General features: G+C 48.0%; 238 protein-coding genes, 3 tRNA genes and 3 pseudogenes (2 of these 244 running past the window's edge). 142 read left to right on the top strand and 102 right to left on the bottom strand.

The window, feature by feature from the left end; translation table 11 throughout:
* The 4 genes in view from ACX4JR_RS02625 to ACX4JR_RS02640 are tightly spaced (at most 11 nt apart) and all read right to left on the bottom strand, a layout consistent with a single transcriptional unit that may run on beyond the window.
* Positions 1-2,210 carry the 5' portion of a hypothetical protein gene (locus ACX4JR_RS02625; protein WP_476059505.1) on the bottom strand. 784 nt of this gene lie to the left of the window's left edge, so only the first 2,210 of its 2,994 coding nucleotides appear in the window; it begins with the start codon at positions 2,208-2,210; its stop codon lies off the left edge, out of view.
* On the bottom strand, positions 2,211-3,872 hold the full coding sequence (locus ACX4JR_RS02630; RefSeq protein WP_476059506.1) for a hypothetical protein: 1,662 nt from the start codon (positions 3,870-3,872) through the stop codon (positions 2,211-2,213).
* Complete coding sequence (locus ACX4JR_RS02635) at positions 3,860-4,543, bottom strand: hypothetical protein (protein WP_476059507.1); 684 nt, start codon at positions 4,541-4,543, stop codon at positions 3,860-3,862. The genes ACX4JR_RS02630 and ACX4JR_RS02635 overlap by 13 nt, the downstream gene beginning before the upstream one ends.
* Before the next feature lie 11 nt (positions 4,544-4,554).
* Positions 4,555-6,087: a hypothetical protein gene (locus ACX4JR_RS02640; protein WP_476059508.1), complete on the bottom strand. Its 1,533-nt coding sequence runs from the start codon at positions 6,085-6,087 to the stop codon at positions 4,555-4,557.
* 108 nt (positions 6,088-6,195) lie between these two features.
* On the opposite strand from ACX4JR_RS02640, the gene ACX4JR_RS02645 reads away from it, so the two are divergent.
* Entirely contained in the window at positions 6,196-7,134 is a 939-nt protein-coding gene (locus ACX4JR_RS02645) for a stalk domain-containing protein (RefSeq protein WP_476059509.1), read from the top strand.
* A 105-nt stretch (positions 7,135-7,239) separates the two neighbouring features.
* Here the strand turns inward: ACX4JR_RS02645 and ACX4JR_RS02650 are convergent, their stop codons facing one another.
* The 21 genes from ACX4JR_RS02650 to ACX4JR_RS02750 all read right to left on the bottom strand — a co-directional run bounded on the left by ACX4JR_RS02650 (position 7,240) and on the right by ACX4JR_RS02750 (position 26,961).
* Positions 7,240-7,530, bottom strand: a complete 291-nt coding sequence (locus ACX4JR_RS02650; protein ID WP_476059510.1) for a hypothetical protein — start codon at positions 7,528-7,530, stop codon at positions 7,240-7,242.
* The gene (locus ACX4JR_RS02655; protein ID WP_476059511.1) at positions 7,517-11,212 is read right to left on the bottom strand and encodes a LamG-like jellyroll fold domain-containing protein; all 3,696 of its coding nucleotides are present in this window, start codon (positions 11,210-11,212) and stop codon (positions 7,517-7,519) included. The genes ACX4JR_RS02650 and ACX4JR_RS02655 overlap by 14 nt, the downstream gene beginning before the upstream one ends.
* Positions 11,213-11,227: 15 nt before the next feature.
* Positions 11,228-12,763: a hypothetical protein gene (locus ACX4JR_RS02660; RefSeq protein ID WP_476059512.1), complete on the bottom strand. Its 1,536-nt coding sequence runs from the start codon at positions 12,761-12,763 to the stop codon at positions 11,228-11,230.
* Positions 12,764-12,778: 15 nt separating this feature from the next.
* Positions 12,779-13,426 (bottom strand): phage adaptor protein, encoded by a 648-nt coding sequence (locus ACX4JR_RS02665; RefSeq protein WP_476059513.1) that lies wholly within the window; start codon positions 13,424-13,426, stop codon positions 12,779-12,781.
* A gap of 12 nt (positions 13,427-13,438) precedes the next feature.
* Positions 13,439-14,035: a phage adaptor protein gene (locus ACX4JR_RS02670; RefSeq protein WP_476059514.1), complete on the bottom strand. Its 597-nt coding sequence runs from the start codon at positions 14,033-14,035 to the stop codon at positions 13,439-13,441.
* Positions 14,035-14,394: a hypothetical protein gene (locus ACX4JR_RS02675; protein WP_476059515.1), complete on the bottom strand. Its 360-nt coding sequence runs from the start codon at positions 14,392-14,394 to the stop codon at positions 14,035-14,037. The genes ACX4JR_RS02670 and ACX4JR_RS02675 overlap by 1 nt, the downstream gene beginning before the upstream one ends.
* Positions 14,395-14,480: 86 nt before the next feature.
* A complete protein-coding gene (locus tag ACX4JR_RS02680) occupies positions 14,481-15,659 on the bottom strand; it encodes a phage major capsid protein (RefSeq protein WP_476059516.1) in 1,179 nt (392 codons plus the stop codon).
* A gap of 15 nt (positions 15,660-15,674) precedes the next feature.
* Positions 15,675-16,505, bottom strand: a complete 831-nt coding sequence (locus ACX4JR_RS02685; RefSeq protein WP_476059517.1) for a hypothetical protein — start codon at positions 16,503-16,505, stop codon at positions 15,675-15,677.
* 53 nt (positions 16,506-16,558) lie between these two features.
* A complete protein-coding gene (locus ACX4JR_RS02690; RefSeq protein ID WP_476059518.1) occupies positions 16,559-16,759 on the bottom strand; it encodes a hypothetical protein in 201 nt (66 codons plus the stop codon).
* Between the two features lie 63 nt (positions 16,760-16,822).
* Entirely contained in the window at positions 16,823-17,086 is a 264-nt protein-coding gene (locus tag ACX4JR_RS02695) for a DUF6582 domain-containing protein (RefSeq protein ID WP_476059519.1), read from the bottom strand.
* A complete protein-coding gene (locus ACX4JR_RS02700; protein WP_476059520.1) occupies positions 17,079-19,043 on the bottom strand; it encodes a portal protein in 1,965 nt (654 codons plus the stop codon). The genes ACX4JR_RS02695 and ACX4JR_RS02700 overlap by 8 nt, the downstream gene beginning before the upstream one ends.
* A gap of 35 nt (positions 19,044-19,078) precedes the next feature.
* Positions 19,079-19,255 (bottom strand): hypothetical protein, encoded by a 177-nt coding sequence (locus tag ACX4JR_RS02705; protein WP_476059521.1) that lies wholly within the window; start codon positions 19,253-19,255, stop codon positions 19,079-19,081.
* A 12-nt stretch (positions 19,256-19,267) separates the two neighbouring features.
* Positions 19,268-19,540, bottom strand: a complete 273-nt coding sequence (locus tag ACX4JR_RS02710; RefSeq protein WP_476059522.1) for a hypothetical protein — start codon at positions 19,538-19,540, stop codon at positions 19,268-19,270.
* A gap of 249 nt (positions 19,541-19,789) precedes the next feature.
* Positions 19,790-21,745, bottom strand: coding sequence for a DNA adenine methylase (locus tag ACX4JR_RS02715; protein ID WP_476059523.1), 1,956 nt, complete (start codon positions 21,743-21,745; stop codon positions 19,790-19,792).
* Between the two features lie 96 nt (positions 21,746-21,841).
* Positions 21,842-22,639, bottom strand: a complete 798-nt coding sequence (locus ACX4JR_RS02720; RefSeq protein ID WP_476059524.1) for a hypothetical protein — start codon at positions 22,637-22,639, stop codon at positions 21,842-21,844.
* Between the two features lie 13 nt (positions 22,640-22,652).
* Positions 22,653-23,393 carry a hypothetical protein gene (locus tag ACX4JR_RS02725; protein WP_476059525.1) on the bottom strand — a complete coding sequence of 247 codons (741 nt, stop codon included), beginning with the start codon at positions 23,391-23,393 and terminating at the stop codon, positions 22,653-22,655.
* 27 nt (positions 23,394-23,420) lie between these two features.
* Entirely contained in the window at positions 23,421-23,759 is a 339-nt protein-coding gene (locus ACX4JR_RS02730; RefSeq protein WP_476059526.1) for a hypothetical protein, read from the bottom strand.
* 13 nt (positions 23,760-23,772) lie between these two features.
* Positions 23,773-25,494 carry a terminase large subunit gene (locus ACX4JR_RS02735; RefSeq protein WP_476059527.1) on the bottom strand — a complete coding sequence of 574 codons (1,722 nt, stop codon included), beginning with the start codon at positions 25,492-25,494 and terminating at the stop codon, positions 23,773-23,775.
* 5 nt (positions 25,495-25,499) lie between these two features.
* Complete coding sequence (locus tag ACX4JR_RS02740) at positions 25,500-25,913, bottom strand: hypothetical protein (protein WP_476059528.1); 414 nt, start codon at positions 25,911-25,913, stop codon at positions 25,500-25,502.
* Positions 25,879-26,568: a hypothetical protein gene (locus tag ACX4JR_RS02745; protein ID WP_476059529.1), complete on the bottom strand. Its 690-nt coding sequence runs from the start codon at positions 26,566-26,568 to the stop codon at positions 25,879-25,881. The genes ACX4JR_RS02740 and ACX4JR_RS02745 overlap by 35 nt, the downstream gene beginning before the upstream one ends.
* 93 nt (positions 26,569-26,661) lie before the next feature.
* A complete protein-coding gene (locus tag ACX4JR_RS02750; protein ID WP_476059530.1) occupies positions 26,662-26,961 on the bottom strand; it encodes a hypothetical protein in 300 nt (99 codons plus the stop codon).
* 138 nt (positions 26,962-27,099) lie between these two features.
* Between ACX4JR_RS02750 and ACX4JR_RS02755 the strand changes: the two genes are divergently transcribed.
* The 13 genes from ACX4JR_RS02755 (at position 27,100) to ACX4JR_RS02815 (ending at position 35,539) form a co-directional block, all read left to right on the top strand.
* Positions 27,100-27,276, top strand: coding sequence for a helix-turn-helix domain-containing protein (locus ACX4JR_RS02755; protein ID WP_476059531.1), 177 nt, complete (start codon positions 27,100-27,102; stop codon positions 27,274-27,276).
* 11 nt (positions 27,277-27,287) lie between these two features.
* The gene (locus ACX4JR_RS02760) at positions 27,288-29,606 is read left to right on the top strand and encodes a phage/plasmid primase, P4 family (protein WP_476059532.1); all 2,319 of its coding nucleotides are present in this window, start codon (positions 27,288-27,290) and stop codon (positions 29,604-29,606) included.
* Complete coding sequence (locus ACX4JR_RS02765) at positions 29,587-29,805, top strand: hypothetical protein (protein WP_476059533.1); 219 nt, start codon at positions 29,587-29,589, stop codon at positions 29,803-29,805. The genes ACX4JR_RS02760 and ACX4JR_RS02765 overlap by 20 nt, the downstream gene beginning before the upstream one ends.
* Positions 29,763-30,050: a nucleotide modification associated domain-containing protein gene (locus tag ACX4JR_RS02770; RefSeq protein ID WP_476059534.1), complete on the top strand. Its 288-nt coding sequence runs from the start codon at positions 29,763-29,765 to the stop codon at positions 30,048-30,050. Before ACX4JR_RS02765 ends, ACX4JR_RS02770 begins: the two co-directional genes overlap by 43 nt.
* Positions 30,051-30,222: 172 nt before the next feature.
* Positions 30,223-30,744, top strand: coding sequence for a nucleoside triphosphate pyrophosphohydrolase family protein (locus tag ACX4JR_RS02775; RefSeq protein ID WP_476059535.1), 522 nt, complete (start codon positions 30,223-30,225; stop codon positions 30,742-30,744).
* 3 nt (positions 30,745-30,747) lie between these two features.
* Positions 30,748-31,482: an FAD-dependent thymidylate synthase gene (thyX, locus tag ACX4JR_RS02780; RefSeq protein WP_476059536.1), complete on the top strand. Its 735-nt coding sequence runs from the start codon at positions 30,748-30,750 to the stop codon at positions 31,480-31,482.
* Between the two features lie 9 nt (positions 31,483-31,491).
* Positions 31,492-31,968 carry a deoxycytidylate deaminase gene (locus ACX4JR_RS02785; protein ID WP_476060456.1) on the top strand — a complete coding sequence of 159 codons (477 nt, stop codon included), beginning with the start codon at positions 31,492-31,494 and terminating at the stop codon, positions 31,966-31,968.
* 193 nt (positions 31,969-32,161) lie between these two features.
* The gene (locus tag ACX4JR_RS02790) at positions 32,162-32,419 is read left to right on the top strand and encodes a hypothetical protein (protein WP_476059537.1); all 258 of its coding nucleotides are present in this window, start codon (positions 32,162-32,164) and stop codon (positions 32,417-32,419) included.
* A 124-nt stretch (positions 32,420-32,543) separates the two neighbouring features.
* Positions 32,544-32,915 carry a hypothetical protein gene (locus ACX4JR_RS02795; RefSeq protein ID WP_476059538.1) on the top strand — a complete coding sequence of 124 codons (372 nt, stop codon included), beginning with the start codon at positions 32,544-32,546 and terminating at the stop codon, positions 32,913-32,915.
* A 20-nt stretch (positions 32,916-32,935) separates the two neighbouring features.
* Entirely contained in the window at positions 32,936-33,211 is a 276-nt protein-coding gene (locus ACX4JR_RS02800) for a hypothetical protein (RefSeq protein WP_476059539.1), read from the top strand.
* A 3-nt stretch (positions 33,212-33,214) separates the two neighbouring features.
* The gene (locus ACX4JR_RS02805; RefSeq protein WP_476059540.1) at positions 33,215-33,403 is read left to right on the top strand and encodes a DUF5662 family protein; all 189 of its coding nucleotides are present in this window, start codon (positions 33,215-33,217) and stop codon (positions 33,401-33,403) included.
* Positions 33,404-33,971: 568 nt separating this feature from the next.
* Positions 33,972-34,724 (top strand): ABC transporter permease, encoded by a 753-nt coding sequence (locus tag ACX4JR_RS02810; RefSeq protein ID WP_476059541.1) that lies wholly within the window; start codon positions 33,972-33,974, stop codon positions 34,722-34,724.
* Positions 34,721-35,539 carry an ABC transporter ATP-binding protein gene (locus ACX4JR_RS02815; protein WP_476059542.1) on the top strand — a complete coding sequence of 273 codons (819 nt, stop codon included), beginning with the start codon at positions 34,721-34,723 and terminating at the stop codon, positions 35,537-35,539. The genes ACX4JR_RS02810 and ACX4JR_RS02815 overlap by 4 nt, the downstream gene beginning before the upstream one ends.
* An 83-nt stretch (positions 35,540-35,622) precedes the next feature.
* Here ACX4JR_RS02815 and ACX4JR_RS02820 read toward each other — a convergent pair whose 3' ends face one another.
* Positions 35,623-37,284 (bottom strand): stalk domain-containing protein, encoded by a 1,662-nt coding sequence (locus tag ACX4JR_RS02820; protein WP_476059543.1) that lies wholly within the window; start codon positions 37,282-37,284, stop codon positions 35,623-35,625.
* A 506-nt stretch (positions 37,285-37,790) separates the two neighbouring features.
* On the opposite strand from ACX4JR_RS02820, the gene kamA reads away from it, so the two are divergent.
* Positions 37,791-39,041, top strand: coding sequence for a lysine 2,3-aminomutase (gene kamA / locus ACX4JR_RS02825; RefSeq protein ID WP_476059544.1), 1,251 nt, complete (start codon positions 37,791-37,793; stop codon positions 39,039-39,041).
* A gap of 19 nt (positions 39,042-39,060) precedes the next feature.
* Complete coding sequence (ablB, locus tag ACX4JR_RS02830; RefSeq protein ID WP_476059545.1) at positions 39,061-39,930, top strand: putative beta-lysine N-acetyltransferase; 870 nt, start codon at positions 39,061-39,063, stop codon at positions 39,928-39,930.
* 167 nt (positions 39,931-40,097) lie between these two features.
* Here the strand turns inward: ablB and chrA are convergent, their stop codons facing one another.
* Positions 40,098-41,339 carry a chromate efflux transporter gene (chrA, locus tag ACX4JR_RS02835; RefSeq protein WP_476059546.1) on the bottom strand — a complete coding sequence of 414 codons (1,242 nt, stop codon included), beginning with the start codon at positions 41,337-41,339 and terminating at the stop codon, positions 40,098-40,100.
* 385 nt (positions 41,340-41,724) lie between these two features.
* Between chrA and ACX4JR_RS02840 the strand changes: the two genes are divergently transcribed.
* The 7 genes from ACX4JR_RS02840 to ACX4JR_RS02870 all read left to right on the top strand — a co-directional run bounded on the left by ACX4JR_RS02840 (position 41,725) and on the right by ACX4JR_RS02870 (position 50,070).
* The gene (locus ACX4JR_RS02840; RefSeq protein WP_476059547.1) at positions 41,725-43,539 is read left to right on the top strand and encodes a sensor domain-containing diguanylate cyclase; all 1,815 of its coding nucleotides are present in this window, start codon (positions 41,725-41,727) and stop codon (positions 43,537-43,539) included.
* A gap of 285 nt (positions 43,540-43,824) precedes the next feature.
* Positions 43,825-44,781, top strand: a complete 957-nt coding sequence (locus ACX4JR_RS02845) for an ABC transporter substrate-binding protein (protein ID WP_476059548.1) — start codon at positions 43,825-43,827, stop codon at positions 44,779-44,781.
* A gap of 17 nt (positions 44,782-44,798) precedes the next feature.
* Positions 44,799-45,851, top strand: coding sequence for a FecCD family ABC transporter permease (locus tag ACX4JR_RS02850; RefSeq protein WP_476059549.1), 1,053 nt, complete (start codon positions 44,799-44,801; stop codon positions 45,849-45,851).
* A 15-nt stretch (positions 45,852-45,866) separates the two neighbouring features.
* Positions 45,867-46,526, top strand: coding sequence for a Dph6-related ATP pyrophosphatase (locus tag ACX4JR_RS02855; RefSeq protein WP_476059550.1), 660 nt, complete (start codon positions 45,867-45,869; stop codon positions 46,524-46,526).
* A gap of 22 nt (positions 46,527-46,548) precedes the next feature.
* Complete coding sequence (locus ACX4JR_RS02860) at positions 46,549-47,805, top strand: heme ABC transporter ATP-binding protein (RefSeq protein WP_476059551.1); 1,257 nt, start codon at positions 46,549-46,551, stop codon at positions 47,803-47,805.
* A gap of 27 nt (positions 47,806-47,832) precedes the next feature.
* Positions 47,833-48,036, top strand: a complete 204-nt coding sequence (locus ACX4JR_RS02865; protein ID WP_476059552.1) for a hypothetical protein — start codon at positions 47,833-47,835, stop codon at positions 48,034-48,036.
* Positions 48,037-48,561: 525 nt separating this feature from the next.
* Complete coding sequence (locus tag ACX4JR_RS02870; protein ID WP_476059553.1) at positions 48,562-50,070, top strand: long-chain-fatty-acid--CoA ligase; 1,509 nt, start codon at positions 48,562-48,564, stop codon at positions 50,068-50,070.
* Positions 50,071-50,107: 37 nt separating this feature from the next.
* Here the strand turns inward: ACX4JR_RS02870 and ACX4JR_RS02875 are convergent, their stop codons facing one another.
* Complete coding sequence (locus tag ACX4JR_RS02875; protein ID WP_476059554.1) at positions 50,108-50,296, bottom strand: hypothetical protein; 189 nt, start codon at positions 50,294-50,296, stop codon at positions 50,108-50,110.
* 400 nt (positions 50,297-50,696) lie between these two features.
* Between ACX4JR_RS02875 and ACX4JR_RS02880 the strand changes: the two genes are divergently transcribed.
* From ACX4JR_RS02880 to ACX4JR_RS02895, 4 genes are all read left to right on the top strand, one after another.
* Positions 50,697-51,926: a (Fe-S)-binding protein gene (locus ACX4JR_RS02880; protein WP_476059555.1), complete on the top strand. Its 1,230-nt coding sequence runs from the start codon at positions 50,697-50,699 to the stop codon at positions 51,924-51,926.
* 128 nt (positions 51,927-52,054) lie between these two features.
* Positions 52,055-52,140 (top strand) — tRNA-Leu (locus ACX4JR_RS02885).
* Positions 52,141-52,616: 476 nt separating this feature from the next.
* Positions 52,617-52,835: a hypothetical protein gene (locus tag ACX4JR_RS02890; RefSeq protein WP_476059556.1), complete on the top strand. Its 219-nt coding sequence runs from the start codon at positions 52,617-52,619 to the stop codon at positions 52,833-52,835.
* A 64-nt stretch (positions 52,836-52,899) separates the two neighbouring features.
* The gene (locus ACX4JR_RS02895; protein ID WP_476059557.1) at positions 52,900-54,306 is read left to right on the top strand and encodes a radical SAM protein; all 1,407 of its coding nucleotides are present in this window, start codon (positions 52,900-52,902) and stop codon (positions 54,304-54,306) included.
* 213 nt (positions 54,307-54,519) lie between these two features.
* On the opposite strand, the gene ACX4JR_RS02900 is transcribed toward ACX4JR_RS02895, so the two are convergent.
* The gene (locus ACX4JR_RS02900; RefSeq protein WP_476059558.1) at positions 54,520-54,750 is read right to left on the bottom strand and encodes a hypothetical protein; all 231 of its coding nucleotides are present in this window, start codon (positions 54,748-54,750) and stop codon (positions 54,520-54,522) included.
* Between the two features lie 397 nt (positions 54,751-55,147).
* Between ACX4JR_RS02900 and ACX4JR_RS02905 the strand changes: the two are divergent.
* A pseudogene (locus tag ACX4JR_RS02905) lies at positions 55,148-55,387 on the top strand (transposase); the annotation flags it as partial.
* Between the two features lie 49 nt (positions 55,388-55,436).
* Entirely contained in the window at positions 55,437-55,502 is a 66-nt protein-coding gene (locus ACX4JR_RS02910; RefSeq protein ID WP_476060457.1) for a hypothetical protein, read from the top strand.
* Between the two features lie 349 nt (positions 55,503-55,851).
* Here ACX4JR_RS02910 and ACX4JR_RS02915 read toward each other — a convergent pair whose 3' ends face one another.
* From ACX4JR_RS02915 to ACX4JR_RS02935, 5 genes are all read right to left on the bottom strand, one after another.
* On the bottom strand, positions 55,852-56,382 hold the full coding sequence (locus ACX4JR_RS02915; protein WP_476059559.1) for a hypothetical protein: 531 nt from the start codon (positions 56,380-56,382) through the stop codon (positions 55,852-55,854).
* A gap of 400 nt (positions 56,383-56,782) precedes the next feature.
* On the bottom strand, positions 56,783-57,073 hold the full coding sequence (locus ACX4JR_RS02920) for a PDGLE domain-containing protein (protein WP_476059560.1): 291 nt from the start codon (positions 57,071-57,073) through the stop codon (positions 56,783-56,785).
* Between the two features lie 10 nt (positions 57,074-57,083).
* Positions 57,084-57,722 (bottom strand): energy-coupling factor ABC transporter permease, encoded by a 639-nt coding sequence (locus ACX4JR_RS02925; protein ID WP_476059561.1) that lies wholly within the window; start codon positions 57,720-57,722, stop codon positions 57,084-57,086.
* A gap of 79 nt (positions 57,723-57,801) precedes the next feature.
* Positions 57,802-59,598: a sensor domain-containing diguanylate cyclase gene (locus ACX4JR_RS02930; protein ID WP_476059562.1), complete on the bottom strand. Its 1,797-nt coding sequence runs from the start codon at positions 59,596-59,598 to the stop codon at positions 57,802-57,804.
* Positions 59,583-60,209: an HD-GYP domain-containing protein gene (locus ACX4JR_RS02935; protein ID WP_476059563.1), complete on the bottom strand. Its 627-nt coding sequence runs from the start codon at positions 60,207-60,209 to the stop codon at positions 59,583-59,585. Before ACX4JR_RS02935 ends, ACX4JR_RS02930 begins: the two co-directional genes overlap by 16 nt.
* A gap of 589 nt (positions 60,210-60,798) precedes the next feature.
* Between ACX4JR_RS02935 and ACX4JR_RS02940 the strand changes: the two genes are divergently transcribed.
* Positions 60,799-61,254 carry a hypothetical protein gene (locus ACX4JR_RS02940; protein WP_476059564.1) on the top strand — a complete coding sequence of 152 codons (456 nt, stop codon included), beginning with the start codon at positions 60,799-60,801 and terminating at the stop codon, positions 61,252-61,254.
* 143 nt (positions 61,255-61,397) lie between these two features.
* Positions 61,398-62,096, top strand: a complete 699-nt coding sequence (locus tag ACX4JR_RS02945) for a thermonuclease family protein (RefSeq protein WP_476059565.1) — start codon at positions 61,398-61,400, stop codon at positions 62,094-62,096.
* A gap of 169 nt (positions 62,097-62,265) precedes the next feature.
* Here the strand turns inward: ACX4JR_RS02945 and spoVT are convergent, their stop codons facing one another.
* The 5 genes from spoVT to ACX4JR_RS02970 all read right to left on the bottom strand — a co-directional run bounded on the left by spoVT (position 62,266) and on the right by ACX4JR_RS02970 (position 70,333).
* Positions 62,266-62,802 (bottom strand): stage V sporulation protein T, encoded by a 537-nt coding sequence (gene spoVT, locus ACX4JR_RS02950; RefSeq protein ID WP_476059566.1) that lies wholly within the window; start codon positions 62,800-62,802, stop codon positions 62,266-62,268.
* Between the two features lie 139 nt (positions 62,803-62,941).
* Positions 62,942-65,266, bottom strand: coding sequence for a single-stranded-DNA-specific exonuclease RecJ (gene recJ, locus ACX4JR_RS02955; protein ID WP_476059567.1), 2,325 nt, complete (start codon positions 65,264-65,266; stop codon positions 62,942-62,944).
* Positions 65,267-65,289: 23 nt separating this feature from the next.
* Positions 65,290-66,078 (bottom strand): PD-(D/E)XK nuclease family protein, encoded by a 789-nt coding sequence (locus ACX4JR_RS02960; protein ID WP_476059568.1) that lies wholly within the window; start codon positions 66,076-66,078, stop codon positions 65,290-65,292.
* The gene (locus tag ACX4JR_RS02965; protein ID WP_476059569.1) at positions 66,062-68,266 is read right to left on the bottom strand and encodes an ATP-dependent helicase; all 2,205 of its coding nucleotides are present in this window, start codon (positions 68,264-68,266) and stop codon (positions 66,062-66,064) included. The genes ACX4JR_RS02960 and ACX4JR_RS02965 overlap by 17 nt, the downstream gene beginning before the upstream one ends.
* Before the next feature lie 63 nt (positions 68,267-68,329).
* On the bottom strand, positions 68,330-70,333 hold the full coding sequence (locus tag ACX4JR_RS02970) for a DEAD/DEAH box helicase family protein (RefSeq protein ID WP_476059570.1): 2,004 nt from the start codon (positions 70,331-70,333) through the stop codon (positions 68,330-68,332).
* A gap of 164 nt (positions 70,334-70,497) precedes the next feature.
* Between ACX4JR_RS02970 and ACX4JR_RS02975 the strand changes: the two genes are divergently transcribed.
* On the top strand, positions 70,498-70,950 hold the full coding sequence (locus ACX4JR_RS02975; RefSeq protein WP_476059571.1) for a hypothetical protein: 453 nt from the start codon (positions 70,498-70,500) through the stop codon (positions 70,948-70,950).
* A gap of 65 nt (positions 70,951-71,015) precedes the next feature.
* Here ACX4JR_RS02975 and ACX4JR_RS02980 read toward each other — a convergent pair whose 3' ends face one another.
* A complete protein-coding gene (locus ACX4JR_RS02980; protein ID WP_476059572.1) occupies positions 71,016-71,210 on the bottom strand; it encodes a hypothetical protein in 195 nt (64 codons plus the stop codon).
* A gap of 7 nt (positions 71,211-71,217) precedes the next feature.
* Complete coding sequence (locus ACX4JR_RS02985) at positions 71,218-71,478, bottom strand: hypothetical protein (RefSeq protein ID WP_476059573.1); 261 nt, start codon at positions 71,476-71,478, stop codon at positions 71,218-71,220.
* Between the two features lie 312 nt (positions 71,479-71,790).
* On the opposite strand from ACX4JR_RS02985, the gene ACX4JR_RS02990 reads away from it, so the two are divergent.
* From ACX4JR_RS02990 to ACX4JR_RS03000, 3 genes are all read left to right on the top strand, one after another.
* A complete protein-coding gene (locus ACX4JR_RS02990) occupies positions 71,791-73,014 on the top strand; it encodes an IS110 family RNA-guided transposase (protein WP_476059472.1) in 1,224 nt (407 codons plus the stop codon).
* Positions 73,015-73,295: 281 nt separating this feature from the next.
* The gene (locus ACX4JR_RS02995; protein ID WP_476059574.1) at positions 73,296-74,075 is read left to right on the top strand and encodes a LysM peptidoglycan-binding domain-containing protein; all 780 of its coding nucleotides are present in this window, start codon (positions 73,296-73,298) and stop codon (positions 74,073-74,075) included.
* 274 nt (positions 74,076-74,349) lie between these two features.
* Positions 74,350-76,386: a heavy metal translocating P-type ATPase gene (locus tag ACX4JR_RS03000; RefSeq protein ID WP_476059575.1), complete on the top strand. Its 2,037-nt coding sequence runs from the start codon at positions 74,350-74,352 to the stop codon at positions 76,384-76,386.
* Between the two features lie 44 nt (positions 76,387-76,430).
* On the opposite strand, the gene ACX4JR_RS03005 is transcribed toward ACX4JR_RS03000, so the two are convergent.
* Positions 76,431-76,799, bottom strand: coding sequence for an ArsR/SmtB family transcription factor (locus ACX4JR_RS03005; RefSeq protein WP_476059576.1), 369 nt, complete (start codon positions 76,797-76,799; stop codon positions 76,431-76,433).
* Between the two features lie 208 nt (positions 76,800-77,007).
* Here ACX4JR_RS03005 and feoB point away from each other — a divergent pair, with 208 nt between their 5' ends.
* Positions 77,008-78,975, top strand: a complete 1,968-nt coding sequence (gene feoB / locus ACX4JR_RS03010) for a ferrous iron transport protein B (protein WP_476059577.1) — start codon at positions 77,008-77,010, stop codon at positions 78,973-78,975.
* Positions 78,976-79,060: 85 nt separating this feature from the next.
* Here feoB and ACX4JR_RS03015 read toward each other — a convergent pair whose 3' ends face one another.
* Positions 79,061-81,529, bottom strand: coding sequence for a heavy metal translocating P-type ATPase (locus ACX4JR_RS03015; protein ID WP_476059578.1), 2,469 nt, complete (start codon positions 81,527-81,529; stop codon positions 79,061-79,063).
* A 69-nt stretch (positions 81,530-81,598) separates the two neighbouring features.
* Positions 81,599-81,862 (bottom strand): metal-sensitive transcriptional regulator, encoded by a 264-nt coding sequence (locus ACX4JR_RS03020; protein ID WP_476059579.1) that lies wholly within the window; start codon positions 81,860-81,862, stop codon positions 81,599-81,601.
* A gap of 283 nt (positions 81,863-82,145) precedes the next feature.
* Here ACX4JR_RS03020 and ACX4JR_RS03025 point away from each other — a divergent pair, with 283 nt between their 5' ends.
* Together ACX4JR_RS03025 and ACX4JR_RS03030 are read left to right on the top strand one after the other, a co-directional pair.
* Positions 82,146-83,522 (top strand): sensor histidine kinase, encoded by a 1,377-nt coding sequence (locus ACX4JR_RS03025; RefSeq protein WP_476059580.1) that lies wholly within the window; start codon positions 82,146-82,148, stop codon positions 83,520-83,522.
* Positions 83,523-83,737: 215 nt separating this feature from the next.
* Positions 83,738-83,971 (top strand): heavy-metal-associated domain-containing protein, encoded by a 234-nt coding sequence (locus ACX4JR_RS03030; protein WP_476059581.1) that lies wholly within the window; start codon positions 83,738-83,740, stop codon positions 83,969-83,971.
* Positions 83,972-84,086: 115 nt separating this feature from the next.
* Here ACX4JR_RS03030 and ACX4JR_RS03035 read toward each other — a convergent pair whose 3' ends face one another.
* On the bottom strand, positions 84,087-84,788 hold the full coding sequence (locus ACX4JR_RS03035) for a response regulator transcription factor (RefSeq protein ID WP_476059582.1): 702 nt from the start codon (positions 84,786-84,788) through the stop codon (positions 84,087-84,089).
* Between the two features lie 275 nt (positions 84,789-85,063).
* Here ACX4JR_RS03035 and ACX4JR_RS03040 point away from each other — a divergent pair, with 275 nt between their 5' ends.
* The 4 genes from ACX4JR_RS03040 (at position 85,064) to ACX4JR_RS03055 (ending at position 87,789) form a co-directional block, all read left to right on the top strand.
* Positions 85,064-85,768: a PspA/IM30 family protein gene (locus ACX4JR_RS03040; protein ID WP_476059583.1), complete on the top strand. Its 705-nt coding sequence runs from the start codon at positions 85,064-85,066 to the stop codon at positions 85,766-85,768.
* 100 nt (positions 85,769-85,868) lie between these two features.
* Positions 85,869-86,117 (top strand): SHOCT domain-containing protein, encoded by a 249-nt coding sequence (locus ACX4JR_RS03045; RefSeq protein WP_476059584.1) that lies wholly within the window; start codon positions 85,869-85,871, stop codon positions 86,115-86,117.
* A gap of 176 nt (positions 86,118-86,293) precedes the next feature.
* Positions 86,294-86,617: a hypothetical protein gene (locus ACX4JR_RS03050; RefSeq protein ID WP_476059585.1), complete on the top strand. Its 324-nt coding sequence runs from the start codon at positions 86,294-86,296 to the stop codon at positions 86,615-86,617.
* A gap of 233 nt (positions 86,618-86,850) precedes the next feature.
* Positions 86,851-87,789 carry a VanW family protein gene (locus ACX4JR_RS03055; RefSeq protein WP_476059586.1) on the top strand — a complete coding sequence of 313 codons (939 nt, stop codon included), beginning with the start codon at positions 86,851-86,853 and terminating at the stop codon, positions 87,787-87,789.
* On the opposite strand, the gene ACX4JR_RS03060 is transcribed toward ACX4JR_RS03055, so the two are convergent.
* The gene (locus tag ACX4JR_RS03060) at positions 87,758-89,254 is read right to left on the bottom strand and encodes an aminotransferase class I/II-fold pyridoxal phosphate-dependent enzyme (protein ID WP_476059587.1); all 1,497 of its coding nucleotides are present in this window, start codon (positions 89,252-89,254) and stop codon (positions 87,758-87,760) included. The two genes, ACX4JR_RS03055 and ACX4JR_RS03060, sit on opposite strands and share 32 nt — an antisense overlap.
* Before the next feature lie 77 nt (positions 89,255-89,331).
* Positions 89,332-89,757, bottom strand: coding sequence for an EamA family transporter (locus ACX4JR_RS03065; protein WP_476059588.1), 426 nt, complete (start codon positions 89,755-89,757; stop codon positions 89,332-89,334).
* A 181-nt stretch (positions 89,758-89,938) separates the two neighbouring features.
* Here ACX4JR_RS03065 and ACX4JR_RS03070 point away from each other — a divergent pair, with 181 nt between their 5' ends.
* From ACX4JR_RS03070 to ACX4JR_RS03100, 7 genes are all read left to right on the top strand, one after another.
* Positions 89,939-91,342, top strand: coding sequence for an FMN-binding glutamate synthase family protein (locus ACX4JR_RS03070; RefSeq protein WP_476059589.1), 1,404 nt, complete (start codon positions 89,939-89,941; stop codon positions 91,340-91,342).
* Between the two features lie 194 nt (positions 91,343-91,536).
* Positions 91,537-92,811 carry a double-cubane-cluster-containing anaerobic reductase gene (locus ACX4JR_RS03075; protein ID WP_476059590.1) on the top strand — a complete coding sequence of 425 codons (1,275 nt, stop codon included), beginning with the start codon at positions 91,537-91,539 and terminating at the stop codon, positions 92,809-92,811.
* 6 nt (positions 92,812-92,817) lie between these two features.
* Positions 92,818-93,564, top strand: coding sequence for an acyl-CoA dehydratase activase (locus ACX4JR_RS03080; protein ID WP_476059591.1), 747 nt, complete (start codon positions 92,818-92,820; stop codon positions 93,562-93,564).
* A gap of 260 nt (positions 93,565-93,824) precedes the next feature.
* Entirely contained in the window at positions 93,825-95,117 is a 1,293-nt protein-coding gene (locus tag ACX4JR_RS03085) for a metallophosphoesterase family protein (RefSeq protein WP_476059592.1), read from the top strand.
* The gene (locus tag ACX4JR_RS03090) at positions 95,114-98,329 is read left to right on the top strand and encodes an AAA family ATPase (RefSeq protein WP_476059593.1); all 3,216 of its coding nucleotides are present in this window, start codon (positions 95,114-95,116) and stop codon (positions 98,327-98,329) included. Before ACX4JR_RS03085 ends, ACX4JR_RS03090 begins: the two co-directional genes overlap by 4 nt.
* A 72-nt stretch (positions 98,330-98,401) precedes the next feature.
* The gene (locus ACX4JR_RS03095) at positions 98,402-98,770 is read left to right on the top strand and encodes a DnaJ family domain-containing protein (protein ID WP_476059594.1); all 369 of its coding nucleotides are present in this window, start codon (positions 98,402-98,404) and stop codon (positions 98,768-98,770) included.
* A gap of 78 nt (positions 98,771-98,848) precedes the next feature.
* Positions 98,849-99,106, top strand: coding sequence for a small, acid-soluble spore protein, alpha/beta type (locus ACX4JR_RS03100; RefSeq protein ID WP_476059595.1), 258 nt, complete (start codon positions 98,849-98,851; stop codon positions 99,104-99,106).
* Positions 99,107-99,120: 14 nt separating this feature from the next.
* On the opposite strand, the gene ACX4JR_RS03105 is transcribed toward ACX4JR_RS03100, so the two are convergent.
* Both ACX4JR_RS03105 and gap (ACX4JR_RS03110) read right to left on the bottom strand, forming a co-directional pair.
* Positions 99,121-100,536 (bottom strand): MFS transporter, encoded by a 1,416-nt coding sequence (locus ACX4JR_RS03105; RefSeq protein ID WP_476059596.1) that lies wholly within the window; start codon positions 100,534-100,536, stop codon positions 99,121-99,123.
* A 204-nt stretch (positions 100,537-100,740) separates the two neighbouring features.
* Positions 100,741-101,751 (bottom strand): type I glyceraldehyde-3-phosphate dehydrogenase, encoded by a 1,011-nt coding sequence (gene gap, locus ACX4JR_RS03110; RefSeq protein ID WP_476059597.1) that lies wholly within the window; start codon positions 101,749-101,751, stop codon positions 100,741-100,743.
* A gap of 303 nt (positions 101,752-102,054) precedes the next feature.
* Between gap (ACX4JR_RS03110) and ACX4JR_RS03115 the strand changes: the two genes are divergently transcribed.
* The 11 genes from ACX4JR_RS03115 (at position 102,055) to ACX4JR_RS03165 (ending at position 114,075) form a co-directional block, all read left to right on the top strand.
* Complete coding sequence (locus ACX4JR_RS03115) at positions 102,055-103,083, top strand: LacI family DNA-binding transcriptional regulator (protein WP_476059598.1); 1,029 nt, start codon at positions 102,055-102,057, stop codon at positions 103,081-103,083.
* A 181-nt stretch (positions 103,084-103,264) separates the two neighbouring features.
* Positions 103,265-104,251 (top strand): sugar ABC transporter substrate-binding protein, encoded by a 987-nt coding sequence (locus ACX4JR_RS03120; protein WP_476059599.1) that lies wholly within the window; start codon positions 103,265-103,267, stop codon positions 104,249-104,251.
* Between the two features lie 100 nt (positions 104,252-104,351).
* On the top strand, positions 104,352-105,359 hold the full coding sequence (gene iolG / locus ACX4JR_RS03125) for an inositol 2-dehydrogenase (protein ID WP_476059600.1): 1,008 nt from the start codon (positions 104,352-104,354) through the stop codon (positions 105,357-105,359).
* A gap of 14 nt (positions 105,360-105,373) precedes the next feature.
* Positions 105,374-106,885: a sugar ABC transporter ATP-binding protein gene (locus tag ACX4JR_RS03130; RefSeq protein WP_476059601.1), complete on the top strand. Its 1,512-nt coding sequence runs from the start codon at positions 105,374-105,376 to the stop codon at positions 106,883-106,885.
* Positions 106,875-107,873 carry an ABC transporter permease gene (locus ACX4JR_RS03135; RefSeq protein WP_476059602.1) on the top strand — a complete coding sequence of 333 codons (999 nt, stop codon included), beginning with the start codon at positions 106,875-106,877 and terminating at the stop codon, positions 107,871-107,873. Before ACX4JR_RS03130 ends, ACX4JR_RS03135 begins: the two co-directional genes overlap by 11 nt.
* Positions 107,874-108,026: 153 nt before the next feature.
* Positions 108,027-109,040 carry a LacI family DNA-binding transcriptional regulator gene (locus ACX4JR_RS03140; protein ID WP_476059603.1) on the top strand — a complete coding sequence of 338 codons (1,014 nt, stop codon included), beginning with the start codon at positions 108,027-108,029 and terminating at the stop codon, positions 109,038-109,040.
* Positions 109,041-109,160: 120 nt separating this feature from the next.
* Positions 109,161-110,363 (top strand): scyllo-inosose 3-dehydrogenase, encoded by a 1,203-nt coding sequence (gene iolM, locus ACX4JR_RS03145; protein ID WP_476059604.1) that lies wholly within the window; start codon positions 109,161-109,163, stop codon positions 110,361-110,363.
* A 59-nt stretch (positions 110,364-110,422) separates the two neighbouring features.
* Positions 110,423-111,445, top strand: a complete 1,023-nt coding sequence (locus tag ACX4JR_RS03150) for a zinc-dependent alcohol dehydrogenase family protein (protein ID WP_476059605.1) — start codon at positions 110,423-110,425, stop codon at positions 111,443-111,445.
* 45 nt (positions 111,446-111,490) lie between these two features.
* A complete protein-coding gene (iolN, locus tag ACX4JR_RS03155; RefSeq protein WP_476059606.1) occupies positions 111,491-112,462 on the top strand; it encodes a 3-dehydro-scyllo-inosose hydrolase in 972 nt (323 codons plus the stop codon).
* Between the two features lie 79 nt (positions 112,463-112,541).
* Positions 112,542-113,348: a 5-keto-L-gluconate epimerase gene (gene iolO, locus ACX4JR_RS03160; RefSeq protein WP_476059607.1), complete on the top strand. Its 807-nt coding sequence runs from the start codon at positions 112,542-112,544 to the stop codon at positions 113,346-113,348.
* Between the two features lie 25 nt (positions 113,349-113,373).
* Positions 113,374-114,075, top strand: a complete 702-nt coding sequence (locus ACX4JR_RS03165) for a bifunctional 2-keto-4-hydroxyglutarate aldolase/2-keto-3-deoxy-6-phosphogluconate aldolase (protein ID WP_476059608.1) — start codon at positions 113,374-113,376, stop codon at positions 114,073-114,075.
* A 93-nt stretch (positions 114,076-114,168) separates the two neighbouring features.
* On the opposite strand, the gene ACX4JR_RS03170 is transcribed toward ACX4JR_RS03165, so the two are convergent.
* Positions 114,169-115,398 (bottom strand): IS110 family RNA-guided transposase, encoded by a 1,230-nt coding sequence (locus tag ACX4JR_RS03170; RefSeq protein WP_476059609.1) that lies wholly within the window; start codon positions 115,396-115,398, stop codon positions 114,169-114,171.
* Between the two features lie 354 nt (positions 115,399-115,752).
* Here ACX4JR_RS03170 and ACX4JR_RS03175 point away from each other — a divergent pair, with 354 nt between their 5' ends.
* From ACX4JR_RS03175 to ACX4JR_RS03185, 3 genes are all read left to right on the top strand, one after another.
* Positions 115,753-116,781 (top strand): PfkB family carbohydrate kinase, encoded by a 1,029-nt coding sequence (locus ACX4JR_RS03175; RefSeq protein ID WP_476059610.1) that lies wholly within the window; start codon positions 115,753-115,755, stop codon positions 116,779-116,781.
* A 165-nt stretch (positions 116,782-116,946) separates the two neighbouring features.
* Entirely contained in the window at positions 116,947-118,413 is a 1,467-nt protein-coding gene (locus tag ACX4JR_RS03180; protein ID WP_476060458.1) for a tagaturonate reductase, read from the top strand.
* Positions 118,410-119,906: a UxaA family hydrolase gene (locus ACX4JR_RS03185; protein WP_476059611.1), complete on the top strand. Its 1,497-nt coding sequence runs from the start codon at positions 118,410-118,412 to the stop codon at positions 119,904-119,906. Before ACX4JR_RS03180 ends, ACX4JR_RS03185 begins: the two co-directional genes overlap by 4 nt.
* A 645-nt stretch (positions 119,907-120,551) precedes the next feature.
* Here ACX4JR_RS03185 and ACX4JR_RS03190 read toward each other — a convergent pair.
* A complete protein-coding gene (locus ACX4JR_RS03190) occupies positions 120,552-120,833 on the bottom strand; it encodes a type II toxin-antitoxin system RelE/ParE family toxin (protein ID WP_476059612.1) in 282 nt (93 codons plus the stop codon).
* Positions 120,830-121,081: a hypothetical protein gene (locus tag ACX4JR_RS03195; protein WP_476059613.1), complete on the bottom strand. Its 252-nt coding sequence runs from the start codon at positions 121,079-121,081 to the stop codon at positions 120,830-120,832. The genes ACX4JR_RS03190 and ACX4JR_RS03195 overlap by 4 nt, the downstream gene beginning before the upstream one ends.
* A 175-nt stretch (positions 121,082-121,256) precedes the next feature.
* On the opposite strand from ACX4JR_RS03195, the gene ACX4JR_RS03200 reads away from it, so the two are divergent.
* The 4 genes from ACX4JR_RS03200 to ACX4JR_RS03215 all read left to right on the top strand — a co-directional run bounded on the left by ACX4JR_RS03200 (position 121,257) and on the right by ACX4JR_RS03215 (position 123,027).
* Entirely contained in the window at positions 121,257-121,532 is a 276-nt protein-coding gene (locus ACX4JR_RS03200) for a helix-turn-helix domain-containing protein (RefSeq protein ID WP_476059614.1), read from the top strand.
* 83 nt (positions 121,533-121,615) lie between these two features.
* Positions 121,616-121,834: a helix-turn-helix domain-containing protein gene (locus ACX4JR_RS03205; protein WP_476060459.1), complete on the top strand. Its 219-nt coding sequence runs from the start codon at positions 121,616-121,618 to the stop codon at positions 121,832-121,834.
* A 37-nt stretch (positions 121,835-121,871) separates the two neighbouring features.
* Entirely contained in the window at positions 121,872-122,771 is a 900-nt protein-coding gene (locus ACX4JR_RS03210) for a tyrosine-type recombinase/integrase (RefSeq protein ID WP_476059615.1), read from the top strand.
* Positions 122,695-123,027 carry a tyrosine-type recombinase/integrase gene (locus tag ACX4JR_RS03215; protein ID WP_476059616.1) on the top strand — a complete coding sequence of 111 codons (333 nt, stop codon included), beginning with the start codon at positions 122,695-122,697 and terminating at the stop codon, positions 123,025-123,027. Before ACX4JR_RS03210 ends, ACX4JR_RS03215 begins: the two co-directional genes overlap by 77 nt.
* A 59-nt stretch (positions 123,028-123,086) precedes the next feature.
* Here the strand turns inward: ACX4JR_RS03215 and ACX4JR_RS03220 are convergent.
* Positions 123,087-123,172 (bottom strand) — tRNA-Leu (locus ACX4JR_RS03220).
* A 406-nt stretch (positions 123,173-123,578) separates the two neighbouring features.
* Between ACX4JR_RS03220 and ACX4JR_RS03225 the strand changes: the two genes are divergently transcribed.
* The 3 genes from ACX4JR_RS03225 to ychF all read left to right on the top strand — a co-directional run bounded on the left by ACX4JR_RS03225 (position 123,579) and on the right by ychF (position 125,900).
* A complete protein-coding gene (locus tag ACX4JR_RS03225; RefSeq protein WP_476059617.1) occupies positions 123,579-123,800 on the top strand; it encodes a NifU family protein in 222 nt (73 codons plus the stop codon).
* Between the two features lie 51 nt (positions 123,801-123,851).
* Positions 123,852-124,682, top strand: coding sequence for a carbon-nitrogen hydrolase family protein (locus ACX4JR_RS03230; RefSeq protein WP_476059618.1), 831 nt, complete (start codon positions 123,852-123,854; stop codon positions 124,680-124,682).
* A gap of 129 nt (positions 124,683-124,811) precedes the next feature.
* A complete protein-coding gene (gene ychF / locus ACX4JR_RS03235) occupies positions 124,812-125,900 on the top strand; it encodes a redox-regulated ATPase YchF (protein WP_476059619.1) in 1,089 nt (362 codons plus the stop codon).
* Between the two features lie 58 nt (positions 125,901-125,958).
* Here ychF and ACX4JR_RS03240 read toward each other — a convergent pair whose 3' ends face one another.
* From ACX4JR_RS03240 to ACX4JR_RS03305, 14 genes are all read right to left on the bottom strand, one after another.
* Positions 125,959-126,948, bottom strand: a complete 990-nt coding sequence (locus ACX4JR_RS03240) for a HAMP domain-containing protein (RefSeq protein ID WP_476059620.1) — start codon at positions 126,946-126,948, stop codon at positions 125,959-125,961.
* 5 nt (positions 126,949-126,953) lie between these two features.
* On the bottom strand, positions 126,954-127,304 hold the full coding sequence (locus ACX4JR_RS03245; protein WP_476059621.1) for a DUF192 domain-containing protein: 351 nt from the start codon (positions 127,302-127,304) through the stop codon (positions 126,954-126,956).
* 30 nt (positions 127,305-127,334) lie between these two features.
* Positions 127,335-128,261 carry a type II secretion system F family protein gene (locus tag ACX4JR_RS03250; protein WP_476059622.1) on the bottom strand — a complete coding sequence of 309 codons (927 nt, stop codon included), beginning with the start codon at positions 128,259-128,261 and terminating at the stop codon, positions 127,335-127,337.
* Between the two features lie 11 nt (positions 128,262-128,272).
* On the bottom strand, positions 128,273-129,244 hold the full coding sequence (locus ACX4JR_RS03255; RefSeq protein WP_476059623.1) for a type II secretion system F family protein: 972 nt from the start codon (positions 129,242-129,244) through the stop codon (positions 128,273-128,275).
* A 12-nt stretch (positions 129,245-129,256) separates the two neighbouring features.
* The gene (locus ACX4JR_RS03260) at positions 129,257-130,612 is read right to left on the bottom strand and encodes a CpaF family protein (protein WP_476059624.1); all 1,356 of its coding nucleotides are present in this window, start codon (positions 130,610-130,612) and stop codon (positions 129,257-129,259) included.
* Positions 130,613-130,631: 19 nt separating this feature from the next.
* Positions 130,632-131,870, bottom strand: a complete 1,239-nt coding sequence (locus ACX4JR_RS03265) for a CpaE/TadZ family protein (RefSeq protein ID WP_476059625.1) — start codon at positions 131,868-131,870, stop codon at positions 130,632-130,634.
* A gap of 20 nt (positions 131,871-131,890) precedes the next feature.
* Positions 131,891-132,586 carry a Flp pilus assembly protein CpaB gene (gene cpaB, locus ACX4JR_RS03270; protein ID WP_476059626.1) on the bottom strand — a complete coding sequence of 232 codons (696 nt, stop codon included), beginning with the start codon at positions 132,584-132,586 and terminating at the stop codon, positions 131,891-131,893.
* A 13-nt stretch (positions 132,587-132,599) separates the two neighbouring features.
* Positions 132,600-133,547, bottom strand: a complete 948-nt coding sequence (locus tag ACX4JR_RS03275) for a pilus assembly protein TadG-related protein (protein WP_476059627.1) — start codon at positions 133,545-133,547, stop codon at positions 132,600-132,602.
* 11 nt (positions 133,548-133,558) lie between these two features.
* The gene (locus tag ACX4JR_RS03280) at positions 133,559-133,960 is read right to left on the bottom strand and encodes a TadE/TadG family type IV pilus assembly protein (RefSeq protein WP_476059628.1); all 402 of its coding nucleotides are present in this window, start codon (positions 133,958-133,960) and stop codon (positions 133,559-133,561) included.
* A gap of 56 nt (positions 133,961-134,016) precedes the next feature.
* Complete coding sequence (locus ACX4JR_RS03285) at positions 134,017-134,547, bottom strand: A24 family peptidase (RefSeq protein WP_476059629.1); 531 nt, start codon at positions 134,545-134,547, stop codon at positions 134,017-134,019.
* Positions 134,548-134,632: 85 nt separating this feature from the next.
* On the bottom strand, positions 134,633-134,818 hold the full coding sequence (locus ACX4JR_RS03290; RefSeq protein WP_476059630.1) for a Flp family type IVb pilin: 186 nt from the start codon (positions 134,816-134,818) through the stop codon (positions 134,633-134,635).
* Positions 134,819-134,848: 30 nt separating this feature from the next.
* Positions 134,849-135,010, bottom strand: coding sequence for a Flp family type IVb pilin (locus tag ACX4JR_RS03295; protein WP_476059631.1), 162 nt, complete (start codon positions 135,008-135,010; stop codon positions 134,849-134,851).
* A 182-nt stretch (positions 135,011-135,192) separates the two neighbouring features.
* Positions 135,193-135,846 carry a response regulator gene (locus tag ACX4JR_RS03300; RefSeq protein WP_476059632.1) on the bottom strand — a complete coding sequence of 218 codons (654 nt, stop codon included), beginning with the start codon at positions 135,844-135,846 and terminating at the stop codon, positions 135,193-135,195.
* 23 nt (positions 135,847-135,869) lie between these two features.
* Entirely contained in the window at positions 135,870-137,033 is a 1,164-nt protein-coding gene (locus ACX4JR_RS03305) for a sensor histidine kinase (RefSeq protein ID WP_476059633.1), read from the bottom strand.
* A gap of 182 nt (positions 137,034-137,215) precedes the next feature.
* On the opposite strand from ACX4JR_RS03305, the gene ACX4JR_RS03310 reads away from it, so the two are divergent.
* Positions 137,216-138,100 carry a radical SAM protein gene (locus tag ACX4JR_RS03310; protein ID WP_476059634.1) on the top strand — a complete coding sequence of 295 codons (885 nt, stop codon included), beginning with the start codon at positions 137,216-137,218 and terminating at the stop codon, positions 138,098-138,100.
* A 30-nt stretch (positions 138,101-138,130) separates the two neighbouring features.
* Here ACX4JR_RS03310 and ACX4JR_RS03315 read toward each other — a convergent pair whose 3' ends face one another.
* Positions 138,131-138,979, bottom strand: a complete 849-nt coding sequence (locus ACX4JR_RS03315) for a L,D-transpeptidase family protein (RefSeq protein ID WP_476059635.1) — start codon at positions 138,977-138,979, stop codon at positions 138,131-138,133.
* A gap of 100 nt (positions 138,980-139,079) precedes the next feature.
* Here ACX4JR_RS03315 and hflX point away from each other — a divergent pair, with 100 nt between their 5' ends.
* The 3 genes from hflX (at position 139,080) to ACX4JR_RS03330 (ending at position 140,988) form a co-directional block, all read left to right on the top strand.
* Positions 139,080-140,363: a GTPase HflX gene (hflX, locus tag ACX4JR_RS03320; RefSeq protein ID WP_476059636.1), complete on the top strand. Its 1,284-nt coding sequence runs from the start codon at positions 139,080-139,082 to the stop codon at positions 140,361-140,363.
* Between the two features lie 84 nt (positions 140,364-140,447).
* Positions 140,448-140,675, top strand: a complete 228-nt coding sequence (locus ACX4JR_RS03325) for a hypothetical protein (protein WP_476059637.1) — start codon at positions 140,448-140,450, stop codon at positions 140,673-140,675.
* A 22-nt stretch (positions 140,676-140,697) separates the two neighbouring features.
* A complete protein-coding gene (locus ACX4JR_RS03330) occupies positions 140,698-140,988 on the top strand; it encodes a spore coat protein (RefSeq protein ID WP_476059638.1) in 291 nt (96 codons plus the stop codon).
* 52 nt (positions 140,989-141,040) lie between these two features.
* On the opposite strand, the gene ACX4JR_RS03335 is transcribed toward ACX4JR_RS03330, so the two are convergent.
* On the bottom strand, positions 141,041-142,195 hold the full coding sequence (locus ACX4JR_RS03335) for an NAD(P)/FAD-dependent oxidoreductase (RefSeq protein WP_476059639.1): 1,155 nt from the start codon (positions 142,193-142,195) through the stop codon (positions 141,041-141,043).
* A gap of 127 nt (positions 142,196-142,322) precedes the next feature.
* Between ACX4JR_RS03335 and ACX4JR_RS03340 the strand changes: the two genes are divergently transcribed.
* Entirely contained in the window at positions 142,323-142,478 is a 156-nt protein-coding gene (locus ACX4JR_RS03340; protein WP_476059640.1) for a hypothetical protein, read from the top strand.
* Between the two features lie 123 nt (positions 142,479-142,601).
* A complete protein-coding gene (hslO, locus tag ACX4JR_RS03345; protein WP_476059641.1) occupies positions 142,602-143,489 on the top strand; it encodes an Hsp33 family molecular chaperone HslO in 888 nt (295 codons plus the stop codon).
* Between the two features lie 10 nt (positions 143,490-143,499).
* Here the strand turns inward: hslO and ACX4JR_RS03350 are convergent, their stop codons facing one another.
* Entirely contained in the window at positions 143,500-144,201 is a 702-nt protein-coding gene (locus tag ACX4JR_RS03350) for a DUF554 domain-containing protein (protein ID WP_476059642.1), read from the bottom strand.
* 195 nt (positions 144,202-144,396) lie between these two features.
* Between ACX4JR_RS03350 and nadD the strand changes: the two genes are divergently transcribed.
* From nadD to leuS, 7 genes are all read left to right on the top strand, one after another.
* Entirely contained in the window at positions 144,397-145,029 is a 633-nt protein-coding gene (gene nadD / locus ACX4JR_RS03355; RefSeq protein WP_476059643.1) for a nicotinate-nucleotide adenylyltransferase, read from the top strand.
* A 60-nt stretch (positions 145,030-145,089) separates the two neighbouring features.
* Positions 145,090-145,653 (top strand): bis(5'-nucleosyl)-tetraphosphatase (symmetrical) YqeK, encoded by a 564-nt coding sequence (gene yqeK, locus ACX4JR_RS03360; RefSeq protein WP_476059644.1) that lies wholly within the window; start codon positions 145,090-145,092, stop codon positions 145,651-145,653.
* A 73-nt stretch (positions 145,654-145,726) separates the two neighbouring features.
* Complete coding sequence (gene rsfS / locus ACX4JR_RS03365; protein WP_476059645.1) at positions 145,727-146,083, top strand: ribosome silencing factor; 357 nt, start codon at positions 145,727-145,729, stop codon at positions 146,081-146,083.
* 87 nt (positions 146,084-146,170) lie between these two features.
* Positions 146,171-146,335, top strand: a complete 165-nt coding sequence (locus tag ACX4JR_RS03370) for a hypothetical protein (RefSeq protein ID WP_476059646.1) — start codon at positions 146,171-146,173, stop codon at positions 146,333-146,335.
* Positions 146,326-146,401 (top strand) — tRNA-Ala (locus ACX4JR_RS03375). The genes ACX4JR_RS03370 and ACX4JR_RS03375 overlap by 10 nt, the downstream gene beginning before the upstream one ends.
* Positions 146,402-146,553: 152 nt before the next feature.
* A complete protein-coding gene (locus ACX4JR_RS03380; protein ID WP_476059647.1) occupies positions 146,554-148,242 on the top strand; it encodes an AMP-binding protein in 1,689 nt (562 codons plus the stop codon).
* Positions 148,243-148,536: 294 nt separating this feature from the next.
* Entirely contained in the window at positions 148,537-151,014 is a 2,478-nt protein-coding gene (gene leuS / locus ACX4JR_RS03385; RefSeq protein ID WP_476059648.1) for a leucine--tRNA ligase, read from the top strand.
* Between the two features lie 56 nt (positions 151,015-151,070).
* Here leuS and ACX4JR_RS03390 read toward each other — a convergent pair whose 3' ends face one another.
* Positions 151,071-151,562, bottom strand: coding sequence for a ferritin family protein (locus tag ACX4JR_RS03390; RefSeq protein WP_476059649.1), 492 nt, complete (start codon positions 151,560-151,562; stop codon positions 151,071-151,073).
* Positions 151,563-151,756: 194 nt separating this feature from the next.
* Between ACX4JR_RS03390 and ACX4JR_RS03395 the strand changes: the two genes are divergently transcribed.
* Together ACX4JR_RS03395 and ACX4JR_RS03400 are read left to right on the top strand one after the other, a co-directional pair.
* Positions 151,757-151,942, top strand: coding sequence for a hypothetical protein (locus ACX4JR_RS03395; protein ID WP_476059650.1), 186 nt, complete (start codon positions 151,757-151,759; stop codon positions 151,940-151,942).
* Positions 151,943-152,036: 94 nt separating this feature from the next.
* Complete coding sequence (locus ACX4JR_RS03400; protein WP_476059651.1) at positions 152,037-152,540, top strand: BON domain-containing protein; 504 nt, start codon at positions 152,037-152,039, stop codon at positions 152,538-152,540.
* A gap of 35 nt (positions 152,541-152,575) precedes the next feature.
* Here ACX4JR_RS03400 and ACX4JR_RS03405 read toward each other — a convergent pair whose 3' ends face one another.
* Entirely contained in the window at positions 152,576-153,301 is a 726-nt protein-coding gene (locus ACX4JR_RS03405; RefSeq protein ID WP_476059652.1) for an LCP family protein, read from the bottom strand.
* 101 nt (positions 153,302-153,402) lie between these two features.
* On the opposite strand from ACX4JR_RS03405, the gene ACX4JR_RS03410 reads away from it, so the two are divergent.
* The 8 genes from ACX4JR_RS03410 (at position 153,403) to ACX4JR_RS03445 (ending at position 160,783) form a co-directional block, all read left to right on the top strand.
* The gene (locus tag ACX4JR_RS03410) at positions 153,403-153,693 is read left to right on the top strand and encodes a hypothetical protein (protein ID WP_476059653.1); all 291 of its coding nucleotides are present in this window, start codon (positions 153,403-153,405) and stop codon (positions 153,691-153,693) included.
* Positions 153,694-153,815: 122 nt separating this feature from the next.
* Entirely contained in the window at positions 153,816-154,688 is an 873-nt protein-coding gene (hisG, locus tag ACX4JR_RS03415; RefSeq protein ID WP_476059654.1) for an ATP phosphoribosyltransferase, read from the top strand.
* Positions 154,689-154,758: 70 nt separating this feature from the next.
* On the top strand, positions 154,759-155,676 hold the full coding sequence (gene glsA / locus ACX4JR_RS03420; RefSeq protein WP_476059655.1) for a glutaminase A: 918 nt from the start codon (positions 154,759-154,761) through the stop codon (positions 155,674-155,676).
* 17 nt (positions 155,677-155,693) lie between these two features.
* Positions 155,694-156,383 (top strand): rhomboid family intramembrane serine protease, encoded by a 690-nt coding sequence (locus ACX4JR_RS03425; protein ID WP_476059656.1) that lies wholly within the window; start codon positions 155,694-155,696, stop codon positions 156,381-156,383.
* A gap of 26 nt (positions 156,384-156,409) precedes the next feature.
* The gene (locus ACX4JR_RS03430; protein ID WP_476059657.1) at positions 156,410-156,610 is read left to right on the top strand and encodes a PspC domain-containing protein; all 201 of its coding nucleotides are present in this window, start codon (positions 156,410-156,412) and stop codon (positions 156,608-156,610) included.
* A gap of 144 nt (positions 156,611-156,754) precedes the next feature.
* Positions 156,755-157,390 (top strand): GNAT family N-acetyltransferase, encoded by a 636-nt coding sequence (locus ACX4JR_RS03435; protein WP_476059658.1) that lies wholly within the window; start codon positions 156,755-156,757, stop codon positions 157,388-157,390.
* A 211-nt stretch (positions 157,391-157,601) separates the two neighbouring features.
* A complete protein-coding gene (gene acs / locus ACX4JR_RS03440) occupies positions 157,602-159,704 on the top strand; it encodes an acetate--CoA ligase alpha subunit (protein ID WP_476059659.1) in 2,103 nt (700 codons plus the stop codon).
* A gap of 23 nt (positions 159,705-159,727) precedes the next feature.
* Positions 159,728-160,783 carry a phosphotransacetylase family protein gene (locus ACX4JR_RS03445; RefSeq protein ID WP_476059660.1) on the top strand — a complete coding sequence of 352 codons (1,056 nt, stop codon included), beginning with the start codon at positions 159,728-159,730 and terminating at the stop codon, positions 160,781-160,783.
* Positions 160,784-161,062: 279 nt separating this feature from the next.
* Here ACX4JR_RS03445 and ACX4JR_RS03450 read toward each other — a convergent pair whose 3' ends face one another.
* Positions 161,063-161,188, bottom strand: a complete 126-nt coding sequence (locus ACX4JR_RS03450) for a hypothetical protein (RefSeq protein ID WP_476059661.1) — start codon at positions 161,186-161,188, stop codon at positions 161,063-161,065.
* A gap of 88 nt (positions 161,189-161,276) precedes the next feature.
* Between ACX4JR_RS03450 and ACX4JR_RS03455 the strand changes: the two genes are divergently transcribed.
* The 8 genes and pseudogenes from ACX4JR_RS03455 (at position 161,277) to ACX4JR_RS03490 (ending at position 169,484) form a co-directional block, all read left to right on the top strand.
* On the top strand, positions 161,277-162,029 hold the full coding sequence (locus tag ACX4JR_RS03455; protein WP_476059662.1) for an HAD family hydrolase: 753 nt from the start codon (positions 161,277-161,279) through the stop codon (positions 162,027-162,029).
* A gap of 158 nt (positions 162,030-162,187) precedes the next feature.
* Complete coding sequence (locus tag ACX4JR_RS03460; protein WP_476059663.1) at positions 162,188-162,523, top strand: ion transporter; 336 nt, start codon at positions 162,188-162,190, stop codon at positions 162,521-162,523.
* Positions 162,524-162,872: 349 nt separating this feature from the next.
* Positions 162,873-164,321, top strand: a complete 1,449-nt coding sequence (locus tag ACX4JR_RS03465; RefSeq protein WP_476059664.1) for a 4-hydroxyphenylacetate 3-hydroxylase family protein — start codon at positions 162,873-162,875, stop codon at positions 164,319-164,321.
* A gap of 68 nt (positions 164,322-164,389) precedes the next feature.
* A complete protein-coding gene (locus tag ACX4JR_RS03470; RefSeq protein WP_476059665.1) occupies positions 164,390-166,018 on the top strand; it encodes a class I adenylate-forming enzyme family protein in 1,629 nt (542 codons plus the stop codon).
* 20 nt (positions 166,019-166,038) lie between these two features.
* Positions 166,039-166,218, top strand: a complete 180-nt coding sequence (locus tag ACX4JR_RS03475) for a hypothetical protein (protein WP_476059666.1) — start codon at positions 166,039-166,041, stop codon at positions 166,216-166,218.
* A 20-nt stretch (positions 166,219-166,238) separates the two neighbouring features.
* Complete coding sequence (locus ACX4JR_RS03480; protein WP_476059667.1) at positions 166,239-167,816, top strand: sodium:solute symporter family protein; 1,578 nt, start codon at positions 166,239-166,241, stop codon at positions 167,814-167,816.
* 53 nt (positions 167,817-167,869) lie between these two features.
* Positions 167,870-168,674: pseudogene (locus tag ACX4JR_RS03485) on the top strand (3-hydroxyacyl-CoA dehydrogenase NAD-binding domain-containing protein).
* A 48-nt stretch (positions 168,675-168,722) separates the two neighbouring features.
* The gene (locus tag ACX4JR_RS03490; RefSeq protein ID WP_476059668.1) at positions 168,723-169,484 is read left to right on the top strand and encodes an SDR family NAD(P)-dependent oxidoreductase; all 762 of its coding nucleotides are present in this window, start codon (positions 168,723-168,725) and stop codon (positions 169,482-169,484) included.
* Positions 169,485-169,571: 87 nt separating this feature from the next.
* Here the strand turns inward: ACX4JR_RS03490 and ACX4JR_RS03495 are convergent, their stop codons facing one another.
* Positions 169,572-170,999: a sigma-54 interaction domain-containing protein gene (locus ACX4JR_RS03495; protein WP_476059669.1), complete on the bottom strand. Its 1,428-nt coding sequence runs from the start codon at positions 170,997-170,999 to the stop codon at positions 169,572-169,574.
* A gap of 243 nt (positions 171,000-171,242) precedes the next feature.
* On the opposite strand from ACX4JR_RS03495, the gene ACX4JR_RS03500 reads away from it, so the two are divergent.
* From ACX4JR_RS03500 to ACX4JR_RS03510, 3 genes are read left to right on the top strand one after another with little or no spacing between them, the layout of a single operon-like run.
* Positions 171,243-172,541 carry a PucR family transcriptional regulator gene (locus ACX4JR_RS03500; RefSeq protein ID WP_476059670.1) on the top strand — a complete coding sequence of 433 codons (1,299 nt, stop codon included), beginning with the start codon at positions 171,243-171,245 and terminating at the stop codon, positions 172,539-172,541.
* A 12-nt stretch (positions 172,542-172,553) separates the two neighbouring features.
* Positions 172,554-172,853 (top strand): hypothetical protein, encoded by a 300-nt coding sequence (locus ACX4JR_RS03505; RefSeq protein ID WP_476059671.1) that lies wholly within the window; start codon positions 172,554-172,556, stop codon positions 172,851-172,853.
* The gene (locus ACX4JR_RS03510) at positions 172,853-174,034 is read left to right on the top strand and encodes a thiolase family protein (RefSeq protein WP_476060460.1); all 1,182 of its coding nucleotides are present in this window, start codon (positions 172,853-172,855) and stop codon (positions 174,032-174,034) included. Before ACX4JR_RS03505 ends, ACX4JR_RS03510 begins: the two co-directional genes overlap by 1 nt.
* Positions 174,035-174,158: 124 nt before the next feature.
* On the opposite strand, the gene rarD is transcribed toward ACX4JR_RS03510, so the two are convergent.
* Positions 174,159-175,112, bottom strand: coding sequence for an EamA family transporter RarD (gene rarD, locus ACX4JR_RS03515; protein WP_476059672.1), 954 nt, complete (start codon positions 175,110-175,112; stop codon positions 174,159-174,161).
* 195 nt (positions 175,113-175,307) lie between these two features.
* Between rarD and ACX4JR_RS03520 the strand changes: the two genes are divergently transcribed.
* Entirely contained in the window at positions 175,308-176,210 is a 903-nt protein-coding gene (locus tag ACX4JR_RS03520; protein WP_476059673.1) for an RluA family pseudouridine synthase, read from the top strand.
* Here the strand turns inward: ACX4JR_RS03520 and ACX4JR_RS03525 are convergent.
* The 4 genes from ACX4JR_RS03525 to ACX4JR_RS03540 are packed head-to-tail and all read right to left on the bottom strand — an operon-like array spanning position 176,207 to position 179,910.
* Complete coding sequence (locus tag ACX4JR_RS03525) at positions 176,207-176,494, bottom strand: hypothetical protein (RefSeq protein ID WP_476059674.1); 288 nt, start codon at positions 176,492-176,494, stop codon at positions 176,207-176,209. The two genes, ACX4JR_RS03520 and ACX4JR_RS03525, sit on opposite strands and share 4 nt — an antisense overlap.
* Positions 176,481-176,765, bottom strand: coding sequence for a hypothetical protein (locus ACX4JR_RS03530; RefSeq protein ID WP_476059675.1), 285 nt, complete (start codon positions 176,763-176,765; stop codon positions 176,481-176,483). The genes ACX4JR_RS03525 and ACX4JR_RS03530 overlap by 14 nt, the downstream gene beginning before the upstream one ends.
* Positions 176,766-176,782: 17 nt before the next feature.
* Entirely contained in the window at positions 176,783-176,965 is a 183-nt protein-coding gene (locus ACX4JR_RS03535) for a hypothetical protein (RefSeq protein ID WP_476059676.1), read from the bottom strand.
* Positions 176,966-176,967: 2 nt separating this feature from the next.
* Positions 176,968-179,910: a dynamin family protein gene (locus tag ACX4JR_RS03540; protein WP_476059677.1), complete on the bottom strand. Its 2,943-nt coding sequence runs from the start codon at positions 179,908-179,910 to the stop codon at positions 176,968-176,970.
* A gap of 219 nt (positions 179,911-180,129) precedes the next feature.
* Between ACX4JR_RS03540 and ACX4JR_RS03545 the strand changes: the two genes are divergently transcribed.
* Positions 180,130-180,795, top strand: a complete 666-nt coding sequence (locus ACX4JR_RS03545; RefSeq protein WP_476059678.1) for a deoxynucleoside kinase — start codon at positions 180,130-180,132, stop codon at positions 180,793-180,795.
* 35 nt (positions 180,796-180,830) lie between these two features.
* Here the strand turns inward: ACX4JR_RS03545 and ACX4JR_RS03550 are convergent, their stop codons facing one another.
* Complete coding sequence (locus tag ACX4JR_RS03550) at positions 180,831-181,859, bottom strand: putative PEP-binding protein (protein ID WP_476059679.1); 1,029 nt, start codon at positions 181,857-181,859, stop codon at positions 180,831-180,833.
* 49 nt (positions 181,860-181,908) lie between these two features.
* A complete protein-coding gene (locus tag ACX4JR_RS03555) occupies positions 181,909-182,751 on the bottom strand; it encodes a hypothetical protein (protein ID WP_476059680.1) in 843 nt (280 codons plus the stop codon).
* Here ACX4JR_RS03555 and murJ point away from each other — a divergent pair.
* Entirely contained in the window at positions 182,720-184,234 is a 1,515-nt protein-coding gene (gene murJ, locus ACX4JR_RS03560) for a murein biosynthesis integral membrane protein MurJ (RefSeq protein WP_476059681.1), read from the top strand. The two genes, ACX4JR_RS03555 and murJ, sit on opposite strands and share 32 nt — an antisense overlap.
* 7 nt (positions 184,235-184,241) lie before the next feature.
* Here the strand turns inward: murJ and mnmL are convergent, their stop codons facing one another.
* From mnmL to gap (ACX4JR_RS03580), 4 genes are all read right to left on the bottom strand, one after another.
* Positions 184,242-185,231 carry a tRNA modification radical SAM protein MnmL/YtqA gene (gene mnmL / locus ACX4JR_RS03565; RefSeq protein ID WP_476060461.1) on the bottom strand — a complete coding sequence of 330 codons (990 nt, stop codon included), beginning with the start codon at positions 185,229-185,231 and terminating at the stop codon, positions 184,242-184,244.
* Positions 185,183-186,469 (bottom strand): serine hydrolase, encoded by a 1,287-nt coding sequence (locus ACX4JR_RS03570; protein WP_476059682.1) that lies wholly within the window; start codon positions 186,467-186,469, stop codon positions 185,183-185,185. Before ACX4JR_RS03570 ends, mnmL begins: the two co-directional genes overlap by 49 nt.
* 104 nt (positions 186,470-186,573) lie before the next feature.
* Positions 186,574-187,491, bottom strand: coding sequence for a delta-lactam-biosynthetic de-N-acetylase (pdaA, locus tag ACX4JR_RS03575; RefSeq protein WP_476059683.1), 918 nt, complete (start codon positions 187,489-187,491; stop codon positions 186,574-186,576).
* A gap of 92 nt (positions 187,492-187,583) precedes the next feature.
* Complete coding sequence (gene gap / locus ACX4JR_RS03580; protein ID WP_476059684.1) at positions 187,584-188,672, bottom strand: type I glyceraldehyde-3-phosphate dehydrogenase; 1,089 nt, start codon at positions 188,670-188,672, stop codon at positions 187,584-187,586.
* A gap of 270 nt (positions 188,673-188,942) precedes the next feature.
* Here gap (ACX4JR_RS03580) and ACX4JR_RS03585 point away from each other — a divergent pair, with 270 nt between their 5' ends.
* From ACX4JR_RS03585 to ACX4JR_RS03600, 4 genes are all read left to right on the top strand, one after another.
* Positions 188,943-189,125 carry a hypothetical protein gene (locus ACX4JR_RS03585; RefSeq protein WP_476059685.1) on the top strand — a complete coding sequence of 61 codons (183 nt, stop codon included), beginning with the start codon at positions 188,943-188,945 and terminating at the stop codon, positions 189,123-189,125.
* Between the two features lie 6 nt (positions 189,126-189,131).
* Positions 189,132-190,610 (top strand): sodium:solute symporter family protein, encoded by a 1,479-nt coding sequence (locus ACX4JR_RS03590; RefSeq protein WP_476059686.1) that lies wholly within the window; start codon positions 189,132-189,134, stop codon positions 190,608-190,610.
* A 238-nt stretch (positions 190,611-190,848) separates the two neighbouring features.
* Complete coding sequence (locus tag ACX4JR_RS03595; protein ID WP_476059687.1) at positions 190,849-191,133, top strand: AMP-binding enzyme; 285 nt, start codon at positions 190,849-190,851, stop codon at positions 191,131-191,133.
* A gap of 168 nt (positions 191,134-191,301) precedes the next feature.
* Positions 191,302-191,661: a DUF6941 family protein gene (locus tag ACX4JR_RS03600; protein ID WP_476060462.1), complete on the top strand. Its 360-nt coding sequence runs from the start codon at positions 191,302-191,304 to the stop codon at positions 191,659-191,661.
* Between the two features lie 12 nt (positions 191,662-191,673).
* On the opposite strand, the gene ACX4JR_RS03605 is transcribed toward ACX4JR_RS03600, so the two are convergent.
* The 6 genes from ACX4JR_RS03605 to ACX4JR_RS03630 all read right to left on the bottom strand — a co-directional run bounded on the left by ACX4JR_RS03605 (position 191,674) and on the right by ACX4JR_RS03630 (position 196,354).
* The gene (locus ACX4JR_RS03605; RefSeq protein ID WP_476059688.1) at positions 191,674-193,584 is read right to left on the bottom strand and encodes an aldehyde ferredoxin oxidoreductase family protein; all 1,911 of its coding nucleotides are present in this window, start codon (positions 193,582-193,584) and stop codon (positions 191,674-191,676) included.
* Positions 193,581-193,841, bottom strand: coding sequence for a 4Fe-4S binding protein (locus ACX4JR_RS03610; RefSeq protein WP_476059689.1), 261 nt, complete (start codon positions 193,839-193,841; stop codon positions 193,581-193,583). Before ACX4JR_RS03610 ends, ACX4JR_RS03605 begins: the two co-directional genes overlap by 4 nt.
* Positions 193,842-193,945: 104 nt before the next feature.
* Positions 193,946-194,272, bottom strand: a complete 327-nt coding sequence (locus tag ACX4JR_RS03615) for an AzlD domain-containing protein (protein WP_476059690.1) — start codon at positions 194,270-194,272, stop codon at positions 193,946-193,948.
* The gene (locus tag ACX4JR_RS03620) at positions 194,248-194,919 is read right to left on the bottom strand and encodes an AzlC family ABC transporter permease (protein WP_476059691.1); all 672 of its coding nucleotides are present in this window, start codon (positions 194,917-194,919) and stop codon (positions 194,248-194,250) included. The genes ACX4JR_RS03615 and ACX4JR_RS03620 overlap by 25 nt, the downstream gene beginning before the upstream one ends.
* A 249-nt stretch (positions 194,920-195,168) precedes the next feature.
* Positions 195,169-195,990 (bottom strand): extracellular solute-binding protein, encoded by an 822-nt coding sequence (locus ACX4JR_RS03625; protein ID WP_476059692.1) that lies wholly within the window; start codon positions 195,988-195,990, stop codon positions 195,169-195,171.
* Positions 195,980-196,354: a PadR family transcriptional regulator gene (locus tag ACX4JR_RS03630; protein WP_476059693.1), complete on the bottom strand. Its 375-nt coding sequence runs from the start codon at positions 196,352-196,354 to the stop codon at positions 195,980-195,982. The genes ACX4JR_RS03625 and ACX4JR_RS03630 overlap by 11 nt, the downstream gene beginning before the upstream one ends.
* Before the next feature lie 176 nt (positions 196,355-196,530).
* Here ACX4JR_RS03630 and ACX4JR_RS03635 point away from each other — a divergent pair, with 176 nt between their 5' ends.
* From ACX4JR_RS03635 to ACX4JR_RS03675, 9 genes are all read left to right on the top strand, one after another.
* Positions 196,531-196,980 carry a Spy/CpxP family protein refolding chaperone gene (locus ACX4JR_RS03635; protein ID WP_476059694.1) on the top strand — a complete coding sequence of 150 codons (450 nt, stop codon included), beginning with the start codon at positions 196,531-196,533 and terminating at the stop codon, positions 196,978-196,980.
* A 117-nt stretch (positions 196,981-197,097) separates the two neighbouring features.
* Positions 197,098-197,787 carry a response regulator transcription factor gene (locus ACX4JR_RS03640; RefSeq protein WP_476059695.1) on the top strand — a complete coding sequence of 230 codons (690 nt, stop codon included), beginning with the start codon at positions 197,098-197,100 and terminating at the stop codon, positions 197,785-197,787.
* Positions 197,787-199,550, top strand: a complete 1,764-nt coding sequence (locus ACX4JR_RS03645) for an ATP-binding protein (protein ID WP_476059696.1) — start codon at positions 197,787-197,789, stop codon at positions 199,548-199,550. Before ACX4JR_RS03640 ends, ACX4JR_RS03645 begins: the two co-directional genes overlap by 1 nt.
* A gap of 68 nt (positions 199,551-199,618) precedes the next feature.
* On the top strand, positions 199,619-200,137 hold the full coding sequence (locus ACX4JR_RS03650) for a nitroreductase family protein (RefSeq protein ID WP_476059697.1): 519 nt from the start codon (positions 199,619-199,621) through the stop codon (positions 200,135-200,137).
* Between the two features lie 244 nt (positions 200,138-200,381).
* Complete coding sequence (locus tag ACX4JR_RS03655) at positions 200,382-200,894, top strand: DUF6125 family protein (RefSeq protein WP_476059698.1); 513 nt, start codon at positions 200,382-200,384, stop codon at positions 200,892-200,894.
* 361 nt (positions 200,895-201,255) lie between these two features.
* Positions 201,256-201,921, top strand: coding sequence for a Crp/Fnr family transcriptional regulator (locus ACX4JR_RS03660; RefSeq protein ID WP_476060463.1), 666 nt, complete (start codon positions 201,256-201,258; stop codon positions 201,919-201,921).
* 419 nt (positions 201,922-202,340) lie between these two features.
* A complete protein-coding gene (locus ACX4JR_RS03665; RefSeq protein WP_476059699.1) occupies positions 202,341-203,147 on the top strand; it encodes a DUF169 domain-containing protein in 807 nt (268 codons plus the stop codon).
* A 135-nt stretch (positions 203,148-203,282) separates the two neighbouring features.
* Positions 203,283-204,278, top strand: coding sequence for a sulfite exporter TauE/SafE family protein (locus ACX4JR_RS03670; RefSeq protein WP_476059700.1), 996 nt, complete (start codon positions 203,283-203,285; stop codon positions 204,276-204,278).
* A gap of 76 nt (positions 204,279-204,354) precedes the next feature.
* Entirely contained in the window at positions 204,355-204,798 is a 444-nt protein-coding gene (locus ACX4JR_RS03675) for a hypothetical protein (RefSeq protein ID WP_476059701.1), read from the top strand.
* Between the two features lie 31 nt (positions 204,799-204,829).
* Here ACX4JR_RS03675 and ACX4JR_RS03680 read toward each other — a convergent pair whose 3' ends face one another.
* Both ACX4JR_RS03680 and ACX4JR_RS03685 read right to left on the bottom strand, forming a co-directional pair.
* Positions 204,830-204,982 carry a hypothetical protein gene (locus tag ACX4JR_RS03680; protein ID WP_476059702.1) on the bottom strand — a complete coding sequence of 51 codons (153 nt, stop codon included), beginning with the start codon at positions 204,980-204,982 and terminating at the stop codon, positions 204,830-204,832.
* 84 nt (positions 204,983-205,066) lie between these two features.
* Positions 205,067-205,939 carry an HpcH/HpaI aldolase/citrate lyase family protein gene (locus ACX4JR_RS03685; protein WP_476059703.1) on the bottom strand — a complete coding sequence of 291 codons (873 nt, stop codon included), beginning with the start codon at positions 205,937-205,939 and terminating at the stop codon, positions 205,067-205,069.
* Between the two features lie 90 nt (positions 205,940-206,029).
* Between ACX4JR_RS03685 and ACX4JR_RS03690 the strand changes: the two genes are divergently transcribed.
* The 3 genes from ACX4JR_RS03690 (at position 206,030) to ACX4JR_RS03700 (ending at position 208,772) form a co-directional block, all read left to right on the top strand.
* Positions 206,030-206,524, top strand: coding sequence for a hypothetical protein (locus ACX4JR_RS03690; protein WP_476059704.1), 495 nt, complete (start codon positions 206,030-206,032; stop codon positions 206,522-206,524).
* Between the two features lie 96 nt (positions 206,525-206,620).
* Positions 206,621-207,997 carry an NCS2 family permease gene (locus tag ACX4JR_RS03695; protein ID WP_476059705.1) on the top strand — a complete coding sequence of 459 codons (1,377 nt, stop codon included), beginning with the start codon at positions 206,621-206,623 and terminating at the stop codon, positions 207,995-207,997.
* A gap of 124 nt (positions 207,998-208,121) precedes the next feature.
* Positions 208,122-208,772, top strand: coding sequence for a ComEA family DNA-binding protein (locus tag ACX4JR_RS03700; RefSeq protein WP_476059706.1), 651 nt, complete (start codon positions 208,122-208,124; stop codon positions 208,770-208,772).
* 51 nt (positions 208,773-208,823) lie between these two features.
* On the opposite strand, the gene ACX4JR_RS03705 is transcribed toward ACX4JR_RS03700, so the two are convergent.
* Complete coding sequence (locus ACX4JR_RS03705; protein ID WP_476059707.1) at positions 208,824-209,276, bottom strand: helix-turn-helix domain-containing protein; 453 nt, start codon at positions 209,274-209,276, stop codon at positions 208,824-208,826.
* 226 nt (positions 209,277-209,502) lie between these two features.
* On the opposite strand from ACX4JR_RS03705, the gene ACX4JR_RS03710 reads away from it, so the two are divergent.
* The 6 genes from ACX4JR_RS03710 to ACX4JR_RS03735 all read left to right on the top strand — a co-directional run bounded on the left by ACX4JR_RS03710 (position 209,503) and on the right by ACX4JR_RS03735 (position 215,466).
* Complete coding sequence (locus ACX4JR_RS03710; protein ID WP_476059708.1) at positions 209,503-209,733, top strand: helix-turn-helix domain-containing protein; 231 nt, start codon at positions 209,503-209,505, stop codon at positions 209,731-209,733.
* A gap of 106 nt (positions 209,734-209,839) precedes the next feature.
* Positions 209,840-210,004 (top strand): aspartyl-phosphate phosphatase Spo0E family protein, encoded by a 165-nt coding sequence (locus ACX4JR_RS03715; protein WP_476059709.1) that lies wholly within the window; start codon positions 209,840-209,842, stop codon positions 210,002-210,004.
* A 234-nt stretch (positions 210,005-210,238) separates the two neighbouring features.
* Positions 210,239-210,952, top strand: a complete 714-nt coding sequence (locus tag ACX4JR_RS03720; RefSeq protein WP_476059710.1) for an ABC transporter ATP-binding protein — start codon at positions 210,239-210,241, stop codon at positions 210,950-210,952.
* A gap of 4 nt (positions 210,953-210,956) precedes the next feature.
* Positions 210,957-213,317, top strand: a complete 2,361-nt coding sequence (locus tag ACX4JR_RS03725; protein ID WP_476059711.1) for an ABC transporter permease — start codon at positions 210,957-210,959, stop codon at positions 213,315-213,317.
* 33 nt (positions 213,318-213,350) lie between these two features.
* Complete coding sequence (locus ACX4JR_RS03730) at positions 213,351-214,538, top strand: efflux RND transporter periplasmic adaptor subunit (RefSeq protein ID WP_476059712.1); 1,188 nt, start codon at positions 213,351-213,353, stop codon at positions 214,536-214,538.
* A 118-nt stretch (positions 214,539-214,656) separates the two neighbouring features.
* Entirely contained in the window at positions 214,657-215,466 is an 810-nt protein-coding gene (locus ACX4JR_RS03735; protein WP_476059713.1) for a ComEC/Rec2 family competence protein, read from the top strand.
* 502 nt (positions 215,467-215,968) lie between these two features.
* Here ACX4JR_RS03735 and ACX4JR_RS03740 read toward each other — a convergent pair.
* The 6 genes and pseudogenes from ACX4JR_RS03740 to ACX4JR_RS03765 all read right to left on the bottom strand — a co-directional run.
* Positions 215,969-217,012 (bottom strand): annotated as a pseudogene (locus tag ACX4JR_RS03740) (recombinase family protein); the annotation flags it as partial.
* Positions 217,013-217,072: 60 nt separating this feature from the next.
* Complete coding sequence (locus ACX4JR_RS03745) at positions 217,073-217,624, bottom strand: hypothetical protein (RefSeq protein ID WP_476059714.1); 552 nt, start codon at positions 217,622-217,624, stop codon at positions 217,073-217,075.
* Positions 217,625-217,676: 52 nt separating this feature from the next.
* Entirely contained in the window at positions 217,677-218,162 is a 486-nt protein-coding gene (locus tag ACX4JR_RS03750) for an ImmA/IrrE family metallo-endopeptidase (RefSeq protein WP_476059715.1), read from the bottom strand.
* Positions 218,163-218,187: 25 nt separating this feature from the next.
* Positions 218,188-218,421 carry a type II toxin-antitoxin system HicA family toxin gene (locus ACX4JR_RS03755; protein WP_476059716.1) on the bottom strand — a complete coding sequence of 78 codons (234 nt, stop codon included), beginning with the start codon at positions 218,419-218,421 and terminating at the stop codon, positions 218,188-218,190.
* Positions 218,418-218,666: a type II toxin-antitoxin system HicB family antitoxin gene (locus ACX4JR_RS03760; protein ID WP_476059717.1), complete on the bottom strand. Its 249-nt coding sequence runs from the start codon at positions 218,664-218,666 to the stop codon at positions 218,418-218,420. The genes ACX4JR_RS03755 and ACX4JR_RS03760 overlap by 4 nt, the downstream gene beginning before the upstream one ends.
* 155 nt (positions 218,667-218,821) lie before the next feature.
* Positions 218,822-219,460: a helix-turn-helix domain-containing protein gene (locus ACX4JR_RS03765; RefSeq protein ID WP_476059718.1), complete on the bottom strand. Its 639-nt coding sequence runs from the start codon at positions 219,458-219,460 to the stop codon at positions 218,822-218,824.
* A gap of 197 nt (positions 219,461-219,657) precedes the next feature.
* On the opposite strand from ACX4JR_RS03765, the gene ACX4JR_RS03770 reads away from it, so the two are divergent.
* The 9 genes from ACX4JR_RS03770 to ACX4JR_RS03810 all read left to right on the top strand — a co-directional run bounded on the left by ACX4JR_RS03770 (position 219,658) and on the right by ACX4JR_RS03810 (position 225,512).
* Complete coding sequence (locus ACX4JR_RS03770) at positions 219,658-219,885, top strand: helix-turn-helix domain-containing protein (protein WP_476059719.1); 228 nt, start codon at positions 219,658-219,660, stop codon at positions 219,883-219,885.
* Between the two features lie 192 nt (positions 219,886-220,077).
* The gene (locus ACX4JR_RS03775; RefSeq protein ID WP_476059720.1) at positions 220,078-220,275 is read left to right on the top strand and encodes a hypothetical protein; all 198 of its coding nucleotides are present in this window, start codon (positions 220,078-220,080) and stop codon (positions 220,273-220,275) included.
* A complete protein-coding gene (locus tag ACX4JR_RS03780) occupies positions 220,266-221,420 on the top strand; it encodes a ParB/RepB/Spo0J family partition protein (protein ID WP_476059721.1) in 1,155 nt (384 codons plus the stop codon). Before ACX4JR_RS03775 ends, ACX4JR_RS03780 begins: the two co-directional genes overlap by 10 nt.
* Positions 221,410-221,829, top strand: a complete 420-nt coding sequence (locus tag ACX4JR_RS03785) for a hypothetical protein (protein ID WP_476059722.1) — start codon at positions 221,410-221,412, stop codon at positions 221,827-221,829. The genes ACX4JR_RS03780 and ACX4JR_RS03785 overlap by 11 nt, the downstream gene beginning before the upstream one ends.
* Positions 221,830-222,478: 649 nt before the next feature.
* On the top strand, positions 222,479-223,417 hold the full coding sequence (locus ACX4JR_RS03790) for a DNA-methyltransferase (RefSeq protein ID WP_476059723.1): 939 nt from the start codon (positions 222,479-222,481) through the stop codon (positions 223,415-223,417).
* Between the two features lie 23 nt (positions 223,418-223,440).
* On the top strand, positions 223,441-223,815 hold the full coding sequence (locus tag ACX4JR_RS03795) for a hypothetical protein (RefSeq protein ID WP_476059724.1): 375 nt from the start codon (positions 223,441-223,443) through the stop codon (positions 223,813-223,815).
* Positions 223,816-224,047: 232 nt separating this feature from the next.
* On the top strand, positions 224,048-224,134 hold the full coding sequence (locus tag ACX4JR_RS03800) for an S-layer homology domain-containing protein (protein WP_476060464.1): 87 nt from the start codon (positions 224,048-224,050) through the stop codon (positions 224,132-224,134).
* Positions 224,135-224,272: 138 nt separating this feature from the next.
* A complete protein-coding gene (locus ACX4JR_RS03805; protein ID WP_476059725.1) occupies positions 224,273-224,848 on the top strand; it encodes a hypothetical protein in 576 nt (191 codons plus the stop codon).
* Entirely contained in the window at positions 224,811-225,512 is a 702-nt protein-coding gene (locus ACX4JR_RS03810; RefSeq protein WP_476059726.1) for a hypothetical protein, read from the top strand. Before ACX4JR_RS03805 ends, ACX4JR_RS03810 begins: the two co-directional genes overlap by 38 nt.
* On the opposite strand, the gene ACX4JR_RS03815 is transcribed toward ACX4JR_RS03810, so the two are convergent.
* Positions 225,466-226,200, bottom strand: a complete 735-nt coding sequence (locus tag ACX4JR_RS03815) for a hypothetical protein (RefSeq protein WP_476059727.1) — start codon at positions 226,198-226,200, stop codon at positions 225,466-225,468. The two genes, ACX4JR_RS03810 and ACX4JR_RS03815, sit on opposite strands and share 47 nt — an antisense overlap.
* 211 nt (positions 226,201-226,411) lie before the next feature.
* Here ACX4JR_RS03815 and ACX4JR_RS03820 point away from each other — a divergent pair, with 211 nt between their 5' ends.
* The 4 genes from ACX4JR_RS03820 to ACX4JR_RS03835 all read left to right on the top strand — a co-directional run bounded on the left by ACX4JR_RS03820 (position 226,412) and on the right by ACX4JR_RS03835 (position 230,083).
* On the top strand, positions 226,412-227,074 hold the full coding sequence (locus ACX4JR_RS03820; RefSeq protein ID WP_476059728.1) for a hypothetical protein: 663 nt from the start codon (positions 226,412-226,414) through the stop codon (positions 227,072-227,074).
* Positions 227,075-227,159: 85 nt separating this feature from the next.
* The gene (gene istA, locus ACX4JR_RS03825; RefSeq protein ID WP_476058090.1) at positions 227,160-228,680 is read left to right on the top strand and encodes an IS21 family transposase; all 1,521 of its coding nucleotides are present in this window, start codon (positions 227,160-227,162) and stop codon (positions 228,678-228,680) included.
* Complete coding sequence (istB, locus tag ACX4JR_RS03830) at positions 228,662-229,420, top strand: IS21-like element helper ATPase IstB (protein WP_476058089.1); 759 nt, start codon at positions 228,662-228,664, stop codon at positions 229,418-229,420. The genes istA and istB overlap by 19 nt, the downstream gene beginning before the upstream one ends.
* Positions 229,421-229,726: 306 nt before the next feature.
* Positions 229,727-230,083, top strand: a complete 357-nt coding sequence (locus ACX4JR_RS03835; protein WP_476059729.1) for a hypothetical protein — start codon at positions 229,727-229,729, stop codon at positions 230,081-230,083.
* Between the two features lie 502 nt (positions 230,084-230,585).
* Here the strand turns inward: ACX4JR_RS03835 and ACX4JR_RS03840 are convergent.
* Positions 230,586-230,686, bottom strand: the final stretch of a protein-coding gene (locus ACX4JR_RS03840; protein WP_476059730.1) for an ATP-dependent DNA ligase. It continues 826 nt past the right edge of the window; 101 of the gene's 927 nt are visible here — the last part of the coding sequence; its start codon lies off the right edge, out of view; the stop codon is at positions 230,586-230,588.

Below are 230,686 nucleotides of genomic sequence, written 5' to 3' on the forward strand. Positions count from 1 at the left end.
CGTAGTGTCTTTTCCAGCGGAGTAATGTCTCCGTAGTCAAATAGATACTTCCGAACGCTGGCCGTTGCTTCCAAAGGACTTAGCCCTTTTGCACGCTTGGCAATGTAGTGTGCCAGCTTTGCCCAGGTTTCCAGGAAGTCACCAACAGCACGACCATACTTGAACGGGTGCTTGAGCGGCTGTGCGGTGGCCACTGCTTTTGCTAGTCCGGTTGGCTTTTGCCACCCGCGCATGACGTCTTCCATGATGTCCAGCATACCAGATTTGGACTCACCACGGAAGAAACCGAATCCTACCAGGCCCTGGTCTATGAATTCCCTGTAAATCTGCTGGCCTGTCATCACTTTGTCGCCGAGACGGAAAGGCGCGTCAGACCCCTCCAGGATACGCATTGCAGCGGCGTAGTGCGCCGGGTTGGTGACACCTGCCAGGTAGTTGTTGAAGAAGTTACCGAACATATTGCGGATGTGGAAAGTCGGTACGATTGACGTGACCGTAGCTTTCCAGATGTTTTGTACTTTGTTCCATGTATCCAAAAGCTCTTTTGTTCCTCCAGTGGTTACAAAAACGTCCATTGCTCTTTCTAGTGCCTGAGCTACTTCCGGGTGTACCAGTTTGTCCTGCGGGAAGTGTGCAGACGGTACCTGTTTCCATTCCATTAGACGCTGGACAGCTTCGCGGTCTCCAGCTTCTGCGGCTTCACGCAATGCTTTTTTGTGTTCTTCTGCCGTCATAACGAAAGGCTTACCCAATTCGCTGAGTTTGTTAAACAGTTGTTTGGTAGCGCGTGCCTTGATACCTTCCATTTCGCGTACAGCCGTCAGCACAGCAACGTCCTCAATTGGGTGCAGCCCCAGTTTTTTGGCTTCTTCTATGGTGGGAATAGTACGCTCGTACTGGAAGCTGCCTTTCCTGGACATTCTGGCACGTTTAACCGCTTGTGCACTGCGCCACTCAGTCAGTGCTTGCTTGATTTTCTTAGGGTCATCTTTGTACAAGTGGTAAACGTAGTTCGGTATAGGTGAAAATTCCAGCCCGGCGGCTATGTCTTCGCGTGCACTGCGTGCAAAGGTCTCTTTTGCTAATTGGGCAGCTTTCTCCACGTCTTCCAGGTTTACGCCAGCTTCAGCGGCTCTTTTAGCAATGTTCTCAGCACCTATAACGTCCAGCGCACCGCTGGCACGTGCCAGTTGCTTCATTGCTTTTTCACGTGCTTCGCTGGTAATTCTGTTGTATTGCTTCTCTCCGAGTTGTACGAGTATTTCTTCGATGTCACCCTTAAACGCTTTTTTGCCGGGGCCTCCTTTGACTTTGGATGCCATTTCCCTGGCGTAACGCTCTTCCAGCGGGGCAAGTGTTTCGTCCAGCGTATCGCCGTAGATACCGCGCAGGTGTTCTTCTAATGCCTGCGGGCCTTCCTTAATTATGCGCTCTGCTGACCTTATAGGCTCTTCAACCGCGTGTGACGCCAGCTTGCGTGCTTCTTCCGGAATGTCTTTAAACTTCTTCCAAATTTCCTCTGCCGCACTTACCTGGTGGCCATATATTTCGCGTGTACTTCTGTGTATATCTTCAATTAATTCTCGTATCTCTTTACGTTCTTCCGGACCGCTGGTAGTGCTGTAGCGGACGTAGCGGTTGCTGAATTTCGGGCCGATGGCATCTGCAATCTTTTGCGCCACTGGAGTTATACGCAGGTACTGACCCAGAGAAGAAAGTCCTTCCTTTACAGCGGTATTGCCTACTGCCATCCCAACCCGCCTGGCAATTTCCTTTGCCGGCTTGATGCCGGTGTAGGTAAGCGGGTCCATTGCTACGTCCAGTGCGAAGCCCAGTACAGCCCTCGCAACTGGATTTTTAATACCGGCACGCTCAATGTAATCTCCGCCATATACTTTCTCCTTACCAGAAAGACCTTCCAGAAAACCCTGTAAAAAACTGTTCTCATTGTCTATAACGTCCTGGATGGCATTTGCTACCGCGTTCCTGGGGCGGTCGAGAATATCCAGCGCGGTAAGAAGCACATTCTTTTCCTCTTTCGGTGGCGGTACTTCTTCGCCGGACATTCGCAGCCTGGTTTCGTAGTTGGCAATTTCCTTATTCAACTGCTCAAGGTAATCCGGTTCCTCACTGCTTTTACTCGTAGAAAAAGGATACAAATTACCCAGGCGTTTAAGTTTCCTTTCCAACCGGTCCATTGCGGTAGCCAACTACCTCACCTTCTTTCTTCTCCTCGTCCCTTTAGGCACCTCGATAGTTGTCCGGCGTTTCCTGGCTGCACGCTCAGCTGCCGGGACCAACACCCTTCTCGGTGGACCTCCTATATCCGGCCTTCCCAGCTCGATACCCCTACCGAGGTAAGGTCTCTTGACACCAAACTCAAGGATGCGCCTGATCAGCTCTTCCAGCTTCATAGAGCGTGGTTTAAATCCAGTGGCAACTTCAATTGCAGGTTCCTCAACAGGCGGTGTTGCAGTTCTGTATCCCCTGTCAACAACGCTGGAAAGTATTTTCGTAATGTCGGTCTCCGGTGCAATTCCTGCAGACGAGCCCAGTCTGATTATTTCTTCAAGTTCTTTGGCGTGTTCTTCCAGCGGTTTGCTTATTTCGGCTAATATCCTGTCGTAGTCGTAACCTTTTTTCTCAGCAGCACGGCGCACGAATTCTTCCAGCTGGCCGGGAGGCTTACCTGCGGCCTCCCACATTGCCTGGGCTTCCGAGCGAATGTCGTTAATCATGGCTTCGTGCAGGCGCAGTGCTGCGTCACGTTTCAGCTCTGCTAGCTCATTGAGTTCTCGTTTCGGTATGCCGGTGGATTCCGGCAACGCTATCGGCTCTCTGACCGGCGGTAATAGTCCGGAAACGTCTTTGCCACTGGCTGTACTGCGTGGCATGGTCTCACGTATTCCGGACAAGCGTTTCGCCGGTATTGCCACCCCTTCAGGAGTTACATCTATGGGTGGCTCTGGCACCTTGGGGGATACGTACCTGTACTGTCCAGTGGTATAATCAATGTCATTGATACGTTTTTCCAGTACCTTGTTAAGTACGTCTACAAGTCGCTGTCGTTGTGCCGCGAGTTGCTGTTGTTGCTCCCTGACAGCGGTGTTTTCAAGCGCTTGGCCAACTGTCCTACCAATATTAAAGCCCTCTATAAGTTGCCCGCTACCTTTAACGTCGCTCGGCCGTCTTCCGGTAGGTGTTGTATCAACTGCTGGAGGTGTTTCCATGCGTGCCTTTGACAGCATACCGATTTTCTTCAGTAGAGCTTCCAACGGGCCTGTAGCCGCTTCCCCGGCTCCGAATAGAAGTGCTTCCCTGAGTGCACTTTTCCCTATGTCTTCGCCTTCTATTGCTCCTTTAACCGCTCCAGCAACGCCACCGGTAGCTCCCATCCTTACAACCCTGGAAAATAAGCTGCCGGTACCTGCCAGTGCTCTAAGGGGTGCTGCTGTGCCAAGTGCACCGGCCACGGTACCGGCAACGCTGGTGGTTGTAGACTTTTCTGGAACAAGTTCGGGTTGTTCAAAGAGTTTGTCGAAGATACCGAACGTGGCAGATTTTACTGCCTTACGACCAAAATCTTCCCACATGCCACCGAGTAGGCTTGGTGATGTATTTACCAGCTTCAAGTAAGGCTTCAAGTTTTCCGGTATGCTTTCCACCGATTTGCCACGTTTCTTGACACCGTAGTACAACACCAACCCTATATCACGTGGCGTAAGTTCTTCGTTATTTAAAAGTTTTTTATACGCTTTTTCCGCCTCTTTGTCACGTTGAAATATACGTACTATATCCCCGATTATGGGAATGTCCTGTACGCTGAGTAGGGGACGGGACACGTCAATCACCACCCGTGCTAATGTAGCCATTGAAGGAGCTCCTGATGATAATCGTCAGTTGTACGTGTTTTACGTTCCTGTTTACCTGGTGCAAAGAAATTGATTATTCGGGAGAGTATGCTGCCTCCTGATGTAGAAGCGCTTCTCTGCTGTTGATTTGTACTACCAACCCACGCTCTGTAGCCAGCGTCTAGCGCGTTAGTTAACAACTTCTTTTCTTCTGGAGTAAACCCCGACAAACTGTTTATCCACGCTTTTCGTCCAGCGATCCTATTAGCAACATATTGACGGTCTTTTTCTTGAGATGGGTCTCTATTTGCTACTATAGAGTCGAATGCTTTTTGCTCTTCTGCCAGTGCATTATTCAGGATTAAATCCCTTTCGGAAAAACCTCCTAAAGAACCACCACTACCGCTTTGTGGCGCAAAATACGGCCTGTTCAATTCGTACCGCCATAATTTTTCTTGCCAGGGTTTTTTCCACTCATACTGCTCGCGCACGAAGGTAGGTTTGTTTGTCTCAGGGTCGTAGCCGGTAATACTTGCCACAGTCTGCCTGACCTCTGCTTCACGAAGCGGGCGTTCAAGCTCAAGTCTTTGTTTTTCTAGCGTGGGAGTACCGCGCGGGAAGGGTACATAAAGTGACTCTCTCTGTTTCTTGCGGATGTACTGAACGAGGTCATTTAGTGTCCCAGCCATCACATGCGCACCCCCTAGCTATACCAACTGCGTAGCAGTTCTTCTATTCTTCGCTTTAGTGATTGTGTCCACTCAGGATTCGTGTACATTACGCCTCCAACTACCTGATAGGAGCCTGGGGCAAACGTGCCGAGAACGTTCCCGTGGACATCCGTTACAGTTGTGCCGGATGGTGTCCATTCAACCCGAGTTAAGCCAGGAATTTCAAATGCCTGCCGTACCGGTACCCAACCAGAGGGGACACCAGACGGCAGGTTAAATGACTGTTTCCATGGCAGTGTCAATGACGTTGCTGTGTTGCCAGGTGTAGTCGCCAAAGCGCCAGTACCTGTTTCGGGTATGCCAGGCGACTGCCCCATTGTCCTGGTCCAGTCGAGAATCAGTCTTTGCACGTCAGACAGCGGCATGGACGTGTATGGCAGAACACCTAAATGAGCCTGCATTTCCATAGTCGCTAGCTGGCTGGCAAGGTTCTGTCTCTGTAGCGCTCTGGACAGGTACTCCCGGCGCAGCTCGTCAGCAAACTGCTGTTGTAGTTCACCGCGTCTTTCCGCCAGCTCTTGTTGTTGAGCCTTCAGGTTAGCGAGTTCCGTATTGTAAGCGTTCTCAACGGCTGCCAGATCAGCGGCCCGTTCCGCTTCGTTCTCGGCCAGGAGTTCCTGTAGCTTATCGGTTATTCTGGCGTTCTGCCAGTCTACCACACCGGAGCGACCAGCCCCGCGTGCAATGGCGCTTTCCAGTGCCTCCTGGCGAGCACGTTCTGCGGCTTCCCTCAACCTTGGCTCGTAACCGGCATAAGCCGCTTCAATTGCCCTCAGCCGGTTTTGTCTTTCGGTGTCCAGCTCCGCCATGCGCCGCTCAATAGCTCGAAGTTGCGGATCAATCTGTAGCGCGGCGTAACGCCCTGCCATTTCGTTTATCTCTGCGTCCGACGGCGCAGTTATTTCCGGCAGAGAGTTAAGGTAACGCTCGTAAATGTCCTCGTAAGAAATCTGCGGTTGCTTTGTTAGCTGGTCTAACCTGTCCATAATTGACTGCGCCCATTGAGGTGTCTGCTGCGGCTGTATTTGCGGTTGCTGTACGTACTGCTGCTGAGGTGCTTGCGGTTGCCAGGATACTTGTGGTGCTGCCGGTTGTTGTTGTACTTGAGGTGTTTGCGGCGTTTGCGGTTTTATAGTGGGCAGGCTGTAACCCACCCTGGCAGCGTCGGCTTTCAGCCTGTTAATCAAATCGGTGTCTCCCTTTTCCACTGCTTTCCTGTACCTTTCCTGCTGGCTGGCGATGTAAGCCGACTTGCCGCCGTATCTATCCCAATAGGACGAGCTGCTTCGCGAACTTGAACTGCTTCTCGAACTCGAGCTACTTCGCGAAGATGTGCTTGTTGACCTGGACGAACTCCCACTGCTCAAGCTGTACCCTACCCTCTTGGCGTCTGCTTCCAGCCTGCGCTGCAAATCTTTATCTCCGGATTTTATGGCCTGCTCGTACCGTTTTCTCTGGCTGGCGATGTAGGCTGATTTGCCGCCATACTTGTCCCAAAAACCCATTTACAACACTCCCTTCGCCAGCTTTATTTCTACGTCCTTGCTCTCTCCTTTACACCTTCACCTCTTGCTTAGTAAAATATAACTAAATTGGTCAAAGGAGGTTTTTGTATGAAGAAAAAACTTGCATTGCTGTTAGTTATTATATTTTTGCTTGTCGGGCCAAGCCCAGCACTAGCTTTATTCCCCTCTGATGTCCTTAATGAACTTGAAACCAGCGGCAAAGAAAGCAACGCACTCATAGATCACAGTATTATTGACCTGGTTTATGTTTCTTCCGGATCGGTTACGAGCTATACGTACATTGGAGAAAATGAGAAATTAACAATTAACCACTTTTCCGTTCAACCTCAAGAAAACGCTTCTGCAACGAATAAAATCACTAGCTTTATTTTTGAGTTAACCAATCAATACCGTCCTGAAACGGAACTGGCATTATCGGTTTCGCGAGATGGGAACACAGTACACGCATACACTTACGGCAAATATAAACATGAAGCAATGTATGCTATCATTTCGGGTCTTCCTGATTGTCTGGGTCATATAGCTGTTCATTGGGACGATGACTCGGGTTCCTGGACGGGCAAATATTCCCCGGAAAAAATGACCAAGAAGCCCATGACGTCATTTATAGTAACTGTATTCACCCCGAATACTCCAGCATATACCATAAGCAATGAAACAAACACCGAGGTAAAAACAATGGACGTAGAGCCTATCATTCAAAATGAAAGAACCTTTGTCCCGATACGTTATCTTGCTTACGCCCTTGGAGCTACAGAAAAAGACGTTCTATGGAATAGTGAAACAAAAGGCGTAACTATCATCATCGGTGAAACTACCGCTGAAATGCATATTGGATCTGAAATACTGTTGGTTAACAACGAGCCTACAAAAATGGATGTTGCCCCATTTATAAAGAATGGTAGAACATTTCTCCCGGCCCGGTGGGTGGCGAAACCCTTTGGAGCTGAGGTTAAATATAATACGGAAACCAAAGAAACAGTCATAAAGATTCCCTCGAAGTCGGTTCAGGAGCAGGGCCAGTAGGCCCTGCTTTTACTTCTAATTTAGCTAGAATAGATAGACTTTATTTCTTCAACTGAAATAAAATTACCACCTTACTTGGGCGGCAAAGATAATCTTACCATAAAACTATTTTACCTGTATTTCACCCATCGGCCTAACCTTACCTGTTTCGTAACTACCTGATCGCCTTCTCATTTCCATCAACATTTGAAGTTTTTGAGTTAGATTTTCTTTTCTTTTTTGCAATCCTTTTATATTGTGATCAATATTTTTGATAGCTGCTTCAGTGTTTTTGATTTCTTTATCGAGATCTACAGGGTGAATTTCATCTCTTTTATCCACTATTACAACGTTTTGTCCGGCTAAATTTTGTCCCATTCTCGCCCTCTTAAATATTCCTAGTCTACTGGCTCTCATCGTACATAATCACCTCTGGCAATCTAATATTAGCGTATCCTTTCCTTATTGCTGATAATCGCCAAGTAAACTGACCATTTAGTTGATTACTGGAAGTCTTGGCTTTCACTACAAAATAATCCATACCAATCTCTGATACATAGAGGTCTATATCACTATATGGCGTTAATTGAATAAGCCAAGGTGTGTCTACTGTATGAGGTTCTATACATTCAACAAATATGGGGTCAATATTTACCATACAAATTCCATCAACTAATTTCGCTAGTCCTTCATCAACATATCTATTTTCTGGTGATTCTCTAGCTGATAACCTCCTAAGTCCAAAATTTTCGGTTTCGGTTATAGCATTTTTAGAACCTGTTACGTCGAAGTCACCCTCGATTACGCAAGGCCCATCTCTAGGTTCAATGTAAATTCCGTCTTGGTTTATACTGCTACATGGTCCCATTTCTATATTTTCGCCATTCTCGGAATCTAAGTTAATACCGGGTCTGTTGGTACTATCATAACCTCCTGATGAAATCCAAAAATCACGGGTACTAGCTCCATTAATTGTTATCATTCCTTTATGTTCGCCGTCCATTTTAAAAAGAATCTTACCTTGACTAGCGGCGGCGTTCATATAAAGAACTGTTTCTCCATCAAGACCAACTAATTTAATACTCCCATAACCGTCAGCATTGGATAAAATAATATATTTTTCTGTATCTGCTTCTTCGCCTACCTTGATTGTGGAACCATATATTTCTCCATTAATGATTTTAATTCCATACTTCCCAGTTACATATTGTCCCATGTGACAACGGAGATTATTATTACTGTCAAATACCTTTAACCCGTCCGACTGCATTTTGCAGTATGATGGTAAGTTGTGTGGGCTTTCTTGAGTATTATGATTGCTCACCTGGGTGTCGGCGTAACTCTTAGCATTACTTTCCGCAGTATCAGCTTTGGCCTGGGCACCGGTCTTAGTTTCCAAATTCCCGGCATCGTTGCCAGCTATAAATACTTGTGCTGAAATTTCACCTTCTTTAAGGTATAAACCAAACTTACGAACAGTCGGTTGTAGGTGACCATCGAAGTTGAGTTTGTAAGTTGTATATTCATCCACTGGCAAAGGCTGGCCAGAACTATACGCATCCGCTATCTCCGCATCCGTCCTAGCACGGCTGGAGATGCGGAGGTCGTCGTATAAAGTGTTGAGGTATTGGTTCGGAACACTTGTGCTACCTACATAAGCATTTGCCGCAAATCCGGATGGTAGATTAGGATTAGTTATAACTCCTGTATATTGACCATCTATAGTCAGTTTTGCTTCGGTGCTTTCCCATTTAACTGCAAAAAAATGCCACCCTGCCGTAAGTGTATTAGGGTCGGATATAGACACACTTGTCGCAGTCCCTGCATCATCAAAGGTTTGGAACCGCCAATCTGGTACAAATGGTCTATAGAAAAGGATTATTCCGTTTCCCCCATCGGATTTTGGGATATGAAGTATCCTCAAATAAGCCGTGTCTGTTCTATTCAGAAGCTCCTGGGGCACATACACCCAACACTCCACCGTCCCCCCCTGCGGGTTCAGCACCCCCGCCGTGGGGATGGTCAGGGTTTCGGAAGAGCGGGTGCCATCGATGAAGGAGGTGGCGTAGGGTCTCTCTTCAATTTGGCAAGCATCAATCCAGTACGCTCCTACGCCATTTTCTGTTACCGTACCTATAATAAGTGTTACAGAATAAGCCCCCGACGGTGCTGTAGCAGTTGCAGTAAGGCGAGTCCAACCATTTGTGCCATACAACGTTTGTGACGTTGCTATATTAGCCCAAATCCATGCTCCAGAAGAGTCTCTCCAGTAAATCGCCAATCTTACGCCACCGCTCACATTATCTGTCTTGACATACGCAGAGACAGTAAAGGTTCTTCCAGTTACATCTTCCCCAAAATTATAACTAATATATGCGTGTTGGTCTCCGCTAGTGGCAACATTTATCTTCAGCGATTTACTTCCGTGATAACCTATAGAATCTACCGTGTGGGAACCGCCAGTAGCATCACGTATAAGCCATCCTGTTGTTGTACCATCTTCAAAGGACGGATTACTACAAAGATTCGTGGTCCCCTCCTCCACCATCACCGCCTGACCAAAGACAAGACTTGGATTATCTTTATTCAAATCATCACTATAGGGTCCTACAAACCAAGTCCAATTACCATCAGGTGCATCACATGAAAATTTCCAATACTTTGCCGCAACTGGTGGATCCCATACCAATGTCCACCTACCTACACCAGTATCAGTATCATAAGTTTTGGTTACATTTTGTACTTCAACCCACGTGCCGGCTTCTCCAGTCAGCGAATAATGCACTCTTATGTCATTAGCACTTATTCTTGAATCAGTATTATTATCTGTAGTAACAAACTTATTTAACTTAATGGGAAAAGGAAATCTTACTGCAATAGAACGGCCAACGTAATTAGGATTATCATAATTAGTATCCCAAGCAAATCCACCACTGTATCCCCAACCACCCGGAACACCTTGATAACCTGCTGGTTCCCAACAATGTCCCCATTCAGGCTGAATAGTATTTTCAAACCTAGGCTGGTTTTCAGCAACCTGCGTACCGTCTTGTTTATAAGCAATGCTATTCCGAGAAAACGTGGCTGTTTGTTCTCCCAGTTTCTCGTACCAACCTAAGTGACCTTTTAAGTCTAAGTTTTCATCATAAATATGTAAACCATCATCAACTAATTTCACTAATCCATTCAATCCAACTACTTCCACAAGTTTTGTTAAAAGTTGTCCGCCTTTGAGAACGTCAGCTACAATTCCATCCGCACTTATATGCTCTGTGGCAATTGAACCGGCGGCTATCTTCTCAGCCACAACCGCATCGGCAGCTATCTCATCAGCGCCAATTGATCCGGCAGATATGTGATAACCAGTAATAGCATTGGCTGCAATGGCATCGGCAAGAATGCTCCCAGGGACAATTAAACCTCCGTCTATAATAGTGGCTTTAGGGACAGTTATATGAGTGCCGTTTTTGTTGAAGAAAACAAGTACATCATCGTCAGTCAAGTCAGGGAAGTTATTCGAGGTCTGCAAAACGTTTGGATAGTCATAATCCCACCAAATATATTTCATGTTGGTGTTGCCGTCGGCAACAGTATAAGTGGTTCCCTGGTAAACAATACTTACGTTACTCCACGAAATATAACCAGCGTTTGGCGTGTTGTCAGACACAGTGCCGCCAGCAAGTAAATGCGTTTGCCAGTTCATTTTGGCTTCCGTTATCTCACCGGCAGCTATCTTTATACCTGTAACAGCACCATCGCCCAAGTGAGGCGTCTTAATTGCACCTACTGCAACTTTAGCCTCAGTAACTGCTTCATTTGCCAGCTGCAACTCATGCTCTAAACCTACCAGCTTATCAGTTAACTTGCTGGTATCAATGGAACCGTCACTATTAATATTACTGGCCCTATTCCAAATATCAGCTCTGGCCGGCAGGTCTCTTACAGCCCCGCCAGTGGCCTGCTTGACGTAACCTTGTAAAAGAGAAAGGTATCTCTCAACCTCAGAAAAATTCCTCTGAATAGCAATAGCCATGGCTTCGAGGTCAGTATAATCGAAAACTCTGTATGGTAAGCGAATAATGTCCTGCTCCCTAGCCATACAAGTCACCAACCTTTAGATGTTTATCTTGGGACGTTTTCTAATCTTACACGGAATTAAAAGGCCCCTGACTTCGCACGGCCCCAGTGAATCGTGTACCAGTTTGGGAGAAAGGTATCTCCACCACTTTCCTAGCGGAAACTCAAACTGCCTCACCCTGTTATCCAAGGCCCTGAGAGGAAGCATTTCGTACTCACCATAGTCAAAAGCAACGAACAAATTCGTAAAATCTCTCGGAACACCGAATAAATAGTCAATCAACCTGTACCCGTTATAGGATTCATTCCATGAAGTTGCGTCATCCATGGGATATGTTTCGTCCTGAGCGGTTGCTACGTCGTCCCATACAAGCTCGACGTCGGTAGTTTCTGGTGAATCTTCGACAAATGCACGGCGTGCTTTCTTTTCTTTTTCCGGCACACCTACGTCATAAGACTTACCTATCCAGTATGCCACTATTGGTGTCCCAAAGTCGTCAGTGCCAGAATACTGCTCATTAACATACCCTTCCGTTGATCCACCGGAGTAGAATTTCAAGCTCGTACCGTCATCAAACAGTTGAAAACAGGAAGCGTTTATACCTCTCCAGGGCCAGAATTTCCCGTTCGTAGCACCGCCCACTGGCGGGTCATAAATCAAAACAAGGTTGTTATAACTGGACGTACCCTCCGGAAGCGCAAACCACACCAGCCCATCCCAAACACTGACGGCTGCTTTATGCAGGTTTTCTTTGTTAATATTCTTCCAGAGTTTGGGTATACGTTCTTCCGTTAAGTTAGTCGCCCTCAGCCCGTTAAAGACCATTATTCCCTCATCGGAAACGAAGTACAAATACGTACCGTACACCGTAGCAGCGAGAGGGCCTACGCAACCAACTCGAGAATCTATTTCTTCGAGCTTAAAGTCGTCCAGGCTGGTACCACTTAAAACGTGTATTGATCTCCTTTTGAAAATCACTAGCCCACCAAGAAACCTTTTTAAGTTGGTAATCTTATCGCCGTCGCCTTTCTTGATGTCCCAATAATTAACTTCGGGCCACGATTCCGGATCAAAGCTATCAGACCATCTAAGCGTTGACGGCGTACTGGCAGGTACTACGAACAGTTTTTCTTTGTGTAGTATTGGGAACTGCCCATCCGTTGGCGCGTTTTGAAGGCTTGATACTGTTGCCCCATCCCACTTCCATGGGGAATCAACACCATTAAACGCTACCATGTAATTAACACAAGTCTCAAACAAAACGGGCCTTGACGTATCAAGGCCCGTTTTTAAGTCAACAGTTGTTTGATTGACAAAGTCCCAATAACTAACTGTTCCGCCGTGTGCAATTACCAGCTTTCTGTCTCCGTCGTTGTAATACGCATACAACCCGTGAACGGTGCCATTCAACGGGCTAAGGTTCAGCCTAGACTGCCCAGGGCGTTTCTTGAGCCTGCCGACGGTCCGGCTAATGAAATTTTGGCAATCCTTAGCTGCGTTGTCAGGCAAGAGATTGTCATCCACGGCGTCAACCATGCCTTCCGAAAAATCACGAATATGCAGTTCAGGCAACGCATATCAGCCCTCCTACTCCTGAGAGCCTATCAAAGACGCAATCCTCGCTCTCTTGATGTACTTTCTCATGTGAGGCTCCATCATCCAAATGCGGTCAACAGCCATTTGACTCTTACCAAGGAGGTACTCATTATAAGCGTCATTCTTATCATTCAACTCTTCTTCCTGTTGCTGAGACTTGGCAACAGCATAGAGAACAACCAAATTGTGGTATTGGGACGGTAACCCGCTGTGGCTCTCTAAATCGTCGGCCAGATTGGATACGTGTTGGAGTTTCTGATAATAATCCACCCTTACCGATGCGCCAGTGTCATTAGGGTCCGTAGTTTGTAAATCAATCACGTTTACGGTCAATTTCCACCCTTCAGAAACATTATCCGAGAGGGGGAGCCTACGCAGTTCCCTCATCGTCCCGCCGGTGGGAGTAAAGTACACCTTCAGAAACTCATGTGCCTTAGACAAGTCAGCGTCTCCCGATATATCTATACTGGCCTTACCGTCTGCGTCAGTACTAACAGCAATACCTTCTTTTTTCTTCAAAATCTTAGCAACAGGCGTTAAGTCGTCCAGGGCTGCATTTATATACTTGATCCACGTTGGGTCATCATAAACCTCCTGTGCTTGTGTCTGCGCCATCGCAATTACGTCCGCAACATTCATTTAACACACCCCCTACCACCAGTCATCTTCCTTAATAAACCGCCTTCTAGGATTGCGCATTATATCAAATGTCATCCACTGATCACGCAAGCTGTAATATATGTCCATCCATTTCTTAGCAGACGAATCATTTACGTCCTGCAAATACCGCCAAGTGGCATAAGCCACCAAAATATTGTCTACATCGGGAAGGGAAGGAGTATCATCATCATCAGCCATTTCCTGTGGGCGCTTTATGTACCCAAATACCAAGTACCCTGATTCATTCGGGGTGGGAATCAGCGTGTACGTATTACCGTCCTTCTGCATATACCTAACTGGAGTACCTTCGGTTTCGGTAGGAGGAACAATGTCATCCATTACTGCAAGAATATTCCTTCCACCTGAAAGCGTTTCCCAAGCTATTTCCTTGACTATCAAGCAGTCAGAGGGCAGTGAGAAGTCGGCCACCCTTCCCGGGTGCGCTACTTTGCTGTTAGAAATCTGCGCAGAGAGCATTGCAAGCTCAACCTGCGCTTCGTTGAGGTATCGCTTCGCCGATATATAATCGAAGTCGTCGTTAAAGTCACAATTATACCTTACAGCTGTAATCATTTCGGCTAACGTCATTATCCAGACCCTCCGTAACCAGAAACCACATTACCGGCAAAGCGCAGGTCGTCGGCCATGCCCATAGCAATACCAGCTATCCTCGCACGCCACCGGCGCTCGCGCCTGCGTTCTTCTTCTTCCAGGTCGCGCAGAATATCGGAAGCAGTACGGTTTTCCAGGCTGGCTGCACGCAAGCGTCTCAGCAACCTGGCGTCTAACCTATCAGCAGCCATGACGAATGTGCTACCCTTGGCTCGCAGGTCGTGGACCTCAAACCTCTTATACTTGCGGTTATAATAAACACGCAGTGCCGGGTCATACTCCCTAACCCTGCGCGATATATCGTAGACATCGTTTTCAACCGGAATTAGACGCATCACTTAGTCACCAACCTCCTAGAACATTTTTAATTTGCTGTTGATAATAAGAAAGAGGGGCCAACCTAGTGTCGGCCCCTCTGCAATTAGGCTTCCGTAATGTCTTTGAGTACAGCATGTGCACGGCGCTTGTCGGTACCGAACTCAACGTACCAGTAGTAGAACGCCTCATAAGCGTCCTTACCACTGACGCGGTGCAGTACGGCACCGTCTTCCTCAGCCCAGGACGGGTCGTTCATCTGGTAGAACTTCAGATGACGCTCGTCCAGGTAGTAGATCAGGTTGCCAGGGCAATCCGGGTCCACTACCAGAGGCTTGCCGTTGAAGTCTAGCGCCTTCCAGCCGCCCTCCAGCTCCAAGGTGTTGGAGAACCGCTTCAGTGAGGTGAGCAGATTGAGGTAAGCCCTGCGGATACCGTAATCGCAAATCATTAGAGTAACCCTACCGTCGTTGTCTTCCACGGCGTCGAAGGCAGTCTGCATTAACACCTCACTGAGAGCGCGGTTGGTACCGCCGTTATCCAGCACAGTGGCCCTCCAGAAGCGATTGGCCGCCAGACTGGAATCAATGCCCTGGAGTATACCGGTGTTGTTGACAATGGCCTCCAGGCCATGAAGTTCTCTATCGTAGGCACCGGAACGTACAACAATATCAGTGTCCGCAGTTTGCACATCAGCACCGTCAATAGTAATGGTCATTGGGTTGGAATCGGGGTCTATTGCGGTAACCTTACGCCCGGTAGCCAGTGCAGTACCGTCAGCCTGGTAGATGTCAATTATCATGTCAACATCCAGGTAGTCCAGCGAATCCACAGGGATAGTCGTACCGGCAGCTGCCATGCTTCCGCACTTCGCCAGCCTGCCCAAACCGTTCCCGTAGAGAGCACGGTTAATGTCCTTGCGGAAGTCATTGGCCATCCCCTGAATTTCAGCGTCCAGTGCACGCACGAAGGAGCCCTTGTTGCTCCGGGACGCCGCCAGCAGGGGACCGGAAACCTCGATACGGCCATAGTGGAACCGCACTGGGAATTTTGCTACGGCGTACCCCTGCGCACCGGCAGCAGGCAGGGTTTCGTTTTCGCCACGTGCGCCTATTCCGACATTTCTTTTGGTGTGCAAAGGCACATAAATTTCCTTACCTTCCACGCTTTCTTCGTCGCGCTCTATACGCTGAAGCAGAATGTTTGCCTGTCTCAACTGCTCCACAATCGCGGGAGCGTAGTCTTCTTTGAGGACTGCGTCATACGCAGAAAGATTAGCAGCCATTATAAATTCCCTCCTTTACTCTCCCTCACGCCTCCCCAAAAGACGCTGCAACGCGGAGCGTTTGGCTTCCAGGAATGTCCTGGGTGGATGTCCACCGGTACCTGGAATACCACCGCCACCGCCTGTTGCAGGCATCCTGGGAGTTTGGGTAGTTTTCTTCTGATTCAGGTATTCTTGAATTGCTTGCTGTTTCAACTTCTCGATGTCAATAGCGTCATGGCGAAGCTGCTTATATACCCTCTCCAGATCCATTATGCCGCTGTTGTATGCTTCCAGCAGGACTTGTTCCTCGTCAAACGGCAGTATCTTATCATTGCCGTACTTCTCCTTGAGACGCTTGATTTCAGCGGCAAGTGCTTCGTCGGCTTCCCTCTGTAGCCGACGTGCTTCATCTTCCTGGAACTTGCTCTGTATGCCCTGAAGCTGTCTCTCAATCCTTTCCAGCCGTGCCAGGTATTCGTCGGTGGTCTCGCCCTGCATTTGCGTAGGCAATTCTCCACCCTGATTGACGAACTCCAGCAACCGCTGGGCGACTTCAGGGTGCTGGTTCAAGTAGTCATACAAAGCGGCAGCGTTTTGTAATTCCTTCTCGCGCTGAGCCAGCTCGTTTAGCTTGGTGTAGTAATACTTCTCCAAGTTGGGCCTGGTGTCACGCCAGCGTTTTATTTCGGTTAAGGTGTACTTCTTCCCATCAATCTCGTATACAGGCTCCCCTGTTTCAGGGGGTACCTGCTGTTGCTGGCCTTCATCATTCCCAGTGTCTTGCTGGGACAAGGATACCTGCTGGTCGCCCTCGGCGGTCTGTTGTTCTTCGCCGGTAGGCATTTGCTTCAGCTCATCACCCATAAATCAAACCTCCCTTAAAAATTGAAAACGCCCCTCCAGCATGGGTAGGGCGTTTACTTGACTTTCTCTATGCTGTTAACCTTTATCCCTATGGATAATCTACCGTCTGTAGACTTTGACATTCGCTCGACTTCGCCGGTGACCTTCAACGTAACCGTGTTACCAACAGTAACTCCCGGCAAATCAAAACCCCTCAGCGATAATTCACCTTCTGGCTGTTCTTCGTCGTCTTCGTACAACACCTTCTTGATCAAGTCTGGAACTTCTTCAAACGTATCTATTTTCTTCTGAATCTTTTTGATGGAAACTATCCCAACCTAACCACCTCCCTCTTTCAGCTTGATACCAAACCTTTTGGCCGCCTCGCGTATGGTAGCTTCTATTTTCTCCAGCTCTTCTTTGGTGTAAAACTTTCGATTCCGGCGCATGTGAATATACGACCATGCCGCGCGGACGTGCTCCGGCGTATCAATCGGGTATTTTTTGTTCGTACTATCAGCAAACTTCACGTTGCCATACTTCTTCACAGCACGCTTTTCATCAGCTTCAGATACATCTTTCCTGTCATGTATCTCAGCCACCCATCTCACCTCCCTCAGCCGGTGGCGTGGTACCTGTCATATCAGGCGTGGCTTCCGGTACCGCTCCAGGGGCAGGTTGCGGTGTGGGAATGCCCGGCACCGGCGGCGCGGTAGGAGGTGCCATAAACTGCTTGTGCATTTCCACGTGCTGAGCAAATATAGCCTTGATTTGCGACGGCAACTTTTCGTACTTTTCGGTCTTGCGGAACTTGTTGTGTTCCCTGATATGAAGCTCGTGCACGTGGAAGTCCTCAACCGGAGGCAGTTCGCCGGCAGTCATCAAGTCGTTTTCCCGGTTTGCCTGGTCAATGTCCAGGTCGGCATCGTGGTACAGGTCTTCCAGGTTGCCGAACTCCATGAGTTTGAGCAGAACGGCAGGGTCGGTAATCACACGCGCGTTCCACAAGTCAAGCAACATCTGCTGCTTGGCTATAACCGACTTGGGTAGGGAGGAACCGCTTTCAACATGAACGTCGGCATCCTCCGGTATATCCCTGCCATAGAACTGTACTACCTTGGTACTGCGGTCGGGGCCAACAATCCGCATCGTCCTCGGCTCGACGTAATATTTTCTTGCCAGGCGGAGAATGTACGTCGCCGTCATAGCAATTGCGTCCTCGTAGGAGTGCGCCGTTACATTTAAACGAGTTTCGTCCTGTTCTTGAATGTAGGCGATAGCCACGCCAGACCGCACGTTCGACGGGATTGCCCCCCTGGTAGCTTCATGTATCCCGCTTATCTCAATCATTTCTTCCTTGGCCCTGTCAAGCTCCCTGATCACATAAGCCGGTATTGGCGACGGCGTCCAGAATTCTGGCTTGCCGTAAGACGGGTTATACTCCACCACTTCGCCAGGTCTGGAAGTAGGCGTAATAAATAAAGACCCCTTCGGGGTCAATACCTTCGGAAATGCTGTAAGGTTTTTCGCTTCAATCAACTGACTTCTTAATTTGTTGTATTCCACGTTCACGGGAACCAGCTGCGTAACAACGCTGTCCGCGTAAATCCTACCGGGCACCGGAATGTGCTGAATAATTGCTATCGGTAAAGGAATATTGGCGTCAGCGTATGGATTGTCTCCAGCGTAAAGGATGGTATCCGAGGCATAGACAACATACCTGCCGTTTCTATAGCGCTTGTTGGGGCGCTCCCAATACTCACGAACTACACAGACATTCTTACCCTCAACCTTCTTGCTTCCAAGTATCCGGTTATCCAGGTAGGTAAGTACACTCACCGGCTCTGGGGAAACACGCACACCATGAGTATCTTCAACATCCGATATTTCCATCACACGCTCGCGGAAAAACCAGCGCAGGCTGTTCACGTTCTTTGCCAGCGGGTCCAGGTAAATCTCAAAAGGCCCCGCAGAATCCACCGCTACTTCACCGATATTGAAGTCTGTTTCGATTACATAACTACCATCGTCGGTAACTACGGGAATGGGATTTCCTTCATCGTCGGTTATCGGGTTACCGAATTCATCCCTTTGAACAGCGTACTCGACTACCCTGTCACCGGCGTCTGCGTCCCAGTAAGGAAGCAGATAACCGTTTCCGGTGAGAAGCGCCCACAAGAGCGCCTCTTTTGTAGTGTTGTCCAGCTTAATCTTTCTCCAGATGTGGTCAAGAATAGCGTTCTTGACACGTGCCTCGTCACGGTCATCAAAGTCACTGGAATTAGACACGACCTGGCACACCGGCCGTTGCTTGGTGAGCTTCGCCAGCTCGGTACGTACCGCCGGCTGAACCTGGTTAACTACGATAGCTACTTTATGTGGAGGCATGGTAGACTTGGCATTGACTATCTGCCCGGTAGTTTTATTGACGAAAATCCACTGCTCGCCGAGATAAAAAGCAATATTTACAAGCCACTGCTTTTCGTAAGGGCGACGCGCTTCTTTAGCCCATTCATACTTCTTTTTAAGCTCGGTCAGCAGTGAGATTCTTTCCAGCATTGGACCTAGCGAAACCAGCTGCGGCATAGAACCACCTACTTCCGCTTCAATCTCCTCTCGATAGCCTTTCTTTTCCTACTTACCCTCTCCGGCAGTTTATCAACGTCTTTTTTAGTCTTATTTAGCCACCTGCGGGCAGTCCCTTTTGGAATTTTTCCTTGTTCTTCAGCCCAAAATAACCAGCGGAGCTGGGCTTTACTTCTTACGGGCAACGATACCGCCCCCTAACTGCCAACCAGCCTCTCCGCAAATTCTTCAATACCCATAACATCTTTCTCTGCCTTCTGCTGTTCAGCGTAAGCCTTGGACTGTACCAGCTCTGGCAGATCGCGTGCCATCAGCCTGTCGAGCAGCGAATCCACTACTTTCTGGTAGGTTTCGTGCATTGTGAGAAAGTGTTTGTTCCACTCCCTCTCACGCCAAAGCAGCAATGCAATGACTGCCACAACTATGAAAATATTTGCTCCTACACAAACGTACTCGAACAACAGTGTCACTCCCCCTTGTTTCTATGTACCTTCATGTGGTTGAAAAGCGCTCCCTCGTTCGCGCAGACCTTTCCGCACTCGGGGCAGACACATTTGGGAGCCTTTGGCGGAAACTTCTTGTTATAGCACTTCGCTATCATCTCTGCGCATCTACGACAGATTATGTCCAGCAGGTTAACGCCGGGTATGTTGACATCTATGTAACCGTCTGCTGGCGGCCTGCCGCAAATAACGCAGGAGTTAAGAGAACTGCCATTCTTAAATTCCATCATTCTTACCACCTTTCGGTAACTCGAAATTTGCCCAAATCACTTCCGTCCTGCCGGTCCGCTTCTCTCCACCCTCTTTTCTCCTTGCCCATGCAACCGTATTAAATTCAACCCTATCCCAGTCGGCATACAACCGGTTGTATAGAGGACAATCATAACCGCTTACCAATGCCTTTCCTTTAATGTTGTGGAGAAGCGATGCCAGTTCCTCATGCCCATCATCGGTCATTTCCAGCATGTAAACATTCCTGTTTCCATTTCTGCTTTCCATAGCATAAGGAGGGTCAATGTAGAACAGTGTATCCGGCCCGTCATACCGCTTTATTACGTCAGTAGCCGGTAAGCACTCAATCTGCACGCGGCGGAACCTTTCCACTATAGCGTGCAGGTTATCTATTCCCGTATAAAACTCGTTGACTGCCTTAGCCTTCCCGCCGGAAGTAACCGTTTTAGAGCATCTCCAATTGCCGGGCGTAAGTGTCTGTATCGCGGAGTAACCCATCCGCTGTTTGACGTAAGTCCTCCTGGCCTGCTCCAATGGATCATCGCTTGGTTCCAGACACCGCACAAACTCCGCCCTGGCATATGGCGTCAAACGAAGAAGCGCCAGGAGTTCATCCCGGCGCTCTCGTAACACTCTAAAGAAATTTACTATTTCACTGTTACCGGACCAAAAAGCCCTACCGTGCCTCCTAACAAGCATTGTATGGAAAGGATGAACTTCTAAACAATATACCTTTCCTTTATATGGAACTAACTTAATATCCTTAAACTTACAAAATGACGTTCTCCGATTACCACGATAAACTACATAAACATCCCTTCGCGTAGTACATGACCTTCCATTCACCACCGTCGTCCTTCCAACACCGCTAGAATACCTGTGTACTGTAGCAGGAAAACCTGCCTTCAACAACAACTCTTGTATATCATCCGCCAGCTGCGGCGACGTAGTAGTATAAACATCTGCAACGCTAACGGTATTCTTACCTACAAAACGTCTTGTACACCCATCTCCCTCCAAATAACTACCCAAAAACACCATAATAAGCTCCGGACTTAGCACTTTGACAAAATCAGGGACTTTTTTATTATAACTGGAATAATCACCAGACAAATAACATATATCAGCTAAATGCAGTGCTATCTGATTATCAAAAATAACAAACCCAGATACACATTCCCGATAATTAAGTTGCATCTCCTCAAGTAGTTCACGAATATGTTTTCGACCATTATCTTTCAATTGTGAAATTACTACTGTATTGATGTGTCCATGTGGACCTTTACGCAAACTACCCTCACTCAAAAACCACCCAACAAACGCCAACCACTGTCTAATATCAAAAATTCTTCGTGGTTTCGTGCGAATACTTCCTTGTACATACCTAACTTCAGGAACAGTATACTCATCCAAATCTATACCACGCCAAACAAAATCACGTCTTAATCTAAACCCGCTAGTACATTTTTTCCCTCCGCCCTTGTATGTCTTATTCCCAACGTGGTTACACAAATCAGATATTTTCTCCAACTGCCACTTATCACGTTTCCAATGTGGCCGCTGAACCAACAATTTGTGCTCAGGCGTAATAGCAAAGCTAACTGCCTTATCGTAAAAATACAAATAACCATCATAATCGTAAGAAAACACATTCGTAATAGGAAAATAATCAGCGACTCCTGTATCCGGATCAATACTTAAAACTCGCTCACTACCACTCAAATCACTAAAGAATAACCATCCACGGTCAGTAAGGACTTCCGTTTCAGCATCAAAACAGTTCAGGTCGTTGTACACTTCAATCGGAGACGGTGGTTTATTAAGTAACACGTTAGCCGCTCCACCGAACGGCTCCACATAGCAGCGGTGTTCGGGCATTAAAGAAACGATTTTCTTTGCCAGGTAATACTTCCCACCGTAATAAGGAAAGGGTGCACGCACAAACACCACCCCACACCAAAAGAAAAACCGCACTGACTCCAGTGCGGTTTTCAACTAGCGCGGCCCGTTAGTTTAAGATTGAATGATATGGTTCTACTATAATAATATTGCTCCGTATTTATCGGCCAGCATCGAATCCAATATAGTGCGTTTTTCATCTGTCATAAGACAACGCAAATATACATCAATAATTGGTGACCTTGCTACCCCATCTTCTGACCACTTGACTGATGTAACTACTGTAATTTCATCAAAGGCACAATTAAGAGTAGCAAGGATATTCATATGAATATCCTTAGAATCTACTGAAGGATTTTCTATTGCATAGGAACGTTTTTCTGACGAACCAACAGCATAAAAAACACTTACATAAGCCTCTTGATCAACAGAATCAGTATTTACAAGTTTAACCTTAGCAGATGTTCCAAATGCGCCCAATTTATGCAGGTGCCATATTAAAACATATTTGTTATTAGTATCATCGTACCGTGCTAATTCTACAGGGCCAATCGTACCAACGCTTTCGAAAGCCGTATAAACACTAAATGCGTTTCCATAATATGACGTAACAACATTACCATCTAATGCAATTTCAAATCTAGGATATGCTGAATGCAATGTTTGGAGTCTTGCAAAATGTAATACTCCATATCCTGTTATATCGAGAATAGTTTCACTTGTTCCTGCAGCTATAGCACTACCACTAACATCCCAATTTCCGTTTATACCATAGCTGACATGTGTGAATGCTTGGGCTACATTCGCCCCAAGTCCTGCCTTTGATAACGCTGTACTGCCTTTTAGTTCAACAGGTGCAGGGTTAGTTAACCCGTCAATCCAATCTGCTACTTTTTTCCAGTAATCACGTAGCGTCCCAAGAGTTATAGTAGCCAAAAACTACACCCCCTTAGAGATTCTCAGTTGCATTAGCAATCACGTTGGCAGTTATATGTGACGATTCCTTATACGTACCGTCACTAAATACACGGAAATGTTTCTCACTATTAATAGTTAACTTTACCTCCGATATGGTCGGTGTCTCACCAGATGAATTAGCCTGCAACAAAACACGGTACTTGACACTATACTTATCTAAATCAGTACCAGAGGCGGGCATACTCTCAATCGCTGTACCGCTTACTTCATCCAGCCAATCACTCCAGGAATTACTATTAAAGACCGATGTTTGTACAGTAACAACGGTGTCAACCGGTTGACTTGCTATTATCCACTCAATCAAACTGGAATTAAACCTACCAACACTGGAAAGAGCAACTGCATCTGCTTCAAAGATTGCAATTCCTTCATAAGATGTCATTGCAAACATTGCACCGAAAAGGTAGTCAATTAAGACCTCGCCGTTGTCAGTTACATCATCCCATGCTGTTGTATTATCCAGTGCGTATGTTTCATCCTGAGCAGTTGTCGTGTCGTCCCACCCGGGCCACTGCTCGATTTGCAGCACACCACCACTAACTTCGGTATAATGGTGAGCTCCCGCAAAGACCGTGTCGTCCTTAATGTACGGAATCCCATCACTCGGATGTTCTATGTCAATGCTATCTTCCTTTTCGTTATACCTGGCCCTCCAGTTGCCTAGTGCTATCTCACCACCTATTGAGTGAGGCAGTAGCTTCCTCCAACCCATCTAAACCACCTCCATCAACACCCCCTTCTAACGACGCAACAAGTATCTGAATGAGCAACTATCGCTGGCAATCGAATAGTGTAGTTCCTTACCACTCAAAAACTCCTCAAAAACTTCGCTAGTCTTCACATAAATAATGTTTTCTCCTGCCGTCGAATCGGCATCAATCGCCAATCGAAGCTCGGCAGGGCCGTCGTTTATAATACTGACGTGGTTGAATCCATCCGTAGAAATCACCCTGTCCGTGGTATCAGCATCGGTTTTTCTACCAGCGGTTACAATGGCAGTACCTCGAAGCACGGAATCCACAACGCCACTATCATTAAATTTCTTAAAGAAATTGTATATAAAGTCGTTCAAACCCACTTTCACATACCCCCTACATGAGCTCGCCTAAAAAATCATGGCGCGGCCGCTTTTTCTCAAGCAAACCGCGCCATATACGTTCTTCACGGGATAAATGTCTCTTTTCCTGTTCAGACTCTTTGCGCTTGACCTTCGGGATTTCCTCCCATACCTTAACTGCTATTGCCAGTGCTATTACACGGTCATCGTAGTTATCGCCTTCGGCTCCTATAATGCGCCCGGAAGCGTCCTTGACAAATGTCAAGCACTCCTGAATTGTCTCCCTACCGTTTATTTGAATCGTCTTTTCACGAATTTTTTCATTTAAAGCGTCTATCATCAAGGGCCTGGTTTTAGAGTTTGTCTGCCAGCCCAGCTTCTCCGTGTACTCACCAGTGACCGTATCATATTCCCTACGCCGGTAGACGTAAGGATAACCCTCACGTACTACAGAATTAATTGTCGTCAGGCCGTGGTTGTTGGATTCTATTGCCAGTAGAGCGTCGTTGTAGAGCTTACCGAGCTTACATAGCTCCTTCCCGAACAGGTCCGCGTCCAAGTGACCGTGCCACTCCGCTACCTGGTGTAGCGTATGAACATCTATAACCTGCCCGCAAGAGTAATCGCCTTTTTCAAGGCCCTCTGCCACGTCAGCACCGATACAATACAAATGTCCTTTCTTAGGCATTTCCCAAATTCGCAGGTAGCCGTCATCAAATGGTACCAGCTTGCCTTTTGAATCGAAATCAAACCGCGACGGCTCCTTAACATATTGAAGCATCTCATGCAGGGTAACTTTGTTAAATATAGTCCTGCTTGTGCTGACGAACGCTTCTTCAGGCTCAGCCGGGTACTCCTGGGCAAACTCCATTTCGTCCCCGGCAAAGTCATCGGCTATCTTGCACCGCCGCCAGAATAATTGCTCCGGAGTTACACCGTGCTTTTCCATTAACTTCAACTCATAGTCAGTAAGTGTCTTAAAGAAGTCTTCTGGCGTCGGGTACATATCTTTATCCAACGGCTTGCTGTAACGCTTCTCCCAAAACCAAGGGATGAATATGGCACGGTAACCACTCTTACCGTTCCAGGCGTCCCAAAAACGTGTATAAAACTCTCCTGTAATGCCCTGCGCAGTGGATTCTATAAACACCATCGTTCCTGGAATCTCCGGCACAGCCTGGAGAAGGCCGCGTAACAACGGCCCTGCTGTTCTCGGTGGCCAGAACGCCAGTTCGGAAATATGAAGGCCGTGCAGCGTCCAGGAACGACCAATGCTTCTGGACAGCGCGCTCTCAATCACCATTTGCGACCGGAGAGGGTTGCCGTCCAAGTAGTTAAGATAAATCTCCTTGCGGTTTGAATACCGAGTAGTAGGCTTCATCCACTTGGGCAGGAAGTCATAGTAGGTCTTGGATATGTCAAACAGGTGCTGGGTACTGTCGTCATCGTGAGAAACCACCATGGAAACGGCAAAGGGAGTCTGGTGCACAAGGTGGAAAAGACGGCCCTCAACATACGTACTTACCCCTTCCTGCCGTGCCTTTAAAATAATTACACGTACCGGTTTGTTGGCACGTACGTCTTCTTCAATAAGGCTGTCTATGTACTGCTGGGCTTTGTTGAGCTTGAACGGAATCAGCCTGAAATCAACCGACTTGATTTTCAGGTGGTTCTCAGCGAAATACCGGAATTTCTTTGCACGTTTTCGGGATATGGCTACCAGTTCTTCAGCTGAAATGTTCGCAGTGCCCACCATAAAAATCAATCCACCTGCACGTCTACGGTTTCCGTTGCCTCGGTCTGGTTGCCCAACACTTCGCGCTTGAGATCATTTAGTTCTTCCACCGAAAGGTTAATCTGGTTGGCTATGTTCACTTGCTGTTTAGCTCCTTTGCCCAGCGAGCCGGTAATCTCCAGAAGTACCTTAGCGGCATCAACATTACCCTGCTTGGCCTTAACCGCAAGCGCTTCTATGGTCTCTGGCACGTGCTTGACGGCGGCTTCTACTGCGACTCTATCCCGAAAGTAGCGCAAAAATTCTTCTGCGTCTGCAACCACGGAAAGGACATTCTTCAACGAGACATTCGCTTTTTTGCTTGTCCTGTATAAGTTGTCTACGTAGTTAACAACCTTTTCTACTTCAGGTTGTAGCGCTGGTACCTGCTTCTTTTCCACGCTGCTCACCCCGCCAGGCCAAGAGATGGTCGAAGCCTTCTCTTACAATCTTCTCATCGTTTGTAGCCAGAAAAACACCGACGCCGACCAGCATTGCTAGGTCGGCGTCGTCAAGCATTTCTATTATCTTATGTAACCCCCCGTAAATCCCTCTACCTTCCGGGCGGTTGGCTATCCCACCCATGCGAACTGTCCTGAACACGGAACTTATCGGGAAGTCGAGTATTTCACACACTGTCATCAAATAGCCAAGAGAAATTCCGGCGTACCTGTACCTGGCCTTTGTATCCCTTCCTATCTTGACGTATCCCTCCAAAAAGTTCTTCCATGTAATCGCATTTACTTTCATTCCAAAAGTGTTGTCCGCAGCTGTCAACACATCGGACATCCTCAAGCCCTTTTTATAGCACGCAAACAACAACCGGTACGCCGCTACACCGCCGCTTCGTTGAAAATAAAGTTCCTCATCAATCATCAATTCAGGAGGGATACCACGTTTTACTGCTTCCTTATATATCTCAGAACTAGGCGCGTACCAGTAACCGTATCTCTTATGGAGTTTCGCGTCTGGAAACCACCCGTTCGCGTGGTCCAGTTTGTACGTTATATCGTCCACCTTTTTGGCGGCAGAGTGAGGCGGTATTTTCCTGGCCACTAACAACCACCTGCCGCTTCAAGTGTCACCACTAGGAGTACCACATTATGTGACGTCTCTATACTTATAACATAGTATATCTGAGGACAGTTGTCAACATCTATAACGCCAATCCAGCGGAGGAGGTACCTTCCTTCGTCCAAACCTCTTTGAGCGCCTGCTACTACGCCCCTTCCTGACATAACGCCTCTTTACGTCCTCCAAATACACTTCGAGAATATGGGCCTCCGAAATAAAACTGTCCTCACTCTCGCTATTATCATCTCCAGGCCAGACTTCAGTATCGCAGACAGGACACTTCCAGAAATGCCAGTCGCTCCCCTGGTACAGCATGACCTCTCCGCAGAAATGACAGGTGATTATAACATCTCTAGCAGCACTTGCCGTAGCCACAGCATCTCTCCTCCCGTTTTGAGGTCATTGTACCACACAATTATAATCATCACAAGTCGTAACATATTGACACGTGACATCACAAATGTTAAGATTGAATTACACAACACATGAAAGCACACGGAGGTACATGACGACATGGAACTTCTCAACGTCAAAGAAGCAGCAAAAATATTAAAAATCAGCGAGTGGACCCTCCGAAAACATCTCCGCAAAGGTAAGCTGCCAGGCTACAAAATGACTTTCGGCTGGCGAGTGGATAAAGAAGAACTCCAAAAATACCTGCAAAACAAGACAAACGCCACTGGGAAGTAAGGTGATGTGAATTGCGCCCGCTCGACGCAGCCATAGAGTACGTAAAGAAAAGTATCCCTATCATCCTCATCTGCCCGCCAGACCATGCAAATATGCCAGCGCACCACCTAAAAAACTGCAATAACCCCGGAAAACGCCCCATTCAAAAAGGATGGCCAAACAGAGAAATCCCCACCGTAGAACAGATCAATGAGTGGAAAAGTGCATACCCCAACGCCAATATAGGTATGCCCTTCGGGAGCATATCAGGGTTTATAGGCGTTGACGCTGACGGTGAAAAAGGAAGACAACTACTTCTCGAAAAATCAAAAGGCGATTTGCCAAAAACATGGGAGTTTACCACGCCGGGTGGAGGCTACCGGTGGATATACCGCATACCACCTGGGCTTACACTGAAGAAATTCTCCATAGCCGACCGGACGAACAACCACCAGGAATTAGCACTGCTCGGTGAGGGCCAGCAGACTGTACTGCCCCCATCGGTACACGTAAACGGCGGCACATACCAATGGGTAGAGGGCAGAAGCCCCTGGGACATAGACTGCGCAATGGCCCCAAGCTGGATAATAAAACTTATGACCAGAGCAAATGAATCCAACCCGCTGAACAAGCTATATGAAAAATGCCCTAAATTCGCAGAGGATTGGACCGTACAGCAAGAGAGTGGAATAGATGAAGAAACGTGGTTCCTGTGGATAAGCCTACTGGTATCTGCCGGGTATGAGGAACTAGCGCGGAAATTCTCACAAAGTTCTCACAAGCACGACAACCGCAGCGACAGCAGGCTGGAGGGGCTAATTGACAGGCAGAAAGACGACCCGGTACCGCCAGTGCGGTGCGTCACGCTCGGGTGCAACGAGGAACAAATACAAGAGTGCTTCGGCACCGTAAATGTCAATGAGGACGGAGAAATAACCAACAGCCCCGCTACACACATCAGAAAGAAAAGCATACGGAAGGAGTATCACCGGACAGACGCAGGCAACGCTCAACTTCTAGTTGACCTGCACGGAGACAAATTGCGTTATGACCACAGAAGACAGGCGTGGTTCGTATGGAGCACGCACCGCTGGGCACCGGACAACGACGGAAAAGTATTCCGCCTTGCACTCGACATCTCCAAGTATTGGTGGAAAAAATCCCTGGACGAAAACCTTGAACAGAAAGAACAGCAGAAAATAGCAACGTGGGCAGCAAACTCAGAAAACAAGGCCAGGATAGTTTCCGCAATCAGCATGGCACAGAACATACACCCTGTATCCACACCCGGAGACCAGTGGGACCAGAACAAAATGCTGCTGGGAGTAAAGAACGGTGTCGTAGACCTGCGCACCGGAGAGCTGAGGCCCGGGCGCATAGAGGATAACATTACAAAGTGCTGCGGAACGTACTACGACCCGTCCGCCAAAGCTCCCAGGTGGGAACAGTTTCTACAAGAAATATTTGACGGCGACGATGAGCTAATTGACTTCATCCACAGAGCAGTAGGCTACAGCCTTACGGGGCTAATATCAGAAGAAGTGTTTTTCCTTCTCCACGGTAGCGGTCGCAACGGTAAATCGAAGTTCCTTTCCGCAATAAGCCACGCGCTCGGCGACTATGCAATGAATACTCCTTTCTCTACATTTGAAATGGATAACAAAAGTGCCAACACAAACGACCTGGCAATGCTCGCCGGCGCAAGGTTCGTTACTGCGTCGGAAACCAACGAAAGCAAGGCACTTAATGAGGCCAGAATCAAAATGATAACCGGCGGCGACCCGGTGACAGCACGCTTCCTGCACAGAGAATTTTTCACATACATACCGCAGTACAAGATATGGCTGGCAATGAACCACCTGCCAGTAATCAAGGGAACAGACGAAGGCATTTGGAGCAGGGTAATATGTATACCTTTCAACGTCAGTTTCTTAGGGCGCGAGGACAAAACACTGGAAAAGAAGCTCTTGGCAGAGCTTCCAGGGATTTTGGCGTGGGCTGTACGAGGATGTTTGAAGTGGCAGGCCGAAGGATTGAAGCCCTCGCAAGCGATCATACAAGACAAGAAAGCATACCGAGCATACAGCGACCCGGTACACCACTTCCTTGAAGAATGTACCGACGGTAAGGGAGGTGAGGTCAAGGCTTCGGAGCTGTACAGGTACTTCTGCGCGTGGTACGCCGAAAACTACGGAGATACGCCACCAACACAAACTGCTTTCGGTAAAAGACTCGCGCAAAAGGGAATAAAGAAGAAACGCAAGAGAGACGGTTTGTACTACGTCAGACCATCACACCTGCAACTTGTGGATACCGGAGGTGTACAAGCAAATGAACACAATCAGACCTGATAAATTACTCGAACGCCTTGGTATCAACACATTCACCATCAACTACGAAAGTGGTGTTGTGTTTCTCCCCGAACCTGAATTTACCCGTGTTGCCACTTACTTTGAGAAAAATAAACTGCTTGACCGCGTAACCGAAATTCACGAAGGAGGGTGGATATGGAGAAAAGACGCGACTTTAAACAAATCCTCAACCCAATAGCCGAGCTACTGGAGAAAAAGAACCGCGACTACGACAACAGCTACGACAAACTACGCAAAGAATACGGTCCTGTAGCCTTTTACGTGCGGATAACCGACAAGCTAAACCGCATCCGCCGGGTTGACTCCAACGGCAGTATGGTTAGCGAAACCGCTATTGATACCATCAAGGACATAATAGGCTACTGCGTACTGGAACTGCGCTACAGGCAACAAATGGAATCAGAAGGCAATATAAGGGGGTAAGACAGGTTGTCCAAAATCAGAATGTTAACCAACGCCCTTGAAATTATCTGTGTTATATCGGGCATGATTTGCATAATTTGGGGAATTACCATCGCCCCAACTTGGGGTAAGTTCGCTATTGCAGGACTATTTTGGGCTATCTCAGCAAGCAAGAAGTAAGGAGTGTAAATCAATGCTGGTCTTCCAACCATTAAAACACGAACTTTATACATCCCCACTCGCACAAGCACTACAAGTAATGGAAGAAGCCGGTGAACTGGCCGAGAAGGTTGGACTACTCACCGGTGCCACCGGAAAAAGGAAGGAAGTACCAAAAGACATTGTAAATCAGGTCTGCATGGAGGCCATGGACGTAGCCCAGGCCGCGTGCGGCGTAGTGTACGCACTCAACGTAGACATTAAAGAAATAATGAAACGCCACACCAATAAGATGAAAGAGCGTGGGTATCTCCCCAATGAAACCCCAAAGAATAAGGTTATCAAGATAATGGGCCTATACCGCAACAGTAGGAACGGTAAGCTGTACCGGGTCCTTAATTTGGACCCAATTAATGAGGAAGTGCTTTACATCAGCGAGGACGGACAGCTCTGGACAAGACCCGTCAGCGAGTGGTTTGGTAAAAACCACGACGGCCAAGTTAGGTTCGTTGAGGTTGAGGATAATAAAACCATTATGTGGCCAAAGGAGGCGTAATGTATGGCAACCGCAACCAAAATGAAAGTCCACATACTCAGCTGTACACCAAACGCCGAGAAAGTTTGCGCCGCAACAGCAAAGCAATGCTACAGCCCTGAAGACGCAGAAACCATAATAAACAAATTAACTGACGAGGACACTGAGAAAATATTAAAACACTGCATCAAATCCAAACACCTCTCAGTCCTCGCCAGTGCGCACGCAACAGTCGCAGTAAACGTAACCCGCGAGTGCCTAACACAGCTAAACACCCATGCGTTTGTTAAAACGGTAACTCAATCGCAACAATACGTTGACCACCGCGACTTCAAATACTTTATACCGACAGTCATGCTGTACGACGAAGAGCAGGCCAAGCGGTTTAAATGGCTTATGGAACTCTTACAATTAGAGTACAACTGGCACCGCGACCGTACATACAAGAACCTGCTGAACCAGGGAATGCCAGAAAAAGAAGCACTATCTTTGGCAAAGGCGACCGCACGGCAGGTTTTACCAAACGCCGCAGAAGCAAACACCATACTATCAGGAAACTTTTGGGCGTGGTTTAACTGGCTACAGCGCCGGGTATGCAAGCGCAACACCCCTGTTACCCTACAGCTTGCACAGACCATTTTAAATGAGTTCCGCGAAAGGTGGCCGCTAATATTCAACCTCTGCGGGGCGCCATGCGAGTTCGGCCAGTGCCAGGAACAGAAGCCGTGCGGACAACCATACGTAAGGAGGGCCGTATAAGTGTTCTGGATGAGAATTGCAGAGGAAGAGGCCCAAAAGTCAAAGTGCCACCGGAAAAAAACCGGCGCCGTTATAGTAAGTGTCAGCGCTAGAGACGTTGCAGCCCACAACCACCTTCCCAGCGGAGTTGATGAGAGCATTTGCGACAACTGCCCACGCGAAGGCAAGAAACCAGGCGACTGGTCCGGTAGGGAGTGCCCGGTAATCCACGCTGAAGTGGCAGCCATAATAAAAGCAGCACGCACAGGTATGCAGACCGATCAGGGCACCATGTACTGCACCTACAAACCGTGCATGAACTGCGCTGCGGCAATCGTCGAAGCCGGTATTACACACATTTTCTACCGCGACGACTATCCTGGCGGCGAGGATGTTGAGAAATACCTGCGTGACCAGGGCGTGACACCTCACAAGATAAACGAAATACTCAAGGAACCAAATCACCAAATAGACCCCTACGGAGAAGACGACGGTTACCACGACTAGAAGGTGAGCGCCCATGCCAGCGAGACTCCCCGGTAACCTGGTAACAAACCACAAACCAAGGCGTTGCGAGTTCTGCGGTAGGGTATTTATCCCGCTGTCGGGCAGACAAAAATATTGCGAGCTCCACAAATCAAATTACTTCAAGTACAGAATGAAGAAAGCTGACAAAAGCCAGTAAAGGCGGTGCTATGTAGTGGAGAAATTACTCATTGCGCAAATTGCCAAGGAACTGCGAAGAGTGTTGAACCTAAACAACTACAGCGACACCACAAAGCTAGTTCTGATTGACAATATAGTCAGCCAGTTAGAAATAGCTCTACAAAATCCAGAAGCATACAAGCAACTCATGGAGTGCTTGAAAGCAAATCAACCCTGTGCAAGTTGCTGCGGAACCGAGTCGGAAGAAATACAAGACGGTTTTGAAATCAACATAACAATACGTCCTGTATAGCTACCCGGTGTACCCCGGCGGGTCAGGTGTCCCGGGTAAAAACTAAAGGAAAGGAAGATACGCCTCCTCGACCGCCGGGGTCCTTTAGGTTTTATAACAATCAAGAGTAATAAGGAGTGATTACATGGATTCTACGATAGTAGCAAAAGTCCTTGACGAGCTGGCAGAGAAACTAAGCGGTCCTGCGGAGAAAGTTTGGGAGATTTTTGTTAAGCAGGCCATTGCCAACGGTGTAGGAAATTTAGCTATCTCAGTTATCGGTGTCTTAGTAATTTTCTCAGTAATTAAATTATTCCCGAAAGTAAATGAGAAACTTAATGAATGTTCCTATGATGAAAAAGACCAATGGGTTATACTGCAAATATTGCTAATCGCAATAGGACTCGTATCAATAGCCGCAGTTCCAGCTGAGCTAATAAGCGGTGTCAAACACCTAATTAACCCGGAATACTACGCACTCATGGACATCATTAGTAATATCCCAGGTATTAAATAAGAACAAAGGAGGTCTTTATATTGAAATACCTCGTTTTAAAAACAGATGACATTGAACAAGCCCTCACTGAGCATGACCTTGCGCTACTGAACAAGATTTGTCGCGACATTGCTAAATACCGCCACTCAAAAGGCAAAGGCGTCAATTATTACCTTGTAGTTAACATTGACGAACCATACGCCGGAAAGGTCGCCGACATGATTGAAGAGGAAGAAAGGCGCAAGGGTACGTGGGACCACGGTAACAAGTCAATGCGCGAAGTAATGGGCATAGAGTCCGAACTGGCGGAGGGCTGATTCATGAAGCACCTAAAGCATTTGCTATATGTTTTAAGGCTTTACCGCAAGGAAATGTTAGCCGACTGGCGAGGGGCCGGGAAAGCACAAGGCAAGCCAAACACAAAAGCATGGTATGAGGCAAACAAAGACAAAATGGTTTTACACAAAGAAACCAGACAGTGGATTGAAGAACAACTAGGACTACGTTAACAAAAACAAAACCACTGCCCTGGGCACCGCAAACCCACACCACAAGCGGTTTCCAGGGTATTTTTGTTTGAGAAAAATTTGAGAAAATACTCGCCGGTAAACCCCGTAAATCAAATAAAACTACGAACAAGTGCATCTTCCAAAATCAACCAAACCCAGCAAAATCAAGGCGTTTTGGAATCCATTCTGTACGTCCAGAAACACCGTTTTGGGGTTAGTCAACTCGTAATGCGCAGGCCGTCGGTTCAAATCCGTCCACCGGCTCCAGGAAAAGCCCCGTCCCGCAAGGGTTTGCGGGGCTTTTGGTTTTTTAGCGCAGGAGTATCGTTGACACTTCAGGCTTAGGTGGGTATAATCGGAATAAATTCTGAGTTTTAAATTAAAATTAAAATATTACTAGTTAGTAAGCTTAGAAGAGAACGCCCTTTGCCGGGGGAGATAGTTTTGCTGAGGTGAGGTGAGACATTTAGGTTAACGGCCGGCGCTCATTTGGGCGGCGGCTTTTAGTTTTAAAGAAGGGAGGAGATGAGCCGAGTTATAGACGAGAGGCAAGCCGGCGGAAAAGGACGTGAACTGTAAATTTATCCGTTTACAGGAGGTACTGGTGATAACCACCAGCGCCCTTTATACCATTATGCTCCGGCTGATGGGGCGACCTAACACCCCCCTTTTGTCCTATGATAACGTTTACGGGCAAGTATTGGGGTGGATCGGTACTTCCCAGAGCCAGTTGACGGCAGTGCAAAACCACATTGTTATTATCCTGATTTTGTCAGTTATGGTTTTGGTTGCAAGGCTCATAATGGGCTGGTTCCTCGCTACTGACCTGGGTTTGGCAATCAGGGCCACAGGAAATAACGAACGTATGATTCGCAGTCTGGGCGTTAATACAGATAATACCAAGCTAATAGCTCTCGCCATATCCAATTGTTTAGTAGCACTTTCAGGGGCTCTGGCCTGCCAGGTGCAGGGTTTTGCCGACGTAGGAATGGGCATCGGGGTTCTGGTAGCCTCCATAGCCTCGGTAATTATCGGTGAAAGCCTTTTGGGTAAGCGCAGCGTCGGGTGGCTTTTAACCGGGGTCATTTTTGGTTCCATTTTTTATCGCGGCGTTCTGGCCCTGGCCCTGCGTTTAGGTTTCCCGGCACACGATTTTAAGCTTATTACTGCTGTGCTGGTGCTCGCCGCCTTAAGTATTCCTCTGCTAAAACGCAAAAAGCGTAAAAACGGGGTGCTTAACGGCGGTACAGTCCTTCGCTGGTACCAGACCGTACTTAATCTTTTGGGAAACAAAGCCGGTGGGCGGGATGTGACAAGATGATTCGGCTGGAGGGAGTAAGTAAATATTTTTTTGCTGGAACACCTAATCAGGTCAAAGCTTTGGATAACATAAACTTACATGTCCGGCCGGGTGATTTTGTTACTGTTATCGGCAGTAACGGTGCAGGCAAATCTACCCTGCTAAACGTCATTGCCGGCGTCGTAGAAGTTGACGAAGGGCGGATAGAACTGGACGGTAAGGACGTAACCGATCAGCCGGAATATCGCCGGGCGGGTTTTATAGGGTACATTGATCAGAATCCCCTTGCCAGCACGGCGGCCGATATGACCGTAGAAGAAAACCTTGCTATGGCCTTTATGCGCGGTAAGCGCCGCGGGTTATTACGGGCTGTTACCGGGTCCCGTGTAACAGCCTTCAAGAATACCTTATCACAAATCGGCATGGGCTTGGAGAACCGCCTGAAGGTTCCGGTGGGCACCCTTTCCGGCGGCCAGCGGCAGGCCCTGGCTCTCGCTATGGCAACCGTTGTACAGCCCAAGTTGTTGCTCCTGGACGAACATACTGCTGCGCTCGACCCGAAGGCGGCCCGCCTGATAATGGATATTACAGACCGGTTAATAAGAACCAGTAAACTAACAACCCTGATGGTTACGCACAATATGGAGCAAGCCCTGCGTTACGGCAACCGGCTGATAATGATGCACCGCGGGAAAATTATATTAGATGTTGGGCCGCATGAAAAGCAGCATCTCTCCGTACCTGACCTGGTCAAAAAGTTCATGCAAAGCAGTGGGGATGTATTTGATAACGACCGGGTACTTCTGGCTCAGGCCGAAAATCATATGTGCAAGTGAACTATCCTTATGTTACCTGGATAAAAACTCTCGGTGTTATGATCCCCGTAAGCTGGGGCTGGCCACTTTAAGCGCCGACCCTGCTATAGTTCAATAGAAACTTTTTTACTGTTTCTATCCCAATTTACTTGCGCTCCGAAGGCTTCGGCAATGAAACGGAGAGGAACCATGGTCCGGTTGTTTTTAATAACGGCAATGGTATCCATATTGTAGTATTGGTTATTTAATTTGTAACTTTTTTGACCGATCCATAAATCTAGCTTATTTTTCCCTTTAATTATTGTTACCTGCTTGTGGGCACCATTCCATTTCACTTGAGCACTTAGTGCCCCGGCAATAAAACGCAGGGGTACCATCGTCCGGTTGTTTTCATCAATGTACGGGGCTACATCAGGGATTATGAGTTTATTATTAACTATAATTTTTATTACACTGGAATTGTTTTTAAATTTACCTGATATTATACGCCAGCTGCCGGGGTCTTCCATCCCCAGGCGCCAGATAGCTATACCTCTCAAGTTGTATTTATTGACCAGGTCCAGCTTTGAGGCCATGCTGCTTGCATTTTCAAAATAAACGCTGTGCCGCGAGCCGTTTTCATCAATATAGTGGAAGTAAGGAACTTGGCTATCGCTGTCCCATTGAATGTCTTTTTTATAATGCCTGGCAGTTTCCATGGCCAGCTCGTAAGATAGGTAACGGGATGTTTTTTGATCAAGATTCCAGTCAAAGCCGTACCCGGGGACGCCCAGCAGTACTTTTTCCGGTGGTAATTTGGTTAATGCATATTGAACAATCCTTTCAACCCAACCTATAGATGCTATGGGCCCGCCGTTATTGCTGAAGGCGTTGTTCTCATCATAGGCCATGATAACAGCAAGGTCTACGTATTTGCCTATTTTGTTATAATCGAAGTTGTCTCCCCACCCACCATTGGGGACGTCAGAAGTTTTAGGGGGAACAATTGCAATTATGGTGTAACCCGCAGGTTTAAGCTGGGCGGAAAGTTCAGCTAAAAATTGTATGTACAGATTCCGGTCGTCGGGATATATATTTTCTATGTCTATACACACGCCGTCAAAACCTTTACTCTTTAACAAGTTAAAGATGTTCATCACCAGTGCCCAGCGTTTTTCAGGAACGGACAGTAATGTATGAGCTACCTCTTTACCAATGGATGTTTTACCATAAAGGAGGTTATGTACCAGCGCATAAATTTTTATGTTGTTTTCCTTGCTGAAATTAATTACTTCATCTATTTCTTGCTCTGTGACGTTACCGTAAATTTTAAGCTTGCCCGGGTCATTCCTGTCCAACCTGTACCAGAAAGGAGAAATGGACGTTATTTTATCCTTTTGCGTTTTTAAGGTGGCAAAGGAAGAAGGTATACCGGGCTCATCGCCAACGTAAAAACCAAGAATTTCTTTATTTTTCTGGGCGCTTAGTGTATTTAATAACTTATTAATCATGTAATTAGTTTTTGAACCAACAATACCGTCTGGTGTTAAATTATAATCTTTTTGCAGTTTTATAACTGCATTCCTGGTTATTTCGCCGTAATACCCGGTGGGGGTGGTATTAAAGTAACCCAGTTTCTGCAATTTTTGCTGTAAAATCAGCACATCCACGCCTCTATCACCCTGCTTTAATAACGTTACCGCGTCTGGCGCGGACGCATTTAACATAAAAGCGCAAAAAAAGATGGCAATGGCTAGAAATGTTAGTTTTTTCTCCTTTAATGCCATAAACAACCTCCTTATAAAATTTTTATATACAAGAATTATAAAATAAGTAAAATTTAAAAGCATTAGTTAAATTATGCCAGAAGCAATAAAATGATAGCGTTCAATGAAAATTTAAAGGCCCTGAACCTGCTGACAGGCAGTATTCAGGGCCTTATTTAATAACGCGAAATATTTATATATTGAATAACTTCTTGTCGAGATCAATAGTGCAAGTACTACTTTTTTAAATTTTCCTGGCTGCCACCTTTTGCTTTTACCGTCAATTTTAAAATTGACTTTTAAAGTTAACAGAATTATAACGGCGACAGCAGGCACTGGGGCTCCGAACTGAAAATGATAGGTTATGGGCAATGATAAAAGTACAAATATTAGCTTATCTAAGTTATTAATAGCAATGGCTGGATAAAAGAGTAGTATAACCAATTTAAGTTAGTTATCAAATTTGCCTACTGACAACTTTCTAATATATAATGAGTTGTCAATTTCCCAAGTATAAGGAGGTTTACATGAAAAATTTGAGTTTTCACAAACATTCTTTATGGGCTGATGTTTCGGTAGCAGAATGGAACGATTGGCGCTGGCAGTTGAAAAACCGTATTTGCGACGTGGAAAAGCTAAAACTGATAATCAACTTGACTGGTGAAGAAATCAGCGGTATTAAGCGTTGTTTGGAAAAGTTTCGCATGGCCATCACACCTTATTACGCTTCCTTAATGAATCCGGAGGACCGCCTTTGCCCGGTAAGGCAGCAGGCTGTGCCGAACCCGCTGGAATTAAATACTTCCGCGGCTGATCTGGATGACCCGCTGCATGAGGATGTTGATTCGCCGGTACCCGGTATTACCCATCGTTATCCGGACAGGGTATTATTATTGGTTACGGATCAATGTTTCATGTACTGCCGGCACTGTACGCGGCGGCGCATGGCCGGCACCCGGGACCGGGCCCTGCCAAAGGGACAGGTGGACAAGGCCATAGCTTACGTGCAAAATAACAGAAAGGTAAGAGATGTTTTAATTTCTGGCGGAGACCCCTTAACTCTCCCGGATGATAAACTGGAATATATTTTAAAACGCTTGAGGGCCATTCCCCATGTGGAAATCATTCGCATCGGTTCCCGCATGCCGGTGGTCTTACCCCAGCGGATTACCCCTCAACTCTGCAATATGCTGAAAAAATACCATCCCCTGTGGCTAAATACCCATTTTAATCATCCCAAGGAAATTACACCCCAGGCTGCAGAAGCTTGCAGCCGTCTGGCCGATGCCGGTATCCCGCTGGGAAACCAGTCGGTTCTTTTAAAGGGCATCAATGATTGCCCGTACATTATGCGCAAGTTGGTACAGGGACTGGTAAAAATCCGGGTCCGCCCTTATTACCTCTATCAATGTGATTTGTCCCGGGGTATTGAGCATTTTCGCACGGCGGTAAATAAAGGTATAGAAATTATAGAAAGCTTGCGGGGGCATACTTCTGGGCTGGCGGTGCCCACCTTTGTGATCGATGCCCCCGGTGGCGGGGGGAAAATTCCGGTATCTCCCCAGTATGTAATTTCCCAGTCGGAGCGACAGGTGATCCTGCGCAACTTTGAAGGGAACATTTATACCTATACAGAACCGGAAGAGAAAGCCAGCAGCTGCGGCAGCTGCAAGCTTTGTCAAAAAGAAAAAATGGAACCGCAGTGCGGGCCGGCCGGGTTGATTAAAGGCGATCAGGTATCCCTTAAAGTAGAGCCAAGAAGACAGACGGCCGGGTAGTTTGAAAGGGTGAATTGAATTGATTTTATCTGAACCAACAGGTAAAAAGAAGAACGATAAAAGTTTTGTTTTAACTGAAAAAAACAACTTATTTCAGGTAAATGTTACTGTTGATTTTTTTAACGGGAGACTCTGGGTTAATGAGTATAGCTTTGAAGAGCCGGGTAATTTTGTTAATTATTTATGGAATATAGCTGCTGAATACAACCTGGAAAAGATTATTTTGCCGGCCCGGGGTAGAAACCGGGAGATTCTAGAGCAAAAGGGTTTTAATACCGAAGGCCGGGTGGAAGGGTTTTTCCACGGCGAAGCCGCCTGCTTTCTCACCGCTTACTTACAAAAAGCCAGGCGACTTAGCCGCCACCTGCCTGCTCAAATGGCTGTACTTAAAGAAATTACCGCCCGCCCGCGGGTTGAGCCGGCACCCCTTCCTCCGGGCGTAGAACTAAGGTCACCGGGTAAGAACGATATCCAGCCATTGTCTCGCTTTTTCAGTAAAGTTTTTTCTACCTATCCCACCCCGCTGGATAATCCGGAATACCTGGCTGCTTCCATGGAAAAAAATATATTTAAAATCCTGGCTCAAGGAGAACAAATTATCAGTGCCGCCGCGGCTGAAATTAATTCTAATTATAATAATGCAGAACTGACAAATTGTGCTACCCTTCCTGGTTACCGGGGACGGGGCCTAATGGCCAATTTAATTGCTTCACTGGAGCAGGATTGTGCGAAGCAAGGCATCGGCTGCCTTTATAGTTTGGCCCGTGCTTCATCGTACGGAATGAATTTGATTTTTCGCCGGTTGGGTTACCGGTACCGGGGTACTTTAATTAATAACTGCCATATTTGTGGCAGTTATGAGAATATGAATATATGGGTTAAAGCTTGACCGAAGGTACCGGAAGATTCCGGCCGGCAGGCGCAGCAACTGGTACCGGAACAGGGGGAAGAAGAGCCCCCTGAAACGATTGTCAATGTTAATAATTCCACCTTGAGCATCTCATTATTGATAATAGTTTTTACAGTTATTTTATTGGGATGGGGTAATAAGGTGGGTCATAATATAGAAAATAGCACCATGGATACAGCGGCTCCTCCGAGAACAACCCAAAGGGTGTCGATTTTGGTGTATCGCTGGGCCGCCACCGCTCCCAGGGCCATTGTCCAGGTGGGTATATCCACCAGAATGTCGGTGGTCAGCCTGATTACAACCGCCCACAGCGTGCCTATAAAGGCGGCCACAACCCCGCGCACCACGAGGCGGATATTGGGTACCTGCCCTGCCCGGCGATACAAGTCGGCAGTGAGGTTAATAATGCAGAAAGTGGGAAGGTAAATGTTTATGGTGGCCACCAGGGCCCCCATAAGGCCCGTTGCCTTGTAGCCGATGAAGGTGGCGATTTTAGTCAAGGGGCCCGGGGTGACCAGGCTCAGGGCAAGGGCCGCGGTAAACTGGTGGGTGGTAATCCAATTATAATGGTTGATGGCTTTCTCCTGGATAAAGGGCAGCATGGCGTAACCGCTGCCGAAAACCAGCCCGCCCAGTTCCATAAAAGTGATGCCCAGGTTAGTAAAGACTTTTGTGGTGCTTATTAGGATTATATTGGTCGCGACAACGGCAGCCACCAGTCCCGCGGTGATGCCCAACTTTTTCCAACTAACTGGCTGGGGTTTGTTTCCCTCTTGGGAATGCTGCACTGTAAGCCCGGCCATTTTTTCGGCCCACCAGGGGAAGCGCCGGCTGATTATTACGAAGGCGATACTCAACAGGGTAGCCAGGAGGAGAATCCAGTAAATGCTTAAATGCAGCCAGTAAATCAGCGAAAAGCCTCCAATTGCCAGGATCCAGTTTTGTTTACTGGTTACCCCGGACTTCCACAGGTTCAGCACGGTATTTATTACCAGACCCACTACCAGTGCTCCCAGGCCTTTGAACAGGCTGGATACAATGGCCAGGTCCCGGTATTCAGTATAAAGGTAGGTAAAAAACAGCATGAATACAAAGGCCGGTAACAGGTAGGCGCCGGATGCAAAGACTGAGCCCCAAAAACCACGGAGTCGGTGACCCAGGTAAATCATCAGGCTTACTGCCGGGGCCCCGGGTAAAATTTGGGAAAAGCCTACTCCCTGTAAGTATTCTTCATCGGTAAACCACTTTTTTTCTTTTACCAGCCAGTTTTTTGCCTCGCCCAGGGCTGCCAGGCTGAAAGAAAGGGCGCCAATCCGCAGAAAGGTGAGGCTGATTTCACCCAGGGAAATTTTTTTATCTTCAGTCCGGGGTTTTACTTTTTCAGGCATTTGTGGATTTCTCCTTTTACTAAGTGCAAAATGCACATAGATATCTTTTAATTATATTATCACTGTATTATTATGGATGCAATACATTTTCCTTGCCTTCTTCTAATTTATAAGCCACTTCCGCCCAAGAAAAACGCCGGTTTCCCGGTGTTTTAATGAATGTTTTTTGGTACCCTCCGGCCTGAACATTTTTTCGTAGTTAATATCTTTGTCCTAAAGACCCTCAAGTTTTCCATTATGTTAAAGATACGGAGGAATGCCGGTCCAGTGTGTCGAACTTACAAAAGCTTTAAAAAATTATCCCTGCAAGTCCTTTGTTTTCCAATAAGGCTGATAAAGTAATAACTTTTGGGCCGGCAGGTAAAGAGAGGATGAAGGAAAAGCTGTGAAGAGGAAGATAAAGATATTTTTTCTGAAGAAATATAATACTTTATTTTTGCTGGCCATGGCGGGGACGGGTGTGAGCTGGTTTTCTGCTTTTGAGCTCAAGCCCGCCGGCGAATTTGATCTGCAGGACATAGTTATTGAAGGGCTGGTGCTTTTCCTAATTTTTGCAGCTTATATATGCATCCTCAAGCTAAAAATTACCAAGCTGCAGCTGGGCTGGAGCATGTTGGCCACCGGAAGGTTAATTGATTTTTTTGACGAGTTGACTTCCGAGCCGGAGTTTTTTGATATCATATTGGAAGGAATATTGGTTATCGGCGGCCTGGCGCTGACAGTATGGGGATTTTATCAGGCTTATTTAAGCTTAAGGGATGAAAACAAGGCGCGAAAAAAGACCGAAAGGCGCCTTATGCGCAAGCGGGAGATACAAAAGTGCGTAACGGAAGTCATAGAAGCCATAATTGCTGAAAAAGACCGGGACGGGTTGTTCCGGCAAACCTGTCAAATCCTGGTTCAGGCTCGTGACTATAGGCTGGTGTGGATTGGCCTGATTAAAGAGGGCACCGAAAGGGTCATTCCAGCAGCTCACGCCGGCTATGAAGAAAGTTACCTGGATAATATAACCGTTACCTGGGACCGGACAGAAACCGGTAGGGGCCCCACCGGTACAGCAATCAGGACCGGAAAGCCTTCTGTAATTAAAAATACCGGCTCGGATCCTTCTTTTGAGCCGTGGCGGCAGGAGGCACAAAAGAGGGGTTACGCTTCTGTGGCCGCTGTCCCTTTGACATGCAGGAAAAGGATATTCGGTGCTTTAACTGTTTACTCTACATACCCGGATGCCTTTGACGGCGAAGAGGTAGAGCTCCTCCAAATTCTGGCCAGGAGCCTGGCCCACGCCTGTTACGCCTTGGAAACAGAAGAAAAGCACAAAAAGGTGGAAAAAGCACTGAAAAAATCGGAGGAACATTATAGAACTTTAGTTGAGGCACTGGGGGAGGGAATAGTTGTTACCGACCTTGATGAAAATATCGAATATGTAAATCCGGCGTTATGTTTTCTCCTCGGACACCGGAAATCTGAGCTAATCGGAAGGAATTTAAAGGACTTCATACCCCCGTCCCAGTGGCCCATTGTAAAAGAGCACAGCAGGCTGCGATTGGAGGGTAAAAGCTCATGCTACGAACTTCAAATTATAACCCGGTTCGGGGATGATAAAATTGTCAGGGTAACAGGTGTACCTGTAAGGGACGAGGTGGGAAAAACCATAAAAACGCTGGGTGTCTTAAGCGATATAACCCAATTAAAGGAATTGGAGAAGAAACTCCTCAGACAGGCCAGGGAAGACGGGCTGACGGGTCTTTATAACCGCCATTATTTTGAGGAAAGAATTAAGGAAGAAGTTAAGCGGGCCGGCCGGTACGGGTATTCTCTAACTTTCGTTATGATTGATGTAGATAACTTTAAAGAAATAAACGACCGTTTTTCCCACCTGGTGGGAGACGAAGTGCTCAAGGAGATAGGCAGGGTTTTAAGGGCGTTTGTGCGGGAAAGTGACCTGGCTTTCCGTTACGGCGGTGACGAGTTCTTGCTCGTTCTTCCGGAGACGAACAGTGAGGGAGCGCAAAAATTAGTTACCAGGATACAAAAGCAGGTAAAGGCTGCCCGGGAAAATGGCAGATTGGGAGAGATTGAGCCAATATTAAGCTTCGGTATTGCCACCTGGGAGCCGGGGAGTGGCAGGAAATGGGAAGAAGTGCTCAAAGAAAGCGACCTTAGAATGTATGACCAAAAAATAAGTAAGAAATGCTGAGTTGTTATGCAGGTACTGGTCCAGCTTGCCGGTTTTCTGCCATTTAGGTTGCGGGAATAACCGGCAATTTTCATTGGTACAGGCCGCACCTGGCTGCCCGGCTGCGACGTGGGTGGTTTGCTTTCCTTCTTTTAGCCGACCTTAAGCTCTGCCTTAGCGATACACAGGCAGTTTTTTTTTGGGGGATCCAATTCCCGGGTAAAACTAAGTTATTTGCCTTGATAGGGAAAATGGTCTATGTGTCGAAATAAAAACATATAGCATTTTTCTTGGGGGGATATCAACATGCTCAGAAATTCTTGTAGGAGCCTGGCAGGGGTTATATTAGTGTTAATGTTATGTATACTTCTACAGGGCTGCGGCGGCGAAAAAGGGCAGCAACTCCCTTCGGAGCCCGGAGGGGGACCCGGTTTTCCGGTTACCATTACCGATGACCTGGGCAGGGAGGTAACAGTGGAAAAGGCTCCCCGGCGTATAGTTTCCCTGGCTCCCGTGAATACGGAGATTCTTTTTGCCCTGGGGCTGGGCGACAGGGTTGTGGGCGTTACCAGGTTTTGCGATTATCCTGCCGAGGCGCGGGAAAAGCCTAAAATTGGCGGCTTTTCCAATCCGAGCGTAGAACTTATTACAGCCCAAAGGCCGGATCTGGTTTTAGGGACTAAAATGCATAAAAATTTGGTCAATCAGCTGGAAAAGGCCGGCCTGGTTGTGGTGGTTTTGGAGGCCGAAAGGCTGGAAGATGTTCTAAAGAATATAACGATAGTGGGTAAGATCACGGGATCAGTGCAAGAAGCTGAACAAATTGTTTCCAATATGCAGGAAAGGATAGACGTGTTAACTGCTAAACTAAAAGAAATTTCCAGCGAACAAAAACCCACTGTTTACTTTGAAATATGGCCGGATCCCCCTACCACGGGCGGAGCGGGGAGCTTTTTGGACAGTTTGATAAATGCGGCCGGCGGGAAAAATGTAGCTGGAGATATCCAAAAGGATTGGGTGACTTTGAATCCTGAAGTACTGATTGAAAAGAGTCCTGATGTTATAATTTTTTCCCACCACGGTTCGTCCGGCCAGACGGTGAAAGAGTTTAAGGAGCGCAAGGGCTGGGAGCAGGTAGCGGCGATTAAAGCCGGGCGCGTTTATTTAATTGAAAATCCTGATTTGGTGGAAATTCCCGGGCCCCGCGTGATAAAGGGGCTGGAGATTATGGCCAGGTATATTCACCCGGAGCTTTTTGACTGATATTGGAGGAGTCCTTGTTGAAATTACCTAACAGGACCCGGTATTGGAAACTAATTTTTTTGCTGTTGCCGATGCTTCTTGGCCTGTCGGTGATCCTTTGTTCAGCCATTGGACCTGCGCCTATTGGATTTTTTGATGTATTAGCAATACTTGCCGGCAAAATTCCTGGCCTGTCCAAGCTTTTTGCCAGCGAAGGGTGGCCTGCATCCCATGAAGTGATAGTGTTTCAATTTCGCCTGGCACGGGTAATTCTGGCCGTATTGGTTGGTGCTGCCCTGGCAAGTTCCGGGGTTATCCTTCAGGGTCTCTTGCAAAATCCCATGGCCGACCCTTATATTTTGGGCATTTCTTCCGGAGCGTCCCTGGGAGCCATTATGGCAATTCTTTTTGGCCTGGGGGAGGACGCATTGGGAGCCTATACCGTCCCCGTGATGGCCTTTGCGGGTGGGACGGGAACGGTTTTTCTGGTTTATAATTTGGCCAGGGTGGGCAACTTCATTTCCATGTCAACAATGCTGCTGGCTGGCATTGCCGTGGGGTCCTTTTTTTCCGCCCTTACCTCTCTGGCCATGGTAATCAGCGGGCAAAATTTGCACCAGGTGGTTTTCTGGTTGATGGGCGGTCTTGCAGGGCGTGGCTGGGAACATGTAAAGGTGCTGCTTCCCTATGTCGCAATAGGGATTGTTCCCATGCTTTTGTACTCCCGGGAATTAAACTTAATGCTTCTGGGGGAGGAACAGGCCCGGCACCTGGGGGTGGAAGTGGAGAGGCTCAAGCAAGTAATGCTGGGAGCGGCCACCCTGGTAGCGGCAGCTGCCGTGGCTGTCAGCGGGATAATTGGTTTTGTGGGACTCATTATCCCCCATGCCGTCAGGCTGTTGGTGGGGCCTGATCACCGCGTGCTGCTTCCCGCTTCTGCCATTGTGGGAGCTGTTTTTCTGGCCGTTATGGATACCGTCGCCAGGACTGTTGCAGCTCCCTTGGAGATACCAGTGGGGGTAATTACGGCGTTGTGCGGCGGGCCTTTTTTCATTTATCTTTTGAGAAAGAAAAAGGATCCGGGGTTTTAAAGGGGGAGGTGTATTATGGACGATAAATTATCCTTTTGTTCCTGGAGCGGTGGAAAAGATTCTTGTCTTTCCCTCTACCGAGCTCTCAAGCAAGGGTACCAAGTAAGTACCCTTTTTTGCATGTTAACTGAAAAAGGCCCTCATTCCAGAACCCATGGCCTGCCCCGGGATTTACTCGAGGCTCAGGCAGGTGCCCTGGGCATTCCCATTAGGTTCGAGAAAGCAGCATGGGAACATTACGAGGCCAATTTCCTTTTAGTTTTAAAAGATTTTTATACCAGTAATATAAGGCGAGGTATTTTCGGGGACATCGACATTGAAGGGCACAGGGCTTGGGTGGAGCAGGTGTGCCAAAAGGCGGGAATGAAAGCAGTATTGCCCTTATGGAAGGAAGACAGGTCGAAGCTGCTGGCCGAATTTTTAGGCCTGGGCTTTTCCACGATTATTGTTGCTGTAAGGGAAGATGTTTTGGATGAAAGCTGGTTGGGCCGTAAGTTGACCGGGGAGGTTATTAATGAGTTAAGGGAGCTGGGGGTGGATGCCGCGGGAGAAAACGGTGAGTATCATACTTTTGTATGCGGCGGGCCAATTTTTAAACATAATGTACCTTTCAAAGTAAAAGGCAGCGTGAAGTATCAAGGATACGCTTTTTTGGATATAGGCGGAAAGTTATGAAGCTGCTCGGGGGGTCGGCCTTATGACGGCGGTTTTAAAAATCCTTGACGTGGAATGCTCGTACGGGTCGGAAAAAATATTAAACGGTGTGAATTTCTCCATTGAGCGGGGCAGCTTTACGGGAATTATCGGCCCCAATGGTTCCGGCAAATCTACTCTTTTGCGGTGTATAAGCCGAGTATTAAAGCCTTTAAGGGGAGTCGTTCTTTTAGGTGAGCATAATCTTTACGGCCTGGGGGCACGCGACGTGGCCAGGAAAATGGCGGTTGTTCCCCAGGAAACGGGAATAAACTTTTCTTTTACCGTGGAAGAAGTGGTAATGATGGGGCGCTCCCCTCACCTGCGGCGCCTGCGGCCGGAAGGCAAAAGGGACTATGAGGTTGTTGCCCGAGCAATGGAGCTCACCAATACTCGTAACCTGGCTGAGCGGCCGGTTACTGCCATAAGCGGCGGGGAGCGCCAGAGGGTCATTATAGCCAGGGCTTTGGCCCAGGAGCCGGAAATTATTCTCCTGGACGAGCCAACCTCGCACCTGGACATCAATCACCAGCTGGAAATTTTAAATCTGCTTCAGAGTTTAAACCGAGAGAAAAAGCTTACCGTAATTTCTGTTTTTCACGATTTGAATCTGGCTGCCCAGTACTGCGACAATCTGATTTTTATGCAAAAGGGCAAAATATTCGCCCTGGGTGCGCCCGAAGAGGTGCTGACGGCAGGCAACATTAAGGACGTTTACGGTACCGATGTACTAATAAGGACCAACCCCGTAACCGGGCGTCCAGCTGTAATGCTGCTTGCCCAGGGACGTCAAAAAGATTTTCCCAGGGGGAGGGTTCACGTGCTTTGCGGCGGTGGAGCCGGGTCCGCTATCCTGGGGCTCCTGGCCAACCATGGTTATGAAGTAACGGCAGGGGTACTAAACACCGGTGACATCGACTGGGAGGTGGCGGGGTTTCTGGGAATCAGGGTGGTGGAGGAAGCACCGTTCAGTCCCATTTCCGAGGAAAGCTACCGGGTTAATTTGAAACTAATAAAAAATTCCGGGGCCTCAGTGCTGGCCAGCATTCCTTTTGGGCGCGGCAATTTAAAAAACCTGGAGGCCCTTCACAGGGCCCGGGAATGGGGTAAGCCCGTGCTTTTGGTGGAAGAGCAGGGTATAGATGAGCGTGACTTTACAGGTGGGGAGGCTGTGCGCCTTTATCAGGGGCTTATAGAAAAGGGCGCGGTTGTTGTTAAAAAGGGTGTGGAAATTTTAGATCTGTTGCCAGTTCTACAATAATAGAAAAACGGTGGGGGGGAGATTTCTTTGTTCGGTAAAAAGAAGTATACATACCTTGAGGTAAATGGAGATAAATACCTATGCGCTTACTGGTACTCCAAGGATGACAAGCTGTGGTACGGCGAATCAATAGATACAAGTCTTTACCCTACAATGTGTCAGGCTGAAAATTACGAGTCACTGGTGGAAAAATTAAAAAAGCAAATAGAGATAGACTTAAAGAAGACTTAAAGACAATAAATTAATACTGAGCCCGGACGGGCTCTCTCTTTTAAGTTGTAAAAGGGGGTTTTTATATGCCGGGAATCTTAATTGCTCCCGGCGGGCCCGGTTTCCTTTTCTTTAAACACAGGGTATGCAGATGGTGTTAACAAAGGCGTATTTCGAAATTTGCTTGTTTTCGAAATGGCGGCAACAGCATGCATCATGGTGCAAACCAACGTGTTTCATTGAAAATACCATTACTTCCTGGTAATACTACCCTTTCTTGTTATACTAGCTGATCTATCCATTAAAGGAAGTTAGCTAAATCGCTGCTGCTTAATTATGAGATTATCAACGAATTTTTGAAATATGTGAATAAGTTTTGAGAAATTAGAGGAAAAATAGTTGGATAGTTGTTTATTACAAGTATAATATAAATTAATTCAGCTGCGGGAAATTTCTGCAGGCCCGCTTTATAAACATTGGTTGCCGAAGCCTGGGAGATGAAAAAATTTATTAGCGGGGGGTATATAATTGTTAGTTTGTGATTTTATGTTAAGAAGTGTTGAAAACTTTGCCGGGCGTACGGCTGTAATTTTTCAAGATAAGGAAATAAGTTACGCGGAATTGGCAAAAAGAGTGGGATGCCTGGCGGCAGGATTTAAATCCCTGGGGATTGTCGCCGGGGAATATGTGGCCATTTTAATGTCCAATCACCTGGAGTTTATAACTGCTTACTGGGCCCTCAATTTTGTGGGCGCGCCGGTGGTACCTATCAACCCGCTGCTTAAAGAACCCGAAATTAATCATATTTTACAAGACAGCAAAGCCGTAGCAATAATTACCGCATCACCCTTTGCCCGGCTTATTCATACCTTAAAAGAACAATTACCCAATTTACGTAATATAATCGTGGTAGGTGAAAAGTCAGCACAAGACCAAGTAGACTACAGGAAATTATTAAGCTTTAAGCCGGATTTAAGTCGCCCGCCTCTGGAAGAAAATGACGTGTCCGCCTGTTTGTTTACATCGGGCACCACCGGAAAGCCGAAAGGGGTTATGCTTACTCATAAAAACTTGGTGTTTGATACGGAAGCGGTTACCAAAGCTATTGGCGTGGATTGTCGCGAGCGCTACCTGGGGGTATTACCTTTTTACCATGCCTTTGCCGGGACCGTTTGCATACTGGTGCCTGCCTGCACCGGTGCCTCGGTGGTGGTGATGGAGCGGTTTTTGCCAAGGGTAGCGGTAGAAAACATAAAAAAACATCAAGTAACCATTTTTCCTGCCGTTCCCGCCATGTACGCAGCTATTTTGCAGGCCGCAAAAAATGTGGATCCCAAGGATTTAGCTTCATTGCGCATGTTTGTTTCAGGCGGCTCCGCCATGCCCGTGGAGATGATGCGCACCCTGGAGGAACTTTACGGGATAATCGTGCTGGAAGGAAACGGTCCCACGGAAACTTCTCCCATTTCCTATGTTAATAGATTGGAACTGCGGAAGCCTGGTTCAGTAGGTCCGCCTTTGCCCGGGGTTCAGGTAAGTATTGTAGATGAGAACGGGCGGGAAGTGCCTAAAAATACAGTAGGTGAAATAATTGTAAAGGGCGATAACGTTATGAAGGGGTACTTGAACCAGCCTGAAGCCACCGCTCAAGCCATACGCGACGGGTGGTTTTATACCGGGGACCTGGGAATGATGGATGAGGATAATTATGTTTATATAGTAGACAGAAAAAAAGATCTGATTATAGTAGGCGGGTTTAATGTCTATCCCCGGGAGGTGGAAGAAGTATTGTATAATCACCCGGCGGTGGCGGAGGCTGCCGTGGTGGGAATATCTGATAAAATGCGCGGGGAAGTTCCCAAAGCTTTTATAGCTTTAAAGCCCGGGTATAAAGTTACCGCCCGGGAAATAATTAATTATTGTCGAAATAACCTTGCTGATTACAAGTGCCCCCGCCAGGTTGAGTTCAGGGATGAGTTACCCAAGGGGCCCAATGGAAAAATATTAAAGCGAGTACTAAAAGAGGGGCCGGGTGAGAGCAGTACCTCATATTAAAGCCCTGGACTGCCTTTATCCAGAGTTTTTCTATTTCTTATTCCTTATAATATCCCTTATACTTTTCGTTTATTTTTGTAGCCAGGTTGTTCGGCGGGTCTTTATACGGGTTTTCTCTCAGGTACTTACCTTTAACATCCTTGTCCCAAAGCTCCCCGGGGGATTCTTCCTTCACTAGTTCGTGCTGGAAGGTTTTTTGCTCTTCGCGGAATTTATTTTCGCTCATAGTTACACCTCCGTAACAGGTGAAATATAACTGCAAATATAATTTGCCGTGAATATTGGTAATATTCTTTGGGAGCAAAGGATATTTTTCTATTTTTTATAGGTATTATTTTCCATTATAAAGTACAGCAGGAAAAGCGGTCCGGCCTGTCGAACTTACAAAATTTAAGGAAATACTTAACCTTTTATGAATGATAAGGGAGTGACATAAATTAAAAATTTTTACAAGAAATAATTTGTAACAATTGACAGATAAATTTTTAAATTAGTATACTAGTAGTATAACTTGATAATAAGGCCCCAGGTGTTTTTTAGAGGTACAACCTTTCTGCCGTTTGGCCGGGCGAGCTTAAAACCCCTGACCAGGGCGTGAAAAAGAAGAATGGGGGGAATATAAACAAGTGAGTATTGAAGCTAAAAAGTTGGATCCCACTTTCAGAGAAGAAGTAGTGGCCAAGTTTTGTACGGACAAGAACCCTACGGATCTTTACAATTGCCTGACATGTGGCATGTGTTCCGCAGGATGCCCTTTCAACGGGGTGCATGACGACCTGGACCCGCGGAAATTAATCCGTAAGGTTATGCTGGGTATGAGGGAAGAAGTCCTCAATGACCTGGCAATCTGGGTGTGCAACCAGTGTGCCCGCTGTACCATGGATTGCCCGATGAATGTGGATATTGCCGGCATGGTCCGTACCATCCGCGGAAACTTCGGGCTGAAGGCTCCGGGATTCCTCCAGGATGTTGTGGATGCACAAGTAAATACCGGCAACCAGATGGAAGTAACCAAGGAAGATTACCTGGAAACCCTGGAGTGGATGGAGGAAGAGCTGCAGGCCGAGCTGGATGACCCCAATGCCAGGATTCCCGTAGACGTAGAGGGTGCCGATTACATGTTCCTTTGGGACCCGCGGGAGATCAAGTACTATCCCATGGACATACAGAGCATCGGCAAGATCATGTACGCTGCGGGCATAAGCTGGACCAGTCCCAGTACCTGGTGGGATGCTACCCACTATGGACTGTTTAACGGTAACGACGAAGAATCCAGGATTCTTATTAAAAGAATAGCCGAAGAGGTAAAGAGGCTCAAGCCCAAAAAAGGTGTTCTTGTTACCGAGTGCGGCCACGCCATGCGAGCCCAAAGCTGGGGACGCAAGGTATGGCTCACCCCGGAAGAAGGTAATTACGAGGTAACTTGGTTGCCGCAACTGGAGGCCGAAATAATCAAGAAGGGCCTTATCAAAGTAGATCCCAGCAAGAACCCCGAGCCGGTAACTCTGCACGATCCCTGCAACGCCGTGCGCAAAGAGGGTATCGTGGAGCCGCAGAGGTATGTTCTCAGGCAGGTCTGCATGGACTTCAGAGAAATGTGGCCCAACCGCAAATATAACTACTGCTGCGGCGGCGGTGGCGGCCTCCTGGCCATGGGAGACAAGATTTACCCCTACCGCATGGCCAAGGGTAAGTTGAAGGCCGAGCAGATTGAAAGGACCGGGGCCAAGATTGTAGTCAGCCCCTGCCATAACTGCTTCGACCAGTTAACAGACATTATCAAGTATTACAAGCTGGATGTACAGGTTAAGCACATACACCACTTGATCAGTAATGCTCTGGTGTTGGAAAAGTAATGGAAAAGCCCCTGTTAAATACAGGGGCTTTTTTGAGGAAAAATGCAGGGCGGCGGAATTGTGTATGTTCTTGACGCTACAAGCTTTCTATGCTACTATTATGTGTGCAGTACGTGAGGCTTTTGTATGCGGGCGTGGCGGAACGGCAGACGCGCTGGACTTAGGATCCAGTGGGCGTGCGCCCGTGGGGGTTCAAATCCCTTCGCCCGCACCAAACCCGCTAAATTCAAGGCTTTCAGGGTTTTTCTCCTGGAAGTCTTTTCTTTTTCCCTTTGCAATACTCCGGAAAAAGTCTTGCACGGAGTCTGGCGCGTTTTGAAAAGGAGCGAAAACCATGCCCTGCAGGAGAAGGGTGTCCACCCTCCCCCCGGACATCAAAAACCGCTTGCAAAACCTTCCCCCGCAAAAAGTTCTTCTGTGAGGATGTTAGCGATGTACCAGGATATAAATTTTAGTGGGGTTTTTTACCGTTTGAAGCTTAGATAGTAGTTGTTAATTCATAGTTAAATAGAGCCAGGGAATTAAATTCAACTTGCCATTTTTATACTTTTTCTGCAGGATTTACCGCATAAGTGAAGAATTATTTTCCACTAAAGCCATGCGAGTTGCCAGTATTATGTTTAATTTGCCAGTGTTATGTTTAAAAGGATCAGTGAGGCACAGGGTAGTATCTGTTTAGGAGGGATGTTCATGGCTGATATACTTAAGGAAGTACAAGACCTTGAATATAAGATTTCCGAAATGCAATATGAGTTGCATCGAAAGGCGCGTGAATTAAAGCTGGCTATAGCGGAAGGAAAGTTAGATTTAGGGGATATCCGTTTTCCAATATGTGATGGAGGATGCATTGCGGTAAGTCCGCTACCACCTTGTTCTGGATGTTGCATTCGAAAGAGTCCTGTAACGTAAGTATTTAGGATCTTGTTCCCTGTGCCCACTAGTTCTTTTTAAGTTTTGTTGGGGGGGGGAAGCAATGAAAATCAAAGAGTTGTTGTATAAGTTTCCAGTTTTATCTGATTGCGTACATCTAGTGCGTATGCAAGATTGTTGTGCTTTGATAGATAGGTTCACTGGTGAATATATTCTGTTTCATCCGTTTTCTGGGGTCGTATTAGCAATGTGTAATGGCTCAATGTCTTTAGAAAGAATAACAAAAATATGTGCAGAAATCTTTCCAACGTCTGATGATATCGGACACGATCTTGTTCGGCGCACACTAGAACGGTGCGAGAAATTCATAGTATGGAACTCTCAACAAAAGAAAAATGAATGGAAGTACTACCCGCCTGACTTCTTATATAAACCTAGGCCGAGAACAGATTACCCCGTCCTTCCGTTAGAGAAACCCCTTCAAATGACTCTGGTTCTGACAAATGAATGCAATTTGAAATGCATCTATTGTTTTAGAGCAGCTGGTTCCAAATGGAAAGGTGAATTATCAAAAGAAGATCTTTTTGCTTTAATAGATCAGTCGGCACAGATGGAATTAAAACACTGTGCCCTTACTGGAGGAGAGCCCTCCTTACACCCTAACTTCGAGGATGTTGTTATAAGAATGCTGGAAAATGACATTTACCCCTATATCAGTACAAATGGAACCTGTATTTCCGGGGCAACTCTGTATCGTCTTAGGCAAGCGGGTCTTAAAACTATACAATTCAGTCTTGATGCAGGTACATCAGATCTATACGACAAAATGGTAGGAACATCTGGTTATTTTGAAAAGGTCCTGGGCACAATCTGTCTAGCAAAGCGTCTTGGATACAGAGTTATTGTTAAGGGAGTCGTTACCAGGTTGAATGCTCAGGACATTGGAAGTCTATTTGATGTATGTGCTGATAGTGGAGTGGACTTTGTTTTAGTCGAAGCTTTCAGTCCGGGACTTCACGGACGAGGTAATAGTGAGTTATTGCTTCCACATAAGCTTGCGTTGCAGGTACAGTATTTGGTTGAGAAGGCCAGAGAGGCTTTTTCGGCTAGCATGATGATTGCACCGTTTACAGTACCTGGAAAGTGGGCAGGCCCAGAAGATATAATATATTGCGGTGGAATGTACACTTCTTTTGTTGTTCAACCGGACGGAACAGTATGCGCTTGCGAACAAGTTAGTGATGCTTCACTTAGTTTTGGGAACATACGTGAGCAGTCTCTTTCAGAGATATGGAACTCTGCACAAGTGTTGGATTTTCTAAACCCGAACCGGTCGCAGTTGAGGGAACCGTGTAGGAGTTGTGAATACTTCAGCAGGTGCAGGTCTGGGTGCTTCAATTATTCTTTACAGTACTCTAGTGATTTGTTTGCTCCGGATCCGCGTTGTTGGAAGGTAAGATTGGGGCAGCATAACCCTCTGATGATAGATGTTCAACAGAATACAAGATAGCCCGGCCTTGCGCCGGGCTTTTTCATTTTTCAAGAAAGCCTCTACCAGTTTTCTTTATTCAGTCTGTGCCCGGTTTCACGTACCGGGCCTTTGCGAGAAGGCATTAAGTGGGAATATGGAAATTGAAATTCTAAAAAACTATACTGCAGCTTCTGAAGTGCCTAGCACTTCAGTCCAGATATCAAAGGCATGACCTTTGATAGCATGCTCCACTCAGGCATCCAGGTGCTGATTTAAAGCAACAAAATGAGCGCGCCAGTACCAGGTCTTAAGGCTCCTTACCCGGCAGCGTTCCAGTTCATAATCCTTCTTTTTTCGGCTGAAAGACCGCTCCGAACTGGACCACATATTATATACCCTCTTCCAGGCCTCGAAATTGCGCGGCGTAGGGGTAAAGAAGCGCAGGTCATCATGGGGTTTGGTATACAAGGTAAGGATAAACATGCCTGAACTCAGCCAAAGATACCACACCCATCACCGCATCATGCCGCTGAGCCTGGGCAAAGCGGAGATAAACCGCAAGTCCTGTAATTGGGCAGTGTTTGGTGTTAAGATAACATACTTAAGAAATACTTTGGATTTCTAATGTAATGCCGGCGATAATTTTAAAAAGGGTCGACTTCCCGCTCCCGTTCAGGTCGATGATGACCCTGATTTCTTGGTCGATCGTCAGGGAGACATCCCGAAGCACTTCGTGCTGCCCATTGAAAAGCCGGTAGATGAAGTGGCTGAAGTTTTAAGCCGGGCCACTCATAACCGGGTCGGGTTCAAGCATGCTGAGCTCCTAAAGGGAAAAGCCAGGATGTCGGTGGGTATAAGAGATGGCCTTAAAGGTGCCAGGATGGAGCTCCAGTACCAGCTACGCCGGGTCAAGGAAATCCTTAAGGAATGCGAGTTGGTTGAGGCCCGCCTGGCAGAACTGTTGAAGGAAATCCCTTATGCCGGGTATCTGCTCACCATCCTGGGAATGAGCATACTGCGAGTGGCTACCATAGTTTCCGAAGTGGGCGACCTGAACAACTACCGTAATGCCAGGCAGTTAATAAAGCTGGCCGGCCTGAACCTGGTGGAAAACAGTTCAGGTACCCGCAAAGGGCAAACTGCGCATCAGCAAGCGGGGCAGAGCAAAGCTGCGCTGCGCGCTCTTCCGGGTAGCCCTGGTTTTGGTGGCCAGAACGCTGCAAGGTAGAGCGTAAGAAGGAAAAACCAGCAAGATGAAAAGACAACCGAGGACAAAGAAAAAGAGAACGCCGCTTGATGAAAAGAGCGCTCTCTCAATTTTTCTTGAATTACAACCAATTATACGATTGCGGAACTTACTTCGTCAACATATTTATACTCTGGAGGGCAAAAGCAACTTTATGTCAATTACAGCCTATTTGTATTTTCTTATCTTTTTCCATAAATCTTGAAAGAATTCTACGAATTTTATACCATAATTATCTATTATATTCATAATTATTTTTATAATTATTATATTTACTAATATAATAATTATAATTTTTAAAGTAATATCCATGATTTATCCTTCATTTTAAACAATCTTTACGGAATATAAGAAGTGTCAAACCTAGAAAAGCCATCTATATCGATTGACGAAAGTCTAATGCCATAGCCTTGAACGCCAAAATAAAATCCAACAGTATAATCATAGTCCATTTGTAAATATGAGTTGCTTGTCCAAGCATTATATACCTTATTTGTTAATTTGCGTATTTCATCTATTTGATAGTAATAAGCAGTACCGCTGCTGTCTGACGCTATTTCGATACTCGCTCCTAATGCATCTGTCCAATACTTTGTTGTTCCACTCTTATAATATCTTCCAGTTGCAGAATATCTCATAACTAATGAGGAGGTGACGGTTGCATTGCGGGATACAGTTGCAGTACCAGTCTCCTGAGTAGTGATATCATTAGTTGGTGATGAAGTGGAGGAATAAATGTACCAGATTAAAACACCGTATTCATGGTGACATCCTCTCCCCAATAAATTGGGGAGCATTTCGGTGCGGAACGGCCCAGCACTCAATTTATTGAGTGCTGGATTGGAGAGGTAGTGGTTGATGCAGCGCATCCACCTTTCTTCGCGGCCGGCTTCTTTCTTGACGCGGGAGAGCCTGCCCGCCTGCTGGAGTGCTTTCCGCTGTTCTGCCCATTGTTCCTTACGCCACCTTACCCGACGGCCGTCAAAAACACGTTATTGTTGTAGGGTGGTTTAATGCGAAGCATTCTCAGATACTTTTTGCCACCGCGTTTGTTGCTGGCCTTTTAGGCCCCCTAACAACTGTGTAATAAAGAATTTTTATTTTATGCCAAATCTTTCATTGTAAAAGAAAAAATCCTCGTGGTCCCAGCAGTAACGAGGATCATACCCATTCCAATGAGACACTCCAAGACGGGAGTCTGGGAACAGCCTACCGGGCCGGTGGGAGCTGATGTTTTGGACCGGGGCAGTTGTTCAGGCCCTAGCCAACTTATCTTTTCACTAGCCGCATACACACTTTCCCAATCCCATAGGCCAGCCCAAAAGTTATCAGCGTTCCGATGAGGCCGGCCATGGAAGTTGCCAAGGTCTCATTTCCTATTCCAGGTACGACATAATCGGGAATCAGAGACTTAATGACCTCTTTCCCCTCAGCCATTTCGATAAAGCCGAGGTCTTCTGCTACTCTTTCCAGGCCGTCCGGGTGCGGACAGGCAAACGGTGACAGCACGACAGCTACAAACAATGCAACAATTAACCCTATCATGAATTCTTTTTTCATTCGTCTCACCTCACACTTTGATGGCTTCCGAACCCAAATCGCTCCGCACCTGACTAACGAGTCCTACCACCGCAGTGGTAATTAGCCCCTCTCCGATGCCAATCAGCGCATGCCAGCCCAGCATGGCATGAAAAATCATTCCTGCCGGCGCAGTGCCGGAAACCGTAAGCTCCAAAGCACAAGCCAGAGCAGCAAGTACCACAGAACACCACGAGGCCACAAACGTGGCAGCAAGCATTGTTCCTCGGCTCTGGGAAAATCCAGTAATCGCTCTGTATATCCAGTAGCCCGCAAAAGGAGCAATAATGCCCATATTCAATATATTGGCTCCCAGTACAGTTACCCCACCGTCCAAAAATATAAAGCACTGAATAACCAGAATTGTGGTCATGATAAGGCAGGCGGTTCTGGGGCCCAGCAGAATTGCAGCCAGAGTACCACCAATCAGGTGTCCGGAAGTGCTGCCGGCAATAGGAAAGTTAATCATTTGCGCAGCAAAAATGAAGGCTGCCATCATACTCATCATAGGAATGGTCTGTTCTTGCAGTTTTGTCCTTATTTTGTGAACCACGTGAGCTAGCACTCCGGCGGAAATCGCCGCCGAGATTGCCCACGTTTTTGGGTCTAAAAGACCATCTGGAATATGCACTACAACCACCTCCTCGTTTTTGCCCGCACCCTGCACAATGACCCGCGGCTCGCGGCAGAAAATTGTCGGGCTGGCTGCATTACCCTACCGCAGTGTGAGTCTGTCCTATCTCTACAAACTCTGTCCCTTCACCGTTCATGCGGTAAATCACTGCCCGGTTACGTCCCAATCGCTTGGCTTCCAACAACGCTAGGTCCGCCTGGTGGAGCAAGATGCGCATTTCTTCTTCTGGATTATGCGCGTTACCGTTTGTCCGCTGCATGGCGCCCCCCAGGCTAACCGAAACATTTAATTTGTTGGCTTGATGGGTGAATACATGATGTCTGATCACCTCCATTATCCTCTCGATAAATGCACTGGCCCCGGCGAAGGCATCGACATGTAAGAGAATGACAAACTCATCGCCGCCGTATCGACCCACTATGTCAGAATTACGCACTACGTTTTTCAACAAGCCGGCAATTTCCCTGAGGACGAAGTCGCCGCAGGCATGACCATAGGTATCATTGATGGTCTTAAAGTTATCCACATCAACCATTATTACCGCCAGCGAGTCTCTGCTCTCCTGTGTCCGTTTCAACTCTGCAACAATTCGCTCCATCAGGAAGCGCCGGTTATAAACCTGAGTAAGATGATCGACAAAGGCCATTTCCTTCAGCAGTTGATTCATTTTAACCAGCTCAGCCTGTTTTTGCCTGCGTTCTGCCTGGAGCAGTTCCAGTTCCTCGTTACGCTGCCGAATCTCTTCTTTTTGCTTCTTCAATGTCTCAATATGCTCGGTGAGTTCACCATACATCTCCTGTAAACGCACCGACATTTTGTTGAAGGCCCGGGTTAATACCTCTACCTCACCCCGCGAAGTTACTTCTATTTGCTGGCCGAATTTTCCCAGTGCAATTTCGTCGGCTTCTTTAGCCAACTGCCGGAGCGGCTTGGTTATGTGCTGTGTAATCAAAGAACTGAGAGGAATGGTCAACAGTGCCAGCAGCAGTAGTGTAAGCAAGATCATGGTAAAGCTTTGAGCGTAAAAACCGTACAAGATAAGACGCTTTTCTCCCTGCACAACGAGTACTGCGTCGGTCCCAGCCAAACGACAAAAGGCTGTGTAGTAACTGTTACCAGCACGATCCCGGTAGGTGCCCACCCCGGCGTTTCTTTCAGTAAACCATCGCAAGACTGTATCCTCCACTTTGCCCGGCTTTGTAGGGCTGGTTGAGCCCGCCAGAAGTGTGCCGTCCGGTTTAACTAAGCACACGGCAATTTTATTCCACTTCACTTTCTTAGGGTGATAGCCGAACCTATACAGCCACTGTACCTTCGAAGTGCAATTAATCTCTTCAATTTTTTGCAAGAAGTCGGTCGTTAAAATCCACTGTACCTGTTTACGCGGCAGTTCCGCCCACACTACCCCGTCCTGAAAAGGAAAGGCAATAAGAAGCCCTCCTTTTTCATCATTAAGAAGAATCGGCTGCCGCTGTTTACCGGCTACCGCTGTTCGAAACCACTTCTCTATGGCAACATTTTTACCCTCTTCACCGGCAGTATCCAGCAAAACTATTCCCTTGGCATTGGTATAGGCAATTCGTTGATAATTGTTGGACCGGGCGCGGGCCATTTGAAGAATCTCGTTATTCCATACTGATTGAGGAGCAGTTTCAATGACGGAAGACAGTCTTTGCAAATCCAAAGTTCGCTCTTGAAACCACAGATCAATATGGCGTGCTTGCTCCCGGCATATGGTATTGAGAATCTGATACGTAGAATGTTCAGCTGTGACCACCATGTAATTGCAAAAAGCGTAGAAGAAGATACCCGATGGCAGGAGGGTAAAAAATAAAAACCACTTCATCAAAGATTGGGTTAACGACTGCCGCACAATTCACCATCCTTTATTTTACGCACCAATTTTTCAAATTGGTGCTGAAAAACATCCACCACCACCGGATCAAATTGGGTCCCGCAGCATCTTACAATTTCATCGCGCGCTTCGTGTGGCAAAATCATACTCCGGTAGGGGCGGGGAGAAGTCATCGCATCAAAGGCATCGGCAACTGCGATTATCCTGGCCCCCAGCGGTATCTCTATGCCGGTAAGTTGGCTAGGATAGCCGGTGCCGTCGTAGCGCTCGTGATGGTACAATACCAGGGGGAACAGCGGTTCTAAAGGACAAACCCTTTGTAACAGCACTGCTCCCCACCGGGAATGTTTTGTTACCACACTTTTTTCGACTTGTGTCAGCGGGGTCGGTTTGTAGAGAATATTCTGGGGAACCCTGGCCTTACCGAGATCGTGAAATAAACCGGCTAGGTATATTGTTTGGCGCTGCTCAAATTCCAGGGCGAGCTCTTCCGCCAAGAGCAACGCATAGTTGGCCACACGTAAGCAGTGCGTATACAATAACCGGTCGCTCAAAAAGATGCCAAGTTCTTTTGGTATCGAGTGAAACTGTGTGCTGCTGAAGCACATGGAAGAATTGATGGTTTGCACTAAAAATACCCCCTAAAAAACAGCACAAAAAAGCACGAATAGTCCAAGTTTGATAGTCAAACCTCATTTGGGATCGTTTCAAAAAATAAAAATCCAGTAAAACACCTGCTTCGTAGGTAAAAACATCTTCGTGGTTGGGTGAGAAATTGAGCAAATAAAAAAGGTCACTCAGCTGAGGGGGGATACTCCCCTGCATAAGCCTTCGTGACCCACTTTGTCCTTGTCTTTATTTAAATTAAAAACATTGGTGAATTTAACTTAACAACTTTAACAAATTAAACCAAATCCTTACTTAAAGATTTTACTCAATCATCTAGAAATGTCAATAGTTTTTTAATATTGCTTTACACTTCCTTTGACTTACAATATATATGTAAGTCAAGAAAAGTTCAAGACATCTTCCAAGTTTTTCTTGTTAGGATAAATAAGGTAAGCTTCGGAAAAAATAAAATTAATTCAATCAAGCATAAGGAAATTAATGGTTGCTGTTCCGTTACTGGTCTTAGGGGGTAACATTAAAAAGAAGCTATAATTAACATAACCAGTAGGGTTAAAAGTTAATTTTTGATATTAAACCGAGGTGGTCTTGTTGGAAATAAAGGATAGATTCACCAGGGGATTTATCGCGGGATTAGTTGGTGGCATTGTAATGAATATTTTGAGCTTTACATCTTATTATGCCAACATTGCCGAATTACGCTTTCTGGATTGGGTAGCGGTTGTAATATATGGTTTAAAACCCCAAAATTTTTGGGAGGCTGCGTTTGCCCAGCTGGCACAACTGTTCTTTGTAGGTATATTAGGAATAATCTTTGCTTACCTGATTCCTAAGATAACAAGCAGGAACTATCTTTTAAAGGGATGGCTTTTTGGAATTACCGTATGGTTTTTTCTATACGGTCTTAAACTATTGTTTAAGGTCAAGTTGGCCGTACCGTTACATCTCGACACAGCGGTATCAGACTTTGTTGGTGCTTTCATTTACGGCTTGGTTTTAGCCGAAACGTTGCGTTGGCTGGAGAATAAAGTAAAATCAGGTCTTTAATTACAACTATCGATCTGACTCTAAAATATATTTTTTAGATAAAGAGTATTTTTTTGGGTGTTAATCAGTTTATAGATTGAAATCTATTTTCCAATTGACATGAAAACATTCTCTTTTTAAAAATGTTACAAGGGGGGAAAATCATGCCTGGAAAAACCCGGGAGGGAACGCGGTTGCAGAGATTGAGCAGGTTTACATTCGCAGTTGTTTTAACCATAGTGTTCATTCTTTTTGCCGCGGGATGTACCGGTCCGGAAGTCCCGCAGGAAGTGCCGAAGAATTCCGGCAAACAAGTGCAACAACAACTCGTACCGGAGCAAGGCGAAGGCCGACCCGAAAGCGCGGTCCGAACCCCGGGCGGGCAGGAAGGGCAGCAGCCTTCCGGAAAGCAGCAACAGGAAGCAATGTTGAAACTGCTGTCCGCCACCGTAACCTACGTGGTGGACGGTGACACGGTGTACGTGGTCCTGGCCGGCGGTAAGAAGGAAAAGGTGCGCTTTATCGGTATAAACACGCCGGAGTCAACTCGGAAAGTAGAGCCCTACGGCAAACAGGCCTCGACCTATACCAAAAAGCGGCTGGACGGCCGAAAGGTGTGGCTGGAACTGGATGTCCGAGAGAGGGACCGGTACGGGCGGCTGCTGGCCTATGTCTGGCTGGAGAAACCAGCCGGTGACAGCGAGAAAGAAGTACGGGCCAAAATGTTCAACGCCGAGCTGCTCCTGGAGGGCTATGCCCAGGTAATGACTGTCCCGCCCAATGTCAAGTACGTGGATTATTTTAAGAAATACCAGCGGGAGGCCAGGGAGGCTAATAAAGGCCTCTGGGGTCTTTCCCGGTGATTTTGTATTAAGAATGGGCACCAGCATCAAGCTGGTGCCCAGTTTGGTGGCATAGATGGTTGAATCCCTATATCATATTACTTTTCCAGAATAAAAATATTACTTCAAAATGAATAATGGGCTAGTGTATTGCCAATAATAAGAGAATGAGAAAAAGAAGTAAGAACTTTTATTCCTCCATTTGCTTGGCCAGAAACGATGCAGCCGTCTCTGCCAGCTTTTTTTCCACGTCTCCCATTAGGGCTTCTTCGCTGGAGGTAATGATAACGGAGCCAATGGCGTCACCGTTAGCAATAATGGGTGAAATTACACTCTTCTTGAACATAACTCGTTCATCCGCTGTAAGGCTGTGCTCTTCCTCTATAATTTTAGTCTGCCGCTCATTGTTCATGATATTTTCAAGCAAACTTCCTACAGGTTTCTTCACCAAATCCTTTTTAAAACCCCCGGAAACGGCAATGATTTCATCGCGGTCGCTAATACAAACCACGTGACCCAGGGCTTCATAAAGCGATTCGGCATATTCCTTGGCAAATTCTCCCAGATCATTAATGGGAGAATATTTCTTTAAGATTACTTCTCCTTCCCTGTCAATATATATCTCCAGGGGCTCGCCTTCACGAATTCTCATGGTGCGCCTGATTTCCTTGGGAATAACGACCCGGCCCAGATCGTCTATCCTCCTGACAATTCCGGTAGCTTTCATGATTTATCCTCCTCTTAATAATTTTAGGGTTTTTGTATTATATTTTTCTCTCAATTAAAGTAAATCATTACTGGAAAAATATTAAACACCCCCTGGCTCCCGGAAGAGGCGGGGGCTGGGGGGCTGAGGATTTAATGTATTATATTGGAATCCCGAAAGTTGAACTGAGTTCCTCCAAATTACAAGTATATAGATACCGCTTAAAAGAAACCGAATTGTTTATAAGAAACTTTAATTTGTTTTTCAGCTTTTCCACTTCATATTTACGCTTGGGCAGGGATCTGTTAGTTTGAAATAGATATATTACATCCTCCGTAAAGTGAATTGGTGTTGCTGTTGCTGATGAAATTAATTGCAAACCTGTATGGACCGTTTCTTCCAGTTCTCCCGTAGCTACAGCCAGCGCTCTGACGGTGGTGCGCCCCCCCAGCTGGTTCATGGCATATTTCAATAAACCTTGAATTAACTTAATAAATGATTGAACTGAACTTTGGTATGGTGTAAATCCCAGCACTATAGTTTCCGGAACTGCCAGGGCCAGGATCTCTTCCATTAAAAGGGCTGATGGGGGAGCGGTGGCAAATATCAGCAGCGGCGTTCTGGAAACAGTGTAGCGGTTTATGACCTGGTTCCGGAGGTTTTCCGGCAGCGATTCTACAAGTCGCTTAAATTCCAGGCCTTCGCCAAAAATTTTTGCTTCAGGGAATTCTTCAGCCAGCCGGGCAATGTGTCCGGCTTTCATTTCTTTTTTTCTCCGGTCAATCCAATTAATTGTCTTAACATCAGTAACTGGAGGAACCCCTGCGGGAATTATGTCTATAACATTTAAATAAAGTGATTCTTCATCATTAAATTTATCAACGCCCAGGCTGTAAATAACATTTATGCAGCCCGCATTTACCTTTTCGCAATTGAACCACCAGGTGGCCGGAACGGTGATGTTATCCTTTTCCAGCACCAGGCGCGTGTGCTGTTCGCCTGCGAAGGTTCTTTGTGATAAAACGAACAAGTTCCTGGTCAGGCATACAGGGGGAGGGTTTCCTTCACCGAAGGGGGCGAGCCGGCGAATGTCCCGGTAAACTGAAAGGTTCAGTTCTCCAGGCTCCAACAGCAGGTCAACCTTTACTTCCTGCAATGGCCCATGTTTTACAAGCATTTTGCCAACTGTGTCATTCAGTGCTTTCGCCAGTTCCGGAACGTTTGCTTCTTTCAGCTGAAAGCCGGCTGCCTCCGCGTGCCCGCCGAAGCCGGCCAGCAAATTCTGGCACTGCTCCAGTACCTCGTATACATTGATACCGGCAGCGGACCGGCTGCTGCCGGTCACCCTGCCGTCTTCTTTTTTGGTCATGAGAAAGGCGGGCTTGTGGAACTGCTCGGCCAGCTTTCCGGCTGCTATCCCGATAACTCCTTCTTGCCAGAGAGGGTCGTATAATACGATGGCTTGAGAATTTTCTTCCACCCTGGACATTGCCTCTTTAATTATGTCAGCAGTTAGGTTTTTTCTTAATTGATTTTGCCCGTCCAATTCCACGGCAAGCTTGTTGGCTTCAGCTTCTTCCCTGCAGAGAAGCAGGTCCAGGGCCAGCCTTGCATGGGATATCCTCCCCGCGGCATTGAGCCTGGGCGCAATTTGGAATGCCAGATCTTCCTCGGTGGCGCTTAAAGGATTAACTCCTGAAATTTTAAATAAGGCCTGCAGCCCCGGCCGGCGGGTAGACCAAAGAAAAGGGAGGCCCTTTGTCAGCCAGTAGCGGTTGTCGTCCAGCAGGGGCACCGCATCGGCCACAATGGAGAGAGAAATAAGGTCGAGAAATGCACCCTCGGGCAGCGGGGTGCCGCAGGCCCCGGCCAATTCCACGGCCAGGAGGTAGGCCACTGCCGCCCCGGGAAGCATCCGGGCAGGATGTCCTTCCGGGAGAAGCTTGGGATTGACGATAGCATCTGCAGGGGGAAGTGTCTCTCCTGGGGTATGGTGGTCAGTGACTACCACGGTAAGACCGAGTTCCTTAGCCCGCTCTATCGCTTTTCCGGCAGTAATGCCGTTGTCGCAGGTTATGATGAGCTTTATACCTTCCCCGGCCAACTTTTCCACCGCCCGGGTATTTATGCCGTATCCTTCGGAAAACCTGTCCGGCAGGTAGTATGAGGGGCAGCTGCCGAGATGTTTTAGGGTTTCTATAAGAACAGCCGTGGCTGTAACGCCGTCCACGTCATAATCGCCGAAAATACAGGCAGGGAGTCCCTTTTGCAGGGCCTCCCTTATTATTTGCACGGCCTTGGACATGTGCGGTATGTCTTTTGCCTCCGAAGGCTTCAGTTCCAGGGGATAGAGGAGGGCGCGGGCTTTTTCGGGGCTGCGTATGCCGCGCCGCCAGAGGATTTCTGCAACGCGCCGGGTACAGCCGCACTCTTGCATAAAATCTTCGGGAATTTCAACGGGCCCGGGCAGGAAGCAGGAACTCATAAGGTCACCCCTTAGCCAAATATTCAATAAGCTATTTCCGGAGCATCATCCCAGTCCACAATTTCCAACTCATCTGCCTCGTCTTCTTCTCTCCCTTCGGGCTCACGGCCCTTGCATGTCATCCTGTACTCGCACTTAAGACATGTTTTCGGGTCTGCAGCTGGTTTGAAATCACGATACTCGTTATTTATTATTTCGGATACCAGTTCCTTCAGGATACTTTCATCCTGGTGATAATCTTTTTCGCTGTATTTTAAAATAACCCTTGACGTTGGAAAGCGGGGATTCCAATAAATTATCGTTACATCTTCCGGTGAAATAGGGTGTCCCACTACGGTTTCCCCGGCTTCCACCATTAAGTAACGGTAAACGACGGTTTGCAGGGCGTGGCGCAGAGTGTTCCAGCTGGGAGGCTTCTGGCCGGTTTTCCAGTCATAGATTAATATCGTACCGTCACCCGGTATGTGTATCACGTCGTAAGTGGCAGTAAGGCGAAGGGGGTGCCTGTTCAACTTCAGGGATATCTCCGGTATCCAGGTTCCTTTAAGGGGAAACTGGGACGCCAGATTTTTGTACCATTCCCGCATCATTATTCCCAGCTCATCCCCGGAAAAGATAGGTGAGATGCCGAGAAAATATCTCTGCGCCATCAGGTGAAAAGTTTTGCCGATTTCCGAAGAAAGTTTCAGCGCGCTCTCACATTCCACCGGCCAGTACAGCCCGTCAATATAGCGCAGCCTGAATTTCAGGGGGCAGGTTTTATAGGTTTGGAGTGAAGATTGGCTGAAATAGAAGTTATTGCTTAGGCTCATAATATTTTAAAACCCCCTTGTTAACCAGGGAATTGAGGGCCTTGCAAAGGTATTCTCTCTTGCCCCCGAAGGTCAGCCTGAGGTATTTTTTCGCCCTGGTTATGGTGACGTAAAGAAGTCTCAGGTGTTCCCCGGCAGATTCGGCCCTGGCCAGATGCTTGGCCTTGTCGGGGTCGAAGGGCCCCTGGCTTTCCAGGGCCGCCAGCTCGGCCTTGACCACCGCCGCCGGGTTTGCAACGTCGTCCTCCAAATACCGCAGTTCGCCTCTCATGGGGTCTTCCATGGTTGTGGGGAAATTAAAAGAGTTCATTCCGGTGGCAAAAACGGCATCCCACTCAAGTCCCTTGGCGCTGTGGCAGGTTGACAGTGTAACTTCACCGGGGCTGGGTTCAAAACCGGCCCGCTCACTTAACATTTTAATAAAATAATTAAATGATTTATCATTTTCCATTACTTCTCCCACCAGGTCAACCAGCCGCGCGTGGGGATCCCTGCTGGATCTTACCTGGAATTCCTGGGCCAGCCGCTGGGCCATGGCCATATGGTCACCTTCAAGCCCCAGTTCTTCCGCCAGGTACATGACCAGTGACTCGGGCGGCAGGCGCGAGGCCCCAAGCCAGCTGGTAACCCGTTCTACGGCCTTTACAATCCTGGGCCACAACTCATGGGCCCGGATCTCCTCTGGCACAACTTTTTTCAGCGGCTCGCCGGGCTGCGGGTAAATAATTTGCTCAACCCTGGCGCTGCGGAGAAATTCCGCCAGTTCCGGCTCGTCCTTTAGTTCCGGGATCATGGTCATTTCCAGGGCTTTTTCCAGCCGGCCTCCATCGTGGGGGTTTACCAGGAAGTCTATCCAGCTGCACAGTGCCTTGAGGGTGTTCCGTATTTCTCCCATGCTGCCGTTGACAATCCGGTAGGGGACGCCCAGCTTTTCAAGCTCTTTTGCTATTTTATCAATGTCCCAATTGGTCCGGCAGAGAATAGCCGCCTTTCCGTCCTTTTCTTTCTCCAGGTATTCCTTTACCCGGAGTGCCACATCCTCCCTTTCTTTTTCGCGATGGCCGTATCTTATAACCAGTGCCCCGGGGATGGAAGGATTTGGGGGATTCTTGGGTCCCGGTACGTCGTGCGGTATGGGATTTATCGGCTGGTCCGCCAGGGCACTTTTGCATTCATCATCGGGGTGGTCGTTTCTTACCCAGTTGACCAGGGCGTTGGCGGCGCCTATAATTTCCCGGGTGCTGCGGCTGGCGTAAAGCAGGGGCTGTACCTTATCCTGCAATTCCATTTCGGCGCAGAATTTCTTGAACAGCTCCGGGTCTGCCGCCGTAAAGGTGCTGGAGATTGCCTGGTTAGTATCCCCTACGCGTACCAGGTTTCCCTTTTCCCCGGCTAAAAGCCGCAGCATTTCTTCCTGCAGCGGTGTGGAGTCCTGGGCCTCGTCTTCAAAAATATATGTCCACCTGCTCTGCATGCGCCCCAGGAGTTCCTTGTCGGCCTGCAGGAGGTCAAGGGCGTAAAGAATCAGGTCGTCGAAATCGCAAAGTCCCTGCCTCCTGAGCTCTGCTTCATAACTGCCGTAAATTTCAATAGCCCAGCGCAGGAAAGAATTGAACGGGAGGGATTTAACATGTGTTTCCAGGTAATCATGCCTTAGCTTGTGTGCCTTGAAGTAATTTATTGCTTTTTCAATGTAATCAGTGCAGTCCTTGAGCCATCTTTTTACTCCTTCATTATTTCTGTTTCTTTTCCGCACCACAGAGATCCAGGCTTTATGGTTTTCAGGGTTTTGGAGCCACTGCCGCAGCAGCCGGTTTATGAGGCGGTACCGCCTGTCACCGTCAATTACCGGCATTTCGTCGGAAACCTGGAGAACGTCAGGCCTCTCGCGGACGATTTTAGCGGCCAGTGAATGCAGGGTCTTAACTTCGAACTTGTGGCTGAGATTGCCCTTGCCCCTGGCCGTAAGTTCTTCGATTAATTTCTTTCTGAAGTTAGCCACGGAAGAGTTAAGGTAAGTTACCACCAGGAGTTTGCCATTGCCCACGGCCCCGGACGCAACCAGTTCTGCCCCCAGGTAGGCAAGTATGGAGGTTTTTCCTGCTCCCGGAACAGCCGGGACCGCGAGGTACCCGCCCCGGTAGGCCGCTACTTCTTGCTGCCCGGGCCTGAGAACGCTGATTGGCAACCCTGTCACCTCCTGTTTGGGGGAAAACTTTCCGAGTTAATTATGGCTTAAAAAGAAACATTTTCATGGAAAATTTCCCCCAAAGACGCGGGCCACGTGTTCCGGCAGGGGGCCTTCTTGCTCGAATCCCCTGGTATTATAAGTGCTTATTGCCAGTACAATTCCCTTTTTAATTTTCCTGGCCAGGGCGCGTACCGTGCGGGCACAGTTTTGCTTTCTAAGCAGTACATCCCGGTCGTCCGACCAGGTTCCGCCAGTCCAGTGTTTTGAAAATACATGGGGGTTGGAGAGTTCTTTGGCATCACCGGGGAACCACACCGGGCTTGAGGCATCCAGCCAGAATTGATAATCCACGTCTGTTTGGGTCAATAAGAAAGCATATGGTGTCGACAATATAACCGCGTTTTCGGAAATTTTTTCTTCTTCCAGCTTTTCCGAGGCAATGGTTCCTTTTAATACCATGTCTATAAACATTTTTCCCGGCTGCAGACTGGTTCCGGTATATTTAGTTAAGTGGCTGTTAATGGTCCTGGCAACTTCGCAAAACCTTGCTGCCGATTTCAGTATCTGGCGGCAGGGATGGAGTTGTTCAGGTTTAGGCAGAAGCGGCGCCACCAGGTCGGCAAATGCCTTTTGGAGAAAGGCGTCTACGGGAAGGGGGGTTTGCGCCCTGTAATTTTCCAGCCAGCCGAGAAGTTTATCGTATTTTTCACCTGCAAGGTATCCGCAGCGGCGCCTGGTAACAGCGTCCATGGGCTTCAGCCACGGCGGCTCCGGGAAAGCACAATTGTTTATCAGAAGCGAGCTGCGGACGGGGTCCAGCTGCAGCAGGTGACATATGGTTTCGTGCAGGTCGCCCTTCCGCAGGCGCAATTCCCATTCGGGATGGGCGAGAATGGCCAGAGTAGTGAGCACCACCGCGTAGGGTTCGTCTATGAGCCTCTTACTCCTGGTAAGGTTATTGACATTAATATTATCCTTGCGCAGTTCCATTTCCAGCGCGTATTCCAGCACCTTGTCGACGTGGGGCGCGATAACGGCTATTCTGTGCGGGGGTGTCCCTTCATATACCAGTTTTACTATTTCCCTGGCGGTATCAGCTATCATATCACTGCGGAGTTCGGTGTTTATGGTTGCCAGTGTATGGTCGGGCAAAATGTTATCGTGGGGTTTCCACGTTATATCCTTCGCCAGGGAATCGGACCATTTCAGCATTGTATCGGAGCAGGTGTAAGATTTTTCCAAATGGTGCACGCGGCACAGGGACAGCAAGTCTCGGGCCCCTTCCGGGTCGGCCCCGAAGAACCTGGCGTGCCCGCCGTCGTCAGTATAAGCCAATACGGCTTCCTTTGTCCTTTGCATGAGCCACCGGATAAATTCTTGTGCCGCGGGCCTGGTCTCCTCGAGATTGTCGACTATGAGGTAGTCAATTTCGGAAGAAATTTGATCCTGATAATGCGGGTCAGTAAGGAGATAATTGGAGTACAATTCAACGGCAATGCCGTAATTGAATACCCTTGTCTCCAGGCACATGGAATAGAACTTGTTAATTAACTCCTGTACTACAGGAAAGTTCTCCCTGCGTGTATCATCTCCGGGAAAAGCGTCTTGCAGGCGCTTTGCTGCCTCGTGAATCGGAATGCCGTTGACGGCGGCCTTGTCTATGTTATCCATTACTTGAGCTGCCAGCCTGTGCGGCGGTGATACTATTTCCTTAAGGCTGGGAAGTACTTTCTCCAAAAGTAATTCGAGCAGGTAATGGGAAGTTTCGACTGTCATAAAAAGAGGCGCGGCGGCCTGCCTGCCGGGGGGAATCTTTGTACAAACAAGCGGCCAGAAGCGGGTCAATTCCCTTTGCACCCACCCAAAAAAGCTTACCACGAGAAGAGGGCCGCATTTTTCAGGCTGTATTTCTCTTTTCCACCTGTTGATTTGAGTCCGGTTCATAACCAGAACCAGGATGCGGTTACTTGGTATTCTACTGGCTGTGAGTTTTTTGTAATATTCCATAAGCCTGGTCGTTTTTCCAGATCCTGTTGGGCCGGAGTAGCACAGCGGTTTGGGCACGTTATCCCCTCCCGAAGTTTAATTTCTTTTAAATAATATAATGCTTCTTCCATGGCAGGGAAAGGAAATTTCTTTCGGCGGGCGGGATAAATAAAGCGGACCCGGGTAAAAATAAAACAGTAACCGGAACCTTAAAAGTCTTGTTTTGATAGGTGGGATTACCAGTGCGCGATAGCATGGTTGCCGGGGTACTTGCCGGTATTGCCGGGGGCCTGTTTTACCAAATCTTTATCTGGATTTCTTACCTGATGGGTGTTGCCAAAATAACACCATTCCAGCTTAGCGCCTATGTTTTAATTAAGCCCGGTTTGGATATAAGCTCGTTACCCGCGCAGGGCCTGGGCATGGCCCTGCACTTTGCCCTGAGTTCACTCCTTGGCTTGATTGCCGTTTACTTGCTGCGATCTATGGGTACCGATTATCTGGGGGTAAAGGGATTGGTCTATGGCGGAGTGATTTATTCCCTAATTTACGGCTTTATAGCCAGGGCAGTCATACCCGTAAGAATACTGCAGCCTGACCTGGCAACAAGCATAGTGTATCTCTTCGGCAATCTGTTTTTCGGCCTGGCCATTACCTTTATAGCGGGATACTTTACGCGGGAAGAAAGAACATAAATATTTTTTAGGAAAAAAATTAACCCGGCACGTGTACAACGGGCCGGGATTTTTTACACCGTCTCCTATGGCCGGTCGCCTTTTCTCATTATCAAATCCGCAAATTTTTGTTGTGATTTTGCTGCAGAGGCTGCTGCAGTCTTGATAATTTTACGCAAGTCAGGGTCTATAATCTCAGTTTCAATTAGGGCGTAAGCTAATGCCGCCATTCTGGCATCCTTTTCATAATCTTGAAGCATATCCATATCAGTAAAATTCATTGGCAGTTCACTCCATTGTCATGGATTCATAGTATTGTTGTAAAGTGCGGGCTCCTTGCCTTAATAGTTTGGCCTCGTCTTTAAAGGCATTTTTGATTTCTCTGTCGATTGCGTTGCCTGCGAAAAAATCGCACTTGCGGGCGGCAACTTGAGTTTCTGAAATCATTTTTACCAAATAGGCCCCTTCTTTTATTCTTTGAATTGTAGTGGGATCAAATTCCCGTAACAGAGGTTTTTTATCGTTCTTTGCTTTAAACAGCTTTAGCACCAATCCCCCTCCTTGTACTATAGAGTTTAGATTAGTCAGCTCAAAGCCAATAGACTTGACCCCTGACAACCACATAGGAATCCCGGGGCAACTCGGATAAATATTCTCGTAGAGGCAGGGGGCTTCGATCGCCCTCCTTAGGAAGCTTTAGCTGTCCTGATTGAAAGAGTGAAGCCCCGCCCATACGAGAGGACTCGAATGAGCACGTTGTGGATACAGCTTGCTGTATGCCGCGAGTTACGAGCAAGGTTGAGTGGCTCGTAAGGGTTGCGGGAACCCTGCCTGAATTCAGTGAAAGTGGGGATGCAAAAAATGATTTACGGTGGTGTTGATGTGGCCAAGTATCGCCATGAGGTGTGCTTCGTCAATGACGCTGGCGATGTTGTCCTGCAGATGCATATGGATAACAGCCAGAGGGGATTGAATAAGCTTCTGCAGGCATTGGAAAGGCTGGGTATCAAGCCTGACGGCGTTAAGTTCTGCCTGGAGGCCACCGGACACTACTGGCTCCCTATCTACTGCCACCTCAGTGAGCTGGGATTTCAGCTTCATGTTATCAACCCTATCCAGTCAGATGCTTTGCGTAATCTCTATGTGCGTAAAACCAAGACCGACCAGAAGGATGCTCTGCTTCTTGCTGACTTGCTGCGATTAGGACGTGCTCCTAAACTAAAGCTTGCTTCCGAAACGGTTCTCAAATTGCAGACACTCTCTCGACTCCGTTTTGAGTTCGTTCGCCAGGTCGGTGGGCTTAAAAACAGGGTGCTGGGCATCCTCGACCGGATCTTTCCAGAATACCCCGGCTGTTTCTCAGATGTCTTTATCCGGACTTCCAGAGAACTGCTTAAATCTTGCCCCGAACCGGAAGCTCTGACCGAAATGGATCTTTCAGAGTTATCCGCTTTCTTGAAAGAACATTCCCGCGGCCGCCTCGGTAAAGAAAGAGCTAGAAAGATTCAGTCTCTGGCTAAAGGCACCTTCGGCATTACCCTGGCTCTGGACGCTTTCACGCTCCAGCTGCGCCTGCTGGTTGAGCAAATTGAGTTCATTGAGGAGCAGATAAAGGTTATCGAGGATGCAATCAATGAGGTTATGGAGGAGCTTCGCCCCAGCGAAGATACTCCATACCGCCACGTTATTGAAACTATCCCTGGTATCGGTCCTGTACTAGCTGCTGCAATCATCGGAGAAGTAGACGATATTACACGCTTCCCCAACGCCCGGACTCTCGTGGCCTATGCCGGTTTAGATGCTTCAGTAAGGGCATCAGGGCTGTTTGAAGGCACTCGCAACCGCATGTCTAAACGCGGTTCACCTGTGTTGAGAAACAGTCTGTGGTTGGCCGCTGTTTCAGCCCGCCGCTTTAACCCGGAATTGAGGGCCTATTATGAGTTAAAACGCAGCCAGGGAAAGCATTCAAGCGTTGCTACCGGAGCAGTTGCCAGACGACTTGTGCATTTAATTTACTCTCTCTGGAAAGATAACCGACCGTATGACCCGAATTATCAATGGTCCCCACCCGGCAGTAAAGAGTGACCAGGACCCTATGTGATTGTCAAAGATCTTTTTGCTTTAGCCTATTGACTTTTCATAGCACGTCTTTCTATAATATTATTTTTCTGCTGCATTTTGATTATGTATTGCCTCTTATATGAAATGCGCGTGCAAGACAAACTTCCATTATTTACCGAGTTGCAGCGTGCAGGATTATTGGATTAGTTAGCGAAATAAAGGTACCATGTTTTAAACCTTTTAGAAAAAGGAGGGAAAAAAGGATATCCCGTATAGACAAGCCACGGGGTTCCAAAAACGACATCATGGGTAAGAGACAGCTTGGTGTTTTACTCGCGCTCCTGTTGTTTACAACTTCTTTTGTTTCCTTTGGCCCGGCAGGTGAATCCTCGGCGGCCACCCATGTAGTTTCAAAGGGTGAGAGCCTGTATAAAGTAGCCCTGTTGTACAATACAACGGTGGAAGCCCTGCGAAAGGCCAACGGCCTGACAAGTACCGTTATTTACCCGGGACAGGTACTCTGGGTTCCCATATATCATTTTGTGGCTCCGGGAGAAACTCTGTATCTTATCGGGAAAAAATACGGGGTGCCTTATACTGAGATAATGCGGTACAATGGCTTGAAGACCTCCACCATCTATCCCGGGCAAAAGCTTTATATCCCGGATCTCAGTGGAAACAAGTCCCTTACATCCCGGGGTACAGGCTTCAGTAATATTTCACGTTCCGACTTTGACCTTCTGGCCAGGCTGATAACGGCTGAGGCCGACTCCGAGTCATTTATCACCAAAGTGGCTGTAGGGGCGGTGGTACTTAACAGGGTTGAAAGCAGTGACTTTCCCAATACCATACCCGGAGTTATTTACCAGGTGGATGAAGCCGGATATTATCAATTCGAGCCTGTATTGAACGGGTGGATAAACCGTCCTGCTTCCGAGGAAGCCATCCTTGCCGCCAGGGAGGCTTTAAAAGGATGGGACCCGACCAACGGGGCCCTGTACTTCTGGGAGTCGTGGGTAAAAAATTCCTTCTTGAACTCGCGCTCCGTCAGCACTGTCCTGGGAGCCTTCACTTTTACCTATTAAAAATAAGCCTGTCCGTCAAACCCAGGGTTTTAAAAACGCCCTGGGTTTGTTAATAATCCGTAATCCAGCAGATTGGAATTGACAACAGTAGGGATTTTGCATAAAATTATAGTCAAACGTTTATTTTATTATTTGAATGATTTTTTATATTACCTGCAGCGGAAGGTGATGAGAAATGGCCCGGGCTGAAAGCCTGGTTAATTGCAGTAAGACAACAGTCTTCCGGGTTGAAGGGATTACCTGACTGGATTGCGCTGTCAGGTTCGAAAGGAACGTGGCGGCGCTTCCTGGTGTAACCAGGGCCAGTTTGAATGCTATAGCCGGCAAATTAATCGTTGAAGGTGTGGCCGACCTGGAAGCCATCCGGCGGGAAGGTAAAAAAGAAGACTATATTATCACCCCGGTTGATGAAGAACAGGTGAAGCCGGCAAAGCCCGGGGTTAACTGGGAGCTGTTGCGGGTAGTAGTTTCCGCCGCCGCGCTGGCGGCCGCCTATATAGTGGAGCGAGCCGGCGGGCCGGCTATCCTTTTTATTCCGCTGTACGTGGGAGCTATAACAGCCGGCGGGTGGGGTAATGCCCGCAAGGCCCTTTATTCACTGCCGCGCCTGGACTTCAACATGAGCGTGCTGATGACCATTGCCGTCACCGGGGCCATGGCCATTGGTGAGTGGGGAGAGGGTGCCGTGGTGGCCTTTCTGTACTCCGTCTCCGAGCTGCTGGAGTCCTGGACCATGGGGCAGGTGCGCCGGTCCATCCGCGACCTCATGGACATTGCCCCCAAGGTGGCCAGGGTCCGCCGCCCGGGAGGTGAAGAAGTTGAAGTACCGGTAGAGGAGATCCAGGTGGGCGACGTAATGATCGTCCGCCCTGGTGAAAAGATCGCCATGGACGGGCGCGTCATCAAAGGCGAGTCTGCCACCAACGAGGCCGCCATCACCGGTGAGTCCGTACCGGTGGAGAAGGGACCGGGGGCCGAGGTGTATGCCGGCACCCTCAACACCCACGGTTCCCTGGAGGTGAAGGTGACCAAGCTGGTCCAGGACACCACCATCGCCAAAATTATCCACCTGGTGGAGGAGGCGCAGGCCAAGCGGGCTCCCTCCCAGGCCTTTGTGGACCGTTTCGCTGCGGTCTACACTCCCATTGTCTTGGTTCTGGCCGCAGGCATTGTTCTGGTGCCGCCCTTATTCTTCGGCTATTCCTGGGGCCCGTGGATCTACCGGGGACTTGCTCTCCTGGTGGTGGCCTGCCCCTGTGCCCTGGTGGTTTCTACCCCGGTGGCCATTGCCAGCGCCATCGGCAACGCCGCCCGGAAGGGGGTCCTGATCAAGGGCGGGGTGTACCTGGAACAGGCCGGCGCCCTGGACGCCGTTGCCTTTGACAAAACCGGGACCCTTACCAAGGGCGAGCCCGCCGTCACTGATATTATTCCCCTCGGCGGGCGGTCCGAGGTTGAGCTGCTCCAAATTGCCGCCAACCTGGAGGCGCGCTCCGAGCACCCTCTGGCAGTAGCCATTGTTAAGGCGGCAAAAGCCCGCGGCCTTCAAGAGAAGCCTGCGGAGAATTTCCGCGTTCTCACAGGCCGCGGGGCGCAGGGAGTCATTAACGGGCAAACGGTATATATCGGCAGCCTCAGGCTATTTACCGCGCTGGGAATGGATACCGGTCCTGTGGCCGAAAGGATCCGCCATCTGCAAAAGGAAGGTAAGACGGTGATGATCGTGGGTACGGCGGAGGAATTCCTGGGGATTATTGCCGTTGCCGACGAGGTTAGGGAGGCCAGTGCGACTGCTGTTGCCGCGTTGAAGCGGGCCGGCGTCCGCCGCACCGTCATGCTCACGGGGGATAACGAGGACACTGCCCGGGTCATAGCATCCCGGGTGGGGGTGGATGAGTTCCGCGCCGAACTGCTCCCCCAGGACAAGCTTGAGGCCATCAAGGCTCTTTTGCAGCAATACGGAAAGGTTGCCATGGTAGGTGACGGCATCAATGACGCCCCGGCCCTGGCCGCGGCTACGGTGGGCATTGCCATGGGCGGGGCAGGCACGGACACAGCGCTGGAGACGGCGGATATTGCCCTGATGGCCGATGATCTGACCAAGCTGTCCTTTACCATCCGCCTCAGCCGGGCGGCGCTAAGGGTTATCCGGCAGAACATCGGCTTCTCCCTGGCCATCAAGGCCGCTGCCGTGCTCGCCGTATTCCCGGGGTGGCTCACCCTCTGGCTTGCCATTTTGGCCGATATGGGGGCATCTCTGCTGGTTACGCTTAACGGCATGCGGCTCCTGCGAATGCGTCCGGGCAAATGATAAGCGGAAACTGGGGAAGGCTATGCGCCTTCCCCAGTAAAACTTTATTCTGTTTCGCAATCTCTTTTATAATGCTGCAAGGCCGATTCGATAATGGCTCTGACGCATTCATCCCGCAGGGAATAAAAAACCATCTTTCCTTGTTTCCTGCTCTTGGCCAGGCCCAAATTTTTTAAAAGGCGCAGGTGGTGGGAAGCCGAGGCCACGCTGGAGCCAATGATCTGGGCCACGTCGCACACGCACAGTTCCTCTTGGGAAAGGGCATAGACAATTTTGATCCTGTTTTCGTCTCCCAGGGCTTTAAATATTTGTTCTAAACCATCTGTGACGGTTACCTGTTCTTTGAGGCGGTTTACCTTTTTTTCGTCGAAGGAAAAACAATCGCAGGTATCTTGTTTGTCATCAGCTGCCATAACCCCACCCCGCAATACTGAAGTGTTCTTTTGAATGTTAACATATCATGTAAATATAATTTGTCAAGGTTATGAGACTTGATAACCGGTAAAAAAGACAATATAATGAAGTCGAAAATCATTATCAGAGGGTTATTTTGAGTTAAAATGATAAAGATTTTCATTTTCAATATTGTTATAAACATAGTTATAGAGGGATGTGGTTTAGTTGGCTCACTGTCACGGCCCCAATTTAGATAAAATGTTACAGGGAAATAGAAAAATAGTCCTGGCCGGAAATCCCAATACCGGAAAGTCAGTATTTTTCAATTATCTTACCGGCCTTTACGTTGATGTTTCCAATTACCCCGGAACCACACTGGAGATAGCCCATGGCCGCATGGGGGACGATGTGGTTATCGATACGCCGGGGGTTTACGGCATTTCCTCCTTTAATGACGAAGAAAGGGTCGCCCGGGACATTATTCTTAACGCCGATATAGTTATAAACGTGGTAGATGCTTGCCACCTGGAGAGGGACTTGTTCCTCACCCAGCAAATTATTGATACCGGCGTTCCCGTGCTGGTGGCCGTGAACATGATGGACGAAGCCGAGCGCCACGGCTTGAAAATTGATATAGATTTATTGTCGGAGCTGCTGGGAGTTCCGGTGGTACCTGCGGTAGCGGTCAAGAAAAAAGGCTTATCCGAAGTGAGAGATAGGCTGCACGAAGCCAGGCCGGGGAATCCTACACCGGAAGTACAAAACCTTTTATCCGGCATGATTGATCGGGTAGCCAACAAAGGGGAGGCCTTGCTCATCCTGGAGGGCGATGAAATTGTTGCCGAAAGGCACGGCCTCGAGCCTGCGGAACACCGGGAGGAAATATATCTGCGCCGCCGGGAGAGGGTTAATTTAATCGTTGACCGGGTTGTAGAAATGGCTTCTGAGCGAAAATCATTTTCCCAAGTACTGAGCAGCCTCATGATCAGGCCCCTTACCGGCATTCCCATTTTAGCTCTGATTTTGTACGGCATGTACCAGGCCATCGGGGTGTTTATTGCCCAAACGGTGGTTGGGATAACCGAGGAAACCATCATGACAGGAATGTACGAGCCGGCTGTACGGGAACTGGTGGGCCGGTTTGTTGCACTGGATTCAGCCCTTGGGAATATTCTCGCAGGTGAATTTGGTTTACTTACAATGACCGTTACCTATGTATTAGGCCTGTTGATGCCGCTTGTGGTGGGGTTTTACTTTTTCCTCTCTCTTTTTGAGGATTCCGGTTACCTGCCCCGCATCGCTACTTTGGTCGACAGGTTTCTTACCGGAATTGGCCTTAACGGGCGCGGTGTAATTCCTTTAATCCTGGGCTTCGGCTGCGTAACCATGGCCGCCATAACCACGCGCCTGTTGGCTTCCGACCGCGAGCGGAGAATTGCCATAATTTTGCTGGGTTTGACCATTCCATGTTCGGCCCAGCTGGGAGTAATTGCCGGCATTCTCGCCGGGCTCGGCGGGCAGTACGTGGCGGTATATGCCCTGGTTATCTTCAGTGTTCTGGTAATGGCTGGAACCGCTTTAAACGCGCTGCTGCCGGGGGATTCCTCCGATTTGCTTATTGACCTGCCGCCCTTAAGGGTACCGAGATTGGATAACGTGGTAAGAAAAACCGGCACTAAGGCTTACCATTTTTTAAAGGAAGCCACTCCCCTGTTTGCGCTGGGGGCGCTGATAATCAGCATCTTCCAGCAGGCCGGTATCTTGAAATTCTTGCAAAATTTGCTGGCACCCGTTACCGTGGGCCTGCTTAATCTTCCCCGGGAAACGGTTACTGTCTTTATCATGGGTATAGTAAGAAGGGATTTCGGGGCGGCGGGACTGAGCAATATGGCTTTATCTCCCGTTGAGGCAACCATTGCCCTGATAACCGTCACTTTGTTTGTGCCCTGTATAGCTTCCATGCTTGTTATCTTTAAAGAGCGCGGCAAAGGAGAAGCGGTAGTTATTTGGGGGGGAAGCTGGGTTGTTGCTTTTATAATTGGCGGGTTAGTTGCCCAGTTGTTTAAATTGTTCGGGGATGAAACCAGCATCGCCGCTCCTTTGGTTATAATTGTTTTTATCCTGATGGCCTCCGTAGTTGCCGGGATCAGTACACTGGTAAAAAGGCGTAAAAGTGAAAGCCTGGCGGGTTAAATAGACAGACCTCTCCTCAAGAAGGGGTGGAAAATAGCCCCTTCTGTAAAAATAAAAGGTGCTCTTCGTAGGGAACACCTTGGGTTTATTCAGGATGCCGGGCGGGTGCGGGCGCCAGGCGGTAAGCTTCCTTCTTATCCCGCCGAAAGTTCCGGTAAGGATCAAAGCGCTTTAACCTTAAAGCATTGGTTACCACGGAAACGGAACTGAAGGCCATGGCCGCCCCTGCCAGTACCGGGGAAAGGAATCCCATGGCGGCCACCGGAATACCCAGGGAATTGTATATCAAAGCCCAAAAAAGGTTTTGCTTGATATTGCGCATGGTTGCCCGGCTCAACTTGATACTGGCCGCAACTCCCCGCAGGTCGCCCCGCATGAGGGTAATGTCCGCCGTTTCCATGGCCACGTCGGTGCCCGTGCCGATAGCAAAGCCCACGTCTGCGGAGGCCAGCGCCGGGGCATCATTGATGCCGTCCCCCACCATGCCCACCACCCGGCCTTGCTTTTTGAGTTTATTTACTTCCCCGGCTTTGTCCTGGGGCAGTACTTCCGCCAGGACGTCTTCCTCCGGAATGCCCACCTGCCGGGCGATGGCCTCGGCGGTGCGCCGGTTGTCACCGGTTATCATAATGGTCCGGATGCCCATTTCTTGCAGGGCCCTTATGGCCTCGGCGGAAGTTTCCTTTACGGTATCGGCCACGGCCACCACGCCGGCGGGACTGCCGTTTACGGCCACCATCATGGCGGTTTTACCTTGTTTCTCCAGTTCTTTCACCTTTTCTACAAAGGCACCGGTTTCAATATTATTGGCGGCCATCAACCTGCGGTTTCCAATTAAAATGTAGTTATCCTCAATTTGGGCTTTTATACCTTGCCCAGGCACGGCTTCAAATTTCTGCGGCTCTGCCAGCTCAATGCCCCGTTCCCTGGCTCCATTGACAACGGCCTCGCCCAGGGGGTGTTCCGAAGCCCTTTCCGCCGATGCCACCAGGCGCAGCAACTCATTTTCTTTCATGCTTCCCCCGGTAAGAACCACATCTGTAAGGGAGGGCTCCCCCTTGGTGATGGTCCCCGTTTTATCCAGCACAATGGTATCCAGGGAGTGGGCTTTTTCCAGGTGCTCGCCCCCCTTGATTAAAATGCCGTTTTCAGCACCCCGGCCGGTGCCCACCATGACCGAGGTGGGGGTTGCCAGTCCCAGGGCACAGGGGCAGGCGATGACCAGCACCGCCGTGAAGTTAATCAGGGCCCGGGCCAGGTTCCCGGGATCAGCCAGGAAATACCAGACCAGGAAAGTTACCACGGCAATGCCCACTACCGCCGGCACAAAGTAGGCCGAAATAACGTCTGCCATCCGCTGAATGGGGGCCTTGGAGCCCTGGGCCTCCTCCACAATCCTGATAATCTGGGCCAGGGCCGTGTCCGATCCCACCCTGGTAGCCTCAAATTTAAAGATGCCGTGCTTGTTGATGGTGCCGCCGATAACCTCGTCGCCTTTCTTTTTATCCACCGGTATGCTTTCCCCGGTAAGCATGGATTCATCCACGGTGGAAATACCTTCCTTAATTACCCCGTCCACGGGAATCTTTTCCCCGGGGCGAACCAGTACCAGGTCACCTACCTGCACCTCTTCCACCGGTATGTCCATTTCCTGCCCGTCCCTGATCACCCGGGCCGTTTTGGCCTGTAATCCCATCAGCTTCTTAATGGCCTCGGAGGTACGCCCTTTGGCTATGGATTCCAGCAGGCGGCCCAGGAGGATCAGGGTAATAATAATGGCGCCGGTTTCGTAGTAGACATGGCCGGGGAAAAAGAAGGTTGTTGCCACGCTGTAGAAGTACGCGGCAGATGTGCCCATGACAATAAGCACGTCCATATTGGCAGTGCCGTGCCTCAAGTTTTTAAAGGCTCCGCGGTAAAATTGCCAGCCGGCGATAAACTGCACCGGGGTCGCCAGCGCAAACTGGAATACTTTATTGCCAAGCAAGGGCGGCACTTTTACGTTAAACAGCTCGGCGAACATGCAGGCCAGGAGGGGGAGGGAGAGGGCTGCCGACATGATGAAAAGCCTGAATTGCCGCCGGGTTTCCCGCTCCCGCTCAAGTTTCTCTTTATCCTCGTCGAAGCGCTTTTCCCCGCTTTCGGCCCGGTAGCCCGCGCCGGCCACCGCCTTTTTCAGGTCCGCCACGCTGATCAACCCCGGATTATATTCCACGGCGGCCCGTTCCATGGCAAAGTTAACATTGGCCCGCAAAACGCCTTCTAGCCTGCTTAAAGCCTTTTCCACCCGGGCCGCGCAGGCTGCGCAGGTCATGCCGCTGATTTTTAAATCCGCTCGTTCCGTGGGCACCCGGTAACCCAGGTCAATTATTGCCTTCACCATTTTGTCCACGCCCACCCGGCCGGGATCGTAATTAACGGTGATTTTCTCCGTAGCAAAATTTACCGCTACGCCGGTGACCCCGTCGATTTTTTTCAGTTGTCGTTCCACTCTGGCCGCACAAGCAGCACATTCCATGCCCTGTATGTTCAGCGTTATCTTCTTGCTGCTCACAGGCGGATGTCCTCCTTATATGATGTGGGCTTACTAAATTTAAATTATTTCCCCGGGGCGAATAAGATATCATTCCGTAAACTTGTCCAACAGCTGCAGCAGCTCGGCAATTGCTTCTTCACCACGTTCCTGCCGTATGGCACTGGCTACACATGCCCGCATGTGGTTTCTAATCATCTGCATGCCGAGTTTTTTAAGAGCCGCCCGGGTAGCGGTAACCTGGTACAAAACATCAATACAATATCGATCCTCCTCAATCATTTTCTGGATTCCTCGAATTTGCCCCTCTATTCTCTTAAGTCTATTTATCAGTTCCTTTTTGTCTCCTTGCAAAACATATCCCCCATATTCGAAATACTATACCAGGGTATTGTATTGTATATTGATAATGATTTTATTATCGTACTCACATCACTGTCAATACATTTATAATTGTGGAAATTTGTACCCTTGAGTTATCAAGAAATCCGGGTACAATGGTATTATGGTTACAATTCCTCGGTTTCAGGGGAATTTTATTTTTATTTAACATTGAAAGGTGATTATAGTGAGAATTTTCAAAAAAAGTATAGTATTACAGTTGTGGCTGGTTATGATTTTACTGGTTTTAACAATTATGTGGTTAACCGGTTTTGTACAAATTAAAGTTCTTGAGCAGACATACTATAAACAGCACATTGATCAGTTAACTTTGGAAGGACACAAGGTAGTTAGCAACATAGAATCTGAAAATCCCAAAGACATAAGAACCCTTTCCCATATCCTGGGATTAAATATAATGGTAGTTAATGAAGATGGTTATTTGAAAGAATGCCGGGGAATGGGTATGGATATGTCCCCGGGAACTGGTGTGGATATTTTCGGGCATCACGGTATCCCCTGGGGCAAAGAAGAATTGCAAAAAATTATACAGGGGGAAACTTTACATTATATAGGGAAAAACCGTTTCATAAATCAAGATGTGCTTTCTGTGGCCCTCCCTTACAAAACAGCGGAGGAAAGGGGTATGGTCATGGTAAGCGCCCCTCTGGCCCCCATTGCCGACAGGATAGCGGTTTTACAAAAGGTTACTTTATTTAGCGGGATAGGAGGAATTATTATAGCAACATTATTGAGTTTTATACTCTCCCGCAGCGTGTCATACCCCCTGATACAAATGGATAGGGTTGCCCGGGCCATCTCCCGCGGCGACTACAGCAAAAGGCTTACCCTTAAAAGGGAAGATGAAATCGGGGTTTTGGCCAATACCTTAAACTCCCTGTCCCGTGAACTGCAGGAAAAAATTGCAACCATTGAAAGGCTGGATAACACCAGGCGGGATTTTATTGCCAACGTATCCCATGAACTGCGCACCCCCCTGTCCGTAATGCAGGCCTGTACCGAAGCGCTGATGGACGGTGTAGCGGAAACCGAAGCCGAAAGAAAAGAATACCTGGAAAATATTTACCAGGAGATTTTAAGGTTGCGCAGGCTTACCTCAGAGGTGCTGGATTTGCGCAAGCTGGAGTCGGGTAATATGGATTTTGATTTCCACCCGGTGAATATTGCGGGGCTAATTAGAGAAGTCGCCAATTCGTTCAGTACAATTGCACGAAACAAAGGTATAAACCTGCAGTACCGATTGGAAGAAGGTTTACCGGAAGCGGTAAGGGCAGATAAGGATAAAATTAAGCAGGTATTTATTAATCTTTTGGACAATGCAATCAAGGTAACCCCGGAGGGTGGAAATGTATTTATCCAGGCTGAAAAAGCAAATAGCCACGTTAAATTTACCGTAAAGGATTCCGGGCCGGGAATTGCTAAAGAAGAGCAGCAGTTAATTTGGGAAAGATTTTATAAAGTAGACAAGTCCAGAAGCCGTACCGGTGCAGGAACCGGCCTTGGCTTACCTCTTGTTAAAAGAATAATAGAGGCCCACGGCGGTGAAATATGGGTTGAAAGTGAGCCCGGAAAGGGTGCTGCATTTATCTTTACCATACTGTCAGTTGCTTAGTTTTTATTCAAGCCCCCGGCGCACTTGTGGATGGTAATGTAAATTGGCTTTGCGGTTCCCGTATGTCTGGATCATAAAGGATTACCAGTTTTAAAAGTCTGACTTAACACTTTTGTTTATAAAACATTATAATAAATTAATTTACATCAGCCCTGAAATGAAGTATCATACTCACATGTCCTGTTAAGGGTAAAATTATTTCAGGAGGTGTTTTTATGGGTTGTTGTTGCGGTCATACTTCCGGTAAAACCGTTACCTTTAAGGTGGGAGGTATGTCTTGTAACCATTGCAAAATAGCCGTAGAAAAAGCTCTCAATGAATTGGGAATGGATAAGGTCGATGTGGACCTGGAAGGCAAAAAAGTAACCGTTACTTTTGATCCCGGCAAAACAAGTGAAGATGCCATTAAAAAAGCAATCAGCGACGCAGGTTACGAAGTGGTGGAGTAACCGGATACAGACAAAAAGAGGAAGGGCGGTTCTACCCTTCCTCTTTTCTGGGAATAGCCTTTTTGTTAAATATTCAACACCGAAAATTTCTTCCAGTTCCCTTTCTTCCTGCTTGTTATTTTTCAGAAGGAGGTTCAAATTTATACCCGACGCCCCATACAGTATTAACGTATGAGACCTTGTCATTTGCTTTGGACAACTTGTCCCGCAGGCGGTTGATATGTGTGTCCACCGTCCTGGCATCGCCCAAATAATTGTAGCCCCATACGGATTCCAAAATTTTTTCCCTGCTAAAAATTCTTCCTGGCGAGCTGGCCAGAAGGTAAAGTATATCAAATTCTTTGGGGGTAAGGGTTGCTTTATGGCCGTTAATGATAACCTGCCTTGTATCCGGGTTAATGGTTATACCTTCAAAACTCAGGACATTTTTTTCATCCGGAGAGGTTTTATTATCAGTCACGCGCCGTAACACGGCTTTCACCCTGGCCACGAGTTCCCTGGGGGAAAAGGGCTTTACAACATAATCATCGGCCCCCATTTCCAGGCCGAGAATCCGGTCCACTTCATCATCCCGGGCCGTTAACATTATTATGGGAACGGATGATGTTTTCCTCAATTCGCGGCAAACTTCCCACCCGTCGGCTTCCGGCATCATTATGTCTAAAACGACCAGGTCGGGATTATCTTTTTTAAAGGCTTCAACGACTTCCAGCCCGTTTGAGCATTCAATTACTCTAAAACCTTCTCTTTCCAGGTACTTCTTAACAACCTGACGAATTTTTTCTTCGTCATCGGCAATCAAAATGGTATTTTTCATGCCTATCATCCTTCTCAGGGTAAAATTTTATAAAAAATTTTAGCATATCTTCTGAGACGGTGCCAAATTATTTCTACTATACTATTTTGTCGGGGTTCAAGCTATATGTTTCTATTATTTGTCCAATCAAAGAATTTAACATTCCCTGTTCGATGCCGCCGGATACGTGTTAAAAATTTGCAACACAGGCGTAACTAAATTGAGAAAAAAAGATGATATAGTTTACTTGAGCAGTAGTACTTTGGGTTCAAAAATTTGTAAGGAGGTAATAAATTGTGGGCAGCATCAGCAGGTTGTCAGCCCTTGTGAAAGCGCGGTTTTCCAAATTGATCGACAGGTTCGAGGATCCCAGGGATACTTTGGATTATTCCTTTGAAAAACAGAGGGAGCTGTTGATACAGACCAAAAGGAGCATTGCCAGTATCCTTACTTCCAAGAAAAGGCTGGAAATGCAGCTGAACCGCTTAAACGCGTCGGTTAAGGATTACGAGGAAAGGGCGGAAAAATTGGTGGGAGAAGGCCGGGATAACTTGGCAGAGACATTACTTGAAAGGAAATACGAGTGCCTGGCCCAAATTGAGGAAATCAAGCGGAAGATCGAGGAGCTGGAAAACGACAAGGAACATTTGATAGCTGCGGAGGCAAAGTTAACCAATAACCTGGAATTCTTGAGGGTTCAAAAGGAAGTTTTAAAGGCCCAATACACGGCAGCCGAGGTCCATGCCAGGATTGGCGAAGTGGCCACCGGGCTCTCAAAAGACAGCGTGGACATTGGTAACGTAATAGAAAGGGCCCGGGAGAGAACTGACGAGCTGAAGGCAAAATCAGCAGCTATAGAGGAACTTGTGGAAAGGAATATATTAACTGACCGGTTGGATGCACAGGTAAGCAGCGCGCTTTTACAAAGTGAGATATCGGCTAAAGCAAAGGAAGAGCTGAAAAGAATTAAAGAAAGCCGGCTGGAGCAAAAACAGGAATGATATTGCCGCCATATGATACGGGGTCCGGATGAAATAACCCGGGTAGTGGACTGTAATAATATAACAAAAGTGTATTTAGACAAAGATTGGGGGTGTAATTATGCACATGTTTTATGGCGGCTTCGGTTTTTGGGGCATGATTTTACCCATGCTAATATGGCTCCTCATTGTCATCGGAATAATTTATTTAGTGTCCCGCTGGTTTGGCGGGTCAAATAAATGGCACAAAGAGGGATATTATAATTCCGGTGGCGGAGAATCAGCCCTTGAAATATTAAAAAGGCGCTATGCGGCCGGGGAATTAACAACTGAGGAATATATAGCCATGAAGGAAGAAATTAAAGGTTAAGGCTGTTGCTCCCTGCTGTGCCCGGGTGCTTCGCGCCGGCAGAAAATTAAGGGTTCGGGTTTAAAATCCCGACCTTTTATTTTTTCTTTTATAATTTGTTGTTTCTTTGACAAAGTTTTGTAACATTTGCCATTTATAATTGAAACCAACAATAATCAAAAACGGGAGGCGAAAGTATGAAAAAGAAATTTTTGATGCTGGCAGTGGCAGTGTTGATGGTGGGGGCAATATTTGTTCCGGCCGCATTTGCGGCAAGACCCGATTACGGCGACTGGTTTAACCAAATGTTTGACTGGCATATCAAATGGATAGACGATGCCGTTAAAAGCGGCCAGATAAGCAAGGAACAGGCCAAAGCCTGGAAGGACCACTTTAACTACATGAGGGAATTTCATAAAAGGTATCCCATGGGAATGATGATGGGCGGCTACGGCATGATAGGCCCGGGCTGCGGCTACGGAATGATGGGCGGATACGGCTATAGCCCCGGTGATGCTTAAACCAGATATGGCCCCCAAAATACCGGCCGGGAGGTACCAGGCCGGTATTTTTCTTCTTTCAGTATAAATCTTTTTCCCCAAACAAATCATAACAACGTATTAACATGATTAAGGAGGCGCTTAAAAGTTGAAAGAGAATTCCCTCGAGTTGTTGAGAACTTTAACCGAAGCGCCCGGAGTTTCCGGCTTTGATTTAAAGTATAACCCGGATACTTATAAGGGAGGCCGTCAACTTGAAGCTACTAATAATTTTACTTGGTATTTCTATAGTACTCGGCGGTTATTCGGTCCAAATGCCAAAAGCCATTGCAGCCCAGGGGGTTACTGAACCGGGACATATAGAAGAAAAAGCTCAAACGGAATTTGAGGATAATGATATTTATGAAAAATTCAAGGGCATGGAAAAACCGTATACCGGCCCGTTGCCCTGGGAAAAGGACATAAAATTTCTGAAAGCCATGATTATAAATAACACCCCCGTACTGATGGCTGCGTATAAAGCTACTCTGCCGGACCCGATAATGGCTGAGGGCTATAATATAGGTTTGGCCGCGGAACATTTAGCCGGACAAGTTGTACAGCCCGGTGAAATTTTTTCTCAGAACGAGGCTATCGGGCCGTATACTGAAGAGCGCGGGTATAAGGCCGGCCCCACCTATGCCGGCAACAGGTTTATTACCACCGTCGGCGGTGGGGTGTGCAAAATTGCCAGCTTGCTATATAACGTGGTGACTTTCAGTGACCTGGAAGTTATCATGCGAAGTTCCCATTCCATGACCGTTCCCTATGTTCCTGCGGGGCAGGACGCCACTGTATATTACGGAGTGCGAGATTTCCGCTTCAGGAACAATACGAGCGGGCCGATCGTCATATGGGCCCAAAAGGTTGATAATACACTTTATATGGCTATATACGGGTGCCAGAGGCCGCCTAAAGTAACCTGGCATCATGAGGTAAAAAAAAGAATAAAATACTGGACGGAATACCGCTATAACCCATCTTTGCCGCCGGGCACGGAGAAAGTGATATCGCCGGGGCAGGACGGCTGTGTGGTAAGGTCGTGGGTAACCGTGGAAGCACCGGGTGGCAAGGTTACCGTCAAAGAAAAGGGAACCAGCTGGTATAGCCCAAGCCCGCGCATCATTGAGCGCGGGCCAAAACCACGCGGATAGTGGTTAAAGATGAATCACTGCATCCTTGGAAATGTGCGCCAATATCCCGCATGGCCGTGATATACTTTACAATTTCCCCGGTTACCTTCTCACCGGGACAAATTACCGGTATGCCCGGAGGGTAGCAGGTAATAACCTCGGCGCTTATCCTGCCCACAGCCTGCCTTAAGGGCAGGGTAGCAGCCGGGGCCATAAATGCTTCCCTGGGAGGAATAACAAGTTCAGGTAGGCCGGATGAAGGATTTATATTTTTTCTGAGCCCGTTCTGATGTTTCCTTATATGAGCCCGTTTTATGTGCTCCCTCATATCCTTTAGCGCCTTGACAAGGCAATCGACATCTTTATGCCGGTTCCCGACGGTAACAATCAAAAGTAAATTAAATATGTCTGACATCTCCACCTGGATGTTATAATTTTTTCTCAGCCACTGCTCCGCCCAAAGCCCCGTAACGCCCAGTTCCCTAACTGAAATTGTAATTTTTATAGGGTCAAGCCCGAAAACAGCCCCCTTACCTATTATTTCGCTTCCAAGAACCGAAAGGCCCGGGATTTCAGTAATCCGGTGCTTAAGGTAATCAGCCAGTTCCAGGGCACTTTGCATTAACTGCCTTCCGCAGCCGGCCATTTGTGCCCTGGCCGCATCAAGGGATGCAAGCAAAAGGTATGAAGTGCTCGTGCTTTGCAGGAGCCTTAGGGTTGCTTCCAGCCTCTCTTTATTAATTAGATTTCCCCTGATATGAAGCATTGAAGCCTGAGTAAACGCAGATAGTATCTTATGGGTTCCCTGAACTGAGGCATCCGCCCCCACTTCAAGGGCAGTTGGGGGCAAATCCTCATGAAAACAAAGATGAGGACCGTGGGCTTCATCAACCAGCAGTGGAATATTGTAGGCATGAACGATTTCCGCGATACGGGCAACATCTGATATTATACCGTGGTATGTAGGGTTAATCAGAATGACGGCCTTTATGCCGGGGTGACAATTTAAGCTGTCGGCTATAGTATCCGGAGAGGTGCCAAGGGGAATACCATAACCGGCATCGTATTCCGGTTTAAAGAATACGGGAACGGCACCGCTTAAAATAATTCCGCTTAAAATGGAGCGGTGCATATTTCGCGGCACCAAAACCTTGTCGCCGGGGTTACATACCGTCATCACCAGGGCTTGTAGCCCGCACGAGCTGCCGTTGATTAAAAAATAGGTATAATCGGCGCCAAAAGTTTTTGCGGCTATTTCCTGGGCCTCTTTAATTATTCCGTGTGTTTGGTGCAGGTCATCCATTCCGGGGACATTGGTAACATCGGCCTCAAAAACTTTGCTCCCTAAAAAGTCAAGTAATAAATTCTGTGCAACTTGTCCTCCTTTGTGTCCGGGCATATGGTACCTGATTATCCCGTCTTTGATATATTTTTTAAGGGCATTAATAATAGGAGTATTTTGTGGCTCAAGCAACTGGTAATTCACCTCGCGTTTAAGCTATATACCTTTTTTTATATATTCCGGGTTTAAATAACGTGCTACTTGAAACGCGAGGTAATAAATTACATCAAGTCGAAACTTATGAAGACCAGGCCAACGGTAATGAAGGCGGCCCCAATGAGTTGATAATTTGTGATCATTTCATTAAGAAAAAGATAACTTAATAGCATTGTGATGAGGGGTGCGCAAGATAAAATCAGCGTTACATCATTTATATTGCCCTTTTTTAGGGCGGCAAAATAGGCTAAGTCCCCCAGCAGCGTGGCAAGGACGGCCTCAATACCTATGAGCACCCAAAATATAGGGGGTATTTGAAAAAATTGATAAATCCCCCGGGAAACTATTAACCATCCCATTACCAGCGTACCTGCAATAATTGTTCGTAGTGAGAGGGCTGTAATGGGATTTACGCTGTACAGGCCCAATTTGCCGAATAAAGGAGCCAGCCCCCAGCATAACATGCCTAAAAATGCATAAAGAAGAGCCATTGGGCCCCCTCCTTTTCGGGTTCAAACAATCCCCGCCAATTATTTTTTATGCCTAAAACCCTATTAAAAGAACACCTTGCCCCATATTTTTCCATAAGTTATTTACCGGATTTTTTGTTTAATACCCGGGGTGAGAAGAAATAATAATTTAGGTCGCTCCTTTTTTGAGAGGAGAATCAACATGGCGCGCAAAAAAAGGGAAAGGAAACTTCCGCTGGGGCTGCTGGGTGTGGGGGTAATTACCGCCGGTACCGCCCTGGCCGGGCGGTGGCTGGCCGGGCGTGTGATTAAAAATATTTCTACCCGCTTCATGACTGAACCTTACAAGGAAAACCTGTGGGAGGTATTTTCAGCCGGCTCCCGTATCACCCCCCAGGTAATCGTGGAAACCAACCTCAGGGCGGAGCTGGGCAGAAAAATTAAGCGCCCCATCGGAGGGACTAAAAGATTTCCTGACTTCAGCGGTATAATGTTTAATGTTGCCCAGCTGGATACTTTCCCCACGTCCGAAGAGAGAGAGATTGACACTTCTGTGGTACTGGGCAGGTATGCCCGAAAGCCCCTGCGCCTGGATATACCTATTCTTGTTTCAGGTATGGCTTACGGCTTTGCCTTGAGCGAAAAAGCCAGAATTGCCCTGGCCAAGGGCACGGCCATGGCCGGAACGGCCCTGAATACCGGTTACGGGCCCTATCTTGCAGAGGAAAGGAAAGCGGCCAAATACCTGATTATGCAATATAACAGGGGGAACTGGTCCAGGGAGCCGGAAATCTTAAAGAGGGCGGATATGATAGAAATTCAGCTGGGGCAGGGAGCTATGGGGGGCATTGGTGAGGTGTTCAAGCAGGAAACAATGGACCGCAAGATGATCCGCCTGCTGGGGCTCAAGCCCGGTGAAAACGCTGTATTGCATGCTAGGCTGCCGGAGATTTCCGCGCCCGGGCAGCTGGGCAACCTTGTTGAAGAGTTAAGGGCAGTTACGGGGGGCGTGCCCGTGGGGGTCAAAATAGCAGCAGGAAACGACCTGGAAAGGGATATGGCCTACATTCTGGAGGCCGGGGCGGACTTTATAACCATAGATGGGGCCGAGGGGGGTACTGCCGGCTCCCTCCCAATACTGGAGGACGATTTCGGCCTGCCTACCCTGTATGCCCTTTGCCGGGCCGTTGAATTTCTCGAGCAGCAACAGGTGCGGGGTGAAATCAGTCTCATAATCAGCGGTGGGCTCAAGACCCCGGGGGATTACCTGAAGGCCCTTGCCCTGGGAGCCGATGCCGTGGCCGTCGGTACCATGGCTTTGTTTGCCATGGGCCATACCCAGGTCTTCCGGGCCCTGCCCTTTGAGCCACCTATCGAAGTCGTTTTTCAGGAGGGTAAATATAAGGATAAACTGGACGTAGAAAAGGGGGCTGGAAATCTGGCCGGCTATCTTTTGTCGTCCGTGGAAGAAATGAAAGAGGCCGTCAGGGCTTTGGGAAAGGATTCCTTAAGCTCCGTTGATAAAAGCGACCTTTTTGCCCTGGACAGGCAAACGGCGGAAATAACGGGTATTCCCCTGGGTTACAGGCCTCAAGGTATCTTTTAAGGATCCTTTTAAAAAAGAACAGCGGCTCGAAGGGAAGGCTGTTGCGCCTTCCCTTTTGTATGAGATTTCTATAAATAAATTATTTCAAATAAACAATTTTTATAAAATAATTTTATTTGTTTAATATAAAGTATTTATATAAAATTACTTATGGATAAATTTTTACTACCTAACTAACTAAAGGAGAGATTTTAATGGGCGATTACAGGAAAATGTGGCAGGAATTAGGCCTTAATATGGAAGATCATGACCGGCTTCTTAATGCCCTGCCGTCAACCTATCATGACGTATATCTTGTGCAGGAAAACAGGCCCCGGGGAATGGAATATTTCGACTTTGTCATAAATGAAATTCACGGCTTGAGAATTAAGGAGCTGCAAGAACACAGATCAAAGGGCGGTAAAGTTATCGGTACCTTTTGCGTATTTGTCCCGGAGGAGATCATACGTGCTGCCGGGGGTATTTGCATCGGCCTTTGCTCGGGCATTGAGGTAGGCGGGGCCGAGGCGGAAAAGGTTTTACCGCGCAATATTTGCCCGTTGATTAAATCATTTATGGGCTTTAAGCTGGCCAAAGTTTGCCCGTATTTTGAGTCCAGCGATATGATAGTTGGCGAGACAACCTGTGACGGCAAAAAGAAAGCCTTTGAGATTCTTAATGATTATGTGCCGGTACATGTAATGGAAACGCCGCACATGAAAAAAGAGCGGGACCGTGAATTGTGGAGGGAAGAGGTAAAGGATTTCGCGCGCCTTATGGAGGAATTTACCGGCAACAATATATCCGCCTCATCCCTCACCCGGTCAATTAAAGAAGTTAACGAAAAACGCCGCGCCCTGCAGCGGCTGGCTGAGTTGCGCAAAAACGATCCTGCACCTATAAGCGGGAAAGACAGCCTGCTTATTGAGCAAATTGCCATGTATGATGATGTGGCAAGGTTCACTGCCAGGGTGAACGAACTTTGTGATGAGCTGGAAAAAAGGGTACAGAACGGTGAAGGGGTTTTTCCCGCCAAGACCCCCAGGGTGATAGTTACCGGTACCCCCATGGCCATCCCCAATTGGAAGGTGCCCCATATTATAGAAACCAGCGGTGCGGTAATAGTGGCGGAAGAGCTTTGCACGGGATTGCGCTACTTTGAAAATGAGGTACAAGAAGGTGCCGGGGAAATAGACGATATTTTGAGAAATATCGCGGACAGGTACCTGGGGATAAACTGTGCCGTTTTTACTCCCAACACCGGGCGCCTGGAACGGTTAATACAGCTGGTAAAAGATTACCGCGCCGACGGGGTTATCCATTGCGCCCTGTCCTTCTGTGACCCTTATGCCGTGGAGGCCAACCGGGTGGAGAAAGCATTAAAAGAGAAAAATATACCGCTTTTAAAGATTGAAACCGGCTATGACCAGGAAGATGCCGGGCAATTAAAAACCAGGATAGAAGCATTTATCGAAATGATTAAGGGGTAGATTCAATTGTATGCCGGGATAGACATCGGCTCCAGGACCATTGGTTTTGTGGTATTGGACGGGGGTCAAATCCAATTAAAAGAAATTAAGGATACCGGCTTCGAGCCTACAAAAACAGCGAAGGGCTTGTTAACGGGAAATTATGAGCGGGTAGTTGCCACCGGATACGGGAGACACGTGGCAGCTTCCGATTTTGCCCACCGGGCAATTACAGAAATAAAGGCCCACGCGCTGGGGGCAAGCCACCTTTTTCCCGGGACCCGGACTGTGCTGGATATGGGCGGGCAGGATACTAAAGTTATTCTCTTAAATGAAAGAGGGTCCGTAGTTGATTTTCAGATGAATGATAAATGTTCCGCTGGTACCGGTAAGTTTCTGGAGGTTATGTCCGGGGCCCTGGGCTATTCCCATGTAGCGGAATTCGGTGAAGAAGCCGTTCAAGGTAACGGTGACATAAAGATTAGCAGTATGTGCACTGTTTTTGCCGAGTCCGAGGCGGTGTCGCTATTACACAGGGGAGTTGAAAGGAAAGACATAGCCCGGGCTTTACATGCCTCGGTGGTGGAAAAAACCGTTGGTATGCTGCAAAGGGTTGGCTTCAGGACACCTTTGGTTTTTACCGGCGGGGTGGCCAACAACCGCTGTATTGTTGAGATGCTGGCCGAAAGGCTGGGGGTGGAGGTCTTTGTACCGGAAGAGCCCCAGCTGGTGGGAGCGCTGGGGGCCGCTCTTGTTGCCCAAGATGAAAGTTAAGTCTTGTAAAGAGCCCTGCGGGATTCCGCAGGGCTTAATGTTTTGGGGATATGGCAAATGTGAGAACGGCCATAAATTTGGAACTACGGGAAATTCATCTTGTTTTTTACGTTGGATTTTGATTTTTGGGCCGGTGAAGGGAAGGATTTTTATAAATTTTGGTCTAACCTGTTTGAGGAAATTTTCGTAGATAACGGTTTCTTTTTAAGAAAACATTTGCAAATTGGCAGAATTATTGGGGAACAGCGGGGAGTGGAAATTTGGCTGGAAATTTCTCTTTTATTCATGCTGCCGATTTACATTTGGACAGTCCCTTTCGGGGTTTTGAGCAGATAGAGGACGTTGTTGACCGGCCCGTAAGGGAAAACGTATTGAGGCAACTCAGGAACTGCACTTTTGCTGCCTTGGAGAACCTGGTGAATGCCTGCATCCGGCACCGGGTAGATTTTCTCGTCCTTTCCGGGGATATCTATGACCTGGCCGACCGCAGCCTGCGGGCGGAATTGCGCTTCCGGGAGGCCGTGGAAAGGCTGGCCGAGAAAAATATCCCGGTTTTCGTGGTCTACGGCAATCATGACCACGGTGAGGGCGTTAAATCCAGGCTGACCTGGCCGGAAAATGTCCACTTTTTCAGCCCCGGGGAAGTGGAATGCCGGGAGATTGTGCGGCAGGGGAAGGAAATAGCCAGGGTTTACGGCATCAGTTACCCGCAGCGGGACGTTTCGGAAAATTATGCCCGGCTATTCAAGCGCCACGGGGAGGCGCCCTTTGCCGTGGGAGTTTTACATTGCAATGTGGGGGGCATTCCCGAACACGAGAATTACGCCCCCTGCCGGCTGGAGGATCTGGTGGAGGCCGATATGGATTATTGGGCCCTGGGCCACGTGCACACGCGGAGGGTTTTGCGGGAAAGCGGGCCTTCCATAGTTTATTCCGGCACCCTCCAGGGGCGCAACCCGCGGGAAAAGGGAGAAAAGGGCTGTTATCTGGTGAATGTTTCCGGCAGCGGCCTGGTAAGCCTCCGGTTCCTTTCTGTGGACAGTGTCCGGTGGGCCGGGGTGAAGGTTTCCATTGAGGGGATGAAGACCGAGGACGAGCTGGTTAATTGCCTTAATGAAAAGTTAACCGGTATCCAGAGGACCCACGGCAACAGGTCGGTGGTGGCCCGCATTGTACTGACCGGGCGCGGGCCGCTGCACAGGAGACTCAAAAGCGGGGCCGTAGTTGACGATATCCTGGGTGAACTTCGCCTGCACTTTGCCGGGGAAGAAGGAAATTTTCTCTGGCCCGAGTCCATACAGTGCCGCACGGGAATTCCCGTGGACAAGGAATCCATACGGCAGAGCGAAACGCTGCTCGGCGACCTGTTGTTGCTGGCCGGGGAGGCGCGGCGTGATGGGGAACTGCGCTCAAAGCTGCGGCAAAGCCTGGCCCCCCTGGAAGAAAGGATTGCCAGGTACATTTCACCGCCGGGGGAAGGAGAATTAAATGAACTCTTGGAGGCCGCTGAAGATTTGGCCGTTGACCTCCTGTGGGAGGAGGATATACCTTGAGGCTCGTTGGATTGTACATTGACGGGTACGGTATCTTCCGGGATTTTACTGCCCGGCGGGGTGACCTCGACGGTGCTCCCACTGTAATTTACGGGCTTAATGAAGCGGGTAAGTCCACTTTCATGTCCTTTGTCCGGGGCATTCTTTTCGGCTTCAAGGCGGAGGGAAATAAGCCCCGGCCGGTGCGGGGAGGCCGGGCCGGGGGATGGCTGCTTCTGGAAGATGATGGCGGGAATGTTTTCCGCGTGCAGAGAACGGGCAGGGGAGACGGCAAGGTGGTTGTGGAATTGCCGGACGGGACAAAGGAAGGGGAGGCCTATCTCAAGAGTCATATCCTGCAGGGAATCAGTCCGGTTTTGTTCAAAAACGTTTTTGCAGTTGGCATGGATGAACTAAGGAAACTGGATGACTTAAAGCGAGAAGAAGTAAGCGCCCACATTTACGGCGCCGGTACGGGGGTAAGCCCCGACAAGCTGGTCCGGGCTGCCGGTTACCTTCACTCCTCTATGCGGGCCCTTTTCAATCCCAGGGGACGCGTTCAGGAGATAAATAAGTTATTGAAGGAACTGGGTGAGGTGGACAGGCGGGTTAAACAGCTGGAGCAGCAGCCTGCCCTTTATTTGGAGTTCAAAAACGAACAGGCGGAGCTGGAAAAAAGGCAAGAAAGCCTGGGCCAAAGGTACCGGGAGCTGGAACGCAGGAAGAGCCGCCTGGAAAACCTGGTAAAGGCCCGGGATTCCTGGGTGAAAATGCAGAGTCTGACTGCCCGGTTAGAAGAGCTGCAGCTCGTGGAAAGGTTTCCGGAAGACGGTATTTCCAGGCTAGAGAAGTTGCTGGAGCGCAGAAATCACGAGCTGGATGCAGTTAAGAGGTGTAATACTGCTATCAAGGGCTTAAGGGAGAAACTTGACGACATTAAGATTAATTTTAACATTCTGGAGTACGGGCCGGTCATTAAAAGCTTGAGCAGTGAAATATCCCTTTACATGGAAAAGAGGCAAAAGCTTACGGAAAAGGAAACCGAAATCAGGCAGCTGGAGGAACAGGTTAGTGAGCGGCTAGCCGATCTGGGGCCCCGGTGGGATGAGGATAGGGTGCTGGGGCTGGATCTTTCCCTGGCCGTGCACCGGCAGGTGGAAGATTTTGGGCGCCGCTTTCGCGCGCAGGAAAAAGAGTTGAATGATGCGGTACAGGCCGTAAAATTCTGGCGGAAGGAAGTGGAAAGAAAGGGAAAAAGCCTCCGGGAAATTGAAAACAGGTTATCCGCCTTTCCGGACGGAACTGCCGGCGCGGCATCCCTGGAGGAACGATTTACTATCCTGGAGCGGCTGAGTTTAAACCTGCATAATGTACAGGCCCTGGAGGATAAAATCAAGGGAGAGCGCCGGCGGTATAACGACCTGGAGTCCAGGTGGGGTTTTGTGCAAAAAAGCCTGAATGATACTTTTGCCTACAAAAGGTCCGGCTGGATTTCCTGGGCTGCGGCCTTTTTGGGGGCCGCCGGCCTCTTTGTGGTGGGTTTGAATGCCGGCGGCCTGTTGCTCCTTGCCGGGGGCGCAGGCCTGGCGGTGTTGATAAAAAGAATTTTAGACAAGATAAGCGCTGAAGTTTTATCCCGCCGGGAGCGGCTTCGGCAGGAGGCGGAGAGACTGGAACAGAAGCTGCGGCAAGTAAAAAGGGACATTGGGGAGTTCGAGGACTGGCTGGTTTTCACCAGGCGGCAAATTGAGGAGGACGCCCGGAAGTTGGGCGTGGACAGGGATCTTTCCCTGGCTGACCTGCCGGAAATTCGCCGCCGGCTGGAGCGGGAGAGGGAAGACCTGCGCTTTGTGGAACAGCTGGAAAATCAGAGGGGAAAGGCTGCTGAGGCTTTAGAGGATGCGCGAAAGGAACTGGAAAATGCCGGGGTAAAAGAAGCTGCCGGGCAAGAAAAATTTGCCGACCTGCAGGAGGAATGGCAGCAGTGGTGCTCGCGAAGGGGCTTCCCCCGGCTGGGGCCCGCTGATATGATTTCCTTTCTCAATTTGGCGGAAAAGGCCAGGGACAGTATCAACAAGTTGAGAATCAGCAGGGAGGAATACCGGCAAGTTGTTAAATTTGTTGACGGTTATGTTGCCAGGGTTAATGAAATATTAAAAGTTATCCAAATGGAGCCGGCCACCAGGCAAACGGCTGACGCTCTGGTGGCCAATTTAGCGGCCCTGCTGGAAGAGCATGAGGCCGGCGCCGAACTGCAGAAGCGCCTGCAAGAGCGGCTGGAGGAAGCTGTGGCCGAGAAAGAAATGGCAGACTCCCGGCTGGCAGAAACGGAAAATTCCATCCGGGGATTGCTTGCTTTAGGACAGGCCCGCGATGAGGAAGAATTCAGGGTCCGGGCCGCCGTCTTTGCCAGGCGGGAAAATTTGAAACAAGAAATTGCCAGCTTAAGGGAACATCTTCTTTCCATTGCCGGCTCCCCGGAGGAACTGGACGAATTTTGTGCCGAGCTGGCCGGCTCCACAAGGGAAGATAACCTGGATGAGCTGGAGCAGGTAAAAAAAGAGCTGGAGCAAGTGGAAAAACAGGTAAAACAAATTACTGGCGAAATTGCCGAGAAAAGAATGCGCATTAAGGAAATGGAAAGCGGGGAAGACCTGTCCAGGGCCCGGCAGGAGAGGGATATGTTGAAGGAGCGGCTGGCACAGAAGGCCAGGGAATGGCGGGTGTATGCCCTGTGCTCCGCTCTTCTTTCCCTGGCCAAGAAAAAGCATGAGCGCCACCGCCAGCCCGGTGTGCTGTTACAGGCATCAAAATACATCGGGCCCATGACCTGCGGCCGCTACAGCCGGGTGGTGGCCCCGGTGGGCTCTCCGGAGCAGCTGGAGGTGGAGCGGCCAAGCGGCCAGAGAGTAGAGGTTGCCAATTTAAGCAGGGGCGCGGCAAACCAGTTATACCTGGCACTGCGCCTGGCCCTGGCCAGGCATTACGGCTCTGTTGTTTCTTTCTTACCCATTATGCTGGACGACGTTATGGTGGATTTCGACCCGGAGCGCCTGGAAGGGGCCGTAAAGGTGCTGGGGGAAATTGCCGCTGAGCACCAGGTATTCATCTTTACCTGTCACCGGCACATCCTGGAGGTAATTTCCGGGTTGCTGCCGGGGTATAAGTGCCTTATCCTGGCGGACGGGACAAAGGCAGCCGGTATTACATTAAATTCATATCAAGAAAAATAGGGAAATTATACATTCAAGGCGAATAAAATTGGAAAAGACTTTATTATTCCCGGGGATTGGGGAGGGTAAAATATGGATATCGTGGCGGTTATTGCTGAGAATAAAATTCGCGAAGCCATTAAAAGAGGCGAATTAAAAAACCTTGCCGGTAAGGGTAAGCCCTTAAAAATAGACGATCTTTCCAGTGTTCCCGAGGACCTGCGGGCAGCTTATATAATACTGAAAAACGCCGGGATGCTGCCCCAGGAGCTTGAAATCAGAAAAGAAATTGTTTCCCTACAAAAGTTGATAAATTGCTGTTATGAGGATGAAGAAAGAAATATATTAAAGAAAAAACTAAATGAAAAGATTTTAAGATTTAACCTGCTCATGGAAAAAAGGGGCATGAACGCGGCCGTGCGCTCTTACCAGGATAGAATTTTAAAAAAATTGGGCGGGTAATTATTGCTGCGGGATTTATCCGGCTTTATACATATTCGACCCCGCCACCGGGCATTCTAGGAATGAGGTGGTGTTGAAATGGGGCACAAAAAAGATAATGACCGGTTGCGCACGGAAAGGCAGCTCGACCGGTTGAAGTGGGAAACCGCCAAGGAACTGGGCCTGGAAGACGATTTAGCCAATGCCGGTGAAGAATTGACCGTTCGGGAAGCCGGGAAAATTGGCGGCAATATGGTACGAAAACTGGTTAAAGCTGGTGAAGAGGCTTTGGCGGAGGAAGGTGACCGTAAAGCCCGCTTAAATTTGCAAGATGAATCTCCCCCGGGAGAAGCCTGAAGGCTTCTCCCGGCTTATTTTGTTGGCTGTGTATTCACATTTCCCCTGGCCAGGGACGCGAATATGCCTCCGAAGCAAATAACGGTGAGTATAATAAAGGAAGTTTTGGCCCCTTTTACGAGCATGTCCGCATCAGCGCTGTTTAACTCCACGTTGCCCACGTGAAGGGCCAGTATTAAGGTTACAATAGCCATGCTAATGGCCTGGCCGGTAAGCCTCATGGTCCCCAGGGTTGAGGAGGCAACCCCGTAAAACCTTTTTTCGACCGACCCCATCACCGCGTTGCTGTTTGGCGATGAGAACAGTGCAAAGCCCGTCCCCAGCAGCGCGAGGTTTGCAATTATCAACCACAGGGGCGTGTTCGGGGTTAAGAAACTGAAAATGAAAAGTCCCAGGGTGGTTAAAGCCATGCCCAGGGAAGAAATTATCCGGGGCTCCACGCGGTCGGAAAGTGCGCCCGCAAAGGGAGACAATAAAGCCATGATAACGGGCTGGGAAAGAAGTATGAAACCTGCTTTTTGCGAATCATAACCTATTACCACTTGCAGGTGCAGGGAAAGTAGAAATCCTACCGCAAAGGTGGCGCTGTAATTGATCAGTGCCGCCAGGTTGGAAAAAACAAAAGTGACATTGCCCCTAAAAAGTTTTAAATTTAAAACAGGTTGCTGCACATTCATTTCATGCCTGATAAATAGCGCCATTACCGCCAGGCCGAGAACCAGTAAATATTTGGCCCATGCCGATGCGGAAACAGAGGAAACCCCGTACATCAAAGCAATCAGGCCGGCTGAATAAAGAACAGCGCCGGTCAGGTCAAATTTTTCCTCCCTGGCGCCGGTCCATTCACCCCTCAATTTGAAAAATGTCAGCAATACCACCAACAGGGCTATCAGTGAGCTCAAATAAAATATGGACTGCCAGCCCAGGTTGTGGTTCATGGCTCCCCCGAGTACGGGCCCCAGGGAAAGGCCGACATATACTGTGGCCACATTTATCCCCAGTACCTTACCCCTTTCCCGGGGCGGGAAAACCGAAGTCAATATAGCCATGGCAGTGCCAAAAATCATGGCGCTCCCTATTCCCTGCAGAACCCTGAAAATAATTAACGCCTCAATGGACCAGGCCAGCCCGCATAATATGGAGGACAGGAAAAAAGAAGTAACGCCTGAAATAAAAATTTTTTTCCTTCCCACTATATCGGCCAGCCTGCCGAAGGGCACCAGAAAGGCTGCCGAGGCTAAAATATAGCTTGTGGCCACCCAGCTGAGAAGAAATGCACTGGCGTTAAATTCTTTTCCAATTGAGGGTATGGCCAAATTTACGGCACTGCCCATAAATGGAGTCAAAAAAGAGGCCATGGTAACAACAAGTAACGTATACCTTTTTATTGAGGTATTTTCTTTTATTTCAATTGAAGCATCCTTTTTCATTTTTTAAGCCTCCTGAATTAATATACATAAATTTTATCATAATAATATTGAAGTATAAGGGGTGATTTTTCATACTTGTAAACACCTGATGGCAACAATATGCTGGTGATTCGTTCATAGTCTTTTATCAAAGTAATTAAAAAACGCCTACCGCTGAATGCGGTAGGCATATAACCTTGTTAGATATGTTTATTAACTATAAGCTTAATTGAAAAACTTAGAGATATATACGGCCAAGTCAATTACCCGGCAGGAATAACCCCATTCGTTATCGTACCAGGCTATTATTTTAATCAATTTTTCGCCCATTACCATTGTGGAAAGGGCGTCTACAATGCTGGACCGGCTGTCCCCGTAAAAGTCCCTGGATACCAGGGGTTCCTCGCAATAGCCCAAAATTCCCTTAAGATCTCCTTCTGCTGCATTACGCAAAGCATTATTTATTTCAGCTGCGTTCGTTGCTTTTTTCACCTGGGCTACAAAATCTACCATCGATACATTGGGAGTCGGCACCCGCACGGCAAACCCGTTCAATTTTCCTTGCAATTCAGGGAGTACCAGTCCCACGGCTTTGGCGGCTCCGGTTGTTGTAGGTATTATGGACATTGCTGCGGCTCTGGCCCTTCTCAAGTCTTTGTGAGGCAAGTCCAAAATCCGCTGGTCATTGGTGTAGGAGTGTACAGTGGTCATTACCCCGCATTCTATGCCGAAAGTATCATGCAGTACTTTGACAATGGGGGCCAGGCAGTTGGTTGTACATGAAGCGTTGGAAATAACATGGTGCCGTTCAGGGTTATAAGTATTATGATTGACCCCCATAACTATGGTAGTATCTGCATTTTTGCTAGGGGCGGAAATGATAACCTTTTTGGCTCCCGCCTGCAGGTGTTTGAGGGCACTTTCCCGGTCTGTAAACCGCCCGGTGGATTCAATTACAATATCTACATCCAGATCCTTCCAGGGAATTTCGGCGGGTTCTTTATAGCTGGTTACACTTATACTTCTTCCATCAATTATTATGCTTGAATCCGTTGCCTCAATAGATGCATTCATTGTTCCGTGTACCGAGTCGTACTTGAGAAGATGAGCCAGATTTGCCGGTGAAGTGAGATCGTTAACAGCCACTACCTCTATTTCGGTTGCTCTGTTTCTTGACGCCCGGAATACATTCCTGCCGATTCTGCCGAACCCGTTAATACCAATCCTTATTTTCATTATTTCCCTCCTATTATTTTATTGTAAAGCGCTTACATTCTTTTACTTGCATTATTATCCGTTTTTTCAAAAATGTACATCTAAGATTTTATATAAAAATATGGTGATTTGTAAATAGTTGATCAAGAAAAAAAATGAAGAATTTTAAGGGCAAAAAACTGATTTGGGGATATATTTACTTTATTAAAATTATTTTAAAAAATTAATTTTGCTAGAAGGATTTTTGATAAATAAGTCGAATTTTACTTAATAAATTAGAAAGCGCTTACACTATAAAATTTTTTAATGTGGTTGGGAGCAAAAATGACTACTATCTATGATATTGCAAAAGCTGCAGGGGTATCTATAGCTACGGTATCCAGAGTTCTCAATAATCGCAGCGGGGTTTCACCCAAGACCCGGGAAAAGGTTCTTGCTGTTGTGGAAGAACTGAAATATTCCCCCAATATGCTTGCTACTGCTTTAACAAAAAAGAATACATATACCTTGGGTCTTCTAATTCCCGATATTGCCAACCCCTTTTTTGCGGAAATTGCAAGGGGGGTTGAAGATACAGCCAATAAATTGGGCTTTAATATCATAATTTGTAATACCGATAACAAGGTCAATAAAGAGGAGAGTTATATTCACCTGCTTCTTAAAAAAAGTGTCGACGGTATTATATTTGCTACCGCCGAAGCGGATAGCAGTAATGTTATTGCACTATGTGAACGTAATTTCCCCGTAATTTTGATTGCCCGGGAAGTGGAAGGGGCTAAAGCAGATTCCGTAATGGTTGATAACTTTAAAGGCGCTTATACAGCTACTAAACATTTAATTGACTTGCAACATGAATATATTGCATTAATTAATGAGTCTCTAAAGATTAAATCCAGTATTGATAGGAAAAAGGGGTATGAGGCGGCCCTTCGGGAAGCATCAATACCCCTCAGAAAAGAACTGACAGTCACCTGTTCCAGTAATATTGACAGCAGTTACCAGGCCATGATGAAGCTTCTAAGTTTGAAATACCCGCCCACTGCTGTATTTTGTTTTAATGATGTTATCGCTATTGGTGCCATGAAGGCCATTAAAAATTCAGGGCTTAAGATCCCCGATGATATATCGGTGATTGGCTTTGATGATACAATCATCGCCAGTATCGTTGATCCCCCGCTTACTACAGTAGCCCAGCCCATGTACGAAATGGGCTCAATAGCAGCCAAATTATTGGTGGACCGCATTTACAAGGGTTCCAAAGAAGTGGAAAAAGTTGTGCTGGATACTCGCTTAATTGTGAGAAAATCAACATCCTTGGGTTATTGCAAAAGGAAATCTTTGACTACTTTTTAGTTTTAAAACCAGTATCAAATAAAAAATGTAATTATTTTTAGTCGGTTTTTGTAAGCGCTTACATAATTCCGACGAAAAAAAAAGGGGGTGGCAGAGGAAGTTTTCGAGAGTGAAAACTAAATTTTTAGCAGATGATTTTAAAAAAGCTCTAAGAAAAAAGCTCTAAGGGGGTAAGTCTCTGGTGCTTAAAAAAAGGTCTTTTATCTTAAATTTAATTACTGTTTTGGCATTAAGCTTGCTGCTTTTGGCAGTAGGGTGTGGTGCAAAGAAAGATAATCAAGCAGGCTCTGCAGGTGATGATGGGGAAAACGGTAAAAAGCGTATTGCTTTAGTGGTTAAGACGCTGAACAACCCGTTTTTTATTAACATGGAAGAGGGTGCAAAACAGGCGGCTGAAAAAGCCGGTGTGAAGCTTATAGTTCAGGCTCCTGAGCGGGAGATTGACGTTGAAAAACAAATGCAAATTGTAGAGAACCTAATTACTCAAAAAGTAGATGCTATTTTAATTTCTCCCAGCGGTTCTAAGGAAATTGTTCCCGCCATTAAGAAGGCCAATGATGCCGGTATCCCGGTAATTGCCGTTGATACCAAGGTGGACGAAAAGGCGATGAAGGAGCAAGGAGCGCATGTGGAGGCGTTCATTGGGTCTGATAACGAAGAAGGCGGCCGTATTGCGGGTGAATATGTTGTCAAAACATTGAATGGCAAGGGTAAGGTTGCTATTTTGGAAGGCATTCCGGGCCACGAAACTGGTGATGCCCGTTTGAGAGGCTTTAGGAAAGCTATTGATAAAACTGATATTGAGGTGGTAGCTTCTCTGACTGCCAACTGGGAGCGGGCTGAGGGCTATAACGTAATGCAGAATATTCTCCAGGCCCACCCGGATATTGACGCGGTATTTGCCTGTAACGACATGATGGCCCTGGGGGCACTTGAGGCCATAGAGGCTGCCGGTAAGGGCGGCGAGATTATGGTAATCGGTTTTGATGCTACTGATGAAGCGAAGAAGGCCATCAAGGAAGGCAGAATGACCGGTTCTGTAGCCCAGTATCCCAGCGAAATGGGAAGGTTGGGAGTTGAAAAGGTTGTGGAATTGCTCAATGGTGGTAAGATTAAAAATTACATTCCTACTAAGGTTGAACTGATTACCAGGGATAAGCTGAGTTAAATTATTTGCATGTAGACCAGGAAAAAGGGCCTATTGGGCCGGAAGGCCCAATAGACCCGAAACCTCGAATCTGAGGAACAGGGGTATTGGAGTGATATGAGTGAAGGGGCAAAGCAAAGTGAATTGTGCCGTAATAGGTGTTGGACGGTTGGGGCGAAAACATGCAGAAAACCTGGCATATAGGGTTCCCGGCGCCAACCTTGCAGCCGTTGTAGCACAGCCGCTGGAAGAGGCACAGCGCGTGGCCGAAGAATGTAATGCCAGTATCGCGTCGGATAATTATAAAAAAGTTATTGCCCACGCCGATATCGATGCTGTCATAATAGCTACGCCCTCCGCCCTGCATTATAAAATGGTCTTATTTGCCATATCCCATGGTAAACATGTTTTTTGTGAAAAGCCCCTGGCCTTAACGCTGGCGGAGAACGAGGAGATATGTGAAAGGGTTAAGGGGTATGATAAGGTTTTTCAAGTAGGCTTTATGAGAAGATTCGACAGGGGATATTCTTTGGCCAAGGAAAAAATAGAGAAAGGGATTATTGGAGAGCCCATCAGTTTTAGGGGAGTAAGCAGGGATCCGGAGTGCCCACCTATGGAGTTTATTGCTAAAAGTGGAGGAATTTTCTTGGACCTGAGCCTTCATGACTATGACCTGGCCCGCTGGCTTATGGGGCAAGAAGTAAAAAAGGTTCGTGCAGTTGGTGGCATATATGTTTATCCGGAGCTGGCTAATTACAATGACGTTGATAATGCGGTCACCACGCTGGTGTTCGAAAACGGGACATATGGTCAGGTTGAGGCCAGCCGTAATGCCAGGTACGGGGCGGATATCCGAACTGAAATTTTTGGTTCAGAAGGAAGTATTGCTGTGGGGTACTTGCAGCACACGCCGGCGGTTATGTTGACGCGAGAAGGGGTTATACATGACGTGGTGCCATATTTTTCAAATCGCTTTGATGAGGCGTTTTTACTGGAAATGATTGATTTTATTGACTGCATTCAGAAAGGTAAAAAACCTTTGGTAGGAGCGGAAGACGGCCGTGCCGCCGTCGAGATTGCCGTGGCAGCAACTAAGTCTTGCCGTGAAGGCGTTGAGGTTGTTTTATAAGGCAGCGGAGGTGGATGAAGTTGACTGGTGATGTAATCCTCCGTATGGAAGGTATTACAAAAGAATTTCCCGGCGTAAAGGCTTTGGATAATGTTAATTTGGAGGTAAAAAGAGGAGAGGTTCACGTTTTACTTGGAGAAAATGGTGCCGGTAAGTCAACTTTGATGAAGATATTAACAGGTGTTTACGAAGAGGATTCCGGGCAGGTAATGTTCAAAGGAAAACCTTTTAAGGTTAAAAACTTCCGTGAAGCCCAGGATGCGGGCATAAGTATTATCTATCAAGAATTTAACCTGATCCCCTATCTTAGTATTGCCGAGAACATATTTATAGGCCGTGAGCCCACTAACAAGGCCGGCCTGATTGATTGGGCCAAAATGAAAAGTGAAGCTAAAAAAATTTTAGATAGCTTAGGTGTTCACCTGGACCCCGGAGAAATAGTTGGAAATCTTGGTGTTGCTCAACAGCAGATGGTAGAAATAGCCAAAGCATTGTCAGTGGATGCAGACATTATTATAATGGACGAGCCTACAGCAGCTCTTACCGAGAAAGAAATTAAAGAACTGTTTAAAGCCATTAAAGAACTCAAGTCCCAGGGCAGATCCATTATTTATATCTCACACCGTTTGGAAGAATTACACCAGATTGGGGATCGCGCTACCGTCCTGAGGGACGGGCAATACATTGGTACAGTTGACTTGGCTGAAACCTCCACAGATGAACTTATCAGCATGATGGTTGGCCGTACTTTAACGGAAAAGTTCCCTAAAGAGATAACTACTATTGGTGAAGATGCCCTGGTTGTTAAAAACTTGAGCAGAAAAGGTAAGCTGTATGATATTTCGTTCCATGTCCGAAAGGGAGAAGTATTGGGCGTTGCAGGTCTGATGGGCGCCGGGCGGACTGAGCTTATGAGAGCAATCTTTGGTGCAGACCCCAGGGATTCCGGTGAGATATATATTGATAACAAGAGGGTGGACATAAATTCTCCGCACGATGCTATTAAACATGGTATTGGCTTTCTAACGGAAGACCGCAAGGGACAAGGTTTGGTTTTGAATTTGAGCGTGCGGGAAAACATTACTCTGGCCAATATAAGTGGGGTAATGGATAAAATATTTATCAATAAAGCAAAGGAAGAAGATGTATGTGAAAAATATATAGCCGACCTTTTAATAAAAACTCCGTCATCGGAACAAAAGGCCAAGTTTTTAAGTGGTGGGAATCAACAGAAAGTGGTTTTGGCCAAATGGCTATTTACAAAATCAAAGGTTTTGATTTTTGATGAGCCTACAAGAGGTATAGACGTAGGGGCAAAGCTCGAAATTTATAAGTTAATGAATCAGTTGGCGAAACAAGGTGTTGCCATAATTATGATTTCATCAGAGCTTCCAGAGATTCTGGGGATGAGTGACCGTATCATAATAATGCACGAGGGTAGGATTGCCGGTGAGTTGACAAGAGAAGAAGCAACCCAGGAGAAAATAATGTATTACGCAGCCGGGGGGGATAAAATTGCCAGCTGAAAGGGAGACAATGAAGTTAGCGAGCCGTAAAAGTAAAATTAGTGGCATGGATTTTGTTCGTAAGTTAGGAAAAAGTGGTATCTTTGTTACTTTCCTGGTTCTTGTTGGAATGTGTATCTTAATGAGTTTTCTGTCGCCGGTATTTCTTACTTCCCAGAACCTTTTGAATGTCGGTTTGCAAACGGCAGTTAACGCTATTCTGGCGGTTGGCTTGACCTTTGTTATCCTGACTGCCGGCATTGACTTGTCAGTGGGTTCAATTTTGGCCTTTGCCGGCGTGGTTATGGCCAGTGCTTTGAAAAGCGGTGCACCGGTTTGGGGCGGCGTGCTTGTGGCCTTGGCGGTTGGCGGTGCCTGTGGATTAGTTAACGGGCTGCTGATTACCAAAGGAAATTTACCTCCGTTTATATCCACCCTGGGTATGATGAGTGTTGCCCGGGGACTGGCCCTGGTGTATACCGGGGGAAGGCCGATTTCTGGTTTTGAAGAGTCATTTCTATTTCTCGGGGGCGGGAGTATTATCGGGATACCGACTCCGATAATTATAGTGTTTATTGTATACGCAATAGCATATGTTGTTTTAAATCACATGAAGCTTGGCAGGTATACCTTCGCAATTGGCGGGAATATTGAGGCAGCTAAACTATCAGGTATTAATGTTAAGAAATATTTGACTTATGTTTATGTTATCAGCGGGGCTATGGCGGGCCTTGGTTCTATAATTCTTACAGCCAGGTTGAATTCCGCACAGCCAATTGCCGGGATAATGTATGAGCTGGATGCCATTGCGGCAGTTGTTATTGGCGGCACCTCCCTTATGGGCGGACAGGGTAATATAATTGGATCGCTTATAGGTGCTTTGATAATGGGTGTGTTGCGCAACGGCCTTAATTTGCTTAACGTTTCAGCTTACATGCAGCAGGTTGCAATTGGCAGCATAATTATAATAGCGGTATTAATTGATAAGTATCGCACAAGAGATAAGTAAATCATATACATGGGTACAGGCTATCTACCGTATTATTCAGTAAAGGATTTTTTAGAAAAAAGAGTGTGGGTATTGACATCTTATGCAAACGTTTGTATAATTAAGCATAAAAGCGATAACGTTTGCAAGGTTTTGCAAGGGGAGGAACGGTGCGTGACGGTAACCATTAAGGACATTGCGAAAAGAGCTGGAGTATCCTATTCCACCGTCTCTCGGGCATTAAACAACCGGCCGGAAGTTAGTGAGAAGACCCGGAGGGAGATTCAGAAGCTGGCCGAGGAAATGGGATATCAACCTAACGCTATCGCCAGAGGCCTCGTAACTCAAAAGACCGGCACCCTTGGCCTGGTGATACCCGATATTACCAACCCGTTTTTTCCCGAGGTGGCCCGGGGGGCCGAAGAAGAAGCCGATAAGCATGGTTTCAATGTATTTCTTTGCAATACCGACTGGGATACAGATAAAGAAAAACGTTATTTGGAAGCTTTGGTAAGTAAGCGCGTGGACGGTATCATCTTGGCATCTGCCAGTGAAGAGAGCGAATATGTGGCTGCACTTGCGAAAAATGGTCCTCCCTTGATTCTTATCAACCGGGTTCTAAAGCAAGTAAATACCAATTACGTACTAATTGATAACGTAAGAGGAGCTTACATGGTGATGGAGCACCTGCTTGGCTTGGGGCACAGGCAGATTGCCTATGTAGGCGGGCCCGAACATTTGGAGTCCAGCCGGGAGCGTTTGGAAGGATACCGTATGGCCTTGGCGGCAAAAGGTGTAGAGATAGATCATGGCTATATCCGGCATGGCAGATTTAAGCAGGAAGACGGTTACCGTAATGCACGTATCCTCCTTGAAGACCTTACACCGCGGCCTACGGCTATCTTTGCTGCTAACGATATCCTGGCCATTGGAGTTCTCCAGGCAGCTAGGGAACTAGGCCTGCGGGTACCTGATCAACTTTCCGTAGTAGGTTTTGACGATATTCCCTTTGCTTCTTTGGGGGAGGTCCGGCTAACAACGGTGGCTCAGCCCAAGTATACTATGGGTGAGATGGCAGCAAAGATTCTTTTGGATGAGATACAGAATGGCAAAAAATCGCAAAAGAAACATATTGTTTTACAGCCGGAACTGGTGCTTCGCAATAGTAGCGGACCGCCACCTAAGTAAAATTTTTTTGCTAAACCTTGCAAACGATTGCAAAATGCAAATCCAATACAAATAAAAGGTATATTCTAAGAATGGTCAGTCTATTCTTCAATCTATTCTTCTTAAGGAGGTTGTAACAATATGGCTAACAAAATGCGCGCTGTAGTTTTGCACGCGGACTGGGATCCGAAACCGGAATTTAAACTGGGTCCCAAAGATATTGAAGGAAAACAAACCTATTTGGGCAGTAAAGTTTGGCGCAACCCCCGGGTAGTTATTGAGGATCGGGACATCCCGAAACCCGGTCCTGGCGAAGTACTTATTGAGGTAAAAGCATGCGGTATCTGCGGTAGTGACGTGCACATGGCTCAGCCCGATGATGACGGCTATATCTGGTATCCGGGCCTTACCGGCTTTCCTTCCATTCTTGGCCACGAGTTTTCCGGTATCGTTGTGGAGGCCGGTCCCGGTGCCAGGAATAAGGCCACTAATCAACCTTTCAAGGGCGGCGAAGTGGTTTGCGCCGAGGAGATGCTGTGGTGCGGCAGCTGCCAGCCCTGTGCCGACGGCTGGCCCAACCACTGCGAGCGCCTGGACGAAATTGGCTTCAATGTTGACGGGGCTTTTGCCAGGTATATCGTTGTTCCTGACCGCGTGGTATGGCCCCTAGACCCCTTGAAAGGTGTTTATAACGATGAAGAATTATTCCTGGCCGGCAGTTTGGTAGAGCCCACCTGTGTTGCTTATAACGCTGTCGTGGAGCGCGGCGGCGGAATCCGTCCCGGTGATAATGTTGTAATCTGTGGCGGCGGCCCGGTAGGTATTGCTGCCTGTGCCATTATGAAGCGTATGGGGGCTGCCCGGGTAATACTGTCCGAACCGGAGCCGGCCCGCGCGGAGCTGGGCAAGAAGATGGGAGCGGACTATGTAATTAACCCGCTGGCCGAAGACTTTGTACACCGGGTAATGGAGATTACCGACGGCTACGGTGCTGCCCTTTATCTTGAGGCTACCGGTTTACCTACTGTGGTGTACCCGCAAATTGAACAGTGCGTGTGGGAAGGTCGTTCTTTGAACGCCAAGATTGTGGTAGTGGCCCGAGCGGACGCCAAGATGCCCGTTACCGGTGAAGTTCTGCAGGTGCGCCGCGCCCAGATCATTGGCGCACAGGGACACTCTGGTCACGGTACCTTCCCCAGAGTAATTCAGTCCATGGCTACCGGCATGAACATGCTGCCTATGATTACCAAGCAGATAACCCTGGATGAGGTGCCCGAGAACCTGGTCATGCTGCGTACCGACCGGAAGGAGTGTAAAATTACCGTTCGGTTGGATAAGGAGTAAGGAGAATACAGGCGGTGGGAACTGCAGGTCCCGCCGCCGTTACCACGGAGGTGTAATTGATGAAGGATAAAATGTTGGCAGCGGTCTTTGCCGCCCCCGGCAAGCTTGAACTGCAGAAAGTTCCCGTGCCCCGCATAAAAAATCCTGATGATGTTTTGTTAAAGGTGAAGGCGGCCAGCGTTTGCGGTACCGACCTGCATATTTTACATGTCCCCCCAGGACATCCCGGTACTGTGGGGGCGATTTTGGGGCACGAGTACGTGGGCGAAGTGCTGGAGGTGGGGCCGGCTGTCAGTGAGTTCAGCCCCGGAGACCAGGTAGTAGTGGACCCCAATCTTACCTGTGGGGCCTGCCGCTATTGCAAAATGGGGCGTCCCAATATGTGTGAAAACTTAACCACGCTGGGAATTTTTGTCGACGGCGGATTTGCCGAGTACAACGTGGCCCCGGCCAGGGCCCTGCACAAGATCAGTAAAGATGTGCCCCCCGAGATCGCGGTATTTGCTGAGCCCCTTTCTTGTGTGGTTAACGCGATGAAAAAAATAGCCCTGGAGCCGGGTGAATCCGCCCTGGTACTAGGTGCCGGTCCCATTGGCTTGTATTTCACCCAGCTGTTCAAGGCAGCCGGTGCTGGTAAGATTATAGTTTCGGAAGTCTCGGAGTTTAGGAAGAAGTATGCTTTGAAGAGCGGGGCCACCACGGTGGTCGACCCGTCAAAAGAAAACCTAGCGGAAGTTGTGCACCAGGAAACCAGAGCCGGAGTAGATGTGGCAGTGGATGCTGTGGGGTGCTTGGTCAAGGACGCCATGGCGGCGGTCCGCCGCGGCGGTCGGGTGCTGTTATTCGGCCAGAACCAGAATGCCCGGGCAGAGATCGCCCAGAACGACATAACCAGGAATGAACTAACGGTGATGGGAAGCTACATTGCCCGGTATACCTACCCGCCCACCATTAAAATCCTGGAAAGCGGTATTCTGCCCTTGGAAAATTTGATTACTCACCGCCTGCCCCTGGCGGAGATTAAAAAGGGATTTGAGGCAATGCGCAAGGGGGAAGCATTGGAAGTAGTAATCATTCCCTAATTATAATGAAACAGTTAATTTACTAAAACAAAGGAGGTCATTAATTTGAGTAAATGGGGACTCCCGCTTAAAAATGCGGGCTCAATGGACAAAGCCGACGGCATTTATCTCCAAAATATGACCTGGAAGCAAATTGAAGAAAGACTGGAGAAAAATGACATTATAATCATTCCGGTCGGGGCAACGGAAGCTCACGGGCCCCATGCCTGCATTGGCGAAGATACTTTCCTGGTAACCCGCATGGCAGAGCTGGTGGCTAAGAAGACCGGCTGTACCGTTTCCCAGCCCCTGTGGTGGGGATCTCACCCTTACCATCACGTGGGTATGCCCGGTACAGTGGTGGTGCCTGAAGAAATTTTTATCGGTATGTTAAAGTCCATTATGGCCGGTTACTGGAACATGGGCTTTCGCAAGATGATCCTGCTCAACGGGCACGGTCAAGAGTATGTAATTCCCACTGCAATTCACCAGTTTGCCAAAACATACCAGGTGCCTATGATAGCCGTTAACGTTAACTGGTATCATGCCATCCAGGATCAATTCAAACTGAAGAGTGAAGGCGGCCCTTATGAGACCAATTTTATCCATGCTGACGAAGTGGAGACTTCCTGGTCGCTGGCCTTGTTCCCTGAAATGATTAAAATGGAAGATGCCGTTAATACCGAGGTTAAGGGCTACATGCCGGAAGGCCATGTTGATAAGGCCGGTAACCTGTTGCACCGTCCCATTGCCTGGTATGGCCATGTGGGCTTAGGCCCCATTGAAATTTCTGCTTACCCGGAAGGTGTTGTAGGTAAGGCTACCCTGGCGGATGCCAAGAAAGCTATCCCTGGTATAGAGGCATTCCTTAACTATATGGTTAAATTGCACAATGACATACTTGAAAAATTCCCGCCAGGTAAACTGCCTCCGGTAGAAGAAGTTACCCAGCGCTCCAAAGAAGAAATTGAAGCAGTGCTCAAAGGTCCCCTTAAGGGAGGCAAGAGCATTTACGCTTTGCATTACCCTCCAGCTTAATTTTACCTCAAAAATGCGCAGGGGCCGCTTTTAAAAAGCGGCCCCCGGCTCTTATCATCCGGCAAAGAGGGATGAAAGCATGAAAAAGGCAATGGTAGTTTCAGGACCCACCAAATTTGAGGCCTTGGCCTTCAAGGAAGATATGATGAACAGTATCAGAAAAGTGGCCGGTCTGGGCTTTGATGCTGTGGAGCTGGCCGTTCGTGATCCCGAATTGGTTGAAGTGCCTGCTTTAAAGGAATTACTGGGCGAACTGGATCTGCCCGCAGTGGCTATAGGTACGGGCCAGGCTTACGGGGACGAGGGCCTTAGCTTTACTTGCCCGGAGGAAGAAATACGCCGCAGGGCTGTGGAAAGGATTATGGCTCAGGTGAGATTTGCTTCCGAGCTGGGCGCCCTGGTGATCATCGGCCTTATCAGAGGCAGGGTGGCACCGCAGGTAACCAGGGAACAGGCAATGGAGTGGATGATTGATTCCCTGCGGCAATGCTGCAATTATGCTGCGGATTTTGGTGTCCGGCTGGCCCTAGAACCTATTAACCGGTACGAAACCGACCTTATCAATACAATCGGTGAGGCCAAGGAGTTCATTAAACTGGTGGGATGTTCCAATTTGGGTATTTTAGCTGATACCTTCCATATGAATATTGAGGAACCTGACATCTGTGAAAGCATTAAAAATGCAGGACATCTGTTATATCATTTCCATGTTGCTGACAGTAACAGGTGGGCGCCGGGATGCGGGCACCTGGACTTTCCCGCCATTTTCGGGACCTTAAGGGAAATGGGATATACAGGTTTCGTTTCTGCGGAGATTTTACCCAAGCCCGACCCGGATACCTGTGCCAGGCTAACTGCGGAATATTTAAAAAAAATCGGGCTTTAGCAATTAAAACCTGGAGGGTCAGTTGATGATTAAAAAATATCGGTATTTAAACACCATCCTGGAGTGCGGAATTGTGGCTGTGGTTCGGGCTGATTCTCCCGGAAAAGCTCTGCAAGTGGCTGAGGCAATTCGCCTGGGCGGTATCAAGGCCATTGAAATTACCATGACCGTACCGGGAGCGGTGGACGTCATTAAAAAATTAGTTGAAAACTATAAACCAGAAGAAATGCTGGTAGGAGCGGGAACCGTATTGGATCCGGAAACCGCCAGGATCTGCATTTTAGCTGGGGCCGAATTTGTTGTGGGGCCTAATCTAAATCCTGAAGTGGTAAAATTGTGCAACCGCTATCAAAAAATCTGTATGCCCGGTGCCATGTCCATAACTGAAGTGGTACAGGCCATGGAATGTGGGGCGGATTTGGTGAAGTTTTTCCCCGGGAGCCTTTTCGGACCTTCAGCCATTAAAGCCATCAGGGGACCGCTGCCCCAGGCTCCGATTATTCCCACTGGCGGGGTTAACCTGGATAATGTGGACCGGTGGATTACGGCCGGGGCGGTGGCCGTTGGCGTGGGCACGGAAATTACAAAGAAGGGCCTGGAATCCGGGAATTTCCGGCTTATTACCGATACCGCCCGGGCATTTGTGGAAAAAATCAAAGAAACCCGCGAGAACTTACAAGATAGACCCGCGGTAAAATGTCAAGACGTTAAACTGGAAATTTTTTGACTCTGGATTTGTAAAAAGGCAATAAAATACCTTACCGGCGATACATTACATTAATCCCCAGCTCTAAAAGAAAAAGGAAATTATAAGCAGTTATTAACCTAACCTCCTTTGCTGGTAGATTTGGCCTTTACTCAGCAGCGTAAAGACCATGCGCACAAGTTTGCGGGCCGTAAGGACCAGGGCACGTTTATGATGGTGGTGCCTGGCCTCGGTAAACTTCCTGCGATAAAATTCGGCATACTCCGGCTCCCGCACCCGGACGGAGTTAGCCGCCTCCACGAGGTAATAGCGCAAATAGAAGTTACCGGACCTGGTCAAATGGATGTCCTGGGCGTTAAAATTACTGGATTGGTTCTGACGCCAGGTTAAGCCCGCGAATTTAGCAAGGGCGTTATGGTTTTTGAACCTTGAAATGTCACCGATTTCCGCAACTATGCCGGCTGAGTAAACCGGTCCTATGCCTGGAACAGTATCCAGAGTATGTGGGATGGCTTTAACTTCCCGTGCAATAACCTTATCAATTTTTTTCAGCTGGCTTTCAAAGAAGCGAATAGTTTCAAGCGACAAAGCTAGTGTAACATCGACAGAATCCCGCATTCTGGCATTTAAGCGGTAGGCCTTGTTTGCTGCCTGTTTAATCACTTTGGCCATTTCAGGAACATCTTTTAACCGGTTATTCCCGTGTTGCAGCATCAAGTCCACCAGTTCTTCAAGCGGCATACCGGCTATTTCATTAGTAGTTAGATTTCCTATGATTGCCCGGGAAGCTTGCCCAAACAAATTGGAAAACGGACACTCTTTTTGATAGGTGGAGAATTTAAGGAATATCAGGTTTAAAGCCCTATTCTTTTCCCTGGTAAGGTTGTTCACCATATGGTAGCGGAACCTGGTCAGCCGTTGCAAAGGTGCATACCTCATATCATGAGGTGGTGTTGGACGGACTCGTCCAAACCGCAAGCAATCAGCAATAACCCTGGCATCCAGAGCATCCGTTTTAGCCATATCAGGATAAATAGCCTTAAATCCATCAATAACTTTAGGGTTAATAACTGATATTTCAGCACCTAATGCTGATAACTGGGGATCGTCATAAAGAGCTTGCAATAGGTGCCACCAGTACAGGTTGGTAGCCTCCATACCAATTTTAATCTTCTCGACATCTTTTGCGGTAGCTATATCAACTACTTTTTCAACAAGCTTTTCGGTACCCGGGAGGTCGTTGGAAACAGAGAATCCACAAACATCTTCTCCGGTATCATCAAGGATTCTAACCATGTTGGTATCAGAACCTATATCAATGCCCACAAAAAGGGTTCGGCCCACGTGAACAACACCTCCCTTCTAAAAAAGATTAATTAAGAACCAGGATTTTGGGGTATCCCAGGGGAACCTGGCGTAACTACAACCTTGCTGATGAGCATTTTCCCAAGGAGATTGGTGCGATGCTCCTTGCTGAAGGGAGAACCTCTTTGGGCACGCAACCCGCGCGTAAGCGGTTGGCGCCAGGCCCGGGGAGCAGTCTAAACAAGCACTTAAATTATGCAGGGGGCTAAAAACTTCCCCGTCATCGGTTCTACCGTGATTGTCCCAGAGAATACCCCAAAAATCAAATACTTTTAAAAAAATGACCAACTGGAAATTTACCTGTTGGTCAAATCATACAAGGGGGGCTTGAGGTTGACTAAAAAGGTTGTTTGTTTTGGAGAAATAATGCTGCGTCTTTCCACACCGGGTTTTCAGAGGTTTGTTCAGGCCAACTCCTTTGATGTTACGTACGGCGGCGGGGAGGCTAATGTTTCCGTATCGCTGGCCAATTACGGCCTGGATGCCTATTTTGTAACTAAAGTGCCCGATAACCCCATCGGCCAGAGCGCCGTTAATCACTTGCGCCGCTTTGGGGTAAACACAAAATATATTGTCCGGGGAGGGGAAAGGCTGGGCATATATTTCCTGGAGACCGGAGCTGTGCAGCGTCCCTCCAAGGTAGTTTATGACCGGGCCAATTCGGCTATGTCCCATGCTGACAAAAGTGACTTTAACTGGTACGAAATTTTCGAAGGTGCCGATTGGTTCCATTTCACTGGCATTACACCGGCTTTAAGCGGTAAAGCTGCGTCGGTAACTCTGGAGGCCGTTCAGATAGCCAAAGAAAAGGGCCTTACAGTGAGTTGTGACTTGAATTACCGCAAAAAATTATGGACACCTGAAAAAGCCAATGAGGTTATGTCTCAAATCGTAAAGTTTGTGGATGTCTGTATAGCCAATGAAGAGGATGCCGAAAAGGTTTTTGGTATCAAAGCCCGGGAAACCGACATAACCAAGGGAGAACTGAACACCGAAGGTTATAAGGACGTGGCCAGGCAGCTTGTGGACCGCTTTGGTTTCAGCCATGTGGCTATCACGTTAAGAGAAAGCTTTTCCGCCTCAGACAACGGCTGGTCCGCCCTCCTGTACGATGGAAAAGAGTTCTATCAGTCCCGCAAATACCGCATTACCCATATCGTGGACCGGGTAGGGGGCGGCGATTCCTTTGGCGGCGGTCTTATCTACGCACTGCTGGCAGGCAAGGGGCTCCAGGAGGCCATTGATTTTGCCGTGGCGGCATCCTGCCTGAAGCATACTATTCCCGGCGATTTTAATATGGTATCTGTGGACGAGGTTGAAAACCTGGCCAAGGGAGATGCCTCCGGCAGGGTACAGCGTTAGATAGTGTTTGGGAACGGAGCAGGCTTTGGCCTGCTCTGGTTGTATTATCTTCAATATTCTCCGCAGTGCCGCGTGGCAGTACGGGGGATATGAATTTGAAAGGGAGGCGTAAGCGTGCGATTAAATAAAGAGCTGTTGAACGGCGATTTCCAATTTCCGGCGGACCTGAAGGTATCTCCGGTAAGGGATTTGCCGGAAAAAGTGATCCAGTTCGGTGAGGGCAATTTCCTGCGCGCCTTTGTGGACTGGATGTTCCACAGGTTGAATGTAAACGGGTTATTTAACGGTAAAGTAGTGGTGGTTCAGCCCATACTCAGTGGCCTTGTGTCCGTGCTTAACGAACAGGACGGCCTCTACACCCTTTTCTTAAGGGGAATTAGGAATGGTGAAGTGGTGCAGGAAAAGGAGATTATATCTTCCATCAGCCGGGGCATTAACCCCTATGAAGAGTGGGAAGAGTATTTGAAATGCGCGGAAAACCCGGATATAAGGTATGTCATCTCCAATACTACAGAAGCGGGGATAGCATACATGCCGGGAGAAAGCATGGACACCTGTCCGGCGTCATTTCCCGGCAAACTCACCGCTTATCTTTATCGCCGGTATTTATTTTTTAACGGTGCCGCTGATAAGGGTATGGTAATCATACCCTGCGAACTGATTGACCGCAATGGTGATAACTTGAAGCGAATTGTACTCAAAATCGCCGATGAGTGGAAACTGCCCGTAGAATTTAAGAAATGGATAGAGGAGCATAATTATTTCCTCAACACCCTTGTGGACAGAATCGTTACGGGTTACCCCCGGGATGAAGCGGTGGAGATCGAAAAGGAACTGGGCTATGAGGATCAGCTTATAGATACCGGTGAGATTTTCCATCTCTGGGTAATTGAAGGGGACAAAAAGTTCAGCCGGGAGTTGCCCTTCCACGAAATTGGGCTGAACGTGCTGTGGGTTGACGATATGACACCTTATCGTACCCGTAAAGTAAGGGTGCTTAACGGTTCACACACCATGACCGTACCCGTTTCCTTCCTGTACGGGAAAGATACCGTGAAGGAATCGGTGGAAGATGAAGTCATCGGCAAATTCATGTACCGGGGCATTTTTGAGGAAATTTTGCCCACCCTGGATTTCCCAGGGGAAGAAATTAGGGATTTTGCCAATTCTGTTCTGGAACGCTTTAAAAACCCGTTTATCAAGCACTTTCTAATTGATATTGCTCTGAATTCTACATCCAAGTTCAAGACCAGGGTTTTGCCTTCTCTTCTCAATTACATTGAGCGGAAAAGTAACATCCCGCCGTGCCTTACCTTTTCCCTGGCTGCCCTGATCGTTATGTATCGCGGGGAAATTGACGGCAGTGCTTTGGTGGGTAAAAGGGAGGCCGGCAGTTACAGGCTGGTTGATGATATGGAGGTGCTTTCTTTCTTCCGCGACAGCTGGGCAAATTATGCTGGTAACCCGGCGGGCCTGGTACGGGATGTACTGGCCCGCGAAAAGATTTGGGGTCAAAATCTCAACCAGGTGCCGGGGCTGGCTGATGCTGTGGCGAGTTACCTGACGGATATAATGGAATTAGGTATGGAAGGTGCTGTAAAGAAATTACTGGGTGGTAAGGTGGTAAAATGATTGAACAAATATTATTAAAGGTTAACCCACGGGATGACGTGGCTGTGGCCCTGCGTGATATTCCCGCCGGCACAGCGGTTGAGGCAGGTCCGGCTGTTGTTGTCCCCGGCTCGGATATTCCCGCAGGTCATAAAATTGCCCTGCGGGATATATCCAAAGGAGAAAGGGTAATCAAATACGGCTTCAGTATAGGCGTAGCTACCGAAGATATCAAAAAGGGGGACTGGGTTCATACCCATAACCTGAAAACGATGCTGGGGGATTTGCTGGAGTATACCTATAACCCGGAAGAGATTGCTCATACCGCAATCCAGGATTCTGTAACTTTTCAAGGATTTGTCAGGGAGAACGGGGAAATTGGCATCCGCAATGAAATCTGGGTAATTAATACAGTGGGTTGCGTGAACAAGCTGGCTGAAAACCTGGCCCGGCGGGCCGGGGAAAGGTTTAAGAATGATAATATTGACGGCTTCTTTCATTTTACCCATCCTTTCGGCTGCTCTCAGATGGGTAAGGATCAGCTGATTACCCAGAAAATTCTTGCCGGCCTGGTACAGCACCCTAATGCCGGGGGAGTTTTGGTATTGGGATTGGGGTGTGAAAATAACAATGTTGAAGAGTTTAAGAAAGTTTTAGGTCCTTATGACGAAAAGCGGGTTAAGTTTTTGGTGGCCCAGGATGTAGAAGATGAAATTGAAGAAGGTCTTGCCCTCCTGAAAGAGCTGGCGCAGCACGCTGCGCAGGCTAAGAGAACTGAGGTTCCCATTTCCCGGCTGAGGGTAGGGCTCAAATGCGGCGGCTCCGATGCCTTTTCCGGCATTACGGCCAATCCGCTGACCGGGGTTTTTTCCGACATGCTGGTAGCCAGGGGGGGTACATCGCTGCTTACCGAGGTGCCCGAAATGTTTGGGGCAGAGACCATATTGATGAACAGGGCCACGGATAAAGGTGTTTTCAATAAAATAGTGTCCCTGATTAATGATTTCAAAGAATACTATATTCGCCACGGTCAGGTGATTTATGAAAATCCTTCACCGGGTAATAAAAGGGGCGGTATTACTACTTTGGAGGAGAAATCTCTGGGCTGTATCCAAAAGGGTGGACACAGTCCGGTGGTGGACGTGCTCTCTTACGGGGAACGCCCGGTCGTTAGCGGGCTGAACCTGCTGGAGGGACCGGGCAACGATCTGGTGGCGGTCACTGCTTTGGCGGCATCGGGTGCCCATATGGTCATATTTACCACCGGCAGGGGCACTCCCCTGGGCGGGCCGGTGCCCACCGTTAAAGTGGCCACCAATTCCGCCCTCGCCGCTCGCAAGAAAAGCTGGATAGATTTCAACGCCGGCAGGCTCCTGGAAGGGGAGAGCATGGAAGAGCTGGCAAAGGAATTTTTCAATTATATCCTCGAAGTGGCCTCAGGCAGGGTCAGAACGCATAATGAGGTAAATAATTACAGGGAGATTGCCATTTTCAAAGATGGTGTAATGTTGTAGCCGAAAAAAACCTGCAGGTTTGCAGTTTTTTTATGGCTCTCCTTGAGAGCTTAGTGTAGGTACTCCGGTCTCCGCTATTTGTGGCGTACTAAAAGCGGCAGCCCTTCCATGAAAACTTTTTACGCCTCTGTCCCGTTATCGATGTACCGGAGGCCCAGCGGGAGACTGCCGCGGAGTCTGGAGCCCGTCCAACTCATGAGGGAACCGGTAACGTTCTTAAAGGTGCCGTGCGAAATATTTGACGAAGGTGCAGAATGAAATTTGGAGACTTTATGGTATAATCTTACAAAGAGTTATTGCGGCCGGGGTGTCGCCAAGGGTTTCCTAACGCTTCCATAAGGGCATACCGATAAAAGCTTAAAACACATACAGCTACGTGCTTTCCCCGATGCAAGAGCAGCTTGCCGACTGTATTGGTGAGTTGTTTAGTAACGCATGTGTTAGCAACTGAATCGACAAAGCTGGTGCCGAAGGTGGGAGTCGAACCCACACGGGACGAGCCCACGCGAAATACCAAGGGTTAAACTGGTCCGAGGTATACCTTTCCATATCGATTGAAAATCACATATTTTAGGGTATGTGTTTGCAAAAACGTTTGCCAAAAATAAAAGCCCACGGGACCTAAGCCCTGGGCTTTGTTTTTAACTAGTATGGGGGACGGAATACCTGCTCATGCGTTCCAACATTCCTTAGTTGAATAATGTTTTTATCTAAAAACTTAAAGGTCATGCGGATGGACATACCGGCGCTGGCTTCCCAAATATCTACAGTACCTTCTACAGTACCTTCCACCCGTTTTACTCGTAGAGAAGGGTGGCTTGGATTGACGGCGAGCATTCGTAATGCTTTATCAACCCTTCTCCGGCCGGCCTTGTCTAATTTTCCATAAGCCCGAACAAAACGCTTGGTGAATTCCAGGGAAATCATTTTTCCTTCTCGGCAGCCTGGTGTAAATATTGGATGGCTTTTTCCGGGTTACTAAAACGTATTGTTCGGCCTGCGGCTATATCTTCATCTGCTTCCTTTTCGCCGGCCTGCCACTCGGGGGTCCAGAACCATGACTGGTCGTCATCAAAAAGCCCCGTCTCATCCAGGCGTCGAGCCAGTTCAAATTTTTCCGCTGTGGACAACTTTTTAATCTCTTCAATCAAACGGTCAATATTGGAGGCCATCATTTATCACCTCAATAAAATACTACCTTAAAAGCTGCCAGGAAATCAATGCATCCTGGGCTTTTTTATTTTCGGGGTAAGGTGGTGAATTATTCAAAAACTTGTTTCGATTGAGATACGACGAGAATTTAATGTTACAAATAAGAAATGGCAAGAACAGGTATTCGTAAAACTTTACGTGGCCGCCAGAACATCGGGATTCCTGGCCGATATATCAGATAAAGACTGGAAAACACTTTGCGTTTTAGCTACGTTTATGGATACCGAAGGAAATTGTTATCCTTCTCAGGAGGAAATAGCCAAGGCCCTGGGTATCAGCCGGCAAGCGGCCACGGAGAGGATAAAAAGCCTACTCCGTTACCGGTGGCAGGGAAAACCAATTGTGACCGTTAAAAAAGCAAGGAAAAAGTCAGACACTGGTTTGATAACAACAGATATACCATATTTCCCTTAAGCAACCTAGCATTCGGTCAGGATGACCTAAATACTCAGGACAGTAAAAAACCTATGCAAGTAGTGCATGACACAGGAAAACCTATGCAAGCAGTGGAGGACTTTCCGCCTATACTAACTGTACCTGAAGCCGCGGAAATATTGCGGGTTGGCCGCAACCGGGCCTATAGGTTGGTTAGAGAAAGAAAAATACCTGCTTTTTGGGTTGGTAAGTCCCCCAGGATCCCACGCGACGCTTTGGAAGAATATATCTCGATGCAATTATTGCCGGAAGGAGGAAGATATATGCGACGCGTCAAATAAGGCCTGATGTGCCCCGGACCGAAAGGAGGCAAAATATATGAGGGGCCATATCAGGCAGCGCGGCAAAAACAGCTGGGCAATCGTTGTGCGGGTTCCTGATCCAAAAACGGGAAAAAGTAAACAGCACTGGCATACCGTGAGGGGGACACGTAAAGACGCGGAAAAAGAGTTAACTCGCATACTTCATGAAATTGACACGAATACTTATGTAGCACCTACTAAAATAACAGTTGCCGACTACCTTCGGAAGTGGCTGAAACGGCAACAAAAGAGGATATCCCCAAATACCTTGCGGGGTTACCGTGTGAACGTTGAAAATCATATTATACCGTATATTGGTGAGATTCAATTAACTAAACTTAAGCCAGCGCACATTGATGACCTTTTTTCTGAATATCTGGCTGAAAAAGACCTTTCAGGGACAACTCTATTGTATATTTTCCGGACTTTAAATAAAGCACTGAATGATGCTGTAAAGCGTGAAGAAATACATCGTAATCCGGCGGCAAATGTAGAAAGACCCCGGAAAGAGAACGTAGATATTCGAGTTCTTCAAAATATCCAGGAAATAAACCTTCTTAGGAAGGCCCTACACGGTACCATCCTATACGGTCCAAGCATGTTAATACTTACCACAGGACTTCGTCGCGGTGAAGCTCTTGGGCTCAGATGGTGTGACTTAGATCTTGAAAACAGGATCTTACGCGTAAGGAAACAGTTAGTTCACAACCCGATAACCCATAAATTGGAACTGACAAAACTAAAAACGGAAAAAAGTAATAAACCTTTAAAGATTTCCAGGTGGACGGCAAAAATGCTTCAAGATCGTAAAGCTGAGCAGGAAGAGGAACGCAAATTCGTTGGTTCTGGTTGGCAAAATAAGGACGACCTGGTTTTCACGTGGGGACGACCTGGTTTTCACGTGGCCGGACGGTAGGAGGATAGACCCCAGCTGGTTCTCAAAAGCATTCAAACGAGTGGTGGACCGTATAGGCTTAAGCGAGCTTACTCCGAAGGGTTTGAGACACTCACACGCTACTCTGCTCCTGGGACGAAACCAGAACCCGAAACTCATTCAAGAAGAACTCCGTCACAGTCAAATTCACGTTACGATGAACACATACAGTCACGTATTTCCCCCGATGCAAGAGCAGCTTGCTGACTGTATTGACGAGTTGTTTAGCGAGATATAAAAAAAACAGTTGCATTAACGCATGTGTTAGCAAATGCGTTAGCAACTGATCGTCAAGGCTGGTGCCGAAGGTGGGAGTCGAACCCACACGGGACAAGCCCACGCGATTTTGAGTCGCGCGCGTCTGCCAGTTCCGCCACTTCGGCATAATGTACTTATATTTTACCTGATATTATAAACTATTGCAACGGGTTGTTAAAAAAGTTTCCGTAAATTAAATGCTTTAACAATATAACATTTTAGTTGTGTAGATGTCAACTTGTAATTTTTGAAAAGAAAGAGCTGGTGCGGGATACTGTACGGGATTGGTGAATTATACAGCAGAGTCGTTGCCGGGGAAAAACCCGGTAAGAGGTGGAGGCCGTGCAGCTAATAAAGACATTGGAAGTAATTTTAGCGCCTTAGTGACGTGGATGCCGGCCGGTCAAAATTTTTGTCTTGTCATATTAAGAAAATAAAGGTAAAATGGTTATAAGTTTGTTCTGTGCATTGCACATAGGGAATGATTCTATCTGACATACTACTTTTAGGCAGGGAAAGGAGGTCAGAGCAGTGTTCGAAAAGGTTAAAGAAGTATTACAGAAAATTCGCCCGGCTCTGCAGAGAGATGGCGGCGATGTGGAGCTGGTTGAAGTGACCGATGATGGAGTTGTAAAAGTCAGGTTAAAGGGCGCCTGCGGCGGGTGAGGCATGGCAACAATAACCCTGAAACAGGGGATTGAGCGGGTGCTCAAGCAACACATACCGGAAGTAAAGGAAGTCGTGCAGGTTTAGTAAAAAAACCTCTGCTGAAGGCAGAGGTTTTTTTAACAAAGGGGGATACAAGTGGCAGCTTTTAAACTGGCTGTATGCCAGCTCAGAGTTTCCAGGGAAAAGGGAGAAAATATTAAACGGGCGGCGGAAATGATAGGGCAGGCTGCAGACGAGGGCGCCCGGGTGGCGGTTCTGCCTGAGATGTTTAATTGCCCTTATCAAACAAAACTTTTCCCTCAGTATGCCGAGAGCTTTGAAAGCGGGGAAACCATAGCCATGCTTAAGGAAGTTGCCCGGGAGAAAAGGATTTACCTCGTGGGGGGGTCCATACCTGAAAGGGAGGGCGACCAAGTATATAACACCAGCTTTACTTTCGGGCCGGAAGGAAACTTGCTGGGACGCTACCGCAAAGTTCATCTTTTTGACGTGGACCTGCCGGGGGGACCGAGGATAAAGGAATCCAGCACAGTGGGATACGGGGAGGATCTAACCGTTATAGATACGGAATTTTGCCGCCTGGGTGTAGTTATTTGTTTCGACGTGCGTTTTCCGGAATTAATACGCCTTTTATCCCTGGAGGGAGTACAGCTGGTGGTTATTCCGGCGGCCTTTAATACCACCACCGGGCCCGCCCATTGGGAAATAACCATGCGCACCCGGGCCGTGGATAACCAGGTTTACGTGGTCGCAGCATCACCGGCCAGGAATCCGGAAACCGAGTACGCCATATACGGTCATTCCATGATTGTAGATCCCTGGGGGGACATACTTGCCGGGGCCGGTGAAGGTGAAGAACTTATTTCAGCGGAAATAGACCTGGAACGGTTGGAAAAGATTCGCAGGCAGTTACCCTTGTTAAGTTTGCGGCGCGGTGACCTCTATGAGCTCAGGTGGAAGAAGTAAAGGCAAAACCCGGCCGGCGCGGCGTACTTGAGCGGAGCGGAAAAACACCGGCCTTCCCCGGCAGTTTACAGTGTACTCAGGATGTGTTAAAATTCCAGAGATTACAGAGTAAGTGCGGGAGTGACGGACATGGAAATTGGCATAGTGGGGCTGCCCATGGTTGGTAAGACCACCATATTCAACTTGGTAACCAATGCCGGGGCGGAAACTTCCGGCTACCTGACGGGGAAAACGGAAACCAATGTGGGCATGGCCAAAGTTCCGGATAAACGCATAGATTGCCTGTCTGATATGTATAAGCCGAAAAAGACCACCTATGCCCAAATTCAATTCAGTGACGTACCGGGTCTGGTGCGGGGTTCCAGTCAAGGAAAGGGCGTCGGCAACCGGTTCCTGGATTCCATCCGCAAATCCGATCTGCTGGTGCACGTGGTGCGGGCCTTTGAGAATCCCGGCGTTCCGCATTCAGACGGTAGCATTGACCCCCTGCGGGATGTGGAAACTATAGACATGGAACTTCTGCTGGCTGACCTGGACCTGGTGGAAAAAAGAATAGAGCGCATTAAGGGCGGTAAAAAGGTCAAAAAGGAAGCGGCGGCCGAACTGGAAGTACTGCAAAAACTGCTGGAGGCTTTGGAGAACGAGGTGCCGCTGCACCGGGTGGAATTGAGTGAAAAGGAGCGGGAAATGCTTCAAAACTACAGTTTTTTCAGCGAAAAGCCGGTAATTCTTGTTGTAAATACCGATGAGAGGCAGTTTAAGGCCGGTGAATACCCCCGCAAACAGGAACTGGAGGCCTTGGCGGCGGAAAAAGGTATCAAGCTGATTGAGGTTTGCGGGCAGCTGGAAATGGAAATAGCCCAATTGCCTGAGGAAGACCGTGATATTTTCATGGAAGACCTGGGGATTACAGAGTCCGGTATTGACCGGCTGGCCCGGGCCGCCTATGACCAGCTGGGCTTAATTTCCTTTTTTACCGTGGGCGAGGATGAGGTTAAGGCCTGGACCATTAAAAAGGGAACCGATGCCCGGAAGGCGGCGGGGAAAATACATACGGATATGGAACGGGGCTTTATAAGGGCCGAGGTAATTCACTTTGACGATTTAAAAGAGTGCGGGAGCATGGCGGCGGCCAGGGAAAAAGGGCTGGTCCGCCTGGAGGGCAAGGATTATGTAGTTAAAGACGGGGACATTTTGAACATCAGGTTCAACGTATAAGGGCCAGGTCTCAACATTTGACATTGTTTTTGAATGTTGAGACCTGGCCCTTTATTTTTTAAGCGGAAGTATTGGTACTTTCGGTTTTAAACTGCAGGGCCAGGGAATTCAGTTTATCCGACATGCGGGTGAGGCGCCGGGCAGCGGAGTTTATTTCTTTCATTATCTCTTCTCCGTTTTCTTGTTCTTTATCGCGGGATTGTTCCGACCGTTGAACAATTAAATTGGAAGTATATTTCATATCGGATGCCGTGCTGCGTATGGATTGGAAAAGAACTCCCAGCTGGTCAGTCATGGTATTAAAGGCCTGGGCCAGGCGCCCCAATTCATCCCGGGTGGTTATCGGTATTTTTGCGGAAAAATCGCCGGTGGATACTTTTTCGGTGGCTTCAACCAGGGATTGTACGGGACGGTGTACCGACCGCAAGATTATCAAGCGGGTTAAGAGCATTCCCGCGATGGTGGCCAGCACAAGGTTAAATAATATATTTTTGACAATTTCCTCCAGGTGGGCCCGAATCCAGGACAGGTCCAGGGCCAGGTGGACGTATCCCAGTATTTGTTGGGATTCATCTTTTATGGGAGCGGTAAAAGTGAGGGCGGTGGCCATACCTTCGTTGTTGGTTAAATAGCCGGTATGTATGTCCTTGTCCAACAAAGCTTCTTTGATTTTTTCTCCTTGCTCAGGTTCACTTAGTTTTTCCGTATTGTTATGGGCTATGAATTTACCCGAGCTGTCCAAAATTGCCGCCTCGTTTATCAGGGGGTCCTGGGCCAGCTTGTTAACCAGTTCATTAAGCAACCTGTAATTTTGGTGCTTGAGCGGGACAGTGGCCAGGGTTTGTACGGTTCCCATGGTGGACCGGCCCCGGGAGTATATTTCTTCCATCAGGGCGTTGCGGTCACGCATAAAGGTGGCAAATCCCACCGCTGCCATGAGGAAGATGATGAGCAGGGTAATTCCCAGGCTCAGGCGGAAGGTTAGGGAGAAGCCCCGCAAAGGGCCCCTTTGAGCCGGTATACTTTTTTTATGTATTTTGAGCTTCATTGAGATCACCTCACAGATTTTAACTCGATTTGATGGCCGGGCAGGGTGCCGGTTTTGCTAATTGTGCCGGCGGGGAGTTCCACTGTCAGGCGGGCTCCTTTAACTATCCTGGAAAACCGGAAAGGGGGGATATTTTCCATTATCTCTACTACTTTTAAATTACTATCCAGGAAGACTGCGTCTATGGGAAATTTCATAAAAAAAGTGTGAATGGATGAACAGGGACAAAGTACCAGGGCTGCATTTTGGGGCAAGGAGGACCTGCCCAAAAGTCCTTTCAGCCGGGCCTGGAAAGTGGTGGCAAATTCCACCCGGGAAGCCAGTATACAGCCGGTGTGGGTGTTTATTAACTTCATTTCCATACCTTCCCAAAAAATAATTTAGGCCTACATGGAAAGGGCTTTAATAATATTAATCACCGCCGGCCCCAGCAAAACAATGAAAATGGCCGGAAAAATGAACAGCACCATGGGAATCAGCATTTTTACCGGGGCCTTCATGGCCTTTTCTTCTGCCCGCTGGCGGCGCTTTTGGCGCATCTGCACGCTTTGCAGGCGCAGGACGTTGCCGATGCTGATACCAAGCCTGTCGGCCAGGATAACCGAGCCCACAAAATTGGAAAGGTCGTCCACCGCCAGCCTGCCGGCCATATCCCTCAATGCTTCCCGGCGCGCTTTTCCCATCTTGGTTTCTTGAAGCACCTGCAGGAATTCATCGGCCAGCACGCCCTTGGACTTTTCCACCACTTTCATCAGGGCACCGTCAAAGCCCAGCCCTGCCTCTACGCTTACCGTGAGCAGATCCAGTACGTCAGGCAGGTTTTTTTCCACGTCTGCTTTCCGTTTCCGGGCCCGGGATTTCAGGTATGAATCGGGCAGCAGCCAGCCCAGGGGTACGCCGGCCGCGGCCAGCAACATACACTGGGCCGTGGTTAGGGGCAGGGAGCCGGCCAGCAGCCACAAAAAGGCGCCTCCCCCTGCAGCCAGCAAATATTTTATTAACAGCATTTCCCGGGGTGTCAGTTTCCCCGGGTTTCCGGCCTCAATCATTTTTTGGGCCAGGGAAGCCTCTCGGGTAGCGGGAATAAAGCGGGCTAACATTCCGGCCAGGTAGGAGAGCAGGGGCTTTACGGCCCTCTGGAAAAGGGGGGCGGACAATTCTTGTTCCCGGGCTGATACTGGCCGGCTCTGGCTGCCCACCACCTCATCTACTCTTTGGGCCAGCCTGATGCGCTCTCCGAAAATAAGCCGGTAGGATGCCAGGGTTCCGGTAAGTACGGCACCGAAAACTCCCGCCACTATTAAATAAATCATGGGGATCCCCCTTAAACTTCAATATTAACTATTTTCTTAATTAAAAGGATGCCCAGCAGCTCGCCGAAAATGGCGGCTAAAAGCAAGAGCTTACCTATTTCCGAGGTAAAAAGGGTCATTATATATTCGGGATTTAATATAAACATCATTGCTGCCAGGATTATCGGCAAAAGGCCGATAATAAGGCCGGATATGCGGCCCTGGGCAGTAATGGTTTTAATTTCCCCCTTGATGCGGATGCGCTCGCGGATTGTATTTCCGATATTATCCAGTATTTCGGCCAGGTTACCGCCTACCTGGCGCTGGATAAGTACAGCCGTTACCACCAGCTCCATGTCCTCGCTGTTTACCCGGGATACCAGGTTTTGCAAGGCCTCTTCCACAGGAGTGCCCAGGTTTATCTCCCGAAAAGCGCGGGAAAATTCCTTCCGAATGGGGTCGGGGAGCTCCCGGCGTACCATATCCATGGATTGCAAAAAGCTGAAGCCCGAGCGCAAAGAGTTGGCCATGATGGCCAGCGCATCACCTATTTGGGCGTTAAAGGCGGTCAGCCTGCGGGCACGGGCCGTGCGCACCAGCAAAAAGGGAAGCATTGACGCGGCAGTGGAGGCAACCAGGCCTGTTTTCAGGTCCATGGTAAGCGCTGTGAAAAATGCGCCGGCTGTTATGCCGGATACAGCTATAATAACTACAAATTCCTCTCCCTTGAGGGGTACGTCTGCCTCAGAAAGCTGTTTTTCCACCAGCTGGCCCAGGCGGCGGGCCAAAAACACCTGGCTGGCCGAGGTAAGCAGGCGGCGCCAGAGCTCCTCCTTATCTTTATTTAGATGTAACTTACTTAATTTTTCCTTGAATTGCCTGGCACTAAAGCGCTGCATGCGCAGGGTCACCAGCTGTTCTTCGGCGGCCTTTAACTGTTGAATGCCCGGTACCAGTAATACTGCAGAAATAAATACCAGGACGGCAATGGTTTTCGGTTCCACCGGGGCCACCTCCTAAAAAACGGACGGCTCAAATACTTCCGGCGGCAGCTTGAACCCCGCAGCTTCTATGCGGTCGATAAATTTGGGTCTGATACCCGTGGCCTGGAATTCTCCCACCACCGTACCGTCGGAATTTACTCCCCGCTGGCGGAAGTAGAATAAGTCCTGCAGGATAATTACGTCACCTTCCATGCCTTGAACTTCGGTGATATGGGTAATCTTGCGGGAACCATCTCGCAGCCTGCTCTGGTGGATTATAAGGTCTATGGCCGACGATATTTGCTCCCGGATGGCCCGGATGGGAAGATCCATTCCCGCCATCAGTACCATGGTTTCCAGGCGGGAAAGCAAGTCCCGGGGAGAATTGGCGTGCCCGGTGGTTAGGGAGCCGTCATGCCCCGTGTTCATGGCCTGGAGCATGTCCAGGGCCTCTCCGCTGCGCACCTCGCCCACCACGATACGGTCCGGGCGCATGCGCAGGGCGTTTCGCACCAAGTCGCGAATGGTAATTTCACCTTTCCCTTCAATATTAGGGGGGCGGCTTTCCAGGGTGAGTACATGTTCCTGGCGCAGCTGGAGTTCTGCCGCATCTTCAATGGTTATAATTCGCTCGTGGGCGGGAATGAAAGAAGAAAGGACGTTCAGCGTGGTGGTTTTACCGCTGCCTGTTCCCCCGGAAACTATTATATTCAGGCGGGATTTTACACAGGCTTCCAGAAATCGGGCCATCTGTTCAGTCAAAGTGCCGAACCGTATAAGGTCTTCCACCTGGAAAGGATCCCGGGAAAATTTTCTGATTGTTATTGTGGGCCCGTGCAGGGCCAGGGGCGGTATGATAGCGTTTACCCTGGATCCGTCAGGCAGCCGGGCGTCCACCATGGGCATGCTTTCATCTATGCGCCGGCCTAAAGGCGCCACGATTCGCTCTATAATATGCATTACATGGTCATCATCTTTGAAGCGCACGTTGGTTTTGACCAGGCGTCCCTTCTTTTCCACATAAACCTGGTAGGGGCCGTTAACCATTATTTCGGTTATTTCTGGGTCGTTCAAAAGAGGGGTGATGGGCCCGAAGCCGGTAATTTCATCTACCAGTTCCTTCGCCAGGCGCAGGCGTTCCAGGCGGGGGATATGCGTGCCTTCCTGTTCCGAAAGGATTTCTTCCGCCAGCTGTTCTATGCGCCGGGCCAGGGTTTCGTTGTCTTCCTTATCCTCGGCAGGCATATCCTTGAGTTTGGCCACCACTTCTTTGTGCAGCCGGGATTTAATTTGTTCATAAGGGTCCTGCCGGGGAGGGGGCACTTCCTTTTCGGTTTCCCGGGCTCCGTTTGCCGCCTTTTTGGCTTCCAGCCGCTCAAGTAAAGACATTTTTAATTCTCACCCCCAACTAGAAGCTGAAAATTCTGCTTATCAATGATTTTTTTGGTGCTTCTTCTTCCGGTTCCGGCATATCCTCAGGGGCGGCCAAATTTAACGCGGTTACCATTTCCCGCACCGAGAGGGCCACCCGGCTGCCGGTCCGGGCCATAACAAAGGGGAGCCCTTTATTGATGGCGTCTCTAACGGTTTTGCGGTCTTCGGGAATTATTGCGGACAGGCCGGTGCTCAGGCTTTTTTCCAGGTCCGGAGTTTTGATTCCTGACTCGCTGCTGTACTGGTTCAGTACCACCCGCACCCGGGGGGCGTAGTTTAAGGTATTTAATATTTCCAGGGCGGTTGTGGTTTGTTTTAGGCTGGTCAGTTCCTGGGTCAGCACCAGTATTACCTGGTCGCTGGCCTCCAGTACTCCCAGATTGATATCGCTGTAAAAGGGTGCGGTATCCACTACTACGTAATCGAAATTATCTTTCAGCAGTTGCAGGACTTGCTCCACGTGTTCGGGCCGGACCAGCTCGGCCTGCTCGGGGCCGGTGGGGGCGGCCAGCAGCTTGGTGCCCGAAAGGTGGGGGATTAAAAAGGAATCCAGGAGCCCGAAATCAATGTTATCCTGTTCCTGCACCAGGTCGGCAATGGTGCCCTTGACGTCTATGTTCAAAAGAACCGCTATATCCCCGGCAGTCAAATCCAGGTCCACAAGTGCCACATTTTTCTTAGTTTCCTGGGAGAGGCAAACTGCCAGGTTGGTAGCCAAAGTGGTTTTGCCCGTTCCCCCTTTGGTGGAAAAGAATGTTATTACCCGCCCCCGCTGCTTACGGTAGGCCGCATCCTTCAGTTCCTGCTGAGGCATTTTTAAGTATGTGCTGCGTTTTTGGTGGGTCTCGTATACCTTACGAATGGTTTCGGCCAGTTCGCTTGCGGAAAAGGGCTTGACCAGAAATTCCCGGGCCCCGGCGTTCATGGCTTTTCTGAGGTATTCGTGCTCTCCCTGAATGGAGATTATGATAATGGCGCATTCCGGTATCTCCATGGATATGGCTTCAGTGGCGCTTATGCCGTCCAGGCGGGGCATATTGATGTCCATGAGGATTATGTCGGGGCGGAGTTCCCTGCTCATGGCAATGGCTTCCTCGCCGTCTCCGGCCTCACCTACCACTTCTATATCTTCTTCAAAGTACAGAAGCCTTTTGATGTCTTCCCGGGTGTTAGCTATATCGTCCGCTATCAATACGGTAATGGAAGTGGACAATTTAAACACCTCGTCTTTCTTTAACGTATAAGCTCTTTTAGCCTGGTGGAGGGCAGCCCGGCAGCCCTGTCATCCTCCGGTGAGCGCAGCAGCAGTCGTACCGATCCCGTTTCGCTGGCCAGGATGAGCTGCTGGGCCTGGGCGGGGCTCACCATAAGGGTCGCCGTTTCCGGACTCGATTTTTTCCCGGCGTTGCCGGGACCGATAGTTTTATTTACAGCCAGCACCGGCACGTTGTAAAGTATGGTGCTGGTTACCGGGCCTCCCTCCGTATCCAGGGTAACCGCTACGTCCACCCTGTCCCCGGGGGTTACCATTCCCGCCAGGGCGGACACCTGGTCTACGGCTATGGTGACGGCCCGCTGGCCCGGGGTGATTTTAGCCGGCAGGCCGCCGGCCGGGTCGTTTTTATCTATGAGTTTGTCCCGGAGAATTTGTTCACCGGGGAAAATGTCGCTGCGGGCAAGTTTGCCCACCGCGTCTCTGGCACTGACCACTGAGCCGGGGAGTATGTATTTTGCCGGCATATCCACAAATTTTAGCATTTGTTCTGTAATGGGGGTTTTAGCGGGTATGTGTGTGGCCGCCACTGCTACTTTTGCGAAATTGCCGGATTCCCGGTAGGTTTCCTTTAAATTTTCCAGGTACTTATAGGTTCCAAGGGCGGCCATCAGGGCAAAAATGACGGCCAGGAGTAGGATTAGCCTGTTTTTCATGGTGTCGTCTCCTTTACTCTACCAGTCTGGTGGCGTGGAGGCCGTAGTCCGGGGCGTCAGGGTCTATATCGTATGAGACATCCGGGGGAGGGGCCATTTGCAGGAAAGTTCCGGTGACCGTGGACTCATTTCCCCGGCCTTCCACGCCTTCCAGTAGGAAGGCGCCGAATCCTACAATGCGCACGTCGTCCCGGCCCTGTTCCAGGGTACTGGGATCAAAGATGGGTACAATTATGACCCGCGGGCAGTCCGGCCTGTAATTTTCCGGGGTGCAGTTATGGGTGCACTGGTTCAGAAGATAGGTTACTCCGTCGTAGGTGGGCCCGGACATGTTGCCAGGTTCGGTTTCCACCCAGTCGCCGATGGTTATGATACCGTCGTAGCCGTATTTTAAGTTGTTCTTATAATTGTTAGCTCCTTTCCCTCCCAGGGCCAGGGCCCCAAAGTTGCCGTGAATTCTAAAGCCGTCATCTACGCTTTGGCCGGCGCCTTCCTTAAGCACGTATTGTTTATCGTAAACCAGTTCCTGCTCCGGGACGGCAAAGGGGGCTACGCCGCTGGCCGAGGAAACAGCGCCGTATTCAGCCGTTGCAGCGGCGCTTACCGTTCGGGAAGTAAAGCCCAGCACCCGGGCGAAGGTGTATTCTACGTTGCGGCTTGCCCGGACGGTAATTCTCTTGTTATCGCTGCTTACCGTTATTTCCGCTTCTGCAGGGTCAACGTTGTTCCTTTGCAGGTACTCTTTGGCCACGTTTTCCGGGTCCCCGTCCGGCAGTTCCCGGGCCGCGGCCAGGGCCGCGGCATCGCAGGCATTAATTAACCGGCTCCGGGTCAGGTACAGCGAGCCCACATCCACCACCAGGGCGGTAAATCCCAGTATAACCGTCATGGCCACTGCCACCAGCAGCAGGGCCAGCCCTTTTTCTTCTGCATAAATTTTACTTAGTTTTTTGCAAATCATTGCCGGTTTCCTTACTCCACCCGCATGGTGCTGGAAGCGGATATGGGCACCGGGTTGGGCAGAATATCGGCCAGCACCGGGGTGAAAAGTTCTACCTCGTACTCTACGGTAACGGTGAGGGGAATCCCGGTGGTGAGGTTGTCAGAGGGGTTTACGTCAATGTCCTCCATCTTAAGGTCTATTCCGGGTGCGGCATCAAGAACCTTTTGCTTTATCTGTTCAACGTCCTTGCTTATTATTCCGAACCGGGCTCCTTCCCGGGCTGCGTGGGTGATTACCAGGTAAGAGTGGAAAATACGCCCGAATTCCAGGATGCCGAAAAGGATTGCGATCAGTACGGGCAAAACCAGGGCCAGTTCCACCAGGGATTGGCCCCGGTTGGATTTTTTCAATTTGCTAAGGAATTGGAACATGGTACTTTCACCTCAATTTGGGGGAATTTTTCCACCTTACCTTTAACAAGAAGGACTTATCTTGGAAAATTTCCCCCCAAAAGGTAGGCAACCACCGTTCCTGCGGTTATAGCCGCCCCGTAGGGGAAGGCCAGTGCATTCTGTCCTTCCAGGCTGCCGAACATGTTGACCCGGGGTGCCGCGCCGAAGAAGGAAAGGGAGGTGTACCATACCGCCCTCAGGCTTAGCAGCAGCCGCCCGTTTTTGATGAGTATGGCCAGGGCCAGCAATCCCCCGGCCAGGGCGGCTGCCAGGAAGGTGAGCCAGGCAAATGCCGGTCCCCCGCAGGCCCCGATGAAGCCCAGGAGCTTTACGTCCCCGGCCCCCATGCCCCCCAGGGCAAAGGGGATGATTAAAAGGCCCATACCCAGTAGCAATCCCTTTACGCTCCACCACAGCTCCGGGGGACCGCCTGCGTAGAGGTGATAGGCCAGGGCCAGCCCGGTGGCCGGGAGAACCACTCCGTTGTAGATTTTGTTATACCGCAGGTCGGTGTAGAGGGAGAGGGCTGTGACAGAAAGGAGTAGTATGTCCAAGATCACGGTCATCAGTCCCTTCGGTTTTATAAAACAACCCTACTTAAATGGGGGTTAAGTAGGGTTGGAAGGGTTATAATTAAAAGTACCTAAGCTATTATTGTGCATTAGGGTCTGTGCCTTCAAGCCCGGTTTCAACATTTCCAAACAAGGTATCAAGTTTGCCTTGCATTGCGATGAGAGCACCAATTAACGCTACCGCTACTAAGGCTAAGATCAACCCGTACTCTACCATACCTTGCCCCTCTTCTTCTTTCCACAACCTTTTCAGCAAATCCATCATTTTGCAAAACCCACCTTTCTTAAAATTTTATTACAATTCTCCGGTAACCCGTTCCAGGGGTACTTTAATACTTTCTCCCAGCAATCTCAGCCCGCTTATACAAACCAAAGCAACAAATAAAAGTATCAGTGCATATTCCAACATTCCCTGCCCGCTTTCCTCGTGCCACAGTCTCAGAACCTCCGTCGGCAACCACCTCCGGTTATTCCTCTTAATCCGTTCTGTTGTGGTTTTTAGCTTAACATTTTTCTGCATTCTTAGCATGAATCTCCAGTATGGTTTTTTAAGGATAAGCTTCCTGAAAATTTTGGGACCGCGGTACTATCTGGTTTAAAAATAAAAAAGGCCCGCTTCCACGCAAAAAGCGGGCCTTTTCATATTTTCACTATTTTATTTTTGATGGCGTACAGGGCGGCCTGGGTCCTGTCGGTTACGTTAAGTTTCTGAAATATATTGGTCAGGTGGTTTTTTACCGTTTTTTCGCTGATAAACAGCTTTTCGGCAATGGATTTATTGTTTTCGCCCTGGGCCACCAGCTGCAGCACTTCCAGTTCCCTTTTGGTGAGCCCGTGGGATTCGTTTCCGGGGGTGGAGGAGAGGCGGCTGAATTCCTGGAAAACCCGGGTCATAAGCCTGGGCGGAATGAAGGATTCCCCCCGGGCGACGCCCAGCACCGTCCGGATTAGCTGGTCGGGGCTGACGTCTTTTAACAGGTAGGCCGATATCCCGGACCGGATCATTTCAAAGAGGTATTCCTCGTCCTCGTGGATGGTCAGGGCAATGACCTGGGTGCGGGGCGATTTTTCCTTGATTATCCTGCATGCTTCAATGCCGTTCATTTCCGGCATGTTTATGTCCATGAGGACCACGTCCGCCCCTTTCTCCAGGACGGCCTCAACCGCCTGTTTTCCATTTTCCGCCTCACCCACCAGCGATATGGAAGGTTCCAGGGAAAGTATGCGTCTTAAGCCTTCGCGAATTAACGCATGGTCGTCCGCTACCAAAACCTTTGTTTTTTTTCCGGTCATAGGCAAACCCCTTTGTTTTGAATTTATTCTTCCCTGGGCGGGTTGTCAAACCATTCGTTGACGGGAATGGAGAGGCTTACGGTTGTACCGCTGCCGGGGGCGCTCTGTATGTCGATTTTTCCGTTTAAAAGGCCGGCCCTCTCCCTCATGTTAACCAGCCCGTATCCTTCCATTCCCGCATCTTTTTGAACGGCCTTTACGTCAAATCCTTTCCCGTCATCACGAACCGTTACATTTATCCTGTCGTCCAGCATTTCAACTTTTACGGTTGCGTGTTTGGCCCGGGCGTGCTTGTGGATGTTATTAAGGCATTCTTGAATTATGCGGAATACGGCCACCTCGACTGCCGCCGGCATGCGCTTGTTCCTGCCCAGGCATACCAGCTCGGTTTCTATGTTGTTTTGTTTCCTGTACTCTTCCAGGTAGCGCTTTAAAGTGGCTATCAATCCCAGATCGTCCAGTGCCATGGGGCGCAGGTCGAATATAATTTTTCGAACATCCTGCAGGCTTCGCCGCACCAGTTCCTGCAGTGCTTTCAGCTCGTCCCGAACCTTACCGGGATCAACTTCCAGCAGCTTAAGACAAAATTCAGCCCGCATGACTATATTGGCGAGAAGCTGGGCCGGGCCGTCGTGAATTTCCCGGGCCACCCTTTTTCTCTCTTCTTCCTGGGCCCGTATGATGTTAACGCCCATCTGGTGCATTTGCTGCAGCTCGTTTATTTTTTGAGATGCCGACTGGAGGCTGTTGCTCAGGTAGTTAAATACCGCTCCCAGGTGGGACATCAAATTTTCCGCTTTTTGCAATGTTTCCCGCAGTTGTTTGACAGTGCGCTCCAGCTGGTCCCGCCTGAAGCGGGCCATCATTTCCCGGTGCCGCCAGTCATTTAACAAAAGCTGCAGCCGCTGTGCCTCTTTATAGGCGGCCTTTATGTCAGTTTCGGTAAACCGTGAAAAATTGCGGCTTACCTCCATTAACCGGATTCTGGCTTTTTTTTCCTTTTTTTCCAGCAGGTCTACGTGCTTAATTATTTTGGTAACTTCCTTTTTGGCGATTTCCAATTCTTTGCTTGCCTGCAGGTACTCTTCACGGGTATTTTCCGCAATGTCATACAGCTGTCTTTTACTTTCTTCCAGGGCTTTAAGGGTGTCGTTAATTATTTTGTCCAGTGCTTTAACGTCGATCATTTTGTGCACCCCTGAATTTATAGTAATTAATAACTATTCGTTATCAAAGAAGGCATTTCCTGTCTGGCTGCGGGATATGGTTTTAAAAAAGTCAAGTTATGTGAAATTTTAAGCCTTATTCACTTAATAATACGGGATATAATTATAGTGCAAGTAAACATTTGGCAGGCGGGAGGGGAATTATGGGAATAAGGCTTTCGGTGGATGAGCTCAGGGAAAGGGCCGGGAAGGCACTCGCCATGCTCCGGGAGTGTAACATTTGCGGTCGAGACTGCCGGGTTGACCGCACGGGGGGAACCGGCTTTTGCCGGGCCCCCGGAAAGGCGGTGGTGAGCAGTTACGGGCCCCATTTCGGCGAAGAAGACGTCCTGGTGGGGGCCCGCGGCTCGGGAACCGTCTTTTTTGCCCACTGCAATTTGGCCTGTGTATTTTGCCAGAACTGCGAAATCAGTCAATATGACGAGGGGAGGGAGGTCAGCGCCCGGGAACTGGCGGACATTATGCTTGAACTTCAGGATATGGGCTGCCATAACGTCAATCTGGTTTCTCCCACACACTTTGTCCCGCAAATACTGGAGGCGCTGGTACCGGCGGTGGAGGACGGCCTGAAAATACCCCTGGTCTACAATACCGGCGGGTACGATGCCCTGCATACTTTGCAATTACTCGACGGCATTATAGATATTTACATGCCCGATATTAAGTTTGGCTCCAATGAGATGGGTAAGAAGTACTCGAGGGTGCCCCGTTATTTTGACGTGGCCCGGGTGGCGGTGCGGGAAATGCACCGGCAGGTGGGAGACTTAGTTGTAGACGAGCGGGGCATTGCGGTCCGGGGGCTGCTGGTAAGGCACCTGGTAATGCCCGGAGGCATTTCCGGCACCCGGGAGGTTATGGAATTCCTGGCCCGGGAAATTTCTCCCGATACCTATGTAAATATAATGGCCCAATATTACCCCGCTTACAAGGCCCGGGAATATCCTGAAATAAACCGCCGCATTACCCGGGAAGAATTTAACGAGGCGCTGGAAATCGCCCGGGAGGCGGGCTTGAGAAGAATTGAATAAAAAAAGTTCCACCTCTTACGGAGATGGAACTTAAGAATTATCACTATTATGCAGTACCACTTCCCTGTTTTTTTCGTTCCACCTAGCGGTTATCCCCGGCAGGAGATTGAAAAATTCCAGCGGCAGGTAAAGGCCGCTTTCTTTAAGTACCGCGCCGGCGGGCAGCCTGTAAAACCGGCCGCCGGTGACGACGGAGTCCCCTTCAGCGTCAATATATGTTTTTTCTTTCCCTTTTTTTATTTCAATTATGTTATATTCGTAGTGCCACATTATTTGGTAGCCCAGCTTTTCGGCAGCAGGCCGCAAGGGTATATAAATATGTTTTTCCTTCTCTTTCGGCTGCTGGTTGCGAGGTAGAGATATAATTTTACTTCCTGCCAGCATTTTTATGGGACGTGGTTCGGCCTCTTTTGGGGCGGGCATTAAGGGTATGTTATTAATGGTTACCGGGGTTCCTACGGGCACCCTGTCAAACAGCCAAATAATGTCCTTGTTATACATGCGTATGCACCCGCCCGAGGCATAGGTGCCGATGGAGGAGGGGTTGTTGGTGCCGTGTATCCCGTATGTGCCTCCTCCCCCCAGGCTTAAACCCAGCCAGCGCGGGCCCAGTGGGTTGCGGGGACTTCCTCCGGAAATTTTGCCCCGGGCATAATAGGGGTTTATCAGTTTGCAAACTATGGTAAATGTGCCTTCAGGGGTAAGAGACCGGTGCCTGCCGGTGGCAACGGGGAAAATGCGAACCAGGGTGCCGTCTTTATAAAGGGCCAGCCTGTTGCTGGCTTTGCTGATGGTTATGGAGTACCCGGCCCGGGCGCTGCCGCAAAGGGAAAGGGCGAATAATAGTGCCAGAGATAAAATCAAGCCCTTCTTTTTCAATTAGTTAGCACCTCTCGGTTACAGGAATAACCGTTACTAAATAATATTTGGGCAGGGCGAAAATGATGACGGTTAGCCCAATGCAGCCAGGCCTAAAAGGATGTGGCAGGGGGGCAAATGTGTGGAAATACAGGGAAGCAATGCCGCTGAAAGAGCCGTTTTAATAGGCATAGACCTTCCGGATACGGACAGCCGCCTGGTGGAGGATTCATTGGAGGAATTAGCCAGGCTGGCGGAAACAGCCGGGGCCTTTGTTGTTGACGTGCAGGTGCAGAGGAGAAAAAAGCCCCACCCCGCCACTTTAATAGGCAGGGGAAAGGCGGAAGAACTGAAAAAAATCTGCCGTGAACTGGATGCCGACCTTATTATTTGCGACCGGGAAATATCCCCGGCCCAGGCCAATAACCTTGAAGATATTACCGGAGTCAGGGTAATAGACCGCACCCAGTTAATACTGGATATTTTTGCCCGGCGGGCCCGCACCAGGGAAGGAAAATTACAGGTGGAACTGGCCCAGCTGGAATATATGCTTCCCCGCCTGGTGGGTACGGGAACCCAGCTTTCCCGCCTCGGCGGGGGAATAGGCACCCGGGGGCCGGGGGAAACCAAGCTGGAAATTGACAGGCGGCGGATAAGAAAGCGCATAGCGGATTTAAGAAGAGAAATAGCTGAGATAAGGCGCCACCGGGAGCTTTTGCGCCGGGGGCGCAAGGAAATTCCGCTTCCGCTGGTATCCCTGGTGGGATATACCAATGCCGGGAAATCCACCCTTTTAAATGCTTTGACCGGTGCAGGGGTGCTTGCGGAAGACAAACTCTTTGCCACTTTGGATCCTACCACCAGAAAGGTCAGGCTTCCTAATAACCAGGAAGTTCTCTTTACCGATACGGTGGGTTTCATCCGCAATTTGCCCCACCACCTGGTGGCTGCTTTCAGGGCCACCCTGGAAGAGGTTACGGAGGCGGACCTGCTCTTGCACGTGGTGGATGCCAGTCATCCCGGCTACCCGGAGCAAATGGAGGCGGTGAGCTCGGTGCTGCATTCGCTGGAAGCGGGCCACAAGCCCGTAATAACGGTTTTTAACAAAATGGATAAAGTTAAGGACCTGTTCCTTTTGCCGGATCCGGCAGTGCCCTGGGTGGCCGTTTCTGCCCGGACCGGTGAGGGATTGGACCGGCTGCTTCTGGCTGTGGAGGAAGCACTTTCCAAGGAGAGGGTGCGGGTAAAATTTGAAATTCCCTATGAAAAGAGCAACCTGCTGAACATCATTTACCGAAGGGGACAGGTTCTGCACCGGGAACACGGCCCCGATGGGATGCGCTTGGAAGTGGAAATGGACAGGATATGGGCCGGGAGGGTGAAAGCAAAGTTGGAGGGAGATTAGGTTATTTTTACCACGGGGATTCCTTACATAAAAAGTATTGGCCGGTAAAAACTAGTGTATGTAATCATACAAGGAGGTGATTTCATGCACCAGGGCCGGATAACGGAAATGGAGATGCTTACCATTCGGGAGCAGCTGATGGCCGAGGAGCTTTGTGCAAGGAAAGTGCAAATGTACATGAACCAGACGCGGGACCCGGCTATCCAGGGGCTGCTGCGGGAGATGGCCGATAAGGGACAGCGGCACATAAGTACCTTAAACAATATGTTGCACCAGGAAACTGCACCGGGCGGCTATATGCCCAGGCAGTAATTGTTAAAGGAGGTGTGCACGAATGCAGTTAAGCGAAAGGGATATTTTAACCGACCTGCTTATGGGTACTAAATATATTTCCAGTAATTATCACACCGGTGTTTTGGAGGCCGCCAACGACCGCATAAGAAATGCATTTATCCAGCTTAATAATGATGAACTTAATTTCCAAAAGCGAATATTCGATATTATGCACGACCGGGGCTGGTATCATGTAGAGCCTGCCCGCATGGCCGCCCCGCCGCCCCGGCCTACCACTGTGGGACAAATGGCGGTGCGGGAAGATTTCCGCGTGGAGCAGAGGCCGTACTAACAGAGAAGGAGGCAGTCCCTCTTTATTTAAAGGGACTGTCCCCTTTTGTTTTTTAGAAAATCATATTTTCTTCGGTCCCGGTCTCGCTGTCAAACCTGTCTGGAGACAAGGGGGACGTATCCACCAGGCCGGTTTTTCCGTTAATTATCAGCTCCGCGGCAATAAGCCCGATGGCCGGGGCGTGCATGAAACCCTGCCCTCCGAACCCCCCGGCCAGGAAGAACCCGGGACGCTTCTTGCTCTCCCCCAGTATGCCGTGGTAATCCGGGGTTATGGAACGTATCCCCACATAAGCTTTATTTAATTCTGCCCTTTCCAGGGCGGGGATTCTGTGTACCGCCGTTTCGATGAAACTGTCCAGGCAGGACCAGTCCACGGCAGTACTGTAGCCCGGTGCGGTATTCCTGTCGGTACCTCCCAGCAGTAGAGTACCGTTTTTCTCCACATGTATATAGAAACCGGTGTCCATGTCCACCACCAGGGGAATTTGCCGGGGTATCTCATCCATGGGCGAACAAACGTATACCTGCCGGCGGAAGGGCTTTGAGGGCAATTCGAGCTTGGCCAGGGAAGCTATTTGCGAAAACCAGGGTCCCGCGGCATTGACAATAACCGGTGCCAGCAATTCACCCCGGGGTGTTTTTATCCCCCGCACCCTTTCCTCTTCCAACAGAATTTTTTCCACCGGCTCATTCAGCCGGACTTCTACTCCCAGCTTTCTGGCCTGGCTGTCATACCCTTGCACCACGTTGCCGGGGTCGGCGTAGGCGTCCAGGGGACAAAAGGTTGCCCCCAAAAGGTCTTGTGTATTTATAAAGGGGTATGATTTTTTTACCTTTTCGGGCATCAGAAAAGAAGCCGGGACATCGAGTTCCTCCATGATTTTCAGCATTTTGTTAAATTCCGCTAACTGTTCCTGCTTTCCGGTACACAGCAGGTAACCCCTTTGCCGGAAGAAAATGGGCACACCCATTTGGGAGTTGAACTCCTTAAAAAAAGGGATGCTTATTTTAGTTAGCTGGACATTTACCTTACTGGCAAACTGGTGGCGAATTCCCCCGGTGCACCGGGCGGTGGAGCCCATTCCGGGAAGTTGTTCCTTTTCTATAACGGTAATTTTCATGTCCGGGCTCTTGCGGGCCAGGTTGTAGGCAATACTCAGCCCTATAACCCCGGCGCCGATAATAATTACGTCGGCATTATTCATTAAATATCACTCCCGGTTAATTTTTTCCCCGCCGGCAGTTTGAATCCTTCTTTTAGATAAAAAGGTTTTATCCCTCCGGTGCAGAATATTTGTCAGGGGCAGCCCGGGGGCTGTACTGTCCCAGATAATGAGAGGGTTTGCAGACCTCCTTAAAGGAGAGAAAACTGCCCGGGCCGGAGATGCGGCCCGGGCTTTGAGGCTGGCTTCCAATGCGGCCGCCAGCCAGCAAAAGGAATTTGTGGAAAGCCGGGCAAGGGATTACGGCACTGAACTTGAATATTGAACAAATTTTTAATATCCTATTTGACAAACTTTATTTTGACATACTAAAAGTGTTATGAAGGTAAAAGAAGAAAAATAAAAAAACGTATTTGGGTGCCTTATTTGATGAAAAGGCGGGGTGTGTATGCAGGATTGTTTAGTACGGGCCGTCGGCAGGGGCGAGCCGGTAAGAATAGTGGCAGTAACCTCCACGGGGGTAGTGGAAGAGGCCCGGCGGAGGCACGGTACCTCTCCGGTGGCATCAGCCGCCTTGGGCCGGGTTTTAACGGCCGGGCTGATGCTGGCCACTGAAATAAAGGGACGGGATATCCTTACCATTCGTGTTCTGGGTGACGGCCCCCTGGGGGGCATAGTTGTGTCTGCTGACGGGAACGGTAAAGTTCGGGGCTACGTGCAAAACCCGGCGGTCGACCTGCCCCGGGAAAAAGAGGGCAAGCTTCCCGTAGGAGCGGCTGTGGGTAAGGGTATGCTGTATGTATCAAAAGACCTGGGCTTAAGGGAGCCCTTCGTGGGCAGCTGTGAGCTGGTATCCGGCGAAATCGGCGAGGACATTGCCTATTACCTGTATACCTCTGAACAAATTCCGTCGGCCGTGGCCCTGGGGGTTCTGGCGGGGCCCGGCGGGCACATCCGGGCCGCGGGGGGCCTGATGGTTCAGGTGCTGGGCGATGTTGACGATGAAACCAGGGAAAGATTATCCCGACGGTTTACCGGCCTGGGGACCGTCAGCAATCTTATTGACCAGGGATATAAGCCGGAAGATTTAATCAAGGAACTGCAGTTTGAATATGAAATCTTGAGCAGCTATCCCGTATCCTTTGAGTGCAAGTGCGACAAGCATAAAGTGGAAGAGGCCTTATTCAGCCTCGGTGCCAAGGAACTTGAGGATATGCTGGTCAAAGAAGGGCGGGCGGAAGTGAAATGTCATTTCTGCGGGGAAAGCTATCTCTTTGGCCGGGAAGAAATAACAAAGCTGCTGGAAGAAATGAAAGAACAAAAGGGTATCTCTTAAAAGGCGCCTTTTAAAAAAACCTTTCCAGGGCGATTACAAAGACAGCGGCGAAAAGAATGGCCGGCAAAAGGTTGCCCACGCGGATTTTAGCCAGTTCCAAAATATTTAACCCTATACCCAGTATCAACAAACCGCCGGTGGCCGTCAGCTCCGCTATAACCCGGTCGCTGAGGTAAGTGGACGCCGCGGATGCTGCCAGGGTAATACCTCCTTGATACAGCAGCACGGGCACGCTGGAAAATATCACTCCGATGCCCATGGTGGATGCGAATACCACCGAAGCAATGCCGTCCAGCACGGACTTGGCAAAAAGAATCTTGGGCTGCCCGGTGAGCCCGTCTTCTATGGAGCCCATTACCGCCATTGCCCCCACGCAAAAAACTATGCTGGCCATCACAAAGGCCCGGGCCATATTTTGCTCCCCGCTGCCTGGTACTTTCTTTGCCGCTTTTTCCTCTATCCACCGGCCCAGGTTATCCAGCCGTTCCTCAATCCGGGCCAGTTCCCCCACGATACCCCCGACGGCCAGGCTGGAAATGACGATAAGCACATTTTCAGTTTTAAATGCCATTTGCAGTCCCAGCAGTATTACCGAAAGGCCCAGCCCCTGGGAGAGAGTCCTTTTAATATTATCCGAAATGCCCCTGGTTAAAAATGCCCCCACCAAACTACCTGCACAAATTGCTGCCACATTTACCAGTGTTCCGGTCACTAAACCCGCTCCTTCTTGTCCGGCATATTATTTTCCAAAACATTTTTATTATATATCATTTCAACCTGATAACTAACTAAAAAATTTTGTTTATTTAACAATTTTAAGATTACAAATTAATTGTTAACAAAACAATTTCCATACTGTAAAATTAGACGAGAATGTTGCAGATTATAAACAGTGGGGGAAAACAGCATGGAATCGTGGATGCAGGCTAAGGACATAAAGAGACTGGCCATTATGGGGGGGACCTTTGACCCCATTCATTACGGCCACCTGGTGGCCGCGGAAGGGGCCAGATATGAGTTTCAGCTGGACCGGGTTGTATTTGTCCCGGCCGCAAGGCCTCCCCACAAAACCGGCAAGGAAATGACCCACCCCCATCACCGCCTGGCAATGGTGGAAAGGGCGGTACATTCCAATGATCACTTTGAAGTTTCGGCCCTGGAAATCGAGCGTGAAGGAGTTTCTTACACCATTGATACTGTTCGGGCGGTACGTGAAATCCATCCCGGGGCAAGTATTTATTTTATTACCGGCGCAGATGCGGTTTTAGAGATACTTACCTGGAAAAACGTGGAGGAGCTTTTAAGCATTTGTAAATTTATTGCGGCCACCCGTCCCGGTTATAACTTAGAAAATTTGGAGCATACTTTAAGTTCCCTTCCCAAGAAGTATTTGAACAATATATATACCATGGAGGTTCCGGCACTGGCCATATCTTCAACTGACATCCGAATACGGGTGTCACAGGGAAGGCCAATCAAATATCTTTTGCCTGAGCCGGTGGAAAAGTATATTTATAAGAAGGGACTTTACAGGGGTTAAACTGTTTGTATTACAGGGGGATTTATTGTACAGGGGGAATAACCGCTTTTGGAGGACAAAATGATAAAAAAGCTGTCCGGGCTTATCAGCAATTTTCGCTTGGAGCACTCGGTGGGAACCATGGAAATAGCGGTTAAACTTGCGGACAGGTATGGTCTGGGGAAAGAACAAGCTTCTTTGGCCGCCCTTCTGCATGACTGTGCCCGGGAAATGGGCGACGAAGAATTATTAAGCATTGCCGCCGAAGAAGGTTTGCCTGTGGGTGAAATGGAAAAACTGTTGCCCGTTTTTTTACACGGGCCGGTGGGGGCGGTTATCGCCCGGAAAAAATTCGGTGTTACCGATTCGAAGATTCTAAGGGCCATATCGTTACATACCACGGGGACAAGTAAAATGGAGATGCTGGATAAAATAATTTTTGTGGCTGACAAAGTGGAGCCGGGCAGGCGTTACTCCGGAGTAGAAAAACTGCGGGAGCTGGCATTCATTGATTTAAATGAATGTCTTCTTGCCTGCCTGGACCGGAGTATTGAATTTTCTCTGGGGAAAAGAGCTCTGCTGCACCCGGAAATATGCAGCGCGAGAAACGGGGTGCTGGGGGAAATTCTAAAGGCCTGTCCTTAATTTTCCGGAAGGAACTTTCCAGTTTGGAAAGAATATAATAATACCACGTTAAATATCTAAGGAGGAGTGTTGATTGGTTTTAGATCCACAGGCTGTGGCCCGCATTGCCGTTGAGGCTGCCGAGGAAAAAAAGGCTTATGATATTACGGTGTTGGACATCGGAAGTGTTTCCATCATTGCCGACTATTTTGTAGTTTTAAACGGGAGGTCTTCAACCCATACCAAATCCATCGCTGAAGAAATTGAAGATAAGCTGGAGCAGGCAGGAATAACTCCGTACCGCAAAGAAGGATATCGCGAGGGACGGTGGATATTACTGGATTACGGCGATGTGGTAGTCCACGTTTTTCAGGAAGAAGAGCGCCAGTTTTATAACCTGGAACGCCTGTGGGGGGATGCCCGGGTTGTGGGTGTACCCATGCACGGATAAATTTATTTGCCAGCCGGTGTTGACAACGGACCGAACATAGTTTATAATACAGTTCAGCTGCAAGGGCAAAAGTAAAAATGAAAGACGATGAAGGGGAGTAGTAAACAACATAGCTGTCAGAGAGCCGCCGGTTGGTGCGAGGCGGTCAGCAAAGTTGTTGAACTCGCCCCGGAGTTGCCTGGGGGAATTGATTACTCCAGGACGGCAGAGGGCCGTTATTCCGTCAAGTGGGTAAAGGTTGTGGGGATGTAGCTCAGCTGGGAGAGCGCCTGAATGGCATTCAGGAGGTCACGGGTTCGAGTCCCGTCATCTCCACCAATTAGTCTTTACCAATTAGGGTGGTACCGCGGGAGAAACCTCTCGTCCCTTGGGGACGAGAGGTTTTTTATTACTTTCACCTACCTGGGATGGTGGTGTTGCCAGGGTAATTTTGTATTTTGATTAATTTAGTAAGTTAATATTTTAAAACGATGAAGAATAAATCCAGGGAGGTAACGACCTTGAAATCTTTTGGCCGGATAACCATAGGGGAGTTGCTGGATGAGGCTGTGGCCAGGTATCCGGATAATGAGGCCCTGGTATACCATGAACTGGGCCTTCGCTACACATACAGGGAATTTCAGCGGGAGTGCGAGAGGGTGGCCAAGGGACTCATGGCCCTTGGCATTAAGCGGGGCGAACATGTACTGGTGTGGGCGACAAATGTACCGGAATGGGTCATTCTTCAATTTGCCATGGCCAAAATGGGAGCGGTTTTGGTAACGGCCAATACCCACTACAAGGCTTTTGAAATAGAATACTTGCTTAAACAGTCGGATGCCACCACGTTATTGTTTACAGAAGGGACCAAAGAAAATAATTTTATAGAAATGATTTATGAAATATGTCCCGAGCTCAAGAGCTGTATGCCTGGCCGGCTGAATAGTCAGAAGTTGCCCATGTTAAAGAATGTTCTGTTTATTGGCAAGGAAAGATATCCGGGAATGTTTACCTGGCAGGATTTATTGAAGATGGGTGAGGCCGTTTCCGATAAGGAACTGCGGGCCCGCCAGTCCTCTCTGGATGCGGATGATGTAATAAATATGCAATATACTTCGGGTACTACCGGCTTTCCCAAGGGAGTAATGCTTACCCACTATAACCTGGTGGGTAACGCCATCAGTATTGGCCGGTGCATGAATTTTGGGCCCGAGGACCGCTTGTGTATACCCGTACCTTTATTCCATTGCTTTGGCTGCGTTTTGGGTACATTGACCTGCGTTGCCTGGGGGGCCACCATGCTGCCCTTGATTTCCTTCAACCCCGTCAAAGTGCTTGAAACGGTGGAGGCGGAGCGCTGTACAGCGCTGCACGGGGTGCCGACCATGTTTATTACCGAGCTGGAGGTTTTAGAAAAGCAGCATTTCGATACTTCATCCCTGAGAACGGGTATTATGGCCGGTGCGCCGTGCCCCATTGAAGTTATGAAGGCAGTGGTGGAGCGCATGGGGATGCGGGAGATAGTAATAACTTACGGCCAAACTGAGGCCGCACCGGGTATTACCATGACCCGTACCCAGGATTCCCTGGACATAAGGGTGAGCACTGTCGGGCGGGCTTTGCCGGGTATTGAAGTAAAAATAGTTGACCCGGAAACGGGCGAAGAACTTCCCCGGGGTAAGCAGGGCGAGATTTGCGCCAGGGGTTACAATGTTATGAAGGGATATTATAAGATGCCCGAGGCCACTGCTGCCGCAATTGATGCTGAGGGCTGGCTGCATACGGGTGATTTGGGCATCATGGATGAGAACGGTTATGTTAGAATAACCGGGCGTATTAAAGATATGATCATCCGGGGCGGGGAAAACATTTACCCGCGGGAAATTGAAGAATTTTTGTATACCCATCCCAAGGTTAAGGATGTTCAGGTGGTGGGTGTGCCCAGTGAGAAATACGGGGAAGAGGTAATGGCCTTCATCCAGCTGAAAGAGGGAGAGAAGGCTACCCCGGAAGAAATCAAGGAATTTTGCCAGGGTAAAATTGCCCGCTACAAGATTCCCAAGTATGTTGAATTCGTGTCGAAGTATCCAACCACTGCCAACGGTAAGGTGCAGAAATTTAAGCTCAGGGAAATGGCCATAAGGAAGCTGGGCCTGGAACACCTGGTAGAAACGGCGTAAATCAAATGTACTTACCGGATGCGGAGCTCCTAGTACAACAGGTTTCACCTAGCCGCTTCAGGGGTCCGCATCCTTCGTATTTTTTTGTTTTCTTGCCTTTTATGACATTTTATGATAAGTTTAAAGAGTTGTAATATCGGGTGAGCACGGTAATATGACCGTGTGTTTACTACTTTTTGGGGGAAATATACTATCGCGGTGAAGCTTGCAGCCGTATTAGACTATATAAGTAGCTCATGGTAGAAGAAGGAGGTGTCCAGCCGGTTTTCTTTTTTAAGGGAACCGGGGAGGAGCGTGAAAGAACGGTACGACTTCAAAGAAATTGAAGAGAAATGGCAGGCCCGCTGGGAAGCGGAGGATATTTATTCCGTACCTGATTTCAGTGACAAGCCGAAGTACTATTGCTTGGAAATGTTCCCGTATCCCTCCGGGAAATTACATATGGGCCACGTGCGCAATTATTCCATAGGCGACGTGGTGGCGCGCTTTAAAACCATGCAGGGATACCACGTCCTGCACCCCATGGGCTGGGATGCATTCGGCTTGCCGGCTGAGAATGCTGCCATCAAGCACGGTGTGCACCCGGCAAGCTGGACCTGGGAAAATATCGATACCATGCGGAAGCAGCTAAAACAGCTGGGCATAAGCTATGACTGGAAGCGGGAGTTGGCCACCTGTCACCCCGGCTACTATAAGTGGACCCAGTGGTTGTTCCTGCAGCTCTATAAGCACGGGCTGGCTTACAAAAAGAAGGCGGCCGTAAACTGGTGCCCTTCATGTGCCACGGTGCTGGCCAACGAGCAGGTTAAGGAAGGTCTTTGCGAGCGCTGCAGCAGCAGCGTGGAAAGGCGAGAGCTGGAGCAGTGGTTTTTTAGAATTACCCGCTATGCGGACCGCCTGCTGGCCGACCTGGAGAAGCTGAAGGGCTGGCCGGAAAAAGTAAAAATAATGCAGGAAAATTGGATAGGGCGCAGTGAAGGTGCCGAGATAGTTTTCCGGGCGGAGACCGGTGATGATATTACGGTCTTTACCACCCGTCCTGATACCATTTACGGTGTTACATATATGGTTCTGGCGCCCGAGCATCCCCTGATGGAAAAATTAATTCAGGGCAGGCCGGAGGCGGAAGCGGTCCGGGCGTTTGTAAAAAAAGTGCGTAATATGAGTGAATTGGCCCGCACATCAGCGGAAACCGAAAAGGAAGGCCTGTTTACCGGAGCATATTGCATTAACCCGGTGAACGGCGAAAAGGTGCCCATTCTGGTCGGTAACTACGTGCTTATGGAATACGGAACCGGGGCGGTTATGGGTGTGCCCGCCCATGACCAGCGGGACTTTGAATTTGCTCGCAAGTATAATTTGCCCATACGGGTGGTTATTCAGCCTCCGGGGCAGGAGCTGGATTCCGAAACCATGACCGGGGCCTACACCGAAGACGGTGTGATGGTGAATTCGGGGCCCTTTGACGGTACCCCCAACAGAGAAGGAATTAGGGCGGTTATCAAATACCTGGAGGAAAAAGGCTGGGGTAAGGAGCAGGTAAATTACCGCCTGCGGGACTGGCTGATCTCCCGCCAGCGTTACTGGGGTGCCCCGATCCCCATTGTTTATTGCGATAAGTGTGGTATTGTGCCGGTTCCTGAGGAGGACCTTCCGGTGATGTTGCCCGTGGACGTCACTTTCAAGCAGACCGGGAGAAATCCCCTGCTGGATTGTGAGGAATTTGTAAATACTACCTGTCCCGAGTGTGGGGGGCATGCCCGGCGGGAAACCGACACCATGGATACCTTCATGTGTTCTTCCTGGTATTATTACCGCTATACCAGCCCCAGGGATGAAGAAAGTGCCTGGGACAGAGAGCGGGTGGAATACTGGCTGCCCGTTGACCAGTACATCGGGGGAGTGGAGCATGCCATCCTGCACCTCCTGTATAGCCGGTTCTTTACCAAGGCCTTCTATGATATGGGTTACCTGAAGAATGACGAGCCCTTTACAAATCTTCTCACCCAGGGCATGGTGCTCAAGGACGGGGCCAAAATGAGCAAGTCCAAGGGCAATGTGGTAAGCCCCGAGGATATTGTGGCCACTTACGGAGCCGATACGGCAAGGCTTTTTATCCTTTTTGCTTCACCTCCCGAGCGGGACCTGGAATGGAGCGACCAGGGGGTGGAGGGGTGCTACCGCTTCTTGAACCGGGTGTGGCGCCTGGTGGCCTCGGTGCACCGGTCAATTAAGGATGCCCCTTCCGTGCCCCGGGGTGAACTGGTTGGGGTAAACCGGGAAATGCGCCGGATTACCCACCAAACTATTAAAAAAGTTACCGAAGATATTTCCCAGCGGTTCAACTTTAATACCGCGGTAAGTGCCATAATGGAGCTGGTCAATGCCCTGTATCAATACAAGGAGGTTCCGGAAACCGACCGTGACCCCGCGGTATTGCGGGAAAGTGTCGAGATGCTGCTGCTGCTGCTGGCACCCTTTGCCCCCCACATTACTGAGGAATTGTGGGAGGCCATCGGCCACACGGAAAGTATCCACAGGCAATCCTGGCCGGATTATGACCGGAAGGCCATTGTGGAGGACGAAATAACTATTGTGGTTCAGATTAACGGTAAGGTCAGGGACAGAGTGGTGGTCCCGGCTGATATTACCCCCGAGGCCATGAAGGAGACAGTGCTGGCCCAGCCCAGGGTGCAGGAATTGACAAAGGGGAAAAATGTGGTGAAAGTAGTTACTGTACCTAAAAAGCTGGTAAACATAGTGGTGAAGTAACGGCAAAGCCGCCCTTTCAAAGGGCGGCTTTATTATGGGGGCAGGTCTCATCATTTTTAAAGAGCATTATAAAGAACACCGAATCGGGTTGCGTGCTCCAATTCATCAACCATTGCCAGGAAAAACGTATCCTTAACTAATTGATCTGTGGTGGAGAGAATAACATCTTTATAAAATTCTGCTGCTTCTAGTTCATTTTTTAAAGCTGTTAGTATGCCCTCTTTATATGATGGATATTGTACGTGTCTAACATTATATTGAGGTATTTGCCCGGTGAAGTGTCTATATAGTTTTGTAAAAGCCTCCAGGTGTGTCAACTCATCTTTATAGGCATGATGAACAAACTCTCGATTTAATTCATCCGGGGCTTTCCTCAACAAGCGGGAGTAAAATTCGGCTGCAGTTGCTTCGTCTGCGATGGCTTTATAAATATTTTGCACCAGTTTCTCAAAGCGATGGGGACCAAGAATAGGTTGTTGGGGGATTTGAAGCTGATAAGGTATATGATCCGGGGGCACGCCGGGCCCAGGTGGGTGATGGTAAGGCATATGGTTACCTCCTAGAACACAAAAGTTTATCTTTATATAAATATTACTTTTACAATAAAAGCGTTCTAAAAAATCTCTTTGGTTGATAAAAGTGGTAACGGCCCGGCGGGTTTGGGTCCAGGTCTGTTGAAACCTGACCCTGCCTGTCCTAAAAGCGGCTTCCCCTGCATAAATATCAGCAGGGGGTGTTTAAATTGAATGCGCTGTTGTCTCTCGTTAGTGCTGTTGTGGGGTTGGCGCTTTCTCTGTGGTTCCTGGCCGGTTTATGTGTAGGTGTGGTTCACGGGTTCGGGCGGGGAAAATTTCTCTGGCTGGTGGTGAAGTTAGCGCTGGCGCTGTTGTTTTTACACTTTCATTTCGAGCTGGATATACTGGATTGAGGCCTTTGGGGGCGGCCTTGATTTTTCCGGCAAATATAATTAAGCCGGGACAGGGAATAATAAATTTTGATTCCAGGAAGGAGGGCATATTGCCATGTCGGAAGAGAAGGACCGGGAGTTGCGGGAAAAAATCCAGGCCGTGTTGGATTCCCACAAGGAGTTTAAGGGTTACGGCCTGGAAGTGGATGTTCATGACGGAAAGGTACAGTTGTCAGGGGTTGTGGATACACTGGCGGACCAAAACCGGGCCGTGGAAATGATTTCCCAAATGGAAGGTGTCCGCTCGGTGGAAAACGGCCTGGCCATAAGTACGGACGGCGCCATTACCGATGCGGGGGTGGAAATGGAGGTGACCGAGGAGCTGAAAGCCGACCCGCGGGTAAGTACAAGGCACGTGGGGGCGGAATCGGTAAGGGGAAAAGTATTTCTCCGCGGCACTGTGGACACTCCGGAGGAGGAAAGGGCTGCACTGCGGGCCGCTTCCAGGGGGCGGGGTGTAAGGGAAGTGGTGAGCGAGCTCAACGTGCGCCCCGAGGGCTATGATACCGGTGACCTGGGGGCTGTCTTTCACCACCAGGTTAATAATGACGGGGAATAAGGGGACAGCCCCCCTAAAAAAGGGGGACTGTCCCCTTATCCTTTTTCCGGCGCGGTGACGGCCCGGAGGGTTTGGGCCCAGGCTTCAGGCTGAACCAGCCGGTATTTTTTATTTCCGATTCTGTATTCCTTTCCCGGCAGCGCCTGTTTTTGCAGTATTTCAGGGCCCCATCCCCGGATTATGCCGTAAAAGGCCAGGGCGTGGTCAACGGTAAGGTTGCTTTCAATTTCTGTGCTGTAAATCCAAATCAGCCGGGGGATTTTCAAGAAAATGGAGGGCTTTAACATATTTTGGGCGAAACAGCGGATTTCCCATTGAAGATTTACCGGCCTGTCCACATATTTACCCTCGAACATTTCGGCCAGGGTGGTATTATACGCACCCAGCTGGATGGGGCCCAATATTTCGCTGAAGTGCTCCAAGGCTTCTTGCCTCACGTGTACATAACTGCCGATGGGAATGCCAAATAATTTTTCCAGCCGGCGGCTTAAGGTCTCCCTGCCTTTTTGGTAATAATACTTTTCCACTGTAATGAAGGGGTTTTCGGGGTCAAGGGCAGTGCGTATGGGGATAGATACTATGCCCACGGGGTTCGGGGGCTTATTGAGACAGGTCAGGGTGACTGCCTTGAGTTTTTCCCCGTCGGTCCAGTAAATTATTATATTGTTTTTGCCGCTTTCTTCAGGACAGGCCGCTGGGGTTCCAAGAAGGAGGTTGGCTGCAACGATAAAAATGGTGAAAATGGCTATGTGTGTCGGCATGAGGGGCACGTCCCTCCTTTAAAGGATTCGGCCGGTGCTCCCCGCTACCGCCGGAGGCGGCACGGGGCCTGCCTATTATTTTGGGCACGATAAGAAGTTTTATGCCCGCAAGACAGAATTTGTACGCCCTCTCAGGGGTAAAATTCGCAAGGAGGGTTGGTGCTGTATGCTTTTACGCAGTTGCCCCGGGAGGATTTGAAAAGGTCTTTGTAGAAGCGGTCGAAGTCCCTGGTTTCCATGCAAATGTAACCGTCGGTGTTGGACAGGGCCCCGTTTACAAAGAAATTAAAGAATATGTGATGGCGGGTTTTTCGAACTATGGAAATGTAATAGCGGTTCACGGCATCACGCTCCCCGGTTGCTTTATTTGTTTAATTATAGAAAAAAGTTAAAGAGATTGGAAGGTATCAAAAAAATACCTTGACACATAAGGGGGCGAGGTTTATACTGAAACAGTGAATTAATTCTTTAATACGCTAAACAGATAACGAGATAAAATAAGGAGGTTATTCTCTTGCCCCAATTACGTCTTGGACTTCCCAAGGGAAGCTTGCAGGAAGCTACATTTCAATTGTTTAAAAGGGCCGGCTATAATATTAGCGTGCGTAGCCGGTCGTATTTTCCATCCATAGATGACCCGGAGCTGGAAGTTGTGCTCATGCGGGCACAGGAAATCCCCCGCTATGTCAATGAAGGGGTGCTGGACGCGGGGCTCAGCGGGCTGGACTGGATTTTGGAAAACCAGGCGGATGTGGTGGAAGTGGCCGACCTGCCCTACTCCAAGCGAACAGCCAATCCCATACGCCTGGTTATTGCCGTGGCCAAGGACAGTGATATTCAAACGGTTAAAGACCTGCAAGGAAAGCGTATTGCCACCGAGCTGGTGGGTGTGACCAGGCGCTACCTGGAGCAACACGGGGTAGAGGCGACGGTGGAGTATTCTTATGGTGCTACCGAGGTGAAGGTTCCCCGGCTTGTGGATGCCATTGCCGACCTGACGGAAACGGGAAGTTCTTTAAGGGCTAATAAACTAAGGGTAATTGCCACCATTCTTGAGTCCACCCCCAGACTGCACGCCAATAAGGAATCCTGGCAGGACCAGTGGAAAAGGGAAAAGCTTCAGAACCTGGCCCTTTTACTCCAGGGGGCACTGCGTGCCGAATCCAAGGCCGGGCTAAAAATGAACTTACCCAAGGATAAATTGGAAGAGGTACTTTCCATTCTGCCAGCAATGAAACACCCAACGGTTTCCCAGTTGGTGGACAGTGATTGGATGGCGGTGGAGGTAGTGCTGGATGAAAAACAGGCCAGGGATTTAATTCCCGAGCTAAAGCGTTGTGGAGCGCAAGATATTATAGAATATCCTTTGAATAAGGTAATCCCGTAACATAATGTTGCCCCACCTGATAAAGGTGGGGTTTTTAATAACCTTTGTTAATTCAGGCTAAACTATACTCATGCAAACTTTATTGGAAGAAATCGTACAAAAAAACAGACGGTGGACTGCCGGGGGAAAGGTGGTTCAATACATACCGGAACTGAGCAAAGCTTCGCCGGGTGTTCTGGGAATTACAGTTATAACTTCCTCGGGTAATGTTTATACCGCTGGTGACTGTGAAACAACTTTTACCATGCAGAGCATTTCAAAGCCGGTGGCCCTGATGCTCGCCCTCATGGACAGGGGTAAGGAATATGTTTTTTCCCGCGTGGGAATGGAGCCCACGGCAGACCGCTTTGATTCCATAACCAGGCTGGAAACCATGGAGCCTTCCAAGCCGCTGAACCCCATGATTAATGCCGGGGCCATAGCCACCACTGCCATGATTAAAGGGAGAAGCGTGGAAGAGCGGTTTCAAAGACTACTAAATCTGGTTCGTCTTTTGGCCGGAAATAAATATATTGATTATAACAGGAAAGTTTATTATTCTGAAAAGGAAACCGGAGACCGGAACCGTTCCCTGGCTTATTTTATGCGTGCCACCGGGATAATTGACGGGGACGTGGAGGAAATATTGGATTTATATTTCCGCCAGTGTTCCATAGAAGTGACCTGCCGCGACCTCGCGGCCATAGGATTTTGCATTGCCAGTAACGGCATTGTCCCTGACGGAACACAACTACAAATCTCCCCCTGGATATTCAGGCTGATAAAAACATTTATGGTCACTTGCGGCATGTATGATGCATCCGGAGAATTTGCCATCAAGGTAGGCATTCCTGCCAAAAGCGGTGTTTCAGGAGGTATAATGGCCTCCGTGCCCGGGAAGATGGGCATTGGTATTATCGGCCCCGCCCTGGATGATAAGGGCAACAGCGTGGCGGGAGTTCACATGCTGGAAGACCTGTCCCGGGAATTAAATTTAAGTATATTTTAAAGGAGGGGGGCGGTAAGTTGATACCGCTTCGAGACAGCGCCCGCTCCAGGTCTTTTCCTTTTATTAACGTGGCCATAATTATTATTAACTTTTTAGTTTTTTTCCTGGAGCTTTCCCTTGAGCAATATGAATTAAATCAATTTTTTTATGTTTTTGGCGTGGTTCCGGCGGAGGTTTTAAATACCATTTTTACAGGCGCGCCCATGGAGCCGGCATTTTTATCCTTTATTTCAGCCATGTTCGTCCACGGCGGGTGGGTGCATATACTGGGTAATATGTGGTATTTGTGGATATTTGGAGATAATGTAGAAGACCGCCTTGGCCACTTTGGCTATCTTTTATTCTACCTGGCGGTGGGGGTGGTGGCCGGGATTGTCCATGTAATGGCCAATCCCACATCTACCGTTCCCGTTATTGGGGCCAGCGGGGCGGTGGCGGGGATTCTGGGTGCTTATTTTTTCCTGTTTCCACGGTCCCGTATTTTATCTTTGGTTCCGATTTTTGTTTTCCTAACTTTAGTGGAAATTCCGGCGGTAATATTTATCGGCATCTGGTTTTTAATCCAGGTGTTTAACACTCTGGGTTCTCTGGGCGGGACGGCCAGTACGGTGGCCTGGTGGGCCCATGTGGGAGGATTCATAGCCGGTGCCGCCCTGGTAAAATTACTTGATTTGGGTGTGCGAAGGGAAAATTTTAGCTGGGAGTAGTTTTTCGATCGGCAGGGGGTGTACGTGTGGCCCGGCAGATAAGGAGACTTACCCGCTCCAGCCGTAACAGGATGCTGGGAGGCGTGTGCGGCGGAATAGCGGAATACTTTGGCATCGACGCCACCATAGTGCGGCTGGCTTACGTGTTGATATCGGTGGTATCGGCGGCTTTTCCCGGGATACTGGTTTATCTCGCCGCCTGGTTCATTATTCCAAGGGATTTTTAACGGTGACTGTAAACGAAGTTTACAATAAGTTCCGCTGAAGTTTTAGACATGCTTACAATTTGCAATGGCTTGGAAGTTTAAGAGTTTTAGGCATGATTTTTGCACGATATATTTGCATAAAGTATATTTATTGAGGTGCGACATATGGGTGGTTTGGTTGAAGAAGTCATTAATTCTATTGTCTCAATACCCGTTTTAACTTCTAAGGGCCCGGTGGAGGTAGAGGGGCCCGCGGGGGAGACATACTTGCACTCCTTGAAAATGGATAAGCAATTAAAGAATTTTCGGCCGGCCGACAGACAACATGAGGTCTTGATGGAGATTGCCAATCTCAACCACGGGAGGGTATATATAGCGCGGCATCAGAATACCATAGTGGGTTACACTACATTGCACAGGCCAAGTCAATATGCCCGCTGGTACCGCCACCCGCGGGTCCTGGAATTGGGATGTATTGAAGTAAGTCCGCTCTGGCGCGGCTGCGGGCTTGGCAAAACCCTCTTGGCGGCGGCATTTTCACAGCCTTTTATTGAAAACTTTATCATCATAACTACCGAATACTACTGGCACTGGGATATAGAAGCTTCTGGTCTGAATGTGTGGTCTTATCAAAAGATGTTAACCAACCTGTTCGGCTCCGTGGGATTTGAGCGCCGTTGTACCGATGACCCAGAAATAATGGCGCACCCAGCTAATGTGTTGATGGTTCGCTTGGGTTCTCGGGTTGGCAGGGAGGACCTGATTGCCTTTAAGAGACTTTTATTTGAGACAATGTTTTAAAGGGGGGGCTATAAAAGCCCCTTTTTTATTATATATTTTTCTTATTTTTAGAAACAACAGAAAAGTATATAAGATTGCTATTATTATTAATTGCACTATTTTGAGCTTTTTTATTTACTTAACCAATCGGTCATTTTTATAATGGACAAAACAGAGTTATAAAGATTAGAATAATAATTTGTATAATTTGCTGCCAAAGAGGAGTGGAAGAATGGCCGAGTTGGTTAGCCTGTTTAAACCCAGTTCCATTGCCGTAATAGGCGCGTCTAAAACCCCTGGAAAAATCGGCAATGCTATCATATGTAACTTGCTGAACAGCGGTTACCAGGGAACTATTTATCCTGTAAACCCTAAAGATAAAGAAATAGAAGGGTTGACTTGTTATCCCGGGGTTGCCGAAATCCCCGGTAAGGTAGATACAGCGGTAATTTCCGTTCCGGCACGTCTTGTATGTGACGTTGCTGAAGAATGCGGCAAGGCCGGGGTCAAGAACCTGGTGGTGATAACTGCCGGCTTTAAAGAAATAGGGTCGGAAGGACTAGAATTGGAAAAGGAGCTTATTTCCATATGCCGTGAGTACGGAATGAAGATGGTGGGCCCCAATTGCGTGGGGGTAATGGATACTCATACGCCTATGAATGCTTCCTTTGCCGGGGCATTTCCCAAGCAGGGAGAAATTGCCTTCCTCTCGCAAAGTGGGGCCATGCTCATTGCTATCCTGGACTGGAGCCTGTCCACAGGGCTGGGCTTTTCCAAGATAGTTAGCCTTGGTAACAAAGGGGATCTCTCGGAAATTGATTTCATTGAGGATGCTGCCAGCGATCCCAATACAAAGGTTATACTCTGTTACATTGAAGATATAGTAGACGGTGAGCGCTTCCTGGAGGTTGCCGGGCAGGCAGCCAAACAGAAGCCCGTAATTGTATTGAAGTCCGGTACCAGCCAGGCCGGCGCCCAGGCCGCATCGTCCCATACCGGGGCCCTGGCCGGAAGCGACCTTGCCTATGATACTGCTTTCAAGCAGTGCGGAATAATCAGGGCCAGAAGCATGACGGAACTTTTTGACCTGGCCGTTGCCTTTGCCAAGTCCCCGGTGCCTAAGGGTGAAAGGGTGGCCATAGTTACCAATTCCGGCGGCCCTGGTATTATAGCTACGGATAATGTGGAAAGCAAGAACTTGAAAATGGCCCGGTTTGAGAAAGAAACTATTGAGGAATTGAGAACCAACCTCCCTGCTGAAGCAGGAATTTATAACCCGGTGGATGTGCTGGGAGATGCCAAGGCCGACCGCTACAGGTTTGCCCTTCAGAAAGTTTGCGAGGATCCAAATGTTGACAGTGTTCTCATGCTGATGTGCCCCACGGCGGTGACTGAATTCGAGGAAACGGCCAGGGCATTGATTGATATAAGGGATGCCTATCCGGATAAAGCCATATTTGCTGCCAATATGGGTGGAGATAGCCTTTCCGAGGCTACCAGCATGCTGGCCGAGGCCGGTATACCGTGCTTTACCTTCCCGGAGCCGGCTATCAATGCCATCCGCGGTATGGTAAATTATAATTCCTACCGGAAGAAAAACGGGCAGGTTGAGCAGGAACCGCCTTTGCAAGTGGATAAAAAGGCAGTAAAGGCTGTTTTATATGATGTTGTTAAGGACAAGCGGCTGGTACTGCTGGGGAGCGAGGCCTCAGAAGTGGCCCGGGCCTACGGGATTCCTGTTGCACCCATATCCCTGGCCACCACTCCCGAAGAGGCAGCTGCAAAAGCGGAGGAAATCGGATATCCGGTTGTGCTGAAAGTGGCCTCACCCAAAATATTACACAAGACTGATGTGGGAGGCGTGAAAGTAGGGCTTAATACGGTGGAGGAAGTAAAAAACGCCTTTATAGAAATAATGGATAACGTTAAGCGGTATCTGCCCCGGGTTGAAGTGTACGGAGTGGAGGTCCAGGGAATGATGCCCAAGGGCACGGAGTTGATTATCGGCATGACCAAAGATATTCAATTCGGCCCCCTGATTGCTTTTGGGCTCGGAGGTATCTATGTAAACCTTCTGAAAGATGTATCTTTCCGGCTAGCCAAGGGGCTGACTACCAGAGAAATTAAATCCATGCTAGAAGAGACAAAGGCTTACACACTGCTGCGGGGCTACCGCGGGGCTCCCCCTGCCGATATTGATGCTGTGGTAGATGTTATTCGCCGGGTGGCCCGCTTGGTTCTGGACTTCCCGGAAATAACGGAAATCGATATAAACCCGCTTTTCGCCTATTCCGAAGGTGTTTCAGCCCTGGATATCAAGATTACCATCTCCTAAAATTCTTCTGGTGAGGTGAAAAAATGAAAAATCTTTTCATAATGGGTACCCCGGGAAGCGGTAAGACTGCTGTAGCCCTGGGAATAGCACAGAAATTGCACAAGGAAGGCTATAACGTAGGATATTTTAAGCCGGTGGGCAACGGGCGCTGTATTTCCGGCCAGGCGGACGGAGATGCCCTCTTGATGAAGCAGGTACTGGGTATGGATGAACCCTTGGAAAGAATTACCCCCTTTAGCGCAGGTCCTTCATACCTGACCGGGTACAAGCAAATGAGCAATGTCCTGGATAATATAAAGGGTGCTTACGAAGAAATATCCCGCGACCGTGACATAGTATTGATTGACGGTGCCTTTTATCCTTATATTTTAGGGAGCTGTGGCCTGGATTCAATCAGCCTTGCCAGGGAATTTAACGCTTCGGCCCTTATAGTAATTAAAATTGAAGACGATTATAGCCTGGACCAGGCAGTAATGTACAACAGGTATATCCACCACGAAGGTATACCCCTGGTAGGCAACATATTCAGCAACGTGCCCAGGCCGCTGTTTGCCAAAACGGAAGGGGTCTTCCGGCCCATACTGGAAGGTATGGGGTTTCGGACCCTTGGCATAATACCCAGGCGGGCGAGAATTGCCTCACCCACCGTTGCCGAATACTACGAGGTGCTGGGCGGAGAAATACTTGCCGGCGGGGATCATATGGACCGTCTAGTGGAAGATGTGGTAATAGGGGCTATGACCACTGAGAGCGCTCTTACCTACTTCCGCCGTGCTACCAATAAGGCAGTAATTTTCGGTGGTGACAGGGCGGATCTTGCCCTGGCGGCCCTTGAAACGAATACTTCGGTGCTGATATTGACCGGAGGACTCTACCCGGATGTAAAAGTTATTGCCCGGGCTTCCGAAAAGGGAGTTCCTGTTATTCTGGTTTATACTGACACCTATACAACCATCGAAAAACTCGACCAGGTATACCGCCACATTCATCCCACCGACCAGCTGGCTATTAAGATAGCCTTGGAAAACGTCGAGGAGTATTGTGACTGGAAGGCATTAATGGAAAGCCTGGAAGGTTAAACAACCTAAAGAAAGGTGGTAGAAATGCCCGCCACAGCTGCGGAGCCCCGGTTCCGGAGTTGGGCGGGCTTTTTTAAATGTCTTAAGACCGTTGCCCCCGGGAAGGTATTATGGTACAGTGATTGAGTATAATGTATGTTAGCCCGTAATGCCTCAGCCCTTTTTATCCATATAATCCAATACTGCAGAGATAATTTGATGCCTTATGTGTCGCTTGTCCGCTTCGCTTAACTCCTGCTCTCCGGGTATGCCGGTGAGGGGAATGTCGTTTATTTTGGCCTACCGGTGGTACTGTACTATTCCGTTTCCTATAAAATTTTCGCCTTTGAAAACCTGATAACGCACTATATAGCTGGGATCGGCAGAAAGTTTTTCATCTACCTCGGCTTTGACTTCGTATTTCAAAGTATTGCCTCCTTTAGGGTTAGTATGGCCGGTTGGGAGCTCTTTTATTGGTTTGCATGTGTATTTTCATGTAGGGAGGGACCGGTTTGTGGCAGTTATTAAGGCCGGAGATTTTCATACCGGCTGCCGTGCCGTGTTATTTGACAAGGACGGTACCTTGATAGACTTCAAAAATATGTGGCTGGTCTGGATAGATTATGTTTTTAACGCCCTTATAAAAAAATATCAGCTGACTAAAAAAATTATTGCCCAGTTTGAAGAGGCCATAGGTGTTAGCCTGGCGAAGCGCTGGATAGATCCCGGCGGGGCTATGGCTTCCGGGTCCATGGCTGCCGTGAGGGACTCCATTGCCGATTGTTTGGCCTGCCATGGCGTGGATTTGGCGGAAGCAAGGGATACATTTATTGCGGTGGTCAAGGCATCTGAAACAGAGGTTGACTGGCCGGCCATTACTTATCCCGTTCCGGGACTGGAAGAAGTCTTGCGGAAGTTGGAAGAGCAAGGGGTGAAAATGGCGGTGGTTACCGCCGACACCACCAGGAGGGCAGAGAATACGCTGGCTTTCCTGGGCCTTTCCTCATACTTTCAGGCGGTGGTTGGCGCCGACCGGGTAAAAAACACCAAGCCGGAACCGGATATGGCCCTGCTGGCCTGTGAGCTGTTGGGGGTGGAGCCCCGGGAGGCGGTGGTTGTGGGAGACAATGTTACCGATATGTGTATGGGAGAAAAAGCCGGGCTGGCCGGGAAAATAGGGGTACTTACCGGGGTATGCCTTAGAGAACAATTGGAGGCCGTGGCCGATGCAGTTGTGGATTCAGTGGCCGAGATGGAGGTAGAGTAAAGGATATATTGATTTCATTGAGGTGTAGCTGGGGTGAAATTTAAGCAGTGGGTCTACGACATAGTGGAGACTCCCGGTTCCGGTAATAAGCTCAGCCGGTATTTTGACCTGTTTATAATTACACTTATCTTATTAAACGTTCTGGAGTAATATTGGAAATGGTACAAAGTGCTTTCGGCGCTTACTTTCAGACCTTTGCATTCTTCTCTGTTGCCGTTTTTACGGTGGAATATATTGCACGGCTTTGGACCTGCAACTTGAACGAGAAATACGCATCCTCTTTTACAGGGCGTTTAAGGTATGCCGTGACATCCATGGCCCTAATTGACCTGCTGGCCCTACTTTCTTTTCATTTGCCGCTGTTTGTCAACCTGGACTTGCGGTTTTTGCGGCTGGTCAGGCTTTTCAGGATTTTACAGGTACTGAATCCCGTCACCCCCTTGGGTAAGGTGCTGGGGGCGTTTATTTCCATGCTGGGGGGTGGGGCATGGTGACACTGCCGGCCGGCATTATCGGATTGGGATTCATGGAAGAAATTGGAAAAAGCGGAAGGTTTGCCCCCACCGGCAAGCCGTTGGAAGGAGATAAGGAAACATCACAATAGAAGTGCCGGGTCCATGAAAATTTCTAGTTCTTAGTAAGCCGAAAAAGGTCAAAACCCCGGGCATTTTTTTGCCCGGGGTTTTTTATGCGGCAGGACGTTTATCTTTTTGCTCGATTTATAAAAATATACAAAATACCTCCCTGCTTTTTGTTGCCCGTTACAGAGGCTGGACATACCTGGGTTCAGAATATTTTAAAACACTTTTTTGAAAAAGGGACAAATACAAAGTTAAGGGGTGCATGTTTATGATGACAGGCGCGGAATACATTGAAAGTCTTCGAAAACTAAATACCGAAATTTACGCTTTTGGAGAAAAAATCGGAAACTTTGTAGACCACCCTCTTTTCCGTCCCCATATCAATGCAGCAGCGGTTACCTATGATATGGCTCACGAACCTGAGTTTGAAGATTTGGTAACAGCAAAATCCCACTTGACAGGAAAGAAAATAAACCGGTTTACCCATATTCACCAGAGCACCGGAGACCTGGTTAAAAAGATAAAAATGCTGCGGATGATCGCCCAGCGTACCGGAACCTGCTTTCAAAGGTGCGTAGGATTTGATGGATTGAATGCCGTGTACTCGGTGACTTATGAAATAGACCAGGCTCTAGGTACCGATTATCACCATCGTTTCGTGGAATTTTTAAAGTACTTACAAGAAAATGATTTCATGATAGCGGGCTCAATGACCGACCCCAAGGGAGACAGAAGCCTGCCCCCCAGCCAGCAAGCAGACCCGGATATGTATGTGAGAGTAGTGAAGAAAACAGATGAAGGCATAGTGATCAGGGGAGCCAAAGCCCACCAGACCGGCATTGTAAATTCACACTACATGCTTGTTATGCCCACCATAGCTCTAACTGAAGCAGACAAAGACTATGCCGTCTCCTGTGCCGTACCGGTTGATGCTCCCGGTGTCTTTCATGTTTTTGGTCGCCAAACCAATGACGAGCGCCGCCTGGAAGGTGAGATAGATACCGGTAACGCCAAGTATGGTGTAGTTGGCGGCGAGGCACTGACAATTTTGGAAGATGTATTCGTTCCTTGGGAAAGAGTTTTCATGTGCGGTGAATACCAGTTTGCCGGGGCGCTGGTAGAAAGGTTTGCCTGTTATCACCGGCAGAACTACGGGGCATGTAAGTGCGGGGTAAGTGACATAATCATCGGTGCCACCCTGGCGCTGGCTGAAGCCAACGGCGTGGCCAAGACCTCTCACATAAAAGATAAGATTGTGGAAATGACCCACTTGAGTGAAACTTTATACTGCTGTTCCATTGCGTGCTCAGTTGAGGGGCGGAAAACACCTTCCGGTGCATATTTTGTAAACCCTTTGCTTGCCAATGTACTGAAACAGAATGTAACCCGTCATATTTATGAAATTTGCCGGTTAGCTCACGACATAGCGGGTGGGTTCATTGCTACCCTGCCCTCGGAAAAAGACTTTCGCAATCCGAAAACCGGTCCCTACCTGGAAAAATATTACCGGGGTGTGGCTGGTATTCCTACGGAACATAGGGTGAGACTTGCACGGCTGGTGGAAAACATGACCGGCGGAACTGCCCTGGCGGAAAGCATGCACGGTGCCGGATCGCCCCAAACACAAAGGGTGGTCATTCTGAGGCAGTCCAATTTAGAGCATAAGAAATGCCTGGCATTTAAACTTGCGGGCATACCAGAGTCTGAATAATTTTTTGTCAAGAATTATTTAAAAATTTATAAATTTTTAAATTGATTAACTAAGGGGAGGGTTCTTTCTTGATTTGGTCGGGTAAAGACTTATGGGCTCCCAAGTATACCGAAGGGATCGTTGAAGAGACTATCAATGGGGTGACGGTTAACGTTTACACCGATCGCCCTAAAACGGTGATTGAAACACTGCAAAACAGTGCCCGGCGCTTTTCTAACAAGGTGGCCCTGGTAGCGGAGGACGAGCGTGTCACTTACGGTGAGCTAAACAGGCGGGTAAATAATATGGCCTACGCCCTGCGCAACAAGTATGGCGTTAAAAAGGGCGACCGGGTAGCCCTTTTGCTGACCAATGGCATTCCCTTTGTTATCAGTCTATATGCTGTAGCGCAATTGGGCGGTATTGTGGTTCCCCTGAATACCAAGCTTAAAAGTAACGAGTTGGAGTTTATGATTAAAAACTCCGGTGCTGAAATTCTGGTGCTCAATGACAGCTGGTGGGTAAATATTGAACCCATTTTAAATTCCATTACCAACTGCCGCGAATTTTTCGTGGTTGGAAAGGAGATAAAAGGTACCAGATCGTTTTTCGATTTAATTAGTACCGATGCGCCGGAGATTGTTACGGAGCAAATTGATGAACACGATGTGGCCTTTATCATGTACACATCAGGTACTACGGGGTTACCCAAAGGTGCCATGAATACTAATTTTAATGTTATCCATACAATGATCAGTTATAAAAGAATTTATGAACTCTCTTCCGATGACAGGACGGTAATTGCCGTACCCTTATTCCATGTAACTGGCCTGTATGCTCAATTACTGACTTACATCAACTTGGGTTGCACCATTGTCCTTATGCCCATGTACAAAACGGAAGAAATACTGCGCATTATGGGAGAAGAAAAAGTAACCAGTATGATTGTGGTGCCCACCATATATGTAATGATGTTAATGCATCCCGAACACAAAAAATACGACCTTTCCCACTTCCGGGTGGCAGGCTTTGGCGGTGCTCCTATGTCCGGTGAGACTATAAAAATGCTCAGGGACTGGCTGCCCCAAATTGAACTGCATAATACTTACGGGCTTACGGAGATTGCATCTCCGGGAACCTGCATGCCCAAGGAAGATGCCCTCAGGAAGTTGGGGTCAGTTGGGTTGCCTTTCCCTGTCAATAAATGCAAAGTTGTTGATCCTGTAACCGGAGAAGAACTGCCGCCCAATACTGAGGGAGAATTACTAATCAATTCACCTAATCTGACGCCCGGTTACTGGCAAAACCCTGAAGCCACCCGAAAAGCCATTGTTGACGGCTGGCTGCATACCGGTGATATAGCCAAAATCGACGAAGAAGGCTACGTTTACATCATGGACCGTATCAAAGATATGATTAACCGCGGCGGTGAAAAAATCTTCTGTGTCGAGGTGGAAGATGTTCTTTACGCTAATAACAAGGTGATGGAAGCTGCAGTGGTAGGTGTGCGGGACGAAGTATACGGTGAGGTTGTCAAGGCTTTCATAGTGCCGCGTCCCGGGACATCCCTTACGGAAGAGGAAGTGCGTGATTGGGTAAGAGAGCGATTAGCCAAGTATAAAGTACCCAAGTATGTTGAATTTTTGAACGAGCTGCCCAAGAACCCCAATGGAAAGGTGATGAAAAATGTTTTGCGAGAAAGAAGTTTTAAAAAGTAAAAACCGTAGGAGGTGATAGGATGCAACAAGCGCTGCCAGGTATTTGGTCGATTATTACTCCACTTATATTTACGGCCATTATGTTAGCTTCAATTCTCATTTTCTATGTAATGTTAAAAACAAAAGGTACTCAAAACATAGGTAAATTATGGAAGCTTGAAGACAGTCTTGAAAGCAAAGAGAAATCTATTAACCTATAAGGTCTAAGGGGGGGAAATTTATGGTTGAGTGGTATTACCCTGCAGCGATTTTCGGGTTTATGGTCTTTCTGTTAATCATGAGTTTTATATTTCGAAGGTATGTTAGTAATCTCGCTGATTATTATGTTATCGGCAGGGTTGCCGGCTGGCCCATTTTTGCCTGCACTTTGTTGGCCACTTGGGTCAGCATGTGGACTCTAATGGGTGGTCCGGGTTTGGTTTGGAACGGTTGGGGACCTTTTGCCGTACAGTCATTTTACATTGGTAGTGCCATAGGCGTTGTGTTATGTACATTTTTGGTTTCACCGGCTTTAAGGCGGGCAGAGTACCTTACAGTGCCCGACTTCTTTGGGGAGCGGTTTGCCAGTAATAGGGTGAGAAGTGCGGCTGTATTAGCCTTGATAGTGGGGTTATATTTCTATATTGTGCTGCAGGTCGTGGGCGGTGCGATTATGTTTGAACAATTGTTTAATATTCCATATTTTTATTCCATATTAATTTTTTTGGGTCTATTACTGCTCTGCTTGATCTTTAGCGGTATGTGGTCCGTAGTAGTTACCGACATAGCGGGATTTTTCTTCTTCATTGTTGCAGGGATTATTTTCCCCATTATCATGATTAAAATGGTAGGAGGAGTGGAAGCAGCTATTACCGGAGCCAGCGCCATTCATGGTGCACAGTACTGGACCATGGTGGGTAAGTCGGGAATGACGACGGGCAGCCTGATTGGAAATATTATTTCCTGGGCCATCATTCTTGGTGTTGCTCCCCACCTTTTGGCACGTTCATTTATTTGTAAGGATACCAAGGAAATATTAAAGGGTGGTATTGCCACTTTAATTGGCGGGTTCGTAATGACCTTTATCCTCTTCTTGGGATTTGTAGCTATAACCAACGTGGTTGAGCCGGGCACAATGGATCCCGATTACCTGGCAGTTCATGCCAGCTTAAAGATTATGCCACCCATTTTGGGTGTAATTTACCTGATTGGTGCTTTCAGTGCGGGGACAACAACGGCTAATGCCCAGTTCCTTACCTGTGCTCAGGGGTTTGCTAGGGACATATACCAAAAAATAATTAACCCGAATGCAGATGACAAAAAAGTTATCAAAGTTACCGTTTACGCAATGGTAGTTGTTGCTATAGCTACGGTTACAGTGGCGGCCATGCGGCCGTGGTTGTTAGTAATAGCAGGTACCATAACAGGAATGATATTGGCGTTTGGATATTTCCCCACGTTAATTTTAGGATTATTTTGGGATCGCTTTACAGCCAAAGCAGCGGAGTGGACTCTGTGGGCCAGCGTGCCAATTAGTGTTTTTGTTGTAGTTACGTGGACGAAGTTCAAGTGGTTTCAGCCGCATCCCAGCATTTGGGGCATAATTATCGGTTTCGGGTTAGCCATCATCTTGAGCTGTATTACCAAACAAAGTGAAGAAGAGAAAAAGGCTATAGCTAGGTTAAAACCGATATTCTTCCCGAAAAAACCCTTGTTTATAGTTAATCGGTCAGATTATACATTCATTGCCGGAAGCAGTATATTGACAATTGCACTCACCGCGCTTGTTATTGGCTTGTATCAGGGCTGGTGGTGGTGAAAAATATTTAAAATTTTGCTACAAGGGTGATATTGGCGTAGTGGGTGTGCACTATGGGTTCCGGTATTGCCCAGGTGGTTGCCCAGGCTGGGTATAAAGTTATTATTAGAGACATAGACCGCCAATTTGTAGATAAGGGCCTCAATGTTATTAAAAAAAATTTGGAAAGGGATAAAGAAAGGGCAAGCGTACGGAAGATGAGGTTAGTGCCACTGGGCCAGACTTTCCGGTACCGTCGACATTTTCTCCTTGGCCTCTTGTGATATTGTTATTGAAGCTGCAGTAGAGCAAATGGATATCAAAAAAGAAATATTCAGAGAACTTGACAGCGTTTGCCGGCCTGATACCGTTTTGGCTACAAATACTTCGGGGCTGAGTATTTCCGAGATAGCTGCCGCTACCGGACGTCCTCACAAGGTGATCGGCATGCACTTTTTCAATCCCGTGCCGGTGATGAAACTAGTGGAATTGGTAAGGGGCTCGGAAACCGATGAGGAAATTTTTAAGATTGCGGCGGCCTTGGTGGAAAGTTTAGGCAAAGAGGCTATTTGCGTGGAGGAAGCTCCGTTGTTTGCCGTTAACAGGATACTGGTGCCCATGTTAAATGAAGCTATATTTGTGTTAATGGAAGGAATTGCTTCAAAGGAAGATATAGACAAGGGAATGCGCCTGGGTGCAAACCATCCCATTGGCCCACTAGCCCTTTGCGACATGATTGGGTTGGATATTTCGGTAATGGAAACTTTATATAGAGAAACCGGGGATTCCAAGTATCGCCCGTGTCCTTTATTGCGAAAAATGGTACGGGCCGGCCATTTAGGTCGAAAAAGCGGGCGGGGATTCTATAATTATAGTTAAAAAGGTCATGAGCTTTCAAATAATCTTTGAAAGGGGGACATGCGACCTATGAAAAACCTGTTTGATTTATCAGGTAAAACTGCTATAGTTACGGGAGCGGCTTCCGGGCTGGGACAGCAGATAGCAATAGGAGTAGCTGCTTATGGGGCGAACGTGGTAGCCGTGGGAAGTCCTCGCCATGCAGCTGATAAGGCCATTGAAGAAATAACCAAGATGGGCGGAAATGCCGTTGGTTTGCAAATAAACGTGGCAGATGCGGATGAAGTTAAGAAAATGGTTCAGTTTGCCCTGGATAAGTTTGGATCGATTGATATAGCTTATAACGTACCGGGAATTAATGTAAGAAAGGAAGCATTAGATTTGACGTACGAAGAGTGGCAAAGGGTTATCAATATAAACCTCAATGGCGTTTATTTGTGTTGCAGGGCGGTTGGTGAAGTAATGGTAAAACAGCGCAGGGGAAGAATTATTAATATGTCATCAATTTTCGGTTCAGTGGCCATGAAAAGGCAGGTAGCCTATGCTACAAGTAAAGGCGGGATAAATCAGTTGACGAAGGTTCTGGCGTTGGAATGGGCTCCATATGGTGTAACAGTCAATGCCATTGCCCCGGCCTACATGAAAACGCCATTAGTCCGCCAGGTTATGGAAGATAAAGAATGGTATGAAGATGTAAAACGTAGAAATGCTATGGAAAGGCTCGGTGAGCCGGAGGAAATCATCGGCCCGGCAGTCTTCCTGGGTTCTGATGCAGCAAGTTTTATCACGGGCACTGTTCTTTATGTTGATGGTGGCTGGACCATACTATAAAACTCATTTTCAATAATACATGACTTGAAAATAAAAAGAGGTAACAAGGTAGCCAGGACAAGTTTTTCAAGGCCTGGCTCCATTTTTTTAAAGCCCGTATTTTTGCATTTTGCGAACCAAAGTAGTACGGTGCAGGCGCAGTTTTTGGGCCGCCTCTTCTAAAGAATTAGCATCATTTACTACCTTGGAAATTAATTTTTTTTCAAATTCTTCCACGGCGCTTTTCAAGCTTGAAAATTCGAAAGTATTAAATTTGAAGTTTGGCGGTATATTTAGAGCGTCCAACTCTTCTTCCACGATGTCGCGGGTTATTTTCCTATCCGGATAAAGAATGACGAGGCGTTGAATGATATTCTGCAGTTCCCGCACATTCCCGGGCCAATCATAAGCGAGTAATGATTCAAGGGCGTCAGGTGTAAAGTATTTTTCCACGGGGTGGTTCCTGTGCATTTTTTTTAAGAAATGACTGATTAAAGCAATAATATCTTCGCTTCTTTCCCGCAGGGGAGGAATATTGATAGGAATGACATTTAACCTGTAAAAAAGGTCTTCCCGGAATTTTCTCTCTGCAACCAGCTTGCGCAGGTCGCGGTTTGTAGCTGCAATGAATCTGACATTAGCGTATTCCGGTTCAGTTGCTCCTACAGGAAAATACTCTTTTTCTGGCAGCAGCCTTAAAATCTTGACCTGCATGGAAATTGGGAGTTCACTGATTTCATCGAGGAAAAGCGTTCCCCCGTCGGCAGCTTGAACCAGACCCTTTTTCCCGCTCCGCGCCGCTCCTGTAAATGCTCCGGCTTTATAGCCAAAAAGCTCCGATTCAAACAACTCCGTTGGTATTGCCCCGGCATTTACTTTCACAAAGGGTCCTTTATTGCGCTGGCTCATATAATGGATCAATTTGGCTATAACTTCCTTGCCGACACCTGACTCACCGGTAATGATGATGGTTGCGTCTGAGCACGATGCCCGTACAGCTTTAGCTACCACGTTTTGCATGGCGGGGCTTTCAGATACAATAGTGCCTATGCCTTCAATATAAATTTGGCCGGTGGTAGATGCCTGTTCTTCATGTGAAGTGATTATAGGTTTTACCGTGGTTATTATAAAAACCATTTTACCATTGTTATCATAAATGGGGGTGCCATAAGCACGCAGTTTTCTCCTATTAGGTAATATGGTTTGTGGAATCACTATGGGTTTCTTTTCTGCCAGGACCTTTAAGGTTGCAGAATTATCAATTACCCTTTGTCTAACCAATTCGCTAATGTGCAGACCAATGAACTCTTTAGTCTCCAGACCGCTTAATAATTCATAGGTTTTACTAGCTGCTATATTATAACCCTTCCCGTTCGTGACCCACAGCCCGTATATATCTTCCCCTCCGATAGTTTCGTCTATGCCGCTGGGAGTAACCTCCTGATCACTAGAACCGCTTTTTTTAGCTTTGTTTGAAGAGGAAGGTGCAGAAGGGTTAAATTTATTGCCCCAAAGGGTAAAAGTACTGGACGCCATGTCCACCCCCTCCCGTCGTGCAGATCTGCACAATTGAGCTGCATTTTTGCACGGAAATAAAGAATTTTTTGTGCAGGCGAGCGACCTAATTCCTCTAAAAACAAGGAAATTTAGGCTGGCATCTCCTTTGCTTTATTAATTTTTTGAAAAAAGAAATTTTTTAAAGTTGTCATACTATTTACCCTATTATTTTATCATTTATTTTCCATGTTGTCCAATTATGTCGACAAAGGGGGTGTACACGTGCCACAACAGAATAATGTGAACTTAATTAAAGATAACGATGTACCTAAACATATCCGGGCATTATTGTACAAGCGAACCGTTTATCAGCAGTTAATAGATATGTTATTAAATGGAAGCAATATAGATGAGATTCTGGCAGCCGTCTGTAAACAAATAAATCGACCCCTTTTATTGATCTCTCCTTCTGGAGATGTAATTTCTTGTGCCGGCTATGATCAATCTCCCAAGGTGGAGTTGACTCTTGCTTTTTGCGCCATGGAACAGTATAAGATGCCCAATGGGGAAGCATGGCCGGAAAAAGCTAATGTTTTGGTCAATGGTTTGAATGTCAATTGCATTGTAGTACCGGTTGTGCAGAAGAAGAGAAATGTTGCCTTTTTGCTTGCCATAACGCAAAGTTTTTCCAGAAAAACGGTTGATTTTATACAGGCGACTGCTCACGTAATTGCTTTGGAATTTAACCGGTTGAAACAGTTATCCGCCGTGGAACAAAGGTATAAAAACGAGCTTATCTTTGACCTCCTTTTTAATGTAAATCAGGAAAAGGAAAAGTTGGAATTAGCTTCGCGGGTTTGGGGTCGAAATTTACTGCAGCCTCACCTGGTTTTTTTAGCTGCTTTTGTCACAAACGGCAAGGTACTAAAAGAGATTCTCACCCGGGTTTTAAAAAGTAATTTGGAACAAATACTGGGTAAAAATTTTTTATATTTGTACCACAACAATAAGCATATTTTACTGGTTAATATTGAAAATCAAGATTCCAGAGAAACCGCTAAGTTGATGCGGCAAGTTCATAAAAAAACCAGTTTGGAAATCCCTGAAGGTAGCAAGCTCTTTTTAGCCTGTCAATCATTGACGCGCAATGATTATAATTTGGGGATGGGATACCGGGAGGTTAGTTTTTGTCTTGAGCTGGGAATGACATTTAATGAACAAGGTTCCTTTATTGAATTTGATAACCTTGGACTTTATAGATTTTTGTATGCCATGTGCAGGGATTTAAAAATGGAAAAGGTGCTAGGTGATTTCTACAAACAAAAATTGGGGCAGTTAATAAGTTACGATGAACAGAATAAAACCGAATTGTACAAAACGTTAGTCATTTACCTCGAGAATAACTGTAACATTTCTTTGACGGCTGAAAAGCTTTTTGTTCACCCTAATTCGGTACGTTACAGGATTAGTAAAATTGAAAAACTTTTAAATACAAATTTATCCTGCTTGGAATGTATAGTAGAAATTGCCCTCGCTTCAAAAATAGATGTAATGCAAAGGTACCTGTCCGGCACTCTTTGAGGGGGTGCCGAGATGCTTAAAATTGGAGTCAAATATTGCGGAAACTGCAACCCGGTAATAAACAGTAAAAAAGTACTTAAAAAGTTAGCCGCATGTCTACCGGACTATCAATTTGTAATTCCAGATAAAGATGTAGTTGCTCTTTTGATATTAAGCGGGTGTGAATCGGATTGTGCTACCAGGCCTGATTTACAGGTCAAAACAATAATTGTTGCCGGGCTATCTGTGGATTATATATCTTGTGAAGAAAAAGATATTCCGGTGATTGTAACGAAGAAACTATTACGACTTAAGAAAGGGTGTTTTAATTGATTAGAGAAGTGGTTATTGTATCTGCTGCCAGGACACCGATCGGGGATTTTCTGGGCATGTTTAAAGATATTCCAGCCGTTGACCTGGGAGTAGTTGCTGCCGTAGAGGCTATCAAAAGGGCGGGAATATCTCCGGAACAGGTTGAGGAAGTTGTTGCCGGTATGGTTTGTTCTTCCGGAACCAAAGGAAACCCTGCTAGACAGGTCCAGCTAAAAGCTGGCATACTCGTTGCCGCTCCTGCGGCTACCGTTAACCAACTTTGTAGTTCCGGAATGCGGGCCGCGGAGATTGTCTATGAACAAATCGCCCTGGGACGTGCGGATACCGGTCTGGCTGTGGGTATGGAAAACATGACACGGGCCCCTTATTTAATACCCCGGGCCAGGCAGGGCTACCGCATGGGCGATGCCACCATCTATGATTCCATGCTATACGATGCCCTTATCGATGCCTTTCACAATTACCATATGGGGGTCACGGCGGAAAACCTGGCCGCCAAGTACAATATTTCCCGCACTGAACAGGATGAGCTGGCTTACTTAAGCCATAAAAGGGCCACGGAAGCAATAAAAAATGGTAAGTTTAAGGATGAGATCGTACCTGTGGTTCATAAAGATAAAAAAGGCGAAAAGGTATTGGATACCGATGAACACCCTCGTTTTGATACCTCACTGGATAAGATGGCCAAATTGAAACCGGTCTTCAAACTTGATGGAACGGTTACCGCCGCTAACGCTTCCGGTATTAATGACGGGGCGGCTGCTCTGGTACTGATGTCCCGGGAAAAAGCGAAGGAGCTGGGGGTAAAACCGCTAGCCCGTATTGTTTCATCGGCTTCTGTGGGCGTCCCTCCGGAAATCATGGGTATCGGTCCTGCCTATTCAATTCCCAAGGCTCTAGAATTTGCCGGTTTGACACTCCAGGACGTAGATTATTTTGAAATTAACGAAGCCTTTGCCGCTCAATTTCTCGCCGTCAACAAAGAACTGAAGTTGAACATGGATAAAGTAAATGCTAATGGTTCCGGCATTGCACTGGGGCATCCCGTTGGGTGCACGGGTGCACGTATAATCGTGACAATGCTGTATGAAATGGCCCGGCGCGATGCTCAATTTGGAGTTGCTTCGCTTTGTGCTGGCGGTGGGCCAAGCATAGCTATGGTTGTTGAAAGAATAAAGTAAAATTTGATATAAATTAGGCCGGGCTTTTCAACGCCCAATTTTTTACGAAAATTTAATTTCAGAACCTATATTTTAGTAAGCAAAAAAGCCGGGTTTCCTTTGGCAGGGAAACCCGGCTTTTAGTTCAAGCCCTTTTGCCGGCTTTTAGTGGAGTTCTTTTGCGCAGCAACCCTTCCAGCTGGAGAAATAGCGGCGTCTTGGAAAACGAAAAGATAGCCAGCGCGGCCCAGATAAGGGTAAAGGACACCCGGTGTACGGCGGTGAAGAGTTCGTGGTAGAGAAAAACCCCCAATAACAGCATCAGGGTCGGGGCTAAGTACTGCAGGAGCCCGACCATGTAAAGTGGCAGGCGCTTGGCGCCGCCGGCGAACAGAATAAGGGGTACGGCCGTCACCACGCCGGCCCCGGCCAAAAGCCCCGAGACCACCGGGGACTGCAGCCCGAAAGCTCCGCCACCGTTATTGTGAACGTGCAGCAGAAACAGCAGTGCGAAAGGAGAAATGATGAGGGTTTCTAAGGTGATTCCTGTTACCGCTCCCACGCTGACCTTTTTCTTGGCCAGCCCGTACAGGCCGAAACTTAGCGCCAGCACCAGGGCGACCCAGGGGACGGCCCCAAAATGGTAGACCATGTTCAGCACTCCAATGGAAGCCAGGATGATGGCAATGATCTGCCAGAAAGAAAGCTTTTCCCTCAGGACGATGACTCCAAGGAGAACGCTAACCAGCGGGTTGATGTAGTACCCGAGGCTTGCTTCCACGACGCGGTCGTTGCTTACAGCCCAAATGTACGTAAACCAGTTGTAGCTGACGATAATGGAGGCGGCCACAATACCCATCAGCTTGTTCGGGTGGGAAAGGATTTGCCGCAGCTCGCTGCCGAACGACCTGAGCTTACCCGTGCTGGAGATCAGTAAAATGGTAAATACAAAGGACCAGACAATTCGGTGCGCCAGTATTTCCTGGGCGGGCACATGGCGGATTAGCTTCCAGTAAACCGGCAATACACCCCACAGGGCATACGCTGCTGCAGCATACAGGATACCGGTCAGTTGTTCTTTTGACTGTTTGTCTTGCAAAAGAAAACCTCCCCCGGCTTTGTTTGTTTCGCTGATAAAGTGCAGGATCTGTTAAACAATATTCTTTTAAAAATATACTTTATCCTGTTTACAAAATAAAGACCAGCTGCTGGGGGTGGGGAAAGCAAAAAAAGGGTGGTTTTCGGGTTAACATAATATTATTATATATATTATTGTCATGCGAGGAGGCAGAAGATGGAAGAGAAAAGTGAATTTTTGGAATTTGCCTTGTCTAAGGAAGAGGAAGGCAGGCCCCTGGAAAATATTTTGCGCAGCAAGTACGGCTTTTCCAGGGGAATGATAAGAAAGCTGAAGCGCTGGCAGGGGGTGTCTCTAAACGGGAAGACAGTCAGGCTGAAGGACAGCGGCCGGGAAAATGACAGGGTAAGGGTGGTCCTCAGGGAGCGGGAAGAAAGTTGGATTATCCCGGAAAAAATGCCGCTAAAGGTACTGTATGAGGATGAGGACGTGCTGGTGGTGGATAAGGAGCCGGGCATGCTGGTTCATCCCGTGTCCCGGGAGAAAAGCGGCACCGTTGCCAATGCGGTCTTATACAGGTGGGCCCAACAGGGGATGTCAGCCCGCTTTCGGCCTGTTTTTCGACTTGACCGCGATACTTCCGTGCTATTAATGATTGCCAAAAACAGTTTTACCCATTACAGAATGGTTGAACAAATGAAGGCAAAAATTATGCGCCGCCGCTATTTGGCGGTGGCGCAGGGTAAAATAAATGAAAATGAGGGAGTGTTAGATTTTCCCATAGCCCCGGACCCTGGCGGCGGGGGAAAGAGGACGGTAAGCCCCGGCGGTAAAAGGGCTGTAACAAGGTTTTGGGTATTAAAAAGGTTTGCTAGCGCCACTTTTCTCAGGCTTGAGCTGGAAACCGGCCGAACCCAGCAGATAAGGGCACACCTGGCTTACCTGGGATTTCCCCTTATGGGAGATTCTCTCTACGGCGGGGAAACAAGGTTTATTGCCAGGCAAGCCTTGCATTCGGCAGAATTGAAGTTTCTGTCACCGCGCACCGGCAGGGAAGTATTGACCAGCAGCCCGCTGCCCGGGGACATGGTGGAGCTCCTTTCAGTGTTAAATGCCTAGACTATCTGAATTACGATACTTACTACCACGGCCAGGCTCAGTGTCAGGCAGAGAAACCCCATTCTTTCTTGTTTTTTTTGCATCTCTTCCACCATCCTGGCCAGTTCGTCCACGCGGCTGTTAATTTGTTCTTCCGTGGCCCGGGTACGGTTATTCAATTCTTCCCTGGTTTGTTTTAATAGAGATATAAATTTTTTCTCTGAAGGTTTTACCAACCTTTCTTGAATGGAGTCGGCCAGTGATTGTACTGCATCCCCTACATTACACTGGTTAATTTGAGCCATTTTCGCTTCCCCCGCAACTTTGGTTGATGGCATCTCTTATGGCCGATAATATAGTGACAGGGTTCTCTTCTATCTTTTTTTCCAGCCGCTCTATCCTTTCTTGTAACTCGGAGAAGACTTTTTCCTGTTTTTCGTTTATTTTATTTATGGTTGATGTCAGCCGCCGGTTTTCATCTATTAATGGCTGAAAAAACTTATTCTGCAGTCCCGTTAATATTTCCAGGAGAATTTGTTCCATATTTTCATTTGAATTGTTTTTTTTCAGTTCCAAAGGGATGCCCCCTTTCTTCACATTTTTTTAATTGCCTGGTGCAGGGCGAGGAGTAATTTGTGGGCCTGCATGTGGGAATGTTCTTTTATAATTTCCTCCAGTTCTTCCAGCAGGTCCTTTTTAATTTCACCTCCGGTTTCGTTACTGATTTCCCTGATTATGTTACGTACCCTTTCGTTAAGCGCCCTGGCATTTTCCATTGTTACACCCCCCTGGGGGTATTTAATATTTGTTCGATGCGTTTTACCTCACGGAGATAGTTATCCAGCCTCATGATTTCCTCCCTGGAGGCCTTTTTTCCGGGGCCGGCCGGCTCCGGGGAGAACTCAAGATATTTTTTTACAGCCGACATTACGCTGGGGGTAATTAAATCCTTCACATACCTTTCTATAGCCACCTTCCATTGCTGGAGTTCCTCCATCAATTCCTGCTCTTGTTCCTCCAGCAGCAGGGAAAGTCTTTGCCGTGCTTCTCTGGCTTTGAGGCCGCCGTAAAAAGTCCTGCTCCCTGAAATTATCTCATCCATTTTTTCCATTACCGTGGAGGCAGTCAGGCCGGGCGGGGGAGGAAGCAGGCAATTGGGGCTTGGGGAGATTTTAGAACGGTAAAGCCAGGATTCTACGGCCTCAAGCATCTCTTTTTGTAAGCCGGTTAATGCCTGCTGGATTTTACGATTAAAGGCATTGGCCCACCGAAAATAGTTAAAATCTTTAATATGTGTAACTACTTTCTCTTGCCCTTGCGGGGCGGGCCCCCAGATAAATGTCTTAAATTGTTTGACATTCTTCAATTGGCTAACCTGCCGGTGAATTACGGCAAAGCGGGAATGTATTTCTTTTTTTATTTCAGACAGGCCCGGCAGGAGAATACTTTCCGCTGAAAATTTGCCGGGAAGCTGAAAACGGCGGGTTTCCCTGTGGGGCCCGGCTTTGGCAGCCTCTACCATGGATTGTAATTTATTCAAGTGCTGTCTGAGAAAATCTCTGCCCCGGTAATTCCAAACGGTTAGCCGCACTTTATCAAGCAAGTCATTAAAGTTTTTATTTTCTTTGCCCTGGAGCGCCTGTAGCGATGAGATAAGTACCGTTTGCAATTTGGGGGTGCTAAGGCCGATTTCCCTTAAAGCAAGGGTGATATTTTTTTGTAAAAAGTTTTGCACCTTTTCCCTTTCACTTTGGGTAAGGGCATCGGCAAAATTGATTATAAAAAAGAACTTGCCGAGTTCCTGTGCTGCATTACCGGTATTTGTATCATGGAGGTAATCCTTTAAGCGTAATTTAAATATTTCCAGCAGGGAGCGGGAATCATTTTTATTTAAAATGTGCTTGCCGTTCAGGAAAAACAGGTAAGCATCGCTGTGGCGTAAAAAGTCCGTAGTCAGGGCACTATGGTGCTGATTTGTGGAATCCAGTCCCGGTGTATCCACGAAGGTGGCCAATTTGAAGAACTCGGCAGGGTGGGTTATATTTATCTCCTTTATGCGGAAGGCTTTTGGGGAAGTGGTTAATTTTTGGTATTCTTTTCTTCCGGCGGAAGTTTCCATGTCTAATTCCACGGGAGTTGCGGGGGCAAATATTAAGGTTACTTCCCAAACCGGATTCATGATTTTTGCTTTCCAGGCCGGAAGAGGCCTGAACAGGGACCCTGCCCCGCGCTTATCAAGGTTTCCGCTGCGTATTCCCGGGGAAAAAAGTTTTTTGGTGCGTTTAATTTCTTTCAGCAGTTGTTCTTTGTTAACTTTTTTTAGACCCTGACCGGTATTCATTAGAATTTCGATAATACGGCCCGGGCCCGAATCCTGCTCCAGCCATTCTTCCACGGCCAGCAGTTCTTCCCGGTTTACTTCTACATTGGAATCTTCATACTTGCAAAGTTTTAAGTTTAAGTGGTTTTTAAAGGCAATGGTTGCCTGCCGCTTGGGACCGTGTCTGATATAGGTTATACAGGTGGTGGTGGGCCGGTTTTCAGCTGGTAAAATGTTTTGGCCCATTATGGCATTAAAAAAGGTGCTCTTCCCTGAAGAAAATCCCCCTACGGCAACCACTTTGAATTCTTCCCGCTTCAATATTCCCGCCCACTTGCCTATGATTTTCGGGGGAATTATACGCTTAATTCGGATGTCATGCATCATTTTTCCGGCTAATTCAGTCATTAGCTTTTTAATTTCAGGAATGTCCAAAGATTTATCATGGCTTGACCCGGATTCAAGCGGCATGATCCCCGGCAGAAGGTGAAGGGATTGGCTGTTGGTGAGCACTTGTTTAATTTCCCTTTCTACCAGGGGCAATTTATTTAAAATATTACGGGCCATTAGTATTTTTTCAGCATCTTTTTTAATACTCCAAAAGGCATCCAAAAAAAGTAAATCATCTTGAATCATTAAACTTTTATGTATTCTGGAAGGAATCTTTTTATCAATTTGCCTGTGGCTGGCACTTAACTTACGAACGGTATCCCTGGCAAGATTTATTTCCAGAAACCGGCGGAGCGCCTCAATATTTTCGGAGTTATGGCCGTTGAAAAGATATATTTCCGGTGACCACCCGAAAATGCTTTTCAAAGCTTGTTCTGTAGCCTGCAGCGAGGTACCGTCGCTTTTCCCGAGATTACAATTAATCCAAAAAGAAATATCGCGGTGTCCTATTTTCTTTTCCCTGGCCAAATCACTCAAAAATTTTTTATTTGATTCGTCTATCCCCCGCTGGTGAAAAAGGTACAGTATTTTATTTGCCCGGTGGGCCGCTTTTTTCACCAGCTCTGAACTTTTAGATGAGGAGTCAATACCGGGGGTATCTACCACGGTACATTTTGTAAGCAGCGGGTGGTTTAATGTTATTTCCACCTTTTCAAAATTGGATGCTGCTTTATTTTTTATAAAGAACTTAAATTGCTCTTTGTCGGGGAAGCAGAGGGATTTCCCGTTACCTTCTGCCCGGGCAGCGAACTTTTCTCCGTACTTAATGTAAAAAAGAGAGGATGTGGCAGGCAAGGGATCTTCTGGGCAAATCTTGTCGTTTAACAGGTTGTTAATTAACGTGGACTTACCTGTGTTAAAAGAACCCATAACTACCACAACGGGTATTGGAAAATCTTCCAGTAGTTTTAGTTGGTTGGTCAGCGAAAGGAACTTTTCCAGAGGGTGCATGATATCCCCCCGTTTCCTTAAACTTTTATTAGTATAATTATTTTATTGATTAGGTAATTATTACTATTTACCCTTATTGTGAAAATTTTGTTTAGTAAATAAGAGGATTTTTTCTACTTTAATAGAAGGTGGCATTTAATTAATAGATAAAGGAATTTTAGAGACAGCCCATAAGTAAAGTTAAAGTTGTTAGTGATTATATTCGGGGAGTGATTTGTTTTGGAGAAAGAAACGGATCAAAACCGGGTACAAATTGTTGTGGACGGCATGACAGGGGTAGGTAAGACCACGCTGGTAAACATATTGGCCGAGGAACTGGTTCTGGTTCCCTTTACAGAAATTTTCGAAGATGAAAATCAGCTGTTGCACAAGTTCTTTCATGAACGGGAACGCTGGTGCTTTCCCATGCAGGTAAACTTTCTTAATCACAGATTCCGCCAGTATAAGGAAGCCATAAAAATCAATAGCGCAATCATGGACCGCTCCATTTACTCCGATAATATTTTCGCCCGTATGTATAAGGAAATCGGTTATATGACCCTCGAAGAGTATAATGTTTACCACAGTCTCCTCTATAATATGCTCGAGCATTTGGCCCCACCCCGGCTAATTATTTATTTGAGCGTGGATGCGAGGGAGGCCATAAGGCGCATCAGAAAACGGGGCCGTCCCGACGAATTGGAGGTTGAGGATAGTTACTGGCGTAAATTACACCGCTTTTACGAGGAGCATTACCGGAACTATAAGTTGGGGGACCTTTTGGTGGTTGATGCCAACGACCTTGATTTTGTAAAATATAAGGACCACCGCCGGCGGATAGTAGATATTGTTAAGCGCAAGTGGAATGCAATAAACGAGGTAACCGATGCCCTGATACAAAAATAAGGGGCGGCCTCCGGCAAGAAACCGCCCCTTATTTTTTAATTATTTAAATATTTTTGTAAGGAGTCCCGGGCATATTGCTGCACATCTTTTCCGGAGTGGTAGGACATGGCCTTTGCCGCAATTACCCTGGCTTTGGGTATGGTGATATTATTAATCAGTTTTTTTACCGGCCCCATGTCACCGGGTCTCATAACGAAGTCCTGAACCCCTATGGCCAGTAAAATGGGTATTGCTTCAGGTAGGGATGCCAGGGGGGAGGAGATACTGACTGTTTTATTCTTTTGGGTGGCCGTTTGGGCCAGGTTTTGAATTTGAAAAAGAAAAACCGGCTCAAAATCATGCTGCAAATAGGTTAAGCCGTTTTCAGAAAAATCTGTGCCCATGGTATAGTTTTTTAAGTCATTTCCCACCTGGAAAAAAGATACATCAAAGGCAAACAATGCGGCGTTAACAACAACGGAAGGTAAATCTGCCATTATGCCAATTTCCGCTACCGGGCGATAATCAATGCCGTCCCTTTCCAGGTCGGACTGAACCTCTGAAAGGATTTTTTTAAATTGTTTAACTTCCCGCGGTGTACTTACCATGGGTAATAGAATGTGGATATGCCCGTGGACACTTGCCCTCAATATGGCCCTTAATTGAGTTTTTAAAATTTCGGGTCTTTTCAGTCCGAGACGAAGGCCTTTTAGTCCAAGATCGGGGTTCTTTTCCCATGGAGGAGGGGCTATCCCCGGCATCTGGCGGGCGCACAGGCTGCAAGTACGGATATTTACAGGCCTGTTACCTGCACTGGAGGCTGCTTTTTTATAGATTTCAAATTGCTCTTCTTCTCCGGGTAATTCCGCCCTGCCCGCAAATAAAAAGTTTGTATCCAAAAGCCCGATACCGTGGGCTGTAGAAGATATCGCATCATTAATATCTTCTTGACAAGTTACCAAGGAGGTCAGGCTGACCGGGTGGCCGTCAGCCGTAGTGGTACAAGTATGGCCCCGGAGCCCCAAAGGGGAATTATTTAAAGTAGACACCGACTCACCTGCCTGTATAAACATCCATGTGTGCATTATAACACTGTGTGTTTAGGGATACAAGGATTCTGCGGCGGCTACTATTTCAGGGTAACCTCAAGTGAGCTTTAATCCTTCGGTGTACCAGGTCAAAGAAATCTTCTATATCATCACTTATCCTTTCAGCAGCATAGGAAATGAGTTTCGCCACTTCCACCGTATCTATTTGCACGCCGTGCCTGGTATACATCTGTATTCGGTACTTTCGGGCCAGTCTTTCAGGTGTAACGCGGTGGACTTCTATATAATAAGGAAAGCTGGTTATTCTTCTCCGGAGAAAGGAACTGTCCGGATACAGGTTGTGAGGCAATTCCTTTTCCAGCTGCCGGATAAGTTTGCTGTTACTGCAGGCTTTCCGGATAATCTCCCCGTACGGGCCGGAGTTGCTGATATGAAGTTCTATGCCCATTTCCACTATGTTATGTGCCTTCCACCAGCCCATGTGTTTTGGTATATTGCATGCCCGGGCGGTTTTTTCTATTAAAGGGCGGGCCTTTTCAAAGCAGTAGCCCCGCTCGCACCCCGGGTATTTTTCATCTCCGTAAAAATCAAGTCCACCGGGCTCAATGCCATGGGTTATTACGCCCCGGACAAAATCATGGAGTTCATTTTTATTTTTAAAGAGGCCCATCAGTACATTACCCAAACTATGAGCCTCTTTATGTCCCAGCTGCGGATTTATTATCATGTCCGGAAAAATGCTGCCCAGGGCGATGGCATCAGATATCCGCCCCAATACCCTTTGGGCGAAATGAACATGGGTCTGGGGGAACACATTCTCTCCTCCGTGGCTTTTGGTTTTCCAATATTGACAAACCGGGCTGCAGCGGTATATTATTTGCCGGGTGATAATCAAAATGTCCAAGGCCATGTGGCAAACGTCATCCATATTACTTGTAATTTTTATTGCCAGCAGAATACTTGGTTTTATAAGGGAACAGATAGTGGCCGCTTATTTGGGGGCCACGCCCCAGTCGGATGCTTTTGTGGTAGCGTCTACCATCCCCTTTATTTTATCATACATAATCGGAACTGCAGGGGGGAATTCATTTTTACCGGTTTTTACAGGGCGGCTGGGCAAATATGACGCCAACCGGCTTGCCTCTACTGTTTTTGTAATATTTGGCGGGGCTATAATTTTAATTTCCTTCGGTGGTATTATTTTCGCCCCCGGCCTTGTGAATTTATTGGCGCCGGGGTTTTCTCCGGAGATAAAGGAGCTGGCCGTTCTTTGTACGAGAATAATGCTGCCCGGCCTTGTTTTCTTAACCCTCGGCTACCTTGTAAAGGCTGCTTTGAATGCCTGCCGGCAGTTTACCGTCCCTGCTGCAGCCCCGGCATTACAAAACATTACTTTTATGATTTTATTGGTTTTTTTGGCCCCCAAGGGAGTAGTGGGCCTGGCATGGAGTATGTTGGCCGGGATGCTGGTTTTTTACCTTACCCAAAGACTTGTCCTGGGGAAATACGGCTTTTCCTGGAAGCCTGAATTGGATTTCCGGGACCCTGATGTTCGGCGGGTAGTGGTTCTGGCAGTACCGGTAATTTTAACAACGCTGGGAACAAAGGGTTATATATTTCTGGATCGCTGGCTGGGCTCTCAGTTAAGCGGTGGCAGCATTGCCGCCCTGAATTTTGCTGACCGGATACGGGAGCTTCCCTATGGCCTGTTTGTGGCTGCCATTTCCACCGTGCTTTTCCCCACTTTGGCTTCCGCCGCCGGCCGCCGGGATATGCATTCCCTGCGAAAAACCACGGCTAAAGGACTGCGATTGGCGGTTCTTCTAGGGTTTCCTTCCGCCGTCTTTTTGACGGCCCTGGACCGCCCGCTGGTCAGGCTGTTGTTTGAGCGGGGTGCCTTTGATGCTTCAGCCACCGCTGCCACATCCGGTGCACTGGAATTTTATGCCTTATCCGTAATTGCCCTCTCGGTTAACTCTATATTGACCTATACTTTTTGGAGCCTGCAGGATGGCATGATTCCCCTAAAAGTTGGGGCAATGGCCCTTGGCCTCAACCTCGTTTTAGATTTAATATTTATAAAGCCCATGGGGCATATTGGGCTGGCCCTGGGGAATACCGTCTCAGCTTTTGTTGCTATGTTAATATTTTTGGTTTTATTGGACCGTAAGCTGGGGGGGTTTGATTGGAAAGGCTTATTTAAATCGGTGAGTAAAACAGCAGCGGCAGCGGCTTTATTCGGGATAGTAAGTGTAGGCTTTGCCCGCTGGCTGGGCATTTATGCTGAGGTGTCTTTATATAAACAAATATGGGGGCTGGCACTGGCAGCAGGTCTGGGCGGGGTGATTTACCTGGCAGCACTGTACCTTTTAAGGGTTGAAGGAGTCCTTTTCGCTGAAAAGAATAATTAAAAATTTTTCAGACGGGATTTACAGGTTTTAAACTGGACTTAAAATCCCGGGGTAAGGCTGCCCCGTTCAGGTAATTAAAAAGTCTTCCCTGGTAGGTATTCCGTATTTCCATCAATTCTTCGATTTTCTGTTTTACTTTCCACCAGCTGACGCCCCAATTGGAAAACAATACTTTATCTGCCGGTCCCTTGCCCACCAGCCGCTGAATGACAATCCCGGGATCAAGGTATTCCAGAAATGTTACTACTCTTTCGGCATATTCTTCAAGGGAGATGACTTCGAACTCGCCCTTTTCATACATATCTCCCAGTACCGTGTCCTTTACGACATAAAGGGAGTGCAGCTTAACGTAATCTATTTGCAGTGCCGATATAAGTTTGGCATTTTCTATAACATCGGTCATATTGTCCCAGGGCAAATTAAGGATTAAGTGGGTGCAAATTTCAAACCCGCGCTTTTTTATGCGGAGCACTGCATCCACAAATTCGGCCAGGGTATGGCCCCGGTTTACCCGGAGCAGAGTGTGATAATTAACGGTTTGCAGCCCCAGTTCAAGGTTAATGTCCAAGTGGCATTTTTCCTTTAGTTCATACAGGAAATCAAGGTACGGGCCGGAAATGCAGTCCGGCCGCGTGGAAATGGAAATGCCCACAATGTCCTCATCTTCCCCGGCTGCCCTCATGTTTTCCTTGAACTGGTCCAGGGGCAGGTAGGTATTGGTAAACGCCTGGAAATAAGCAATAAATTTTTTAGCTTTAAATCTTTTTTTAAAATAGGCCTTATTGGTGTCCAATTGTTCTTTTATCGCCATGGTGTTGGGCAGGGCATCGAAGCCGGAGCCCTCTTCGTCACAAAATATACAGCCGCCCCTGCCGAGGGTGCCGTCGCGGTTGGGGCATGTTCCGGGCAAATTAACCGGGAGCTTATAGACCTTAAACCCGAATTTCTTTACAAGATGTTCGGAGTAGGTTCTGTACCTGGCGTTTTTCTCCATAATAACACCTTCCAGGATTCTTTTCCGGAATGCCGGCAGCATTCTTTTACATCTACGGTAACGGTTTTGGTGGCATTGTTCCAATTGACAACAGCGCCCAGGGCTTCACTTATAAACCTTAGCGGAACCATTGTCCTGCCGTTTATTATTTTAGGAGGTGCGGCGAGGGATATTGTTATATTGTTAAGGCCGGCGCTGTAATCATCAATTTTAAGAAAAATTTTTCTGCCGGGTTTTGTTATGGTAATTGTCTTATTTAATCCATCCCACTGGACCCCGGCGCCTAGTGCTGTCGATACAGCCCTTAAGGGTACAAGAATGAAATTGTTTTCAAGGATTGGGGGTACATCGGCCTTCAGGGGGCTGCCGTTAATCAATAAACTAATTTTTACTAGTTTGCTTTGATAATTGTAAACCACCTTTGATATCTTCTGAATTACCTTAAAAGCCGTATTAATGCCGGGAGTATTTTTGCTAAAAATGGCAATAATATAAGGGTTTTCCGGATGCTCTACATACCCTACATCATTGTAGGTTCCAGTAGGTGGCCAGTTACCTATTTTATGGGCAATTTTTATATTTGGGGGTAACAATTTGGGTATTCTTTCATTATAAATAGTATTTTCCAAATAACCAATAATTTTATTTCCCAATTTAGGGTGTTCGGAGGTAAAGTCTAAAAGTTTAAGCATATAAAGGGCCATGTCCCGCGGGCAGGTGATGTTCTTGTTATCATTTACTATGGTGCCTCCTATGGAACGCATATAGTCTTTGACATTTGATCTGCCCAAATAGGATAACAGCATGTTAGTGGCTATATTATCGCTATATACAATGGAATATTTTGATAATGTTTCAATGCTAAAAACACTACCCGCCGGCTTATATTTCAGCAGGCCGGTCCCGTCTTCATAATGTTCCTTCCTGTAGACCAGCTTTATATTTGGGTCCACTTTGCCTTCTGCAATTTTTTCATAAAGATAAAGGTTAAGGGGTAATTTAAAAGTACTTGCCGCATGAAATGTCTCCAGGTGATTTATGCCTAAACTTTTTCCCGATTTGAGGTCAATCACAAATATTCCGTAAGTTCCCTTTTCTTTTTTAAGTATTTGGAGCAGTTGGTTTCTCAATTCTCTATATTCATATTCCGCTGCAGTTTCCCGGGAATTAACAGTGGCTGCGCTGGCTGCGGCTGTGATAAAAATAATTATTAAAACCATTATTTGTGAAATTCTTTTCATACAAATCCCCCGTATATTCTTTTATATCAGAAAAGAATAATCCTGCCCGAAAATAATAATTTTTAAGGAACCCCGGAAGGGGGTTCCTTGGGGGGTTGAGACCTTCAGTTCAGCTGGTCAAGGATTTTAAATGTATATCCCTGTTTTTTCAATTCCTTAATTATGCTGTCCAGTGCTTCCGCGTTGGACCTGGAAACTGCGTGTAACAAAATTATGGCGCCGTTATGAATATTATTTACCACGTAGTCATAAGCGGCTTTTTTGCCGGGCTGCTGGTCTACCAGCCAATCCCGGTAGGCCATGCTCCAAAAAATGGTGGTATAACCTTCCTCATGGGCCACATCTAATACCCGCTGGTTAAATTCCCCGCGGGGCGGGCGGAAAAAGCGCATCTTATAGCCAGTAAGTTGTTGTACCTGTTTTTCCACTGTTTTTAATTCTTTTCTAATTTCCTCATTGCTAATGACTGGCATGCTGGGGTGGGTATCGCTGTGGTTGCCTACAATATGTCCTTCGGCAACCATCCTTTTTACCAGATCCGGTTTTTTTTCTACGTAGCTCCCGGTAACAAAAAAGGCTGCTTTTACGTTATTGGTCTTTAAGGTATCCAAAATTTGAGGCGTATAGCCATTTTCATAACCTTCATCAAAGGTCAGGTAAATTTCCTTTTTGGTGGTGTCACCGAGAAAATAACCCCTGTTTTTGAGCATTTGCAGGTATTGGGGTTCCGTAGTAGGGGGGGCATGTCCATCACTTTTTTTGAAATACCAGCTATATACCTTATTATCAGCCGTACTTATCGGTTCGGCTGCCGATTGCAGGCTTTCAAGCCTTTCCCTTAACATTTGCTTTTCCTGTTCCAGCTTTTCGGTTTTTTGTTTATACTCTTCAATGCGGGTCTGTAATTGTTCTATTTCATCTACGTCTCCCGCTGCCGGGGAAATGTTAAAGAATTTTATTCCTATCAGGTAGAAGTTCACTGCCAGGGATAATGCCAAAAGCCATGGTAAAAGCTTGCGCAATTTAAATATTCCCCCTTGCCGGATATTTTGCACTACCGGGTTGTCTGGATTTTTATAGTTTTAACACCGGGGGTGATCCCCCGGTGTTTTTTTTAACGGGGAACGTATGCCGCTGTAACACTGCGGTAAATGTTATCCCTTTCTATTCCGGTCCAGGTTATTTTTGTAACCGTGCCCGTTTCCCGCTTGGCTATATACATTACCAGGTCAAGTACCCGGCATGAATAACCCCATTCATTATCGTACCAGGCCAGTATTTTAACCAGGTTGCCGTCTATTACCATGGTGGACATGGCATCTACAATGGAAGAGTGGGAGTCGCCGTAGAAATCCCTTGATACCAGCGGGGCGTCACTGTAGGCAAGGATACCCTTAAGCTCTCCTTCGGAAGCTTTTTTCAGTATTTCATTAACGTTTTCAGCCGATGTTTGTGTACGTACTAAAGCCACGAAATCCACTACCGATACAGTGGGTGTGGGAACACGTATGGCAAATCCATTTAATTTACCCTGTAATTCAGGGATGACCAGGCCCACCGCCTTGGCGGCGCCCGTTGTGGTAGGTATCATGGAAATGGCTGCCGCCCGGGCCCGCCGCAGGTCTTTATGGGGGAGGTCCAATATTTGCTGGTCGTTTGTGTAAGAGTGAACGGTGGTCATAACACCTTTTTCGATTCCCAGGGAATCATTAATTACTTTGACTATGGGTGCCAGGCAGTTGGTGGTACATGACGCATTGGATATCACATTATGTTTTTCGGGGTCGTAAACTTCATGGTTAACCCCCATGACAATGGTGGCGTCCACTTCCTTACCTGGGGCGCTGATGACCACTTTTTTAGCTCCGGCCTGCAGGTGCTTTGCGGCATCTTCTCCCCGGGTAAAGCGTCCTGTCGATTCTACAACTATGTCTACCCCCATGTCTTCCCACGGGAGTGCGGCAGGGTCCTTTTCGGCCAGGACTTTTATTTCTTTTCCGTTAACGGAAAATTTGCCCTCTTCTGCTCTTATGTCGGCGTTAAGTATCCCGTGTACCGAGTCGTACTTCAAAAGATGGGCCAGGGTTTTGGCATCTGTAAGATCGTTTACCGCCACTATGTCTACTTCAGGATTGTCCATGGCGGCGCGAAAGACATTGCGGCCTATGCGCCCAAAACCGTTAATACCGACTCTTACCGGCAAAGGAATCACTCCTTTCATTATGGAAAAGTGAAATTAAAAGGACCTCAAAATCTTTGTTTTACTAATAGTTTACCTTTTTTTTAACAAGGAATCCCCGTTAAAAGTATGAAAATTTGACATAAAAGTTCTTGAAGATATCTTGTTAAGGAAATGATAAAAAAATAATTTTATAAAATAAAGGAATTGATAAAATTTTATCGAAATGACCCTGTATTGTCACCTGTATATTCATGCCGGCGGAATTTGCAGGAATTACGGAGGTGGGCACAGGTGGAAAATCAACTTAAAGGTTGGGTTATTTGGTTTCTGATTCTGGTTTTATCGGCGGTTATCGTTCCTTATTATCTTTTGTCCGGCGTTACCAGAGTATATGGTTCCTTTCTTTACTGGGGGCTTTTTGCCATAGCGGCGATTATCAGTGTGGGGATTATTACCAGCAGGTGGAGGGATTAAGAGGGCATGAATCCAATTTACATTTATTTAGTAATAATTTTATATTTTATCATCGGAACTATCGTGGCGGTTTATGCCCGCCGGGGCATGGGGAAAGGCGTGTCCCATTTCTTTCTGGCCAACAGGGCAGTAAACGGGGTAGTTGCTGCTCTCACGTATAGCGCTACAACTTATAGCGCCTTTATGCTGGTGGGCCTGGCCGGATTTACTTACATCGGCGGGGTCGGGGCCTGGGGCTTTGAATTAATTTACCTGTCCGGCCTGGTACTGGTTGCTTTTTTTGGTCCGAGGTTCTGGCTGGCAGGTAAAAAGTATAATTATGTAACCCCGGCCGAACTTTTAGGGGATCGTTATCAAAGCAAGGCGCTGCAAGTAATTGCCGCAGTGGCCTCGATTATATTTTTAATTCCTTACAGTTCCGTGCAATTAATCGGTATAGGTACTTTGGTGGAAGGCATATCGGGAGGGGCGATTCCATTCATGGCCGGCCTGGCAATTGCTACTATTATTGCAGTTGTCTGGGCTTTCATGGGGGGAATGCGGGCCGTGGCATGGACGGATTCGCTCCAGGCCCTTATAATGATTGTGGTATCCACTCTTTCAGTAATCTTTGTAGTTTACCGCGGCTTTGGCGGGTTCGGCGGGCTTTTTGCGATCCTTGAATCTCAATATTCCCAGTGGCTGGCCGTCCCCGGGCCGGGATTTTTCAACTTGAAAGCATTCATCGGCCTCAGTTTGCCCTGGTTTTTCTTCAGCCTTTCCAATCCGCAGGTCAGCCAGCGCTTGTTTATACCGCGCTCGCTTACCCATATGAGAACCATGATTATGGTCTTTTTGGTTTTTGGTTTTATTTATACCCTTATTTCAATTCTGTGGGGATTTTCGGCGCGGGTATTAATTCCCAGCCTGCCTAAGGCTGATTTAGCCACTCCCGGTTTGCTGGCCATGGATATCGTTCCTGCCGGCATTGCTTTGATAGTTATGGTGGGGATTACGGCTGCCGCCATTTCCACCATTAATTCTATTATTTTGACACTATCCTCCATGATTTCCAGAGATGTTTTCAAACGCCTGAACCCGGATTTGGATGAAAGCAAGCAGCTTTATATTGGCAGAGTATTTGTGCTGTTATTTGCGGTGATAGCATTTCTTTTTGCTACCATGCGCTTGGGGCTGATTGCTGTTCTTTCGGTGGCCTCATCGGCCGGCCTGCTTGTAACCGTGCCGGCGTTAATTGGGGCGTTTTTCTGGAAAAGAGGTACGGCAGCAGCTGCCATTGCCAGTATACTGGGGGGCGGGCTGGTAGCCCTGTGGCTCCAGTTAAGTGGTGTTAAGCCGCTGGGGTGGTGGCCCGGTGTTTGGAGCGGCATTATTTCCACGGTACTTTTTATAACCGTCAGCTATTTTACCAAACCTCCCACGGAAAAAGCCGAAAAGTTTATAGGTTATATAAACAGCGCTTTGAAGGAGAAAAACGCCATCTAGAGGGAGGAACGGTGGTAGTAATTTTCCCGGCAGGAAAATTTTTCCTGCCGGGTGTTGATTGTGGAAAACGACTTAATGAAGAATTAGTTCCGTTCGGAGTATAAATATGACCGTTTAATATTAAATGTTTGCATTTTAGTTAAACATGTAATAAAATAAATGCTAAGAAAATTTAGAAAATTCTAATGATTATATACCTTTTTGCAATTGTTAAAAAATTTTGCGCGAGGTGTTACAAATGACTGCCAATGAAATTGTTCTTTATGTTAGAAAAATGGAAAAGGAAATTGTTAAACATCCTGAAGTGGAGGATGCCGTAGTGGTTGGCGACAGGCAACCGAGGGGCGGTTATGTTTTAAAGGCTTTTGTCGAACCGGCCAGCAATGATTCCGTTACAATAAATTCTATTAAAAAATATTGCCTCGCCCAGTTCGGTGCTTTTCCTGTAGAGGTTATTTTCAAGAAAATTCCCCGCACCCCGTCGGGGAAGGTTGCCCGGCAGCAATTATTGCAAATGGCGTAATCGAACTAAAAAAGTCTTTTTATAAACTCTGCCTTGAGCGGGCCCTGTGGAGGGGCCCGCTTTGTTTTTATAAAGAAAGTAGAGATAAGGAGGCATTGACGTATAATAGTCCCGGACAATAAAATCGAAGTGGGTGATATTATGCAGCCGCAGCTATGCTGTTTTATTATGTGTGACGATGTGCAAAGTATGAAGGGAAAGTATTCCCTGATAGGGATATTTTATCGTATTCACGCACAGAGTTTTCCTTGCATACATAATTGTAACCTGGTGGTTGGCTGGTACGGGGATGAGGGGCAGCACAGTTTCGGGATGCGTTTTGTTGATCCCGAGGGGCAGGAATTGCAAAACATGCCTCCTTACAGTTTCTCCTTGTCCCGGGAGCGGCCTTACTATAATGTCATAATTAAGGCCGGCTTGCCTTTGTGTAAAGAAGGAATTTATTGGTTTGAAGTATTTATCAATGGTGATGTATGCGGCCGCTTTCCCGTGCATGTGGGCCTGGCACCTGCTGGAAATACTCAATAATTTTAATTAATTTCACTTTATTCCCAGTTCCCTCAACTTATTTTCCAATGGGTGCCCCGTTTCGGTGTCCCAGCCCCTGGCCTCGTAATATTCCTTAAGGGCTTCCCTCACTTTTTCCCTGTCCAGTACTTTGCCGGAAGAAGAGGGTTCCCTGTAGAAGCGCTTGGGAAAATCAGAGTCTTCTGGCTTCTCCCCGTGGCGGATGTTAAAGAGTTTTTGCAGGTTCCAGATACGTTCTCCCGCCTTGATCATATCTCCCGGGTCAATGTCGATACCGGTAAGGGATGAGTAGAGCCGGGAAATCAAGGCGGGTCCCACAGTATGCAGTACCGGCGGGCGTATGCAAAGGCCCGCGGCATTATAAAGGGAAATTAAATCTTCCGACCACTTGCTCATTTTTGCTATGTTGACATCCCTGGTTTCGGGGTGGAATATCTCTTTTTTAAGGGCATCATCCATGTCCAGGCTTTCCAGCATTTCTGCCGGAAAGGAAAATTTTTCAGTGCGGTACGGTTCCGGGTTTTCGTTATAGCGCAGGTTTTCTACGGGATTCCTGGTCCGGAGGTGATCGCCGCCCCTGATGTTGGTGATATATCCCAGGGTCCAGGTAGACCAGCGTGCCCGCGGGTCAATTAAAAAGCATTCCAGGCCTTTTACGTGCATGGAATATTCCTTGCACCCGCCAATAATGGAGGCGGCGCGCCTGGTCCCCTCCGCTAAAATATTACCCAGGCCCTTGCGGTGTGCGATGTGGTCTATGAGCCGGAAGGTGGCTTCTTCGTCACCCCAGTTTAGCTCAAAACCCAGGTCGGATTTTTTAATAATTTGTCTCTGGTAAAGTTCCATGGCAAAGGCAACCGATGCCGCCGTGGTGACCATGTCCAGGCCGTAGCGCTGACAAACCTCGGTGAGTTTCGCTACCGCCGGGAGATTATTGATATCGCACCCGGCGCCAAAACCAATTACAGGTGTGACTTCCATATCCTTTAATTGTAATCCGGCGTAAGGACCGTCCTTTACTTCAACCCAGTGGGCACAGGCAATGGGGCAGGATATGCAGGCCACACCGCGGCTGGTATACTTGGAAAGTTGTTTGCGGCTGCGGGTTTCCACCCAGCCTTTTATGGTACCGGTTTGGTAGTTTCGCCCGGGCAGGGCCCCGAACTCCTGATAGGGCAGGGTGGCCAGCATGGTGCCGTATTTCCTGAAGGGGCCGAAGAAAGGCGAATTGTATATTACCCGGCGGGCTTCATTGACAGCCGGCAGAAAGTCTTTTTTGCAGGCCACTTTTACGGCACCTGTTCCCCGCACTGCAATGGCCTTCAGGTTTTTGGACCCCATAACGGCCCCAAGGCCCGTCCGGGCCCAGGCATCAAAGGGCCCGTTTTCTATGCTGGCGAAACGAACCAAATTTTCACCGGCCTGGCCTATACAGGCCACCTGTATTTCTTTATCCCGGTGTTTGCTGCGGATGGCACGGATGGTATCCCAGGCATCAAGACCCCAGAAGTCTTTTGCGGGAAAAATTTCTACGTTTTCATTGTTAATCCATATATAAACCGGCTCCCGGGATTTTCCTCTGATGATTATGCTGTCAAAGCCGGCGAACTTTAATTCGGCGCCCCAGTAGTTGCCGGAACTGGAGGTCCCGAACAGGCCTGTTGCCGGGGAAAGGGCGGATGCCTCCGTGCGGCATGCCGTGGGAATGTTGGTGCCGGAGAAAACTCCACTGCTGAAAATAAGAATATTTTCCGGGCTTAAAGGTTCGGTATCCGGAGGAATTTCATTATAAAGTATACGGGCATTAAACCCTACACCGCTTATATACCGGGCCTGCATGTCCCTGTCCAGGGGGTGTTTGGTGATTTTATGACTGCTTAGATCAACGTCGAGGATGCTCCCCGCGTAACCGTAAATTGTCATTGTTTCCCACCTTTCTCCGGGCAATGTTCGATTTCCACGATGCGCAGCGCCCCGGACGGGCATACTTTTGCACATTGTTTGCAATTGCGGCAGGTGGAAAGAAAGGAAAGCCGGAAGGTTCCTTCAAAATCGTTTTTGATGATGAGGACATGGGACTTGGTAAGGTCGAATTCACCGTAATTAAAAAAAGAACATGTAAGTGCACAGGTGGAACAGCCGGTACATTTTCCGGGGCTAATGGCAATTTCCCTAGCCATTGACATCACTCCGCATATCTATTTGGGTGAAATTTTCTTTATTTTTCGCCATTTTCCTGCCGTATGGCTGAATAAACTTTAAGCCCGCCGCAGGGCGGGCTTTATTAATTTAATTTCATAAAATTGATTAAAAATAGTGCAATTACTGCCGCTCCCAGGCTTAAGGGTATCTTTTTGGTAAAATAAGCTGTGGCTGCACCGGCCAGTACAACAACAATTTCACCCAAGTGCTGGGATGGAGCCAGTTTGGTTCCTTCGGTCAGGAGCGGGGGGACGACCATACTGGCGAAGATAACAATGGGCAGCAGCCGGAGCCATTCCTTTACCGGCGCCGGCAGTTTTTCCTCCTTGATTATAATAAAGGGAATAACTCTGGGCACAAAGGTAACAATGGCCATTCCGCCAATTATGAGCCAGATTTTTTCGCCCACATGTATACCCCCAATCCAATGAGAGACGAGGTAAGGCTGGCCACTAGCACTGCGGAGGAGCTGTATCCCCACAGGGTAAGGATAACCGCCGTCCCGGCTGCCAGCAGGGCGATAAGAATGTCCGTGCCTTTGGAAATTGACAGTACCACAATGGTAAGAAACAGGGCATATAGTACAGCTTCAATGCCAAAATCCTTCATGCCGGGAAAAACATTGCCAAGGAAGATTCCCACCATTGTGGAAAATTGCCACTGCAGGTACAGGGAGAAATTAACTCCCAGCACGTACCAGGAGGAAATCTTACCGGCTGAGGCGGCAATGCGCTGGGATGCCAGGGCAAATCCCTCGTCAGTCAGCAGGGCCCCGGTTAAAATGCGGTGCAGAAAGCTGCTTTTTGTGATTGCACCGGCAACGTAGGAACTCATGAGCACGTGGCGCAGGTTTATTATAAAGGTTCCAAAGACGATTGCTGCCGCGGTGGCCCCGGTATTGAGCAAAGTTAGGGCCAAAAACTGGCTTGCCCCAGCGAATACCAGGGTGGACATGCCGATGGCGGCCGTGGGGGAAAGGCCGCTGTCCAGTGCCATGGCGCCAAACAACATGCCTAGAGGGAGGAATTCAATGATAAAAAAAAGGGCGGATGCCATGCCCGTGACAAAATCTTTGAATATTGCACGGGGTTGGCTGCAAACGGAAAGCGACACTTGTTCACCAACTTTGTAATTTTAGTCATTTATACAATTAACCACTTCTCGGGACAAAAGTCAATGGGTAAGAGTTATATTCGGTGTCTCAAAATACGGGCCGTCCCTAATGTTATACATTGCCAGGTCCAGGACTATCACAATGCATACGAAGTAAAGAACTGAAATTACATTTTTTCTTTTTTTGCTTTCCTAGCAGGGAATTAAGCCGTTTTGTTCCAGTATTTCTTCTCCCCGCGGGCCCGTCAAAATATCAATAAATTCCTGGGCCAGTTCCTTTTGATTTGAATTCTTGGGAATTGCCACGGCAAATTCAATGGGAGCGCCTACAATTTCGGTGTCCAGGCCGGGGTAGCTGCCCTCAACAATAACCTTCGCCTGGGCGTAATAATCTGCTAAGCGGGGATCACTTAAATTAATTTCAGGTGGAAACTGTATATACTTGAGGTTTATCTGCTTGGTTACGGAAAGATACGCGAATCCGTAGTCAATTTTCCCTTGCAGCAGAGCCACTGCTAAATCAAAGGATTTTGGATATACGGTGCTCCAATTGTCTTCCAGTAATTTATACAGACCCGGCCGGTTGTAGAACTTCTCGGCCAGCTGCCACAGTATCAATGTCCGGTAGCCGCAGGGGTCAAGGTGATGGTCGGAGCGGCCGTACTTTAATTTGTCGTTGCCCAGTAAAACGTCCATCCAGTTTTCTTCATTGATCTTATCGCTGTCCACGGAAAACTCATCGAAGGCCAGCACCATCTGGTCGGTGGCAAAAACAAATGAAGTATCTACAAAGCGGGGAATTAAAATTTCATTAAACAATTTATAATCGGCCAGGGCAATGACATCCACGATTTTTCCCTCCGCCACCGCCCGGGCGCAGGCCCTGGAGCCGGCGTATTCCAATTCCACTTCCAGGTCGGGATATTTCTCTCTTAACACGTGAATGCACTCCTTCATGGGCTTGCGCAGGGCCCCGGCATGAAGCACTTTAAAGGAATTGAGATTACGTTTCATCCTTACCACCCCCCGGCTTAATAAGCTCCTTGTATAAAGCAAGGAAATATTCCAGCTGTTGTTTTTGCTGTTCGATTTTAAGGGCGGCCTGGCTGAGGGCCTCGATTCCCTTTTCCGTTATCTTATATAGCCTGCGGGCGGGCCCTGAATCCGAAGTTTGCCAGCTGGACTTCAGCAGCCCGTTTTTTTCCATGCGCCTCAGGTTTCTGTATATGGTTCCCGGCTCAACTTCTTCGGCGGGCTTTAGGTGGTTAAAATTTTGAATTAATTCGTAGCCGTGGGAAGGCTTTTTATAGACCAGTAAAAGCAAACCCGGCTGAATCATTTTATCCAGGGAAATATCTTCCCCGTTTTTAGCTGTCATGGTAAACCTCCCGGTAAATATATGCAATATGCACTTAGATAATTTGTAAATATATTACCAATTGCAAGATTAAATGTGCAACCTTAATTAATTCGGAATTTGTTCGGGATTTGTTCACAAAATGGTCAAAATTGGCGGGTAAAATAAAATCGAACGAAATGAGAGGAGGTGAACCGGTGAAGCGCAAATTATTACTGGTATCCATGGGCATGGTGCTGGCACTGCTTTTTGCCCAGGCTGCCTTTGCCTGGGGCGGCGGCCCGCGGTTTCTTTCCAGCGGCAGCTGGGTTAATATGGCCGACCGGTTGAATCTCACCGATGAGCAGGTGCAGAAGATACAGGACATTCAGAAAAAGGCTTTTACCAGCATGCAGGAGCAGCGCGCCAGGATGCAACAGTTAATGTTTGAGCTGCGCAGCCTGCAGTGGCAGCCGGGTGTTGACAGGGCCCAGGTTGAGGCCAAAATCAAAGAATTGAACGACCTGCGGCAGCAAATGTACGAGCAGCGCCAGCAGTACCGCAATGAAATAATGTCCCAGCTTACCAACGAGCAGCTGGCTGAAATGGTCAGGAGCGGCGGCTGCGGCTTCCGCGGCGGTTTCGGCTTCCGCGGGAGCTTTAAATAAAGATGTAAATGGCAGAAGGGGGAGGCCCGGCTCCCCCTTTTATTGTTATGCGCTTTTTGAGTTTTGGTGGTATACTTTTATAAAAATGTCCGGTATTTAAATGGGGGAATGTAACTCATGTCCGCCCGTACCATTCTGGTAGTTGAAGATGAAGAGCCGGTGCAGCAGCTGGTAAAACTTTATTTGGAAAAAGAGGGTTTTGTGGTGGATTTGGCCTCCGACGGGGAGGAGGCGGTTGAAAAGGCCAAAAGCATTCATCCCGATTTGATTTTACTGGATATTATGCTGCCCAAGATGGACGGCTGGGATGTTTGCAGGGAACTGAGGAAAACTATGTCTGTCCCCATTATTATGCTTACCGCCAGGGGGGACGAGTTTGATCGAGTACTGGGCCTGGAACTGGGCGCCGATGATTACATAGCAAAACCCTTCAGCCCCCGAGAGATGGTGGCCCGGGTCAAGGCTGTACTCCGCCGCGCGGTGCCGGGAAACTTTCATGACCCGCAGGTGCTGGATTTTAACGGGCTGCGCATTGACTACAGGAGCCGCCGGGTGGAGATTGACGGCAGGCCCGTGGAAATGCCCCCCAAGGAATTTGACCTTTTATGGTTCCTGGCCAGCCGTCCCGGGTGCGTTTATTCCAGGGAACAATTGTTAAACAATGTATGGGGCTATGACTATTTCGGCGATTCCCGCACGGTGGATACCCACATTAAACGTTTGCGGAAAAAATTGTCCCGGGTCGAGGGTATATGCCGGATAAAAACCGTATGGGGGTGCGGGTATAAGTTTGAGGTTGTGGAGTAATGTTTAAAAGCCTTTTCAGTAAATTAATGTCGTCATACCTGCTGGTTATAGTAAGCACACTGTTGGTTTTAGGTCTACTTATATCCCAGCTTTTTGCCGGCTACTACTATTCTTCCCGGGAAGAAGAATTGAAGAATAAGGGAATGGAAATGGCCGCCCTGATGGGCGAGTACCTGGAACGGGGGCAATCCGTGGAAGGGATTTTGGCTGGCATGGGGGGGCTGGTAAATGCGCAGGTATTTTGGGTGCGGCGGGAAGCACTGGATTTTGCCCGGGGCGGGAGGCCCGGAAGGCTTCGCCGGCTGTGGCTGGAACCTGCCGAAGTGGACAAAATTTTGCGCGGCAAGGTTATCACCCAAAAGGGGTTTATAACCAGGTTTGGTCAGGTGATGGTTACCGCAGCCGTGCCGGTGAAAGTTAACGGTGAAGTTGCCGGTGTCTTGCTTCTCTCCAGACCCCTTGCCGATATTGCCGATACGGTCAGTGCGGTGCGCAAGCTGATATTTATTGCCGCCCTCCCCACCACACTATTGGCCGTCGTCATCGGCTACTTTTTATCCCGCTCCATTTCCCGCCCGCTGCGGGATATGAGCGCCGCCAGCCGGGCCATGGCTGCGGGGGACTTTCGGCAGCGGGTCAATGTGAATTCGGAAGATGAAGTGGGACAATTGGCCCGGAATTTCAACTACCTGGCCGATGCCTTGAACAATACCATTAGCGACCTGTCGCGGGAAAAGGAAAAAATGGAGAATGTTTTGGCCAATATGGCGGAAGGAGTTATGGCCGTAGATTCGGAGCACCGCGTGATTGCTGTGAACCGGCAGGCCATTGAAAATTTCGGGCTGGATGAACATGATATTTTGAGCCGCCCGCTGGAGAAACTTTCCCTGCCCCGTGAACTGAAGAAACTGTTTGAGCAGGTGCTGCGCTCAGGGGAAACGGGAACCGTGGAAATAAATTTCAGCCAGAGAAAGATTTCTCTTCTTGCCCGTATATCACCCCTGCGGGAGCCCGGGGAGAATATTTTCGGGGCGGTGGGAGTCTTCCACGATATAAGCGAGCTGCGGCGGCTGGAACAAATGCGCCGGGACCTGGTGGCCAATGTTTCCCATGAATTAAGGACCCCCCTCACTTCCATCCAGGGCTTTGTGGAGGCCATGATGGACGGGACCATAGATAATGAAGAAGACCGGTTAACTTATCTCAATATCATTCACCGGGAAGCCGCACGCCTCAACCGGCTCATTCGCGACTTGCTGGACCTGGCCGCCATGGAATCCGGTAAAACCAATTGGAGCCTTCACTCCGTAAGCGTTGAAAAATTGGTAAACCGGGTTGTGGCCAAGCTGAAACCGCAGCTGGAGCGTCAGCAGGTTAAGGTTAAGAAGGAGATTCCCCCGGATTTACCTTTAATGCTGGCCAACGAGGACCGGGCGGAACAGGTTTTGCTGAATTTGCTCGGCAATGCCATTCAGTTCTCCCCGAAGGGAAAAACCGTGACCGTTGAGGCGCGGGCGGATCAAGGAGAGATTACCGTAAGTGTAAGGGATCAGGGACCCGGCATCCCGGAGGAGGAACTGCCGTATATTTGGGAGCGTTTCCACAGGGTGGATAAATCACGCTCCCGGGCCCTGGGCGGCACCGGCCTGGGCCTGGCCATTGCCAAACAAATTGTAGAGGCCCATGGCGGGAAGGTGAAAGTACAAAGCCAGGTGGGCCGGGGTTCTGTTTTCAGTTTTACCCTGCCTGTGGTGTCCCAATAGTTGAGGGGATTTGGGCAGAAATTTCTGGGTAACCTGATAAAAATTATAAAAAAGGGGGGTGTTTTAAAATGGAAGTCTTTGAAGCCATCAATGCCAGGACCTCGGTAAGAAAATTCAAGCCCGACCCTGTTCCCAAAGAGGACGTGGAAAAATTATTAAAGGCGGCCTTGCGGGCGCCAACTGCGGGAAATATCCAGCCCTGGTTTTTTTATGTAGTAACGAACAGCAAATTGAGAAACGCCCTGGCCGGGGCGGCACTGGGGCAGAAGTTCGTGGCCTCCGCCCCTGTGGTGATTGTTACGTGTGTCGAGCCCGAAGCCAGTGCAAAAACCTACGGTGACCGGGGAAGGAATTTGTATTGTTTGCAGGATACGGCGGCAGCGGTGGAAAATATGATGCTGGCGGCGGTTTCCCTGGGATTGGGAACTTGTTGGGTAGGCGCATTTAACGAAGGAAAAGTAGCGGAATTGCTCGATTTACCTGCAGGGCGCCGACCGGTGGCCCTGGTGCCCGTCGGTTACCCGGAAACAATAAATGGTCCTACTTCCCGCAGGCCTCTGGCTGAAGTGATGGAATACCGCGAGTAGGGGCAGCGGGTGCCGCTTCTATATCAATTCTATTGGGCACGAGTTAAAGCCGGTGAACATTTGTAGACATTTTTTAAAAAAATAAACAAGTCCCAAGAAATATTTGCATTGGGCAAGGAATCCAAATCATTAAAAAAACTTTAATACAGGATATTTCTATAATTTTCTGAATTTACGGGCACTAATTTTGCAAGAGGATTAAGACAGTTGGTTAATTAGCAATGGTTTTTAAGGAGGGCTTGCTGTGAAAGAGATAGAAAAATTTAGTAAGGAAGAACTTCACAACTTGCTGGTGGATTTTGCAAAGAGATGGCTGGCTCACGACGGCCTGTGGTTTCAAGCAGTGGAAAAGGCCTGGGGGATGGATGAGGCCATTGAGAGAGATAAGGAGGCCTGGGAAAGGTTCACTGTCCTCGAGGCCAAGAGAATAATGAAAATTCTCGGCATTGAGCCGGGCGGCGGGATACCTGCCCTCAAAAAGGCACTTCAGTTGCGCCTTTATGCCTTTATCAACAAGCAGGAAATAATCGACGTTGATGAAAATACCATTGTATTCAGAATGAACGAGTGCCGGGTTCAGTCGGCAAGAAAGAGGAAGCAAATGCCGGACTTTCCCTGTAAGCCGGTAGGACTTGTGGAATACAGCGGTTTTGCCAAAACCATAGACTCCCGTTTTGAAACAAGATGTATATGCTGTCCCCCCGATGACCACCCCGGGGAATATTATTGTGCATGGGAATTTAAACTTAAAGAATAAGTAAAGCCCCCTTTTCCAAGGGGGCTAAAAATTTTGAAATTTGTAGTCCGGGTCTAACGACATTTTTAGACAAGAATTGATTTTCCGCCTTGAAAAGGATATAATAAAACATGTGTTTAAATTTTACAGGATCCCCACCTTTCCTTATTTTTTAAAGTTTATAAATTTTCTACTTTTGAACTAGATTATCTTTAAAATAACCTTCCTCCTCCCCCTCCTTTAAAAGTGCCATTTGATAAAGTAAATTAATTTTATAGAAGAAAATTATTAACAGGGGAAAAATATTTAATGCAATAAATTTGTATATTATGATATAATAAACAATTGATTAGTATTGGGGAAGGAAGTGTAACCAGTGGAGATAACTAACCTTGACGTAAACCCTATTTTAGATGATCTTGAAAAGGCGATTATCAGGCAAGCGGGCTCCACTGTACATTACCCCAAAGGACATGTAATATTTGCGGCGGGAGATATATCCGACCGGGTTTATCTTATTGAAAGTGGTTGGGTAAAAATTTATCGTCTTTCCGCCGACGGGAAGAGGGTTACAGTAGGTAGTATTCGCAGTCCGGGGCAATTAATGGGTCTTGCGGAGACGTTGTTGGGCGTGGAGCGCACTTGTTTTGCCGGAGCTATTAGCAATATTTCCATGGTTACTTTGCGTAAGAGTCAGTTTGAAGAACTGTTGGCCAAACACCCGTTTTTGGCCATTAAGGTGGCCAAGATTTTAGCGGTGAGGATGCGGGAGGCCGAAGGATTGATTCATGAAATGGTATGCTGGCAGGCCCCCGGCAGGTTGGCGTTAATGCTTATAAAAATGGGCGACCGGTGCGGTAAGCGTACCAAGAATGGTATTGTTCTGGACGTACAGCTTACCCATGAGGAGATTGCCAGTATGGTGGGAACTTCGCGGCAAACGGTTACTTCACTGCTTAATACTTTTAAACAAGAAAAAAGTATTGCCTATGAGGGGCGCACTATTCGTATCGTAGATCCGGATAAACTGGCCAAATGGGTGGTATAAGGTAGTATAGCGGGAAGATAACAGTTTTTTGTCAGCCGCGGGACGTTGTCCCGCGGCGTTTTTTTGTTAATGTAAGTACGGTAAGTTCCTTTATGGGTGAGCTCAATAAAGAGCGCAGTATAATAACTGAGAGAAGAAAAATCAGAATAATTAAGCCGGACAGCTTGGCCAGGCGAATTAATTAAGGTCATCTTGGCGACATGCTTCTGTCAAGCAGGTGATAAAAGCATGTCGCCAAGATGACTTTTTTTTGTCATTTGCATGACATTATGGATGGATTAAGTTTGGTAATCTTAACAATAAGTTAAAGTTAATGTTGCAAAGATGTCATGGGAGAAGGTTGGCCAGGAGGCGATAATTTTTAAGCACGCTCTTCAACAGGTATAAAAGGGTTCTTAAGTACGGGAGGAGGGAAAAAGGTGTTATTAAATGTGGGAGAACTGGCTAAAAAAAGTGAATTGACAAATGTGGAAATGCAAGACGTCCTGGAGTACCTCTACAAATTGGATTACCACCCAGTGGCCATTAAGTTCTTTTTCGACCGGGAAGAGTATGAAAACTTTAAGGCTGAAAAGGTTCCCGGGCCCAAGATGACATTTTGTCAAATTGCCCTGGCTTCTCGCTTTAACAATTATATTGTAAAGGCGTCGGAAGATAATCTCCTGTGCGGCAATGCCAAGACGGTATTGGGGTTCCGGGAGGCAGAGGATGCGGAAGTTGACGGGCACGTGAAGTATACCGCTGATTGGGATTGGGCGAAGGAATGCCTGCTCAGTAAGCCCAAGTTGCCGCTGGGCAGATTAAAAGGTTTTGCCACTGCACCGTTAGGAAAAGCCAATTTTAAGCCCAGTGTGGTATTTTTCGTGGTCAACCCGTTGCAGGCGTATCATATTTTGAATGACTATGTGGGGGCCTGCAGGGAGCACCCGCTTACTTTCAAGCATACAATTAACTCTGCTGTATGCGGCGGGTGTGTGGTTTGCTACAACGATAATACAGCCAATATGAATACTATGTGCGCCGGAAGTTTTACTTCAGGTAAAACCGAAAAGGGCGAAGTTAACGTTTTTATACCCGGAAGTAAAATTGGTGACGTGGTCAGGCAACTGATTTACCGGGCCAATAGGTTCGGCGGTCCTTCCATGCTGGGTTCCCCCGGCCAGGAATACCCGGGCATGGACGCTTGTAAGAAGTGTCCCATGATTAAGTTTAAGGATGTGGAATAGGGAACAATTTTATCCTCGGGAGAGGGGTTTGATGATTAGAAGAAGGGAAGGTGAGATTTAAAAGAACGGTAATTTAGCAGTAATTAACCAGGAGGCTTAAAGCAGGAATTATAAAAAGGGGAGGCGAACTCATATATGTTTTTTCCTACTTCCGGAATTGAAACTAATCCAATTTGGATTGTATTATGGGGGATAATAACCGGTTACGTTTTTTCAACGGTGGGTGCTGCCGGTGCCGTTTTAACTCTTATTGGTCAGGTAACCCTCTTTAAACTGGATAAAATCATGCCCAAGCACCTTATGGCCCAGGGTATGGCCGAGGCAGCGGCCAAGGCTACCGCCAAGAATACCATCAAGGTGCATAATTTAATGGCGGTTATTCTGTCGCCAATAATTGCGGTGCCCAGGTATTTTAAAGAAAAGCGAGTGGCCATCCCGCTGGCGTTGTGCGTTGCCGCCGGGGTTGTATTCGGAGCCCTGGTGGGGCCCCAAATTCCCATGACTTTAAAACAGTACAAGTTCTGGTTCGGAGTTATAACATTTATAATCGGCTTGCGCCTTGCCTATGAAACTACAGAAACTTACCGGCAAAAGCGCAAGAAATTAAATGAGGTTTCCAAGGCCTTTGAGGCCAAGGTTAAGGAAATGAAGAAGAGCGGCAACTGGGAAGATCTGGCCAAGGAAGGTTTTAAGGTTACCAATTTTTCCCTTACCGAGCTGAAATTTACCTTCTGGGGTCAGGAATTTTCCATTAATCCCATTGCAGCAGCCATCGGTGGTTTCTTCATCGCCATTATTGCTTCCATGTTCGGCTTGGGCGGCGGTTTCATGCTGGTTCCCTATCTGTCCTCAATATTTGTGCTGCCCATGTTCATGGTTTCCGGTACTTCCATCCTTATCGTGCTTATTAACTCGCTGGTGGCCATTGGCAGTTACCTGGCCAAAGGAGCAACTCCCGACCTCTTGTACATGGGATTCTTCCTGGCTGGTGTCGCCGGCGGTTCCTACCTGGGGCCGGTATTTTCCAAGTACTATAAAGAAAAATACCTGCGCTGGCTGCTGGCTGTAGTGCTTTTGTTCTACGGTCTCAGGTTCATGGGTGTTTGGAAGGTTCTCGGCCTGGGTATTTAAAATCATATTAAACGGGTGGGGGCGGGTATTTCCCGAACCTGCCCAATTACCGTTTATTGAAAGTGGTGGTTAGGATATGGAACCATTCCTTGTTATAGCCCTGACTGCCTGCGGGTTGACTGTGTTATCTGCCTTTCTTTCCAGGGTAACAGGAAAGGAAAAGGAAATGAACAAGTGGTCGGAGGAAATTAAACGCTGCAGCGAGCTTTCCAGCGATGCCGAAAAATTAGGCCAAAAGGAGATTTATGTCGTTTTTCAGAAACGGGGCAACGAAGCTTTGCACAAGTATTATGCCGCCCTGTACTGCGAAGCGGTAACCGAGCTTTTTCCCCATGTCCTGGCCCTGGGTATATTTCAAAGGATTTATACTCAGGACGTTGTGCAATTTGGCTTTAACCTGTGGCCTTTTGGCGAAGGATTGGGGGCCACGGGGTGGTATATTATAAGCGTGCTGGTTTTCTACTTTGCCGTGCTTAAAAAGTTGAAAAGGCGGCTTCCCGTTTTAAAAACCGTAAAATAACGGGAACACCCCGGGTGTTATCCGGGGTATTTTATTCGGGGCTCGTGTCCACTTCGTCGTATGATAATGTGGTTACCCTGGTAAATTCCCCTTTTTTCTTCTCTTCGCGGGCAGCACCCTTTTTCAGGTAATCCTCATCTCCGGGTGCAACTATTGGCCTGTCTCTGTCTTTTCTCTCCTCCATTGCTTATGCTCCTTTTTTAAAATCATTTTAAACAAAATTATTTCCCGGGGCAGGTATCTTTATTAAATAAATAGAAGTTGATAGTTAATCACTGGCAAGCCCTTTGGCTTTGGCAATGGCCAGTACTTGCCGGGCCCTTTTGACAATGGGATATTCTACCATTTTGCCGTCCAGCTGGATTACCCCGGTGCCTCCGGCTTCTGCTTTTTCAAAGGCTTCTACAATCTTACGGGCCTGGGTGATTTCTTTTTCGGTGGGGCTGAATATTATATTTACAGGCTCAATTTGGTTGGGGTGAATGACCATTTTACCCTGGAATCCCAAATTACGGGCTCGTTTGGCATCCTTTTCCAGCAAGTCCGTATCCTTGATAAAGGGGCAAACTGTATCCAGGGGGGCTTCAATGCCGGCTGCCCGTGAGGCGACTACCAGCCGGGAACGGGCGTAAAAGAATTCATCTCCGGTATCGGAATACGGGGTGCCGATGTCGGTGGTGTAATCATTGCCGCCAAAGGCCAGCCTTTTAACTCTGGGAGAGACGCCGGCTATTTCAAAGGCCCTTTCAATGCCCAGGGCGTTTTCTATAAAAGGTACCAGTTCCAGCTTTTGCTGCGGCAGGTTATGTTGCCTTTCCAACAGTGACAGCAGCCAGTCAACGTGTCTTACTTCTTCGGCCGATTCCGTTTTAGCCAGGAAAATGCCGGTAATGGCCTTATCGATTACTGCCTGCAGGTCGGCTAAAATAAAAGGTGATTTTGCATCGTTAACCCTGACGAAAGTGGGTTTTGGCGGGGGGCTGGAGAGGAAGCCGGCTACCTGTTCCCTGGCGAAATCCTTTTGACTGAAAGCAACAGCGTCCTCAAGGTCGAGGATTACCCCGTCGGCTCCCAGGCTGTAGGCCTTGGTTATTTTTTTAATGTCACTGCCCGGGGCAAAAAGCATTGAGCGGTAAAGCATGGCAGAGTCCTCCTTCAAGAAGTTATTTTTCGTTTTGTTCTACAAGAGGTAAAATTTTTCCTTTAAATAACTTGTGTAAGGGGTGAAAAGTTGGCCCAGGTATATTTTCCCGATTTCGTCGGCCGGTCGGAAAAGGCGGTGGTAATGCTATTATCTTCCCTGAACGAAAAGTTGGACAGTGTTATACAGCGGTTTCATAGGGGCGAACAGGTGGCTTATCGTTTTGAATGGTACTTAAAAAAGGATAATAACCAAAATGATATGGTGGTATTTTCCCTGGAATTCGATTTGGGGGAAAGGGTATCCATCGGGCTTGCTCCCCATCACTGGAATTGCCTGCCTTATATTATTTCCCTTGGTTACCTGGTTCTCATGACGGACCCCGGTCTTTTAAGCGGGGGGGGTATTGCCGCCGGAGAGGATAATGAACCCCGGGCCCTGGTTATCCATAATGCTTTTTTAGGTTTGGATAATCTGGCTAAACAGGCCAGCGAAAGGATAAGTGCGGGGGAGGCGGGAAATTTGGATTTGTTGCTGAGATATCTAGAATTAGATCCCGGTGAAAAGGAAAAGCGGTACCATTGATTTTATGCCTGGAATAATACCGCTCATTTGATAGAAAAATAGGATAAGAAAGCCGGTTCAAAAAATTAAACAAAGTTATTTAAAAGGAAGAAGCAAATGCTGGAAAGGATCTTTAAGTTAAAGCAGTATCATACCGACGCCCGCACGGAAATTGTTGCCGGCCTGACCACTTTTATGACCATGGCCTATATTCTTTTTTTAAACCCTAATATTTTGGCTGCTGCGGGCATGGACAAGAATGCCGTCTTCTTTGCTACCGCCGCGGCCGCGGGACTGATAACCATTGCCATGGGGCTGGTTGTTAACTTTCCCATTGCTTTGGCCCCGGGTATGGGCCTTAATGCCTACTTTGCCACTGTGGCCGCCCAGCATGTGGGAATACCGTGGCCGGTAGCCTTGGGGGCGGTTTTTATCTCGGGAATTCTGTTTATTATTTTAACCGTTACCAGGATCCGCCAGTTGCTGGTAGTGGCCGTGCCTGATTCCATAAAGCGGGCCATTATTGTGGGAATTGGCCTCTTTATTACCATGCTGGGACTGAAAATGGCCGAGTTTATGGTAATAAAAGCCGGGCCGGTGACCCCATCTACCCTGGAGACCCTCGAAAAATCCGGGGGTATTGCCTCTTTGCGCTTTTTTGAATGGAATATTTCCCTGGGGTCCTTTGACAGCTCCGTAACTTTATTGGCTTTGATAGGCCTTGTTATTTCGGCCCTGCTGATGGCCGGAAAAATCAAGGGGGCCCTTTTACTTGGCATTATCATTACCACTTTAATCGGCATTCCCCTGGGAGTGACCCGGGTGCCGGAAAACTTCAGGCCCTTTGTCCTGCCCGATTTTACCAGGCTGGCGGTGGGTAACCTGGACCTGGCCGGGGCGCTGGATATGGGCCTGTGGTCGATAATTTTTACCTTCACCTTTGTAGAACTTTTCGATACCTTTGGTACCCTGGTGGGAACCGCCGGAAAGGCCGGCCTGCTGGATGAAAACGGCTGGTCCCCCCGCCTGGGCCGGGCCATGTTGGTAGATGCCTGCGGCGTTTCTTTTGGTGCCCTGATGGGAACCAGTACCGTTACCGCTTATATTGAAAGTACTGCCGGTATTGCCGAGGGAGGCCGTACCGGCCTTACTGCTGTAACCACCGGTCTTTTATTCTTGCTGGCTCTGGTGATGGCGCCGGTGGCCGGATTGATACCGGGGGCGGCTACTGTCCCGGCGCTTATTATCGTCGGGTTCCTTATGGCCCAGGCCGTAAAGGATATTAATTTTGAAGATTTTACCGAAGGGCTGCCGGCTTTTTTGACCATAGTGCTTATGCCCTTCACCGGTAGCATTGCCAACGGTATTGCCGCGGGAATCCTTTTTTATTTCCTGCTTAAATTGTCCGCCGGCCGGGTTCGGGAAGTGCACTGGCTGATGTGGATTTTGACCGCCCTTATCCTGGCCCGCTACTTATTCCTGGCGGGGCAATAGAGCTTTCGGTGAGACGGATAATGGAAATAAGTCCCGGTAAAAAAGAAGGAATTAGCGCTCCTACAGTCGAATTTTAAGAGGCCGGGAAGAAGGTGGGAGCATCTATCAGCTGGAAAGAAGACACTTGGCTGTAATCCTGGTGGTCATTGCCCTGGTAATCTTTGGTGCCGGGTACAGGCTGGCCCAGATTCAAATGATGGGGATCTCCCGGGAAGAGGACGTGTTTTGGGACTCCCGGTTTCAGAACCGGGAGGTACAACCCGGGGATGCGGGTGAGAAGGAGGAAGAAAAACAGAAAAAGGAAATAGTGGTTCACGTGGTGGGGGCGGTGGAAAAGCCGGGAGTTTATAAACTTCCTGCGGGATCAAGGGTGGTGGATGCCGTAAATGCCGCTGCGCCCTCCCCGGATGCCCGGCTGGAGCTTCTGAATTTGGCAGCCCCGTTACTGGACGGCCAGCAGGTGGTGGTTTTTTCCGAAGAAGATTGCCAGAAGTTAAATAGGGGCGGGCCGGTAACCCCGCAGGTTGGTATCTATTCCGGGTCAGCCTTTTCACCGGCAATGGGGTCCGCAGCCGGCGGTGGTTTGATAAATATAAATTCTGCCGGTCAATCCGAGTTGGAGACGCTGCCGGGGATTGGTCCTTCCCTGGCCCAAAGGATTATCGATTACCGGAATGCCAACGGGCCGTTTCTTTCTCCCGAGGACATAAAAAATGTGTCCGGGATTGGCGATAAAAGATTTGAGCAGATTAAAGATAAAATAACGGTCAGATAATATAAAGCACCCGCTGTACGGGTGCTTTATATTTGGGGGGAGGTACGAAAATCATTCTCCGGTATCATCATGGCCGGTGTCCGGTTTATTCGGCCGTTGCGCCGCTTTTTTTTTGGTTCTTTCAGGCGGGCCATATTTTGCTATTGCTTCCTTAAAAAGTAGAAACTTTATGTCGTCGGGTAGATTATATTCATATATTATTTCGGATAAGCGCAAAAGTGCGTCGGCAAGGGTTTTTTCGCGAAAAGGAGCATCAAAATCAACCTGTTTACCGGCATATTCGGAAACGCAATTATTTTTTTCCGTTGTTGAGAGTAATTCTTCGCAACTTACATTTAAAGCCTTGGCAAGTGCCTGAAGGGTATCAAGGGAAGGTTTGCTGCGCCCGGCCTCAATATCGGCGATAAAAGAATGCGACAGATGGGCGAGTTTGGCTAGTGCCCTGAGTGATAAATTTTTACTTTTCCGTAACTGTTTTAATCTTTTACCAATATTGATATCCATATTATACCACCCGTTCGGTATAGCCGTACTAAATATTATAATGTATATTATTTTTTCTTGCATAGTTCGCATGTACGTTAATACCGACCGTAGAATTTGGAGATTTTTAAAGTAAAACGCAAGATAAATTAAGTTTATAGGTTATAAATGGTAGCTATTAACATACAATGTCATTTACAAATGGTTGGTTATAGCATACAATTTGTATAGAGGAGGGGGGTAAGTTATGATAGGGGAAAAACTCAGACTTTTACGCAATAAAAAAAATTTTTCTTTGCGCAAGCTTGCTGCAATGACAGGGCTTTCCCATAGTTTCATCTGTGACATTGAACGCGGCAGGTGTAACCCGTCTATCAATAATTTGAAACTCCTGGCTGATGCTCTTGGGGTTGAGCCGGAATTTTTTTTGCGCAGTACTGTCGTTGAAAACGACCAGAATGATGAAAAAGTTGGGTGAGTACCCAGGAAGCTGGACATTTTTAGTTTAAAAATCCTTTGCTGTCACCGGCAATGCCAGGGTTAATCTCGAAGAAAATTTTACTTTAACCGGGGTGGAATATTAGATGGATAAAAATAGTCAAAAAGAGGTCGAACAAAAAATTGAAGAGTTGCGGGGGATATTGAATCACTTACCGGTTCCCTTTACAAGCAGCGAGATATTAACCCTGAGCCGAAAATTGGATAATTATATCGTTGCGTATTATAAAGTCCTTGAAAGCGAAGAGTGAGTGGCCTGTGTCACAGGAGTAAAGGGTATAAAGGGGCAAAGGGCGTAAAAAATTACGGTAAGCTGGATATATGAGAAGAGAAAAGCAATGACGAACCGATACTGCCGGTTATGCTCATTGCTTTTTTTGTTATTACAGTTTTATTTTGGGGTGTTGCGGGCAGGAAAGATGGAGGATATGATTATAGCATAGATACCGCACGGCGGGTAAGGGAAGAAAAGCGAAAAGAGGGAAATGATGGCGCGGGAAGTACAGGTCAGCCTGCGAAAAGTTTTTAAAAACTACAGCATGGGTGAAGTTACGATACAGGCCCTCAGGCCCACCGACCTGGAAATCTACCGGGGAGAAATCTTGGTATTGCTCGGCCCGAGCGGTTCGGGAAAGAGCACGCTTTTGAATTTAATCGGCGGGATAGACCGCCCTTCCGGCGGTCAAATCGTGGTAAACGGGCGGGATATAACTTCCCTGAATGATGATGCCCTGACAAATTACCGGAGAGATGAGGTGGGATTTGTTTTCCAGTTTTTCAATCTTATTTCCAATCTGACGGTGCGGGAAAATGTTGAGCTGGCCGCAGAAATTGCCGGACAGAGCCGGCCCGTGGAACCGCTGTTGGAAAAACTGGGGCTCGGGGTTAAAATGGATCACTTTCCCTCTCAATTGAGCGGCGGTGAGCAGCAGCGGGTGGCCATTGCCCGGGCCCTGGTAAAGGAACCGGAATTGTTGCTCTGCGACGAGCCCACCGGTGCCCTGGATTCCACCACCGGCACGAGGGTTCTGGCCGCGCTCTGGGAAATTAATCGCGAAGCGGGGAAAACATTAATCATTATTACGCACAATGTTCCCATTGCAGCAATGGCCGACCGGGTTATTTACCTGCGCGACGGGTACATTGAAAAGATCGAGATCAATAGTGAGCCCCAGAATCCCTTGTCAATAAGTTGGTGAGTTCATGGTTCTGACAAAAAAGCTCTGGCGGGACATTCTCGAGTACAAAGGGCCGTTTTTTGCTGTCACGCTGCTGGTGGCGCTGGGACTGGCCCTCTTCAGCGCCAGTTACCTGTCGTTTGCCAATTTAAAATCTTCGGTGGAAAAAAGTTATGACCGGCTCAATTTTGCCGATCTCACCGTATACCTGGCCGGGGCCCCGGCCTCCCTGGCTGAAAAGGCCCGGCAGCTGCCCGGAGTGGATAAGGCCATGGGACGCATCAGCCGTGACGTGCCCATGGACGTGCCCGGCTCCGGCCGGCGGGTTACGGCACGCTTGCTTTCCCTGCCGGAAATTAATGAAGACCGGGTTAATGACTTGCACCTGGTGAAGGGGTCTTGGTTAGACCAAGGTGGTACCGGGGAGTTGCTGGTGATTGAAGAGTTTGCCGAATTTCACGGCTTGATTCCCGGCGACCGGGTAAGGCCTGTTATTGATGGAGTGCGCAGGGAGATGACGGTAAAGGGCATTGTCATTAGCCCTGAATACCTGTATCTATTGCGGGACCGGCAGCAGATGGCCACTTCGCCCCGGGATTTCGGCGTCTTTTTTATGAGCAGGACCACTGCGGACAAGTTTTTCGGTACGGCAGGGACAATAGACCAGCTGGCCGTTACTTTACAGCCCGGGGCCCGAAAGGAAGCTGTTAAAGAGGAGCTGGAACGGTTGTGCCGGGGATACGGGTACCGGCGCATTATGGAGCGTGAGCAGCAGCCCAGTTACAGTGCACTGGACATGGAGATGCAGGGGCTTTCGGAAATGGGCGTAATGTTTCCTGTTTTATTTCTCGGCGTTTCATCGATGATCATTGTGGTGCTAATGGTGCGCATTGTAAGGCAGCAACGTACAGAAATAGGGTTGCTGCGCACCCTTGGCTGCCCGCCCTCGAAAATTATGCGCCACTACCTGAAATTTGGCCTTCTGGTGGGTGGCGCCGGCGCGGCCCTGGGATTGCCGGCCGGCTGCGCCCTTTCAGTGGCCATGACCCGGATGTATGCTGAGTTCTTCAGCATCCCTTACTTTTCCAGCGGTGTTCACCCTGCGGTACAGGCGGCGGGGATTGTTCTGGGGCTGGGATCCTGCACCCTTGCCGTCTTGTATGCTGCCCGCCGGGCGGCACGCCTGGAACCGGCCGAGGCCATGCGGCCGGAGGCACCGGCAGCCGCGGGAAGTAAGCGGGTGGCCCGGTCTGCTTTTTTGCAGTGCCTGGGCATACTCTGGAAAATCCCGGCACGAAATTTGTTTCGCCATCCCTGGCGGTCGGCATTTACATCTCTCGGGGTTGGCATGGCCCTTTCCCTGTTAATAACGTCCGGTTCTTTTTATGATGCATTTGAGGTTATTATCGAACGATATTTCGAAAAGGTTGTCGCCTATGATGTCCGGGTAAACTTAACTTCACCGCTGAGCATGAATGTTGTCCGTGAAATTGAAGGGTGGGCGGAGGTCAGTCGGGCTGAGCCCGTACTGGAGCTGCCCGTTCGATTACGCTTGGGCGGGCGGGAATATGAAACGAAGCTGACAGGCCTGCAAAGGGATAGTGAAATGTACCGCCTGTACGGGCCTGATGGGAACCGGGTGCGGGTGACCGGTGCCGGCATATTATTGTCTACCGGTGTGCAGCGGGAAATCGGCGCTGCCCCGGGGGATGTGATAGAAATTGAGCCTCTGTTTCCGGGACTGCCCGGGGGCAGGGTTAAAGTGGCCGGGCTGGTGGATTTGCCGGTGGGTAGTGCCGGGTTCATGCCCCTGGAAGAGGTGCAATCGCTGTTCCGCCAGAACGATGCGGTTACGGCTGTAATGGTGCATACCCGCGGGGGCGGTATCAGCTCGCTGCGGGAGCGTACGGGTGACTTATCTTCGGTGGCCGGCATTGAGGATACCGCCGCTGCCAAAAAGGACATTACCAAATGGCTTGAATTTACTTACGCCTTTATAGGTGCCATGGTTGCCTTCGGGATGGCTCTGGCGGGGGCCATGGTTTACAGTATTGCAGGTATCAATACAACGGAACGCCTTCCCGAGTTTGCCACGTTTCGCCTGATTGGAATGGACAAACAACTGGCGGGTGCCCTGCTGAAAAGGGAAATGTTTATCCTGGTCATACCGGGCTTGATTTTGGGTGCGGCGATAGGGAGGTTACTGGTCGGCGTTTTTGCCGCTTCCTACAGCAATGATTTAATGACCCTTCCCGTAATAGTGTTGCCGCGAACGTACCTGTGGTCGACGCTGGCCGTCGCCGCTGCCGTGATGCTGGCTCTGTTGCCGGCGGTGGGAAGAATCAAGGCGATTGACGTGGCCGAGGTCGTTAAGTGCAGGGATTAAGCTGCAGTTAAGCATATTGAGGGGGGAGTTCCCTTGCAAAAAAAGCGGCTGTTTATGGGACTCGGGGCCGTAACAGTAGTTATGTTGGTTGTGTTGGGTTATTTGTTGGGCCCCCGGGAGAAAGTGAAAACGGCGGAAGTACAAAGGGAAAGCCTGGTTATAGCGGTGCGCGGTGAAGGCCTGGTCCGGCCCCGGGACGCGGCCAGGGTATATGCCGCCGTGGCCGGTAAAGTGGAACGGGTAGCGGTTGCACCCGGTGATAAAGTTAAAAAAAATGATATACTGGCGGTTTATGATTTGTCATCTTTTACCGCTGAAGTTAACCGTTGTCGTGCCGAGCTGGAGGCCGCCAGGGCGGAGTTTGCCGGCCGGCGGGCGGAGAGCGAGGCGGCCGTCGCGGCGGCACGCCTGCAGCTGGAGCGCTCCCAGGATTACTTTGCTAAAATAGAAAAATTATATGTACAGGGAGCCGCAACGCAGGAAGAGCTGGCCGAGGCCCGGCAGGTGCGGGATTTGGCTGTCCAGGAACTGCGGCGGGCCGGAGCCGTACAGCAGGGCGTTGAAGCGCTGGCGGCTCGGGTTGAGGCCGCCAGGGCCGCGCTGGCTCTGGCTGAAGACCGGCTGTGCCGGGCCGTGGTAAGGGCGCCCCGGGGCGGGGTAGTGCTGGAAAAGTCGGTTGAGGAAGGGATGGTTGTATCCCCGGGCACGCACCTTTTTACCATAGGCGATCCTTCCGATTTAGAGATAGAGGCCGAGTTCTCCCCCGGTGAGGTAGGCGGGATACAGCCGGGTCAAGAGGCTCGGGTATATCACCTGGCGGGGGGACCGGCAGTAGCCACGGGACGGGTAACGCGGGTTAATCCTACGGGAAAAACCTCCGTTTCGACGCTCGGGGTGAAAGAAACCAAGGCGGTGGTAAAAATCGCGCTGGATGAAATTAAGGGGCACTTGCAGCCCGGTTACGAGGTAAATGTTACGGTTATTATAAAAAAGACTCCCCCGGTGAAGGCAATTCCAGAAAGCGCCGTGTTCACCAGGGACGGCAAGCTCCATGTTTATACGGTATCCCGGGGACGTGCCCGCCTGGAAATTATCAAGGCGGGGTATACCGCCGGCGGTCTTGTTGAGGTGCGAGAAGGCCTGTCCGCCGGCGATCTGGTAATTATTAATCCCAATGACCGGCTGCGGGACGGAATGCCGGTTAGGATAATGACTGATTAACTGGCAGGCATTCTGCTGCGCAAACTGGCAGAAAAATACTCTATATTAAAAGGGAATGTCTTTCCCGTAGTCGAAAACTTGCAATAGTTATGAATAGCCGGTGTGGGGAAAATAAGTTATGAAAGAATTAGGAGCGAATTTGCTCAATTATTATAAAGAAGTTACTGCCACAAGCCGGCCTTTGTTGGTATTGGTTTTAGCCTATGTGCTTGGTATTTTAGTGTCCGGAGTTTTAGAGTCCGGGCTCTTTTTAATTTTCCTTGCTTCCTTTGGTGCTTTGTTGCTGGCCGCCTGGGGCTTTATTGCCGGCTGGCGGGTAACCGGCCGGCTGGTATTGGCACTGGCTTTTTTATCGGGCTTGTTAACGGGCGGCCTGGCCTGGAGGGGAATAGACTACAGCCTGTTAAAATATTGCAACCATTATGTAACCCTTGAAGGAAGGGTGGACCGGGCGCCGGAATTTCGCCGGGACTCCGTTGAATACGTGCTTCGAATTCAAAGCGTGCAAGTCGGCGGCGAAAAATTTCAGGAACCGGGGAAGGTACTGGTCAGAGTAGCGGGAAAAGCGGGAAAGTTCGGCTACGGGGACAGGCTCAAGGTTAAAGGCGTTTTGCGCCGGCCTACATCTTCCGGAAACCCGGGGGCGTTTGATTACCAAAAGTATCTCGAAAGGCGCGGAATAACCGCCGTTATTTACGTTAAGGGTAAAAATGTGCAAAGGGTGGAAGGGGCGTCTTCCGGGCCCTTGGGCCTGGCGCTGTTACTGCGCGACGAGATAATGGAAGTTAACAGGGAAACCCTGCCCCCCGTTCACGCGGCCATGTTGAACGGGATGATGTTCGGCTGCCGGGGGGAAATTCCGCGGGATTTGCAGGAAGCCTTTTCAGGGGCCGGCCTGGCCCATGTGACGCCAGTGGTGCAGCAGTAAAACCACCGCCCCCGCCCGGGGGAGGGTCATTCAATCCAGGAATAATACATTCGATATCCAGGTGTATCGACCCGTCCTCTCGTGTATCCACCCAGATCGTCTTCACCAGTTTCATGAGGAATTCCCTTTTTTCTTCAAAGGGAGCATTTAATATACTGTGGACGTCGATTCCCCGGTAACGTTCTATCAGGGCTTTTACGCCGTTGACTTTGTTATCCTCTATTGAAATCTTCAATCTTAATTCTTCAGCTTTGCGCTCCAAATCCTGGCGGCGTTTCTTAAACTGGTTCATTTCTTTTCCCAGGTCTTCAAGCTCAATCATTTCCTCACGGTAAGCTTTTAAGATTCTTTCTTTTTCATTATCGCAACGTGATATGGCTTGCTCGATTTCTTTTAATTTTTCATTCAGTTCATTTTTAATGTTTTCTGTAAAATTGCTTTGAGAACCAATAGCTTCTTGTAATCTGTCCGGGTCGGACAATATATTGGCCAGGTGTTCCAATACCCTGGTTTCCAATTCGGCTCCTTTTACCCACGAAGTACTGCATTTTTCGAGCTCCCGTTCCGGGTAACGGCATGCGGTGGCATTCTTAACGCAGCGGTAGTAATGTTTTTCTCCGTGGGGCTTTCCAATTTTTTTGCCGTTTTTTCGTTTATATAAATATTGTGTGGTCCCGCCCATGTCCCAGCCGCATTTTTTACACTTCAATAGGCCGCGGAGCAGGTACTGGCGGATGGTGTTGCGGTGTATCATGCTCCGGCGTTCCTTTAGCAGCTCCTGGGCCCTGTCAAACGTGGCCCGGTCGATTATTGGGGGAACGAAAACTTTAACAGAGGTTTTTCTGCTTGTATATACCCATTCTCCAACATATACGGTTTTGGTTAAAATCGAGTATACCCTTTCACCGTCCCACTTTCCGCCCTTCTTTGTAGGCCGGCCGAGGGTTTTGAGGGTTTTCGCTACTGTTATGGTGCTCGCGTCTGGCTTGATGTATTCGGAAAAAATCAGGCGGACGGTCTCTGCTTCCTGCTCGTTAATCACGAGCTGCCCGCTTTCCCGGTCGTAATCGTATCCCAGGGGCGGGTTGGACAGTACTACATAGCCTTCTTTGGCACGGCGCAGTTTACCCAGCTGCGACCTCTCAATAAAGGTATCCCTTTCCAGTTGGGCTATTGACCCCAGCAGCGAAAGCATGAACTTGCCGATGGGGTTTGACGTGTCGAAAGGTTCGGTAACGGAACGAAAGGCGACACCCAGTTGATCAAGGTGGTCCACAACCAGCAGAAGGTCTTTTACGCTGCGGAAGAAGCGGTCTATTCTGTAGACGACTATTAATTGAAATTTCCCTTTTGATGCATCTTCCAGCAGTCTTTGAAGGGCGGGCCGGTCCTGTGTGGTGCCTGAATAGCCGGGGTCCACGTATTCGTCATAGATTTTGTACTGCATGCTCCGGCAGTAGTTTTTGAGAAGGTCCAGCTGGGATGCAATACTGAAGTTTTCCGATTGTTCTTCGGTTGAGACACGCGCATAGATGGCCACTTTCATTTATAGAGTCAACCTCACATTTCTAAAAAAGTTTTGATATAAAGATCTTTTTGTGTTACATCAATCAGTGAGTAACCATTTGTACATAAGTCCCCATTCACTTACTTTTTCGTTTTGCCCTGTGAACCATAGGGCCTCATCCGATGATTCCTTATCGACAATATAGACTAGCGCGTTATCCTCGCTTATATCTGGTTCACCATATTTGTCTCGAACTTTATCTAAAGGATCTCTTATTTTTATTCCCCGGTCAGAGCACATCTTGTCGTTTAATACTCTGACGTAATTAACACCTCCACCGGTAAAATAAGTATCATATTTTTCATACAGAGATACTTCCAACTTTTTATTGTTATAATTTAGATTCACTATTGGTTCATGTTTTTTTTCGATTGATGTGGGAGTGCCAAGGATATTAATTACTTGTTGTCTGGTCATATGAAGTCTAATCCCGTTTAAACTGTAACCTTTCTCATCTCGCTTTAAAACTATTTTACAATCTGCCTCTTTCAAGTTTTCCCCTGGTGAGTTTTCCTTAGTTTGTTTAAACAAGTTGCATCCACTTAAAGTTATTAATATGGCAATTAGAATTAATAGAATATTTTTATTCACGTAAAAATCACCCCAATTAAAAGCTATTTTTAAAGTAATTTATAATGTCTCTCTATTTTAACTTTTGCCCAAAATACCGGGCTTTTCTTTTTATGTATCCAATTTTATGCAAGACAAACCAGTGCTCCACGTCAAAGTGTTCAGCTAGTTCATGGACTGTATTAATACCATCTTCTATAACTCGCCAAAATTCGACATCCGGCATTAAAATACTTGTCGCCCAGTCGAGCGCCTTTCTCTCGTCCTGGGCGACTATCGCCTTGATATTGCCCCTTTTGCAGTGGTTTAAGTTCATGTAATTCTTTCTATGGAAAGCAACATGTCCCGGCCGGGGCGGGTAAAGTATATGGCCTAATTCTTCCGCCAGTATGCATTTGTGCTGCCGGGACTTGTCCCTCAGCGAAACATCAAGGTATATGCAGGGCGGCCTGGTATAACCAAGCAATTCAGGATGCAAACTGCGAAGGTCGGAATAGTATATCCGGGCACCCATTCGGTCGGCAAAGTCAAGCAGATAATCTAAATCGACTACACCCATGATGCTTTACCACCTAATGAAACAATTACTTATCCAAGAGTTTTTTAAATTCTTCTATGCTCAGGCCTGCCTGACGGAGAATAGAACGCAGCGTGCCAGCAGGGAGGTTTCTTTTACCATGGACAGGTACAACCACAAGTCCGGAAATACCGGCTTTCCGTAAATAATGATGGCTGCCGCGTACATGTGAAATAGAGAAACCCCCACGTTCAAGAGCTTTTAGGACTTCTTTGCCACTGACCCGAGGTAAACGAGTCATGGCGCTGTTATCTCCATTTTAATTAATTCAGCATCAGTATCACCCGGGGGGACAGGTATTCCTTCTTTTTTAGCGGATTCCAGGTAACCCAGGATAGCTTCCTTTGTTGATTCTAAAGCTTCTTCGCGTGTTTCGCCGAATGTGGAAAGATAATTAAGAGACGGTACATAAGTAACCCAAACACGTTCTTTCGGATCCCATTCAATTAAAACATTGTACCGGTATAACACTTTCTTTGAAGTCACAATGACCACCCTTTCTCTAACATAACCGGCAGGGAAGGCATTTATATAGTCACCTCGACTTCACGTAACAGCAAGGTAAGCGGTTCAGCAATAATATAACCGTCTTCACCCGGGTAAATAGTAACCGGAAATTTCATTCGTTGAATCCTCCTTTTTTAGTCCTCCTCTTCTTTCTTACGCCCAATCTGCCCTGGCACCCTTGGCCCATGGGCGGCTTCATGTGTTTCTTCCGGGAATTCCGGCTTGCCGTAGTGGTCAACCGCCCGGTGCATGAGGTAGGTGGCTTCTTCTTTAGTTAAGTTATGCTCGTAAACAATGTTTGATATTTTTATCATGGCCTCGGCCAGGCTTATTTCATCCCTGGGTACCAGCTTCTCCAGGCCGGGCCGGTACTCGGTTTTTTCTTCCGCAACGCAAGAAAACTGTTCATGCTTTCTCTTTTCTTCTTCCTGCCGGCGCACTACATCCAGGGCCCACTTCCAATGGCCGGCCACCAACTCCTGTTGGTCCTCCGGGAGATCGGCGACTTCCTCGATAAGGTTTATTATAAGGTCGGAATTGGATTTTCTAATATTTTCTTTTCTGAATGAAGGAGGAGATGGGTCATTGGTACGTCCCAGGAGATAATCCGTTGAAGTGCCTAAAATATCGGCAATTTTGGAAAGCATTTCAGCATGAACCCTTCTCCTGCCTTTTTCTATGTCATATATGTACGTTGTGGAAACATTTAACATGGCGGCCAATTGGGGGCCGCTTATTTTTCTTTTTTTTCTCATTTCTTTTATGCGCAACATTTTATATACTTCCCCTCAAGCTATTAGCTATATATAGCTTATCAAAATAAATTTCATAGCGCAACAAGCAAGTAGCCGCAATACCAAGAAATATAGCGCAATACGCCAGAATGTAAAGATAATTTAACACACATAGCGTTATTTAAATTTGTTATATCGCGCGATTTGTTATATCATTTCCTTAAGAGGTGATAGTTATGCGCAAGTTTTCCGAAGTCGTTAAAAAAATGATGAATGAAAAAGGTATTACGATTGCCCAAATAGCAAATAAAACTGGTTACTCCTGGGCCTACATCAATGATCTTCTCAAAGGTCGTCGCCGTTGGAATGAAGAGACGATGACTAAGGTAAGTGAAGTTGTTGGGCTTATTATTTCGTTTGAACCGAGAGAAAATCTGGAACTCACTGGCACCGATAACAACTAATAATATCCTGGCGATGACACCCTAATGTTTTATATGGTTCCGCTTAAAGTCATTTCTAATTAAGAAAAATTAAATTATATGGAAAACCTTTCCTTTATTTTAACATTAGTTAGCAAGTAATAAAGTGTATAAACCTGGGAAATTTAACCTCTCAAATGGGACTTTATAGATAAATCAAAGGGAGCGGTTAGCGTGCCCAAAAGACGGAAAACGAAATTCATAATAACCTCGCGGTTCGTGGCAACGCCGGGGTGGGAAAAAGATTACAGAGCCGGCATGAACATATTTCTCAGGATGTTGGAGCGGGCGATAAATGAAGCCGATAAAGAAACTGTAGTTGTAAAAAAGGCGTCCTGCGCTGATAGAAGGGGTAATTTCCAATGGATATAAAGACTGTACATAAAAAACTATCCGAAATCATTATCGACGATGCCATATACCCCAGGAACAACTTCGATACAGAAACAGTTGAACGCTACCGTGAAGCCATAACCGCTGGCTCCCAGTTTCCGCCACTGGTAATAACGCCGGACGGCCGTTTAATAGACGGCAGACACCGGCTGGAAGCATACTGCCGTATTGGCATTAATGAAGTAGAGGTTATTATAGACGACACGCCCGACCCGGATGCCCGGTCTGTAAGGCTAAATATTCACCATGGAAAACCACTGACAAAAGACGAGATGAAATCCCTGGCCAGAAAATGGTACGGGGAACGACCGGTAACAGAGATTGCAAGCATACTGGGCGTAACCAGGCAGACGGTGCAAAATTGGGTATCCGACCTGGTGAAAGAAAAAGAAGCCGCCAGGGAAGAAATCAAACAAAAAGCCATTCAACTGCGTTCTGAGGGTTTAACTCAAAAAGAAGTAGCAGAAAAAATTGGTGTTGATCAGGCCACTATTTCCAGATGGGAATATGCAAGCGTAAAAAATTTGACACCTGCATATTCAGAAAACGGTCCCTGTAATGATGTTTGTAAAAGTGATCAGGATATATGGGAAGGAGACAATAGCTTAAAAAATTTGTTACCGTTGCATGAAACGGGCCGGGATATTGATATCGATATTATTCAGAGAGGACGATCCCATAACAGTCAGGGCAAAGGGGCAACGCCGGCGGGAAGACTAGTAAGCGAGGAAGAAAATCAGGGGGATACTGAAACTTCAATAAATGATAATTTGCCCGGTTACGGTGGCCGCGACGCCGCAGAAGCGTTCCGGAGAAAAGTCCTGCCTTACTCGGATACTGTCAAAGAATTCTATTATCAGCTTAAAAAGACCTCAGACCTTGCAGAACAACTGATTAACCGGCGGGAAGAACTGATAAGTGCAGTGGCTGAGATGCAGCCGGACGGTATGAGCATAACCATCCTGGCCAATGCTGTTATCCAGGCCTGTGACATATATTTCCCCAGGCTTAAAGAAGCAAAAGAAACACTTCAGGAAGTTATCAGGCCCGGTATAAAAGGCGTTGCTGCGCGAGATACAAACAAATTCATGGTACTGAAGGGAGGTAAGGTAAATGGCGACTAAGAAAAAGCCGAGGGCAAAAAGAGGCGTCCTGGCTGATGCACTGCACAGGCTCATAGAACAATATCACCCGGCAGGTCTTCCCATCGGCACCGCGGCCGAGCGGCTGTACGGCAGTGATACCAGAAAGCACCGGGAACGTATTTACCGCCTTGCGGGGGCGTTAAGAAAGAACAACATTATGGTATATTCCTTTGGCGGTCGTTACCACTTGTGCAATGAAGACCCTTTGCGGCTGTATGAAGTAGCGACGCAACGCCAGGTCGTAGCGGCTTCAATGCTCCAAAACGCTTTCTTGCTTAAGGAAAAAGCTATTGAGGTGGGTTTATCGGAAGAACAGCGAAACAGGTTAGAAAAATCGTTCAATGAATTAGGGGAACTGGTAATGAACCTGTTGGGTAAAGTTGGATAAGTTTGTGCAACTGCTGGACTCGGGGGTAGGAGGAGGGGAAGAGCCTGCCTTGACGGTAGGCCCCCGGGCAGTTAACCCTGCCCGGAGGCGTGCCGTCAAGACGGCACAAAACATTCCGGATATCACATTCCGGAATCAACCGGCTTGACTTGAGAAGTCACCGGTAGATTTGCTCTTTGATAATTTCATCATAGTATCATAGTGTCCTACCGGCGTAGGGATGTTGAACAACAGAACCCGGCGCCGGCATGATTGTCGGCAATCGTACTGGCAGATATCGCCATTGCAATACGATGGTAAGAGCTCCCCCACCGCCTATTGGCGGCAACGGGGCTTGCCGAGCTCCCCAAAGGGTCAAAAGATATCGCCGCGATTATGCAGGCAGTCATGGTTTGTATGTTTGGAATTTCAGCGTTATTCATGCGCTGTCGCACGGGGCCGGAAGATTCTGTCCGGCCCCCTGGAGAGGGCATGAATAGCGTTAAATTTAAGTTCTAAAATGACGGCTTTCCATATTGTACCAGGGAATTAAAAATAAGAATGCAAAATCGTTATTTAAAGCACCTGGAGAAAATCGGTGAGAAATTCCCTGTATGTGTGCAAGTTAATACACATTCCAAAGATATTGCGTAAGAAGGCGGGTGTAAAAATGGCTCACCATAAGTTCTTTGCCGGTGACTGCCTGAAGGTTTTACAAACACTTCCCAGTGAAAGTGTTCACTGTTGCGTAACCTCGCCACCATATTGGGGCCTGCGTGATTACGGCGTAACAGGACAGATTGGTCTTGAGCCTATGCCAACGGAATACGTCAATCGGTTGGTTGAGGTATTCCGCGAGGTATGGCGTGTTCTAAGGAATGACGGAACACTGTGGCTGAATCTGGGGGATAGTTATGCTTGCAGCGGCAGGGGCAGGTCGGTTAGGTGGGGCGGTGGCAACAATCCAGCAGTCGGCCAATTAAAGCCAAAAGATCTTGTCGGCATTCCTTGGATGGTTGCCTTTGCTCTCCGTGCCGACGGTTGGTACTTACGCAGTGATATAATCTGGTCCAAGCCTAATCCCATGCCCGAGAGCGTGACGGACAGGCCGACCAAATCACACGAGTATATTTTTTTGCTGGCGAAATCGGAGCGGTATTACTATAATGCGGAGGCAGTTAAGGAAAGTGCGGTCACGCATATTTATGACAAGCGATACGGGCCTGATTCTCCCGGCCGTAACCGGGAACGTGAGAACTGGAATTTACATGGACCTTATAAACCTCACAGAGGATTTAAGACTTTGGACACGACCAAAGGTCGCAACAAGCGCACTGTCTGGACCGTGGCCACGCAACCATTCCCCGGTGCACACTTTGCTGCATTCCCGCCAAAGCTGATTGAGCCGTGTATCCTTGCCGGTTGCCCCGAGGGCGGCGTTGTACTGGACCCTTTTGGAGGTGCGGGGACCACGAGTATGGTAGCCAAGCGCCTGGGACGGAGCAGCATTTACATTGACCTGAACCCAGAATACCTGAAAATGGCCGTGGAACGATGCGGATTTGGCCCAACATTATTTGAACAGCACACATATGAGGTAATAGCCTGATAAATTTCAAGGAGGGGCTTTATTTGACTGAAATATTGGGAAGTGCCGCGGAAATTAAGATTGCGTGGAGGTGTAAGCCGGAGCTGAGACCTCGGATGGTAAGATACATGATGAAGCATCGTGGTCATGCGGGGGTCAGGGCTCTGGCCGGTTTGTTGAACATGACCTACCAGCAGCTGTTTGAAATAGGCGGACTGGATGGATGGTTACGCAAGCGCAATAAACAACGGAGGCAAAGGCGCGGGCGCCAGAAGAAAAAATTGCGTAATTTTAGTATTGAAGCCAGATATGAAAATTCAGCGGACCTGATTTCAAATGGCGGAGGAAAACGCGGGAAAGGCGGCGGACTTCAGGATGCCGGCCGCCGGATTGCCATGGCATCTGTGCAGGGGCAATAGCGAATAAGACTTAATACTCCCGGGTAGCAGAAGACCCGGGTTTTTTTAGAAAGGTGCACCGAATGCCGGAGGCTCAAATGCAAGGCATTATTAACTGGTAAAGCCGGTTGATGAAGGACTATGGTAGAGTGCTTATGTACCGGGATGTGGGGGAAATGCTTTGCCCAGGGAAGTATTTTCCTGAGGAAGAAATTTTGGAGGGATTGAAGAAGAACCCGGTCCCTTCCCGGATGTGTCGGCTAACCACTGGGCTGCCAATGCTGTGGCTTGGGGCAAAGAAAACGGAGTGATGAGTAGGTACCCCAACGGTGAAAAATAGCTATAAAGAATTTTTCTGTTATACGGGTTATAGAAAGTTCCTAAATTATTAGATTTTAAACTTTACTTTCTATCATATAACCAGTAAAATGTCAATAAGAATTTTGGGTTATAACTGTCAAATCGGGAGGTGGGAGAAATGAAAAGTATATTTCTCTACGAGGACATAAACAAGAACATAACACAAGATGGACCCGGTATATATCGATTTGGCAGTTGTAACCTTATTGGCATAGATATAAATAAAGTAAATAGAAGAAAGAGACTCTCTCTTGTTAAAAAATGGAATTTGCGTGAGGTCCATATATTACAACGATGGTTTGTGGAATTAATATATTTCGCCACGGATATTGGGTTATCTATTACTAAAGTAGAACTAACAAATATTGATGAGGCATCAGAAGAGGGTCAAATTATTTATTCTAAAATTGATGACTTAATCGTCAACAGACGTTATCGAGAATTACTTGAATACATTATAACATTAAATGAAGAACATGAATCAGAAATAAAGTCAATATCCTTTGTTTATAAGGGTTTAGAATGTAAAATAACGGTAACTGGCATTTTAGAAACCTATTCACCAAAAGAAGAAGATATGCAAAAATATTTGGCGGATAAAGCCTTATGGGCAGTAATAACGGGTCAAGGGAAAAGATTGCAACGGGGTAGTTTACATGAAACAAAGAACGATTGGATGCCAATTTTTGATTGAAACGTTAAAGTTCTCAATAGCAGTGGGAATTTGTATTATATATCCAGCTTGGAGAGGCATGTATATTGCTAGCGCGTCTTGGTTAACCCTGCTAGCTTACAGTGCCTACTTGCTGGTTTCTTTTTTTAAAACTATATGCCGACCTCTTACTGTGGAGTTAAGTATGCAAAATTTTGTAACAAAACAAAATGAAACAGCATTTTATGCTCATGCTCAAAAAAATGAACCCGAAAGGACTATTATGTTAACTATCAGTGTTGAAAAATATAGAAGCATTCTTTGTAAAATTGGAGAACGTTGTATTCGTAATAAGTCATGTAGTGTTAATGTTAACACCAATCCAGAAGATTATTTTATCTTGAATCCCGAACCTAATCGTTTAATTAAAAAACATAAATGCGGTTTTGAAATTGATTTGTCAGATATAATAAAACAATCTTTGAATACGGATGAATCCAAAGTTAAAAGGGATTTTTTGTTTACAATATTTGAAAGTAGAGATGCAGATATAAATAACAATTGTATGGTTGACATTTTAACTGATTATAGAATAAATAGTAAAAAGGCCAACCTATTTTATCAAACTTTCTATAATTTAAAAACGGACAAGCATTGTATTAAATTTTACAAAAATTATAATAATTTGCGGTGGTTACCAGAGTAGTCTCGGAAACAGTTAAGAAAACCCAGGGGAAAGACAGTAGTTCAACAAAACAGCGGGCGAAAACCTCCTGGAGCAACCTTTTAGCCCGGACAGGGAGAGGTTCACGACCTTTTTCACGACCTTTTAGAACCTGCTTAACAAGCTTACTTACAATACCGGGATGCTTTGGCGGCAATTTTCCCCCGGCCTTAAGCTTCTTGCGCGGTTTGTGCATGGGCGTTTTTAAACGCCAGCGCCGGATGCGCTGTACATCCTTATCCTCAAGCCAGAAACGGTCAACAAAATCATAAAAAGTACCCACACCGGGAGTTTTTCCCGGCTCAAAGCCGGACAGCACGGCCAGAACCTTATCAGAGCGCAGCTCTTTAACCCACTTGGTGATACTAAACACCTTCCGGTCAGTCATTAAAATGAGAGAGCGCAAAAGATCTACGGGGTCAAATTTCACAGGCCGCCCGCAATCTGGAAAATGTGGTAACAACAAAGGTATGGCCGGGTCTAAATCCATGAGCCATAGTTTAGCCAAAGACTTACTAAACGACTCCAATCTTTTCGGGTCTTCCGCCCAAAGCAGTGGAACCCATTTGCGAAGGAAATGTTGATACTCAGAATGACGGCGACAGTGCAAAAGCATATAAAAAACACCACCCAAAACAGTAGTATGGTAAAAGACACCATCCAAGTTCATTTTGGGGGTGATTTAAAAAAATCAAGTCTGATAATCGAGCATTGTTAATCATTAGGTCGATATATTTAAAAAATGCTTTTAATAGTTAGCATTATCACCTATTTTACTCCTGCGTTTTGGGGGGGTGAAAAAATAAATGCCCTCGCTGGAGGGCTTAAGAATAAAGGGTTTGGAGTTTCCGAAAGTACTATTACCATTATAGTGGGGTGGGATGATGTTTGAAGGCAGAAACAGAAAAGTACAATACTGGTCCCTTCGTGATCATAATTCTTTGGATAGCATAAAGCCTTTACTTAAAGAACACTACTCTGAAAATATAGAAGGTTCAGATTTGCACCTTCATTATCAATGGATTCCTGTTAATAGCAAAGGATTTGAAGTGCATGAATATGAAGTTAACCAACGAAAAATTAAATGCATTCCAGCATATGCATCAATTGATTTTTTAAGGGTAAGAAAGGATGAGGTTCCACGAACACCAGAAGATGTTGCAGTAGGGACTCATTATGCTTCAGTGCTTTTTGTTGAAACAAAAAGTTCTATAAGAGTCATAATTTCTACTTCAATTAGTTACTTCTCAAAAGTTAGAACAAAATTATTTAAAAAGAATCCGAGATGGGGAGAGTTAGGTTATAAAGATTATAATCTAGATCGAGAGTTTTTCTATTGGCTAATGAGTAAAAATGGACAAGAATTAAAACTTGGCACAGAAATTTTTAAGTTATATGATTTAGATGCTTTCAATTGTTCAACTGAAAGAGATCAACATCAATTTTCTGGTAGCGGAGGCGGTATTTATAATGAACCACCAGTTGGTGCAATGATTGTTTTTGGCATAATAAAACTACAGAAAACGGCAATAAAAAATACATAGCTAAACAAAGAGGGCATTGCCATCACGCTCCCGAATAAAACCTTCTGTCGGACTAAGACAGGAGGGATGACGAGAGGTGTTAGCAATGCCACAACAACAGTATATCAAATACCTCTACGAAAAAGAAGATTGCAGCATTGCCAAAATTAGCTCAAGAGTTGGAGTCAACTGGCGGACCGCTGCCAAGTATGCCAAAAAGGACGATTGGAACGAACCGTATAAGAAACAAAAGCGCTGCCGGCCGGTTATGGAACCTTACGCGGAAATCGTTGACATGTGGCTCATGGAAGACATGCTTAAACCACGCAAGGAGCGCCGCACCGCGGCCGCCATTTATCGCCAGCTTAAAGCTGAACACGACTTTGAAGGCTCAGGGAGGACCGTGCGGCATTACGTTTCCCAGCGAAAGAAAGAGCTGCGGGCAGAACAGGAAGAAAAGTATTTGAAATTGGAACACCCACCGGGACGGGCCCAGGTGGACTTTGGGACGGTCCACGTGGTTTGGAATGGGGAATTAAAAGAAATCAAGTACCTTGCCTTTTCCTTTCCCTACAGCAATGCCGGCTTCTGCGTTCCGGTACCCAGCGAGAATACCCAGTGTTTTCTCCACGCCATGATCCAGGTTTTTGAAATGATTGGCGGTGTTCCCCAGCGCATTCGCTTTGACAACCTCCCGGCGGCCGTTGTTCGAATTGGTAAGGGGGAAGAACGGGAACTAACCGAAGCCTTCACCAGGTTCATGCTCCACTACCGGTTTGAGCCGGAATTCTGCAGCAGGGGCAAGGGCAACGAAAAGGGCAATGTGGAAAACAAGGTCGGTTACACCCGCCGCAACTGGCTGGTACCCTACCGGGAAATATCAAGCTTCGAACAACTAACCCGGGAACTTTACAAAAAAGCCCTGGAAGACCTGAACCGCACCCATTACGCCAAGGGCGTACCCATAGCAGAGCTTTGGGAAGAAGAAAAAAAGGCCCTTTTGCCCCTGCCCACGGTTCCCTTTGAAGCGGTGGAGATTGAAACCGCCCGGGTGGGCAAATACGGCAAGATCACCTGTCAGGGCGAAGTTTACAACATCCCTAGTGCCCGGATTGGGGATACGGTCCTGCTAAAGCTGTGGTGGGACCGGGTAGAGATCCTGGACCGGAACCAGCAGTGCCTGGGCACTTTTCCCCGGGAGTACACCATGAAAACCAAGCCAATTGACTGGAGGGGATACTTCAGCATCTTTATCAAAAAGCCCAGGGGGGCAAGACACGCCACCATGTACCGTTTTCTTTCCGAGCCGGTACGCAACTATCTGGAACAAGGGAACCCCTCAGCATACCGGGAGCGGCTTAAGTTCATCCATACCCTGCTGGAAGAGAAATTCACCATGGACCTAATTTCTGGGGCCCTTGAGAAAGCCCAAAGCCACCGGTGGGCAGACCAGGCCTTTATCCGGCATTTACTGTACCAGGCTGTCAACCCGGACAAGCCCCTTGAGCAATTAAACGAAAACTATACACCGGACAGCGTGCGGCAATATATGCCCCAGGTCAACGTCTATGACCTGCTGGTGCCCCGGAAGGAAGGGGGTGAAACCCCATGGCCGGAGCGTCTTTGAAAGAACAGTGTAAGGCCTTGAAACTTGCTCAAGTGCCCCGGATTTACCTGGACATCCCCTACAGTGACCGGGAACAGTACCTTACCGACCTGTTTAAGGTCGAGCTGGAGACGCGCTGGGCCAACAAAATCAAGCGCCTGGTCAAGAAAGCCGGCTTCCCTGTGCATAAGACCCTGGGTGATTTTGATTGGCAGCCGGTTACCCTGCCGGAGAATACCGCCATAACTGATCTTACGGACCTCAGCTTTATTAAACGCCGCGAAAACGTATTGGCTCTGGGGGCCGTGGGCACGGGAAAAACCCATCTGGCTATCGCCTTGGGAATCAAGGCTTGCACAGAAGGGAAAACGGTTTACTTTTATCGCTGTCTTGACCTTGCAAACACCTTGTTGGAAAGCCACCGCCAGGGCCGTTTAGGCAAAGCAATGGATGCTTTGAAAAAAGCAGATCTTGTCATAATTGACGAGCTGGGGTTTGTGCCCCTGCACCGTGACGGGGCGGAACTGTTGTTTAATGTTGTGGCCCAGGCTTACGAGCGCCAGAGCATAATCGTTACCTCTAACTTGCAATTCGGCCAGTGGAATACAGTACTGGGTGACAACCGGCTTACGGCCGCCCTGATTGACCGGCTGGTCCACCATGCTCACATACTGGCCTTTGAAGGTGAAAGCTATCGCCTGCAAAAAGCGCTGTCGGCCATGCCGGAGGAAAGAAGCCAAACAAAAAACATTTTATCTTAACTAATTCGCGGGATTTAACCTTTTTTCGAAGGGAGCGGCGGCCTTGACTGCCACCCCGCATGTGGTGATTATTGGGTGCTGACGGGGCGGCTCCGGGGAATATGTCATTATAACTAACCCCGCCGGAATCACCATTGTACCACATGCGGGGGCCCCGGCCGTCAAGGCTACCCTTCGGCGCCGCCTGCTAACATGGATTTTAGCCTCAAAGGCTCTCCAAGGAATATATTTTAAATTGCGTGATGGCAACCAAACTGTGTATTTTTTAATTGCCAAATTCGTTATTTTATACTTGCCAAACAGACAATGATCGGTTTAAGTAACCTGTTTAAAGGTTTGGGCCTAAAATTAAGTAATAGTTCAAATGTTTTAAAATTTACTTTATCTTATAATTTGCAAACTGAAATAAGTTTCAACGACTGTTATATATTAACTGATAAAGGTATTGATTTTTTCAATAGACCAGAGTTGGTATTAAAAGTTTATTTCCAAATAATACCTGGCTTGGTTAGAGCATATAATAAACAACGTGATACTTGGCCTAAAGATGAAATCGAATTTAGAAGATATGTTACAACACGGGCCATTAGAGAGTTAATGTTAGAGACTGGGTTAACTTTAAAAGATATAGAACAGGCCTTAAGAGATAAAAGAGAGAGTTAAAATAGCAAAAATGATTTTGGGTATTGACATATTTTTCTAACCGGGAAATTTTTGTTCGAAAGTTTTTTCTAGGTGAACATTATGATTTTAACCCGCGAAGAAATTGTACAAGCCATAGTCCGCACAAAAGAGCAGATCAACGAACTCCTCAACCAGGAAGGGGCGACCATCGCCCCCCGGGAGTGAAAAAGGATCCGCCGCAAAAGGAGAGAGCTGCAATACCTGCAGCTCTGGCATTTGAGTCAGTATGAAAATCTGGAGGATTAGCAGGGATGGGAGAAATTTTATTTAAATTGTTATTTATTCTTTTCCCCATAACAAAAAACACCCCACCCGGGGCGCTACACCAAAAATATGTAAACGTTGGAGGCGGGTTAAGGTTTCAGCACACAACCACACACAAGCAATATTCTATATTTTTCTGTTATTTTCGTCAACTGGGTATACTAACCTTACCTCGCGAATTACTTTCCCCCTCGGGGGAATTTTTTGTGTTCCTCTTTTAAGTCTCAAATCCCGCCCAATTACAGTCCCGCATGTTTTCTTTAGGTGTCCAGGTGGTAAATTTCACCCTCCCCTTTACCCCTGGCGGAAGCAAAATAA

The organism is Desulfofundulus sp. JL263-se, assembly GCF_056316025.1.

What these genes read in the sequence shown, in the direction of transcription:
- ACX4JR_RS02630 (WP_476059506.1), bottom strand. Translation starts at nt 3,872, where the DNA reads ATGGCTACATTAGCACGGGTGGTGATTGACGTGTCCCGTCCCCTACTC.
- ACX4JR_RS02640 (WP_476059508.1), bottom strand. Translation starts at nt 6,087, where the DNA reads ATGGGTTTTTGGGACAAGTATGGCGGCAAATCAGCCTACATCGCCAGC.
- ACX4JR_RS02645 (WP_476059509.1), top strand. Translation starts at nt 6,196, where the DNA reads ATGAAGAAAAAACTTGCATTGCTGTTAGTTATTATATTTTTGCTTGTC.
- ACX4JR_RS02650 (WP_476059510.1), bottom strand. Translation starts at nt 7,530, where the DNA reads ATGAGAGCCAGTAGACTAGGAATATTTAAGAGGGCGAGAATGGGACAA.
- ACX4JR_RS02655 (WP_476059511.1), bottom strand. Translation starts at nt 11,212, where the DNA reads ATGGCTAGGGAGCAGGACATTATTCGCTTACCATACAGAGTTTTCGAT.
- ACX4JR_RS02665 (WP_476059513.1), bottom strand. Translation starts at nt 13,426, where the DNA reads ATGAATGTTGCGGACGTAATTGCGATGGCGCAGACACAAGCACAGGAG.
- ACX4JR_RS02670 (WP_476059514.1), bottom strand. Translation starts at nt 14,035, where the DNA reads ATGACGTTAGCCGAAATGATTACAGCTGTAAGGTATAATTGTGACTTT.
- ACX4JR_RS02675 (WP_476059515.1), bottom strand. Translation starts at nt 14,394, where the DNA reads ATGCGTCTAATTCCGGTTGAAAACGATGTCTACGATATATCGCGCAGG.
- ACX4JR_RS02680 (WP_476059516.1), bottom strand. Translation starts at nt 15,659, where the DNA reads ATGGCTGCTAATCTTTCTGCGTATGACGCAGTCCTCAAAGAAGACTAC.
- ACX4JR_RS02685 (WP_476059517.1), bottom strand. Translation starts at nt 16,505, where the DNA reads ATGGGTGATGAGCTGAAGCAAATGCCTACCGGCGAAGAACAACAGACC.
- ACX4JR_RS02700 (WP_476059520.1), bottom strand. Translation starts at nt 19,043, where the DNA reads ATGCTGGAAAGAATCTCACTGCTGACCGAGCTTAAAAAGAAGTATGAA.
- ACX4JR_RS02725 (WP_476059525.1), bottom strand. Translation starts at nt 23,393, where the DNA reads ATGGGTTGGAGGAAGCTACTGCCTCACTCAATAGGTGGTGAGATAGCA.
- ACX4JR_RS02735 (WP_476059527.1), bottom strand. Translation starts at nt 25,494, where the DNA reads ATGGTGGGCACTGCGAACATTTCAGCTGAAGAACTGGTAGCCATATCC.
- ACX4JR_RS02755 (WP_476059531.1), top strand. Translation starts at nt 27,100, where the DNA reads ATGGAACTTCTCAACGTCAAAGAAGCAGCAAAAATATTAAAAATCAGC.
- ACX4JR_RS02765 (WP_476059533.1), top strand. Translation starts at nt 29,587, where the DNA reads ATGAACACAATCAGACCTGATAAATTACTCGAACGCCTTGGTATCAAC.
- ACX4JR_RS02770 (WP_476059534.1), top strand. Translation starts at nt 29,763, where the DNA reads ATGGAGAAAAGACGCGACTTTAAACAAATCCTCAACCCAATAGCCGAG.
- ACX4JR_RS02775 (WP_476059535.1), top strand. Translation starts at nt 30,223, where the DNA reads ATGCTGGTCTTCCAACCATTAAAACACGAACTTTATACATCCCCACTC.
- thyX (WP_476059536.1), top strand. Translation starts at nt 30,748, where the DNA reads ATGGCAACCGCAACCAAAATGAAAGTCCACATACTCAGCTGTACACCA.
- ACX4JR_RS02785 (WP_476060456.1), top strand. Translation starts at nt 31,492, where the DNA reads ATGAGAATTGCAGAGGAAGAGGCCCAAAAGTCAAAGTGCCACCGGAAA.
- ACX4JR_RS02795 (WP_476059538.1), top strand. Translation starts at nt 32,544, where the DNA reads ATGGATTCTACGATAGTAGCAAAAGTCCTTGACGAGCTGGCAGAGAAA.
- ACX4JR_RS02805 (WP_476059540.1), top strand. Translation starts at nt 33,215, where the DNA reads ATGAAGCACCTAAAGCATTTGCTATATGTTTTAAGGCTTTACCGCAAG.
- ACX4JR_RS02815 (WP_476059542.1), top strand. Translation starts at nt 34,721, where the DNA reads ATGATTCGGCTGGAGGGAGTAAGTAAATATTTTTTTGCTGGAACACCT.
- ACX4JR_RS02820 (WP_476059543.1), bottom strand. Translation starts at nt 37,284, where the DNA reads ATGGCATTAAAGGAGAAAAAACTAACATTTCTAGCCATTGCCATCTTT.
- kamA (WP_476059544.1), top strand. Translation starts at nt 37,791, where the DNA reads ATGAAAAATTTGAGTTTTCACAAACATTCTTTATGGGCTGATGTTTCG.
- chrA (WP_476059546.1), bottom strand. Translation starts at nt 41,339, where the DNA reads ATGCCTGAAAAAGTAAAACCCCGGACTGAAGATAAAAAAATTTCCCTG.
- ACX4JR_RS02845 (WP_476059548.1), top strand. Translation starts at nt 43,825, where the DNA reads ATGCTCAGAAATTCTTGTAGGAGCCTGGCAGGGGTTATATTAGTGTTA.
- ACX4JR_RS02855 (WP_476059550.1), top strand. Translation starts at nt 45,867, where the DNA reads ATGGACGATAAATTATCCTTTTGTTCCTGGAGCGGTGGAAAAGATTCT.
- ACX4JR_RS02860 (WP_476059551.1), top strand. Translation starts at nt 46,549, where the DNA reads ATGACGGCGGTTTTAAAAATCCTTGACGTGGAATGCTCGTACGGGTCG.
- ACX4JR_RS02870 (WP_476059553.1), top strand. Translation starts at nt 48,562, where the DNA reads ATGTTAAGAAGTGTTGAAAACTTTGCCGGGCGTACGGCTGTAATTTTT.
- ACX4JR_RS02875 (WP_476059554.1), bottom strand. Translation starts at nt 50,296, where the DNA reads ATGAGCGAAAATAAATTCCGCGAAGAGCAAAAAACCTTCCAGCACGAA.
- ACX4JR_RS02890 (WP_476059556.1), top strand. Translation starts at nt 52,617, where the DNA reads ATGGCTGATATACTTAAGGAAGTACAAGACCTTGAATATAAGATTTCC.
- ACX4JR_RS02895 (WP_476059557.1), top strand. Translation starts at nt 52,900, where the DNA reads ATGAAAATCAAAGAGTTGTTGTATAAGTTTCCAGTTTTATCTGATTGC.
- ACX4JR_RS02900 (WP_476059558.1), bottom strand. Translation starts at nt 54,750, where the DNA reads ATGTTTATCCTTACCTTGTATACCAAACCCCATGATGACCTGCGCTTC.
- ACX4JR_RS02915 (WP_476059559.1), bottom strand. Translation starts at nt 56,382, where the DNA reads ATGCGCTGCATCAACCACTACCTCTCCAATCCAGCACTCAATAAATTG.
- ACX4JR_RS02920 (WP_476059560.1), bottom strand. Translation starts at nt 57,073, where the DNA reads ATGAAAAAAGAATTCATGATAGGGTTAATTGTTGCATTGTTTGTAGCT.
- ACX4JR_RS02945 (WP_476059565.1), top strand. Translation starts at nt 61,398, where the DNA reads ATGCCTGGAAAAACCCGGGAGGGAACGCGGTTGCAGAGATTGAGCAGG.
- spoVT (WP_476059566.1), bottom strand. Translation starts at nt 62,802, where the DNA reads ATGAAAGCTACCGGAATTGTCAGGAGGATAGACGATCTGGGCCGGGTC.
- recJ (WP_476059567.1), bottom strand. Translation starts at nt 65,266, where the DNA reads ATGAGTTCCTGCTTCCTGCCCGGGCCCGTTGAAATTCCCGAAGATTTT.
- ACX4JR_RS02960 (WP_476059568.1), bottom strand. Translation starts at nt 66,078, where the DNA reads ATGAGCCTAAGCAATAACTTCTATTTCAGCCAATCTTCACTCCAAACC.
- ACX4JR_RS02980 (WP_476059572.1), bottom strand. Translation starts at nt 71,210, where the DNA reads ATGAATTTTACTGATATGGATATGCTTCAAGATTATGAAAAGGATGCC.
- ACX4JR_RS02990 (WP_476059472.1), top strand. Translation starts at nt 71,791, where the DNA reads ATGATTTACGGTGGTGTTGATGTGGCCAAGTATCGCCATGAGGTGTGC.
- ACX4JR_RS02995 (WP_476059574.1), top strand. Translation starts at nt 73,296, where the DNA reads ATGGGTAAGAGACAGCTTGGTGTTTTACTCGCGCTCCTGTTGTTTACA.
- ACX4JR_RS03005 (WP_476059576.1), bottom strand. Translation starts at nt 76,799, where the DNA reads ATGGCAGCTGATGACAAACAAGATACCTGCGATTGTTTTTCCTTCGAC.
- ACX4JR_RS03025 (WP_476059580.1), top strand. Translation starts at nt 82,146, where the DNA reads ATGTGGTTAACCGGTTTTGTACAAATTAAAGTTCTTGAGCAGACATAC.
- ACX4JR_RS03030 (WP_476059581.1), top strand. Translation starts at nt 83,738, where the DNA reads ATGGGTTGTTGTTGCGGTCATACTTCCGGTAAAACCGTTACCTTTAAG.
- ACX4JR_RS03035 (WP_476059582.1), bottom strand. Translation starts at nt 84,788, where the DNA reads ATGAAAAATACCATTTTGATTGCCGATGACGAAGAAAAAATTCGTCAG.
- ACX4JR_RS03045 (WP_476059584.1), top strand. Translation starts at nt 85,869, where the DNA reads ATGCACATGTTTTATGGCGGCTTCGGTTTTTGGGGCATGATTTTACCC.
- ACX4JR_RS03050 (WP_476059585.1), top strand. Translation starts at nt 86,294, where the DNA reads ATGAAAAAGAAATTTTTGATGCTGGCAGTGGCAGTGTTGATGGTGGGG.
- ACX4JR_RS03065 (WP_476059588.1), bottom strand. Translation starts at nt 89,757, where the DNA reads ATGGCTCTTCTTTATGCATTTTTAGGCATGTTATGCTGGGGGCTGGCT.
- ACX4JR_RS03070 (WP_476059589.1), top strand. Translation starts at nt 89,939, where the DNA reads ATGGCGCGCAAAAAAAGGGAAAGGAAACTTCCGCTGGGGCTGCTGGGT.
- ACX4JR_RS03075 (WP_476059590.1), top strand. Translation starts at nt 91,537, where the DNA reads ATGGGCGATTACAGGAAAATGTGGCAGGAATTAGGCCTTAATATGGAA.
- ACX4JR_RS03095 (WP_476059594.1), top strand. Translation starts at nt 98,402, where the DNA reads ATGGATATCGTGGCGGTTATTGCTGAGAATAAAATTCGCGAAGCCATT.
- ACX4JR_RS03100 (WP_476059595.1), top strand. Translation starts at nt 98,849, where the DNA reads ATGGGGCACAAAAAAGATAATGACCGGTTGCGCACGGAAAGGCAGCTC.
- ACX4JR_RS03105 (WP_476059596.1), bottom strand. Translation starts at nt 100,536, where the DNA reads ATGAAAAAGGATGCTTCAATTGAAATAAAAGAAAATACCTCAATAAAA.
- gap (WP_476059597.1), bottom strand. Translation starts at nt 101,751, where the DNA reads ATGAAAATAAGGATTGGTATTAACGGGTTCGGCAGAATCGGCAGGAAT.
- ACX4JR_RS03115 (WP_476059598.1), top strand. Translation starts at nt 102,055, where the DNA reads ATGACTACTATCTATGATATTGCAAAAGCTGCAGGGGTATCTATAGCT.
- ACX4JR_RS03130 (WP_476059601.1), top strand. Translation starts at nt 105,374, where the DNA reads ATGAAGTTGACTGGTGATGTAATCCTCCGTATGGAAGGTATTACAAAA.
- iolM (WP_476059604.1), top strand. Translation starts at nt 109,161, where the DNA reads ATGGCTAACAAAATGCGCGCTGTAGTTTTGCACGCGGACTGGGATCCG.
- ACX4JR_RS03150 (WP_476059605.1), top strand. Translation starts at nt 110,423, where the DNA reads ATGAAGGATAAAATGTTGGCAGCGGTCTTTGCCGCCCCCGGCAAGCTT.
- iolO (WP_476059607.1), top strand. Translation starts at nt 112,542, where the DNA reads ATGAAAAAGGCAATGGTAGTTTCAGGACCCACCAAATTTGAGGCCTTG.
- ACX4JR_RS03165 (WP_476059608.1), top strand. Translation starts at nt 113,374, where the DNA reads ATGATTAAAAAATATCGGTATTTAAACACCATCCTGGAGTGCGGAATT.
- ACX4JR_RS03185 (WP_476059611.1), top strand. Translation starts at nt 118,410, where the DNA reads ATGATTGAACAAATATTATTAAAGGTTAACCCACGGGATGACGTGGCT.
- ACX4JR_RS03190 (WP_476059612.1), bottom strand. Translation starts at nt 120,833, where the DNA reads ATGATTTCCCTGGAATTCACCAAGCGTTTTGTTCGGGCTTATGGAAAA.
- ACX4JR_RS03195 (WP_476059613.1), bottom strand. Translation starts at nt 121,081, where the DNA reads ATGATGGCCTCCAATATTGACCGTTTGATTGAAGAGATTAAAAAGTTG.
- ACX4JR_RS03205 (WP_476060459.1), top strand. Translation starts at nt 121,616, where the DNA reads ATGCAAGCAGTGGAGGACTTTCCGCCTATACTAACTGTACCTGAAGCC.
- ACX4JR_RS03210 (WP_476059615.1), top strand. Translation starts at nt 121,872, where the DNA reads ATGAGGGGCCATATCAGGCAGCGCGGCAAAAACAGCTGGGCAATCGTT.
- ychF (WP_476059619.1), top strand. Translation starts at nt 124,812, where the DNA reads ATGGAAATTGGCATAGTGGGGCTGCCCATGGTTGGTAAGACCACCATA.
- ACX4JR_RS03240 (WP_476059620.1), bottom strand. Translation starts at nt 126,948, where the DNA reads ATGAAGCTCAAAATACATAAAAAAAGTATACCGGCTCAAAGGGGCCCT.
- ACX4JR_RS03245 (WP_476059621.1), bottom strand. Translation starts at nt 127,304, where the DNA reads ATGAAGTTAATAAACACCCACACCGGCTGTATACTGGCTTCCCGGGTG.
- ACX4JR_RS03250 (WP_476059622.1), bottom strand. Translation starts at nt 128,261, where the DNA reads ATGATTTATTTAATAGTGGCGGGAGTTTTCGGTGCCGTACTTACCGGA.
- ACX4JR_RS03260 (WP_476059624.1), bottom strand. Translation starts at nt 130,612, where the DNA reads ATGTCTTTACTTGAGCGGCTGGAAGCCAAAAAGGCGGCAAACGGAGCC.
- cpaB (WP_476059626.1), bottom strand. Translation starts at nt 132,586, where the DNA reads ATGAAAAACAGGCTAATCCTACTCCTGGCCGTCATTTTTGCCCTGATG.
- ACX4JR_RS03275 (WP_476059627.1), bottom strand. Translation starts at nt 133,547, where the DNA reads ATGATTTGCAAAAAACTAAGTAAAATTTATGCAGAAGAAAAAGGGCTG.
- ACX4JR_RS03280 (WP_476059628.1), bottom strand. Translation starts at nt 133,960, where the DNA reads ATGTTCCAATTCCTTAGCAAATTGAAAAAATCCAACCGGGGCCAATCC.
- ACX4JR_RS03285 (WP_476059629.1), bottom strand. Translation starts at nt 134,547, where the DNA reads ATGACCGTGATCTTGGACATACTACTCCTTTCTGTCACAGCCCTCTCC.
- ACX4JR_RS03290 (WP_476059630.1), bottom strand. Translation starts at nt 134,818, where the DNA reads ATGATGGATTTGCTGAAAAGGTTGTGGAAAGAAGAAGAGGGGCAAGGT.
- ACX4JR_RS03300 (WP_476059632.1), bottom strand. Translation starts at nt 135,846, where the DNA reads ATGACCGGAAAAAAAACAAAGGTTTTGGTAGCGGACGACCATGCGTTA.
- ACX4JR_RS03305 (WP_476059633.1), bottom strand. Translation starts at nt 137,033, where the DNA reads ATGATCGACGTTAAAGCACTGGACAAAATAATTAACGACACCCTTAAA.
- ACX4JR_RS03310 (WP_476059634.1), top strand. Translation starts at nt 137,216, where the DNA reads ATGGGAATAAGGCTTTCGGTGGATGAGCTCAGGGAAAGGGCCGGGAAG.
- hflX (WP_476059636.1), top strand. Translation starts at nt 139,080, where the DNA reads ATGTGGCAGGGGGGCAAATGTGTGGAAATACAGGGAAGCAATGCCGCT.
- ACX4JR_RS03325 (WP_476059637.1), top strand. Translation starts at nt 140,448, where the DNA reads ATGCACCAGGGCCGGATAACGGAAATGGAGATGCTTACCATTCGGGAG.
- ACX4JR_RS03330 (WP_476059638.1), top strand. Translation starts at nt 140,698, where the DNA reads ATGCAGTTAAGCGAAAGGGATATTTTAACCGACCTGCTTATGGGTACT.
- ACX4JR_RS03335 (WP_476059639.1), bottom strand. Translation starts at nt 142,195, where the DNA reads ATGAATAATGCCGACGTAATTATTATCGGCGCCGGGGTTATAGGGCTG.
- ACX4JR_RS03340 (WP_476059640.1), top strand. Translation starts at nt 142,323, where the DNA reads ATGAGAGGGTTTGCAGACCTCCTTAAAGGAGAGAAAACTGCCCGGGCC.
- hslO (WP_476059641.1), top strand. Translation starts at nt 142,602, where the DNA reads ATGCAGGATTGTTTAGTACGGGCCGTCGGCAGGGGCGAGCCGGTAAGA.
- nadD (WP_476059643.1), top strand. Translation starts at nt 144,397, where the DNA reads ATGGAATCGTGGATGCAGGCTAAGGACATAAAGAGACTGGCCATTATG.
- yqeK (WP_476059644.1), top strand. Translation starts at nt 145,090, where the DNA reads ATGATAAAAAAGCTGTCCGGGCTTATCAGCAATTTTCGCTTGGAGCAC.
- ACX4JR_RS03370 (WP_476059646.1), top strand. Translation starts at nt 146,171, where the DNA reads ATGAAGGGGAGTAGTAAACAACATAGCTGTCAGAGAGCCGCCGGTTGG.
- ACX4JR_RS03380 (WP_476059647.1), top strand. Translation starts at nt 146,554, where the DNA reads ATGAAGAATAAATCCAGGGAGGTAACGACCTTGAAATCTTTTGGCCGG.
- ACX4JR_RS03390 (WP_476059649.1), bottom strand. Translation starts at nt 151,562, where the DNA reads ATGCCTTACCATCACCCACCTGGGCCCGGCGTGCCCCCGGATCATATA.
- ACX4JR_RS03400 (WP_476059651.1), top strand. Translation starts at nt 152,037, where the DNA reads ATGTCGGAAGAGAAGGACCGGGAGTTGCGGGAAAAAATCCAGGCCGTG.
- ACX4JR_RS03405 (WP_476059652.1), bottom strand. Translation starts at nt 153,301, where the DNA reads ATGCCGACACACATAGCCATTTTCACCATTTTTATCGTTGCAGCCAAC.
- ACX4JR_RS03410 (WP_476059653.1), top strand. Translation starts at nt 153,403, where the DNA reads ATGCCCGCAAGACAGAATTTGTACGCCCTCTCAGGGGTAAAATTCGCA.
- glsA (WP_476059655.1), top strand. Translation starts at nt 154,759, where the DNA reads ATGCAAACTTTATTGGAAGAAATCGTACAAAAAAACAGACGGTGGACT.
- ACX4JR_RS03435 (WP_476059658.1), top strand. Translation starts at nt 156,755, where the DNA reads ATGGGTGGTTTGGTTGAAGAAGTCATTAATTCTATTGTCTCAATACCC.
- acs (WP_476059659.1), top strand. Translation starts at nt 157,602, where the DNA reads ATGGCCGAGTTGGTTAGCCTGTTTAAACCCAGTTCCATTGCCGTAATA.
- ACX4JR_RS03445 (WP_476059660.1), top strand. Translation starts at nt 159,728, where the DNA reads ATGAAAAATCTTTTCATAATGGGTACCCCGGGAAGCGGTAAGACTGCT.
- ACX4JR_RS03460 (WP_476059663.1), top strand. Translation starts at nt 162,188, where the DNA reads ATGGTACAAAGTGCTTTCGGCGCTTACTTTCAGACCTTTGCATTCTTC.
- ACX4JR_RS03465 (WP_476059664.1), top strand. Translation starts at nt 162,873, where the DNA reads ATGTTTATGATGACAGGCGCGGAATACATTGAAAGTCTTCGAAAACTA.
- ACX4JR_RS03475 (WP_476059666.1), top strand. Translation starts at nt 166,039, where the DNA reads ATGCAACAAGCGCTGCCAGGTATTTGGTCGATTATTACTCCACTTATA.
- ACX4JR_RS03480 (WP_476059667.1), top strand. Translation starts at nt 166,239, where the DNA reads ATGGTTGAGTGGTATTACCCTGCAGCGATTTTCGGGTTTATGGTCTTT.
- ACX4JR_RS03490 (WP_476059668.1), top strand. Translation starts at nt 168,723, where the DNA reads ATGAAAAACCTGTTTGATTTATCAGGTAAAACTGCTATAGTTACGGGA.
- ACX4JR_RS03495 (WP_476059669.1), bottom strand. Translation starts at nt 170,999, where the DNA reads ATGGCGTCCAGTACTTTTACCCTTTGGGGCAATAAATTTAACCCTTCT.
- ACX4JR_RS03505 (WP_476059671.1), top strand. Translation starts at nt 172,554, where the DNA reads ATGCTTAAAATTGGAGTCAAATATTGCGGAAACTGCAACCCGGTAATA.
- ACX4JR_RS03520 (WP_476059673.1), top strand. Translation starts at nt 175,308, where the DNA reads ATGGAAGAGAAAAGTGAATTTTTGGAATTTGCCTTGTCTAAGGAAGAG.
- ACX4JR_RS03525 (WP_476059674.1), bottom strand. Translation starts at nt 176,494, where the DNA reads ATGGCTCAAATTAACCAGTGTAATGTAGGGGATGCAGTACAATCACTG.
- ACX4JR_RS03535 (WP_476059676.1), bottom strand. Translation starts at nt 176,965, where the DNA reads ATGGAAAATGCCAGGGCGCTTAACGAAAGGGTACGTAACATAATCAGG.
- ACX4JR_RS03540 (WP_476059677.1), bottom strand. Translation starts at nt 179,910, where the DNA reads ATGCACCCTCTGGAAAAGTTCCTTTCGCTGACCAACCAACTAAAACTA.
- ACX4JR_RS03550 (WP_476059679.1), bottom strand. Translation starts at nt 181,859, where the DNA reads ATGCACACATGGATGTTTATACAGGCAGGTGAGTCGGTGTCTACTTTA.
- murJ (WP_476059681.1), top strand. Translation starts at nt 182,720, where the DNA reads ATGTCCAAGGCCATGTGGCAAACGTCATCCATATTACTTGTAATTTTT.
- ACX4JR_RS03555 (WP_476059680.1), bottom strand. Translation starts at nt 182,751, where the DNA reads ATGGATGACGTTTGCCACATGGCCTTGGACATTTTGATTATCACCCGG.
- ACX4JR_RS03570 (WP_476059682.1), bottom strand. Translation starts at nt 186,469, where the DNA reads ATGAAAAGAATTTCACAAATAATGGTTTTAATAATTATTTTTATCACA.
- ACX4JR_RS03590 (WP_476059686.1), top strand. Translation starts at nt 189,132, where the DNA reads ATGAATCCAATTTACATTTATTTAGTAATAATTTTATATTTTATCATC.
- ACX4JR_RS03595 (WP_476059687.1), top strand. Translation starts at nt 190,849, where the DNA reads ATGACTGCCAATGAAATTGTTCTTTATGTTAGAAAAATGGAAAAGGAA.
- ACX4JR_RS03600 (WP_476060462.1), top strand. Translation starts at nt 191,302, where the DNA reads ATGTGTGACGATGTGCAAAGTATGAAGGGAAAGTATTCCCTGATAGGG.
- ACX4JR_RS03605 (WP_476059688.1), bottom strand. Translation starts at nt 193,584, where the DNA reads ATGACAATTTACGGTTACGCGGGGAGCATCCTCGACGTTGATCTAAGC.
- ACX4JR_RS03610 (WP_476059689.1), bottom strand. Translation starts at nt 193,841, where the DNA reads ATGGCTAGGGAAATTGCCATTAGCCCCGGAAAATGTACCGGCTGTTCC.
- ACX4JR_RS03620 (WP_476059691.1), bottom strand. Translation starts at nt 194,919, where the DNA reads ATGGCATCCGCCCTTTTTTTTATCATTGAATTCCTCCCTCTAGGCATG.
- ACX4JR_RS03625 (WP_476059692.1), bottom strand. Translation starts at nt 195,990, where the DNA reads ATGAAACGTAATCTCAATTCCTTTAAAGTGCTTCATGCCGGGGCCCTG.
- ACX4JR_RS03630 (WP_476059693.1), bottom strand. Translation starts at nt 196,354, where the DNA reads ATGACAGCTAAAAACGGGGAAGATATTTCCCTGGATAAAATGATTCAG.
- ACX4JR_RS03640 (WP_476059695.1), top strand. Translation starts at nt 197,098, where the DNA reads ATGTCCGCCCGTACCATTCTGGTAGTTGAAGATGAAGAGCCGGTGCAG.
- ACX4JR_RS03645 (WP_476059696.1), top strand. Translation starts at nt 197,787, where the DNA reads ATGTTTAAAAGCCTTTTCAGTAAATTAATGTCGTCATACCTGCTGGTT.
- ACX4JR_RS03650 (WP_476059697.1), top strand. Translation starts at nt 199,619, where the DNA reads ATGGAAGTCTTTGAAGCCATCAATGCCAGGACCTCGGTAAGAAAATTC.
- ACX4JR_RS03670 (WP_476059700.1), top strand. Translation starts at nt 203,283, where the DNA reads ATGTTTTTTCCTACTTCCGGAATTGAAACTAATCCAATTTGGATTGTA.
- ACX4JR_RS03675 (WP_476059701.1), top strand. Translation starts at nt 204,355, where the DNA reads ATGGAACCATTCCTTGTTATAGCCCTGACTGCCTGCGGGTTGACTGTG.
- ACX4JR_RS03680 (WP_476059702.1), bottom strand. Translation starts at nt 204,982, where the DNA reads ATGGAGGAGAGAAAAGACAGAGACAGGCCAATAGTTGCACCCGGAGAT.
- ACX4JR_RS03685 (WP_476059703.1), bottom strand. Translation starts at nt 205,939, where the DNA reads ATGCTTTACCGCTCAATGCTTTTTGCCCCGGGCAGTGACATTAAAAAA.
- ACX4JR_RS03695 (WP_476059705.1), top strand. Translation starts at nt 206,621, where the DNA reads ATGCTGGAAAGGATCTTTAAGTTAAAGCAGTATCATACCGACGCCCGC.
- ACX4JR_RS03705 (WP_476059707.1), bottom strand. Translation starts at nt 209,276, where the DNA reads ATGGATATCAATATTGGTAAAAGATTAAAACAGTTACGGAAAAGTAAA.
- ACX4JR_RS03710 (WP_476059708.1), top strand. Translation starts at nt 209,503, where the DNA reads ATGATAGGGGAAAAACTCAGACTTTTACGCAATAAAAAAAATTTTTCT.
- ACX4JR_RS03715 (WP_476059709.1), top strand. Translation starts at nt 209,840, where the DNA reads ATGGATAAAAATAGTCAAAAAGAGGTCGAACAAAAAATTGAAGAGTTG.
- ACX4JR_RS03720 (WP_476059710.1), top strand. Translation starts at nt 210,239, where the DNA reads ATGATGGCGCGGGAAGTACAGGTCAGCCTGCGAAAAGTTTTTAAAAAC.
- ACX4JR_RS03725 (WP_476059711.1), top strand. Translation starts at nt 210,957, where the DNA reads ATGGTTCTGACAAAAAAGCTCTGGCGGGACATTCTCGAGTACAAAGGG.
- ACX4JR_RS03735 (WP_476059713.1), top strand. Translation starts at nt 214,657, where the DNA reads ATGAAAGAATTAGGAGCGAATTTGCTCAATTATTATAAAGAAGTTACT.
- ACX4JR_RS03750 (WP_476059715.1), bottom strand. Translation starts at nt 218,162, where the DNA reads ATGGGTGTAGTCGATTTAGATTATCTGCTTGACTTTGCCGACCGAATG.
- ACX4JR_RS03755 (WP_476059716.1), bottom strand. Translation starts at nt 218,421, where the DNA reads ATGACTCGTTTACCTCGGGTCAGTGGCAAAGAAGTCCTAAAAGCTCTT.
- ACX4JR_RS03765 (WP_476059718.1), bottom strand. Translation starts at nt 219,460, where the DNA reads ATGTTGCGCATAAAAGAAATGAGAAAAAAAAGAAAAATAAGCGGCCCC.
- ACX4JR_RS03770 (WP_476059719.1), top strand. Translation starts at nt 219,658, where the DNA reads ATGCGCAAGTTTTCCGAAGTCGTTAAAAAAATGATGAATGAAAAAGGT.
- ACX4JR_RS03780 (WP_476059721.1), top strand. Translation starts at nt 220,266, where the DNA reads ATGGATATAAAGACTGTACATAAAAAACTATCCGAAATCATTATCGAC.
- ACX4JR_RS03785 (WP_476059722.1), top strand. Translation starts at nt 221,410, where the DNA reads ATGGCGACTAAGAAAAAGCCGAGGGCAAAAAGAGGCGTCCTGGCTGAT.
- ACX4JR_RS03790 (WP_476059723.1), top strand. Translation starts at nt 222,479, where the DNA reads ATGGCTCACCATAAGTTCTTTGCCGGTGACTGCCTGAAGGTTTTACAA.
- ACX4JR_RS03805 (WP_476059725.1), top strand. Translation starts at nt 224,273, where the DNA reads ATGAAAAGTATATTTCTCTACGAGGACATAAACAAGAACATAACACAA.
- ACX4JR_RS03810 (WP_476059726.1), top strand. Translation starts at nt 224,811, where the DNA reads ATGAAACAAAGAACGATTGGATGCCAATTTTTGATTGAAACGTTAAAG.
- ACX4JR_RS03815 (WP_476059727.1), bottom strand. Translation starts at nt 226,200, where the DNA reads ATGAACTTGGATGGTGTCTTTTACCATACTACTGTTTTGGGTGGTGTT.
- ACX4JR_RS03820 (WP_476059728.1), top strand. Translation starts at nt 226,412, where the DNA reads ATGATGTTTGAAGGCAGAAACAGAAAAGTACAATACTGGTCCCTTCGT.
- istA (WP_476058090.1), top strand. Translation starts at nt 227,160, where the DNA reads ATGCCACAACAACAGTATATCAAATACCTCTACGAAAAAGAAGATTGC.
- istB (WP_476058089.1), top strand. Translation starts at nt 228,662, where the DNA reads ATGGCCGGAGCGTCTTTGAAAGAACAGTGTAAGGCCTTGAAACTTGCT.
- ACX4JR_RS03835 (WP_476059729.1), top strand. Translation starts at nt 229,727, where the DNA reads ATGATCGGTTTAAGTAACCTGTTTAAAGGTTTGGGCCTAAAATTAAGT.